This is a genomic window from Streptomyces sp. NPDC005492, assembly GCF_040605995.1.
Lineage (GTDB): Bacteria > Actinomycetota > Actinomycetes > Streptomycetales > Streptomycetaceae > Streptomyces.
Window position 1 is genome coordinate 1 of record NZ_JBEXDX010000001.1, and the last position, 223,506, is coordinate 223,506.

Annotated in this window: 211 protein-coding genes, 1 tRNA gene, 8 pseudogenes and 1 riboswitch (1 of these 221 only partly in view); of the genes and pseudogenes, 124 read left to right on the top strand and 96 right to left on the bottom strand. The window is 69.9% G+C overall.

Features of this window, described 5'->3' with window-relative positions:
* Positions 1-100: 100 nt before the first annotated feature.
* Positions 101-721: a DUF461 domain-containing protein gene (locus ABZT04_RS00005; RefSeq protein WP_356051049.1), complete on the bottom strand. Its 621-nt coding sequence runs from the start codon at positions 719-721 to the stop codon at positions 101-103.
* 609 nt (positions 722-1,330) lie between these two features.
* Between ABZT04_RS00005 and ABZT04_RS00010 the strand changes: the two genes are divergently transcribed.
* The 6 genes from ABZT04_RS00010 to ABZT04_RS00035 all read left to right on the top strand — a co-directional run bounded on the left by ABZT04_RS00010 (position 1,331) and on the right by ABZT04_RS00035 (position 7,812).
* The gene (locus ABZT04_RS00010) at positions 1,331-1,813 is read left to right on the top strand and encodes a CarD family transcriptional regulator (RefSeq protein WP_003953493.1); all 483 of its coding nucleotides are present in this window, start codon (positions 1,331-1,333) and stop codon (positions 1,811-1,813) included.
* Positions 1,814-2,097: 284 nt separating this feature from the next.
* A complete protein-coding gene (gene ispD / locus ABZT04_RS00015; RefSeq protein WP_356051051.1) occupies positions 2,098-2,850 on the top strand; it encodes a 2-C-methyl-D-erythritol 4-phosphate cytidylyltransferase in 753 nt (250 codons plus the stop codon).
* Positions 2,840-3,337: a 2-C-methyl-D-erythritol 2,4-cyclodiphosphate synthase gene (gene ispF / locus ABZT04_RS00020; RefSeq protein ID WP_356051053.1), complete on the top strand. Its 498-nt coding sequence runs from the start codon at positions 2,840-2,842 to the stop codon at positions 3,335-3,337. Before ispD ends, ispF begins: the two co-directional genes overlap by 11 nt.
* 88 nt (positions 3,338-3,425) lie before the next feature.
* Positions 3,426-4,826, top strand: coding sequence for a cysteine--tRNA ligase (gene cysS, locus ABZT04_RS00025; RefSeq protein WP_356051055.1), 1,401 nt, complete (start codon positions 3,426-3,428; stop codon positions 4,824-4,826).
* A 121-nt stretch (positions 4,827-4,947) separates the two neighbouring features.
* Positions 4,948-5,892, top strand: a complete 945-nt coding sequence (gene rlmB, locus ABZT04_RS00030) for a 23S rRNA (guanosine(2251)-2'-O)-methyltransferase RlmB (protein WP_356051057.1) — start codon at positions 4,948-4,950, stop codon at positions 5,890-5,892.
* Between the two features lie 273 nt (positions 5,893-6,165).
* A complete protein-coding gene (locus ABZT04_RS00035) occupies positions 6,166-7,812 on the top strand; it encodes a DoxX family membrane protein (RefSeq protein ID WP_356051059.1) in 1,647 nt (548 codons plus the stop codon).
* 139 nt (positions 7,813-7,951) lie between these two features.
* Here ABZT04_RS00035 and ABZT04_RS00040 read toward each other — a convergent pair whose 3' ends face one another.
* From ABZT04_RS00040 to ugpC, 3 genes are all read right to left on the bottom strand, one after another.
* A complete protein-coding gene (locus ABZT04_RS00040) occupies positions 7,952-8,683 on the bottom strand; it encodes a nucleotidyltransferase family protein (protein WP_356051061.1) in 732 nt (243 codons plus the stop codon).
* Positions 8,684-8,779: 96 nt separating this feature from the next.
* Positions 8,780-9,235: a hypothetical protein gene (locus ABZT04_RS00045; protein WP_356051063.1), complete on the bottom strand. Its 456-nt coding sequence runs from the start codon at positions 9,233-9,235 to the stop codon at positions 8,780-8,782.
* Between the two features lie 207 nt (positions 9,236-9,442).
* Positions 9,443-10,579, bottom strand: a complete 1,137-nt coding sequence (gene ugpC / locus ABZT04_RS00050; RefSeq protein ID WP_356051065.1) for a sn-glycerol-3-phosphate ABC transporter ATP-binding protein UgpC — start codon at positions 10,577-10,579, stop codon at positions 9,443-9,445.
* A gap of 236 nt (positions 10,580-10,815) precedes the next feature.
* Between ugpC and ABZT04_RS00055 the strand changes: the two genes are divergently transcribed.
* Positions 10,816-10,889, top strand: a tRNA-Thr gene (locus tag ABZT04_RS00055).
* Positions 10,890-11,017: 128 nt separating this feature from the next.
* Here the strand turns inward: ABZT04_RS00055 and ABZT04_RS00060 are convergent.
* Positions 11,018-12,631: a site-specific integrase gene (locus ABZT04_RS00060; RefSeq protein ID WP_356051066.1), complete on the bottom strand. Its 1,614-nt coding sequence runs from the start codon at positions 12,629-12,631 to the stop codon at positions 11,018-11,020.
* The gene (locus tag ABZT04_RS00065; protein ID WP_356051067.1) at positions 12,628-13,308 is read right to left on the bottom strand and encodes a helix-turn-helix transcriptional regulator; all 681 of its coding nucleotides are present in this window, start codon (positions 13,306-13,308) and stop codon (positions 12,628-12,630) included. The genes ABZT04_RS00060 and ABZT04_RS00065 overlap by 4 nt, the downstream gene beginning before the upstream one ends.
* Before the next feature lie 97 nt (positions 13,309-13,405).
* Here ABZT04_RS00065 and ABZT04_RS00070 point away from each other — a divergent pair, with 97 nt between their 5' ends.
* The 7 genes and pseudogenes from ABZT04_RS00070 to ABZT04_RS00100 all read left to right on the top strand — a co-directional run bounded on the left by ABZT04_RS00070 (position 13,406) and on the right by ABZT04_RS00100 (position 21,116).
* Positions 13,406-13,645 carry a hypothetical protein gene (locus ABZT04_RS00070; RefSeq protein WP_201054394.1) on the top strand — a complete coding sequence of 80 codons (240 nt, stop codon included), beginning with the start codon at positions 13,406-13,408 and terminating at the stop codon, positions 13,643-13,645.
* 233 nt (positions 13,646-13,878) lie between these two features.
* Positions 13,879-15,170: pseudogene (locus ABZT04_RS00075) on the top strand (DUF3631 domain-containing protein).
* A gap of 367 nt (positions 15,171-15,537) precedes the next feature.
* Positions 15,538-16,440 (top strand): DUF2637 domain-containing protein, encoded by a 903-nt coding sequence (locus ABZT04_RS00080; protein WP_356051068.1) that lies wholly within the window; start codon positions 15,538-15,540, stop codon positions 16,438-16,440.
* Positions 16,441-16,485: 45 nt separating this feature from the next.
* Positions 16,486-17,124: pseudogene (mobC, locus tag ABZT04_RS00085) on the top strand (plasmid mobilization relaxosome protein MobC); the annotation flags it as partial.
* 1 nt (position 17,125) lies between these two features.
* Positions 17,126-18,829 carry a mobilization protein gene (locus tag ABZT04_RS00090; protein ID WP_356051069.1) on the top strand — a complete coding sequence of 568 codons (1,704 nt, stop codon included), beginning with the start codon at positions 17,126-17,128 and terminating at the stop codon, positions 18,827-18,829.
* A gap of 292 nt (positions 18,830-19,121) precedes the next feature.
* On the top strand, positions 19,122-20,696 hold the full coding sequence (locus ABZT04_RS00095; protein ID WP_356051070.1) for a hypothetical protein: 1,575 nt from the start codon (positions 19,122-19,124) through the stop codon (positions 20,694-20,696).
* 24 nt (positions 20,697-20,720) lie between these two features.
* Positions 20,721-21,116, top strand: a complete 396-nt coding sequence (locus ABZT04_RS00100; RefSeq protein WP_356051072.1) for a hypothetical protein — start codon at positions 20,721-20,723, stop codon at positions 21,114-21,116.
* Positions 21,117-21,132: 16 nt separating this feature from the next.
* Here ABZT04_RS00100 and ABZT04_RS00105 read toward each other — a convergent pair whose 3' ends face one another.
* Entirely contained in the window at positions 21,133-21,672 is a 540-nt protein-coding gene (locus ABZT04_RS00105) for a flavoprotein (RefSeq protein ID WP_356051074.1), read from the bottom strand.
* A complete protein-coding gene (locus ABZT04_RS00110; protein WP_356051076.1) occupies positions 21,669-22,940 on the bottom strand; it encodes a helix-turn-helix transcriptional regulator in 1,272 nt (423 codons plus the stop codon). The genes ABZT04_RS00105 and ABZT04_RS00110 overlap by 4 nt, the downstream gene beginning before the upstream one ends.
* Before the next feature lie 176 nt (positions 22,941-23,116).
* Here ABZT04_RS00110 and ABZT04_RS00115 point away from each other — a divergent pair, with 176 nt between their 5' ends.
* From ABZT04_RS00115 to ABZT04_RS00150, 8 genes are all read left to right on the top strand, one after another.
* Positions 23,117-23,548 carry an ATP-binding protein gene (locus ABZT04_RS00115; RefSeq protein WP_356051078.1) on the top strand — a complete coding sequence of 144 codons (432 nt, stop codon included), beginning with the start codon at positions 23,117-23,119 and terminating at the stop codon, positions 23,546-23,548.
* Positions 23,549-23,587: 39 nt separating this feature from the next.
* Positions 23,588-24,871 carry a UDP-N-acetylglucosamine 1-carboxyvinyltransferase gene (locus ABZT04_RS00120; RefSeq protein ID WP_356052096.1) on the top strand — a complete coding sequence of 428 codons (1,284 nt, stop codon included), beginning with the start codon at positions 23,588-23,590 and terminating at the stop codon, positions 24,869-24,871.
* Positions 24,868-26,097, top strand: a complete 1,230-nt coding sequence (locus ABZT04_RS00125; protein WP_356051080.1) for a metallophosphoesterase — start codon at positions 24,868-24,870, stop codon at positions 26,095-26,097. The genes ABZT04_RS00120 and ABZT04_RS00125 overlap by 4 nt, the downstream gene beginning before the upstream one ends.
* Positions 26,094-26,633 (top strand): dCTP deaminase, encoded by a 540-nt coding sequence (gene dcd / locus ABZT04_RS00130; RefSeq protein ID WP_356051082.1) that lies wholly within the window; start codon positions 26,094-26,096, stop codon positions 26,631-26,633. The genes ABZT04_RS00125 and dcd overlap by 4 nt, the downstream gene beginning before the upstream one ends.
* Complete coding sequence (locus ABZT04_RS00135) at positions 26,630-27,166, top strand: deoxycytidine triphosphate deaminase (RefSeq protein WP_356051084.1); 537 nt, start codon at positions 26,630-26,632, stop codon at positions 27,164-27,166. The genes dcd and ABZT04_RS00135 overlap by 4 nt, the downstream gene beginning before the upstream one ends.
* Positions 27,163-28,278, top strand: coding sequence for a glycosyltransferase family 4 protein (locus ABZT04_RS00140; protein WP_356051086.1), 1,116 nt, complete (start codon positions 27,163-27,165; stop codon positions 28,276-28,278). The genes ABZT04_RS00135 and ABZT04_RS00140 overlap by 4 nt, the downstream gene beginning before the upstream one ends.
* Before the next feature lie 120 nt (positions 28,279-28,398).
* Positions 28,399-29,442, top strand: a complete 1,044-nt coding sequence (locus tag ABZT04_RS00145; RefSeq protein ID WP_356052098.1) for a serine hydrolase domain-containing protein — start codon at positions 28,399-28,401, stop codon at positions 29,440-29,442.
* A gap of 154 nt (positions 29,443-29,596) precedes the next feature.
* Positions 29,597-30,097: an NUDIX domain-containing protein gene (locus tag ABZT04_RS00150; protein ID WP_356051088.1), complete on the top strand. Its 501-nt coding sequence runs from the start codon at positions 29,597-29,599 to the stop codon at positions 30,095-30,097.
* Between the two features lie 65 nt (positions 30,098-30,162).
* Here ABZT04_RS00150 and ABZT04_RS00155 read toward each other — a convergent pair whose 3' ends face one another.
* On the bottom strand, positions 30,163-31,227 hold the full coding sequence (locus tag ABZT04_RS00155; RefSeq protein ID WP_356051090.1) for a serine/threonine-protein kinase: 1,065 nt from the start codon (positions 31,225-31,227) through the stop codon (positions 30,163-30,165).
* A 24-nt stretch (positions 31,228-31,251) separates the two neighbouring features.
* Between ABZT04_RS00155 and ABZT04_RS00160 the strand changes: the two genes are divergently transcribed.
* The 10 genes from ABZT04_RS00160 to ABZT04_RS00205 all read left to right on the top strand — a co-directional run bounded on the left by ABZT04_RS00160 (position 31,252) and on the right by ABZT04_RS00205 (position 40,143).
* On the top strand, positions 31,252-31,734 hold the full coding sequence (locus ABZT04_RS00160) for a hypothetical protein (protein WP_356051092.1): 483 nt from the start codon (positions 31,252-31,254) through the stop codon (positions 31,732-31,734).
* 1,290 nt (positions 31,735-33,024) lie between these two features.
* Positions 33,025-33,693, top strand: a complete 669-nt coding sequence (locus ABZT04_RS00165; protein WP_356051094.1) for a hypothetical protein — start codon at positions 33,025-33,027, stop codon at positions 33,691-33,693.
* Complete coding sequence (locus ABZT04_RS00170; RefSeq protein ID WP_356051096.1) at positions 33,686-34,417, top strand: DUF5753 domain-containing protein; 732 nt, start codon at positions 33,686-33,688, stop codon at positions 34,415-34,417. The genes ABZT04_RS00165 and ABZT04_RS00170 overlap by 8 nt, the downstream gene beginning before the upstream one ends.
* A gap of 421 nt (positions 34,418-34,838) precedes the next feature.
* Positions 34,839-35,735 (top strand): RNA polymerase sigma factor, encoded by an 897-nt coding sequence (locus ABZT04_RS00175; RefSeq protein WP_356051098.1) that lies wholly within the window; start codon positions 34,839-34,841, stop codon positions 35,733-35,735.
* A gap of 555 nt (positions 35,736-36,290) precedes the next feature.
* Positions 36,291-36,791 (top strand): NUDIX domain-containing protein, encoded by a 501-nt coding sequence (locus ABZT04_RS00180; protein WP_356052099.1) that lies wholly within the window; start codon positions 36,291-36,293, stop codon positions 36,789-36,791.
* A gap of 146 nt (positions 36,792-36,937) precedes the next feature.
* Positions 36,938-37,432 (top strand): MarR family transcriptional regulator, encoded by a 495-nt coding sequence (locus ABZT04_RS00185; RefSeq protein WP_328825881.1) that lies wholly within the window; start codon positions 36,938-36,940, stop codon positions 37,430-37,432.
* A 155-nt stretch (positions 37,433-37,587) separates the two neighbouring features.
* Positions 37,588-38,196 carry a DsbA family protein gene (locus ABZT04_RS00190; RefSeq protein WP_356051101.1) on the top strand — a complete coding sequence of 203 codons (609 nt, stop codon included), beginning with the start codon at positions 37,588-37,590 and terminating at the stop codon, positions 38,194-38,196.
* Positions 38,197-38,240: 44 nt separating this feature from the next.
* Positions 38,241-39,050: an MBL fold metallo-hydrolase gene (locus ABZT04_RS00195; RefSeq protein WP_356051103.1), complete on the top strand. Its 810-nt coding sequence runs from the start codon at positions 38,241-38,243 to the stop codon at positions 39,048-39,050.
* A 2-nt stretch (positions 39,051-39,052) separates the two neighbouring features.
* Positions 39,053-39,463 carry a nuclear transport factor 2 family protein gene (locus tag ABZT04_RS00200; protein WP_356051105.1) on the top strand — a complete coding sequence of 137 codons (411 nt, stop codon included), beginning with the start codon at positions 39,053-39,055 and terminating at the stop codon, positions 39,461-39,463.
* A 260-nt stretch (positions 39,464-39,723) separates the two neighbouring features.
* A complete protein-coding gene (locus tag ABZT04_RS00205; protein ID WP_356051107.1) occupies positions 39,724-40,143 on the top strand; it encodes a hypothetical protein in 420 nt (139 codons plus the stop codon).
* 10 nt (positions 40,144-40,153) lie between these two features.
* On the opposite strand, the pseudogene ABZT04_RS00210 reads toward ABZT04_RS00205, so the two are convergent.
* Positions 40,154-40,288 (bottom strand): annotated as a pseudogene (locus ABZT04_RS00210) (IS5/IS1182 family transposase); the annotation flags it as partial.
* Between the two features lie 232 nt (positions 40,289-40,520).
* On the opposite strand from ABZT04_RS00210, the gene ABZT04_RS00215 reads away from it, so the two are divergent.
* The 4 genes from ABZT04_RS00215 (at position 40,521) to ABZT04_RS00230 (ending at position 43,059) form a co-directional block, all read left to right on the top strand.
* The gene (locus ABZT04_RS00215; RefSeq protein WP_356051109.1) at positions 40,521-41,000 is read left to right on the top strand and encodes a MarR family winged helix-turn-helix transcriptional regulator; all 480 of its coding nucleotides are present in this window, start codon (positions 40,521-40,523) and stop codon (positions 40,998-41,000) included.
* A gap of 268 nt (positions 41,001-41,268) precedes the next feature.
* Positions 41,269-42,189, top strand: coding sequence for an SDR family oxidoreductase (locus ABZT04_RS00220; RefSeq protein ID WP_356051112.1), 921 nt, complete (start codon positions 41,269-41,271; stop codon positions 42,187-42,189).
* Between the two features lie 85 nt (positions 42,190-42,274).
* Entirely contained in the window at positions 42,275-42,670 is a 396-nt protein-coding gene (locus tag ABZT04_RS00225) for an MmcQ/YjbR family DNA-binding protein (RefSeq protein WP_356051114.1), read from the top strand.
* Entirely contained in the window at positions 42,667-43,059 is a 393-nt protein-coding gene (locus tag ABZT04_RS00230) for an MmcQ/YjbR family DNA-binding protein (protein WP_356051116.1), read from the top strand. The genes ABZT04_RS00225 and ABZT04_RS00230 overlap by 4 nt, the downstream gene beginning before the upstream one ends.
* Positions 43,060-43,978: 919 nt before the next feature.
* On the opposite strand, the gene ABZT04_RS00235 is transcribed toward ABZT04_RS00230, so the two are convergent.
* A complete protein-coding gene (locus ABZT04_RS00235) occupies positions 43,979-44,167 on the bottom strand; it encodes a hypothetical protein (protein WP_356052144.1) in 189 nt (62 codons plus the stop codon).
* Between ABZT04_RS00235 and ABZT04_RS00240 the strand changes: the two are divergent.
* Positions 44,096-44,950: pseudogene (locus ABZT04_RS00240) on the top strand (substrate-binding domain-containing protein); the annotation flags it as partial. The gene ABZT04_RS00235 and the pseudogene ABZT04_RS00240 sit on opposite strands and share 72 nt — an antisense overlap.
* A 12-nt stretch (positions 44,951-44,962) precedes the next feature.
* Here ABZT04_RS00240 and ABZT04_RS00245 read toward each other — a convergent pair.
* The 3 genes from ABZT04_RS00245 to ABZT04_RS00255 all read right to left on the bottom strand — a co-directional run bounded on the left by ABZT04_RS00245 (position 44,963) and on the right by ABZT04_RS00255 (position 47,814).
* Entirely contained in the window at positions 44,963-45,988 is a 1,026-nt protein-coding gene (locus ABZT04_RS00245) for a DUF4037 domain-containing protein (protein WP_356052101.1), read from the bottom strand.
* An 84-nt stretch (positions 45,989-46,072) separates the two neighbouring features.
* Entirely contained in the window at positions 46,073-46,561 is a 489-nt protein-coding gene (locus ABZT04_RS00250; RefSeq protein ID WP_356051119.1) for a GNAT family N-acetyltransferase, read from the bottom strand.
* Entirely contained in the window at positions 46,558-47,814 is a 1,257-nt protein-coding gene (locus ABZT04_RS00255) for an MFS transporter (protein ID WP_356051121.1), read from the bottom strand. The genes ABZT04_RS00250 and ABZT04_RS00255 overlap by 4 nt, the downstream gene beginning before the upstream one ends.
* Positions 47,815-47,982: 168 nt before the next feature.
* On the opposite strand from ABZT04_RS00255, the gene ABZT04_RS00260 reads away from it, so the two are divergent.
* Positions 47,983-48,912 (top strand): LysR family transcriptional regulator, encoded by a 930-nt coding sequence (locus ABZT04_RS00260; RefSeq protein WP_356051123.1) that lies wholly within the window; start codon positions 47,983-47,985, stop codon positions 48,910-48,912.
* A gap of 456 nt (positions 48,913-49,368) precedes the next feature.
* Here ABZT04_RS00260 and ABZT04_RS00265 read toward each other — a convergent pair whose 3' ends face one another.
* Entirely contained in the window at positions 49,369-50,250 is an 882-nt protein-coding gene (locus tag ABZT04_RS00265; protein WP_356051125.1) for an aminoglycoside phosphotransferase family protein, read from the bottom strand.
* A gap of 34 nt (positions 50,251-50,284) precedes the next feature.
* Between ABZT04_RS00265 and ABZT04_RS00270 the strand changes: the two genes are divergently transcribed.
* The 3 genes from ABZT04_RS00270 to ABZT04_RS00280 all read left to right on the top strand — a co-directional run bounded on the left by ABZT04_RS00270 (position 50,285) and on the right by ABZT04_RS00280 (position 55,678).
* Complete coding sequence (locus ABZT04_RS00270; protein ID WP_356051128.1) at positions 50,285-50,938, top strand: rhomboid-like protein; 654 nt, start codon at positions 50,285-50,287, stop codon at positions 50,936-50,938.
* Positions 50,939-50,947: 9 nt separating this feature from the next.
* Positions 50,948-52,354: an FAD-binding oxidoreductase gene (locus tag ABZT04_RS00275; RefSeq protein WP_356051130.1), complete on the top strand. Its 1,407-nt coding sequence runs from the start codon at positions 50,948-50,950 to the stop codon at positions 52,352-52,354.
* Positions 52,355-52,453: 99 nt separating this feature from the next.
* The gene (locus ABZT04_RS00280; protein ID WP_356051132.1) at positions 52,454-55,678 is read left to right on the top strand and encodes a Tat pathway signal protein; all 3,225 of its coding nucleotides are present in this window, start codon (positions 52,454-52,456) and stop codon (positions 55,676-55,678) included.
* A 60-nt stretch (positions 55,679-55,738) separates the two neighbouring features.
* On the opposite strand, the gene ABZT04_RS00285 is transcribed toward ABZT04_RS00280, so the two are convergent.
* Together ABZT04_RS00285 and ABZT04_RS00290 are read right to left on the bottom strand one after the other, a co-directional pair.
* Positions 55,739-57,247: an MFS transporter gene (locus tag ABZT04_RS00285; protein WP_356051134.1), complete on the bottom strand. Its 1,509-nt coding sequence runs from the start codon at positions 57,245-57,247 to the stop codon at positions 55,739-55,741.
* Positions 57,248-57,303: 56 nt separating this feature from the next.
* Complete coding sequence (locus ABZT04_RS00290) at positions 57,304-58,056, bottom strand: zinc-binding dehydrogenase (protein WP_356051136.1); 753 nt, start codon at positions 58,054-58,056, stop codon at positions 57,304-57,306.
* A gap of 84 nt (positions 58,057-58,140) precedes the next feature.
* Here ABZT04_RS00290 and ABZT04_RS00295 point away from each other — a divergent pair, with 84 nt between their 5' ends.
* Positions 58,141-58,821, top strand: coding sequence for a pentapeptide repeat-containing protein (locus tag ABZT04_RS00295; RefSeq protein ID WP_356051138.1), 681 nt, complete (start codon positions 58,141-58,143; stop codon positions 58,819-58,821).
* 9 nt (positions 58,822-58,830) lie between these two features.
* Here ABZT04_RS00295 and ABZT04_RS00300 read toward each other — a convergent pair whose 3' ends face one another.
* The gene (locus ABZT04_RS00300; protein ID WP_356051140.1) at positions 58,831-59,331 is read right to left on the bottom strand and encodes a hypothetical protein; all 501 of its coding nucleotides are present in this window, start codon (positions 59,329-59,331) and stop codon (positions 58,831-58,833) included.
* 55 nt (positions 59,332-59,386) lie between these two features.
* A complete protein-coding gene (locus ABZT04_RS00305; RefSeq protein ID WP_356051142.1) occupies positions 59,387-59,809 on the bottom strand; it encodes a hypothetical protein in 423 nt (140 codons plus the stop codon).
* Between the two features lie 80 nt (positions 59,810-59,889).
* Here ABZT04_RS00305 and ABZT04_RS00310 point away from each other — a divergent pair, with 80 nt between their 5' ends.
* On the top strand, positions 59,890-61,281 hold the full coding sequence (locus ABZT04_RS00310) for a M1 family metallopeptidase (protein ID WP_356051144.1): 1,392 nt from the start codon (positions 59,890-59,892) through the stop codon (positions 61,279-61,281).
* Positions 61,282-61,305: 24 nt separating this feature from the next.
* Here ABZT04_RS00310 and ABZT04_RS00315 read toward each other — a convergent pair whose 3' ends face one another.
* The 4 genes from ABZT04_RS00315 to ABZT04_RS00330 are packed head-to-tail and all read right to left on the bottom strand — an operon-like array spanning position 61,306 to position 64,683.
* Positions 61,306-62,025 carry a hypothetical protein gene (locus tag ABZT04_RS00315; RefSeq protein WP_356051146.1) on the bottom strand — a complete coding sequence of 240 codons (720 nt, stop codon included), beginning with the start codon at positions 62,023-62,025 and terminating at the stop codon, positions 61,306-61,308.
* Positions 62,026-62,040: 15 nt separating this feature from the next.
* Positions 62,041-63,399, bottom strand: coding sequence for a hypothetical protein (locus tag ABZT04_RS00320; RefSeq protein WP_356051148.1), 1,359 nt, complete (start codon positions 63,397-63,399; stop codon positions 62,041-62,043).
* Complete coding sequence (locus ABZT04_RS00325; RefSeq protein WP_356051150.1) at positions 63,396-63,743, bottom strand: hypothetical protein; 348 nt, start codon at positions 63,741-63,743, stop codon at positions 63,396-63,398. Before ABZT04_RS00325 ends, ABZT04_RS00320 begins: the two co-directional genes overlap by 4 nt.
* Positions 63,712-64,683: a bifunctional GNAT family N-acetyltransferase/NUDIX hydrolase gene (locus tag ABZT04_RS00330; protein ID WP_356051152.1), complete on the bottom strand. Its 972-nt coding sequence runs from the start codon at positions 64,681-64,683 to the stop codon at positions 63,712-63,714. Before ABZT04_RS00330 ends, ABZT04_RS00325 begins: the two co-directional genes overlap by 32 nt.
* Before the next feature lie 178 nt (positions 64,684-64,861).
* On the opposite strand from ABZT04_RS00330, the gene ABZT04_RS00335 reads away from it, so the two are divergent.
* Positions 64,862-66,514 carry a glycosyltransferase family A protein gene (locus ABZT04_RS00335; RefSeq protein WP_356051154.1) on the top strand — a complete coding sequence of 551 codons (1,653 nt, stop codon included), beginning with the start codon at positions 64,862-64,864 and terminating at the stop codon, positions 66,512-66,514.
* Between the two features lie 9 nt (positions 66,515-66,523).
* On the opposite strand, the gene ABZT04_RS00340 is transcribed toward ABZT04_RS00335, so the two are convergent.
* Positions 66,524-67,777 carry a DUF1266 domain-containing protein gene (locus ABZT04_RS00340; protein ID WP_356051157.1) on the bottom strand — a complete coding sequence of 418 codons (1,254 nt, stop codon included), beginning with the start codon at positions 67,775-67,777 and terminating at the stop codon, positions 66,524-66,526.
* A 164-nt stretch (positions 67,778-67,941) separates the two neighbouring features.
* Entirely contained in the window at positions 67,942-68,517 is a 576-nt protein-coding gene (locus ABZT04_RS00345) for a TerD family protein (RefSeq protein ID WP_355924960.1), read from the bottom strand.
* Between the two features lie 175 nt (positions 68,518-68,692).
* Here ABZT04_RS00345 and arfB point away from each other — a divergent pair, with 175 nt between their 5' ends.
* On the top strand, positions 68,693-69,121 hold the full coding sequence (gene arfB / locus ABZT04_RS00350) for an alternative ribosome rescue aminoacyl-tRNA hydrolase ArfB (RefSeq protein ID WP_356051159.1): 429 nt from the start codon (positions 68,693-68,695) through the stop codon (positions 69,119-69,121).
* Positions 69,122-69,452: 331 nt separating this feature from the next.
* On the opposite strand, the pseudogene ABZT04_RS00355 reads toward arfB, so the two are convergent.
* Together ABZT04_RS00355 and ABZT04_RS00360 are read right to left on the bottom strand one after the other, a co-directional pair.
* Positions 69,453-69,554: pseudogene (locus tag ABZT04_RS00355) on the bottom strand (GNAT family N-acetyltransferase); the annotation flags it as partial.
* 39 nt (positions 69,555-69,593) lie between these two features.
* Positions 69,594-70,166, bottom strand: coding sequence for a flavin reductase family protein (locus tag ABZT04_RS00360; protein WP_356051161.1), 573 nt, complete (start codon positions 70,164-70,166; stop codon positions 69,594-69,596).
* 305 nt (positions 70,167-70,471) lie between these two features.
* On the opposite strand from ABZT04_RS00360, the gene cdgB reads away from it, so the two are divergent.
* Positions 70,472-72,130: a diguanylate cyclase CdgB gene (gene cdgB / locus ABZT04_RS00365; RefSeq protein WP_356051164.1), complete on the top strand. Its 1,659-nt coding sequence runs from the start codon at positions 70,472-70,474 to the stop codon at positions 72,128-72,130.
* A 152-nt stretch (positions 72,131-72,282) separates the two neighbouring features.
* Entirely contained in the window at positions 72,283-73,236 is a 954-nt protein-coding gene (locus ABZT04_RS00370) for a carbohydrate-binding protein (RefSeq protein WP_356051166.1), read from the top strand.
* On the opposite strand, the gene ABZT04_RS00375 is transcribed toward ABZT04_RS00370, so the two are convergent.
* From ABZT04_RS00375 to ABZT04_RS00385, 3 genes are all read right to left on the bottom strand, one after another.
* Positions 73,202-74,134, bottom strand: coding sequence for a 1-phosphofructokinase family hexose kinase (locus tag ABZT04_RS00375; protein ID WP_356051168.1), 933 nt, complete (start codon positions 74,132-74,134; stop codon positions 73,202-73,204). The genes ABZT04_RS00370 and ABZT04_RS00375 overlap by 35 nt on opposite strands.
* A gap of 112 nt (positions 74,135-74,246) precedes the next feature.
* The gene (nagA, locus tag ABZT04_RS00380; protein WP_356051170.1) at positions 74,247-75,401 is read right to left on the bottom strand and encodes an N-acetylglucosamine-6-phosphate deacetylase; all 1,155 of its coding nucleotides are present in this window, start codon (positions 75,399-75,401) and stop codon (positions 74,247-74,249) included.
* A complete protein-coding gene (locus ABZT04_RS00385; protein WP_356051172.1) occupies positions 75,401-76,345 on the bottom strand; it encodes an ROK family protein in 945 nt (314 codons plus the stop codon). The genes nagA and ABZT04_RS00385 overlap by 1 nt, the downstream gene beginning before the upstream one ends.
* 131 nt (positions 76,346-76,476) lie before the next feature.
* On the opposite strand from ABZT04_RS00385, the gene ABZT04_RS00390 reads away from it, so the two are divergent.
* From ABZT04_RS00390 to otsB, 3 genes are read left to right on the top strand one after another with little or no spacing between them, the layout of a single operon-like run.
* Positions 76,477-77,721 (top strand): extracellular solute-binding protein, encoded by a 1,245-nt coding sequence (locus ABZT04_RS00390; RefSeq protein ID WP_356051174.1) that lies wholly within the window; start codon positions 76,477-76,479, stop codon positions 77,719-77,721.
* Between the two features lie 43 nt (positions 77,722-77,764).
* A complete protein-coding gene (locus tag ABZT04_RS00395; RefSeq protein ID WP_355906038.1) occupies positions 77,765-78,010 on the top strand; it encodes a DUF3263 domain-containing protein in 246 nt (81 codons plus the stop codon).
* A 41-nt stretch (positions 78,011-78,051) separates the two neighbouring features.
* Positions 78,052-78,897, top strand: a complete 846-nt coding sequence (gene otsB, locus ABZT04_RS00400; protein ID WP_356051176.1) for a trehalose-phosphatase — start codon at positions 78,052-78,054, stop codon at positions 78,895-78,897.
* Positions 78,898-79,285: 388 nt separating this feature from the next.
* Here the strand turns inward: otsB and ABZT04_RS00405 are convergent, their stop codons facing one another.
* Entirely contained in the window at positions 79,286-80,686 is a 1,401-nt protein-coding gene (locus ABZT04_RS00405) for a trehalose-6-phosphate synthase (protein WP_356051178.1), read from the bottom strand.
* 115 nt (positions 80,687-80,801) lie between these two features.
* Positions 80,802-81,746 (bottom strand): glucosyl-3-phosphoglycerate synthase, encoded by a 945-nt coding sequence (locus ABZT04_RS00410; protein WP_356051180.1) that lies wholly within the window; start codon positions 81,744-81,746, stop codon positions 80,802-80,804.
* Positions 81,747-81,928: 182 nt separating this feature from the next.
* Positions 81,929-82,075: riboswitch (SAM riboswitch) on the top strand.
* A 17-nt stretch (positions 82,076-82,092) separates the two neighbouring features.
* Here ABZT04_RS00410 and thrC point away from each other — a divergent pair.
* The 4 genes from thrC (at position 82,093) to groL (ending at position 86,251) form a co-directional block, all read left to right on the top strand.
* Positions 82,093-83,397 carry a threonine synthase gene (gene thrC, locus ABZT04_RS00415; protein WP_356051182.1) on the top strand — a complete coding sequence of 435 codons (1,305 nt, stop codon included), beginning with the start codon at positions 82,093-82,095 and terminating at the stop codon, positions 83,395-83,397.
* Positions 83,394-83,669: a MoaD/ThiS family protein gene (locus tag ABZT04_RS00420; protein WP_355906023.1), complete on the top strand. Its 276-nt coding sequence runs from the start codon at positions 83,394-83,396 to the stop codon at positions 83,667-83,669. Before thrC ends, ABZT04_RS00420 begins: the two co-directional genes overlap by 4 nt.
* 431 nt (positions 83,670-84,100) lie before the next feature.
* The gene (locus tag ABZT04_RS00425) at positions 84,101-84,307 is read left to right on the top strand and encodes a cold-shock protein (RefSeq protein WP_030285851.1); all 207 of its coding nucleotides are present in this window, start codon (positions 84,101-84,103) and stop codon (positions 84,305-84,307) included.
* 321 nt (positions 84,308-84,628) lie between these two features.
* Complete coding sequence (gene groL / locus ABZT04_RS00430) at positions 84,629-86,251, top strand: chaperonin GroEL (protein WP_355906019.1); 1,623 nt, start codon at positions 84,629-84,631, stop codon at positions 86,249-86,251.
* A 97-nt stretch (positions 86,252-86,348) separates the two neighbouring features.
* Here the strand turns inward: groL and ABZT04_RS00435 are convergent, their stop codons facing one another.
* Positions 86,349-88,703 carry an ATP/GTP-binding protein gene (locus tag ABZT04_RS00435; protein ID WP_356051185.1) on the bottom strand — a complete coding sequence of 785 codons (2,355 nt, stop codon included), beginning with the start codon at positions 88,701-88,703 and terminating at the stop codon, positions 86,349-86,351.
* 177 nt (positions 88,704-88,880) lie between these two features.
* Here ABZT04_RS00435 and ABZT04_RS00440 point away from each other — a divergent pair, with 177 nt between their 5' ends.
* Both ABZT04_RS00440 and ABZT04_RS00445 read left to right on the top strand, forming a co-directional pair.
* Positions 88,881-89,027: a hypothetical protein gene (locus ABZT04_RS00440; protein WP_356051187.1), complete on the top strand. Its 147-nt coding sequence runs from the start codon at positions 88,881-88,883 to the stop codon at positions 89,025-89,027.
* A gap of 179 nt (positions 89,028-89,206) precedes the next feature.
* The gene (locus tag ABZT04_RS00445; RefSeq protein ID WP_356051189.1) at positions 89,207-90,337 is read left to right on the top strand and encodes an NADH:flavin oxidoreductase; all 1,131 of its coding nucleotides are present in this window, start codon (positions 89,207-89,209) and stop codon (positions 90,335-90,337) included.
* Positions 90,338-90,412: 75 nt separating this feature from the next.
* Here ABZT04_RS00445 and ABZT04_RS00450 read toward each other — a convergent pair whose 3' ends face one another.
* Positions 90,413-90,658, bottom strand: a complete 246-nt coding sequence (locus ABZT04_RS00450) for a hypothetical protein (protein ID WP_356051191.1) — start codon at positions 90,656-90,658, stop codon at positions 90,413-90,415.
* Between the two features lie 48 nt (positions 90,659-90,706).
* Between ABZT04_RS00450 and ABZT04_RS00455 the strand changes: the two genes are divergently transcribed.
* Together ABZT04_RS00455 and ABZT04_RS00460 are read left to right on the top strand one after the other, a co-directional pair.
* A complete protein-coding gene (locus ABZT04_RS00455; protein ID WP_356052102.1) occupies positions 90,707-91,324 on the top strand; it encodes a GNAT family N-acetyltransferase in 618 nt (205 codons plus the stop codon).
* Positions 91,325-91,372: 48 nt separating this feature from the next.
* Positions 91,373-92,269: a metallophosphoesterase gene (locus ABZT04_RS00460; RefSeq protein ID WP_356051194.1), complete on the top strand. Its 897-nt coding sequence runs from the start codon at positions 91,373-91,375 to the stop codon at positions 92,267-92,269.
* 18 nt (positions 92,270-92,287) lie between these two features.
* On the opposite strand, the gene ABZT04_RS00465 is transcribed toward ABZT04_RS00460, so the two are convergent.
* The 5 genes from ABZT04_RS00465 to ABZT04_RS00485 all read right to left on the bottom strand — a co-directional run bounded on the left by ABZT04_RS00465 (position 92,288) and on the right by ABZT04_RS00485 (position 96,426).
* On the bottom strand, positions 92,288-92,857 hold the full coding sequence (locus tag ABZT04_RS00465) for a hypothetical protein (protein ID WP_355906008.1): 570 nt from the start codon (positions 92,855-92,857) through the stop codon (positions 92,288-92,290).
* Between the two features lie 23 nt (positions 92,858-92,880).
* A complete protein-coding gene (locus tag ABZT04_RS00470; RefSeq protein WP_356051196.1) occupies positions 92,881-93,132 on the bottom strand; it encodes a type II toxin-antitoxin system RelE/ParE family toxin in 252 nt (83 codons plus the stop codon).
* Positions 93,129-93,404 (bottom strand): type II toxin-antitoxin system Phd/YefM family antitoxin, encoded by a 276-nt coding sequence (locus ABZT04_RS00475; protein WP_356051198.1) that lies wholly within the window; start codon positions 93,402-93,404, stop codon positions 93,129-93,131. Before ABZT04_RS00475 ends, ABZT04_RS00470 begins: the two co-directional genes overlap by 4 nt.
* Positions 93,405-93,442: 38 nt before the next feature.
* On the bottom strand, positions 93,443-94,264 hold the full coding sequence (locus tag ABZT04_RS00480; protein ID WP_356051200.1) for a hypothetical protein: 822 nt from the start codon (positions 94,262-94,264) through the stop codon (positions 93,443-93,445).
* Positions 94,265-94,542: 278 nt separating this feature from the next.
* Entirely contained in the window at positions 94,543-96,426 is a 1,884-nt protein-coding gene (locus ABZT04_RS00485) for a hypothetical protein (protein WP_356051202.1), read from the bottom strand.
* A gap of 86 nt (positions 96,427-96,512) precedes the next feature.
* Here ABZT04_RS00485 and ABZT04_RS00490 point away from each other — a divergent pair, with 86 nt between their 5' ends.
* Positions 96,513-96,980 carry a MarR family transcriptional regulator gene (locus ABZT04_RS00490; RefSeq protein ID WP_356051204.1) on the top strand — a complete coding sequence of 156 codons (468 nt, stop codon included), beginning with the start codon at positions 96,513-96,515 and terminating at the stop codon, positions 96,978-96,980.
* A gap of 17 nt (positions 96,981-96,997) precedes the next feature.
* Here the strand turns inward: ABZT04_RS00490 and ABZT04_RS00495 are convergent, their stop codons facing one another.
* Entirely contained in the window at positions 96,998-97,924 is a 927-nt protein-coding gene (locus ABZT04_RS00495) for a LysR family transcriptional regulator (RefSeq protein ID WP_356051206.1), read from the bottom strand.
* A 70-nt stretch (positions 97,925-97,994) separates the two neighbouring features.
* On the opposite strand from ABZT04_RS00495, the gene ABZT04_RS00500 reads away from it, so the two are divergent.
* Positions 97,995-98,996 (top strand): NAD-dependent epimerase/dehydratase family protein, encoded by a 1,002-nt coding sequence (locus tag ABZT04_RS00500; protein ID WP_356051208.1) that lies wholly within the window; start codon positions 97,995-97,997, stop codon positions 98,994-98,996.
* Positions 98,997-99,014: 18 nt separating this feature from the next.
* Here the strand turns inward: ABZT04_RS00500 and ABZT04_RS00505 are convergent, their stop codons facing one another.
* A complete protein-coding gene (locus ABZT04_RS00505) occupies positions 99,015-99,221 on the bottom strand; it encodes a DUF397 domain-containing protein (protein WP_356051210.1) in 207 nt (68 codons plus the stop codon).
* Positions 99,205-100,044, bottom strand: a complete 840-nt coding sequence (locus ABZT04_RS00510; RefSeq protein ID WP_356051212.1) for a helix-turn-helix transcriptional regulator — start codon at positions 100,042-100,044, stop codon at positions 99,205-99,207. The genes ABZT04_RS00505 and ABZT04_RS00510 overlap by 17 nt, the downstream gene beginning before the upstream one ends.
* Positions 100,045-100,155: 111 nt before the next feature.
* Here ABZT04_RS00510 and ABZT04_RS00515 point away from each other — a divergent pair, with 111 nt between their 5' ends.
* The 6 genes from ABZT04_RS00515 to ABZT04_RS00540 all read left to right on the top strand — a co-directional run bounded on the left by ABZT04_RS00515 (position 100,156) and on the right by ABZT04_RS00540 (position 103,617).
* Positions 100,156-100,605, top strand: a complete 450-nt coding sequence (locus ABZT04_RS00515; protein WP_356051214.1) for a hypothetical protein — start codon at positions 100,156-100,158, stop codon at positions 100,603-100,605.
* Entirely contained in the window at positions 100,586-100,792 is a 207-nt protein-coding gene (locus ABZT04_RS00520) for a type II toxin-antitoxin system VapB family antitoxin (RefSeq protein ID WP_356051216.1), read from the top strand. The genes ABZT04_RS00515 and ABZT04_RS00520 overlap by 20 nt, the downstream gene beginning before the upstream one ends.
* Complete coding sequence (locus ABZT04_RS00525; protein WP_356051218.1) at positions 100,783-101,205, top strand: PIN domain nuclease; 423 nt, start codon at positions 100,783-100,785, stop codon at positions 101,203-101,205. The genes ABZT04_RS00520 and ABZT04_RS00525 overlap by 10 nt, the downstream gene beginning before the upstream one ends.
* A gap of 13 nt (positions 101,206-101,218) precedes the next feature.
* Positions 101,219-101,770 (top strand): SAM-dependent methyltransferase, encoded by a 552-nt coding sequence (locus ABZT04_RS00530; protein ID WP_356051220.1) that lies wholly within the window; start codon positions 101,219-101,221, stop codon positions 101,768-101,770.
* Positions 101,771-101,867: 97 nt separating this feature from the next.
* Positions 101,868-102,608, top strand: a complete 741-nt coding sequence (locus ABZT04_RS00535) for an SDR family oxidoreductase (RefSeq protein ID WP_356051223.1) — start codon at positions 101,868-101,870, stop codon at positions 102,606-102,608.
* A gap of 46 nt (positions 102,609-102,654) precedes the next feature.
* Positions 102,655-103,617, top strand: a complete 963-nt coding sequence (locus ABZT04_RS00540) for an RNA polymerase subunit sigma-70 (RefSeq protein ID WP_356051225.1) — start codon at positions 102,655-102,657, stop codon at positions 103,615-103,617.
* Here ABZT04_RS00540 and ABZT04_RS00545 read toward each other — a convergent pair.
* The 3 genes from ABZT04_RS00545 to ABZT04_RS00555 form a co-directional block, all read right to left on the bottom strand.
* Positions 103,595-104,989 carry a PTS transporter subunit EIIC gene (locus ABZT04_RS00545; protein ID WP_356051227.1) on the bottom strand — a complete coding sequence of 465 codons (1,395 nt, stop codon included), beginning with the start codon at positions 104,987-104,989 and terminating at the stop codon, positions 103,595-103,597. The genes ABZT04_RS00540 and ABZT04_RS00545 overlap by 23 nt on opposite strands.
* Before the next feature lie 16 nt (positions 104,990-105,005).
* Positions 105,006-105,941, bottom strand: a complete 936-nt coding sequence (murQ, locus tag ABZT04_RS00550; protein ID WP_356051229.1) for an N-acetylmuramic acid 6-phosphate etherase — start codon at positions 105,939-105,941, stop codon at positions 105,006-105,008.
* A gap of 101 nt (positions 105,942-106,042) precedes the next feature.
* Positions 106,043-106,954: a MurR/RpiR family transcriptional regulator gene (locus ABZT04_RS00555; protein ID WP_356051231.1), complete on the bottom strand. Its 912-nt coding sequence runs from the start codon at positions 106,952-106,954 to the stop codon at positions 106,043-106,045.
* Between the two features lie 55 nt (positions 106,955-107,009).
* Between ABZT04_RS00555 and ABZT04_RS00560 the strand changes: the two genes are divergently transcribed.
* Both ABZT04_RS00560 and ABZT04_RS00565 read left to right on the top strand, forming a co-directional pair.
* Positions 107,010-107,375 carry a hypothetical protein gene (locus ABZT04_RS00560; RefSeq protein WP_356051233.1) on the top strand — a complete coding sequence of 122 codons (366 nt, stop codon included), beginning with the start codon at positions 107,010-107,012 and terminating at the stop codon, positions 107,373-107,375.
* Positions 107,372-107,656: a DUF4031 domain-containing protein gene (locus ABZT04_RS00565; protein ID WP_356051235.1), complete on the top strand. Its 285-nt coding sequence runs from the start codon at positions 107,372-107,374 to the stop codon at positions 107,654-107,656. Before ABZT04_RS00560 ends, ABZT04_RS00565 begins: the two co-directional genes overlap by 4 nt.
* Here the strand turns inward: ABZT04_RS00565 and ABZT04_RS00570 are convergent.
* From ABZT04_RS00570 to ABZT04_RS00585, 4 genes are all read right to left on the bottom strand, one after another.
* Positions 107,568-112,397, bottom strand: a complete 4,830-nt coding sequence (locus ABZT04_RS00570) for a caspase family protein (protein WP_356051237.1) — start codon at positions 112,395-112,397, stop codon at positions 107,568-107,570. The genes ABZT04_RS00565 and ABZT04_RS00570 overlap by 89 nt on opposite strands.
* 13 nt (positions 112,398-112,410) lie before the next feature.
* Positions 112,411-112,788 carry a hypothetical protein gene (locus ABZT04_RS00575; protein WP_356051239.1) on the bottom strand — a complete coding sequence of 126 codons (378 nt, stop codon included), beginning with the start codon at positions 112,786-112,788 and terminating at the stop codon, positions 112,411-112,413.
* 135 nt (positions 112,789-112,923) lie between these two features.
* Positions 112,924-113,997, bottom strand: coding sequence for a GNAT family N-acetyltransferase (locus ABZT04_RS00580; RefSeq protein WP_356051241.1), 1,074 nt, complete (start codon positions 113,995-113,997; stop codon positions 112,924-112,926).
* Positions 113,998-114,024: 27 nt separating this feature from the next.
* Positions 114,025-114,669 carry a hypothetical protein gene (locus tag ABZT04_RS00585; protein ID WP_356051243.1) on the bottom strand — a complete coding sequence of 215 codons (645 nt, stop codon included), beginning with the start codon at positions 114,667-114,669 and terminating at the stop codon, positions 114,025-114,027.
* Positions 114,670-114,712: 43 nt separating this feature from the next.
* Here ABZT04_RS00585 and ABZT04_RS00590 point away from each other — a divergent pair, with 43 nt between their 5' ends.
* Both ABZT04_RS00590 and ABZT04_RS00595 read left to right on the top strand, forming a co-directional pair.
* Entirely contained in the window at positions 114,713-115,405 is a 693-nt protein-coding gene (locus ABZT04_RS00590) for a maleylpyruvate isomerase family mycothiol-dependent enzyme (protein WP_356051245.1), read from the top strand.
* 92 nt (positions 115,406-115,497) lie between these two features.
* The gene (locus ABZT04_RS00595) at positions 115,498-116,187 is read left to right on the top strand and encodes a copper homeostasis protein CutC (RefSeq protein ID WP_356051247.1); all 690 of its coding nucleotides are present in this window, start codon (positions 115,498-115,500) and stop codon (positions 116,185-116,187) included.
* 482 nt (positions 116,188-116,669) lie between these two features.
* Here the strand turns inward: ABZT04_RS00595 and ABZT04_RS00600 are convergent, their stop codons facing one another.
* Positions 116,670-117,851 (bottom strand): MFS transporter, encoded by a 1,182-nt coding sequence (locus ABZT04_RS00600; protein WP_356051249.1) that lies wholly within the window; start codon positions 117,849-117,851, stop codon positions 116,670-116,672.
* 129 nt (positions 117,852-117,980) lie between these two features.
* Here ABZT04_RS00600 and ABZT04_RS00605 point away from each other — a divergent pair, with 129 nt between their 5' ends.
* Entirely contained in the window at positions 117,981-118,319 is a 339-nt protein-coding gene (locus ABZT04_RS00605) for a metalloregulator ArsR/SmtB family transcription factor (RefSeq protein WP_356051251.1), read from the top strand.
* On the opposite strand, the gene ABZT04_RS00610 is transcribed toward ABZT04_RS00605, so the two are convergent.
* Positions 118,307-120,271, bottom strand: coding sequence for a UvrD-helicase domain-containing protein (locus tag ABZT04_RS00610; RefSeq protein ID WP_356052104.1), 1,965 nt, complete (start codon positions 120,269-120,271; stop codon positions 118,307-118,309). The two genes, ABZT04_RS00605 and ABZT04_RS00610, sit on opposite strands and share 13 nt — an antisense overlap.
* A gap of 361 nt (positions 120,272-120,632) precedes the next feature.
* On the opposite strand from ABZT04_RS00610, the gene ABZT04_RS00615 reads away from it, so the two are divergent.
* The 3 genes from ABZT04_RS00615 to ABZT04_RS00625 all read left to right on the top strand — a co-directional run bounded on the left by ABZT04_RS00615 (position 120,633) and on the right by ABZT04_RS00625 (position 122,677).
* Positions 120,633-121,670, top strand: a complete 1,038-nt coding sequence (locus ABZT04_RS00615) for a helix-turn-helix domain-containing protein (RefSeq protein ID WP_356051253.1) — start codon at positions 120,633-120,635, stop codon at positions 121,668-121,670.
* A 153-nt stretch (positions 121,671-121,823) separates the two neighbouring features.
* Positions 121,824-122,264, top strand: a complete 441-nt coding sequence (locus tag ABZT04_RS00620) for a hypothetical protein (RefSeq protein WP_356051255.1) — start codon at positions 121,824-121,826, stop codon at positions 122,262-122,264.
* Positions 122,265-122,494: 230 nt separating this feature from the next.
* A complete protein-coding gene (locus ABZT04_RS00625) occupies positions 122,495-122,677 on the top strand; it encodes a hypothetical protein (protein ID WP_355905930.1) in 183 nt (60 codons plus the stop codon).
* Between the two features lie 15 nt (positions 122,678-122,692).
* Here ABZT04_RS00625 and ABZT04_RS00630 read toward each other — a convergent pair whose 3' ends face one another.
* Positions 122,693-124,336 carry a DNA repair helicase XPB gene (locus ABZT04_RS00630; protein WP_356052106.1) on the bottom strand — a complete coding sequence of 548 codons (1,644 nt, stop codon included), beginning with the start codon at positions 124,334-124,336 and terminating at the stop codon, positions 122,693-122,695.
* A 173-nt stretch (positions 124,337-124,509) separates the two neighbouring features.
* Between ABZT04_RS00630 and ABZT04_RS00635 the strand changes: the two genes are divergently transcribed.
* On the top strand, positions 124,510-125,040 hold the full coding sequence (locus ABZT04_RS00635) for a hypothetical protein (RefSeq protein WP_356051257.1): 531 nt from the start codon (positions 124,510-124,512) through the stop codon (positions 125,038-125,040).
* 27 nt (positions 125,041-125,067) lie between these two features.
* Here the strand turns inward: ABZT04_RS00635 and ABZT04_RS00640 are convergent, their stop codons facing one another.
* A complete protein-coding gene (locus ABZT04_RS00640) occupies positions 125,068-127,641 on the bottom strand; it encodes a helicase C-terminal domain-containing protein (RefSeq protein ID WP_356051259.1) in 2,574 nt (857 codons plus the stop codon).
* A 131-nt stretch (positions 127,642-127,772) separates the two neighbouring features.
* Here ABZT04_RS00640 and ABZT04_RS00645 point away from each other — a divergent pair, with 131 nt between their 5' ends.
* Complete coding sequence (locus tag ABZT04_RS00645; protein WP_356051261.1) at positions 127,773-128,744, top strand: hypothetical protein; 972 nt, start codon at positions 127,773-127,775, stop codon at positions 128,742-128,744.
* Between the two features lie 63 nt (positions 128,745-128,807).
* Positions 128,808-129,458 (top strand): haloacid dehalogenase-like hydrolase, encoded by a 651-nt coding sequence (locus ABZT04_RS00650; RefSeq protein WP_356051263.1) that lies wholly within the window; start codon positions 128,808-128,810, stop codon positions 129,456-129,458.
* Here ABZT04_RS00650 and ABZT04_RS00655 read toward each other — a convergent pair.
* Entirely contained in the window at positions 129,437-129,685 is a 249-nt protein-coding gene (locus ABZT04_RS00655) for a hypothetical protein (protein WP_355905916.1), read from the bottom strand. The genes ABZT04_RS00650 and ABZT04_RS00655 overlap by 22 nt on opposite strands.
* A 138-nt stretch (positions 129,686-129,823) precedes the next feature.
* Here ABZT04_RS00655 and ABZT04_RS00660 point away from each other — a divergent pair, with 138 nt between their 5' ends.
* A complete protein-coding gene (locus ABZT04_RS00660) occupies positions 129,824-130,207 on the top strand; it encodes a cold-shock protein (RefSeq protein WP_355905913.1) in 384 nt (127 codons plus the stop codon).
* 340 nt (positions 130,208-130,547) lie between these two features.
* Here the strand turns inward: ABZT04_RS00660 and ABZT04_RS00665 are convergent, their stop codons facing one another.
* The 4 genes from ABZT04_RS00665 to ABZT04_RS00680 form a co-directional block, all read right to left on the bottom strand.
* Positions 130,548-131,408, bottom strand: coding sequence for a 1,4-dihydroxy-6-naphthoate synthase (locus tag ABZT04_RS00665; protein WP_356051265.1), 861 nt, complete (start codon positions 131,406-131,408; stop codon positions 130,548-130,550).
* Positions 131,405-132,085, bottom strand: a complete 681-nt coding sequence (locus ABZT04_RS00670; RefSeq protein WP_356051267.1) for a futalosine hydrolase — start codon at positions 132,083-132,085, stop codon at positions 131,405-131,407. Before ABZT04_RS00670 ends, ABZT04_RS00665 begins: the two co-directional genes overlap by 4 nt.
* Complete coding sequence (locus tag ABZT04_RS00675) at positions 132,055-132,519, bottom strand: DUF2771 domain-containing protein (RefSeq protein ID WP_356051269.1); 465 nt, start codon at positions 132,517-132,519, stop codon at positions 132,055-132,057. Before ABZT04_RS00675 ends, ABZT04_RS00670 begins: the two co-directional genes overlap by 31 nt.
* Positions 132,520-132,784: 265 nt before the next feature.
* On the bottom strand, positions 132,785-134,209 hold the full coding sequence (locus ABZT04_RS00680; protein WP_356051271.1) for an MFS transporter: 1,425 nt from the start codon (positions 134,207-134,209) through the stop codon (positions 132,785-132,787).
* 376 nt (positions 134,210-134,585) lie between these two features.
* Between ABZT04_RS00680 and ABZT04_RS00685 the strand changes: the two genes are divergently transcribed.
* Positions 134,586-135,512 carry a DUF3027 domain-containing protein gene (locus tag ABZT04_RS00685; RefSeq protein WP_356051273.1) on the top strand — a complete coding sequence of 309 codons (927 nt, stop codon included), beginning with the start codon at positions 134,586-134,588 and terminating at the stop codon, positions 135,510-135,512.
* A gap of 99 nt (positions 135,513-135,611) precedes the next feature.
* On the opposite strand, the gene ABZT04_RS00690 is transcribed toward ABZT04_RS00685, so the two are convergent.
* Both ABZT04_RS00690 and ABZT04_RS00695 read right to left on the bottom strand, forming a co-directional pair.
* Positions 135,612-136,271, bottom strand: a complete 660-nt coding sequence (locus tag ABZT04_RS00690) for a response regulator transcription factor (RefSeq protein WP_356051275.1) — start codon at positions 136,269-136,271, stop codon at positions 135,612-135,614.
* The gene (locus ABZT04_RS00695; protein WP_356051277.1) at positions 136,268-137,464 is read right to left on the bottom strand and encodes a histidine kinase; all 1,197 of its coding nucleotides are present in this window, start codon (positions 137,462-137,464) and stop codon (positions 136,268-136,270) included. Before ABZT04_RS00695 ends, ABZT04_RS00690 begins: the two co-directional genes overlap by 4 nt.
* 120 nt (positions 137,465-137,584) lie before the next feature.
* On the opposite strand from ABZT04_RS00695, the gene ABZT04_RS00700 reads away from it, so the two are divergent.
* The 4 genes from ABZT04_RS00700 (at position 137,585) to ABZT04_RS00715 (ending at position 143,394) form a co-directional block, all read left to right on the top strand.
* Complete coding sequence (locus ABZT04_RS00700; protein ID WP_356051279.1) at positions 137,585-138,178, top strand: DUF308 domain-containing protein; 594 nt, start codon at positions 137,585-137,587, stop codon at positions 138,176-138,178.
* Between the two features lie 111 nt (positions 138,179-138,289).
* Positions 138,290-141,421: a molecular chaperone Hsp90 gene (locus tag ABZT04_RS00705; protein ID WP_356051281.1), complete on the top strand. Its 3,132-nt coding sequence runs from the start codon at positions 138,290-138,292 to the stop codon at positions 141,419-141,421.
* Positions 141,422-141,559: 138 nt separating this feature from the next.
* The gene (locus tag ABZT04_RS00710) at positions 141,560-142,339 is read left to right on the top strand and encodes a calcium-binding protein (RefSeq protein ID WP_356051283.1); all 780 of its coding nucleotides are present in this window, start codon (positions 141,560-141,562) and stop codon (positions 142,337-142,339) included.
* Positions 142,340-142,542: 203 nt separating this feature from the next.
* The gene (locus ABZT04_RS00715) at positions 142,543-143,394 is read left to right on the top strand and encodes a hypothetical protein (protein WP_356051284.1); all 852 of its coding nucleotides are present in this window, start codon (positions 142,543-142,545) and stop codon (positions 143,392-143,394) included.
* 102 nt (positions 143,395-143,496) lie between these two features.
* On the opposite strand, the gene ABZT04_RS00720 is transcribed toward ABZT04_RS00715, so the two are convergent.
* Complete coding sequence (locus tag ABZT04_RS00720; protein WP_356051286.1) at positions 143,497-145,917, bottom strand: HAD-IC family P-type ATPase; 2,421 nt, start codon at positions 145,915-145,917, stop codon at positions 143,497-143,499.
* Between the two features lie 95 nt (positions 145,918-146,012).
* Positions 146,013-146,279: a DUF2530 domain-containing protein gene (locus tag ABZT04_RS00725; RefSeq protein ID WP_356051288.1), complete on the bottom strand. Its 267-nt coding sequence runs from the start codon at positions 146,277-146,279 to the stop codon at positions 146,013-146,015.
* A gap of 132 nt (positions 146,280-146,411) precedes the next feature.
* On the opposite strand from ABZT04_RS00725, the gene ABZT04_RS00730 reads away from it, so the two are divergent.
* Positions 146,412-147,806 (top strand): NCS2 family permease, encoded by a 1,395-nt coding sequence (locus ABZT04_RS00730; protein ID WP_356051290.1) that lies wholly within the window; start codon positions 146,412-146,414, stop codon positions 147,804-147,806.
* 10 nt (positions 147,807-147,816) lie between these two features.
* Here the strand turns inward: ABZT04_RS00730 and ABZT04_RS00735 are convergent, their stop codons facing one another.
* Positions 147,817-147,999 carry a ribbon-helix-helix protein, CopG family gene (locus tag ABZT04_RS00735; protein ID WP_356051292.1) on the bottom strand — a complete coding sequence of 61 codons (183 nt, stop codon included), beginning with the start codon at positions 147,997-147,999 and terminating at the stop codon, positions 147,817-147,819.
* A gap of 153 nt (positions 148,000-148,152) precedes the next feature.
* Between ABZT04_RS00735 and ABZT04_RS00740 the strand changes: the two genes are divergently transcribed.
* From ABZT04_RS00740 to ABZT04_RS00750, 3 genes and pseudogenes are all read left to right on the top strand, one after another.
* A complete protein-coding gene (locus ABZT04_RS00740; RefSeq protein WP_019072529.1) occupies positions 148,153-148,590 on the top strand; it encodes a MarR family transcriptional regulator in 438 nt (145 codons plus the stop codon).
* A gap of 26 nt (positions 148,591-148,616) precedes the next feature.
* A complete protein-coding gene (locus tag ABZT04_RS00745) occupies positions 148,617-149,978 on the top strand; it encodes an MFS transporter (RefSeq protein WP_356051294.1) in 1,362 nt (453 codons plus the stop codon).
* Between the two features lie 173 nt (positions 149,979-150,151).
* A pseudogene (locus ABZT04_RS00750) lies at positions 150,152-150,358 on the top strand (MFS transporter); the annotation flags it as partial.
* A gap of 296 nt (positions 150,359-150,654) precedes the next feature.
* Here the strand turns inward: ABZT04_RS00750 and ABZT04_RS00755 are convergent.
* Positions 150,655-151,167: a GNAT family N-acetyltransferase gene (locus ABZT04_RS00755; RefSeq protein WP_356051296.1), complete on the bottom strand. Its 513-nt coding sequence runs from the start codon at positions 151,165-151,167 to the stop codon at positions 150,655-150,657.
* Between the two features lie 26 nt (positions 151,168-151,193).
* Here ABZT04_RS00755 and thpR point away from each other — a divergent pair, with 26 nt between their 5' ends.
* Positions 151,194-151,766 (top strand): RNA 2',3'-cyclic phosphodiesterase, encoded by a 573-nt coding sequence (gene thpR / locus ABZT04_RS00760; protein WP_356051298.1) that lies wholly within the window; start codon positions 151,194-151,196, stop codon positions 151,764-151,766.
* Positions 151,767-152,042: 276 nt separating this feature from the next.
* On the opposite strand, the gene ABZT04_RS00765 is transcribed toward thpR, so the two are convergent.
* Both ABZT04_RS00765 and ABZT04_RS00770 read right to left on the bottom strand, forming a co-directional pair.
* Entirely contained in the window at positions 152,043-153,035 is a 993-nt protein-coding gene (locus ABZT04_RS00765) for an aldo/keto reductase (RefSeq protein WP_356051300.1), read from the bottom strand.
* Between the two features lie 44 nt (positions 153,036-153,079).
* A complete protein-coding gene (locus tag ABZT04_RS00770) occupies positions 153,080-153,676 on the bottom strand; it encodes a Uma2 family endonuclease (protein ID WP_356051302.1) in 597 nt (198 codons plus the stop codon).
* Between the two features lie 146 nt (positions 153,677-153,822).
* Here ABZT04_RS00770 and ABZT04_RS00775 point away from each other — a divergent pair.
* Positions 153,823-155,238, top strand: a pseudogene (locus tag ABZT04_RS00775) (Stf0 family sulfotransferase); the annotation flags it as partial.
* Here ABZT04_RS00775 and ABZT04_RS00780 read toward each other — a convergent pair.
* A complete protein-coding gene (locus tag ABZT04_RS00780) occupies positions 155,211-155,981 on the bottom strand; it encodes an SGNH/GDSL hydrolase family protein (protein WP_356051304.1) in 771 nt (256 codons plus the stop codon). The pseudogene ABZT04_RS00775 and the gene ABZT04_RS00780 overlap by 28 nt on opposite strands.
* Before the next feature lie 111 nt (positions 155,982-156,092).
* Between ABZT04_RS00780 and ABZT04_RS00785 the strand changes: the two genes are divergently transcribed.
* Positions 156,093-157,091, top strand: coding sequence for a WD40 repeat domain-containing protein (locus ABZT04_RS00785; protein ID WP_356051306.1), 999 nt, complete (start codon positions 156,093-156,095; stop codon positions 157,089-157,091).
* Between the two features lies 1 nt (position 157,092).
* On the opposite strand, the gene ABZT04_RS00790 is transcribed toward ABZT04_RS00785, so the two are convergent.
* Entirely contained in the window at positions 157,093-157,884 is a 792-nt protein-coding gene (locus tag ABZT04_RS00790; RefSeq protein WP_356051308.1) for a TetR/AcrR family transcriptional regulator, read from the bottom strand.
* A gap of 110 nt (positions 157,885-157,994) precedes the next feature.
* Here ABZT04_RS00790 and ABZT04_RS00795 point away from each other — a divergent pair, with 110 nt between their 5' ends.
* Both ABZT04_RS00795 and ABZT04_RS00800 read left to right on the top strand, forming a co-directional pair.
* A complete protein-coding gene (locus tag ABZT04_RS00795; protein ID WP_356051310.1) occupies positions 157,995-158,990 on the top strand; it encodes an ATP-binding cassette domain-containing protein in 996 nt (331 codons plus the stop codon).
* Complete coding sequence (locus tag ABZT04_RS00800) at positions 158,987-159,844, top strand: ABC transporter permease (RefSeq protein ID WP_356051313.1); 858 nt, start codon at positions 158,987-158,989, stop codon at positions 159,842-159,844. Before ABZT04_RS00795 ends, ABZT04_RS00800 begins: the two co-directional genes overlap by 4 nt.
* A 30-nt stretch (positions 159,845-159,874) precedes the next feature.
* On the opposite strand, the gene ABZT04_RS00805 is transcribed toward ABZT04_RS00800, so the two are convergent.
* The 3 genes from ABZT04_RS00805 to ABZT04_RS00815 form a co-directional block, all read right to left on the bottom strand.
* Positions 159,875-160,342, bottom strand: a complete 468-nt coding sequence (locus ABZT04_RS00805) for a hypothetical protein (protein WP_356051315.1) — start codon at positions 160,340-160,342, stop codon at positions 159,875-159,877.
* A 71-nt stretch (positions 160,343-160,413) separates the two neighbouring features.
* Positions 160,414-161,064 carry a hypothetical protein gene (locus ABZT04_RS00810; protein WP_356051317.1) on the bottom strand — a complete coding sequence of 217 codons (651 nt, stop codon included), beginning with the start codon at positions 161,062-161,064 and terminating at the stop codon, positions 160,414-160,416.
* Between the two features lie 48 nt (positions 161,065-161,112).
* Positions 161,113-163,293, bottom strand: coding sequence for a glycoside hydrolase domain-containing protein (locus tag ABZT04_RS00815; RefSeq protein WP_356051319.1), 2,181 nt, complete (start codon positions 163,291-163,293; stop codon positions 161,113-161,115).
* Between the two features lie 247 nt (positions 163,294-163,540).
* On the opposite strand from ABZT04_RS00815, the gene ABZT04_RS00820 reads away from it, so the two are divergent.
* Positions 163,541-164,128, top strand: coding sequence for a hypothetical protein (locus tag ABZT04_RS00820; protein WP_356051321.1), 588 nt, complete (start codon positions 163,541-163,543; stop codon positions 164,126-164,128).
* A 27-nt stretch (positions 164,129-164,155) separates the two neighbouring features.
* Here the strand turns inward: ABZT04_RS00820 and ABZT04_RS00825 are convergent, their stop codons facing one another.
* Complete coding sequence (locus ABZT04_RS00825) at positions 164,156-165,040, bottom strand: helix-turn-helix transcriptional regulator (protein ID WP_356051323.1); 885 nt, start codon at positions 165,038-165,040, stop codon at positions 164,156-164,158.
* 140 nt (positions 165,041-165,180) lie between these two features.
* Here ABZT04_RS00825 and ABZT04_RS00830 point away from each other — a divergent pair, with 140 nt between their 5' ends.
* Positions 165,181-165,975, top strand: coding sequence for an SDR family oxidoreductase (locus ABZT04_RS00830; protein ID WP_356051325.1), 795 nt, complete (start codon positions 165,181-165,183; stop codon positions 165,973-165,975).
* Between the two features lie 58 nt (positions 165,976-166,033).
* Here the strand turns inward: ABZT04_RS00830 and ABZT04_RS00835 are convergent.
* From ABZT04_RS00835 to ABZT04_RS00850, 4 genes and pseudogenes are all read right to left on the bottom strand, one after another.
* A pseudogene (locus ABZT04_RS00835) lies at positions 166,034-166,126 on the bottom strand (IS5/IS1182 family transposase); the annotation flags it as partial.
* Positions 166,127-166,345: 219 nt separating this feature from the next.
* The gene (locus ABZT04_RS00840) at positions 166,346-166,816 is read right to left on the bottom strand and encodes a hypothetical protein (RefSeq protein ID WP_356051327.1); all 471 of its coding nucleotides are present in this window, start codon (positions 166,814-166,816) and stop codon (positions 166,346-166,348) included.
* An 8-nt stretch (positions 166,817-166,824) separates the two neighbouring features.
* Positions 166,825-167,049 carry a DUF397 domain-containing protein gene (locus tag ABZT04_RS00845; protein WP_356051329.1) on the bottom strand — a complete coding sequence of 75 codons (225 nt, stop codon included), beginning with the start codon at positions 167,047-167,049 and terminating at the stop codon, positions 166,825-166,827.
* A gap of 36 nt (positions 167,050-167,085) precedes the next feature.
* Positions 167,086-167,304, bottom strand: coding sequence for a hypothetical protein (locus ABZT04_RS00850; RefSeq protein WP_356051331.1), 219 nt, complete (start codon positions 167,302-167,304; stop codon positions 167,086-167,088).
* A 425-nt stretch (positions 167,305-167,729) separates the two neighbouring features.
* Between ABZT04_RS00850 and ABZT04_RS00855 the strand changes: the two genes are divergently transcribed.
* Positions 167,730-168,263 carry a DUF6879 family protein gene (locus tag ABZT04_RS00855; RefSeq protein ID WP_356051333.1) on the top strand — a complete coding sequence of 178 codons (534 nt, stop codon included), beginning with the start codon at positions 167,730-167,732 and terminating at the stop codon, positions 168,261-168,263.
* 22 nt (positions 168,264-168,285) lie between these two features.
* Positions 168,286-169,137 carry a helix-turn-helix transcriptional regulator gene (locus ABZT04_RS00860; protein WP_356051335.1) on the top strand — a complete coding sequence of 284 codons (852 nt, stop codon included), beginning with the start codon at positions 168,286-168,288 and terminating at the stop codon, positions 169,135-169,137.
* A gap of 425 nt (positions 169,138-169,562) precedes the next feature.
* On the opposite strand, the gene ABZT04_RS00865 is transcribed toward ABZT04_RS00860, so the two are convergent.
* Positions 169,563-169,979, bottom strand: a complete 417-nt coding sequence (locus ABZT04_RS00865; RefSeq protein ID WP_356051337.1) for an ATP-binding protein — start codon at positions 169,977-169,979, stop codon at positions 169,563-169,565.
* A 188-nt stretch (positions 169,980-170,167) separates the two neighbouring features.
* On the opposite strand from ABZT04_RS00865, the gene ABZT04_RS00870 reads away from it, so the two are divergent.
* Together ABZT04_RS00870 and ABZT04_RS00875 are read left to right on the top strand one after the other, a co-directional pair.
* Positions 170,168-171,031 carry a helix-turn-helix transcriptional regulator gene (locus tag ABZT04_RS00870; RefSeq protein ID WP_356051339.1) on the top strand — a complete coding sequence of 288 codons (864 nt, stop codon included), beginning with the start codon at positions 170,168-170,170 and terminating at the stop codon, positions 171,029-171,031.
* 2 nt (positions 171,032-171,033) lie between these two features.
* Positions 171,034-171,213: a DUF397 domain-containing protein gene (locus tag ABZT04_RS00875; RefSeq protein ID WP_356051341.1), complete on the top strand. Its 180-nt coding sequence runs from the start codon at positions 171,034-171,036 to the stop codon at positions 171,211-171,213.
* A gap of 29 nt (positions 171,214-171,242) precedes the next feature.
* Here ABZT04_RS00875 and ABZT04_RS00880 read toward each other — a convergent pair whose 3' ends face one another.
* The 8 genes from ABZT04_RS00880 to ABZT04_RS00915 all read right to left on the bottom strand — a co-directional run bounded on the left by ABZT04_RS00880 (position 171,243) and on the right by ABZT04_RS00915 (position 179,070).
* Entirely contained in the window at positions 171,243-172,055 is an 813-nt protein-coding gene (locus ABZT04_RS00880; RefSeq protein ID WP_356051343.1) for an acyl carrier protein, read from the bottom strand.
* A 262-nt stretch (positions 172,056-172,317) separates the two neighbouring features.
* Positions 172,318-173,436 (bottom strand): phosphoserine transaminase, encoded by a 1,119-nt coding sequence (gene serC, locus ABZT04_RS00885; RefSeq protein ID WP_356051345.1) that lies wholly within the window; start codon positions 173,434-173,436, stop codon positions 172,318-172,320.
* An 87-nt stretch (positions 173,437-173,523) separates the two neighbouring features.
* Complete coding sequence (locus tag ABZT04_RS00890; RefSeq protein WP_356051347.1) at positions 173,524-174,741, bottom strand: cytochrome P450; 1,218 nt, start codon at positions 174,739-174,741, stop codon at positions 173,524-173,526.
* Complete coding sequence (locus tag ABZT04_RS00895) at positions 174,738-175,970, bottom strand: cytochrome P450 (protein ID WP_356051349.1); 1,233 nt, start codon at positions 175,968-175,970, stop codon at positions 174,738-174,740. The genes ABZT04_RS00890 and ABZT04_RS00895 overlap by 4 nt, the downstream gene beginning before the upstream one ends.
* Complete coding sequence (locus tag ABZT04_RS00900) at positions 175,967-176,608, bottom strand: ATP/GTP-binding protein (protein ID WP_356051351.1); 642 nt, start codon at positions 176,606-176,608, stop codon at positions 175,967-175,969. Before ABZT04_RS00900 ends, ABZT04_RS00895 begins: the two co-directional genes overlap by 4 nt.
* Positions 176,589-176,933 (bottom strand): DUF742 domain-containing protein, encoded by a 345-nt coding sequence (locus ABZT04_RS00905; RefSeq protein ID WP_356051353.1) that lies wholly within the window; start codon positions 176,931-176,933, stop codon positions 176,589-176,591. Before ABZT04_RS00905 ends, ABZT04_RS00900 begins: the two co-directional genes overlap by 20 nt.
* A complete protein-coding gene (locus ABZT04_RS00910) occupies positions 176,930-177,337 on the bottom strand; it encodes a roadblock/LC7 domain-containing protein (protein WP_356051355.1) in 408 nt (135 codons plus the stop codon). Before ABZT04_RS00910 ends, ABZT04_RS00905 begins: the two co-directional genes overlap by 4 nt.
* The gene (locus ABZT04_RS00915) at positions 177,334-179,070 is read right to left on the bottom strand and encodes an ATP-binding protein (RefSeq protein ID WP_356051356.1); all 1,737 of its coding nucleotides are present in this window, start codon (positions 179,068-179,070) and stop codon (positions 177,334-177,336) included. The genes ABZT04_RS00910 and ABZT04_RS00915 overlap by 4 nt, the downstream gene beginning before the upstream one ends.
* A gap of 243 nt (positions 179,071-179,313) precedes the next feature.
* On the opposite strand from ABZT04_RS00915, the gene ABZT04_RS00920 reads away from it, so the two are divergent.
* The 6 genes from ABZT04_RS00920 to ABZT04_RS00945 all read left to right on the top strand — a co-directional run bounded on the left by ABZT04_RS00920 (position 179,314) and on the right by ABZT04_RS00945 (position 187,753).
* On the top strand, positions 179,314-182,175 hold the full coding sequence (locus ABZT04_RS00920) for an FAD-binding and (Fe-S)-binding domain-containing protein (RefSeq protein WP_356051357.1): 2,862 nt from the start codon (positions 179,314-179,316) through the stop codon (positions 182,173-182,175).
* The gene (locus tag ABZT04_RS00925) at positions 182,172-182,933 is read left to right on the top strand and encodes a metallophosphoesterase family protein (RefSeq protein ID WP_356051358.1); all 762 of its coding nucleotides are present in this window, start codon (positions 182,172-182,174) and stop codon (positions 182,931-182,933) included. The genes ABZT04_RS00920 and ABZT04_RS00925 overlap by 4 nt, the downstream gene beginning before the upstream one ends.
* Positions 182,934-182,986: 53 nt before the next feature.
* Positions 182,987-184,114, top strand: a complete 1,128-nt coding sequence (locus ABZT04_RS00930; protein ID WP_356051359.1) for a peptidoglycan bridge formation glycyltransferase FemA/FemB family protein — start codon at positions 182,987-182,989, stop codon at positions 184,112-184,114.
* 257 nt (positions 184,115-184,371) lie between these two features.
* Positions 184,372-184,506 (top strand): hypothetical protein, encoded by a 135-nt coding sequence (locus ABZT04_RS00935; RefSeq protein WP_356051360.1) that lies wholly within the window; start codon positions 184,372-184,374, stop codon positions 184,504-184,506.
* Positions 184,507-184,616: 110 nt separating this feature from the next.
* On the top strand, positions 184,617-186,680 hold the full coding sequence (locus ABZT04_RS00940; RefSeq protein WP_356052108.1) for an ABC transporter ATP-binding protein: 2,064 nt from the start codon (positions 184,617-184,619) through the stop codon (positions 186,678-186,680).
* 176 nt (positions 186,681-186,856) lie between these two features.
* Complete coding sequence (locus tag ABZT04_RS00945) at positions 186,857-187,753, top strand: EamA family transporter (RefSeq protein ID WP_356052110.1); 897 nt, start codon at positions 186,857-186,859, stop codon at positions 187,751-187,753.
* Between the two features lie 7 nt (positions 187,754-187,760).
* Here the strand turns inward: ABZT04_RS00945 and ABZT04_RS00950 are convergent, their stop codons facing one another.
* Together ABZT04_RS00950 and ABZT04_RS00955 are read right to left on the bottom strand one after the other, a co-directional pair.
* Positions 187,761-187,892: a hypothetical protein gene (locus ABZT04_RS00950; RefSeq protein WP_356051361.1), complete on the bottom strand. Its 132-nt coding sequence runs from the start codon at positions 187,890-187,892 to the stop codon at positions 187,761-187,763.
* A gap of 162 nt (positions 187,893-188,054) precedes the next feature.
* Entirely contained in the window at positions 188,055-189,521 is a 1,467-nt protein-coding gene (locus tag ABZT04_RS00955; RefSeq protein ID WP_356051364.1) for an MFS transporter, read from the bottom strand.
* Positions 189,522-189,855: 334 nt separating this feature from the next.
* Here ABZT04_RS00955 and ABZT04_RS00960 point away from each other — a divergent pair, with 334 nt between their 5' ends.
* Genes ABZT04_RS00960 through ABZT04_RS00995 form a run of 8 tightly spaced genes read left to right on the top strand, consistent with a single transcriptional unit; the run spans position 189,856 to position 199,898 of the window.
* Positions 189,856-190,650 carry a TIGR03084 family metal-binding protein gene (locus ABZT04_RS00960; protein ID WP_356051366.1) on the top strand — a complete coding sequence of 265 codons (795 nt, stop codon included), beginning with the start codon at positions 189,856-189,858 and terminating at the stop codon, positions 190,648-190,650.
* Positions 190,647-192,350, top strand: a complete 1,704-nt coding sequence (locus tag ABZT04_RS00965; protein WP_356051368.1) for an acyclic terpene utilization AtuA family protein — start codon at positions 190,647-190,649, stop codon at positions 192,348-192,350. The genes ABZT04_RS00960 and ABZT04_RS00965 overlap by 4 nt, the downstream gene beginning before the upstream one ends.
* A complete protein-coding gene (locus ABZT04_RS00970; RefSeq protein ID WP_356051370.1) occupies positions 192,347-193,945 on the top strand; it encodes a carboxyl transferase domain-containing protein in 1,599 nt (532 codons plus the stop codon). The genes ABZT04_RS00965 and ABZT04_RS00970 overlap by 4 nt, the downstream gene beginning before the upstream one ends.
* Positions 193,946-193,952: 7 nt before the next feature.
* Complete coding sequence (locus tag ABZT04_RS00975) at positions 193,953-195,827, top strand: biotin carboxylase N-terminal domain-containing protein (protein WP_356051372.1); 1,875 nt, start codon at positions 193,953-193,955, stop codon at positions 195,825-195,827.
* The gene (locus tag ABZT04_RS00980; RefSeq protein ID WP_356051374.1) at positions 195,824-196,954 is read left to right on the top strand and encodes an acyl-CoA dehydrogenase family protein; all 1,131 of its coding nucleotides are present in this window, start codon (positions 195,824-195,826) and stop codon (positions 196,952-196,954) included. The genes ABZT04_RS00975 and ABZT04_RS00980 overlap by 4 nt, the downstream gene beginning before the upstream one ends.
* A 36-nt stretch (positions 196,955-196,990) precedes the next feature.
* Positions 196,991-198,559 (top strand): 4-coumarate--CoA ligase family protein, encoded by a 1,569-nt coding sequence (locus tag ABZT04_RS00985; RefSeq protein WP_356051376.1) that lies wholly within the window; start codon positions 196,991-196,993, stop codon positions 198,557-198,559.
* Complete coding sequence (locus ABZT04_RS00990; RefSeq protein ID WP_356051378.1) at positions 198,556-199,293, top strand: enoyl-CoA hydratase family protein; 738 nt, start codon at positions 198,556-198,558, stop codon at positions 199,291-199,293. The genes ABZT04_RS00985 and ABZT04_RS00990 overlap by 4 nt, the downstream gene beginning before the upstream one ends.
* Positions 199,281-199,898 carry a TetR/AcrR family transcriptional regulator gene (locus tag ABZT04_RS00995; RefSeq protein ID WP_356051380.1) on the top strand — a complete coding sequence of 206 codons (618 nt, stop codon included), beginning with the start codon at positions 199,281-199,283 and terminating at the stop codon, positions 199,896-199,898. The genes ABZT04_RS00990 and ABZT04_RS00995 overlap by 13 nt, the downstream gene beginning before the upstream one ends.
* A 23-nt stretch (positions 199,899-199,921) precedes the next feature.
* On the opposite strand, the gene ABZT04_RS01000 is transcribed toward ABZT04_RS00995, so the two are convergent.
* A complete protein-coding gene (locus ABZT04_RS01000; RefSeq protein ID WP_356051382.1) occupies positions 199,922-201,034 on the bottom strand; it encodes a citrate synthase 2 in 1,113 nt (370 codons plus the stop codon).
* A gap of 155 nt (positions 201,035-201,189) precedes the next feature.
* On the opposite strand from ABZT04_RS01000, the gene pdxH reads away from it, so the two are divergent.
* Positions 201,190-201,879 (top strand): pyridoxamine 5'-phosphate oxidase, encoded by a 690-nt coding sequence (pdxH, locus tag ABZT04_RS01005; protein WP_356051384.1) that lies wholly within the window; start codon positions 201,190-201,192, stop codon positions 201,877-201,879.
* 495 nt (positions 201,880-202,374) lie between these two features.
* Entirely contained in the window at positions 202,375-203,790 is a 1,416-nt protein-coding gene (locus tag ABZT04_RS01010; protein ID WP_356051386.1) for a PAS domain-containing protein, read from the top strand.
* 4 nt (positions 203,791-203,794) lie between these two features.
* Here the strand turns inward: ABZT04_RS01010 and ABZT04_RS01015 are convergent, their stop codons facing one another.
* The gene (locus tag ABZT04_RS01015; RefSeq protein ID WP_355905743.1) at positions 203,795-204,550 is read right to left on the bottom strand and encodes an SIS domain-containing protein; all 756 of its coding nucleotides are present in this window, start codon (positions 204,548-204,550) and stop codon (positions 203,795-203,797) included.
* Positions 204,551-204,799: 249 nt separating this feature from the next.
* Here ABZT04_RS01015 and ABZT04_RS01020 point away from each other — a divergent pair, with 249 nt between their 5' ends.
* Positions 204,800-205,492 (top strand): metal-dependent transcriptional regulator, encoded by a 693-nt coding sequence (locus ABZT04_RS01020; protein ID WP_019057324.1) that lies wholly within the window; start codon positions 204,800-204,802, stop codon positions 205,490-205,492.
* A gap of 426 nt (positions 205,493-205,918) precedes the next feature.
* Entirely contained in the window at positions 205,919-206,776 is an 858-nt protein-coding gene (locus ABZT04_RS01025) for an alpha/beta hydrolase (RefSeq protein ID WP_356051388.1), read from the top strand.
* A gap of 117 nt (positions 206,777-206,893) precedes the next feature.
* Here ABZT04_RS01025 and ABZT04_RS01030 read toward each other — a convergent pair whose 3' ends face one another.
* The 3 genes from ABZT04_RS01030 to ABZT04_RS01040 are packed head-to-tail and all read right to left on the bottom strand — an operon-like array spanning position 206,894 to position 209,972.
* The gene (locus ABZT04_RS01030) at positions 206,894-208,501 is read right to left on the bottom strand and encodes a transporter (protein ID WP_356051390.1); all 1,608 of its coding nucleotides are present in this window, start codon (positions 208,499-208,501) and stop codon (positions 206,894-206,896) included.
* Entirely contained in the window at positions 208,498-209,271 is a 774-nt protein-coding gene (locus ABZT04_RS01035; RefSeq protein ID WP_356051392.1) for an ABC transporter ATP-binding protein, read from the bottom strand. The genes ABZT04_RS01030 and ABZT04_RS01035 overlap by 4 nt, the downstream gene beginning before the upstream one ends.
* A 38-nt stretch (positions 209,272-209,309) precedes the next feature.
* Positions 209,310-209,972 (bottom strand): bifunctional DNA primase/polymerase, encoded by a 663-nt coding sequence (locus tag ABZT04_RS01040; RefSeq protein ID WP_356051394.1) that lies wholly within the window; start codon positions 209,970-209,972, stop codon positions 209,310-209,312.
* A gap of 256 nt (positions 209,973-210,228) precedes the next feature.
* Here ABZT04_RS01040 and ABZT04_RS01045 point away from each other — a divergent pair, with 256 nt between their 5' ends.
* Positions 210,229-211,614, top strand: coding sequence for a transcriptional regulator (locus tag ABZT04_RS01045; protein ID WP_356051397.1), 1,386 nt, complete (start codon positions 210,229-210,231; stop codon positions 211,612-211,614).
* A 178-nt stretch (positions 211,615-211,792) separates the two neighbouring features.
* Positions 211,793-213,451: a hypothetical protein gene (locus ABZT04_RS01050; RefSeq protein ID WP_356051400.1), complete on the top strand. Its 1,659-nt coding sequence runs from the start codon at positions 211,793-211,795 to the stop codon at positions 213,449-213,451.
* Between the two features lie 25 nt (positions 213,452-213,476).
* Here ABZT04_RS01050 and ABZT04_RS01055 read toward each other — a convergent pair whose 3' ends face one another.
* Positions 213,477-214,787 carry an ABC transporter substrate-binding protein gene (locus ABZT04_RS01055; protein WP_356051402.1) on the bottom strand — a complete coding sequence of 437 codons (1,311 nt, stop codon included), beginning with the start codon at positions 214,785-214,787 and terminating at the stop codon, positions 213,477-213,479.
* A gap of 117 nt (positions 214,788-214,904) precedes the next feature.
* Between ABZT04_RS01055 and ABZT04_RS01060 the strand changes: the two genes are divergently transcribed.
* Positions 214,905-215,405, top strand: a complete 501-nt coding sequence (locus ABZT04_RS01060; protein ID WP_356051404.1) for a hypothetical protein — start codon at positions 214,905-214,907, stop codon at positions 215,403-215,405.
* Positions 215,406-215,451: 46 nt separating this feature from the next.
* On the top strand, positions 215,452-216,333 hold the full coding sequence (gene purU, locus ABZT04_RS01065) for a formyltetrahydrofolate deformylase (protein ID WP_356051406.1): 882 nt from the start codon (positions 215,452-215,454) through the stop codon (positions 216,331-216,333).
* 182 nt (positions 216,334-216,515) lie between these two features.
* On the opposite strand, the gene ABZT04_RS01070 is transcribed toward purU, so the two are convergent.
* Both ABZT04_RS01070 and ABZT04_RS01075 read right to left on the bottom strand, forming a co-directional pair.
* Complete coding sequence (locus tag ABZT04_RS01070) at positions 216,516-217,706, bottom strand: MDMPI N domain containing protein (RefSeq protein WP_356052112.1); 1,191 nt, start codon at positions 217,704-217,706, stop codon at positions 216,516-216,518.
* A 74-nt stretch (positions 217,707-217,780) separates the two neighbouring features.
* A complete protein-coding gene (locus ABZT04_RS01075) occupies positions 217,781-218,353 on the bottom strand; it encodes a sigma-70 family RNA polymerase sigma factor (protein WP_356051408.1) in 573 nt (190 codons plus the stop codon).
* A gap of 321 nt (positions 218,354-218,674) precedes the next feature.
* Here ABZT04_RS01075 and ABZT04_RS01080 point away from each other — a divergent pair, with 321 nt between their 5' ends.
* A complete protein-coding gene (locus ABZT04_RS01080) occupies positions 218,675-219,064 on the top strand; it encodes an STAS domain-containing protein (protein WP_356051410.1) in 390 nt (129 codons plus the stop codon).
* Positions 219,065-219,186: 122 nt separating this feature from the next.
* Positions 219,187-219,699 (top strand): EF-hand domain-containing protein, encoded by a 513-nt coding sequence (locus ABZT04_RS01085; protein ID WP_356051412.1) that lies wholly within the window; start codon positions 219,187-219,189, stop codon positions 219,697-219,699.
* Positions 219,700-220,034: 335 nt separating this feature from the next.
* Here the strand turns inward: ABZT04_RS01085 and ABZT04_RS01090 are convergent, their stop codons facing one another.
* A complete protein-coding gene (locus tag ABZT04_RS01090) occupies positions 220,035-221,561 on the bottom strand; it encodes an AMP-binding protein (protein WP_356051414.1) in 1,527 nt (508 codons plus the stop codon).
* 87 nt (positions 221,562-221,648) lie between these two features.
* On the opposite strand from ABZT04_RS01090, the gene ABZT04_RS01095 reads away from it, so the two are divergent.
* Positions 221,649-222,845, top strand: a complete 1,197-nt coding sequence (locus tag ABZT04_RS01095) for an amidohydrolase family protein (RefSeq protein ID WP_356051416.1) — start codon at positions 221,649-221,651, stop codon at positions 222,843-222,845.
* On the top strand, positions 222,845-223,506 hold the 5' portion of the coding sequence (locus ABZT04_RS01100) for an acyl-CoA dehydrogenase family protein (RefSeq protein WP_356051418.1). 472 nt of this gene lie beyond the right edge of the window; only the first 662 of its 1,134 coding nucleotides appear in the window; its start codon is at positions 222,845-222,847; its stop codon lies off the right edge, out of view. The genes ABZT04_RS01095 and ABZT04_RS01100 overlap by 1 nt, the downstream gene beginning before the upstream one ends.

The window sequence follows — 223,506 nt, forward strand, 5'->3', positions numbered from 1 at the left end:
TATGGAGGCCCTCGACGCGTCAGCGCCGTGCGACCTCATCGACATGATCAAGGGCGGGACCTCCGTGTGAGGTCCCGCCCGTCGTCGTACGGCGGCTCGCTCAGCCCGCGGACGGCGACTGGGTGGCCGTCGCGCTCGCCGAGGCCGAGTCGGTCGGGGTGGCCGAGGTGCTCTTGCCCGGCTTCGGGGAGGTGCTCGCGGTGGCCGAGGGGATCGAGGTCGGGCCCCACTTGGTGAAGTAGCTGTCGGCCGGGACGACGAAGGCGCTCAGGCTCACGCCGCCGGTCTTGCTGAAGGTGAAGGTGATCTTCTGGACGTTGCCGTCCTTGATGCTGCCGGAGTCGGTCAGGGCCGCCGAGGCGTTGCCCTTGCCGCCCAGGACGAGCGAGCCGCCGGCCGGGACGACCAGCTTGCCCTTGCCCTTGGCGGGGGTGAGCTTGGCGGTGCCGGCGCCGTCGATGCTGACGGAGTCCAGGGTCTGGGCGTGGGTATCGGTGTTGAACAGGGTCGCGGAGATGACCGCGGGGCCGCTGGACGCGGTGTCGGGCTGGGTGATGACGAGCGCGTTCTGCACCTTGATGTCGCCGACGGAGACGGCCGCGTTGTCCGGCTTGACCTCCAGCGTCTGGGCGTCGTTGCCGGCGCCGCACGCGGCGAGCGAGGCGATCGAGAACGCGATGGCGGCGGCGGCGAGGGTGCCGCGTCGAAGGCTGCTGCTCACGGCGGCGGCTACTCCTTGAACGTGGGCGGAGCAGGGCGACTCCCGAATAAAGCCGCCCTAAGTGTCTGTCAGCGGCCTTAGGTTACCGAGCCGTTCCCGCGCCATCGCACCCGACCCTCCCCAACCACACCGGCTTCGCTCGTGCAGGGGGGTGTCCGGGTGCCACAAGTGACTCACGGGTCACTTTCGCGCGGCACTCGTCCTGCATTCACATAAGAGGCCCGGGCTTCCGTCAGGGGTTTTCCGTGAAGAATGCACGGCACCCCGGGAAATTGATCACGAGCCGCTCGTCCGGTGTCGGTGATCAATTCCGGATTGGTCTCGTACCGGGCTCCGCCCACCGAACGGAGTAGCGGAAGTCGAGTACTTGGAACCAGACATTTGGGGACGTTCGTCCACTTGGGGGCGCCTCCGGATGTGTGTAACGTACGCGTTTCACCTCGCCCGGAGAGCCGCTCCGACCTGCGAATACCCTCTTCCGCTCGGCGCCCGCAGCACGTTCCTGTTGCTGTTGTCAAGCCCCGAGATATGCCCTGACCTGCGAAAACGCCATTCAGAACGCGCGGTTTCCGTGTTACCCTGGATAGCCACGGAAGGGGTACCTGTCACATGACGTTCAAGGTTGGCGACACCGTGGTCTATCCCCATCACGGGGCCGCGCTGATCGAGGCTATCGAAACTCGCCAGATCAAAGGCGTGGACAAGACCTACTTGGTGCTGAAGGTCGCCCAGGGTGATCTGACGGTGCGTGTGCCAGCGGACAATGCGGAGTTCGTCGGCGTGCGTGATGTGGTCGGTCAGGACGGGCTGGACCGGGTCTTCGAGGTGCTGCGCGCTCCGTATGCCGAGGAGCCCACGAACTGGTCGCGTCGTTACAAGGCAAATCTGGAGAAGCTCGCCTCCGGCGATGTCATCAAGGTCGCGGAAGTCGTCCGTGACCTGTGGCGTCGTGAGCGCGAGCGCGGACTCTCCGCAGGTGAGAAGCGCATGCTCGCCAAGGCTCGCCAGATTCTGGTGAGCGAGCTCGCGCTCGCGGAGAACACGAACGAGGACAAGGCCGAGGCCCTGCTCGACGAGGTTCTCGCGTCCTGACGCAGGCGACTGGTACGCCCTGCTCAGCACTGTGAAATGCCGTGGTGCCCGATGACAGCCCGTCTGTCGCCGGGCGCTTCGGCATGTTCGGGGGATTTCACGACCCCGTCGACGACTTCGTCGAAGACCTCCGTCGAACGCCGGAGAAACGCCCCCCGATAATGGTGTGCCGGGCCCGGGCGCAGGCTTGACCGGTGTCACGGAAGGGTCCGGTCAAGGCGTCGCGCCCGGCACTCCTGAGGCCATACCCACGTAGGTCGAGCACACAAACCTGACAGGAACCGATGTCTGACGATTCGCGCCCTTCGCAGGCGCAGTCTTCCGCCGCAGCCGTCATTCCGGCCGCCGGCCGGGGCGTACGCCTCGGTCCGGGCGCCCCCAAAGCGCTACGCGCGCTGAACGGCACCCCCATGCTCATCCACGCGGTCCGCGCACTGGCCGCGTCCCGTGCCGTCTCCCTGGTCGTGGTCGTGGCCCCGCCCGACGGTGCCGCCGAGGTCAAGGCGCTCCTCGGCGCGCACGCGCTGCCCGAGCGCACCGACTTCCTGGTCGTCCCCGGCGGCGACTCCCGCCAGGAGTCCGTGAAGCTCGGCCTGGCCGCGCTGCCCCCCGGCTACGACATCGTCCTGGTCCACGACGCCGCCCGCCCGCTCGTCCCGGTCGACACGGTCGACGCGGTCATCGAGGCCGTACGGGACGGAGCGCCCGCCGTCGTACCGGCGCTGCCCCTCGCCGACACCGTCAAGCAGGTCGAGCCCGCCGAGACCCCGGGCGCGCCGGAGCCGGTCGTCGCCACACCGGAGCGGGCCCGCCTCCGTGCCGTGCAGACACCGCAGGGCTTCGACCGGGCGACGCTGGTCCGCGCGCACGAGACGGTCACGGACAACGTGACCGACGACGCGAGCATGGTCGAGCAGCTCGGTCTGCGGGTCGTGGTCGTCCCCGGCCATGAGGAGGCCTTCAAGGTGACCCGCCCCCTGGACCTGGTCCTGGCGGAGGCGGTCCTCGCCCGCCGGAGGCTGAACGATGGCTTCTGAGCCCGGCATGGTCCTGCCCCAGGTCGGCATCGGCACCGACATCCACGCCTTCGAGGAGGGCCGCGAGCTGTGGTGCGCCGGCCTGAAGTGGGAGGGCGAGGGCCCGGGGCTGGCCGGCCACTCCGACGCGGACGTCGTCGCGCACGCCGCGTGCAACGCGCTGTTCTCGGCCGCCGGACTCGGCGACCTGGGCCAACACTTCGGCACCGGCCGCCCCGAGTGGTCGGGCGCGTCCGGCGTGACCCTGCTGACGGAGGCGGCCCGGATCGTCCGCGAGGCGGGTTTCACGATCGGCAACGTCGCCGTACAGGTCGTAGGACCGCGACCGAAGATCGGCAAGCGGCGGGACGAGGCGCAGAAACTGCTGTCGGCGGCGGTCGGTGCGCCGGTGTCGGTGTCCGGCGCCACGACGGACGGGCTCGGCTTCCCGGGGCGCCACGAGGGGTTGATGGCGGTGGCGACGGCGTTGGTGGTCAGGACCGGCTGAACCACCCCCGCATGCGAATGTCACGAATACGTGCCCCTTGGGCGGGAAGGGTCGCGGGGCACTACCCACGGCCCACTACCCTGGTGGGGTGACCATTCGTCTGTACGACACCAGCGCCCGGCAGATTCGCGACTTCAACCCGCTCACCGCGGGCTGTGTCTCGATCTACCTGTGTGGTGCCACCGTGCAGGCCGCTCCGCACATCGGTCACATCCGCTCGGGTCTCAACTTCGACATCCTGCGCCGCTGGTTCGAGTACCGCGGCTACGACGTCACGTTCATCCGCAACGTCACGGACATCGACGACAAGATCATCGCCAAGTCCCGTGACCAGGGCCGCCCTTGGTGGTCCATCGGGTACGAGAACGAGCGCGCGTTCAACGACGGCTACCAGGCGCTCGGTTGCCTCCCGCCGACGTACGAACCGCGGGCGACCGGGCACGTGCCAGAGATGATCGAGATGATGCGCGGGCTCATCGAGCGCGGTCACGCCTACGAGGCCGACGGCAGCGTCTACTTCGACGTGCGCTCGTACCCGGACTACCTCCAGTTGTCCAACCAGGACATCGACGACCTGCGCCAGCCCACCGAGGAAGGCATCACCGGCAAACGCGACCCGCGCGACTTCGCGATGTGGAAGGCGACCAAGCCGGGCGAGCCCGACTGGGAGACGCCCTGGGGGCGCGGCCGTCCGGGCTGGCATCTGGAGTGCTCGGCGATGGCGCACAAGTACCTGGGCCCCGCCTTCGACATCCACGGCGGCGGCCTCGACCTGATCTTCCCGCACCACGAGAACGAGATCGCCCAGGCCAAGGCCTACGGCGACGACTTCGCGCAGTACTGGGTGCACAACGCCTGGGTCACCATGAGCGGCGAGAAGATGTCGAAGTCGCTCGGCAACAGCGTGCTGGTGAGCGAGATGGTCAAGGCGTGGCGGCCGATCGTGCTGCGCTACTACCTCGGCACCCCGCACTACCGCTCGATGATCGAGTACAGCGAGGAGGCCCTGCGCGAGGCCGAGTCCGCGTTCGCGCGGATCGAGGGCTTCGTGCAGCGGGTGGTGGAGAAGGCCGGGGGAGCCGTCGAGCCCGCGGCCGAGGTGCCGCCCGCCTTCGCCGAGGCGATGGACGACGACCTGGGCGTGCCGCAGGCGCTGGCCATCGTGCACACCACGGTCAGGCAGGGCAACAGCGCGTTGGCGGCCGACGACAAGGAAGCCGCCGTGGCCCGCCTCGCCGAGGTGCGCGCCATGCTCGGCGTCCTCGGCCTCGACCCGCTGGACCCGCAGTGGGCCGGCGAGACCGACCGCGGCGACGACCTGCACGGCGTGGTCGACACCCTGGTCCGCATGGTCCTCGACCAGCGCGAGGCCGCCCGCGGTCGTAAGGACTGGGCCACCGCGGACGCCATCCGCGACCAGCTCAACCAGTCGGGCCTGTCCATCGAGGACGGCCCGCAGGGCCCCCGCTGGACCCTCGGCCCCCGCTGAACCCACCCCGGTCACATCCCGGTCAACGAAGATCGACTGTGCCGCCCGGCCCTCCGGGCGGCACACTGCATAGACGTACGTACTTCATCGCACTTCATCGCATCGCACAGACAGGTAGGTCATGGCAGCCAACAACCGCCGCATGTCCGGCAAGAAGGGCGCGCAGGTCGGCAGTGGCGGCCAGCGGCGCAAGGGCCTGGAGGGCAAGGGGCCGACCCCGCCCGCCGAGGCGCGCAAGGGCCACAAGAAGAACCGCGTCGCCAACGCCAAGGCCAAGCAGCTCCAGCGCCGGGCACCGGTCGCGCGCGGGCGTGGCGGCAAGGGCACGTCCGAGATGGTCGTGGGGCGCAACCCGGTCGTGGAGGCGCTGCGCGAGGGCGTTCCGGCGGTCACGCTCTACGTCCAGCAGTTCATCGACAACGACGAGCGGGTGCGCGAGGCGCTCCAGCTCGTCGCCGAGCGCGGCGGCGTCCACCTCATGGAGGCCCCGCGCCCCGAGCTGGACCGCATGACCAACGGCCTCAACCACCAGGGCCTGGTCCTCCAGGTCCCGCCGTACGAGTACGCGCACGCCGAGGACCTCGCCAACGCGGCCTACGACAAGGGCGAGGACCCGCTGATCGTCGCCCTCGACGGGGTGACCGACCCGCGCAACCTCGGCGCGATCGTCCGCTCCGTCTCCGCGTTCGGCGGCCACGGCGTCCTGGTGCCCGAGCGGCGCGCGGCCGGCATGACCGCCGGCGCCTGGAAGACCTCCGCGGGCACCGCCGCCCGCACCCCGGTCGCCCGCGCCACCAACCTGACGCGTGCCCTGGAGGCGTACAAGAAGGCCGGCATCGCGATCGTCGGCCTGGCCGCCGACGGCGAGTCCGACATCACCGAACTGACCGCCCTGGAAGGCCCGGTGGTCATCGTCGTAGGCAGCGAGGGCAAGGGCCTGTCCCGACTCGTCGGCGAGACCTGCGACTTCCGGGTACGGATCCCGATGCCGGGCGGCGCGGAGTCGCTGAACGCCGGTGTCGCGGCCGGGGTTGTCCTCTACGAGGCGGCGCGTAAGCGTTCCTGAGGGGGCGTGCGGCGCGGCCGGGATCGTGCTCTCCGGGGCGGCGTGTCGTGTCGGCGAGGCTGACGGGGGTCGGCGCGGCTAGGCGGGCGGAGTCGCTCAACTCGGTGTCGCGGCTGGGACTGTGCCTACGAGGCGGCGCTGACGGGCGTTCCTGAACGGGTGTTCGGCGGGGTCACCCGCTCGGGGCAATCTGGGTATCGAGGGCGAGCTTGACGCTGTCCGGACACATCCGGCAAGTCAAAGCAGTGTCCTAAACACACGTCACTCGGTTAGATGAGTGTGGACACCAGAACACCCCGCACACCCACGGGGGACCGCTCGTCCGGATTCCAGGCCGGGTTGGACGACGCTCCCGCGCTGAGCATGGTGAAGGTGCCGAGCGATCCGGCCCAGGTCATCGTCAATCATGCGAGCTTCCGCGTGCAGCTGGGCGCCTCGACGCGCACCCGAAACCCGCGCCTCGCACGGCACGTGAGCGCCGCTGAGGACACCGCCCGGATGCCCGCGGCCGGCGCCGCGCGCCGACGGCCCGTCGTCTGGAGCGGCAGGTCCGCCCCGGACGACACCGGCGCCCACCGGCTCCTCCAGGCCGTGCGGGGCAGCGGCGTCCGCCACGGCGCGCAGCCGGCCGGCGACGCCGGGGCCACGCAGGTCATCCCCCGTGTCGAAGACGGCGGTTACGGCGGCGGCTACGACGGCGACCTGACCGCGCAGACCCTCGAAACCCCCATCGTCGGCGCCCAGCGCGGCCATGACCACGACACCGGCGAAAACCGACTCCTGCCCCAGATGCGGACCGTGGGCAGCGCCTACGACGAACCCGCGTACGGAGGCGGGGAGTTCGAGGGCCCCGACGCGGACGAGACGGACGCGGAGCGCGACCGGCGCGCCAAGCGGTACGGCAACGACCCTGTCCGGCACGCCTATTACCCCGGCCGCCGGATGAACCTCGGCGTCGTCCTGCTCCCCCTCCGCATCTTCCTCGGCTTCATCTCGATCTACGCCGGCATGGGCAAGCTGTGCGACCCCGTCTACTTCGACGGCGGCAAACGCGGCTCCATGGTCAAGTGGCTCAACACCCTGCACCCCTGGGAAGTCGCCGAGCCACTACGGCAGTTCGCGCTCCAGCACCCCGTCGGCTCCGGCCTCGTCATCGCCTTCGCCCAGGTCATCGTGGGCGTCCTCACGATCCTCGGCCTGTGGCAGCGGGTCGCGGCGGTCGGCGGCGCGCTGCTCTCGGCCGCGCTCATCGTCACCGTGAGCTGGAAGACCGTTCCCGCCTACGACGCCCCCGACATCATCTACCTCGCCGCCTGGTCCCCGCTGATCATCGCCGGCGCCCCCGTCTACTCCGTCGACGGCCGACTCGCGGGCAGCGCCTGGCGCCGCCTCGGACCCCGCGCCGACATCTGGGAGTTGCGCCGCTATGTGCTGCGCCGCGGCGCCCTCGTCACGGCCGTCTCCATCGGCCTCACCCTGCTCATCGGCTCGCTGCTCGGCGGCGCGGTGCGCGACTCCAGCCGCGTGGTCGTCCCCGGCCCCGGCGAGGCCCCGCGCAACGAACTGCCCGGCGCCCCGCTCCCCGGCGAACCGACCAAGGATCACCGGAGCAGCACCCCCTCGGCGGTCAACTCCCCGTCCCACCACACCAGTTCGCCCACCCCGTCGCACGCCGCGACGACCCCGGGCGCGACCCACTCCTCCGGTACGGCCAGCAGCGGCACGCCCAGCCAGACACAGGGCACCGCGGGCCGTACACAGCCCCAGCAGTCCTCTCCGGCCGGCCAGGCCCCGAGTACGACCTCCGGTCCCACATCGAGCGGCGGTAGCACGGGCGGCACCGGATCGAGCGGTGGCTCCAGCACCGGGGGTTCGTCCTCCTCCGGCCAGCCGGGCCTGGTGGGCGGCCTGTTGGGGTAGCTGGGCCGGTGGGCGGCTTGTTGAAGCAGTCGCCCACCGGCTGACACCGACGACACGGGAGAGGGTCCCGCACACATTCGTGCGGGACCCTCTCGTCGTACTGGAACCGTCGTACTGGACGGGCGTACCGGACCGGTCTCTAACGCCCCAGCGCGGCAAGCTCCTTGGCGGCTTCCCTGAGGTCCTTCGCGGTGTCGATGGCCCGCCAGTACGCGCCCTGCGGGATCGGGAACCCGGCCAGCCTCAACTCCCGTGCGAGGTGCGGGAACGTGGTCCGCTCGTGGTCCCCCCGCTCCGGCAGCAAACCGGCGAACTCCGGCGAGAAGACGTAGACACCGGCATTGATCTCGTACGTCGTCGGCGGGGCCTCGATGAAGTCGGTGATGTGTCCGAAGCCGTCCGTCTGCACCGCGCCCCAGGGGATGCGCGGCCGGGCCAGCGCGAGCGTGGCGACGGCGTCGCGCTCGGTGTGGAAGTCCGCCATGTCGCGGAGCGAGAAGCGGGTCCAGATGTCGCCGTTGGTGGCGTACCAGGCGCTGTCCGGGCGGGGCAGACGCGCGGCGGCGTACTTGAGGCCGCCGCCGCGGCCCAGCGGCTCCGTCTCGACGACCGTGGTCACGTCGACGGGCAGGTCGGCTGTTTTCAGCCAGTCCTGCAGTACCTCGGCGAGATGGCCGCAACTGACGACCACATCGGTGACGCCCTCCTCGGCGAGCCAGCCGAGCTGATGGCCGATGATCGGCGTCCCCGTGCCGGGGATCTCGACCATCGGCTTGGGCCGGTCGTCGGTGTACGGGCGCAGCCGGGACCCCTGGCCACCGGCCAGGATCACGGCTTGGGTGGGGCGCGACGCGGCGTTCGGATCGGTCATGACCCGAACTGTACGTGGCGGCCCCACCGTGACTTTCGGCTGCAACCGTTCCTTAATCAGCCGTTACCGACCTCCTACTCCGGGCACCGGCTCCGGTCAGCTGTGCGCGGCCATGACCCCGGAGGCGAACGCGGTGTCGCACACGGGGCGGGCGTAGGACTGGGCGCGCGTCGCGCCGTAGATACGGACGGCGGCGCGGCCCAGTGCGCGGGCGATGGAGGTGCAGTGGGTGGCGAGCGACGGGTGGCCGTTGACCGCCTCCTGGAGGTGGGTCAGGACGACGCCCGGGTTCTTGTCCTGGAGTTCGGTCAGGAGCTGCTCGCGCAGGAGGTCCTGCGGGGCGCGTGCGGCGGCCCGTGAGGAGGCTCCGGCGGCCGTGACGTCCGTCGCGGTGAGCGTCGAACTGGAGGGGCTTCCCGTCCAGTTGACCCGGGTGACCGCGAGGGTTCCGGAGAGCACCATCATGACGGGCAGGACGAGGGCGAGGGTGCGGCCGATCCGGCGGGCCGGGCCCGGGCCGCGTCGCGTCTGTTGGTTAGTGGAGTGCTTCACGCGTGTGAGGGTAGCGTCCGGTAATGTTTTGGCGACATTTAGTCACCAATTTGGGGGATGGATTGGTGCCCCGGATTGGGTAGTGCGTTGACGAACAGCGCTCGAAATGACGGGTCTGCCGGGGTATTTGTCGACATGTTTCGAGCGTCCGCGCCCAACAGGAAGGGCCCCGCGGATGACCGCGGGGCCCTTGCTGGGAACGTTTGATCAGTCGGTGAGGCGCTCGCCCGTGGAGGTCGAGAAGACGTGCAGCTCGCCCGGACGCGGCACCACGTGCAGCGTCGAGCCCTTCTCCGGCACCGAGCGGCCGCTGACGCGGACGACCAGGTCCTTGAGGTCGTCGCCGACCTTGGCGCTGCCGTAGACGTAGCCGTCGGCGCCCAGCTCCTCGACGACGTTCACGGAGACCGCGAGTCCGGCCGGGGCGTCCTCGGTGTCCTTGGTGAGGGACTTCGCGGCGTCGCCGTTGTGCTCCTCGATGTCGAAGTGCTCGGGGCGCACGCCGACGGTCACCGTGCGGTCACCCTTGTCGGAGGCGGCCTTGAGGGCCTCGCGGTTGACCGGGACGACCGAGTTGCCGAACTTCACACCGCCGTCGGTGATCGGGACCTCGACCAGGTTCATGGCCGGGGAGCCGATGAAGCCGGCGACGAAGAGGTTCGCTGGGCGGTCGTACATGTTGCGGGGGCTGTCGACCTGCTGGAGCAGACCGTCCTTGAGCACGGCCACCCGGTCGCCCATCGTCATGGCCTCGACCTGGTCGTGGGTGACGTAGACGGTGGTGATGCCGAGGCGGCGCTGGAGCGAGGCGATCTGCGTACGGGTCGAGACGCGGAGCTTGGCGTCGAGGTTCGACAGCGGCTCGTCCATGAGGAAGACCTGGGGCTCACGCACGATGGCGCGACCCATCGCCACACGCTGGCGCTGACCACCGGAGAGGGCCTTGGGCTTGCGGGCCAGGTAGTCCGTGAGGTCGAGGATCTTCGCCGCGTCCTCCACCTTCTGGCGGATCTCGGCCTTGTTGACGCCGGCGATCTTGAGCGCGAAGCCCATGTTGTCGGCGACCGTCATGTGCGGGTACAGCGCGTAGTTCTGGAACACCATGGCGATGTCCCGGTCCTTCGGCGGCAGGTGCGTGACGTCGCGGTCACCGATGCGGATGGCGCCCGCGTTGACGTCCTCGAGCCCCGCGAGCATCCGGAGCGAGGTCGACTTGCCACAGCCGGACGGACCGACGAGGACGAGGAACTCGCCGTCCCCGACCTCGATCTCCAGACCGTCTACGGCGGGCTTCTCGGTGCCCGGGTAGATCCGGGTCGCCTTGTCGAACGAAACAGTGGCCATGGAAAGGGCCCCCTTCTACCGGCAGGAACGTGCCGGACGATCCGTTGTAGGAAGGTGGTGGTGTAGTCCACACGAGTGAACTGGATACGGACGGTACCTGGCGTTCGCCCGGTCTGTCAGTACCCGAAGGCATGTGAACTTCGCGGAAATTTTCGACAGGGCACGGCGGGGACCTGGGTACACTGCACGGGCACGTGATCGCGCGCGTGGTCGCTGACCTCGCATCGCTCGTGCAGGCCTCCTTAGCTCAGATGGCCAGAGCAACGCACTTGTAATGCGTAGGTCGTCGGTTCGAATCCGACAGGGGGCTCCTTCTAAGGCCAGGTCACATAGCCCGTGACCTGGCCTTTTGTGTTGCTCGGGGCATGACGGGTCACACGGCTGAGGTGCCGTGGGACGGCTTGCGTGAGCGATGCGTGAGCGGAGCGGCTCGGTGCCCTACTTCTTGGGCTTCTTCCGCGCCCTGTTCTTCTTCGCCTTGGCCTGGGCTTTCGCCTTCTCCTTGGCCTTCTGGGCGGCCTTCGCGGCCTTGCGGGCCGCCTTCTCCGCCTCGGCCTTGCGCTGGAGAGGGACCAGCTTGGCGGTGGCCTCGGCTGAGCTCTTGCCGACGTGGGGGAGGACGCTCTGGTAGATGTCCCGCGTGATGCGGGTGTCGCTGTGCCCGAGAGTGTCCGACACGATCTTCACGTCGATGCCGGCGGCGAGCATGAGGGTGGCCGCGCCGTGGCGGAGGTCGTGCAGCCGGATCGGCGGGAGACCGGAAGCGGCGACGAGCCGCTCGAACAGATCGGTGACCTTGCCGGGGTGCAGCCAGGAGCCGTCTTCCTGGGTGAAGACGAGACCGGTGTCGACCCAGGCCGATCCCCATTCCTCACGGTCGGCCGCCTGCTGCTTGCGGTGCCGCTCCAGGACGGTGACGGTGTCGTCGTCCAGGGCGACGACGCGGAAGCCGCTGTCGGTCTTCGGTTCGGACGCTTCGACATCCCATCCGTCCTGGACGAGTTGGCCGGTGACGGTGAGGGAATGCCGGTCGAGGTTGGTCTCCGACCAGGGCTGGCCGCACGCCTCGCCGCGACGCAGGCCGCGGAAGGCGATCAGGTGCCACATGGCGTACAGCCGGTCCGCGGCGACGAAGTCGAGGAAGGCGCCGGTCTGTTCCGGCGTCCAGACCATCACGGGGGAGGGCTTCTCGCCGGTCTGCTGCCATCGGGCGACCCGCTCGTCCGTCCAGACGAGGGCCTTCGGCTTGCGGACGGGGTCGATCTCGACGTGGGCTGCCGGGTTGAACGTGATGATCTGCTGGCCGATCGCCTCGTTCAGGGCGGCGCGGAGCGTGGCCTTGACGTGCTGGCGGGTGGACGGCCCGGTGACGCGGCGGAAGGGCGGCATCGCATCGATCGCCGTCTTCATGGCCTTGCGGCGGGCCCGGTTCTCCACGCCCTTCCACGGCACGGCCGCCAACTCCTCTACTGCCGCACGCCGTTGGGCGTTCTGCTCCAGGATCTCGGAGTTGGCGTCGGTGATGGCGGTGAACATCTCGCTCAGGTGACTCACGCGCAGCCGGTCGAGGCGCCGGTCGCCGATGTGGGGCTTGAGGTGCACGCGGACGTCGGTCTCGTAGCGGCTGACGCCCGACTTCCGGATGCGTTTGCCCGCGAGCCACCGGTCCAGCCACTCGCTCACGGTGAGGCTGCCTACGAGGTCCTGGCCGGCGTTGAGGCGACGCCGGGTCTCCTCCACGTCGGGGAGCGGCAGCTTGTCGCGGCTGACTTCGGACAGCATCTCAGCGATCAACTGGACGCCTTCGGGGTCGTCCGACTCGGCGAGCGCCATGAGGGCGCGTACGTGGTCTAGGTCGGCCTGGGCCGCCTTGAGGCTGGCGTACCCGCCACGGGCGAAGGAACGTCGGCTTCCATCTTCGCGGGGCGGCAACTCCTGGCGTATGGAGTAGGTGCAGTGGTTCCTGCTGTTGCGCTTCGGACAGGAGGAGCCGAGTTCCTTGCCGGTCTTGGGGTCGCGGCAGGAGCAGCGGCGGTAGGTGGAGCCCTTCAAAGGCGTTCCTCCGGGGTGGTGTTGGGGTCGGGTTCGGGCAGGTCGACGTCGCCCAGGGCGGGTGGGAGATAGGGCGGGGTGGCGCCTTCGTCGCGGATGTCGCGGCGCAGGTAGCGGAGTTTGTACTTGGCGGAGATGGCCTCGTCGGCGTACTTGGTCCGTCTGCGCTCGGCTTCGTCCTGTTGGGCGCGATTGCTTGCCGTCTTGGCTGCGAAGCGTGCCTGTTCCGCTTCTTCGAGTGCGGCGAGTGCAGTGCGTACGAGGTTGTCGTGCGCTTCGAAGTCGGGGATGAGGCCCGCGTCGTACAGGAACGTCTCCTCGTCGCCGGTGAAGCGCCGCAGGGCGTCCCAGGTGGGCACGAGGTCCTGGAAGGGGAGTTCCTGGGTTCGGTCGACGTAGCCGACCGGGAAGATCAGGCAGACCGGGTACGTCTCCAGGGCGGCGGCCAGGACGATGACGTCCACCAGGGGAAGGCTGGCGCGGCGTCCGGATTCCATGTTGGCGATCACGTTCCGCGGGATGGGATGCCCGAGCTGCTCGCACCGGTCGGCCAAGTCCTGTGCGCTCCATCCCATTTCCTTCCTTCTGCGCCGGACTTCGCCGGCGACGTTGGCCTTGACCCGGTCCGCCCACTCGGGGACGTCGTCCTCATCAGCATCCACACCGCGTTGTGTCATGCAGACACATTAGCTTCCCGATGATGGTTGGTAGACGCCTGGAGCCGGACGTGAGGGCCACGTTCGCCGAGGGCTGTACCGAAAAGGGGCGCACTGCATGCGCGAAGACGCGACGGCCGGACGGATGAAGGACTCGAAGGGGATGAGCCGGGAGGAGCTTCTCGCCCTCCCCGTATCCGTTGACCTGGACACAGGTAACCGTGCTCTCGGGCTCGGGCGGAGCAAGGGCTATGAGCTGGCGAAGCGGGGCGAGTACCCGTGCAAGGTGCTGCGGCTGGGCAACGCCTACCGGGTCGTGACGGCGGATCTGCTCGATCTGCTGGGTCTGGCGGCGTGATGGCGTGGCACCGTAGCAAACGGTTCTGCGCTGAGCTGACACAGAAACGCTGGACTGTTGCCGGGTGTGGACGTACGGTCCGTGTTCCCTCGCGATGGCCTGGTGCCCGCGAGATGGGGATGGGCCCCCGGCGGTGCAACGCCGGAGGCCCGAGCAACTCCAACCGGCCCGTGAAGAACCAACCCGGCGGCCAGGGCGCACACGCCCGCCACCGCCAGAAAAGGAGCTGCCCCGTGGAACATGCGGGAGCCGAGCCCTATTCCGACTCCGGCAAGCCCTCGTGGCCGCCCGTCACCGTCCCCGGCCAGCTCGGCCGCCACTCCGGCGAAGCCCCGACGCTCGCCAACGGCGGTGCGCCTGACGCCACTTCGGTGGAACAGCCTGCCGAGGAGACGGTGCCGGATCCTGAGCCGACGCCGGGCTCGGCGCTGCTGGACGAACTGCGTGCGCAGATAGCGAAGTTCGTGATCCTGCCTTCGCCGGAGGCGCTGGACGCGGTCACGCTGTGGGTGGCGGCGACGCATCTGCAGCCAGCGTGGCAGCACGCGCCGCGTCTGGCGGTGGTGGGGCCGGCGAAGCGGTGCGGCAAGTCGCGGCTGTTGGACGTGCTGACCGAGACGGTCCATGAGCCGATGCTCACCTCAACACCACGCCGGCGGCCATCTTCCGGTCGATCACCGAGGAGAACCCGCCCACGCTCCTGGTGGACGAGGCGGACACCATCTTCGGCACTCCGAAGGTGGCGGAGAAGAACGAGGAGATGCGCGGCCTGCTCAACGCCGGCCACCAGCGCAACCGGTACGTCACCCGGGTCGTGGGCAACGACCACACCCCGCACCGCTTCGCGACCTTCGCCATGGCGGCCATCGCGGGGATCGGCGACCTGCCCGACACGATCATGGACCGGGCCATAGTGATCCGGATGCGGCGCCGGGCCGAGGGCGAGAAGGTCAAGCCCTTCCGCTCCCGCCGCGACATCCCGCCCCTGCATGAACTGCGGGACCGCATCGTTGCCTGGGCCAGGCCGTTGCTGGATGAGGCGGCGGAGCTGGAGCCGGTCATGCCGGTGGAAGACCGGGCGGCTGACACCTGGGAGCCCTTGGTCATCGTCGCCGATCTGGCCGCCGGGTCCTGGCCCCGTCGCGCCCGCGAGGCGTGTGCGCGGATGGTGGCCACTGAGGTCGAGGCGGAGGAGGAGCGACCCGGCGGCGCGCGGATCCTCGCCGACATCCGCCGGGTCTTCGTCGCCCAGCGCGAGGCAGACAGCCTCTCCACGGACGAGCTGCTGTACCACCTGCGCAAGGACGCCGAGGCACCGTGGGCGGAGTTGGGGCGCAGCGGGCTGGACTCCCGCGACCTGGCACGGATGCTCAGTCCATACGCCATCAAGCCCGGCAACGTCCGCCTCGCCGACGGAACCCAGCGCAAGGGCTACATGCGCAACAAGTTCCTCGACGCCTGGCGGCGCTACTGCCCCACCGTCCACCCGGTGGACGCCGGGCCTAGCATCTCCGCCTCGGGCTGAGCCCCGCATCCCCCCGGTGGCCGTCCCTGCCGTCCCTGCCGTGATCCCGCAGGTCAAACGGCATGCAGCTAAGACGGAAACCGGGGGCAAGACGGCAACGCGATCATGAAGGCCGCGTTGCGGGACCGGGACCACGTCCCGATCCGTCTTGTGCCGTCCCGCCCGTCCCCGCCGTATCGCCGCAGGTCAGGGCGCCAGCCGCTGGGACGGCACACCACCATTAAGCCGTCCCGGCTGATGCCGGAGAAAGTCTCCGGAATCGGCCGGGACGGCAGACCGAACCCCGTGCCGTACCTGCCCTGACCTGCGCTTGCAACGGCCAAGACGGCAAAGACGGACCACACCACGACGCCCAGGAGCACCCCGCTTGACGAACCTCTCCACCGCCAGCAACCCAGACGAACGCCCCAACGAAGGACGGCCGATCACGACCAAGCAGGCTGCCGAGCGGTTCACGCTCATCGCAGCGGGCGTGGTCATCGTGACCCTCACGGCCAGCGGGTTCTGGCTGTCGTACGCGCATCTCGCCGAGGTCGCCGGACAGCACGGGCTCAGGAACTCCCCGGTCCGCCAGTGGGCCTGGCCCGCGACCCTGGACGCGTTCATCATCGCGGGCGAACTGCTCATGCTCCGCGCTGGTTTGCGCCAAGCGACCGACGGGTGGGCCATCGCCCTCACCGCCACCGGATCGGTCGGCTCCATCGCACTCAACGTGGCGGGCGTCAACGGCACGGGTGGCACGGGTGCTGTGCCCCTGCTCGACTACGTGGTCGCCGCGGTCCCCCCGACCGCCGCGCTGCTGGCCTTCGGTGTCCTGATGCGGCAGATCCACCAGCTCGTTGCCGAGCCCGCCGACGCCACTCAACGCCACAACACCGCCGACAGCAGCCACAACAGCACCCAGATCGCCCGTCTTACGAAAGACGGTTCCGGTCAGCCGCAGCCAGCCGCCCTCGAAGCGGCGGACCGGCACACCGACGTGGCGCAGGACGCCACCAATCTGCCGGAGCTCCCGCATCCTTCGGACGAGCCGGAAGGCAAAGAGTTCAGCACGGTCTCCGAGGAGTTCCTCACCATCGCTCGCAACGCGCCACTGGGACGGGGAGGCCGCGCTTCGCGCCGCCACATCGAAGCGGCGATACGAGACAAGGGCCTGTCCATCGGCAGGGCCGACGCGGAAAAGGTCAAAGACGCCTTGCAGACCGAACTCGACGAGGCCGCCTCCCAGCGGCAGGCCGAAGGCGACAGGGCATCTGCCCGCGCCTTCTGAGATGACCGCTTCCCGCCCCACGAACGCGCCACGGAGAACCCCCTCATGTACGACCCGGGCTACGAACTCCCCACTACCCAACGGGAGATGACCACCACCGCAACCCAGCCAGCAAGGTATCCCGTTGGACCGTCCAAGGGCCGGTCCAACGGGGGTGCCTCCGCCCCAGGGGTGGCGGAGGGGCTCGGGCACCAGGGGGTGCCCGAGGAGGACAAGCTCGTCGAGACCGCCGCCGTATCGCTGACGCGAGCCGCTGATGCCGCCGCGCTGCACCGCGTCGCCCGCCGCCGTCAGCGCGAACCCGTCCAGCGCAAAGAGCGCGTCGACGTGCGCTACAGCACCGACGAAAAGGCCGCGATCCTCGCCAAGGCCCGGTCCCTGAACATCGCCGGCGCCCACTACGTCGGCGCCGTCGTCATGGCCCACCTCCACGGCGACCTCGCCCTGCCCGGCCAGCGCACCCCACTGGACGACTACATCGACGAACTGACCGCCCTGCGCAGCGAGGTCGCCAGGATCGGCTACAACATCAACCAGATCACCAAGAAGCTCAACTCCGGCGGCCATCCACACCCTGGGGACAGCGCCATGCTGGCCCAGGTTGAACCCACCTTGGACGCAGTAGGCGCCACCGTCCGCCACATCGCGTCCGCCGCGAACCAAGCGGTCGCCAAAAAGTCCGCCGATGATCGCGAAGATCAGCGGCGGCACCGACACTGCGGGCCTGATCCGGTACCTGTTCGACACGACGAAGGCCAAGGACCACACCGCCCCCCACCTGGTCGCCTCCTGGGACGGCTTCGCCCCCGACCCCGGCCGCGCCGACGACTTCGACGCCACTCGAAAGCTCCTCGTGGCCGACCTCGACCTGCACGTCAAACAGGCCCGGCGACTAGGCCACGCCCCCGAGAAGCACACGTGGCACTGCTCGATCCGGGCCGCCGAGAGCGACCGTCACCTCAGCGATGAGGAATGGGCCGACATCGCCCGCCGGGTCGTCGCGGCCACTGGCATCGCACCCGAGGGCGATCCGGACGGCTGCCGATGGGGCGCCGTCCGCCACGCCCCCGACCACATCCACATCGCCGCCACCAAAGTCCGCGCCGACCTGCGCACCGCACGCCACTGGAACGACTACCTCACCGCCGACCGTGAACTCGCCGCCATCGAGAAGGAATACGGCCTCTTCCAAGTCGTCCGCGGTGACCGCACCGCCGCCAAGCGCCCCACCCGCGCCGAACAGGAGAAGGCCCGCCGCGCCGGCCACGACACGACCGCCCGCGAACGCCTGCGCACCACCGTCCGCACCGCCGTGGCCGCCGCCTCCACCATCGACGAGTTCGTCGACCTGCTCAGCCACCTCGACGGCGTACGCGTCGAACACGTGCACTTCCCCTCCGGGGACGTACGCGGATACAAGGTCGCCGTCGCGGACGACCCCCAGGGCCCCATCTGGTACTCCGGCTCCAAACTCGCCCCGGACCTGTCCCTCCCCAAGATCCAAGAACGCCTGGCGAACATGGGGCCGCAGCCCATCGGTCAGTCGGGAAGGCGCAGGCCCAACCCCTGGCACCAGGCCACCGCCGCAGCCGAACGCATACCCCACCACTTCGACCAACCCGACGACGAAGCCTCCCAAGGTCACCTCGCCGCCTTCGGTGAAGCCCTCGACGCCCTTCCCCTCATTACGCCCCAAGCCATACGACCTCAACTCCGAGAAGCAGCAACCTCGTTCGAACGCGCCACCCGCTCCCGCATCCGCGCCGATCACCACCACGCCCGCGCCCTGCGCGGCGCCGTACGCGCGATGCTCCGAGAGCCCGCCCCAAAGGACGGCGCCGTCCTGGCGATGTTCCTCGACGCCGCGATCCTCGTCGTCATCGCCGCCGCCCGCTGGCACCAACTCCACCACCACGACCAGCAGGTCGCCGCCGTCCACCAGACCCTGGTCCACCTCCAGGCCGCCTACGACCAAGCAGCCGCCGTACCGCTGGCTGCCCTCGCCCAACGCCGACCACCGCAGCAGACTGTGGACCGGCACATCTACCACCTGCGCCAAGCTGTCCCCGACCATGCCGAGCAGGTCGTCGAAGACCCCGCCTTCGGCGCGCTCGCCGCCACCCTCGCCAATGCCGAGGCAGCAGGCCACGATCCGCAGCAGCTCCTCCAACAGGCCGCCGACCAACGCGCCCTGGACGACGCCGACTCCCTTGCACGGGTCCTGACGTGGCGCATCCAACGCCTCAGCGCACGGTCGGCACCCAGCCCACGAGCCCGAGCAGCACAGGCCCGCAGCACTGCCGCACAGCACACCGGCGCTTCGGCTCCGATGACAGCAGCCGCTCCAGCCCCGCAACAGCCGACCCAAGCACGGCCGCGCTCCCTGTGACGCCCAACGCCGGAGTTTCGGCGGAATGCCACCTACGCCGTCGGTAACCCCACAACACGGAGGCGCCTTTCGGTCATTGTTCGATCCGAATGGCCCAGTGCGCCGCTTGTGCGGGTTTGCGGTATGGCAGCGCTTGCCATGCGCGAGGACGATGCCCCTCTGCGTCCGCCGTATTCAGGTGTCGCGGTGGGGCATCGGAGACACGGGGGTGGGGGACTTGTCCTACGGGGAGCATCAGTCTGTCTTTTCGGCACCGGCGGTGCCGTTGGGGACGGCGACTGATGCGCGGGGAGTGATCAAGCACGGGGTCTATACCGAGGGGATCACGCGCCGGTTGAGCGCTGCGGCCTTCGCCCGTACGGACTGGCTGGCCGTGTTACGCGCCGAACTGGCTCGGCTGTGGAAGGAGTTGAAAGCAGCCGTAAAGAAGCGGCTGCGGTGGCTCTTTCCTCCCAAGGAGGCGGAGAAGGCCCCCAGTCCCTCCGAGCCGGCACCGCCGTCGGTCGTGGTGGGTGAGGATTACGCGGTCTGGGTTCGGCGGAGGATCAAGAAGTCGAAGCGGCCGGTGCCGGTGTACGGCTTCCACCAGGAGCCCGTGGTGGAAGCCTCGGACCGCGCCATACGCCATATGCGGAAACGGCGATGGTCCGTCGCTGCGGTGGTCGCTGTTGTTGTCTGGCAGGCCATCGCCGGCAGTCTGACGGTGGGGTGGGCCGCCCTCACCCTGGTCGTCGGGGTGTGGGGCGTGTACCTGGTCGAGCGCTACCTGGCACAGACCCGCCTCAATGCCCTGTTGGCCGGTGAGTTGCACGCGGCTCCGACAGCCGTCCAGGCCCACGCTCTGCCATACCTCCGCGAGCGCCGCGACAGCGGCGACCGGGACCGCTTTCTCGGAGCGGGTCTTCAGGCATGGCTGCCCGCGGTTATCGGCATCGACGTCGAACCGGCCCCCGAGAACCAGGATGCGGGAGACGACGATACCGGGCTGCCTTCGGGACTTGCTTCGCCAGCACAACGCCCAGGTCAACCTGACATGGCCGAGGTGGCAAAGGCCGTTCTGGATGCCCTGTCTCAGCACAACAAGCCGGTGGCCCGCAAGCCGCTGAAGCACTTCACCGTTGCCCAGCTGCACACCCATGTCGCGCGCCGTCTGGACGACCCGGCACCCGCCCATCACCGCGATCACCCCATCCCGCGCATGGAGGTCATCGGCATCGCCGGCATCCACTACAAACGCTGGGATCAGATTGACGACAATGCCTGGCGCACCCTGCATGCCCTCGCCGAAGACAACATCGGCGACAAGCCCGCCGAGGAGATCGCCCGCCGCTACATCTGGGCCCGGGTCACCGCCTGGAACGGCGAACTCATCGCCGCCGTCCTGGTTCACCTCGCCTACCAGGGCGGCTTTCTGCGCGTCACCGTCCGGCCGCACATCATGGGCCCGCTCAACCCGAAGGTCGCCGGTCTCAAGCCTGCCGACCCACGCAGCCTGAGATGGCTCGCCCGCACCGCGTTCAACGCCCTCGGCGACGTCTACATCGGCCTCGACCGGCTCATCCGTCGCAAGGCCCGCAAGCGCCCCGAACTCGACACGGGCAGCGGACCGGTCAGCCTCCGTGAGGTCTACAGCGTCCGCTGGATCGAGGATATGCACACCAATGACGACGCCCGCTACTACGTGCAAATGATGCAGCGCCGCGTCTTCGACTCCACCGAGATCTTCCTGCGCGACCACAACGTCGACATCGCCGCCTACCAGCAACAGGCCACCGCGATCTACAACTTCGGCGTTATGAACGGCGGCACCATGGCCGGCCCCGTCCAGGCCACGCCGTTCTCCAACAACCCCTCCATGACCAACTGACCCGCACCCCACCAGGAGCCTCACATGGCCATTCGCCGCCAGCCCGACCCAGCCCCCAACGGACCCAACTTCGGCATCATCAACACCGGCAATATGACCGGACCCGCACAAGCAGCAGCGTTCTCCCAGAACGTCAGTCAGACCAACAACATCACCAACGATACTGTCGACAAAGCCCGCGACAGCATCGATGATCTTCGACGGCGCCTTGAAGAACTACGCGGCCAGTACCCCGAGGTGGATGCCGCCCTGCGCGACCTAGCCATGATCACCCCGCGCCTGGACGAACCCGACCGCGACCCCGGCACCCTGCGCTACATGCTCCAGAACCTCGTCGAGCGCTGCGGCGGATTCCCGAACCTCTTGGCCGCAGCCCAACTCGTCCAATCCACCGTCATGGCACTACTGCCTGGATCCTGACCGCCCCTGGCTTCGGCTACCGAGCGAGCCGGGACTCCAGCAGGTCCAAGACTTCCTCCCAGCGGAAGCGGTCTGCGCCGCCGCCGGCCTTCGGCCGATGAGGTTCATACGAGCCGATGAGGATGCCCATCTCGCGCAGCCGTTCCAGGCTCTGCCGGTAGGCGGGGTGGGCGGCCTGGGCCGAGTTGAGGTACGGCAGCACGGCGACCGGTACGTTCATGGCGGGTGCTTCGCAGAGGATGCCCAGGGCAAGGTTGTCGGAGATCCCAGCGGCCCATTTGTTGACGGTGTTGAAGCTGGCCGGGGCTACCGCGATCGCGTCCGCGGGCCGGGTCGGTCGCGGTTGGTCCGGTGTTCGCCAGGCCGAGCGGATGGGGAGACCGGTCTGTGCCTCGACCGCCTCGACGTCGAGGAAGCCGAGTCCTTGCGGGGTGGCGACGACGCCGATGTCCCAGTTCCGCTCGTGCGCTGCGGTGATCAGCTTGCCGACATCGGCGGCGACCCCGGCCGCGCAGACGACGATCTGGAGGAACGGCTTGTCGGGCTGGTCACTCACGCGGGCACTCCCAGTTGACGACTGAAGTGGTGCAGCTCGGGCAGTGCCCGGCGGCGGTCGCGGGCTGCCATGTCGGCGACCAGTTCGCGTACGGCCGGGCGGCGGATGTCCTGTGCCGCACAACTCTCGGCGATGCGCAGGGCCTGGTAGCCGTCGGCGAGTCTGCCCTGCTGACTGTAGGCGCGGGCGGTCTCCACCCAGAGCGCGGCCCGGCGCTCGGGGACGGGGATGTGGCGCCGCATGAGTGGCCGCGCGGTTTCCAGGGCGATGCCGGCGTCGCCGAAGGAGACGGCCGCGCTGATCTCGTGCAGGGCCACGTTGGTGGGGCTGAAGTTCGCCCAGGCGTCGGGCCGGTCGAAGGAGACGTAGCGCGCCACCTCTTTGGCCTCGGTGAGGAAGTCCTGGGTGGTGGCGCGATCGCCGTTCCTACTGGCGGCGGTCACCCCGCGCAGCAACAACAGGCCGACCGCTGCCAGATACCGGGGCGAGCGCTGGTCGTAGGAACCGGTGAGCTGGTCGGCGGTGTGGCGGACCATGTTCACGGCCTGGGCGGTGTGTTTCTCGCGCACGAGGACGTGGGCGTGAACGCGGACACTGGCGGCGAGGACGATGGGATCCCCCGACCGTTCCGCCTCGGCCATGGCCCGACCAGCCGCGAGCCAGGCGTTGCCCTGGTCGGCTCGCTTCAGCAGCAGACTCACGGAGGTCTGGTACGCGGTGGCGAGCAACCCGGACGCCTCCGCCGAGCCGGATGAGCCTCCGGCGGCATGGCGCAGGTCGGTGATCAGGCCCGGCAGCGTCCGTTCCAGATCCGTGTAGTCGCACGTGCAGAACATCCGGCGTACGTCCCGTGTCCGGTCCCGTAGCTCGTCGATGTCCAGGGCTTGCCCGGTGGCAGCAGGGCTCGTACTTGGCAGCAGAACCTGTACCAGGTCGAAGTGCGCTGGGGTGGACGACGGCGGAGCCGCGAGAGCTGCGACGCTCGCGGCCAGGAAGGTACGGCGGTGCATGTCCTCTGTTCCGGGGTCGGCGGGGCTGGTGTCGGAGGAGGCGGCGAGACCGAGACGGTGCGGTGGAATGTCCAGCACTTGCGCGATCTCGCGCAGCGTGCGCACGTCCTCGGTGCCCCTGCCGCTCTCCAGGCGGCTCACCTTCGACTGGTGGTACCCCAGGGCGGCGGCAACCTCCGTCTGCGAACGCCGCTGTAACACGCGGGCCTGACGGATCACTTCGCCGATCCGTCTCGCTTCACTCTGTGCCTCGGCCATCTGTGCCACGGCCCCTTCTGCCGTCGCCGATCCTGCCTGCTCAACCGAGCGTAACCGAGCGGCAATTGGCCGCGATGCAGCTCCTGCATAAGTCATGCGGCGCCGGCACACGGCGTGGCCCCACCTGCCTCCGAAGCGGTTGCGTGGAGCTGCCACACCGATCCAGGAGGCGGCTCATGGAAGCGCATCAGATCCATTTCCCCGTTCACGGCACACCTGCTGCCGCCAGCTCCGCGCGCCAGCAACTCGCCATCGGGATAAGGGCCTGGGACGCCTCCCTCGATCAGGAACTCCTGGAAACAGCGGAGTTGGTTGCCGCCGAGTTGCTCGCCAACGCGGTACGGCACGCGGGCCACGGCCCTATCTCGGCCGGCGCTCGCCTGAACGACGAACGCCTGCTGATCGAGGTGACGGATGCCAGCTTCAAGGCCCCACAGGTCGGACTGCCGGACGCGGAAGAGGAAGGCGGGCGCGGCCTGTTCATCGTCGCCGCCCTCGCGGACCGCCACGGGATCGACCCGCTGCCGTCCGGCAAGCGGTGCTGGGCCGAGTTCAAGGTCAGCGGCCCGGACCAGCCCTCACGATGCCTCCCCCTGCAAAGGAGTTGAAGGTTGACAGCCGTACGGATCCCTCCAATCGCCGCCGAAGTGGTCGCCATCCGGCCCGGCACTCCCCTTGCCGGTTCCGTAACTGTCGACGGGTCCAAGAACGCGGCCCTGCCACTTCTGGCCGCCGCCGCGGCCATGCACCGCCCAGTGCACCTGGGCAACGTCCCGGCGAACACCGACGTCGAAACGATGCTCACCCTGCTCCAGCAGTCAGGCTGGCACACGGCCCGCCCCGTCTCCGATCCGCACACCGCGGTCATCCTGCCCAGCGACAGGCCGCAAGCGGGGCCCGCCCCCGAGACCGCCGCACGTATCCGAGCCTCGTACTACCTCGTACCAGCGCTGCTCGGTGCATACGGACGGGCCCGACTTCCCTGGCCAGGCGGATGCCGGATCGGGGAACGCGGCATGGAACAACACTTCACGGTCTACGAGCGCTTCGGCGACCGTACGACCGTCGACGACCGGGGCTACCTCGTGGAAGCAGCCGCCGCACGGACCGGAACGGTTTCAATCATGCTGCCCTTCCGCTCCCGAGGCGCGACCATCGCCGCCGTCCTGCGCGCCGTCGTGGCCGGACGGCCACTGCGGCTGGGAGGGCCCAACCTCTCGCCGGAAGTCCTCAGCGTCGTAGAGGCGCTACGGCTGGCCGGATGGCAGTGCCGAGTCAGCGAGTCCCTCCTCTCGCTCGCACCACCAGCGTCTGCCCCTGCGGAGACCATCGCCTGGAAGGTACCCGGCGACAAGATCGAAGCCGGGACGCTGGCCTGTGCGATCGCAGCAACGGGCGGCGACGCACATATCTGCGGCGTTCGCGGCGACGACGTCGTTCCGCTGATCAGGGCGCTGCGGCAGCTCGGTGTGCCAGCCAGCACCGACGACGACGTACTGACCATCCATGCCCAAGACAACCGGCTTACCAGCCGGCCGCTACGAGCCGTCGCCTCCCTCGCCCCTGGCGGCCTGGACGCCGACTTCGAACCGTCCTTGATGGCGTTGGCCCTCGCCCGCCCTGGCACCCATCTCTTCTCCGACACCATCAACCCCGGCCGCCACGGCAACCTGCTGCCTCAATTCGCCCGTCTCGGCGCCGAGATCCACGACCTGTCGCCCACCAAGTGCCGTCTCACTGGCCCGCAGCAATTGACCGGGACCGGAGTGGAGGCCACCGACATCCGCACGGGCTCCGCCCTGCTCATCGCCGGCCTCACCGCGCGCGGTGTCACCACGCTGGGCGGTCTCGACCAACTCCGTCGAGGACACGCCGATCTACCCACCAAACTGCACGCCCTCGGCGCCGACATCTGCGAGGTCACCCCATGAGCCGACGGTTACGGAAGATCATCGCTACGACGGACGTCCACTCAGCCTTCGACGCGGCCACGCCAATGCTCACCCACCTCCACGCCGCCAGGGCCGAGAGCCTGATCGTGGATTGTGGCGACTTCTTCGAAGGAAGTGGCTACTACCGCTTCGGCAAGGGTCGGATCGAGCGCGAGATTCTCACCAGCCTGTACGACCTGCTCGCGCCGGGAAATCACGGCTGGCCGCACTACTTCGAACCAGGGCTGCACGAGATGACCGTGTGCGCCAACGCCTCCGACGCCAACGGCAAACCCCTCTTCGACCGAGTACGCATCAAGCGGATCGGCGGCCAACGGGTCGCCATCACCGCGGTGGTCGGTCCCCAGGCGTTCAACACGATCCCCACCCGCGACCGCAACGGCCATCACGTCACCAACCCGGCTCACGCCCTGCGCGAGGTGATGCTGGAGAACCACCACCGAGCCGACGCCTGGATCGTGTTGTCCCACTCCGGCTTCGAGGAGGACCTGAAGCTGGCCGCCGCCTGCCCGTTTGCGGACGTCATCTTCGCTGGCCACTGCCACAGCGACATCTACGGCCCCGTGCGTAACGGCGACACCCTGGTCGTCAAGGGACGTGAGCTTGGCATCGGCTACGCCACTGCAGAACCCGTCGGCAGCGGCTGGGCCGCTCGCACATGCACCTTTCCCAACGCCGCCGTAGCTCCCGAAGACCTCCCCACGGTGCAGGAGAAGATCTCCTTCATCGGCCGGAAGCTGGCGAGTCCGCTCGGAACTGTGAACGAGCTTTATCGCAATGGGGAGTTGGACCGCAGCCGTCTGCTGCGAGAGATCGCCGGCCGACTCCACTCCGGCCTCGGCGCAGACGCGGTGATCCTCAACGAGACCGCGCTCCGTTCCGTACCGCTCGGCGAAGTACTCACCCTCGGCGACCTGTTGGCCATCGAGCCCTTCGACAACCATCTCGTCCACGCAGCCCTTCCCGACGAGCAGGCCCAGGACCACGGCAAGCTGCTCAGACAACTCGCTGAATGCGTCGGCCCGTTGGTCATCGCTCCGACGCCTCTTCCGTCGGCGATGAGCAGCGTGCTAACGACGGGCTACCTCGCCGACAGCCACCTGGGCGGCCGAACGCATCAAGCCGGACTCCGGCTCAGCCAAGCCGTACGCCGTGTCCTGGCCACCGCCTTGCCCGGCGGCGTCACCGAGGGAGGCGTGCAGTGATCCTCACCGGACCCGAGATCACCGCCGCTGCCCGCGACGGTCGCCTGACCATCGACCCCTTCGAGTTGGAACAGGTCAACCCCAACAGCTACAACGTTCGCCTCGGTCCCACCCTGCTGACCTACGTGGACACCGTGATCGACTCCCACCACCCCAACTCCACCTGTGAGATGGAGATCGGGAAGGACGGGTACGTGCTCCAGCCCGGCGAGTTGTACCTCGGGCACACCCTCGAACAGGTCGGCTCCAACTCCTTCGTACCGCTGCTGTTCGGTCGCTCCTCGGTCGGCAGGCTCGGCCTCTTCGTCGAAATCACCGCCCCCATCGGCGACATCGGCTTCCACGGCCAGTGGACGCTGATGCTCTCGCCGGTCCGCCCGCTACGGGTGTACGCGGGCATGAAGATCGCGCAGATTATGTTCTTCGTCTCCACCGGTGAAGTTGACCCGTACCAAGGCAAGTACCAGGCCGCTACAGGCCCGCAGCCGTCGAAGTACTGGCGGGACGTCGCCCGGTTCAAGGCGGTCGCCTCGTGATCCTCACCGGCCCCGCGATCAGCGCCGCCCTCCAGACCGGCGAGATCACGATCGACCCGTACGATCCCGCCCGTCTCTCCCCGAACGCCTACGACTGGCGGCTCGGCGACACGCTCCGCGTCTGCGCCGGTGACCTGGACGCCGCCGCCCCCACCGCGTTTATCGAACAGGCCATCCCCGCAACGGGCTTGGTGCTGAAGCCGGGGGTTCTCTACCTCGGCGTAACGCTGGAGAAGACCGGTTCAGAGACGTACGCGCAGATGATCAACGGCGACCGCACCATCGGCGCACTCGGCCTCTGGGTCCACGTCTCCGCCCCGCTCGGACACCAAGGTCACGCCATCCGCTGGACGTTGGAGATCCGCGCCGCCAAGCCCGTTCGGGTCTATCCAGGGATGACCTTCGGCAAGCTCGTCTTCCTCACCGCCTTCGGCAAGCCAGCCAGCTACCAGCAGCAGCTTTCCAAGTACGCGGCGACCGACGGCATCGACATCTCCCGCCTCTACGAGGAGATCCCCGGAGGAGTCCTGTGAGTCCCCGCCCAGCCGCCGGGCCGCTGGCCGCCACCCTGCTGGACCTGCCCGCAGGAAGCCCGGGCGGCAGCGTCGAACTCTTCCTCGACCTCTACACCGGCGACCGCCCTCTGATCCCCGCACGCGCGTTCATGCTCGGCCCGTCCAACGCGAGGCGCCTTGTCCCCGCTGGGCTCGACCTGCTGCCCGTGGCTGGCAAATGCCTGGAAGGCCCGGCCTTCGGCAGCTACGTCACAGCCCTACGCAGGGCCCTCACAGCCGCGATCAACCCAACCCAGATCGGCGTCCTGCACCTCCAGCACCTGACCTTCGGCGCTACCCCAGCCCTCATCCGAGCCCTGCCCTTGCATCCCCGCATCGCCCTGGTCCACGGCACCGACCTGATCTTCGCCGAGGCCCACCGCGATCAACTCCGCGTCCTGCGCGAGACCGCGAGAGCCGCAGACGCGATCGTCGTGCCGACGGTGGCAATGGCCGACCGCCTGCTCAAGCTCGCCCCGCAGATCGACCGCAGGAAGATCACCCACATCCCCTGGGGCATCCCCAACCACCTACTCACCGACCCACCACTCCGGTCAACTCGCGCCTCTGCCAGCCACCTACGGCTGCTGTACGCGGGACGGCTGACCGCAGAGAAGGGAGGCGACGCCCTGATCAAGAGCCTGGCGCCCGTGCCAGGTATCGAGCTGAGCATCGCTGCGCCTAGGTTCCAATTCCACGCCCTGGCACCGCTGTTGCAACGGGCCGGCCTACGGCCCCGCTACCTCGGTTGGCTCCGCCGTCCACAACTGTGGAAGACGTTCGCCGAGCACGACGTACTGGTCATGCCGTCCACCACCCTGGAGGCCATGGGCTTGGTCGCGCTGGAGGCCCAAGCCTGTGGACTGCCCGTCCTCTACCAACCCGTACCCGGCCTCAACGAGGCCCTCGCCGCCTCCGGAATGGCCACAGATTTCACCAACTCGGCCGCTCTCGCCCGCGATCTGGATCGGCTGCGAACTTCTCCGGGCCTACTCTCCGCGCTGCGGCAGTCGGGCTACGCGAACGCTGCTCGCTACCCACTGTCAGTTGCCGCACAAGCTCTGATTGACCTCGGCCACCAACTCTCCTGAGCAGGTGCAGAAACCGGGCCATCCGGCGGGGCGGGGACAGCCCCCGCACGCCGTTCCTCCGCTCACCCCACCCGCGTCACTACGCTGACCGACGGGATGCCCACTGCGAACAGGGAGACCATGACGTACCGCACCGACCGCATCGAAGAGCTCCTGAGCGAAGGCGTCCGCGACAAGGTCTACCCCGGCGCCGTATGGGCCGTCGGAGACGTCACCGGAACCCGCATCCTCGGCACCACAGGGGTTCTCGACCCCGAGCAACCGGACATGCTGATGCGGCCCGACACCGTCTTCGACGCCGCCAGCCTCACCAAGATCCTCGCGGTGTGGTCCTGCATCGGCTCCCTCTGGGAAGAAGGCAAGCTCGACCTCGACTCTCCCCTCGGTACCGTCTGGCCCGAGGTCGAAGGCCACGCGCTCGGAACGGCAACCGCCCGCCAGTTGCTGACCCACACGGCCGGCGTCCCCCTGCGGGCCCAACTCAGAAACCTCTACGGCACCGACCCGCAGGACATCCGCGACGGCGTACTGAGAGAAGCACTGCACCGCCAGCCCGGAGAAGCCGTCGAGTACACCGACCGGGCCGCCCTCATCCTTGGCTACCTCGCCGAACACCTCTCGGGTCGACGCCTCGATCAACTTGCCACGGAGCGGATTTGGCAGCCGCTCGGTATGAACACCACCCGGTTCGGGCCGCTGCCCTCCGAGATCACCGCACGGTGTGCACCGACCGAGCTCGACGAGGACACCGGCACTCACCTCAAAGGTGTCGCCCATGACTTCTCCGCACGACTCCTGGGCGGCGTGTGCGGCATCGCCGGCGCCTTCACCATCCTCGACGACCTCGCAGCTTTCCTGCGTCACACGCTGGACGACGCCTCCGCATCTGCGCAGGCCGGCTTCGGGTCGGCCTGGGTGACTGAGTCGCTGACGATTCAAACCGGTGAACTGGAGCCCGTACGCGGCCTGTTCTGGCACCCGGCTCCCGGTACCGGGCCGACCCAAGATGTCTGGGTGCACTACGGCTTCACCGGAACCGGCATGTGGATCTCACCCGACCAGGGGCGCTGGGCCGTACTGCTGACCAACAAGCTCTACTACACCCGCGACCGCCAGCCCCTCACCGAGATCCGCAACACCTTCCGCGAACTCGCCTTCGGCTGAGACGACGGCCCGACCTGCGCCATCGGCGCGAAGGCGACCCCAACTGCAGGTAGTCACACGAAGGTTGAGGTCGCGAGGATGAAGGGATCAGGCAGCAGCTCTGAGGCGGACCGCGCCTCGTAACCAGGCTGCGAGCGACGAAGGGAGCCAAGCTGTGGCTCAGCGGACAACCGACGACCAGCCCAAAGCCCTACCGCCCGCCCTCGAATCCATGACCCTGCTGGTCGCCGCCGTCATCGTCCACGACAAGGCCACCAACCGCGTCGTCCTTCTCCAGCGCAGTGAGAACGCCAAGTTCGCCCAGGGAATGTGGGACCTCCCCGTCGGCAAGAGCGAACCCGGCGAGCCCGTCACCGAGACCGCGGTGCGCGAGCTGTATGAGGAGACCGGCCTGGCGGTAAAAAAGGAGTCTTTGAAGGTTGCCCACATCATCCACAGCGCCTGGGGCGTTGAAGCCCCCAATGGCTTCCTCACTGTCGTATTCGTCGCTCACGAATGGACCGGTGAACCCGAAAATCGCGAATCGCGGAAGCACTCTCAAGTGTGCTGGGTCGAGATCGATGCCATTCCCGGAGCGTTCGTGGACACCACCGCGAGTGCTCTCCACCGATATCTTGCTGGGGGTCCCGACGTTTCACTGGACGGCTGGAATTAGTGACACGTTTCCAGGACGTCGCTGTCGCACTCCTATATTGAGGCGACTCTCCTAAACGTGTGGTGCTAGAGGCGGCGAAACAGGGAACGTAAAGCAGCGGATACCTGGTTTGGCGGGATACTGTTCTTCTCGTGCTGGCGCAGATGTCGTCCCGTGGCCGATCGAACCTCGATCCCGCTTCGCCCATGCGCATCAAGCAGCACGCATACGGTCACTTCCTTCGCTGACTTAACGGCGTCACCTTTGAAGCATAGATCGTGACCGTTATGGGGTGCGATGCGTCGCCAAGCGCGACGGTGGAGCGAGCATCGTGCGAGCTGATTAGCGAATTCTTGCGCGCTCCGCGGGCGTCCTTCTGGGCTCTGGGATAGTCCGCGTTCGATGACCGCACCCAGACTCTGTGAAATCTGCGGGGCGATATCGCGCAGCTTGTCGAACTGGCCGTTGATGATTCGGTCCCGACGGGCAGTCATGCCGAGACTGACAGGACCGTTTGGATACTGGCCAGATAGCAGATAAAAAGCCGTTGCCGCGAGAGAGTAGACATCAGAGGCTACAGAACACATTCCTGTAGCCAGTACTTCAGGCGCAACGGTGGCGAAGGTGCCGGCCATCGGTGCGTAGCCATCCGAGTTCATCTGTACGGCTAGGCCGAGATCGCCGAGCAATACATCACCGGCCGTATCGGCGAAAGCATTTCCAGGCTTAACGTCGCGGTGCAACAGGCCGGCAGCATGAATACGTTCGAGTCCGTACCCGATTTGTTGGCCCCAATGGACTGCCTTTGTGGCATCTGTTCCGAAAGGTGCTGCAACTGCTTCAAGATCGCTATCCATAACGGGCATCGTGAGATAGCGAATATCCGTCCCGGATGCGATATCGGCGTTGTAGACGGTAAGTAGGTACTCGCTCTGTAGTTCTTTTAGAGCCTGCGCTTCGTCCCATGTCGCGGGCTGGCCAGGCATAGGTTCGAAAAGCTTTAGCGCCACTTCCACACGTAGGTGCTCATCCTCGACACGGTAGACCTCGCCCGTTGACCCACGCCCAAGGCGTTCCAGCACCTGGTAGCGGTTGCTGATGCGGTTCCCGATCTGGCGTTGGCCGACTTGGGCTATCACCGTTCCCGACATGCCCGACACCCTATAGTGCTGAGCATGGTGGTACTTGGGATCAGTGTGGGTTTCCCAACGGCCGGACGGGGGCCTGCTGTTGTCTGTGCAGTTCTGGAAGGTCAGCAAGATCAGCCGCAGTTGGTTGAAGCGTGCGAGCTCAGGACAGCGAGGTCAGAGATCATCGATCAAGTTGAAGACCTAGGGCGCAAGCTCAGCAGCAAGCTGTCAGCCTTGAAACCCGACGCTGTGGTTATCTGCATCGCCGACGTTGGACCGACTGGAAACCGCAAGGCCGCACCTCGTCACCGCCTCATGATCGAAGGTGCTCTCGGGTATGTCTGCCGAGACCACAAGATTCAAAAGGTCTGCTATCGCAACGGCAAGGAGGTAGGCGAAGCACTTGGCCTGGCCAAGGCCGATGCCCTGGCTCGGGGTAAGACGCTGGACCCCAAGCGCGCTGCGGCAGTTGCGGCCGCGCTTACTTCTCTCCCGACCGCACCTACCACAGGCCCGAATCCGTCGTAGAAGAAGGCCGGGCCGCAGGCCGTCGGCCAAGTACCGTCAGTGTGTCCACCCCACAATCTGCAGCCTGAACGGTGGCCGCCGTCACCTGGTGCAGTACGACGGCTTGGACATGTCGCGCGCCCAGACCGCGCGCTCGCTGGGCGGCTTGTGCCACGGTAGTGCCGCTGGCGAGGTTAATATCGATGATCAATACGCTGCAGGACGCTTCCGTCGTCCGAGGAGGCAGGTTGACCAGGTTGGCGCACGAGGCAAGGAGCGCTCCGACCAAGCGTTCTGCGGCTGCGCTAGCTGCGAGAACTGACCGAGCGCCACACTGACGCACGACTTCCGCCACTTGATCGGTGGCGATGCGAAAAGAACTCGGATCGGCCAAGCGCTCGATGTTGCCGTGAGCCGTGTCCACTGCGTCCAAAAGATCGCTCATTGATGCACCCCCATCGGTTCACTGGCTTAGGCCACATACACAGTCTTTATCGGAATGAAGACCGTGCCAACACGGATACCGATTCCGTTACCGATGACACTGCCCTCTGCCGACTGCATGAACGCTGTTGGGTGGGGTCATCTTCGTTCCGATACCGAAGACCGAAGGAGGTCTCTGACGGTCCATCGGAGCCTCAGTTCTGCCGACCTGGGAAGTGCGTGGCCCTCACGGCGGTGATCTACCTCCGGAACTGGGTCGACGTTGGCTGGAACCGAGGTAACCGATCTTTAACGGATGAGGGAACGCAGTGCTGGCACGCTGACGCCCGTGGCCCCCAGTCCTGCCAGGACTGCCCCAGGGGAAGAGAAGTCAGAGAGAAAGGTCAGCCCGCCCACGATCAGCCCGATCAGAACGGCGGCCAGCAGAACGATAGCGGTATGCACGCTGATGAAGGGCGGCTCCGGCGGCGGTGGGACGGGCGAACTCACGTGTGCTCCAGCGGTTGTTGGTGCTGATGATGTCTGCTCATACGTCGCGGTAGGCCCGGCACCCCACGGTCGAGTTTCGTTCCGGAGCCTGTCCGAAAAGATCTTGAAAAATGCCGTGGGGTGCCCTTCAGCTGGAGACTTACAAGGACTCGCCTCCACATTGTTCGGGGGCGACGGCAACCGAAAGGGGAGGGAATGAGGGGCGACGACGAGGTTGCGGACCAAGGGTCCGTAGCCGCGTGCGCCCAGCACTTACAACCTGCTGTAGGCGAGCAGGGCAGGCTTCTCGGCGCCCCCGTGCCTCTCGAAGCTCAGCGTGAGATGGGCTCTGTCGATGCACGGCGGGCCAGGAAGCTGCAGGAGAACCTGGATCGGAGGATGGCCGACCAGCAGATGGTTCGCCTGCTGTCCGAGAGTGGCTTCGCCGGGGCTCACTACGCGCGCTTCGAAGAGGCACTCGCCCGGTACGGGATCTCGGTGCTGCGGGGCTGGCTGTACTCCGGATATGCGTTCAAGCTCGTCGCCTCTCGCGGCTTCGACCTCAAGCCACACGAGCTGGAGCTTGAAGAACTAGTCCGTGACAGTGATCTGCGGGAAGAACTGGCGATGATGACCGTCGCCCGGGCCCTCCCCGTCTTCCGGCAGCGCGCCCTGGTCGCGGCTGGTTGGCGGACCGACGGTGGCGCCAGCATCGCCACCTACTTCATGGGGGCGTGCGCCTACGAGTTCCCTAATGAATACCGGCGCCACCGCGTGCAGCAGAAGCGGTGGCACCGAGGCCAGGCCACCGAGGAGATCACCACCGAGGACAGGCTCATGGTGCGGAGCGTTGCCGAGGAAGTGCTGGGCAACCTGCGGGTGCTCCAGGACCTCCGGGACATCGGCGACCCGCGGACTCAGGCTGCGGTCGCCCTGACGATCGACGGCTACACCCAAGAGGAGATCCAACAGATGGTGGACGCCAAGTCGATTCGTGCGATCGAGGGGCTGGTGTACCGATGGCGGACGAAGGCAAAGCAGCGTGAAGAGAGAAGCTTCGATGGCTGACCAGAACGACGACTTCGACGCGCTGCTGGAAGGAACGTCTCTGGGAAGTCGTGGGGCCCGCCAACTCCGTGCCCGCACGTCGGCCGTCCGGGCTCGCGCCGTGCGCGCGATGGCCAGCTCTGGCTGGTGGCACAGCTACTACTCAGACACCCTGCCCAGTTGGTTCCCGACATACGTTGCGTTGGAGGGAGCAGCCTCGCTGATCCGCTCCTACGAGGAGCAGTACGTGCACGGCCTGCTGCAGACGGAGGCGTACGCTCGCGCGGTGATCGGGGGTGGGACAGGCCACCAGCGTGCGGTCGATGTCGAAAGGCACGTTGCACTGCGCCTTGAGCGACAGGAGCGTCTATTTTCTGAGAGCATCGCCCAGCTCCACATCGTCTTGGACGAAGCCGCCCTACGCCGCCCGTACGGCAGCCGCGAGGTGATGCGCGGACAACTTCAGCACCTGATCGACATGTCCGAGCGGGAGAACGTGCGGCTGCAGATCATGCCGTTCAGCTTCGGCGGACACTCCGGGGCATGCGGTGCCTTCACCATTTTGAACTTTCCTGATCCTGGCTTGTCGGACGTGGTCTACGTGGAGCAGCTCACCAGCGCCCTCTACGTGGATAAGCCGGAGGACGTGGCCCAATACGAGATGGCGATGAAAGAGCTTCAGCGGGACAGCCCCGCCCCGTCTGAGTGCCGTGACCTGCTGCGTGGTCTGCGGCAGTTGATGTGAGGCCAGTCGGATGGGGGCGGCAAGTTGGCTGACGCGGCCTGCGAGGCCGAACCTGCAGTGCCTTCGGTCCGTACGCGCTGAAGACGGCAGGCAACAAATCGCCCAGGCATGTCATGAGGATGAGCCTGCCGCGCCTCTTCAGAGATGTACGGCCCACGTCCTGGAAGTGCAGGGCACGGGGAAGGGCCGCTGATCGAAGGAGGTTGTCCGGTGGAGGTTGCTGGCACGTTGTTGTCGATTGCCGTCGTTGTCATCCCGTGTGTGAAGGACTGGGTGGACAGTGTGGCTTACCGCAATCGGGCTCAGGCCAGGGCTGCCTTGATCCGGGCTCGGCGTGGCGGCAAGAGCGAAGAGCCGGGCAAGAAGCGGGGGAGGAGCCGTGGTTGAGCCGTCAGTGGGATCCGCAGCGACATTGGACGCTGTGTACCGAGACCATCGGGCAGAGATGACCGGGCTTGCGCGTCGACTACTTGCTCTGGAAGGAGTGCCCGAGTCCGTCTTGGACGCCGAGGACGTTGTGCAGTCGGCGTTCGCCAAGGCGCTTCGCGCACCTCAGAACATCCGTGAGCCTCGTGCCTATCTGTTTGCAGTGATCCGCAACGACGTGCGGGCTGCCAGCCGGTGGAATCGGTCGCAAGTGGAGTCTGCCGCAGCATGGATGGAGCAATCACAGGCGGCCGAGGAGATCCACTTTGCGGACTTCAGCGAGTTGATTGCCAATCGCATGACTGTGTACAAGGCGTTGTACGACCTTCCTTCACAGCAGCGCACGGCAGTTTGGGCGACCAAGGCTATGGACTACACACAGGCCGAGACGGCAGTGCTCATGCAGAAGAGACCCGGCACGATCGCCACTCACGTGGTCCGTGCGATGGTGGCACTCCGGATTCACCTCGGGGTACTGCTCGTAGCGGTCGCTACTGCGCTGTGCGTGGTTGGCAGCGATCACATCCTCCGTGCGGTGCCAGCGTCAGGCAGGCAGCACGATGGGGCGCACCACGCACCCATTGCAGAGGGGTGGATCTACGGCGTATGCCAAACGGGAGTGTGGTTGCTGGTAGTCGGTTTCGGCAGCCAGCCGGTCAGAAACTGGCTGCGGCGTCGGCGCGATCCGGATGAGACCGGCACCTTCGCCCGGCAACCTCCGAGACCCCGCTACCGTAGGTCGCTTTCCGATGTGCGGTACGACGTGACCCGGTGGTTGTCCTCCCTGGTTACTCGCCGACCGTCGCCGGTCCAGGACTATCCGTCGAGCGGTGCCTGGCAGACGCGGACGTATCTGCCGCAGGCTGGGACGAGCAGACGGCGGAGACGTTGACAGGACGTTGAGCCGGCCATTGTCTGCGTGAGCGATGCGTGAGCGGACGATGTGGCAGCGGTCATGAGGGATCGGACCGAAGATCACGCCGAACCTGTCCTGACCTGGTGGTTCCGGACACTGAAGAACCGTCCGGAACCACCCAGCAAGATCCCACCAGGACTTGTAATGCGTAGGTCGTCGGTTCGAATCCGACAGGGGGCTCAACGAAACCCCAGTTTGGACAGCGTCTGAACTGGGGTTTTTCTGTGTCCGGGCGCTGCGAGGGCGGAACTCGATGATCTTCGCACCTTCGTGTGTGGCCGTGGTGTGGCCATCCTGCTCGGTGGCCGTCTCGTCGGTCCGTCCGGCGAGGCTGTCGCCGCCTCGTCGCAGGCGCTGACCTTCATGGAGGGCATGACCTCCGACCGCACCCGCAAGGCCGTCACCTCGTTCCGCTCCACCCGCTCCATCTGTCGGCGCCGCAAAGTGCCCGGAGCAGCCGAACTCGCCCGCCGCGCATGCGAAGCACTGGCCCAAGCTGCGCACCGACCGGCCGACGAAGGGACACCAGCCGTGGCTCAGCGGACAACCGACGACCAGCCCCAAGGCCTACCGCCCGCCCTCGAATCCATGACCCTGCTCGTCGCCGCCGTCATCGTCCACGACAAGGCCACCAACCGTGTCGTCCTCCTCCAGCGGAGCCAGAACGCCAAGTTCGCCCAAGGGATGTGGGACCTCCCCGTCGGCAAGAGCGAACCCGGCGAGCCCGTCACCGAGACCGCCGTACGCGAGCTGTACGAGGAGACCGGTCTGACCGTGAAGACGGAGTCCCTGAAGGTCGCCCACATCATCCACGGCGCCTGGGGCGTCGAAGCCCCCAACGGCTTCCTCACCGTCGTCTTCGCCGCCAACGAATGGACCGGCGAACCGGAGAACCGCGAGCCACGCAAGCACGCCCAGGTCTGCTGGGTCGACGCGGACGCCATCCCCGAGGAGTTCGTGGACACCACCGCCAGCGCCCTGCACCGCTACCTCGCCGGAGGTCCGGAAGTCTCCCTCGACGGCTGGCAATAGAAACACCGAAGCTTCGCCCAGGAGCGGATGGCGCCGCGGGAATGGGGGGCCGCGGTCGTGAGACCGGCCCAGCGGACTCGGCTGGCCTGCCTGTCCCTACGTGATCGGTACGGTGGCACCGGGACGACGAGAGGGGCGGCGCTGCCGTGGGTGAGGAAGCTGAGATCAGGACGGCCAAGGAGGCCGCCGACCACGAGCTCATCCTGGCGTTCGGGCGGCTGCAGGGGGCGGCGAACCGGCTGGAGTACATCCTCGGCCGGGCGCTGGAGGTGGAGTGCGGCATCAGTCATCTGGTCTTCGAGGTGCTGCTGATCCTCGGGCGTGCGGGCGAGCCGGGGCTTTCGATGCGCGCCATCGCCCAGGAGCAGGTGCTGACCACGGGCGGTGCCACCCGGCTGGTGGATCGCATGCAGGCGGCGGGTTTCGTGACGCGCGCGGACTCTCCCGACGACCGGCGCGGAAAGCTGGTGCGGCTGACGCCGCTGGGCGAGGAGACGGTCGTACGCGCGTCCCGGGTCCACCTGGAGAACATCAAGCGGTACCTCGTGGACCCGCTGCCCGCAGCGGACCGGAAGCGGTTCGCGGAGGATCTCCGCATCCTCAGCCACACCGCTCGGGACCTGCTGCCCCGACTGCCCTGACCTGCGGACCAGCGGCCGCGTTGGTGTACTGACGTGGTAAGCCACACCCATGTGCCCCACCTCACACGAACCTTGAAATATCTGACGCGTCAGTTACTGTTCTGTCAGGTGAATCGCTCGCAACCCGCGGGCGCACATCCCTGCCGAGGTCTTCGATGAAGCTCGTCTACGTCTTCGACGCCTACTGCGGCTGGTCGCACGGGTTCTCCGGAACACTGAGCGAGGTCGCCGCCCGTCACCCCGAACTACCGGTCGAAGTCGTCTCCGGCGGCCTGTTCACCGGATCGCGGCAGGTGCCCATCCGCGAGTTCGGCTACGTCCAGGGCGCGAACGCCAAGATCGCCGAGCTGACCGGCGCCGAGTTCGGCGCAGCCTACGAGCATCTGATCGCCGACGGCTCGTTCGTGATGGACTCCGATGCCGCCGCCCGCGGAGTCGCCGCCCTGCGCCAGATCGCCCCCGACCGCGCGGCGGAGCTGGCCGCGGCCCTGCAGGCCGCCTTCTACGTCGACGGACTCAGCCTGTCCGAGGCGGCCACCTACCGGAAGGTCGCCCAGGCCGCCGGGCTCGACGCGGATGCCGTCGTCGCCGCCTTCGAAGCACCCGACGCACAGACCGCGGCCCACGCCGACTTCCGCCGCGCGGTGCAGCTCGGCGTTACCAGTTTCCCCACTCTGCTGGCCGTCGACGGCGACTCCGTCACCCCGCTGGCCTACGGCCAAGCCACCGCCGACGAGGTCGACGCACGCTTCGCCGCCCACTGATCTTCCCCTGCCCCCACCCCATCCCTGCGCAAAGGAGCCCCCGCATGAGCACTCTCTCCTTCAAGGTCCTCGACCTCGACTTTCCGGCCGGCAGCAAGAACAAGACCGGCACCCTCGTCACCGGCGAGAACGACGCCCTGCTGGTCGACGCCGGCTTCACCCGCGCCGACGGCCACCGCCTCGCCGCCGAGATCCTCGACTCCGGCAAGAAGCTGACGACCGTCTTCGTCAGCCACGCCGACCCCGACTTCTACTTCGGCGCCGAAGTCCTCGCCGACGCCTTCCCCGAGGCGACCTTCGTCGCCACCCCGCTCGTCATCGAGCACATCCAGCACTCCTACGAGGGCAAGCTCAAGGCGTGGGCCGCGCTCGGCCCGAACCTGCCCACCCGGCTGGTCGACCTCACCCCGCTGACCGGCGACGCCCTGACCCTGGAGGGCCACCGCTTCGAGCTCAAGGGCGGCCCGGCCGCGCTGCCCGACCGCCACTACCTGTGGCAGGCCGAGCACCGCGCCCTCCTCGGCGGCGTCCTGCTCTTCCGGCAGGAGCACGTCTGGGTCGCCGACACCCCCACCCCGGGCGGCCGCGCCGCGTGGATCGACCTGCTGGACGAGATGGCCGCCCTCCGGCCGGAGTTGGTCGTCCCTGGTCATCGTCTGCCTGGTACGGCGGCGGACGCGTCCGCGATCACCACCACCCGCGAGTACCTCCTCGCCTTCGAGGAGGAGCTCGCTACGGCGGCCGACGGTGCGGCCCTGACTGAGGCGCTGGTCAAGCGCTACCCCGACAACGGCATGCTGATCGCCGCCCAGATCGGCGCGAAGGTCGCCAAGGGCGAGATGAAGTGGGGCTGACCATGGCCGAGTTCGCCACCTCCACCGCCCCCGCCGACGTCGTACGCCGCCAGTACCTCGCCTCCGCGGCAGGTGACCTGGAGGCGCTTCGGGCCACCCTCGCCCCCGACGTCGAGTGGACGGAGATGGCCGGCTTCCCCCTCGCCGGCACCTACCGCACCCCCGACGGCGTCACCTCCAACGTCATGGAGAAGCTCGGCCAGGACTGGGACGGCTGGACCGCCCACGACGACACCTACGTCGTCGACGGTGAGAATGTCGTCGTCCTTGCCCGCTACACCGCGGCCAACAAGGCGTCCGGGAAGCCGATCGCCGTCCGCGTCGCCCACCACTTCGTCGTACGCGCAGGACACATCGTCCGCTTCGAGCAGTTCGTCGACACGGCTCTCGTCCGCGACGCCATGACCCTCTGACGCGCGACCCGGCACCCAGGCAGCAGGAGGACTCGCGTCCGCTGCGGACAACAAGGCGCTCGTCATCGCGTTCTACGAGCAGGCGTTCAACGACTACCAGCCGGAGCAGGCTGCCGCCGCGCATCTCGGCGACCGAGGGATGGCCGTCAGTCCACCCTTGCGTCCGCGAATACTTGGCTAGCCACATGATTGCTGCTACGTTATTCATGTGGCTAGCCACATTTTCTCTGGAATCTCCCCCACCGAACTGAGGAGACCCCATGTCCCACGAGAACTCTCAAGTGAAGCCCCCGATCAATCAACGCGTGCTGACCCTCGGCATCACCCCCGATGCGCTTTCGCCGGACGATTTCCCGCCGGGGGTTACGACGCTCGAAGAGCTGGTCGCCATGAGGAAGCGAAACTGGGCTGCGCTCCGGGCCACAGGCATCGACGGCGAGGAGGGCTATGTCAGCCTGGACCCCGACGAGGCCGAGGCCGAGCTGCGCCGACTGTTCGACGGGCGCTCATTCGGGGTGGTGCTCATCGGCGGCGGCATCAAGAATGTCCCGGAGTACACCGTCCTGTTCGAACGGATCGTCAACGTGCTCATCGACCTCCAGCCCGACATCCGGTTGAGCTTCAGCTCGCATCCGACGAACGTGCCCGAGGCGCTGCAACGCTGGCTCAAGAAGACCTGACAAGGACATCTCACAGAGCTGGGCGTTGGACGTGCCGGTGGGTGATGAGGCAGGCGGCGAAGCCGCGGAAGGCTTCGTGGATGTCGTCGCGTCGTTCCCAGCGGATCCGCAGCCGGCGCAGGCTGTGCCGCCAGGCGATCGTCCGACTCCCCGCACAGTGAGCGGCCCCAGTCGCAAGCTCCCAGAGCCGGCAAGCTCGTCACCACCGTCAGCACTACCCGCTCGACCGAGCGGCCACGGGCCGGCCGGCGACGCCGGGCGCGTGCGGGCAAGCTCGTCCTGACCGTCGACTGAGCACGCCCGCCCACCGCCTCCCCAGGCGGCGGAGTGGCCGGCTACATCGACTACCCCACCCACACCGGCTGAGGAAGCGAAACATGCCCACCCCCGAACCCCGCATCCCCACGACGGCCGACGCAGGACCGATGAGCTACGCGATCTTCCAACTTGCCCGGTCCCACCGCGCCTACGCCGCCGCCCTGCTGCGCGAGATGGACCTGCATCTCGGACAGGAACTTGTGCTGATGCACCTCTTTGACCGGGACGGCCAGTCCCAGTCCGAGCTGATCGAATGCCTCGGCGTGGACCACTCCACCCTCTCCAAGGCGCTACGCCGCATGCAGGACGCCGGCCTGCTCATCCGCGAGCCGGCCGCACATGACCGGCGCGTCATGGTGGTCCACCTCACCGACAAAGGCCGGGCAATGCGCGAGCCCATCACGGCCCTGTGGCAGGCCCTGGAGGAGACCACCGCCCGGAATCTGTCGGAGCAGCAGGCGGAGTCCTTCGTCGAGACCGCCTACGCCATCACCGAGGCGATCAGCAACCGCGCGCTGCCCGAGGAAGAGTCCACCTGACTCCCCGGTGTGGACCCCATACCCGGCTACGCCACACCACACAAGAAAAAGGGGCACGCGGACTGGGGGCACACCGTCCCGCATGCGGCGCGACCACCTCCAGCCAGGCCATGTCACCCACCCCGTACCGGCTGTTGCGGACGCGGCACGTGGCGGCGAGGCGCGCTACGGATGCGCCACCACGGCCCGCCTCCCCCAGCCTCGCCCGGCACGCGGGCGCCTATGCCTGCAGCCACGGCCCACCAGCCTGATGGAAAGTGAGACTCCCATGCCTGCCACCGACTCAACCGCCCTCCCTGTCCTCATCGTCGGGGCAACCGGCTCCCTGGGCAGCAAAGTCGTCGACGAACTGCTCAAACGCGGCAAGACCGTCCGCGCCCTGGTGAGGCCGGCCAGCGACGCCAGCAGGCTCAAAAGCCGGGGCGTCCAGATCGCCCGCGGCGACATGCTCGACATCGACTCGCTCGTGGCCGCCATGAACGGCGCCGACGCCGTCATCACCACTGCCGCCGGCTACACCCGCGGCGGCAAGAACGCCCACGACATCGACACCCTCGGCAACGCCAACCTCGCCGAGGCCGCCCACCGCACCGGCATCCGGCGGTTCGTCCTGACCAGCATCCTCACCAGCGACCAGACCCCGGATGTCCCGCACTTCTGGCACAAGAAGCTCGCCGAGGACAAACTCGAACAGCTCCGCGTCCCGTTCGTCGCCCTGCGCCCGGGGGCCTTCCTCGACCAGGTCGCGACCATGGCGGGCAACCCGCTCGACAAGGGCCGCCTGATCTGGATGTCCAAGGCCACCGTTCCGCTGACCTTCGTCCGCACCTCCGACCTCGCGGCCTACCTGGCAGCCGCGGTCGACGCCCAGGCCGAGGCCGGTGAGCGGATCGACATCGGCTGGGACCGTCCGGTCAGCATGCGCGAGGTGGCCGACGCGATGGGCCACCGAGCCGGAAAGAAGATCAAGGTGTGGGCCGTCCCCTCCGTCATCGTCCGCGCCGCAGGAGCCGTCGTCGGCCGCTTCAATCCGGTGGTCAAGGACATGGCCGCGATGTTCGGCTGGTTCGACACCGGACGCTACGTCGCCGACTCCCGCCGCCAGGAGCAGCTGTTCGGCCCCGTCCCCACGGCCGAGGACGCCCTCGCCCAATTCACCGACGAACTGCGCACCGCACAGCACCGGTGACAGGCCTGCGTCCCATCCCTCGCCGCCCGGCGGCCTGACCAGGACGCCCCGGGCCAATCCGCTAGCCCCGGGGAAGGAAACACTCATGAACGGATCGACCCTGCAGACGTTCGCCGCCGAGTGCGCGCAGGACCGGCCCGCAGCCCAGCTGGAGCATCCCTTCGGCCCGGACTGGGAGGTCTTCAAGGTGCGCGGCAAGGTGTTCATGCTGATGACGGACGTCCCCGGGCGCCCCGTCGTGATCCTCAAGGCGGACCCCGACGAGGCCCAAGCTCTCCGTGAACACAACAGCCACATCACCCCCGGCTACCACATGAACAAGAGGCACTGGATCACGCTGGAGGGCGGGACAGGCGTCGACAACGAGCTCGTCAGGGAACTCATCACCGATTCCTACCTGCTCGTCGTCTCCCATCTGCCCAAGGCCGAGCAGCCCGTCGACCCGCACACCTACGGCACCAGCACTCGGGCGGGCCGGTGAGCGCGGCCGGTGACCGCCTCCAGGACACCGCCCGCAAGGCGGCCCTCGCCCTCCCCGACGTCAGCCACGGCCGCCCCTTCACCCCCGGACTCGACGTGTACAAGGTCGCGGACAAGGTGTTCCTGATCGTCACCGACGACCCGGACGAACAGATCATCACGGTCAAGTGCGAGCCCGAGCACGCGCGGGCACTGGAACGCGGCTACGCCTCGATCACCCCGGGCCGCTACCTCGACAAGAGGCACTGGATCTCGTTGGGGCCCGGGCGGAGCATCACGAAGCAACTGATCAACGATGCGGTCGAGCACTCCTACGACCTGGTCGTCGACGGGTTGCCACAGAGCCAGCGCCCGCCGCGAGCCCCTGGCCCGGACACGGCCGCCGGGTGAACGCTGGCCGCGCCCCCTTGGATACCGGCTGGCCTCAGTTCGTAGAGACTGAAGACGAGTTCGCGCTCGATACCTAACGTCGCTTCGTCGCCCTGCTGATCCAGTCCTTCCAGGCCCCTGCCCGCGGCCCCCTGCCTGACCCACCCCAAGATGACGCCCTCTACCAAGCCATGCGCCGAGCCGGCCCGGCGGGCCTTCCCACGCAAGAGCGGCCCGGAGGCGACTGACAGGCAGGTGACGGTCCCCGGTGCACCCGGCGGGCGGAGGTGGTCCCTCGGGCACCCACCGAATCGTCAAAAAGAGACTTTCGTGTCCTGAAGATCGCTCCGCGGGCCCGCTCGGCATCGAGTTCGCCCGCATGCGTATGAACCCCTCTAACGCCCGGACCGTCGTGCAGCGCTTCCTGGCCAAGCAGCGGTAGGCGCGCGAATGCCCTGTTCGGAGTCCTGTCCGTGCGTGAGCGATGCGTGAGCGGATGGCGCGGCAGAGACCGTCATGGTGTGGACCGAGCACTGGGCGACATGTGTCCTGACCAGGTGGTTCCGGACACCGAAGCAGCGCCCGGAACCAACCAGCAAGATCCTGCCCGGACTTGTAATGCGTAGGTCATCGGTTCGAATCCGACAGGGGGCTCCATGGCAAACCCCGGGCCAGATCTCTGACCTGGGGTTTCTACGCATCGCAGTGTGTAGGTCCGGGTTTGGCTGTCGGTGGTCTTTTCCCACCGCCGCCGGTGTCCACGTACAGACCGCGTTCATCGACGGCGGACACGAGTGGCACGTATGGCGGCTGCTGCATAAGGACTTCCTGACCCGCGTGGCTTTCCTGCCGACCTCCATCGCGCCCGCCGACTGGGGCACCTGAGCGGTCATGGCGGTGGGGCGGCCTCCGCCCGGGCCGCCCCACCGCCGTGACCGGGTCATTTCGTCTGTTCGAAGAGCCACTCCCTGATTCCCTCGATGGTGTAGGCGGCCCGCCAGGTGCAGACGTGGTTGTCGACGCTGCTCTCCTCCAGGCCGGGCCACACCACGGTGCCCTTCTTCAGCGCCACGAGCGGTTCTCCACCGCCGTCCGCGAGGCGCTCGAGGCCGAGCTGCCCTCCCTGCATCCCGCCGTCGTGCGCTCACGCTTCCACTTCCGCGAGACCTGCCCGTCGGCGGAACTGATCGGCACCCTCGAAAAGATCGCCAGGCGCGGCTCGCAGGGCGTGATCCTGAAGGCCCCCGACCTGCCCGAGATCTCCGCCGCCGTCGGGCGACTGGTCGGGGCCGGCATCCCCGTGGTCACTCTGGTGACCGACCTGCCGCACAGTCCCCGCCTGGCGTACATCGGCATCGACAACCGCGCCGCGGGCGCCACCGCCGCCTACCTCCTCCAGCAGTGGCTCGGCGACCGGCCGGGCAATGTGCTCGCCACCATCAGCCGCGGCTCCTTCCGGGGCGAGGAGGAGCGCGAGATGGGTTTCCGCAGCGCCATGCGGCTCGCCGACGCCAAGCGCTCCCTGGTCGAGGTCACCGACAGCGACGGCCTGGACGCCACCCAGCGCGCCCTCGTACTCAAGGCGCTCAAGGAGGACGAGGACATCGTCGCGGTCTACTCCATGGGCGGGGGCAACCTCGCCACGCTGGACGCGTTCGACGACCTCGGCAGGCCGTGTGCCGTCTTCATCGCCCACGACCTCGACCACGACAACACGCGGCTGCTGCGCGAACGCCGCCTCTCCGCCGTCCTCCACCACGATCTGCGCCAGGACGTACGCCGTGCCTGTCAGGCCGTCATGCGGGCCCACAAGGCTCTGCCGGACGACGGCCCGACCCTCCCCTCGGCGATCCAGGTGGTCACACCGTTCAACCTGCCGCCCGACGCGTCTCCCGTGCCGTTCCTGGGCTGACGCCCGGGGGTCTCAGGGAAGCGCGTCCCGATCGGGCCCGGCGAGGTCCAGATCCCGGAGGGCCGGGTCGGTGATGCGGGCCGTGAGGGCGTTGGTGAAGCGTCCGGCGTCGAGGACTCTGAAGGGTCTGGAGTGGTACGGGCGGGTGGTCGGATCGACCCGGTCGGTCAGGTTCAGCTGGTTGTGGATGCCGGCCACGGCCTCGTAGGCGTAGGCGAGGTGTTTCTCGCGGGTGTGCCAGTCCGTGGCAGCGAGGGCGGCCGTGAGGACCGGGGTGAGGCGGTGGCCCGCGGTGGTGCGGGCGAAGGCGCTGCCCAGCCATTTGTCGTACGGCGGGTAGCGGCGGTCCATGAGGAGGCACAGGCGCATCAGGTGGCGGATCTGGTGGGCCGCGATCACGGCGGAGCCCAGCTCGTCGCCGACCTCCCCGCAGCGTCCGACGAACGCCTCCCGTTCGGAGATGTGCTGCCACTGACGGGCCAGCACATGGAGCCAGATGTCGCGGGGGTACCAGCGCAAGGTGTGGCGCAGCGGCCCGAGTTGGTGCAGGCCGTCGTGGAAGACCGCGCCCGCGGTGACCTCCGCGAGGAGCTGGGTGGGGGTGCGCAGCCAGTCGGCGGAGGTCACCTCGTGGGTCGGGTCGAAGCCGAGGGTGTCGGTGAACCAGGCCCCGGTGTGGGTGACTTCGACGCGGTGGTGGACCGGGCCGTCGGTGCCGCGCATGACGCGGATGTCTCCGTCGCCGGTGGGGGCGAAGTGGGTCGGATAGCCGTGGAACGTCTTCGGGAGGTGTTCGGCCAGGTGGTGTCTGATGCGGCCCGCGTGCCGGGGGACGTCCCGGGGGCGCAGGAAGAGCTGGAGACGCGGGCCCCATTCGTGGTCGGTCGAGCGCGGGGTGTCGTAGCCGAGGACCTCCGAGCCGCTGCCGATACGGGCGGCGGAGTGCGGAAGGTCGGGGGCGGTCTCTTCGAGGAGCGGGCGGACGGCTTCCGTGTAGAAACGGCGGGAGAGTTCGAGGCCCGGTAAAAAAGTTGGCATATTCGTGAAGCTCATGCGGGGACCCTGCCCAGTCCGGACATGATCGTGCGCGCCAATTTCCGCCGGTGATCGCCGAGTTGACCCTCAGGCCGGCCCGCCGGTGTCGCCCAGCTTGCGCAGTGCCTCGTCCGTCAGGCGGTATACCGTCCACTCGTCCTGGGGGCGGGCGCCCAGTGCCTCGTAGAAGTCGATCGAGGGGCGGTTCCAGTCGAGGACGGACCACTCCAGGCGTTCGTAGCCGCGGGTGACGCAGATGCGGGCCAGTTCGGTGAGGAGGGCCTTGCCCTGGCCGGTGCCGCGGGCGGTGGGGCGGACGTACAGGTCCTCCAGGTAGATGCCGTGGACACCGCGCCAGGTCGAGAAGTTGAGGAACCACAGGGCGAAGCCGACCGGTTCGCCGGTGGTGTCGTCGAGTGCCAAGTGGGCGTAGGCGGCCGGGTGTTCGCCGAAGAGGGCCTCGTGGAGCTGCTCCGGGGTGGCCCTCGCCTCCTGGGGTTCCTTCTCGTAGGCAGCGAGTTCGCGGATCAGGGCGTGGATGACGGGGATGTCGGTGGGGATCGCGGTGCGGATCATGCCGAGAGCGTAGACGGGCGCGGATCCTTGCCGGGCTCGGTGGGCGGGGTGCGGTCGTGGCGGGGGAGCAGGAGGGGGCTGGCCAGGAGAAGGGCACCGGCCAGGGCGATCGCCGTGCGCGGGGTGGTGGCCGCCGCCAGCAGCCCCCACGCCGCCGTCATCGCCGCGATCGCCGTGCTGGTGCTGATCGACCAGGCGGTGAGGGTGCGGGCCACGCGGTCGGGGGCGGTCCGGGTGAGCCGGGTGGTGGCCAGCAGGGGATTGAAGACGCCGATGCAGGTCACCAGGCCGAGTTGGACGCCGGTGACGAGAAGCATTCCGGGGACTCCGGGCCGGACGAACGCCAGCCCGACCGGCCAGCACGCGCGCAGCGCCCCGGCGGTGAGCAGCACCTTGTGCTCGCCGAACCGGGCCGCGAGCGGGCGCGCGAGGCGTGAGCCGAGAAAGCCGCCGGCGCCGGAGGAGGCCGCGAGCGCGAGCGCGAACTGCCAGGGCGCGAATCCGAGACGGCCCAGCATGAGTACGGCGAGCAGGGGCTCGGAGGCCATGATCAGACCGTTGACCGTCATCGCGTTGAAGAGCAGCGGACGCAGGGTGGGGTGGGCGAGGATGTAGCGCCATCCGTCGAGCAGGTCGCCCGCTCGCAGCCGCGGCCCACCGCTGCGCTCGGGGCGCGACTCCGTCCCGCCGATGGCGCGGATGCCGAGGGCCGAGAGCAGATAGCTGACCGCGTCCGCGACCACGGTCGTCACCGGGCCGAACAGCCCGATCGCGGCCCCGCCGAGCGGCGGTCCGAGCATGGTCGACGTCCACGTCGTGGACTCGAAGCGGGCGCTGGCGACGAGCAGGTCCTCCTGCGGTACGAGCGACTTCAGATACGAGCCACTGGCCGCGTTGAAGGCGATGTTCGCGGCGGCGACCGTGATCGAGACGAGGAGGAGCTGCGCGAAGGTGAGCCGGCCGAGCGCGTACGCGGCGGGGACGCTCAGCAGTGCCGCGAACCGGGTCAGGTCCATCGCGATCATCACCGGCCGTTTGCGGCGGAACTCCACCCACGGGCCGAGCGGCACCGCGACCAGGGCTCCCACGGCCCGCCCGGCGGCGGCCAGCACCGCGACCCGGGTCGGCCCGGAGTGCAGCACCAGGATCGCGAGCACGGAGAACGCGCCGAACCCGAGGCCCGTGCCGTACGAGCTGACGGCGAACGCCGCCCACAGCCATCCGAACCGCCGCCCGAGCGCCCGCCTGCCCACCCGTACTCCCTTGCTCGCACCACCCCCCCCGCCGACCTCAGGGACCTCGGGGATCCAACCGAGGAGCACCCCGACCGGTCAAACAACCGACCCGCCGCGAGGCCACAACCTCTGGTTGTACGAGCTGCTCCCCGCCCATTGTCAGTGGCCGCCAGTATCGTCACCGGCGTGGATCTCGACGCTGTGCGCACCTTCGTGGCCATCGCGGACGCGGGCCGGTTCCAGGACGCCGCCACGGAGTTGTCGATCACCCAGCAGGCCGTCTCCAAGCGCATCGCCGCGCTGGAGCGGGCCGTAGGAGTGCGGCTGTTCGTGCGGACCCCGCGCGGGGCGGAGCCGACCGTCGACGGGCGGGCGTTCCTGCCCCACGCCCGCGAGCTGCTGCGGGCCGAGGCGCGGGCGTTCGCCTCCGTCCGGCCCGGGCATCGCGCGCTGCGCGTCGACGTGATCGGACGCGGGCTCGCCCCGGCCGCGCTGCTGCGCGACTTCCACCGTGCGCGGCCCGAGATCGAGCTGGACGTCGTGACCCTCTTCGACGCCGAGGCGGCCGTGGACGCCATCCGGTCCGGCACGGTCGACGCGTCCTTCCGCGCCGTCACCATGGCCGGCCGACGGCTCCCCGACGACATCGAGGTCACCCGCGCCTTCGACGAGCCCGTCCAGCTCCTCACCGGCCCGGCCCACGCACTCGCCACCGCCCGCACCCTCACCCCGGCCGACCTCGCCGGCCACCGCATCTGGATGCCCGGCCTCGTCCCCGGCACCGAGTGGGCCGCCTACTACGACGCCCTCGCCGCCGCGTTCGGCCTCACCGTCGAGAGCACGGGCCCCGACTTCGGCGTCGAGCCCCTGCTGGACACCATCGCCGGCTCCCACTCGCTGGCGACCCTCGTGGGCGAACAGACCCGCCTGGTCTGGTCGGCGGACCATGACCTGAGGCGGATCCCGGTACGGAATCCGACGCCGGTGTACCCGCATTCCCTGGTCCGGCACCGCGACAATCGCCATCCTGCTCTCGCCGCGCTGGAGGAGCATCTCCGGTCCGCTGGGAGGCCCGGCCAGGTGGGGGCGGGGACTTGGACGCCGGCGTGGGCGTAGGCGGGTCGGGTAGGGGTGCGGTCGCGGTGCTTCGGAGCGGCTCCGAGTGCTGTGAGGTCCGGCGAGGCCGTTGTGGGGACTTTGATGCCTGCGTGGGATGGGCGTAGTAGATGGCTTGAGTCATGGGCTTAGGCGCGGTCCGATGCAACTCCGCTGCCGCGAGGTCCGGCCACGCCGATCCGGGGACTTGGAGGCGTGGGCGCCCGGGTCGATCTCCGTTGGTGCAGACCCGCTTGATCTGGCCCGCCGATCACCACCTGCGGCGCATTCCCGTGCGGAGTCCGACACCGGTGTACCCGCCGTGGGCATAGGCAGCCCGGGCCGCGGTCGCGGTGCGATCTCCAGGGTTCGGCGGAGCGTCAACCGGCGGCGTGTTCCGGCCACCTCCGTGCCGCTACGAGGTCCGACCGTGCCGACGCGGGGCCTGGACATCGGCGTAGGCACAGCCAGTTCCCGTCAGCCCCGAAGCCGTCGTCCGATCTCCAAGTGGTCCGGTGCCGGTGGATGGCCGGACTCGATCGACCACAGGGCGTTCTGCAGTACCCGCGCCAGCGTCCACGCCCGGGCCCGCTCCCGGTCGAGGCCCATCACCTCCGTCATCGCGTCGAAGCGCCAATGGATTTCGTCGGGGTCGAAGCGGTTGGCCAGGGCCGGGAAGAGTTCGAAGCCGGGGTCGCCCGCCAGGGGTTTGGGGTCGATGGCGAGCCAGGGTTCGCGGGTGGCGGCGAGGACGTTGTCGTAGTGCAGGTCCCAGTGCAGGAGGCGGTCGCCGGGGTCGGGGGCGACCTCGCGGACGGCCGCCGCGCAGTCCTCGATCAGGTGCCGGTCGGCGGGGGACGCGAGATGGGGGAGGGCCGCGGGGAGGCGGGCCAGCATGGTCGCGGAGAGGGGGCCCAGTCGGCGGTGCAGGTCCGGTGGTGCGGAAACCGTCGTCAGGCGCGCGAGGAGACGGGCGATGACGACGGTGGCGGCGCGGGTGTCCGGTTCGTGGGTGAGGGCGCGGGAGGCGTCGAGGCGTTCCAGCAGCAGGGTGCCGGTCTTGTCGTCGTACTCCAGAAGTCCTACGGCGCCGTCGCCGGCCCACGCGCGCAGCGCGACCGGTTCGCCCGCCGTCTCCTCGTCGAGGTACTGGAGTTTCAGCGCGGCCCGGCCGCCGTCGGCGCGCAGTACGGGCAGGACCAGTGCGCACATGCCGTACATGGAGGGGCCGTCGAGCCGTAGCGACCAGCGGCCCAGGAAGTCGGCCGCGCGGGCGGGGAGCGCGGTGACGAAGGCGCGTCCGGCCGCTCCGTGGAACCGTTTCTGCGAGGTGACCAGTTCGGGCGGAATGTCGATCACGGATCCGACCATACTTGCGTGGGTGAATCGGCTCATGCGAATTACCCGGGGCCTCCACAGGGTGTGGGCATACGTCCGCAGCGCCCCCGGCACCTACATCTGGCTGGGGATCCTCTTCGTCACCACGGTCGCCATGCACCACATGTCGCCGGAGTTCGAGCAGCAGTTCCTGCGGCAGCGGTCCACCAACATCCACGAGTTGTCGAACAACCCGGTGCGGGTGCTGTTCGCGAGCGCGATGTGGATAGAGGGCGGGCGCTGGCTGCCGTACGTGGCGCTGTACACGGTGTTCCACGCGCAGGCCGAGCGGTGGCTGGGGACGGCGCGCTGGCTGATGGTGTGCGTGGCCGCGCATGTGCTGGCGACACTGATCAGCGAGGGGGTGCTGCTGTGGGCGATCAAGAACGACATGGCACCGCGGTCGGCCGTCGACACCCTTGATATCGGGGTGAGTTACGCGCTGGCGGGGGTCGTCGGGGTGCTGACGTACCGGATCGCGGTGCCGTGGCGGTACCCGTATCTGCTCGTCGTGCTCGCCGTCTACGGTGTGCCGCTGGCCACCGGCCGTACCCTCACCGATCTCGGGCATTTCACCTCCGTGCTCATCGGCCTGGCGTGTTATCCGCTGGTCAGAGGCTGCGGAAAAGCATGGAATCCGAAGGAGACAGTGGCCGCCCTCAGGGGTTAGCGTCCCGGTATGAGCAGTTCGGCAAGCGGTGTCGTGAACGGCGGAATCTCCTTCTGGTACGCGGACGACGGCCTCCCCGTGCGACGGGAGCCCCTCGCCGGTGACGCCACCGCCGACGTCGTGATCGTCGGCGGTGGATACACGGGACTGTGGACCGCGTACTACCTGAAGAAGGCGGACCCCTCCCTCCAAGTCACCGTCCTGGAGCAGAAGTTCTGCGGCTACGGCGCCTCGGGCCGCAACGGCGGCTGGCTCTACAACGGCATCGCCGGCCGCGACCGGTACGCCCGGCTCCACGGCCATGAAGCCGCCGTACGGCTGCAGAAGGCCATGAACGACACGGTCGGCGAGGTCATCAGGGTTGCGGAGAGCGAGGGCATCCAGGCCGACATCCATCGTGGGGGTGTGCTCGAAGTCGCTTGCACACCGGCCCAGTTGACGCGGCTGAGGGCCTTTCACGAGCACGAGCTGTCCTACGGCGAGAAGGACCGCGAGCTGTACGGCGCCCGGGAGACCGCCGAGCGGATCCGGGTCGCGGACGCGGTCGGGTCGACGTGGACGCCGCATGGTGCGCGGCTGCATCCGGTGAAGCTGGTGAAGGGGCTCGCGGCGGCGGCCGAGGCGGTGGGGGTCACCATCCACGAGTCGACGTCGGTGACCGAGATTCGGCCTGGGTGCGCGGTGACGCCGTATGGGACCGTCCGTGCTCCTTATGTCCTGCGCTGTACGGAAGGCTTCACCGCGTCGCTCAAAGGGCAGCGGCGGACCTGGCTGCCGATGAACTCGTCGATGATCGCCACCGAGCCGCTCACCGAGGAGCAGTGGGAGTCGGTGGGGTGGGCGGGGCTGGAGACCCTCGGCGACATGGCGCACGCCTATATGTACGCGCAGCGGACCGGTGACGGGCGGATCGCGCTGGGTGGGCGTGGGGTGCCGTATCGGTTCGGGTCGAGGACCGACAACGACGGGCGGACGCAGGCGGCGACGATCGAGGCGCTGCGGGAGATCCTGGTGCGGTTCTTCCCCTCGCTGGCCGGGCTGCGGGTCGACCATGCCTGGTCGGGGGTGCTCGGGGTGCCGCGCGACTGGTGTGCGACGGTCACCCTGGACCGGGCGACGGGGCTGGGGTGGGCCGGTGGCTATGTCGGGTCGGGTGTCGCCACCACGAACCTCGCCGCGCGGACGTTGCGGGATCTGGTCCGGCTGGACTCCGGGCAGGCCGGGCGGACGGATCTGGTGGAGTTGCCCTGGGTCGACCACAAGGTCCGCAAGTGGGAGCCGGAGCCGTTGCGTTGGCTGGGGGTGCAGGGGATGTACGCGACGTATCGCGCGGCGGATCGGCGTGAACTGGCCGGGCGGAGTGCGGAGTCGTCGCGGTTGGCGCAGTTCGCCGATCGGGTCGCGGGACGCCACTGAGGTTTCGGCGGACGCCGACCACCCCCTGAATACTCACGAGTGCTGTGTCACACCTGTGTGCGAACATCGCCTCAACAGCCCATGATTCAGGGGGAATTCATGCCCGATGTCGATTCCTGTCCGAGAGCACGGCACAGACGGCCGACCGCGCTTGCCGTTCTGGTTGCCCTGCTCGCCGCACTTCTCTCACTGACCACGGCGGGCGCCGCCCAGGCCGACGACCCGACCTGCGCGCCGCTCGCGCTCGCGTCCTTCGGCGACCCGGGGGACGCCGTCGGCAAGGCGACCCTCGCGCCCGGCGCCGGCACCTGCTACACCGTCACCGCCGACGCGGCGGGCCTCTACCTGCCCGCGCTGAGCGACAGCGGCAACTCGGCGTACACCCAGCTCCTGGCCGAGGACGGCAGTCAGGTCGACTGCCAGGGCGACGGCTACACGACGTACGGCATGTGCCCCCTGGCCGCCGACAGCACCTACACCCTGAAGGTCGTCAACAACGGCTTCAACGACGCCGACACGGCCGTCACCCTGGTCCCGCTCGGCTCGACGGGCGGCTGCACGGACCCCGTCGGCACCAACTGGGACCAGCCCGACGTCGTCCGCACCTCCGCGAGCCCGGTCGAGGTGTCCTGCCAGCCGTTCACGGCCGCCCCGGGCGACCGCGTCCGCCTCACCTACGGCTCGAAGGTCTACGGCACCTCGCTCGCCTGGATCACCGACGCGACCGGCGCCCGGATCTGCCCGCACTTCCCGGAGGACGGCGAGGACAGCTGTGTCCTGCCCGCCGATGGCGCGGGCCCCTACCGGGTGGTGTCCCGGGTGTCGTACACCGAGAACGGCTTCCCCGCCGACTACGCGGTGAAGGTGCGCCGGCTGAACGATCCGCAGGGCTGCACCACCGCTCCCGTCCGGCCCTACGGCCCGCTGGAGAGCCAGGACCTGACGACGAACCCCTGCTACACGTTCACGGTCGGCGCGGCGGGCCCGTACACCGTTCACTACGTGAGTGAGACCGGCGACAGCGGCCCCGCGCGCGTGTACGACGCTTCGGGGAAGACCGTGTGCCAGTCCTCCACCGACCCGTGCAAGGTCCCCGGCGCGGGCACCTACACCGCGGTCCTCGACGGCACCTACCCCTTCAACGACACCAAGGACGGCCTGATCGTCCTCGACCGCGCCTCCTCCACCGGCTGCGCACCGGTCCACATGGGCCTGTACAAGGGCGAGTTCAGCACGGCCGGGCAGTACGACTGCCTCACGCTGGACGCCCCGCAGGGCGCCTCGGTCGCCGCGCTCACCCCGCTCATCGCGTCCGGCGTCGACGCCGACGTCGAGGTCCTCGACCGCGACGGCACCGCGCAGTGCGGCGCGTCCGCCCTCTCCGCGGGCACCTGCGCCCTGACCGGTACGGCGCCCTACCGCGCGCTGGTCCACGCCTCCGACGGCGCGACCGGCCCGTACGGGGTCGCCTTCTACCGCACGGACGCGGCGAACGACTGCCCGGTGCTGCCCGCCGGCAGCTTCTCCGCCGACGGCGCGCAGGCCACGCTCACCACCGGCGACGGCGTCTTCGCACAGTGCCTGAGCATCCCGGCGAACGCGCACACCAACGCCGAGGTCCTCCAACTGGTCGCCACCTCCGGCACGACCCCCGCGAAGTTCACCGTGCTGGACTCCACCGGCAAGCAGGTCTGCGACCACCTCCCCACCACCAACGGCTGGACGGCCTGCTCCCTGACCCCCGGCAAGGCCCACACCGTCCTGTTCACCGGCCGCGACCTGACCGCCGGCTACACCCTGACCCGGCGCGACATCACCGCGACCGCCGCCTCGGCGGGCTGCACGCCGACACCGGCACAGAAGGTCGGCGGCCCGTCCGTCGAGGGCGGCTACGACGCCCCCGGCACCCTGCGCTGCCACCAGATCACCACCGACGCGGCCACGGACGTCGTCCACGTGGACGTACGGGACGCGCTGGGCACCGCGAACATCGCCGTGATGCGCGGTGACGGCACCATGGAGTGTTCCTTCCGCAACCGCTCCTGCGCGGTCACCGGATCCACCACGCACCAGGTCCTCGTGCAGACCCCGGCCACGCTCCAGGCCGCCCCCGAGTACCACTTGGACGCCCTGCGCATCGCGACCGCCGCCGGTCCCGCGCCGGAGTGCACCAGGATCCCCTCGGTGGCCTACGGCTTCGGCCCGCTCACCGGCACGCTCGACGAGTCGCACAGCGCCCTGTGCGCGGTCCTGCCCACCGCCGGGCTGGACCGCTTCGACACGGCCATCACGGACACCACGGGCGCGACCGACACGGCGGTGCCCGCCCTCTACAACAGTGCCTGGAACAACGGCTGTCTGCTCGCCATCCCGGGCGGCTACCAGTGCTCGGCCGGCGGTACGTCCTCGGCGGCCGCCCCGAGCCTGCTGGTGCTCGGCCTGCCGGAGAAGACGTCCAGCACCTCCTACAGCGCCAGGTTCATCTGCCGGTCGGTGCTGTGCGGCCCGGACAAGGTGAGCGTCACCGGCATCAGCCCCACCACCGGGGTCGCGGGCGGCAAGGTCGAACTGACCGTCACGGGCACCGCGCTCGGCGCCGACGCCACGGTCCGGCTCACCCTCGCCGGCCAGACGCTGACGGCCATGACGGACTCGGTCTCGGCGGACAACCGGACCCTGAAGGCCACCGTCGACCTGACCGGCGCGACCGTCGGCACCTGGACCGTGAGCGTCATCGAGCGCGCCCAGTACCAGGTCGGCACCTTCACCGTCACCCAGCCCGCCCTGACCAACACCGCCGCCCCCAAGGTGACCGGCACGGCCAGGGTCGGCGCCAAGGTGACCGCCGGGAACGGGAGTTGGTCGGCGGCCCCGTCCTCGTACACCTACCAGTGGAAGGCCGACGGCAAGGCCATCGCCGGGGCGACCGCGTCGACGTACACGATCGCCGCGGCACAGCTCGGCAAGAAGCTGACCGTGACCGTCACCGCCGCCAAGAGCGGCTGGACCGGCGGGACGGGGACCTCGCCGGCGGTCACGGTCGCCAAGGGCGCCGCGCCGAAGTCGACCAAGGCGCCCGTGGTCAGCGGGACGGTGAAGGTCGGCAAGACCCTGAAGACGTCCGCCGGTACCTGGAGCCCGGCGGCCACGTCGTACGGCTACCAGTGGTACGCCAACGGGAAGGCGATCAGCGGGGCCACCAAGTCCTCGCTGGTGCTGAAGTCGGCCCAGAAGGGCAAGAAGATCACCGTCAAGGTCGTCGCGCACCGCACCGGCCACACCGACGGATCGGCGGTGAGCAAGGCGACCAGGACGGTCACCTGACCCGGTTCGCCGTCCCACCGTTTCCGCGACGCCCCGGCCGCCCCGGCACCGGGGCGTCGCTCATGCCACCGACTCCGGCACCGGCGCCTCCGCCGTAGCCCCGTGCTTCGGTGCCCGGGCCGTCACCATCAGGCCCGCTACCAGGCCTGCCAGGAGCATGACGGCTACGGCCCACCAGATGGCGACCGTGTAGCCGTGGACGATGCCCTTGCTGGTGATGAGGGCCTTCTGGGCGGGGTCGTGGAGGTGGGCGGTGATGTAGGCCGCGCTGCTGGTGGTGGCGATCGTGTTGAGCAAGGCCGTACCGATCGAACCGCCCACCTGCTGCGAGGTGTTGACGGTCGCCGAGGTGACGCCCGAGTCCTGCGGGGCGACCCCGGCCGTGGCGGTGGCGAAGACCGGCATGAAGATCAGGCCCATGCCGAGGCCCATCAGGAGGAGGCCGGGGAGGAGTTCGGTCGTGTAGTCCGAGTTCACTGTCAGGCGGGTGAAGAAGGACATGCCCGACGCTGCCAGGATCGCGCCCGGCACCATCAGGGCGCGTGGCGGTACGTGGTGCATCAGGCGGGCCGAGATCTGGGTCGAGCCGATGATGATCGCGACCGTGAGGGGGAGGAAGGCCATGCCGGTCTTCACGGGCGAGTAGCCGAGGATGACCTGGAGGTAGTAGGTCATGAACAGGAACATGCCGAACATGCCGATCACCGCGAGGCCCATGGTGAGGAAGCAGCCGGCCCGGTTGCGGTCCTTGACGATGTGGAGGGGGAGGAGGGGGCTGGGTGCCCTCGTCTGCCACCACACGAAGGACACGAGCAGGACGGCGCCGGCCGCGAAGAGGCCGAGTACGAAGGGGTCCGTCCAGCCTCGTGGTTGCGCCTCGCTGAAGCCGTAGACGATCGCCACCAGTCCGCCGCAGCCCAGGAGTGCACCGGGTACGTCGAGGCGGGCGCCGGTGTGGCCCGGGCGGTCGTGCAGGAGGGCGAAGGCGCCGAAGACCGCGATGACCGCGATGGGGATGTTGACGTACAGGCACCAGCGCCAGTTCAGGTACTCGGTGAGCAGTCCGCCCGCGATGAAGCCGATCGCCGAACCGCTGCCCGCCAGCGCGCCGTAGATCCCGAAGGCCTTTCCGCGTTCCTTCGGGTCGGTGAAAGTGGTGGTGAGGAGCGAGAGTGCGGAGGGGGCCAGTACGGCGGCGAAGACGCCCTGAAGGGCGCGGGCGCCGAAGAGCATGCCGGAGGTGGTGGCCGCGCCGCCCAGCGCGGAGGCGCCGGCGAAGCCGATCAGACCGATGATGAACGTCCGTTTGCGGCCCACGAGGTCCGCGATCCGACCGCCCAGCAGGAGCAGGCCGCCGAACGCGAGTGTGTACGCGGTGATCACCCACTGGCGGTTGCCGTCGGACATGCCCAGGTCACGCTGTGCGGACGGGAGCGCGATGTTCACGATCGTCGCGTCCAGGACCACCATCAACTGGGCGAGAGCGATGATCACCAGGCCCCACCAGCGCCGGGGGTCGGGCCCGTCTGCGGCCGTCGTTCCGGGTTCACCTGTTCGGGTGACACTCATCTGGTCAGCAGACCATGAATCGGGGTGCATCGCATCTGCGGGAGTGTTGTGGCTGGTCACGGTTCCAATACCACCTTTCCGGTCGTCCCGCGTGTTTCCAGTGCCCGGTGCGCTTCCGCCGCCGCGGCCAGTGGAAATCGGTGGACGGTTGGTACGAGTCGGCCGTCGGCGGCCTCGGTGAGGGCCCGCGACTCCAGCGTGCGGACCGGGTTCGGGGTGCCTGTCTTCCGCATCATCACGGGGCCGAGTACCTGCTCCGACAGGCCGTCCACGGTGTACACGACGGTCGCGGGGCGGTCGCCCAGCCAGGCCCGGACCTTTCCCGGCCACTCCGGGTCGGTGTAGTCGACGGCGAGATCGGCGCCGTTTGTTCGTGTTGTGGCGACCTTCTCGGGGCCGTCCGCGAGGGCGATCACGGTGGCGCCGGCGTGTGCGGCGTACTGCACGAGCAGGGTTCCGAGGCCACCGGCCGCGGCCAGTACGACGACCACGGAGTCCGCCGTCAACTCGCTGAACTGCACGATCCCCATCGCCGTCCGGCCCGTCCCGATCATCGCGACCGCCTGTGCGAAGTCCAGGTTCTCCGGGATCTCATGCACCCCGTCGATATCGACGGCGGCCAGTTCCGCGTAACCGCCCGGGGCGAAGCCGAGGTGTGCGACCACCCGCTTGCCGAGCCACAGCCCGGCGACTCCCTCGCCCAGCGACTCGACGACTCCGGCGACCTCACGGCCGGGGGGAGGGTCGTCCACGGATTCGTAGATCAGGTTCTCGGCGGGGCCGAAGGTGTGGAGTCGTATGGCATGCATGCGGGCCACTCTTCAACCTCAAGCATGCTTGAGGTCAAGGGTCCCTCGGCCTCGATGTCAGTGGTGGGGTGCAGGATGGGGGGCATGGCGAGGAGAGTGGTGGGCGGGACGGGTGGAGTGAAGGGGGCGCGGCGGCCGGAGGTGCGGTTGCCGGCTCTGGAGGCTTACGCCAGCGGTGAGTTGGAGCCGGACGGGGACTACGACGGGTTGGAGATCCGGGACGAGGACTTCGTGGGGCAGGACGGCGGGGGCGCCCGTTTCATGGACTGCGCGCTGACGGGCTGCGCGCTGGACGAGACACGGCTGCACCACGCCCGCGTGCTGGACTCGGTCCTCACCGGCATACGGGGTGTCGGCACCGATCTCGCGGAGTCGACCCTGCGTGATGTCGAGGTGATCGACGCCAGGATGGGCGGTGTGCAGATGCACGGTGCCGTGCTGGAGCGGGTGGTGATCCGCGGCGGGAAGATCGACTATCTGAACCTGCGCAAGGCCAAGCTCCGGGACGTCGTCTTCGAGAGCTGCGTCCTCGTCGAACCGGACTTCCTCGACGCCCGCCTGGAGCGCGTCGAGTTCGTGGACTGCGCGTTGAAGGGGGCGGACTTCACGGGGGTGACGCTCACGGACGTGGATCTGCGCGGGGCGGCGGAGCTGGAGATCGCGCGGGGGGTGGAGCGGCTGTCCGGGGCGGTGATCAGTATGGGGCAACTGCTGGATCTGGCGCCGGTGTTGGCGGTGCAGATGGGGATTCGGGTGGAGGGGTGAGGCACCGGTTCAGGGCAGTCGGGGAAACCGGGCCTGCAGAGTCCAGATCGCCGGGTTCTCGCCCAGGGCCTCATGCATGTCGACCAGGTCGGCGATCAGGTCGTGCAGGAAGTCCCGTGCCTCGCGCCGGAGTTCGGCGTGCGAGAAGGTCAGCGGCTCCTCGTCCCGCCGCATCCAGTCCGCCTCGACGTCCACCCAGCCGAAGCGGCGCTCGAACAGCATGCGGTCGGTGGACTCGGTGAAGTCCAGCTCCGCCCGCTGCGGCCGGGACGCCCGCGACCCCGCCGGGTCCTGGTCGATCCGCTCCACGATGTCGCACAGCGCCCACGCGAAGTCGAGCACCGGCACCCAGCCCCAGGCCGTGGCCACTTCCCGGTCCGCCTTGGTGTCGGCGAGATACACGTCCCCGCAGAACAGGTCGTGCCGCAGCGCGTGGACGTCCGCGCGCCGGTAGTCGGTCTGCGGGGGGTCGGGGAAGCGGTTGGAGAGGGCGTAGCCGATGTCGAGCACGTAGGTGATGGTGTCACGCTTCGCCGGGGTCGGTGGTGGGCGGCTGCGCCCCTGCTCAGGACGTCCCCGGGGGACACTCGCCACGCCCGTCCCGCGCGGCCGCGGCGACCTCCAGCAGGGCCCAGCCGTCGACCTCCACGGCCCGCGTCTCTCCGGCGCGCGGCACCCACCCACGGGCCGCCGCCGCGTCGAGCAGGGCACGTACGGCACCGGGTTCGTGCAGGTTCAGCGAGGCGCCCCGGGCGAACCCCACGTCCCCGGAACCGAAGGGGGCGCCGCCCGGGACGAACCGCCCGGGCCCGGCCACGAAGACGATCCGCAGGGGAGCACTGGTGCCGGCCGGCCGGGACGACAGCGTGAGGGTGTGGACACAGCCCGGGGAACGGTCGAGGGTCTGGCGGTGCTTGTGGCGCAGTGACCATGTATAAGCGCGGCCGTCGGCGACGAGCACGCGGGGCTTCTTGTGAGAGCGGGGCACGGAGTCGAGCATACGGCGGTCGCCGGACTCGGGGGAGATGAGCCGGGGCGGCGCCATCCGGGACTCATAGGATCGCGAACGTGTCCCGACCCCTGCCCCTTCTCCCCACCGTCACCGCCTGTGCGCTGGCCCTCGTCCTGACGGCGTGCGGTGGGACGGGGGACGCGCGGGGCAGCGCGGGTGTGGGTGACCCGTACTTTCCGAAGGCGGGTAACGGTGGCTACGACGTGAGCCACTACGCCCTGAGCCTGGACTACGCCCCCGATACCCCGACCCCCTTGACCGGTACGGCGACGATCACGGCCCGGGCCGGCCAGGACCTCTCCGCCTTCGACCTCGATCTCAAGGGCATGGAGGTCAAGTCGCTGACGGTGCAGGGCAGGAAGGCTCGTTGGACGCGGACGGGTCAGGAACTGACCGTCCGGCCGTCGGCCGCCCTCGCCGAGGGCGAGACGTTCAGGACGACCGTGCGCTACTCCGGCACTCCCGCGACGATCACCGATCCCGACGGTTCGGAGGAGGGCTGGCTGTCCACGGCGGACGGGGCGCTGGCGCTGGGGGAGCCGACCGGTTCGATGGCCTGGTTCCCCGGCAACGACCATCCCTCCGACAAGGCGACGTACGACATCACGGTCACCGTCCCGAAGGGGCTGCGGGCGGTCTCCAACGGGGAGTTGAGGACGGAGACGACGACGGACGGCCGTACGACCGCCACCTGGCGCACCACCCAGCCGATGGCGACCTACCTCGCGACGGTCGCGATCGGGCACTACGACATCACCCGCACCACCCTGAGGAACGGCCTCCCCGTGTACGTCGCGGTCGACCCGCACGAGGCGGCGGCCAGTCGCAAGGTGCTGGCCCGGCTCCCGGAGATCATGGAGTGGGAGGAGTACAACTTCGGCCCGTACCCCTTCTCCTCCACCGGCGCGATCGTCGACCGCCAGGGCGACGCGGGCTACGCGCTGGAGACGCAGAACCGCCCGTTCTTCCCCGGCGCCCCCGACACCGCCACCCTCGTCCACGAACTCGCCCACCAGTGGTACGGCGACTCCGTCACCCCGAAGACCTGGCGCGACATGTGGCTCAACGAGGGCTTCGCGACCTACGCGGAGTGGCTCTGGTCCGAGGACCACGACGGCCACACCGCCCAGCAGACCTTCGACGCCCTCTACAAGAGGGACGGCGACGCGGGCGTCTGGGCCTTCCCGCCCGCGAAGCCCACCTCCGCCGCCCACATCTCCGACAGCCCCGTGTACGAACGCGGCGCGATGGTCCTCCACAAGATCCGCCGGACGGTCGGCGACGCGAGGTTCTACGACATCATCCAGGGCTGGGCAGCCGCACACCGCCACGGCAACGCGGACACGGCGGACTTCACGGCGTACGTGGAGAGGATGGCGCCGGGGAAGGACTTCGGCGGGATCTGGAAGGACTGGCTGTACGGGGACGGGAAGCCGGCCCATCCCTGATCGGTCCCGCCGAACCGGTCACTCCTACATCAGCCAGAGGGAGCTTCCGGTCGCGTCCGCCAGTTCCCGCAGGGCGCGCTCACCGGGCCGGGCCGCGGCGAGGCGGACCATCGCGTCGTTCGCGCCCTGCTCGTCGTACTTCTTCATCGCCACGGTCAGCAGGGCGAGTTGGAGACCCAGGTCGTAGGGGATGTGTTCGCCGGAGGCCAGGCGGCCGATGCCCCGCTCGACGACGGCGCCGATCTCGTCCCGCGCCTCCCCGACGATCTCGCGGGTCAGCAGCGAGGAGATGTGCCGGTCGAACTGGACACGGTCGGCGAGGGAAAGCAGAGCGCGCGCCGCCTCGATCCGCAGCTCGGCGGTGCCGCGCTCGTCGACCATGTCCCGACTGGCTCCGACCGCGTCGGCGAGCTGGCCGAAGGTGTCGTCCTGGCTGAAGAACCGGTCGGCGGACTGCCCACGCCACACCACGTCGTCGGGTGCCGCGGCGGCTCGGACGACCGTGTCGTAGCCGAGTGGGTCGGCCCAACTGGTGAGTGCGCAGCAGGCGAGGAGGCGATCCGCGGGGTCGGCGGTGTCGTCCTGGAGGATCGTGACCAGGCCGGGGGTGCGCTCGAGATAGCCGTCGTCGTCGAGAGCGTCCGCGATCACGTCGTCGGGGTCGGCCGGGTTGCCGTCGAAGTCGGTGTAGAGCAGGGCCCGGAGCTGCGGGCTGGGCTGCCGGCGGTCCTTGGTGTCGGCCATGAGGTCTGCTCTTTCCTACGATCCGGAGGTGGGGAACGGTCCGGTGACGTACTCCTTGGGAACGGTCCCGCTGATCAGCCACTCGCCGTCGCGGCGCGTGTTGAGCAAGGCCATGACCCGGTCCAAGACCTTACGTGACTTGCCCTTGCTCAGCCCGAGTCCGTCGACGAAGTCCGAGGCCTGGTCGGTCTCACCGGCGCGCAGGGTGCTGGGCACGTCGATCTCCCGTCCGGCGACCTTGTCGATCTCGTCGTTGATGGACCGCTGGACCTGTTCCGGGCTCAGGATCCGGACCCCTTGGACCTGGCCCGCGTCGATGTCCTTCTGAAGCCGTTGATAGTCGACGCGGATCTCCTCGTTGCCGTAGACCTTCCCGGTGCCGTCCTGCGGGGCGAAGGAGGTGTACTGGCTGGACTCCTTGGCAGCCTTGTTCTTGCCGCCGGGGACATGCTGGAGCGGGCTGATCTCGCCGTCCGGATCGGCGGGGATGATGCCGACGTCCGGATCGAACCTGGACTTCTTCAGGCCGAACGGATTGTGGGTCGCACCGAAGTCGTCGTCCTGGCGGATCAGCTTGGGCGATTCGTCGACGAGCGAGTCGAGGTCGAGCGCGCCGGGCAGTGCGGCCCGGGTGCCCGGCAGCGCCAGTCCGTCGAAGAGGTTCCCGAAGCCTCCGGCCTCGGTCGCCACCTTGACCGTCCCGGCCCCCGCACCGAACAGACCGCCGAACGCCATGCCGTAGAGGGCGGAGTCGCTCGCCTCGTCGAGGCTGAGGCCCTTGCTCTCGCCGGTGGCGATCGCGACCGGCTGGGCGACGGCGAGGTCCACTGTGACGGACTCGATGCCGCCGAGAGCGGCGGTGGCCAGGGTGGTCCCGGCGATGGTGGCGACCTCGGTGGAGACGGTCACGCCGAGCGTTCCGGCCATTTCCACGATGCTCGCGGTGGCCGCCGCGGCGGCGCCCTCGGAGATACCAGCGGTGAAGATGGCCAGGGCGGTCCCGGCGATGATCGTCGCCCCGACGATCTCCAGTTCGTGTTCGAGGTGCTTCGTCGCGGCGTGGACGGCGTCGGCGTACTTGTCGAGGGCCTTGGCCATGTCCCGGGCACCGTCGATCATGTCCTGGAGCCAGCCGTGCTTGGCGTAGTAGTAGCGGCGCCAGTACGGGTCGTCGAAGGCGGAGATCGCCTCGCCCTTGTTGTGTTCGATGATGGAGCGGGCCGACTTGTTCGCCGCGGCGGCGACGTCCTCGACGTCGTCGGCGAAGTCCCTCCATGCCTTGGCCGCGTTACGCAGTCCGTCCTCGTCGGCGGCCGGCCACCACATCCCGGTCACGTCCTGGACGATCTTCTTGGCCTTGTCGGCGACGCTCACTTGCTGTCGTCACCGCTCTCGCCGCCCTTGACGGAGACCTTGCTGAACATGGCCCGGACCAACTCTTCGTTGTCGATGTGGCCGTCCGCCATGTCCGTCATCGCCTGGTGAATGCTGGCCAGGCCGTCGGTGAGGATCTGTGCCGCGTTCTCCATCTGTGTGACGTGAGGACCGTACGCGTTGTGGAAGGCGGTGCCCTGATCGTCGTCACCCCATGGGGAACCCGCCGCTCCGAGCGCCGTTTTCAGCTTGGTGAGCGCCTTGGCGAGGTCGGTGCTGTGGGTCTGGAAGTGCGGAGCTGTCGCTTTGAGGTCAGCGATCTTGATATCGCCCCTCCGGCTCATCCAACTCGTCGAGCAGCTCGGCGAGTTCGGTCGGCCACACGGTCTCCGTCGTCGCCCGTAGTTCCTCCCGGGGCCACCAGCGCCAGCTCAGGATGCCGTCTTCCGCGTGGGCGGCGGCGAGGTGGGGGCCAGTGGGTTCGCGGTGGGGGCCGTGGGTGACGTAGATGCGCTCGTGCTGGTGGACCGGGGTGCCGGAGAGGGTGAAGTCGACCTCCCTGGTGCACAGGAGGGGGCCGGTCTGCAGGTCGGTCCAGCCGGTCTCCTCGTGCAGTTCGCGCAGGGCGCCCTCGCGTGGGGTCTCGTCCCCTTCGAGGCCGCCGCCGGGCAGGGCCCAGAAGGCCTCGCCGGTCTCGGCGTCGTCGTAGCGGAAGAGGAAGACGGAACCGGCGGGGTCGAGCACCGCGAGGCGGGCGCAGTGGCGGATCCCGCGGAGTTGCTTGCGCAACACGGTGCAGGGGCGGCCGAGTTGGCGGTCCTCGCGGTGGTCGATGACCTCGTAGCCGAGGGCGGTCCAGAAGGCGAGACCCTGGGGGTTGCTGTCGAGTACGGCCAGGCGTACGGCGGTTCGGCCGGCCGCGCGGAAGCGGTCCTCGACGAGGGTCGCCAACTGCCGCCCGTATCCGCGCTGTTGCTGAGCCGCGTCCACCATCAGCAGGCCGATCCAGGGGTCCTCGTCCGCCGGGTCGGGATGTGTGTGGAGGGTGATCGCGATGCCGACGAGCCGACCGGCACTCCGGGCGAGCAGCACCTCCACCTCCGGGTCGGCCAGTTCGTCGGCCAGCGCGGTCGCCACCTGTTCGGGCCGGATGTCCTCCGGGTCCGGGAAGTCGCCGCTGAGCGCGTGGAAGGCGTGGTGGGAGGCGTAGAGGGCGGTCAGCTCGGTGAGCAGCTCGCCGGGGAGCGCGCCGGCCTCGGCGGGTGTGAGCGGTTCGAGGAACATGGGGGCACGTTAGGGCCTGTCGCCGGGCGCGTGCCGGATCCGTGGGCGTGTGGGGCGGCCGTCCGTGTTTCCTAACGCTCGTGCCAAGCGCCGTACAACTTCTCCCCAACAGCAAGTGTCTTGTCTTCCAACAGCACTTGTCCCGGGGGGGGATGTTTTGATCAAGGTCAGCGTTGTCGTGCCGGTGTACAACGCCGGTTCCTACATTGAGCGTTGCGCGCCGTCGCTCGTCCATCAGAGCCTGGGGGCCGACGCGTACGAGGTGGTGTACGTCGACGACGGGTCGACGGACGACTCGGCCGAGCGGCTCGGGCGGCTGGCCCAGGCGCATCAGCATGTGCGGGTCTACCGGCAGGAGAACTCCGGCTGGCCGGGCAAGCCGCGGAACGTGGGCATCGACCGGGCCAAGGGGGAGTACGTCCAGTTCGTCGACCAGGACGACGAGTTGTCGTACGAGGCGCTGGAGAGGCTCTACGCCCTGGCGGCGCGCAACGGGTCGGACATCGTGCTGGGCAAGGTCCACGGGACGATGCAGGGGCCCAGCAATGTGTTCAGGCGGACTGTCGAGCGCTGCACCGCCGCCGACGCGCCGCTCTTCGAGAGCCTGACGCCGCACAAGATGTTCCGCCGGGACTTCCTGCGGGAGCACGGGATCCGCTTCCCGGAGGGGCGGGTCAGGCTGGAGGACCAGCTCTTCATGGCGCGCACCTATGTGCGGGCCAGGACGGTGTCGATCCTCGGCGACTACCCCTGCTACCGCTGGAACCGGCGTGAGGACGGCGGCAACAACAGCAGTCGCCGGATCACCGCCGACGACTACTACGGCCACCTGGGCCGTGTGGTGGAGGCGATCAAGGAGGGCACACCGCCGGGGGATCTGCAGGACCGGTTGCTGCGCCGTTCGTACCGGGTGGAGCTGCTGCGGCCGGTGAGCGAGCCGCGGGTGCTGCGGCGCACGGGGAAGGATCTGGAGGAGTACTTCACCACCGTCCGGCGGATGGCGATGACGAGTTATCCGCCGGGGGTGAGCGAGGGGCTCCCGGCGATCAGCAGGCTGCGGGCGGAGTTGCTCGTGCGGGACCGGCTGGACTCCCTGGTCGAACTCGCCCGCCGCACCGAGCGGATCAGGGCGCACGTCGACGTGGACGACATGCGGTGGCGGAACGGCAGGCTGGTGATCCGGACCCGGGTCGGCATGGTCCGGGGCGACGGCCAGCCGCTGACCGTCGTGGAGCGCGACGGACGGATGCTGCTCGACCCCGAACTCCTCGACGGCATCGGGGGAGCGGAGGACTGGGAGGTCCCCGACCCCTTCTCCTACGCGCACGGGGAACTCATCGTCCACGACACCACCCGCGACCACTGGTGGTACCCGGAAGGGGAGTTGACGCCGACGCTCGAACCGCTCGGCGGCGGCCGTCACCGGGTCGTGGTCGCCGGCGAGACGGTCATCGACCCGCTGACCCTCACCGGCGACGGGCCCATGGACCCCGGCGCCTACCAGGTCTGGGCCAGCGCCCAGGTGCTCGGCGTCGGCCGCCGCCCCCGGCTGGCCCCCGCCCGGGGCGGCACCCGGATCTCCCTCGGCACCGTCGCCGTCGGCACACCCCCGCGCCTCGTCTCACCCACCTGGGCCGGCCCCGGCGGCCAGCTCCGACTCACGGTCGGCACCCCCGGCAGGATCGCCCCCACCCGCCGCCTCCTGCTCCGCACCACCGCCGACCACCGCCTCCGCCACGGCGCCCGCGAACTGCTGCGCCGCCTTCCGCAGGACACGAGCCGGAACATTCGCACCACTGTGCGGCGGGTGGAGAGCTGGATGCTGCGGTAGTGAACCGGGTTAACGGAAGGGGATGTTCAGCCAGGGGCTCCCCGCGTCCGTCATCAGGATGTGGTGGGCGGCGACCATGTCCTGGTACCAGTCGCCGAACTCCTCCTCGTCGAAGTGGAGGCAGCGGCCGAGGATGTAGCCGGCGGAGAAGTCCGGCCAGGAGCGGTAGGCGAGGGCGGCGGCGCGGCCCGCCCGGACGAGGGCGGACAGGGTCTCCGCCAGGGTGGCGAAGCGGGCGCCGAGGCCCCAGCGGGCCATCTTCGAGGCGCGGCCCAGGTCCCAGGCCTCGACGGAGGTGACATGGCGGTTCTCGTCGAGGATGCCGTCGGCCCGCATCCGGGCCTCGTAGCGGGTGATACGGCCGATGAGCCGCTGCACGCCTTCTATCCGCGCCTCGGTCTCGGCGGCGGGGCGCGGGTCGGTCCGGGTGACGCCGTCCTCGGTGATGACCGTGGCGCCCTCGGAGTTGGCGCGGATGACGGTGGCCACGGCCTGCCGCCAGTAGCCGGTGTCGACATGGCCGCCGAAGTCGCGGGAGATGGTGCGGCGCAGGCTCAGCGCGAACTCCCATACGGAGCTGGACGCTTCGCAGGCGAGCAGGTTGCCCAGATGGTGCTGCCACTCGGCGCGGGTGGTGATGCCCCACCACTCGCGCAGCCGCCGGCGCTCACCGTCGTAGCCGTGTCCGTGCCAGGCCGGTGCGTTCCACAGGGAGCCGTTGCTGACGCAGAGGAGGGCTCCGCAGGCCAGGCCGTGGGCGACGGGGCCGTGCAGCGCGCCGCCGACATGGAGTGCGCGCAGCCGCATGGAGGTGTCGGGGACACCGGCCCGCTCCGCCACGCGCGACCAGTCGGTGGTGCCCGGCGGGCCGTAGGGCAGGGTGAGTTCGCAGGGGGAACCGGGGTTGACGACGATCGCGGGCGGGCACCGCGGGTCCCAGGCGTCCGCGATCCAGCGCAGCGAGGCCCGCGAGTACACCGGGTCGGGTGTCGGTGCGGGCAGCATGCCGTCGGTGAAGAGTTCCCAGTGCCTGGTGCCGGTGCGCAGGTCGCGGACGAACATGCGGTGGACGCGGTCCGGGTGGGCGTCGTAGGCCTCGCGTGACATCTCGTAGTAGAGGCGGACGCCGGCGAGTACGTCGTAGCAGGTGGCCCAGTCACCGCGCGTCTTCGCCTCCAGCAGCGCCCGCTCGGTCGCGGTCGGCGGCGTCCAGACAGGGGGTGGGGGAGGCCCGAAACCGGCGGGGGACGGTCCGAACGACATAGGGCTCGCTGTCCTTCCAGGGGGCCGAGCGCTGTTGATCCCGGCACACTGCCATACGGGACTGAGCGGCCCCTGTGGGACCCCGGACGTTCCGTCGGCTCCCCGTCCCCGCACAGGCCGAAGCCCCCGGCCGGGGCCAGGGGCTTCGACGAAGTCGGCGAACGTCAGACGTTCACACCGAAGTCCTGGGCGATGCCGACCAGGCCCGAGGCGTAACCCTGGCCGACGGCACGGAACTTCCACTCCGCGCCATTGCGGTACAGCTCGCCGAAGACCATGGCCGTCTCCGTGGCCGCGTCCTCGGAGAGGTCGTAGCGGGCGATCTCCGCGCCGCCCGCCTGGTTCACGATGCGGATGTACGCGTTGCGGACCTGGCCGAAGTTCTGTGAGCGGGTCTCCGCGTCGTAGATCGAGACCGGGAAGACGATCTTGTCGATGTCGGCCGGGAGACCGGCCAGGTTGACGTTGATCGCCTCGTCGTCGCCCGCGCCCTCGCCCGTGCGGTTGTCACCGGTGTGGACGATGGTCTGGTCCGGGGTCGACTTGTTGTTGAAGAAGATGAAGTGTCCGTCCGAGTACACCTTGCCCTCGGGGTTGACCGCGATCGCCGAGGCGTCGAGGTCGAAGTCCGTGCCGGTGGTGGTGCGGACGTCCCAGCCGAGGCCTACGGTGACGGCGGTCAGGCCCGGGGCCTCCTTGGTGAGCGAGACGTTGCCACCCTTGGACAGGCTTACAGCCATGGTTGGGAGTCCTTCCCTCGTTGCGGTGCGGGCTTCGTACTGAGGACGAAGCTACCGGTACCCCTATGAACGCCAAGAGGGGTGCCGAAGGTTCCACGTGGCTTTACTTTCTTTACCCGGCACCTCCCGGGTAATTGGCGTGACGTGGACGGGACAGGCGCGCGACCATGGGGGCATGTCCGGTCCTTATCTCATCCGTGGCTCCGTCTCCCTGCCCGAGGCCGAGCTGGTGTGGCGTTTCTCGCGGTCGTCGGGGCCGGGCGGGCAGCACGTCAACACCAGCGACACCCAGGTGGAACTGCGCTTCGACCTCGCGAAGACCGAGGCGCTGCCCGAGGTGTGGAAGGCGCGGGCACTGGAGCGGCTCGCCCCGCGGCTGGTCGACGGCGTCGTCACCGTACGGTCCTCCGAGCACCGCTCCCAGTGGCGCAACCGCGAGACCGCCGCCGTACGCCTGGCGGCCCTCCTCGCCGAGGCCACCGCACCCCCACCGAAACCGCGCCGGGCCACCCGTATTCCGCGCGGCATCAATGAACGCCGGTTGCGAGAGAAGAAGGCACGCTCCGACACGAAGCGGGGGCGGACGGGGCGGGACTGGGGGTAATCCCGGCAACTGCGCTTGGCTGTGGGCGACTTCGAATTCCCCTTCAAGTGAAGAGAACGGGAACGGGGATGGGGACGAGAACGGCGGTGAATTCTCGCCGTACGTTTCGCATCGGATCGCACCCGCGACGGGTGGTCGCCGACGCGTTTCTCGCCGCCATGCGAGAGGACGGCGCGGACGCACTGGCGAACGGGCTCGGCCGGGACGTCGTGGCCCGCGCTGGACAGCCGGTGACCGCCGTCGTGTCCGGCGCGGTCGGCGTCGCCCACTTCGCCGGCCTCGCACCGCCCGCCCTGGTGGACGGCGCCATCGCCCCGATCGCCGACGGCACCCCGCAGCGGCGGATCTCGCTGGCCACGGACCCCGCCCCGAACCGCCCGTAACCGCGGCCCGCTTCATCGGCCGCGACGTCCAGGCGCCACAGGCCGGCCCTCGTCGACGATCACGCCCGGTCAGGCGACCGACTCGGCCGTCAGCCCAACTGCCGGTACCTGCCCCGGAAATACGTCAGCGGACCGTCCTCCGCGCTGCCCACCTCCGCCGTCAGCACCCGCCCGATGACGAGCGTGTGGTCCCCGGCCGGAATGCGTTGTTCCGTGCGGCATTCGAGGGTGGCGAGGGCGCCGCGGATCAAGGGAGCGCCGGACGCCGGACCGTGGACGTAGGGGAGGTCGTCGAAGAGGAGGCGGTCGCTGATGCGGCCCTTCATGGCGAAGCGGCCGGCGATGTGGCGCTGGCTCTCGGAGAGGACGGAGACCGCCCACAGGGGCTGTTCGTCGAGGAGGTCGTCCATGCGGGAGCCGTTACGGAGGCTGACCAGGACCAGGGGCGGGTCCAGGGAGACCGACATGAAGGCGGTCGCGGTCATGCCCACGTCCTCGCCGACCGGAGCCTGCGGGTCGTCCGGGTCGTACGGCTCCTCGTGCGCGGTCACCAGGACCACGCCCGCGGCCAGCCGTGCGAGGGCGGCGCGGAACTCGTCGTTGCTCACCCCCACAGCATGCCTGGAGGGATCGGCGTTGGCGGTTGTCACGGTCTTCAGCACGGGCGAAACGCTAATCTCCGTCCTCCGCGCACCGCATCGGACCTGCGGCCCAATCAGGTCCTAGGACCAAGGGACCACGCGATGGAACATCGTCGTGCATCATGTCCACACACCTACAAAGTTTGCGTTCAGTAAACGCACAGGGAAAATGCAGAAACTCCTCTCAATTGTTCATCTTCTGCTGTGACTTGAGTCACAAGAGGTATGAATTGTTGACCCTGTGTACCGAGTGGGCAGCGCGCTGTGATTCAGTGGCGGGGAAGATGACCCTTGATTCGCTGCGAGGTCTCGGGGGGAGGGCGAGTATGGAGACCGAGTCGGAACCCTACGTCCGTCTTGCGACCCTGCGACAACTGCACACGGTCATGGCGGACATGAACACCGCCCGCAGCCTGGCGGACACCCTGCAGACCGTCGCCGACGGCGTGGTCAACGGGCTCGGGTACGAGCTGGCGTGCGTCAACCTCGTCCGCCCCGACGGCGACCTCGTGGTCGCCGCCTTCGCGGGCAACTCCGCCGCCGAGGCGCTCATCACCGGCCGCGTCGGCTCGCGCAGCTCCTGGGAGCGCCGGCTGAACATGGGCGAGGCCTGGGGCGACCTGAGGTTCATACCGCACACCGAGGGCTGGGTCCTCGACGAGGACGACGTACCGCAGTGGTACACCGACGGCCCCGCACCCCGCTTCGACGACGAGTGGCACCCCTCCGACCGGCTCTTCGCGCCCATGTACACGCCCGGCGTCTCCGGCGGTTCCTGCGGCGAGCTGATCGGCGTCCTGTCCGTGGACCGGCCGCGCAACGGCCGCCGGCCCGGCGCATGGGGGCGCGAAGCGCTCCAGATGTACGCCTTCCAGGCCGCCATCGCGATCAGCAACGCGCGTCTACGTGCGAATATGCAGCGCGCACTTGTCAGGCTCGAGCGTGAGCAACAGGCCCTGCGCGCCAGCGAGGAGAGCTTCCGGCAGGCCTTCGAGTACGCCCCCTCCGGCATGGCCATCGCCGAGATGGGCGGCGACCAGCACGGCCGAATACTCCGCAGCAACGACGCTCTGTGCCGGCTCCTTGGCCGCCCCGCCTCCGCGATGCGCCGGTACTCGTTCTCCGACCTCGTGCACCCCGAGGACATAGGGACGCTGCTGAGAACGTCTGCGGAGGGCGGCCGCGCGGAGCTCCGCCTGGGCCGCCGGGACGGCACCTACGTCTGGGTCTCGCTCCGCAACTCCGTCGTCGCCGACGCCACCGACGGACCGCGCTTCCTCCTCACCCACGTCGAGGACATCGAGGACCGCAAGCGCCGCGAGCTCCAGCTCGCCCACCGCGCCGCGCACGACGCGCTCACCGGCCTGCCGAACTCGGCGGAGCTGCGCACCCGCCTCTCCGCCCGCCTCTGCCAGCGCCCGCAGTCCGCGTTCCCCGGCGAGATCGAGTCCATCGACGCCGCGTACGGACACCCGGCCTACGACGCGAACGGCCACGGCTTCGACTTCCGCCCCGGCGCCGACCTCCTCGACGCCTACGACCACCACGTCCACACCGTCGCCCCCGAGGGTGAACGTGACGACGGCACCAAGGGGCTCGCGGTCCTCTTCTGCGACCTCGACGGCTTCAAGTCGATCAACGACCGGTTCGGGCACAACGCGGGTGACGCGGTTCTCATCGAGGTCGCGCGCCGGCTCGGCCGGGCCGTGCGGGACGGCGACACGGTGGCCCGGCTCGGCGGCGACGAGTTCGTGGTGCTGGCCGACGGACTCGGCAAGGCGGACGCCGCCGACCTGGCCGTACGCCTGCGGAACGAGATCATCCAGCCCATCCGGGTCGACGGACGGGCCATGCGGGTCGGGGCCAGTTTCGGCATCGGATGGGCCCACTGCGGCATGACGGCGGACGAGGTCCTGAAGTCCGCTGACGAACGGATGTACATCGAGAAACGATCTCGTCCCAAACAGCACAGACGCGCGGGATGATCTCCAGGTCAGTGGTCTGATGCGGTCTGAGTCACCCGTTTGGACGACGCGGAACGGGTAGGCTCGCAGTTCTCCAGACGTATCGAAGACACATCGAAGACGCATCTGAAGCTGACGTATCTGCACCCGCACCTGCTGAGGAGTACCAAGGGATGACGTCCGGCAACAACGGCGCGAGCACGCCCGAGGACGACGACCCGTTCGGCTACCTCTACGCCGACGGCCAGGCCAACGGAGCCCAGCCGCCCTCAGGCGGCGGTTACGGCTACCCGGGCTCCGTCAACCGCGTGCGCCCGGTGGGCGAGCGCCAGTACGGCGGCCAGCAGGCCGCCGCCTCCACCGCGCAGTACCAGCAGCCCTACGGCCAGACGGTCCCCCAGCAGCAGTCCTACGGCGCCCAGCCGAACGCGCACTACCAGGCCCCGGAGACCTTCCCCGGCGGCCCGCCCGCCGGCGGCCAGCCCCCGTCCTACAACGACGGCGGCGGCCGGGGCCGCGGCCCCAACACCAAGGGCCTGCTGATCGGCGCGATCGCGGTCGTCGCCGCGGTGGTCATCGGCATCAGCGTCGCGATGATGAACGGCAGCGACGACAACAAGTCCGGCGACCAGGCGGGGTCCACGCCGTCGGCTTCGCAGAGCGCCTCGTCGAGCCCGTCGGCCAGCAGCAGCGCCGCGGCCGACGCGGAACTGCCGAAGATCGACGCCAAGGCCGTGCTGCTGGGCGGCGGCGCCACCACGGCGTCCGACGTCGCCGGCGCCAAGGCCGCCGGCGGTGTCTATGTGGCGGGGTTCAACGCGGTCGGCGCGTCCTTGACGTGGAACGCGAGCGGTATCGCGGACAGCGGCAGCTACCGCCTGTACGTCAACTACGGAGTACCCGGCAAGGACGCCACCGCCACGCTCACGGTCAACGGCAAGGCCCAGTCCCGCGCGCTCAACCTGAGCAACTTCGCGAAGGCCGCCGCGGGCGACTACGAGAAGGGCTGGACGGAGACCTGGGCGTCCGTCCAGCTCAACAAGGGCACCAACACCATCAAGATCTCCTGCGAGCAGGGCAACCAGTGCGACGTCAACTTCGACCAGTTGTACCTGGTGAAGGACTGACCCGCCCCAGCAACTCCTCGTAGACCGCGCGGTCGAACTCGCCCGCCGCCGGGGCCAGTACGGTCGCCGCCGACAGGGCCACCGCGCGGGACAGCCGGTCCGGCCAGGGGAGTTGTTCGACCAGGCCCGACAGCAGTCCCGCCACCGCCGAGTCGCCCGCGCCGGTCGGGTTGCCGCGCAGATGGGTCGGCGGTGTCACGTGCCAGTGGGCCTCGGCGGTCACCGCCATCAGGCCCTTCGCGCCGAGTGAGACGACCACCGTGTGCGCGCCCCGGCGCCGCGCGTCCTGGGCGCCGCGCAACGGCTCGTGGGAGCCGGTGAGTTCGGCCAGTTCCTCGATGTTGGGCTTGATGATGTCGGGCCGGGCGGCGACCGCGCGGCGCAGGGGCTCGCCGCTGGTGTCGAGGAGGACGGGCACCCCGGCCGACCGGGCGGTGCGGACCAGTCCGGCGTACGCGCCCACCGGCACCCCCGGCGGCAGACTTCCGCACAGGGCCACCGCGGACACTCCGCTCAACAGCCCCTCGTACGCCGCCAGGAACGCGGCCCACTCCGCCGAAGTCACCGTCGGGCCGGGCTCGTTGAGTTGAGTCGTGTCACCGGTCAGCTCGTCGACGACCGCTATCGTGCGCCGGGTCGCGCCGGAGACCGGGACGAGCGCGTCCAACACGCCTGGCGTAGAGGCGAGTTGGTCCTGTACGACGCGTCCGGTCGCGCCGCCGGTGAAACCCGTGACCGTCACCTCGTGGCCGAGCGCGGCCAGCACCCGGGCCACGTTCAGGCCCTTGCCACCGGGCCGTTCGGTCACCTCGGAGACGCGGTGCGTGCCGTGCGGCCGCAACTCCCGTATCCGGTAGGTGATGTCGAGAGCGGGGTTCAGTGTGACCGTGAGAATCACCGGGCCCGACCTCCCCCTCTGAACCGGTAGTTCCGGAGGATCGATCATGCCAAAGAGACGGCGGTCGGCCCAGACCGCGACCGCCCACCGTCTCCTGTGAATCCGTCACGGATCAGCCCAGTTGAGGCTCGACCACCCAAGTACCCCGCCGCATCACGCCCTTGAGGTCGAACGCGGAGTCCAGCAGCACCAGGTCGGCGTACTTGCCCGGTTCCAGCGAGCCGATCTCGTCGTAACTCCCCAGCAGTCTGGCCGGGTTGGCCGAGATCGCGGCGACCACGTCCTCGACCGGCAGCCGGTCGACCGTCACGGCGCGCTTGAAGGCCCGGTCGAGGGTGAGGGTCGAGCCCGCGATGGAGCCGCCCTCCACCAGCCGCGCCACGCCCTCGCTCACCTCGACCTCCAACGGGCCGAGCATGTACCGGCCGTCGCCGAAGCCCGCCGCGTCCATCGCGTCCGTGATGAACGCCACGCGGTCCGCGCCCGCATGGTGGAACGCCAACTCCAGGGAGGCCGGGTGGAGATGCGTACCGTCGTTGATCAACTCGACGGTGATGCGCTCGTCCTCGAGCAGCGCCGCGATCGGACCCGGCTCGCGGTGGCCGAGCTGCGGCATCGCGTTGAACAGGTGCGTGGCGACCGTCGCACCCGCGTCGATCGCCTCCACCGTCTGCTCGTACGACGCGTCCGTGTGCCCGATCGCCGCGATCACGCCGAGTTCGGCGAGCAGCCGTACGGAGTCGAGTCCGCCCGGCAGTTCGGTCGCGAGGGTGACCATGGCGGCCCTGCCGTGCGCCGCGTCGACCAGCTTGCGTACGTCCGCCGGGTCGGGGTCGCGCAGCAGCGCCTCGGAGTGCGCGCCCTTGCGGCACGGCGAGATGAACGGGCCCTCGAAGTGGATACCGGCCAGATCGCCCTGCTCGGCCAGCTCGGACAGCAGGCCCGCCCGCTGGACGAGGAAGTCCATGTCGCCGGTGACGGTCGAGGCGACCAGGGTGGTGGTGCCGTGCAGGCGGTGGGTGTGGATGCCCTTGAGGACGTCGTCGACCGTGCCGGAGGTGAAGGAGGCTCCGCCGCCGCCGTGGTTGTGGATGTCCACGAATCCCGGGACCAGGTAGTGCCCGGTGACGTCGAGCACGTCGGCGTTGTCGGGGGCGGCACCGGTGATGCGGGTGCCGTCGACGATGACCCGGCCGTCCCTGACGGTTCCGGTCGGGAGGACGACCGTTGCGCCGGACAGGATGAGGGGCCTTGGACCGGTTGCCATCAGGGCGTTACCTCCGTGCGGTCGGTGTGGTTGAGGAGATCCCAGGCCAGGAGCCCGGCACCGAGACATCCGGCGGTGTCCCCGAGGGCCGCGGGCACGATCGACGGCAGCTTCTGGAAAGTGACCCTTCGCCGGACCGCCTCCCGCAGTGGTGTGAACAAGGTTTCCCCCGCCTCGGCCAGCCCGCCACCGATGATGATCGTGCGGGGGTCCAGCAGGGTGAGGGCGGTGACCAGGCCGTCGGCGAGGGCGTTCACGGCCTCCTGCCACACGGAGTGGGCCCGGGGGTCGCCGGAGTCGACGGCCTTGGCGCAGTCCGCCGCGTCCGCCGTCGGCTCCCCGGTGACCGCGGCCCAGGCCTCGCTGACGGCGGCGGCGGACGCGTACCGCTCCAGGCAGCCGGTCTGGCCGCAGGGGCAGGGGGTCCCGCCGGGCCGTACGACGACATGGCCGATCTCGCCGGCGAAGCCGTGCGCGCCCGCCTCGACCCGGCCGTCGATGCCGATCGCGCCCGCTATGCCGGTGCCCAGCGGTACGAACAGGAAGCGGTCCGCGCCCTTGCCCGCGCCGATGCGGCCTTCGGCGAGGCCGCCGGTGCGGACGTCGTGGCCGAGGGCGACCGGGACACCGCCGAGCCGGGCGGCGAGCAGATCGCGCAGGGGCAGATCGCGCCAGCCGAGGTTGGCGGAGTAGGAGGCGATGCCCCGCTCGGCGTCGACGATGCCGGGAACGGCCACGCCGGCGGCGGCCGCGGGCTCGCCGTGGTGCTCCTCGCCGTAGGCGCGCAGCTCGGCGGCGAAGTCGAGGATGTGCTCGACGACGGCGTCCGGGCCGCGCTCGCGGCCGGTCGCCCGGCGGGCCCGGTGGAGCAGCTCGCCGTCGGCCCCCACGAGGGCGGCCTTCATCCCGGTGCCGCCCACATCCAGGGCGATGACATGTCTCACGGGGGACAGTGTGGCCCGCCGACCCGCGAGAGGTCTAGTCCACTCACGTGGTGTAGACCTTATGGGTTCGCAGAGCGAACGTCACGACAGCAAAGGTTGGGGATTCAGCAGTGCAGCGGCGCAGGACAGGAATGATCGCGGTGACCTCCGTACTGGGGATGACGGCGGTCCTCGGCGGCTGCGGCCTCACCGGGGACTCCGGCGAGGTCACCCTCAGGCTGGTCGCCGCCGACTACGGCGATTCCGCGTCCAACAGCTCGCGGAAATACTGGGACGAACTCGTCAAGGCCTACGAGGCGAAGCACTCCGGCGTGAAGATCGACGTCAGTGTGTACTCCTGGAACGACGTCGACGCCAAGGTCAAGGCCATGGTCGCGGCCGGCAAGGCGCCCGACATGGCACAGATCGGCGCGTACGCGGACTACGCGGACGCGGGCAAGCTGTACTCCACCGCCGACGTGCTCTCCATCCCCGTGGAGGCCGACTTCCTGGAGGCGCTCGCGGACGCGGGGCAGGTGAACCACATCCAGTACGGCATGCCGTTCGCCGCGTCCACCCGCGTCCTCTTCTACAACAAGACCCTCTTCGCCGAGGCCGGCCTGACCCCGCCGAAGGACTGGAGCGAGCTGGCCGCCGACGCGGAGGCTCTGAAGGCGCGGGGCGTGAAGTACCCGTTCGCGCTGCCGCTCGGTTCCGAGGAGGCGCAGGCCGAGACGATGCAGTGGCTGCTCGGCGGGGGCGGCGGCTACACCGACGACATCGGGACCTACACCCTCGACTCCTCGGAGAACATCGCCACCTTCACCTGGCTGCGCGACAACCTCGTCGCCAAGGGCCTGACCGGTCCCGTCGCACCCGCCAAGCTGAACCGCGCGGACGCGTTCGCCGCCTTCGCCAACGGTGACGTAGGCATGCTCAACGGGCACCCGACGCTCATCCAGCAGGCGACCAGGAAGGGCGTCAAGTTCGGCACCGTCGCGATGCCGGGGCGGACCGGCAAGGCCAAGTCGACGATGGGCGTCGCCGACTGGATGACCGCCTTCAAGCAGAACGGCCACCGCGACCAGATCGGCGACTTCCTCGACTTCGTCTACGAGGAGAAGAACGTCCTCGCCTTCTCCCGCGAGTACGACCTGCTGCCGGTGACCAACTCCGCGTCCGAGGCGATGGCCGCGGCCAAGCAGGACAAGGCGCTGCGGCCGTTCCTGGAGGAACTCCCGCTGTCGACGCTCTACCCGGTCGGCAACACGTCCTGGGCCACGGTCAGCGCGGACATCAAGAAGCGCATAGGGCAGGCGGTGGCGGCGAACGGCAGCCCCGGCGCGGTGCTGGGGCAGTTGCAGTCGGCGGCGACGCTGGCGGAGAGCGGCAAGTAGCGGGGCGGGGCGGTTGTCAGTGGCGGGGTCTACCGTTCGACACATGGACAAGGACGGCGACCGGCCCTCGCTGAACCGGAGGGAACAGGACATCCTCGCGCTGGAGCGCCGCGGCTTCCCGGGCCCCGGCGCGAAAGAGCGCGCGATCCGCGAGGAGCTGGGCCTGGCCCCCGTGCGCTACTACCAACTGCTCAACGCCCTGCTGGACGACGTCCGGGCGCTGGCCCACGACCCGGTCACGGTGAACAGGCTGAGACGGGTCCGTGAAAGCCGCCGCTCGGAGCGGTGAGGGGCAGGTGTGGTCCCGGCCCGCCCGGATAGGCTCGTCGTATGGCCAGCCCTGATGACGTAGTGCCGACCCCCGTCACCGCCGCCGGACGCGAGGGCCTCGCCGCGATCCTCGCGAACCCCTCCGCCGCGGTGATCGGGCTCGACTTCGACGGCACGCTCGCCCCGATCGTCGCGGACCCCGAGCAGGCCCGGGCCCACCCGGACGCGGTACCTGCACTGGCCGCACTCGCCCCGAGAGTCGCCTCCGTCGCCGTGATCACCGGCCGCCCGGCCGAAGTGGCGGTCCGCAACGGCGGCTTCGCGGGCGTCCGCGGCCTGGAACACCTGGTCGTCCTCGGCCACTACGGCGCGGAGCGCTGGGACGCGGCGAGCGGCACCGTCACCGCCCCCGCCCCGCACCCCGGGGTCGCCGCCGTCCGCGCCGAACTCCCCGGCTTCCTCGACCGCATCGGCGCCGGGCAGGGCACCTGGATCGAGGAAAAGGGCCGCGCCCTCGCCGTCCACACCCGTCGAGCCACCGACCCCCAGGCCGCCTTCGACGCCCTCCGCGCCCCCCTGACCGACCTCGCCTCCCACCACGGCCTGATCGTCGAACCGGGCCGCATGGTCCTGGAGTTGCGCCCCCCCGGCATGGACAAGGGCGTAGCCCTCCTCGACCACGTCCGCGAAACCGCCGCCGAATCCATCCTCTACGCGGGCGACGACCTCGGCGACCTCCCCGCCTTCGCAGCAGTAGAGAAACTCCGCTCCGACGGCGTCCCGGGCCTCCTGGTGTGCAGCGGAAGCGACGAGGTCACGGAACTTCGGGAACGGGCGGATCTGATGGTGGACGGGGCGGCCGGGGTGGCGGGGCTGTTGTCGGCGTTGGCGGCTCAACTGGGTTGACCATGCGGGGGAGTTGGGTGACGGCTTGGCCAGGGCGCGCCGTGCCCGGGCCAGAGCGGCGCAGTGGCCCAGGTACCCCGGTCGGTCGACCGGGCGGGCGTGCGTGCGGGCGTGGGCCGGGTGCCTGGCCCAATGGCTCGCGTCGGCGACGGCTGCGAGCCGGGCCGCCGCCGCGATGCGTTGGACGTCGGCCGACGGTCGTGGACCTGCTGTCGGCGCCTGCGCTCAACTTGGCTGATCGGGTGGGGCGTTGGTGGGGCCGGGTGTCGCGGCAGCCCAGTCATCCCCGGGCTGCCCGGCCCCGTGCCCCGCGTCGGCGCGATGCGGCGGACGTCCGTCCGTGGAGCCGTAGGCCAACTGCCGTCCGCCCGGGGCTCAGCCCTCCCGCTCAACCCTCCTGATCGCGCAAGGCGTTCAACTGCTCCAGGAACCACTGAGCCGGCGGAAGCGCCGTGGCCGCCGCGGCGAGGCGCTTCGTCCGCTCGGCTCGCTCCTCGTTCGGCATCGTCAGAGCCTCGTAGAGAGCGCTGGCCGTGGCCGTCACGTCGTAGGGGTTGACCGGGATCGCGTCCTCGCCCAGCTCCTCGTATGCGCCCGCCTCCCGGGAGAGGACCAGGACGCAGGCCTCGTCGGAGACGAGCGGGATCTCCTTGGCGACGAGGTTCATGCCGTCGCGGATGGGGTTGACCAGGGCCACGTCGGCGAGGCGGTACGCGGCCAGGGAGCGGGCGAAGTCGTCCTTGACGTGCAGGACGATCGGGGTCCAACCGGGCGTCCCGTACTGGGAGTTGATCTCCTCCGCGAGGCGCTGCACCTCGGCGGTGTAGTCGCGGTAGACGGCGAGGTCCTGCCGGGAGGGGTAGGCGAACGCCACGTGTACCACCCGCTCCCGCAACTCCGGGTGGTCGTCGAGGAGTTGGCGGTACGCCAGCAGGCCGCGCACGATGTTCTTGGAGAGTTCGGTGCGGTCGACCCGGACGATCGTCCGGCGTCCCGTGCCGCCGATCTCCTCGCGGAGGGCGACGATGCGTTCCTCGACATCCGCCTCGTGCGAGCGGGTCCGCAGGAAGTCCGCGTCCGCGCCGAGGCCGTGGACGCCGATCCGGGTGCCTCCGAGGCCGCCCGCGAACTCCGTACAGCAGGCACTGAACGCGTCCGCCCAGCGGTGCGTCAGGAACCCCAGCCGGTCCGCGCCGAGCATGCCCCGCAGCAGCCGCTCCCGGATGTCGTCCGGCAGCATCCGGAAGTAGTCCACCGGCGCCCACGGCGTATGCGAGAAGTGGCCGATGCGCAGGTCGGGGCGGAGTTCGCGCAGCATCCCGGGGACCAGGCACAGGTGGTAGTCCTGCACGATCGCGACCGCGCCCTCCGCCGCCTCCTCCGCCAGCGCCTCGGCGAACGCCCGGTTGTAGGCCTCGTACGACGCCCACTGGCGCCGGAACTCCGCGTCGAAGACCGGCTCCAGCGGGGTCTGGTACAGCATGTGGTGGACGAACCAGAGGACGGAGTTCGCGATGCCGTTGTAGGCGTCGGTGTGCACGTCGGCCGGGATCGCCAGCATGCGTACACCGTCCTCGCCGGCCCCCTGCCGTACCGCCTCCCGGTCGCCGTCGGACAGCGCCGAGCACACCCACAGCGCCCCCGCGTCCGGCCCGATCGCCGACAGCCCGGACACCAGCCCGCCGCCACCGCGCCTCGCGTGCAGCGAACCGTCGTCGCCCACCTCGTACGAGACGGGGCCGCGGTTGGACGCGACGAGTACCTGAGCAGCACCGTACGTGGAAGTCATGTGCCACAACCTAGCCCGGCCCACAAACGCTCAAACGTACGGACGGCCCCGGACGGGCCACAGCGGACCGAATGGATCCGTATACGGCCCCACCCGTGGCATCGCCCCCGGCCGGCTACGCCACCTTGCGGGACTGGTACTCGGTGATCTCCACCATCGGCGGCCGTTCCTCCGTGTCCACGGAGTATGTGCGCGGCTCGAAACCGTCAGGGCCCCGCTCGAACTGGGTCAGCGACGGCCGGACGAGATGTCCGCGGGCCAGCCGGAGCTGGGCCGTGCGGTAGATCTGCGCGGCCATCCGCCCCAGCGCCTGCCCGTCCTGGTGGCGGTGCTTGCGCACCCCGACGTCGACCTGCGCGAGGGCGTCCAGGCCCACCAGGTGCAGCGCGTCCACCAGCATGCCCAGCTCGACGCCGTATCCGACGGGGAAGGGCAGTTGCTCCAGCAGCGAGCGGCGGCCCGCGTACTCGCCGCCGAGCGGCTGCACGAAACCGGCCAACTGCGGCCAGTGCATGTTCAGCAGCGGGCGGGCCATGAGCTCCGTGACGCGCCCGCCCTGTCCGGCGGCGCCGCCGAGCGGGCGGTCGTACATCGCCTTGACGAGGTCGACACCGGGTTCGGTGAGCAGCGGGCCCACGATCCCGGTGACGAAGTCGGAGGAGAACTCCTTCAGGTCCGCGTCGATGAAGCAGACGATGTCGCCGCTGGTCACCAGCAGCGAACGCCACAGCACCTCGCCCTTGCCGGGCACGGCGGGTATGCGGGGCAGGATGTCGTCCCGGTGCACGACCCGGGCGCCCGCCGCGGCGGCCACCTCGGAGGTGCGGTCGGTGGACCCGGAGTCCACGACGACGATCTCGTCGACGAGCGGGACCTGCTGCATGAGGTCATGACGGATGATGGCGACGATGTCGCCGACCGTCGCCTCCTCGTTGAGCGCGGGCAGCACGACACTGACCGACTGGCCCGTGCGCTGCTTCGCGGCGAGAATCCTGTGGAGCGGCCGATCGGTCAGTGACCAGGAGCGGGTGCTCAGCCAGTGCTCGACTTCCTTCAGCACGTTGCGCGGCTCCTCTGCGTTCTCTCGGCGAGAGGTGATCACCGACTGTGGGTGATCCATCCATCTCGCGGTTCGGACGGCTCACTCAACTGTCCTGGCCTTCGGTTACAGTCTTGAACAACGCTGATGACCATCGCATGTCGGGGGACGTCGGCGGGACAATCGCATACACAACTGAACACCGCTCATCCAGAGGGGCAGAGGGATACGGCCCGTTGAAGCCCCGGCAACCCTCCAGCCGGTCTTGTCACGTTGACGTGGCGAGGCTCCCGGCTCGGGAAGGTGCCAAATCCGTCTCACGGCGAGATGCGCCGTGAGGAAGATGAGGAGAAAGGGCCTCGCCTCCATGGCTGCGCAGACTGTCGCAAGCACCACGAACTCCGCGGACACCGCCGCGAACCCCGTCGATCTGGGCCCCGCCGCCGCGCTTTCCTGCCGCGAGTGCGGCCACCGCGTCCCGCTCGGCCCGGTCTTCGCCTGCGAGGAGTGTTTCGGCCCGCTGGAGATCGCCTACGACTTCTCGGCCTACGACACCGAAGAGCTCCGCAAGCGCATCGAGGCGGGCCCCGCGAACATCTGGCGTTACGCGCCCCTCCTGCCCGTCCCCGCGGACGTGGCGGACAAGCCGAACATCAACCCCGGCTGGACCAAGCTCGTCAAGGCCGACAACCTCGCCCGCGAGCTGGGCGTCGACGCCGGCAAGCTCTTCGTGAAGGACGACTCGGGCAACCCGACGCACTCCTTCAAGGACCGCGTCGTGGCCCAGGCCATCGAGGCCGCGCGCGCCTTCGACTTCACCACCCTCTCCTGCTCCTCCACCGGCAACCTCGCGGGCGCGGTCGGCGCCGCCGCCGCGCGGGCCGGCTTCCGCTCCTGCGTGTTCATCCCGCACGACCTGGAGCAGGGCAAGGTCGTCATGGCCGCGATCTACGGCGGCGAGCTGGTCGGCATCGAGGGCAACTACGACGACGTGAACCGCTTCTGCTCCGAGCTGATCGGCGACCCGGCCGGCGAGGGCTGGGGCTTCGTCAACGTCAACCTGCGGCCGTACTACGCGGAGGGCTCCAAGACCCTGGCGTACGAGATCTGCGAGCAGCTCGGCTGGAAGCTCCCGGACCAGCTGGTCGTGCCGATCGCCTCCGGCTCGCAGCTCACGAAGATCGACAAGGGGCTCCAGGAGCTGATCAAGCTCGGGCTGGTCGAGGACAAGCCGTACAAGATCTTCGGCGCCCAGGCCGAGGGCTGCTCGCCGGTGTCCGTCGCCTACAAGGCCGGACACGACGTCGTACGCCCGCAGAAGCCGAACACGATCGCCAAGTCGCTGGCCATCGGGAACCCGGCGGACGGGCCGTACGTGCTCGACATCGCGCGCCGGACGGGCGGGGCGGTGGAGGATGTCAACGACGAGCAGGTCGTCGACGCGATCAAGCTGCTGGCGCGGACCGAGGGCATCTTCGCGGAGACCGCGGGCGGGGTGACGGTGGGCGTGACGAAGAAGCTGATCGAGAACGGGCTGCTCGACCCGACTCTCACCACGGTCGTCCTCAACACGGGCGACGGCCTCAAGACCCTGGACGCGGTCGCCGGCACCGGTCTGACCGCGACCATCCGCCCGAACCTCGACTCCTTCCGAGAGGCTGGCCTCGCATGAGCGTGACCGTCCGCATCCCCACCATCCTGCGCACCTACACCGGTGGCCAGGCCGAAGTGGCCGCCGAGGGCGCCACCCTCGCCGAGGTCATCACCGACCTGGAGAAGAACCACAACGGCATCTCCGCCCGCGTCCTGGACGACCAGGGCAAGCTGCGGCGGTTCGTCAACGTGTACGTCAACGACGACGACGTGCGGTTCGAGCAGGGGCTGGAGACGGCCACTCCGGACGGGGCCGGCGTCTCGATCATTCCGGCGGTCGCCGGGGGCTGATCATTACCCTGGGTAATGACGGTTACCAAGAGTTCATTGAATTGCCCCCTCCGCGAGAGAAGCGGAGGGGGCAATTCTCTATGATTGAGCACGGTACAGTTGGGGAACGCGCTCCACTCCGCATGCCGGACGCATATGAGTACCCGCTCCGCATGCGATGAGAAGTAGCCAAAGTGTGCAGGTCTTTTGCGCCTTATGTTCTCTTTATGGGGCCCGACTTGCCCTGAAGTCGGGCGAATTCTCCGTAAATTCCCGACCGGTCCTGCCCGGAATTCTCGTCGGATTGACCTGTTGCAGACGGCAGTTGGACGGATACATTCGGCCGCGGTCGACGCGTTCCGGCGCACGCCCCCAATCCTGTGGGGGGTGAGGTCTGACCCGGATCCGCGAAGTGCGGGTCCGTGCAAGGGCCAGTAATAGGGGAGTTAGGCATGGCTCAGGGCACCGTCAAATGGTTCAACGCGGAGAAGGGGTACGGCTTCATCGCGGTCGACGGTGGTGCGGATGTTTTCGTCCACTACAGCGCGATTCAGATGGACGGCTACCGCACCCTGGAAGAGGGTCAGCGGGTCGATTTCGAGATCTCGCAGGGTCAGAAGGGGCCGCAGGCTGACATGGTCAAGCTCGCGGCCGGCTGAAGCACGCGCCGACTAACAGCAGCGACGTTCTTCGTTCCCACCGAAGGGCTCGTACCTCCGGGGTCACTCCCCGGGGTGCGGGCCCTTCGGCATGCCGGAGGCCGGTACGAGGGGGTCAGTACCCGGGAGCCGCTTGCACTCGACCATGCCGAGTGCTAATCATTGGCGTTAGCACTCTGAAGGTGAGAGTGATAACGAAGGACCGGGTGGGTGAGGCCCGCAGGCCAGGTGGTGCAAGGAACCACGGGGCAGGCAGGCCGTCCGTCGCGGGCGCCAGCGCGGTCCGGAGCAATCCACCCCAGTCCGGGAGGACCACTTCACATGGCCAAGATCATCGCGTTCGACGAGGAGGCACGGCGCGGTCTCGAGCGCGGGATGAACCAGCTCGCCGACGCCGTCAAGGTCACCCTTGGCCCCAAGGGCCGCAACGTCGTCCTCGAGAAGAAGTGGGGCGCCCCCACGATCACCAACGATGGTGTTTCCATCGCCAAGGAGATCGAGCTCGAGGACCCGTACGAGAAGATCGGCGCAGAGCTGGTCAAGGAAGTCGCCAAGAAGACGGACGACGTCGCCGGTGACGGTACGACCACCGCGACCGTCCTCGCCCAGGCCCTCGTCAAGGAGGGTCTGCGCAACGTAGCCGCGGGCGCCAACCCGATGGCCCTCAAGCGCGGTATCGAGAAGGCCGTCGAGGCCGTCTCCGGTGCCCTGCTCGAGCAGGCCAAGGACGTGGAGACCAAGGAGCAGATCGCTTCCACGGCCTCCATCTCCGCCGCCGACACCCAGATCGGCGAGCTCATCGCCGAGGCGATGGACAAGGTCGGCAAGGAAGGCGTCATCACCGTCGAGGAGTCGCAGACCTTCGGTCTCGAGCTTGAGCTCACCGAGGGCATGCGCTTCGACAAGGGCTACATCTCGGCGTACTTCGCCACCGACATGGAGCGTATGGAGGCGTCGCTCGACGACCCGTACATCCTGATCGCCAACTCGAAGATCGCCAACGTCAAGGACCTGCTCCCGCTCCTGGAGAAGGTCATGCAGTCGGGCAAGCCGCTGCTGATCATCGCCGAGGACGTCGAGGGCGAGGCCCTGTCCACGCTGGTCGTCAACAAGATCCGCGGCACCTTCAAGTCCGTCGCCGTCAAGGCTCCGGGCTTCGGTGACCGTCGCAAGGCCATGCTCGGCGACATCGCCATCCTCACGGGCGGCGAGGTCATCTCCGAGGAGGTCGGCCTCAAGCTGGAGAACGCGACCGTGGATCTCCTCGGCCGCGCCCGCAAGGTCGTCATCACCAAGGACGAGACCACGATCGTCGACGGCGCCGGCTCCGCCGACCAGGTCGCCGGCCGGGTCAACCAGATCCGCGCCGAGATCGAGAACAGCGACTCGGACTACGACCGCGAGAAGCTCCAGGAGCGCCTCGCCAAGCTCGCCGGCGGCGTCGCCGTCATCAAGGCGGGCGCGGCCACCGAGGTCGAGCTCAAGGAGCGCAAGCACCGCATCGAGGACGCCGTTCGCAACGCGAAGGCGGCCGTCGAGGAGGGCATCGTCGCCGGTGGTGGCGTCGCGCTCATCCAGGCCGGCAGCGTCTTCGAGAAGCTCGAGCTCGAAGGTGACGAGGCCACCGGTGCCGCGATCGTGAAGCTGGCCCTGGAGGCCCCGCTGAAGCAGATCGCCGTCAACGCCGGCCTCGAGGGCGGCGTCGTGGTGGAGAAGGTCCGCAACCTCACCCCGGGTCACGGCCTCAACGCCGCGACCGGCGAGTACGTGGACCTCATCGCCGAGGGCATCATCGACCCGGCGAAGGTCACGCGCTCTGCCCTGCAGAACGCCGCGTCCATCGCCGCGCTCTTCCTCACCACCGAGGCCGTCATCGCCGACAAGCCGGAGAAGTCCGCGGCCCCGGCCGGCGGCGGCATGCCGGGCGGTGACATGGACTTCTGATCCACCTCGGGGCCCTGGCCTCCGGTTGATCAACGTCCTTACGGAGGGCGGCACTTCCTGCTCCGGCAGGGGGTGCCGCCCTTCGGCGTGTCCGAAGCTAGTGCGCGGACTGGGCCGGGGTCGGGTCCACCGGCACGCCGAGCGGGAACACCGGGGGCAACGGGACGCCTTTGCGTTCGTAGCGCGTGCGTTCCTTCTTCAGCTCGTCCCGGAACCTTCTGCCGTGCACGGACTCGGCCCTGGAGTTCAGGTACTCGGCAGGCCGGAATCTGTCCGTCACTTCGAACGCGCAGGCCATGGCAGCCAGATCGGTCGTGGACCGTGCACCCACCAGGTGGTGCAGGAGATGTCGCGTCACGGACCAGGACAGTGGTTTCAACGGGTTGTCGAGGCTCTCCAGGTCGACGATCAGCCGAGTGACGTCCTGTACCGACCACTCCTCGCCCAAGGTCTCCGCCACGGCGACGAGTTGTCCGCTCAAGGACGCCGAATCCAGAGCCAGCAGCAGGCGTGCCGCGACGGACGTGGAAGCCGCCCGGGCCCGTTCGCAGAGAGAGACCCGTTCCACGTAGGGCGACCGGGCAGCGGCGAGTGCGCTCAGGAACTCTCCCAGGTGCCGGACGTTCTGATCGCTCAAGGTGTACAGGAAGACCGCCTCGGCGTGTACGGGCAGCTCTCGCCGTGCAAGGCAGGTCAGGAGTGTGGCGCTGCCCCTGGGCGGGCTGTTTCTGGCCGCGGTGCGGATGAGCGTCTGCGCACCAGGGGCCCGTTCGTCGAGCACACCGATCAGCGTGCGAACCTCTGCGGCGGCTCTGGACCGTACGGTGAGAATCAGCAGTTCCGCGGCGTACTGGTGGCGTCCGGCGCTGTAGAGGTTGGTGATCAGCGCGGCGATCTCGTGCCCGGAGCGGGTCTGTGCGGCGCGGAGGAGGAGCGACCAGGTGTCGTGATGGCGGCGTTCCTGCAGCAGCACGTAGACGAGCGCGAGCAGATGCCGCACCCCGCGCCGTTGCATGTTGTCGTAGACCTTCTCGGCGTCTCTGTCCAGCCCGACGCCTTTCAAGGAGTCGACGAAGCGCACGACGTCCGATGCCGATCGCTGGGCCACAGCCGCCAGTTGTAAGGCCTTGGCGAGCCGGGGCAGGCCGTTCTCGCGCAACGCGAGACTCAGCGCGGCCAGGTCGGGAACCTCGCGCCGGGCCGCCGCGGTGCTCAGCGCGGCCATGAGCGCGCTGTCGAGCGCTCCGCCGACCAGGGATCGCGTCAGGGACACCAGGTCGTCCACCGGCCGTACCGCGGCAACCGCCCCCAGCAGGCTCGTGGCGTGTTCGGTCAGTCCGTCGCGATGCAGTGCGAGCGCGAAGGCGGACACGTCGTCGGCTCGGTGAAATTCAACCGATGCCTGCAGCAGGGTCAGGACGTAGTCCTCGAAACCCTCATGGAACAGGCTCCGGGTCAGCGCGCTGGTGTCCGCGACCGAGCGCACCATCACCATGGCCGGTAACGCGGCCTGCGCATGCGCGTCGAATCCCGCTTGCCGAAGTGCGGCCAGCAGGCCGGCCACCTCTTCGATGGTGCGCGACTGACTCGCCGACCGCACCAGTTCACCGGCCGTGGCCTGCCGGGTGCGTAGCTCCAGGTCGCCCACGACCCGCACCAGTTCGGGTACCGAGGCAGAGCGGTCCGCTTCCTCCAACATGACCATGAGTGAAGGGGGTTCGATTCGATCCGCCCCCTCGCGATCCAGCGCGTGGGCGGCCTCCAACTCGGCCTCCAGCAGGTGGCAGCGCTCCTCGGCTTCGATCAACTCCGTCCGCGCGCGAGCCAGTTCCTGCTGAAGTCCGGCCACCTCGTCCTGCAGATCGCTGCATACGTTCCCGAGCCGCCGGTACTCGCCCCGCCATACTTCGAGTTCGGCCCGGTGGGCGGGCCGCTGTTCCTCCAGCCGTACCTCGAAGTTCTGACAGCGCGCCTGTGCTCGCGCCAGCCACCCTTCCCGGTCCTGGAGGGTCTCCTCCAGCGCGCGCTGCCGGGTCTTTATCCGCCGGGACTCGGCATCGGCCTCCTCCAGCCTGTCCTGGAGGACCTGTACCTCGCTGCGGCGCCGATTGGTCTGCTGGGCGGCCCGATGCAGTTCTCGCAGTGCCTGTTCGACCTCTGCGGTCAGCGGGGCCCGGGCCTCCTCCCGGACGTCCGCGATGACGCCCGCGACGAAATCCCACGGCGGTACCCGCTCACCGCTCAGATACCGGGTCACCGAGCTGGCATCCAGGTGTCGGCGTGCGGCATAGCGCCGGACACCGACACCCAACAGCAGGAAGACGCGGCGCAGATCCTCTGCGAAGGCCCGCTTCTCCTGGGACAACCCGTCCTTGAGACGGGCCAGTCGCACACACTGCGCTGGGTTGTCTCCCGTCGGCTCGCCGTCGGCGGGAACCTGTGCGTTGAGCATCCCGTCAGTATCGCGCCGTCCCAACTGACGTCGGGCGAAACAGCGTTGCCGTTTCGGATGGCAACACGGCCGGTTGCTGCCACCTTGAAACGGCAACGCCGAAACGGCCTTCGACGGTCCCACCTCCGACACGATGACGCCGGGGCGCACGCCCGGACCCTGATCAGGAGGACGCTCATGACCATTTCCGACGAGGCCAAGACTTCGCGGCCCGCACCTCGGGCCTTCTGGCGCCGACTCGTCCGCCAGGCCGCTTACGGTGCCGCCGGGTCGGTCGGGTCGGGACTCGCCGGCTGGTTGTTGCGGTGGCTGCTCGGTGGCTGACCTCCGTGGATGGCCGGTGATCCCGGCAGGGGCGCCGTGTCCGGGATCACAGGGTCTGGGGCCGGCCGGCAGGAATGAGGGGCTTGGCCGGAGGGTTGTCGTTGACGGATAGTCGATGCATACGCACATACCACCCGGTACCCAGTACCTGGTACCCGGCATTTCGAGGAGCCCCACACGTGTCTACGACCGCCCCCGCCTCCCGAGCGGCCGAAGTCCTTGCCCGCCCGATCACCCTCAACGGCCTGACCGTCCCGAACCGGATCGTGATGGCGCCGATGACCCGGGAGTTCTCCCCGGGCGGCATCCCCGGTGACGACGTGGTGTCGTACTACTCCCGTCGTGCCGCCGCGGGCGTGGGCCTGATCGTCACCGAGGGGACCTACGTCGGTCACGAGTCGGCCGGGCAGAGCGACCGCGTGCCGCGCTTCCACGGTACGGAGCAGCTCGCGGGCTGGGCGAGGGTCGCCGAGGCCGTACACGCGGCGGGCGGCACGATCGTGCCGCAGCTCTGGCACATCGGCATGGTCCGCAAGCAGGGCCAGCCGCCCTTCGCCGAGGCACCCGCGGTCGGCCCGTCCGGGCTGCGCATCGGCAGCGACGAGGTCACCGGTACGGCCATGACCCAGCGGGACCTGGACGACGTCATCGGCGCCTTCGCCGAGGCCGCGGCCGCCGCCGAGCGCATCGGCTTCGACGGGGTCGAGCTGCACGGCGCGCACGGCTACCTCCTCGACCAGTTCCTGTACGAGGGCACCAACCGCCGTACGGACGCCTACGGCGGTGACCCGGTCGCCCGTACCAGGTTCGCGGCGGAGATCGTGGCGGCGGTCCGCGAGACGGTCTCGCCGGAGTTCCCGGTCATCTTCCGCTTCTCGCAGTGGAAGCAGGATGTCTACGGCGCCCGTCTCGCCGAGACCCCGGAGGAGCTGGAGGCGATCCTCACTCCGCTCGCCGCGGCCGGCGTCGACGTCTTCCACGCCTCCACCCGCCGTTACTGGCTCCCCGAGTTCGCCGACACCGGCTCGGACCTCAACCTCGCCGGCTGGACCAAGAAGCTCACCGGCAAGCCGACCATCACCGTCGGCTCGGTCGGCCTCGACGGCGACTTCCTCAAGGGCTTCCGCGGCGAGGGCGCCCCGCTCAAGGGCATCGACGACCTCCTCGACAGCCTGGAGCGCGACGAGTTCGACCTGGTCGCCGTGGGCCGGGCCCTCCTCCAGGACCCGGAGTGGGCGGCGAAGGTCCTCGCGGGGCGGGTGGGGGAGCTGGCGCCGTACGACGCGGCGGCGCTGCGCTCGCTGAGCTGAGGTGTTGGTGCGGGTCGGTGGGGCGCGGCCCTGGGGGCTCCGTCCCCAGGCCCCCACCGGCCTCCGGCCTCGTCCTCAACCGCCGGACGGGCCGGAAGCGGTGCTCTCTCGTGCTCGAAGCGCCTCGCGGTGTCGGAGCATGAGCAGGAGTGCTACGGCCGCCAGGAGCGCGGCCGCGCGCAGGCAGCCGATCGAGAGGTCGTGCTGTTGAGCACTGTCCGTCAGCTTCCCCCAGACCGCGCCCACGAGCAGAAGCGCGGTCGCGAGGACCGCCAGTACGGACGCGGCCTTTCCGGCGCCCGTGGAGAACAGCCGTCTCATCGGTGATTCCCTTCGTCTCGTCCGACCGGCATACCGTGGGGCCTCGTGATGACGACTCCCGCCGGTCCCGCCCGCATCGCCACCCCCGCCGATCTCGACGCCATTGTCTCCACCTTCACCAGCGCCTTCCTCCACGACCCCGTCTGGGGCTCCGTGTTCCCGGACGAGCGGCGGCGCGCCGAGCAGGCGGCCGTGATGTGGCGGGTCTACGCGGCCTCCGCGCTGCGCTACCCCTGGACGCTGGTGACGCCTGGCGTGGAGGCCGCGGCGATCTTCATTCCGGCGGGCGGGGTCGAGCTGACCGAGGAGGAGGCGGCCGGGCTGGAGGGGCGGCTGGCCGCGGTCACGGATGCCGGGACGGCTCGGGCGATCATGGGGGTGGGGGAGCAGTTCGAGGCGGTGCACCCCGCCGAACCCTTCTTCTACCTGACCATCCTGGGCACGCACGCCGACCACCGGGGCAAGGGGCTGGGCATGGCGCTGGTGCGGGAGGGGCTTGCCCGGATCGACGCGATCGGGGCATCCGGGTGTCCCGTCTATCTGGAGTGCACCAACCCGGCCAACAACAAGCGCTACGAGAGCGTCGGTTTCGTCGCCCGGGACGAGATCGTCACCGCCGGTGGCCAGGTCGTGACGACGATGTGGCGGCCGGCCGCCGCCCGTTGAGCCTCGCCCACTGTCGGTCGTACCCAACTCGGGCTAGCGTGCCGGTGCATGAGGATCCTCCACCTGTCCGACACCCACCTGGAGCGCTTCGACGCCCCCAACCGGAACGGCGTCAACGCGACCGACTCCCTGCGGCTGATGCTCGCCGAGCTGCGGCACCAGCGCGGTGTGGACGCGATCGTCGTCACCGGGGACCTCGCCAACGACGGGGCGGTGGAGGCGTACCAGGCGCTGCGGGAGCTGATGGGCGGGTTCGCGCGGTCGATGGGTACGGGGAGTGGGGTACCGGTCTTCTACACCACCGGGAACCACGACGAACGCGAGGCGTTCGGGAAGGTGTTGGGGAGCGGGCACCTCGCGGCTGACGGTACGGACGGTGTCGTATCCGCCCTGTTTCCGGCGGAGTTCGGGTGCGCTGCCGTGAGCGTGGTCGACGGGTACCGGTTCATCACGCTCGACTCGCTCGTGCCGGGGAAGGTGCACGGGCTGCTGAGCGGGGCCCAACTGGACTGGCTGAAGGAGGAGTTGCGGACACCGTCCGAGCACGGGACCGTTCTCGCCTTCCACCACCCGCCGGTCACGCTCGACGTGCCGTCCCAGCGGGCCTTCGGGCTGCGGAACCCCGGGGAGCTGGCCGACGCGATCCGGGGCAGTGACGTACGGGTCATCCTCACCGGCCACTTCCACCTCCAGCTCTTCGGCTTCCTGGAGGCCACGCCGGTGTGGGTCACACCCGGTGTCGTCAACCGCATCGACCTGACCACCGCGTACGGCACGGAGCGGGCGGTGCGCGGGGCCTCGGCGTCGCTGGTGGAGCTGGGTGGGGAGACCGGGCCGATGTTCCACACCTTCCACGCGCGGGATCCGCGGGCGCACGAGACGGTGTACCAGTTGGACGCGGAGGAGACGCGGTCGATGATCCAACGGCACGCGCCGAAAGAGTAGTTGGCCGTACTGAACCGACTACAGGTTCCCCAGGGGCTCGATGTCGACGTGCACGGGCGTGCCCCAGACCCGTAGCACCTCGTAGTCCGTGAACTCGTGGACGAGGCGGTACGCCATCGCGGGGCGGGAGCCGCGGCGCTGGGCGTTGAGGTACAGCTCGGCCTCGTGGCGGTCGCGGCGCGGGGTGCCGCAGAGCTGCCACGCCTGGCCGTTCCAGGCCTCCGGCAGCCAGCGCTGCTGCGGCTGCGGGCGGTCCTCGCGCACGCCGTAGCGGGACGGCGTGGTCTCGGCGCCCCGGGTGTACGGGTCCGGCCCGTTGAACTCGGAGCGGCGGGCCGCGCGGCGCCGGGTCTCGCAGAGCAGGCAGAGGTCGGGGGCGTCGGTGTCGACCGGCCCGTTCGGATGCTCCAGGCAGCGGGTGGTCGGCGCGGCACCGCTGACGCTGTCGTCCAGCAGGTCGAGGGCGCGCTTGAGGTCGGCCTTGACCTCGTGGAGTTTCCCGTCGGGGGTGTCGGACGTCAGCGCGTCACCGTGCTCCCCGAGGAGACGGAGGGCGCGGCCTAGGGCGGTCTGCTGGGCGTGGTTCATGGTCCTGCGGAGCTCCTTTCCTGTCAGTTGCTGCGGCCGACTTTGACCACGAATACGGTCAAGGTGTCGCCGTCGGGTCGGTACAGCACGCGCCAACTTCCCACGTGCAGCCGGTAGTAGCCGGACCCGCCCAGAGGGCGGGCCGTCTCTGGGCCGGGGTCTTCGGCGAGCGCGCGGACCGCGGATGCAGCCGCCTTGGCACCAACGGGATCGATGGCACGGAGCCGCCTGAACTCGTTCATGGCGTGGTGCTCCCAGACCACTGTGTATGTCACGAAGCGGCAGCCCGGCGGTCTTCGGCCTCAAGCTGGGCCATGAACTCGTCGTGGGACATCGACGGACCGGACGGCGCGGCCTCACGTGCCCGTGCTTCAGCGATGTCCGCCTCGTCGCGGAGACGCTGCAACTCTTCGAGTTCGCTTATCGGGATGAGCGCGGCCGCAGGCTTGCCGTACTCGGTGATCAGGATGTGTTCCTGGCCGTGCCGAACCCTGCCGACCAGTTGGCCGAGCTGATTGCGGGCTTCCACGAGCGGATACGTCTCCATGCAAAAACTGTACACACCTGCGAGTACGTACGGTCGGCTCATGCGCGGCTCCCCTCCCGCCGGGCTGCCATCGCGGCGCGGATCTCGGCGGCACGGCTGTGGACGCCCGAGGAGGACGGGGGCGAGGCGCCCTTGTGGGGACCGGTCTCACCCCGGCACGCGCCGCAGACACCCCCAGGCAGTGCCTCCGGCCGTCCCGGTACGCCGCACTTCGCGCACTCCAGGATGCGGAGGGGTGGGCGGGCCGGAGGCGCGGGTGTCGGTTCCGGGGGGAGTTTGGTGGTGAGGCGTCTGCGGATCAGGGCCGCCGGGTGGTGGACCGGGCTGGGCAGGCCGGCGGTCAGGGTCCGTACGACGGTCTCGTCCGTGACTCCCCGCGCGAACCACTCCGCCAGCAGCGGGGAGAGTTCCGCGCATTCGGCGGCGGAGAGTGACAGCACGGGGGCGGTACGGCCGAGGGCGGCGAGCAGGATGTGGGCCCGGGAACGGGTCGGCGGCCGTGCCTCCTGTTGTACGTCCGGCACGTCGCCGCGCGTGAACGCGGCCCACCAGTCGTCGCCCCGCGCCGTCCGCGAGAACCACGTTCGGGTGATCCACCGGGATCCCTTGGCGTCGGCCAGATGTTCGCGGCCCCGGCGCAAGTGCCCTGCCTTTTGCAGGTGGTTGAGGGCGGTGCGGAGGGCGCACTGTCCGTATGGCAGCGTCTTGGCCAGCGTTTTTACGGACATGTCGGCGCCGTCCGGGAGCCGGTCGACGTACGCGGCGATGGCGGCTTCGCGGGGCGGGAGGTGGGCGAAGTCGTGGGTGGTGCGGGGGCGTTGGTCCGGCGCGGAGCGTTTGCCGTACCCCGGGTTGGCCATGGGAGGCGGGGACGACGGATGCGCGGACACGGGGACAGCACTAAGATTGGCGTCAGCCACGGGATCGACTCGCATTCGATCGTGTTGGTTAAGCCCCCGCAGGTGTTGCTAGCACCTGACGGGGGCTGTTTGTTGTCCGCACGCTAGACGATGGTGACTGTGCGTCGCAACCTGAACGCTTCAGGTCAACTCGCGGGGAGGGTGGGCGGGTTGAGACCCTCCACCCATTCCTTGAAAAGGAGGCTCGCGGCTCGGAGCTTGAGCCTCCGTCAGGATGTTCAGGGAGTCGTCACGTTCCAGCGCTGGGCCGGGTAGTCCTCGCAGGGGGCGACGGCGACGTTGCCGTTGTCGGCGTCGGGAGACTGCAGGCACAGGTGGTTCGCCTCGTTGCGGAACCGAAGGCTCCCGTCCTTGTACATCTCGACCAGCCAGCGCTGACCGGCACCGCCGGCAGGGGAGGGCGGGCGAGGGTACGGGGGGTCGCAGAGCTGGAACATGGCGTCCGTACTCGTGCCGGCGTTGACGTCCCGGACGCCCAGGCAGACGTCGCTTGTGCGCCAGGGCCGGAGCCGGACCACGTTGTCCGCCGGGTCGACCTGCTGGATGTTCCAGCCGAAGTCCCGCGCCTCGTAGCGCAGCCAGTAGATCCAGTTCCACCTGGACGGCCGGGGATAGGACCTCAGCGTGACGTTGGCGGGAGTGTTGGTGAACAGCCGCGCTCCGGCGAAGAGGGACTGGAGGCGCACGTTCTGGTTGGTGGTCAGCCAGCTTGAGGCGGCGGGCATGGGTTCGTCCCACCACCGCTGGGCGGCGTCGTCGGTGCACGGTGCCGCGGTCACCGATGTGTCGCCCGGGGTCAGGCAGAGTTCGGGGAAGGCCACGTTGCGCCAGACCTGCGCTCCGCCGCTGTCCACGTAGGGCCCCAGGAACTCCTTGGGATGGCTGACCGACCACTGCGCGCTCGGGTCGTCACAACTGCCGGCGACGACCGGAGAGGACGCGTCCCGGCGGACGGCCGAGCCGATCCCCACGCAGAGTCTCGTGCGGGGGTTGCGCAGACGGTGGTCGAGTGAGGCGGTGGTGTAGTTCTCGAAGTTCTGGGTGGAGTTGTAGGTGGGCTCCGCGGTCACGAGTGAACCGTTGGCGTTCTCCTGGAGCAGTTGGCCGGTCGTTGTGGCCAGCACCATGGTGCTGTTCCGCGCCCGGGTCGGCGGCTGGGCCGGCGGCGGTGTCCGGGCGAAGACCACGGGGATGTGGTCGGCTCCGAGGCCCCCCGGACGGGTCGCGGTGAACCCCGCGGGCAGGCCGTGCGTGACCGCGTAGTCCAGCTCGGTGTTGACGCTCCCCATGTGCGTCGGCTGATTGGTGCGGAGCAGCGTTTCGTCGGCGCGCAGATGCAGTGACCGGTCGCGTGCCTCCTGGTCGGTGCTGTTGAGGATGTTCAGGTTGAAGTCGCCGACCAGGACCCAGTTCTGGCCGTCGGAGTTGTTGCGTACCTGGTCGAGCAGTGCGGGTACGTCCTCGCCGCGGCCGTGCACGTTCCAGTACCAGGTGGTGCCGAACCGCAGACCGAGCAGGGGGCGCTCCCGGTAACGGTTGTTCGGGGCGTTCGGGTTCGGGTCATAGAGCGGGTTCTCCAGCACGCGGATGTTGTTGCGCTGCACCCGGGAGTCGGTGACCATCGCCAGGTTGATCTGGCCCCCGTCCCACGAGTCGTCGCCGGTGTCGTCGGCTCGTTGCGGATCGGTCTGGAGGTAGTACACGTAGCGGGTGCCGCCGGCCCAGCTCGCCGGCATGATCGTCTCCGTGACGGACCCGGGAAGGCCGTTCGGTCGGGGCGGGTTGAGCCGGATCGGCCGCGACGTGCGGAGCCCCGCCCCGGCGGGCGGCCCGCTACCGACCTCCTGGAGTGCCAACAGCGGGTTGTTCTGAGCCAGATCGCCGATCTCCGACGTCCAGCGCAGGCCGTTGTCGGAGCCTTGCATGTTGTACGTGGCGAATCTTGAAGTGCCGTCGTCGTTCACGGCGTGTGCGGTGGCGGCGGTCAGCGCCAGGTTCGTGACCAGTCCCGCGAGTACGGCCAGGACGGCGGCCACGGAGGCGATCCGCTGCCGTAACAGGCCCCATGTCGTCCGTATCGGCGGCTTGTTGAGTGTCGTCAACGTACTGTCCTCACCGTTGGTTAACACGTGAACCGGAACGTAGGGGGAGCTGGTTCACATGTCAACCACAGGATAGGATTCCGGCCATGACGGACGCGCGATGGCTTGACGACAGAGAGCAGCGGGCCTGGCGCAGCCTGCGGTCGATGCACGACGACGTGATGGTGTTCATCGAACGGCGACTCCGCGCTCGGAGCGGGCTTTCTTACGCCGACTACCGGGTCCTGGCCCTCCTCTCGCAAGAGCCCGACTCCCGGCTGAGGTCGTTCGAACTCGGCAGACGGCTGCGCTGGGAGAAGAGCCGCCTGTCCCAGCACCTCGGCCGGATGGAGACCCGCGGCCTGGTGCGACGCGAGCGGTGTGCGGACGACCTGCGAGGTGCGGTCGTCGTCCTCACTCCCCAGGGCCTCGACGTGATCAAAGCCGCGGCTCCCTCACATGTGGCCGACGTACGCGAGGCGTTCATCGACCACCTCACCGAAGCGGAGCTGGAGACGCTCATCTCCATCGGCGACAAAGTGCGTGAACGCCTGGCGGCGTCGGAGTCAGGCTGAGTCTTCGTCGGCCGGTGTCATCTCGCCTTGGCGGCCTCGGCCGGCTGCGCCACCTCAAGTGCGGCGCGGACGAAGGCGGCCACCGCCTGGGATCGGCAGGTCTGGGGCCAGGCCGCCACGACGGTGCTGGGGCTGATGTCGGAGACAGGCACGTAGGCCAGGCCCAGATGGGCTGCGGAGTCGGCGTAGGAGGCGGGGAGGAAGGCCACGCCCTGGCCGTACACGACCGCGTCGAGCATCTGGTCCATGTTCTCCACCCGTGGGCCGGGTGGCGCGTGCACGGCGTGCGCGGTCCAGGTGTCGGTGGCCGCGTTGTAGGCGGTCTGTTCCGCCGTCGCGCCGGGCCAGTGCGGGACCGGTTCGCCGTCCAGGTCGATACGGCGCAGTCGCTCGCGCCGGGCCAGGGGGTGGTCGGCCGGTAGTACGGCCATGCGGGGTTCGGTGAGCAGGACTTCGCTGTCCAACTGGGCGTCGAGGAGCGGGTCGAGCAGGGGGCCGCGCAGCAGGGCGACGTCGGCGCGCCCGTCGAGCAGCATCGCGGTGGGCTCGCCCCAGCCGCCGATGGAGATCTCGGCGGGCGGCCAGGTGCCCTGGCTGTCGTAGCGGGCGGCGATGTCGCGCACCAGCGCCGGGGCACTGCCGGTCTTGACCGCGACCGCCAGCCGCGGACGCTCTGTGCCGGCCCGTGCGGCCCGGCGGCCGGCGGCGGCCACCGCGGCGATGGCCGGGCGCGCCTGTTCGAGCAGCACCCGGCCGGCGTCGGTGAGGGTCAGGGGGCGTGCGTCCCGGTCGAGCAGCCGTACGCCGAGTTTGGTCTCCATGCCCTGAACCGCGCGGGACAGGGGCGGCTGGGCGATGCCGAGCCGGTCGGCGGCGCGGGTGAAGTTCAGCTCCTCCGCGACCGCGACGAAATAGCGCAGTTCCCGCAGGTCCAGGTCTTCCATACCCTCAGGGTATTCCTTCGGACCGGGTGGGTCTTTCCCTTCCCGGGTGGTGCCGGGGTCCACTGGCCGTATGAGCGAGAACAAGATCAGCCTGGTGACCGGGGCGACCGGTCACGTGGGTTTCACCCTGGTGCAGCACCTGCTCGCGCAGGGCGAGACGGTCCGGGCCGGGGCCCGGGACACCGGCGCCCGCGCCGACCGGCTGCGCGCGCTGGACGTCGAACTGGTGCGGGCCGAACTGATGGACCGCGCCTCGCTGGTGGCGGCCATGCAGGGCGTCGACATCGTCTACTCGGTCGCCGCCGCTTTCCGCGTCTGGGCCAAAGACCCCGAGAACGAGATCGTGCGCGTCAACCTCGACGGAACGCGCCACCTCGTCGAGGCGGCCATCGAAGCAGGCGTCCGCAAGATCGTCTACGTCAGTTCGATGACCACGGTCGACGCCAGTGTGCGACCGTTCAGTGCCGACACCTGGAACCCGCTGAACATCAACCCCTACGAATACTCCAAGACCCAGGCCGAGAAACTGGCCCGGCAACTGGTCGCCGGCACTGACATCGAGTTCTTCTCGGTACTGCCGTCGGCGATCACCGGTCCCGGGTTCTCCACCCCCACCGGGAGCGTGGAGCTGTTCACCACGATCCTGGCCGGGAAGTTCACCGTCGACCCCGGCCTCCACCTGCTGCTGATCGACGCCCGCGACGTGGCGAAAGCCTGCTATCTGGCGGCCACCCGTGGCCGCGACAAGGGCCGCTACCTGCTCAGCAACACCACGCCCGTCTCCACCACCGAGATGGTCAAGACCGCCCAGCAGATGTACCCCGAGCTGGGCCTGAAGACCCCGCGGGTCCTCTCCCCGGCCGTCCTCAAACCGATGGCCCGGATCGCCACCTGGGTCTCCAAGCTGACCCGCCGCCCGCCCATGATGCGCCCGGAGATCATCCAGATCTACGCGGGAGCCTCACACCTGCGCGCCGACACCGCCTCCACCACCCGCGACCTCGGCCTGCGGCCCATCAGCAACGAACAGACCGTCCGCGACAGCTTCCGCTGGGCCAAGGACCACTTCTGACCCTCCGGTCCAGGCGCCTCAGTCCGCCTTCAACTGCCCGACGAACGCGGACCATGACTCGGCCCGGAACACGAGCTTCGGGCCGAGGGGGTTCTTGGAGTCGCGGACGGGGATGAGGGCGGGGTTGCCTTCGGCTACTTCGAGGCAGTTGTCGCCGCCCCCGCCGCTGTAGCTGGACTTGTGCCAGGTGGCCGTGCTCAGGTCGTAGTCAGGAAAGTTCCTCATGAGCGTAATCCTGCGCCAACGTCTCGATCAGGGCCAGGGACTTCTCTGGAGAGAGTGCGGAGGCTGCGAGGAGTTCGAAGGCCAGTCGCAGTTGGGTGACCGTGGCCGGGTCGTCCTCCAGCCGTCCGGTGTGAACCCCCTCCAAATAGACGAGGGGAGGCGCGTCGTCGAACTCCATCAGTTTCATTGAGCCCTTCATCGCAGCGTGTGCTCCCTCGCTGAAGGGCAGCACCTGCGTGATGACCCGCCCCCGGCAGCCCAGTTCCACGATGTGGTGCAGGACTTCAGCCATCGCCGCCCGACCGCCGGTCTCCCGGCGTAGCGCCGCCTCGTCAAGTACGGTCCACAACAGCGGCTTTGTTGGGTGATCGAGCAGACGGGTCCTGGCGATCCGGCCGTCCACCCACTCGTCGATCGTTTCCTCGGGCGCCGTCGGGTCGTAAGCGCGGTTCACCGCTCGTGCGTACTCCGGTGTCTGGAGCAGGCCGGGGATCAGCATCGGTGCGTACTCGCGGATCGCCGTAGCCCTCGCCTCGGCCTCTGCCGCCTCGGCGAAGTGCTCCGGATACCGGGACTTCGCCGCCGCCACACAGTTCCGCTCGAAGAAGTCCCCCGTCCCCAACTCCCTGTCCAACATCCGCGCATACTCCGGCGCCATCCGCCGAGTCCCCGCCTCCAACTGCCCGATGAACGACCCGCTCACGAACAACCTCAGCCCCAACTCGTCCTGGCTGAGGCCGGCCTTCTCGCGGGCATGACGCAACTCGGCGCCCAGCAGGGCACGCGGAGACGACGACGGGTCGAGGTCCTTCTGTCCTGCCACGGCAACTCCCTGTCCGACACCTGATGTTGTTGGGACGCCCGGTCTGGCCAGGTTAAAGGCGTAACCACCACGCTGTGTCGCGAATCACGAACTCTGTGTGGAGGTGAAGGAATGCTGCGGTCGACGGAAGAGGTCGTCGCCTCGCTCCGGGAGGCGCTCACGGGGGTGGGCATCGTCCTGCCGTCCCTGTGTGTGGACCCGGTGACAGGTGCGAGCGAGGAACGATTCGCCCTCGTCGTCCTCGGGCGGTGCAACGTCCGTACCGCCGAGAAGCTCGCGTCCGTGCTGCGCGGGGAACGGCCGCCGGTCGGGGCGCATGTCGTGGACGTACGGGACGGGCGGGTCGGGGAGGTGATGGGGCATGTGGGCGGGCTGGTGCAGTTGCGGCCCGTCGCCGGCGGCCGGGAGTGGGACTGCCCACCGGAGTCGACCGGGCCGGCCGCGCAGGAGGAGGTGCTGCGGGCGAGGGTGCGGGAGAGGAATCGCGAAGGGGAGAGTTGGGGCATACTGATTCGTAAGGATCGTATGCCTGGAGGTAGCGATGTCACGCACCATGATTGACCTTGATGATGCACTCCTTGCCGAGGCGGCCGAGATACTGGGCACGACGACGAAGCGAGCCACCATCAACGGCGCTCTGGCCGAGTTTGTGGCCGCGGCGAAGCGGCGCCGGTTCATGGAGATGTTGGACGAGGGCCTCTTCGACGACCTCGCCGATCCGGAAGTGATGGCGGGAGCATGGCGCTAGCGAAGTACCTGGTCGACAAAAGCGTCTGGGCCCGGGCCAGACACCCTGCCGTCCGGGCTGTCCTCGGGCCGCTGGTCGAAGGAGGGCTCGTGGCCACCTGTGCGGTCGTCGACCTGGAGATCCTTTACAGCGCGCGGAACGCCGAGAGCCATGCGGCGGGACGCTCGGTCCGTCGAGGGTTCGAGTGGCTTCCGCTCACGGACGAGATCGGCACGCGCGCCGTCGAGATCCAGGCCCTGTTGGCGGAGCGAGGGCATCACAGGGCTGCCTCGGTACCGGATCTGCTGATCGCTGCCACGGCCGAGCGCCACAAGGTCACGGTGCTTCACTACGACGCCGACTTCGACACCATTGCCGCCGTGACGGGCCAGCCCACGGAGTGGGTGGTTCAACGGGGGGAGGCCGACGGCTGACGGTGGCGGTCTGGTGCAGTGGCGGGCATGCCCGCGCTCACCCCCCCGACTCCTCCGCGCCCTCCAGGACTTCAACTCCGCCCACCCCTGGAGCCACAACGCCTGCTACCACCCTGGCTGCTACGGCAGTTGCCGCCCGGGTTCGGTGCCCGGTGTCCCAGCCGCCTTCGCCGTCGCCGGTGCCCCGACCGGACTCCCCACCGGCCCCTACGACGTCATCACCTGCGTCGCCGCCCTCCATCACCTGCCGTTCGCGGAGGCGCTCACCCGCTTCCGCGACCAACTCGCCCCCGGTGGAACCCTCGTGGTCGTCGGCTGCGCCCGCGAGGTGGACACCGTCGACCGTCTGCTCGGCGTCCTCTCCATCCCCCTGAACCTGGCCATCGGCTGGCTGAAGAACAGGGGCCGTAGGGCCGCCGCGCGTCCGGTGTCGATGACCGCCGTCACCCGGTCCCCGGAGATGACCTTCGCCGAGATCCGCCGCGAGGCCGACCGCCTGCTGCCGGGGGCCCGGCTGCGGAGGCGGCTGTTCTGGCGGTACACACTGGTGTGGCGGCGGGTGTGACCCACATCACTCTTCTCGATTCGGTCGCGACGACGGGTTTTCGTCCTGCGGCTGGTCTTGATGCGGACCGAACCCGACCACCCCTGGGGAGTGTCCGATGTCCGAACCCTTTCAGACCGCCGTTGTCACCGGTGCCGGCCGTGGCTTCGGGCGCGCTGTCGCGGCCGCGCTCGTGGCCGCGGGCACCGATGTCGTCGGTATCGCCCGCGACGAACCGGAGCTGCGCGCCGTAGGAGATGAACTCGGCGCCCGCTTCACGCCCCTCGCCGCCGATGCCACCGACGAGGCGCTTGCGCAGGACGTGATCCGAACTCGCCGTCCCAGCCTGCTCGTTCTCAACGCCGGGGTCGCCGCGCACATGGCGCCCGTGCACGAGCAGACCTGGGAGACCTTCAGCCGTAACTGGGAGGTCGACACCCGGCATGTCTTCACGTGGGTGCGGGCCGCGCTGCGGGAGCCCCTGGCGCCGGGCAGCGTGGTCCTCGCGATGTCCAGCGGAGCCGTCCTGGTCGGCTCTCCGCTCAGCGGCGGATACGCCAGCGCCAAGGCCGCCATCCGCTATCTGCGCGGGTACGCGGCCGAGGAGTCGGAGCGGGCCGGCCTCGGCATCCGGTTCCACGCCTTGCTTCCGACGCTGACCCCGTTCGGCGGCGTGGGCGCGGTCGGGGTCGCGGGCTACGCCGCCCGCCAGGGCGTCGACCGGGACACCTTCGTCAAGGCCCTTGAGCCGGTCCTCACCCCGGAACAGGTCGCCAAGGCCGTCATGGACATCGCCCAGGACCCCGGTGCCGGTCCGGAGTACCAGGTCGACGGCGCGGGATCGCGTCCGGTCGACTGAGCCGCCGCCTACCGTGGACCGCACCGCCTCCCGGGGAGAAGCCACGATGCCGCAGGACGCCGAATTCGCCGCCCTGGCCGAGCAGTTCCGGCCGGAGCTGATCGCGCACTGCTACCGGATGCTCGGCTCGATCCATGACGCCGAGGACCTGGTGCAGGAGACCTATCTGCGGGCATGGCGCGCGTTCGACCGGTTCGAGGGCCGCTCCTCGCTGCGGCGGTGGCTCTACAAGATCGCCACCAGGGCCTGCCTGACGGCGCTGGAAACCCGCTCCCGGCGGCCGCTTCCGTCGGGACTGGGCGCGCCTTCGGACGATCACCGGGTGGCGATGGCTCCCCGCGAGCCGTCGGTGGCGTGGCTCCAGCCGGTGCCCGACGCGCTGGTCGGCGCCGACGACCCGGCGGCGATCGCGGTCAGGAGGACGGGAGTGCGGCTCGCCTTCATCGCCGCACTCCAGTTCCTGTCCGCCCGGCAGCGGGCCGTGCTGACCTTGCGCGACGTGCTGGCGTTCCGGACCGCCGAGGTGGCCGAGATGCTGGACACGACGACCGCGGCCGTCGACAGCGCGCTGCGACGGGCCCGGGCCCGCCTGGCGGAGGCCGGACCGGTCGAGGACGACCAGGCCGAGCCGCACGAGGAGACCGTGCGCACCCTCCTCGACGACTACGTCGACGCGTTCACCCGGGCCGACCTCGAAGCGCTGGTCGGCCTGTTGCGGGCCGACGTCGAGATGGAGATGCCACCGATCCCGACCTGGTTCACCGGCCGGCCGGCGGTCGCCGGATTCCTGGCCGCCCGGGTACTCCGCCGCGACCTGTGGCGGCTGGCGCCCACCCACGCCAACGGCCAGCCCGCCTTCGTCGTCTACCAGCACACCGGCAAGGGCCGCTACGAGGCGTACGGCGTCCAGGTCCTGACCCTGATCGGCACCCGCATCGCCCGCATCACGGCGTTCAACGACCCGAACCTGGTACCGACGTTCGGCTTCACGCCCGCGCTCGCGACCTGAACCGTCCGCCCGCGCCTCCCGTGAGCCCGAAGGCGTACGTCGCCACGAACCCCACCACGTACCCCGTCAACAGCCCGCCCCCATAGATCGCCGCCGCCATCCCCAACCCCCTGTTCCCCGCCAGCAACGGAAACAGCGCCCACCCGGACGGCCCGATCGCCGTCGCCCCCACCTTGTCGCCCAGCATCGCGAAGAAGCCGACGAAGGCCCCGCCCGCCGCCCCGCCCGCGCAGGCGGTGAGGAAGGGGCGGCCGAGGGGGAGCGAGACGCCGTAGATGAGAGGTTCGCCGACGCCCAACAACCCTGCCGGGAGCGCCGACTTGATCGTCGTACGGATCGACGTGTCGTGGCGCAGGCGGACGTAGACCGCTGCCGCCGCGCCGACCTGGCCCGCGCCCGCCATCGCGAGGAGGGGGAGGAGGACGGTGTAGCCCTGTTGCTCGATGAGGGTGGTGTGGATGGGGATCAGGGCCTGGTGGAGGCCCAGCATCACCAGGGGGAGGAACAGGCCGCCGAGGATCAGGCCCGCGAAGGCGCTGGTGGTGGAGAGGAGCCAGTTTGCCGCCGTGCCGATCGCCGTGGAGATCTCGCCGGCCGCGTACATGAGGCCGTAGAGCGTCGCCAGGCCGGAGATGAGGACCGTGAGGGTGGGGGTGAGGAGGACGTCGAGGGTTGCCGGGACCCAAGTGCGGCACCATCTCTCGACGCAGGTGCCGAGCAACGCGGCGGCCAGCGCGCCCAGTACTCCGCCCTGGCCGGGGGAGAGTGCTACCCCGAACGCCGTCACCTTCGCCACTCCCGGGTAGACCACGACCGCCGCCACCGCTCCGCCGAGCACCGGCGTTCCGCCGAACTCCTTCGCCGTGTTGAAACCGACGAAGACCGCGATGAGGGCGAGGAACGCGGAGGCGATCGCGGACAGGGCGGGGGTCACTCCGGGCAGCCAACTCATGTTGATCAGCAGCCCGTTGAGGCCCGCCAGGACTCCGCAGCCGATCAGGGCGGGGATGAGGGGGACGAAGATGTTCGCCACCCGGCGCAGGAGGAGTTTGGCGGGAGTTGCGTTGCGGGTGCGCTGCTGGTGCCGCAACTCTTCTCCGCGCGCGGCCAGTTCGGCCGCGCCGCCGGTCAACTTCTCGAATTCCCGGGTTACTCGGACGACCACCCCCGGCCCCAGCACCACCTGATACGACGTGTCGTCGGCCACCACCCCGAGCACGCCCGGCACCGCCCGCAACGCCGTCTCGTCCACCAGGGAACGGTCGGTGAGGCCGAGACGGAGGCGGGTCATGCAGTGGGCGACGGAGGTGACGTTCGCGGGGCCGCCGACCAGGGGGAGGAGCGCGGCGGCGGTTTCGTACGAAGTGTTCACCCACCGATCGTGCTGGTCAGTCGGCCGCCGCCGTCAGTGCCGCGCGCAGTCGGCCGCCGGACTCCTCCAGAAGGCGGGCGGCCGTCGGGCCGTCGACCCCGGCGAGCACCACCAGGATCGCGTTCTTCACCTCGCCGTCGGTCGCCGCGAGCGCCCGCTCGATCTCCGCGTCGTCCGCGCCGGTGGCGAGCGCGACGATACGGCGGGAGCGGGCGCGCAGCTTCTCGTTCGAGGCGCGTACGTCGACCATCAGGTTCCCGTACGTCTTGCCCAGCCGGATCATCGTGATCGTGGAGAGCATGTTGAGGACGAGCTTCTGGGCCGTGCCCGCCTTCAACCTCGTTGATCCGGTGAGGAGTTCGGGGCCCACGACGACCTCGATGCCGTGCTCGGCGGCCGCCGCGAGCGCGCTGTGCTCGTTGCAGGACAGGCCGATGGTGAGGGCGCCGAGTGCGCGCGCGTGCTCGACGGCGGCGATCGCGTACGGGGTGCGTCCGGAGGCGGAGACGCCGACCACCGTGTCGTCGGCGGTCACGGCGAGGGTGTCGAGATCCGTCCGCGCCAGCTCCCGGGAGTCCTCGGCGCCCTCGACCGACGTCACCATGGCCGCGGGGCCGCCCGCGATCAGGCCGACCACCTGCGAGGGGTCCGTGTTGAAGGTCGGCGGGCACTCGGAGGCGTCCAGCACACCGAGCCGTCCGGCCGTACCGGCGCCCGTGTAGATCAGCCGGCCACCCCGTCCCATCCGCTCGGCCACCGCGTCGATCGCGGCGGAGATCTCGGGGAGCCGCCGGGCGACGGCGGCGGCGACGGTGGCGTCCTCGGCGTTCATGAGGCGGGCGATGGAGAGGGTGGGGAGTTGGTCGATCTCGGCGAGTTCGGGGCGGAAGGCCTCGGTGGTGAGTGTCTCCAACTCGGTGCGGAGATCACGGGGGTTGGACGTGGAGGTCATGGTTCGGCGGCTCTTTCACGTGTGCGGTGTGAGGTCGTGCTCGTCTTGGCCGATGACGGGATCTGGCGACAGGGACTGGTGAAAGGGGCTGGCGACAGGGCCTAGCGGCGGTGCCGGTGCGCCAGCGCCTCGTACGACGCCGACAGCGCGGGCGCCGCCTGCTCGTACGTCCGCTGCGCCACGCCTATGAACAGGCAGTCCACGACCAGCAGTTGACTCGTCCGGGACGACATCGCCGCCGGCCGCAGCTCGCTCTCCCGGGCGGTGGACGTGGTGAGGATGTGATCGGCGTACTGCGTCACCGCGCCGTCCGGCCGCCCGGTGATCGCCACGGTCGTAGCCCCGTGTTCGAAGGCGACCCGCAGCGGCTCTATGACATCGCCGGTGGACCCGGAGTGGGTGATCGCGATCGCCACGTCCCCGGCCCTGAGCTGCACGGCGTTGGTGACGGCGAGGTGCGGATCGCTGTGGGCATGGGCCATGAGACCTATCCGGAGCAGCTTCTGGACCAGGTCCTGGGCGACGAGCCCGGACGCCCCCACCCCGTACACGTCGATGCGGCGGGCCGCGGCGAGCGCGGTGACGGCCGCGCCGAGCTGCACGGTGTCGAGTCCGGCGGCCGTGTCGGCGAGGGTCTGCTGCTCGTCGTAGGCGAGTTTCGCGACGACGTCGGCGATCGGGTCGTCGACCGCGATGTCGGTGGTGAGGGCGGGCGCCCGCCCGGACTGCTGCTGCGCGGCGAGCCCGGCGAGGGCGAGGCGCAGGTCGCGGTAGCCGGGGTAGCCGAGGATGCGGGCGGTGCGCACGACCGTGGCCTCGCTGGTGCCGGTGAGCTCGGCGAGGCCGGTGACGGTGAGCGCCGCGCAGCCGGCCGGGTCGGCGGCGACGGTCTCGGCGACGCGCTGCATGGAGCGGGTCATGGAGGGGCCGAGGGTGCGCACCTTGGCGGCGAGCGCGGCGGGTGGCGTACTCGCGGAGGCGCTTCCGAAGATTTCCTTCACCTGCTGGGTCACCCTTGAAAGATATTTTCAGCTCGGTGGTCGGGTCAAGAGTGCGCACAATGGGTGCATGGAACCCACCGGCGACCCCGTCACCCCCCTGGAGCAGGCCCTGCACGCGGCACGTGCTCTCGTGCTCGCCGATCTGGTCGCGGGCGAGGTCGCGCAGGCGGATGTCGTCTCCCTGGTCGAGGAGTCCGTTGTGCACCGGCGCTGGTGGGTGCAGCAGTGGCCGGAGGGCGTGGACTACGTCGCCGGTCTGGTCGCCCAGGACGTACAGGACGCCCTGTTGGAGCGGTACGGCCGGTGGCCCCTGTGCCCCGTGTGCGACTCCGGCGACCCGCACGCCCTGGAGGTCGAGCCGGAACTGGGACCAGACCCGCACTGGGTGTGCCACAAGGCGGGCGTGAAGGTCGCCTCGCTGGGGTCCCTGTGACCGTCTACATCGACCCGCCCACCTGGCCGGGGCACGGCCGCCTGTGGTCGCACCTCGTCAGCGATGTCTCGTATGACGAACTCCACCTGTTCGCCCGGGAGTTGGGTGTACCCCGGCGCGCCTTCGAGCGCGATCACTACGACATCCCGTCGCATCGTTATGCGGACGCGGTGGCCGCCGGGGCGGTGGAGGTCAGGAGCCGGGAGGTGGTGCGGCTGCTGACGGTGTCGGGGTTGCGGCGGCCGAAGGGGCGGGCTGCTCCGTCTGCGGGGCGGGAGTGAACCAGGTTTCGGCTTCGTGATGGATGCCAAGCCCAGTGGCCTTGAGCGCCACCTCGCGAAGAGACATCCCGGTTTCCAGCGCCACGGTCGTCAAAGTGACCAGGGAGACCCTTGACGTGGCGAAGACGACGGGTGGTGGGAGGTCGGCCGGTGAGTGGAGAGCGGTGAGCAGTACCTGTTCCAGACGGCGTTCCTCGGTCCACTCCTCCGTAACCGGTTCGACGGTGAAACCCAGGTCTGTGAGAGACGCCGTGAGGTCGTCGGTGTGTGGCCACTGGCCGGTGTGGAGGGCGATGGCTTGCAGGGCCACCAGGGATACGGGGCCGAAGTCCTCAGGTCGTGGGTGGTCCCCAAACACCAGGGCCTCGGTGTCCTGCTTCCGGAACCGGGAGAGGACGCCGACGACGAAGTCGAAGTGGTGTCCAAGGGAGGTGAGCCGTGCGGCTGCCTCTGCCAGAGAGACTTTGGCGCCGTGCGCCATGTGTACGACTCGTTGCAGGGAAACAGGCTGACGCAGACCCGTCGGCTCGGGGTCTGCGGCAAGGAAAGCGATGTCCTCTCGCGAGGGCAAGTGTTCGGCGTCAGGCACGTCGGGCACCGTGTATCCGAGCTCGTGCAGTCGTGCCGCAATGGTGTGGGCAGGAAGGCTGAGGCGTCGGGAGGTGGCGATCACATAATGGAGAGGTATCTCCTGATCCACTCGGATCTGCAGGTCGCGAGTGAGGAGGGACCGGTCGTCGTCAGTGAGTTTGGGCAGCTCTGAGGTGTCCGAAGGCATGAGGAAACCGAGCTGTCCCAGGAAGTCTGCGACGTAGCGCACTGTGCGACTCGTCGCATGGGCCACAGCTGTCAACTGGGCCGTGCAGATTCGTACTGCCGCGTCAGACGAGGGCTGCGTGTCGTAAGACGCCCACAGGTTTTTGATGACGTTCAGCTCCTCCTCGCTCCAGTGTGTTCGCACCGGATACTCGGCTGGGGCCTTGAACCCCAGGTCCGTCAGCCGCTCGGCGGCCTGTGCCGTGGAGCAGCTGGCCTGCATCGCGCTGACGCAGATCTGGGCGGCCGACAGTGTTGCGCCGGGTGCCAACCACTTCGACAGGTCGCCCAACGGTCGGAGCAAGGGCAGATCGGAGCACTGGGCGGTTGCGCAGCCCGAAAGGGGATCGGTGCGGTACCCCAGGCTGTTCAGACGCTCTGCGACCTCAGCGGGCGGCCGCTGCGCCCTGGAACTCAGCTCGAACACGTCCGCCGTGCCGACGGGTTGGGCCGGATCGCGCCAGGAGAACAGCATGCCGAGACTCTTCAGACCGCTGTTGACGAGTGCTTCCGAAGCTGGAGACATACCGATGAACCCGGATGCCTGAGGGCCCTTCAGCCAACGGCTAAGTGCGTAGCTCCAGTTCGGAAACCTTGGAAAACCGGTGGTCAGCAGTGTGAGGTCGGACGGGCGGGCGCAGAGAGCGTCCGCGGCGTCGGAGTCGGGGAAGGAGACCTGGCCACCGAGCCCGGCCCGGTACAGCGTGCGCAACCGCCAACGGAGCACGGGCAGGGGCAGCATGGAGATGAACGGAGCCGACCACTTCTGCTCGATCTCCGTGTAGTTGCCGGTGACCAGGGGCAGCAGATCGGCATCAGGCGGGAAGAATCCCACCTCACTGAAGGGCGCCGAGAAGCCGTCGTGGAGCTGCCAGGGAAGGTCGGCCAGGCGTGCGTGCTCGGCCACGCAGTCACTGAAGGCTACGGACCAACGGCTGGCGCCCTCCAGCCAGTCGGCGTTGAGCAGCTTGAGCCCGGGGAGCGTGAGGCTGGCGGCGGCAGCGGTCATACGCTCCGTCACGTGGTCGGTGTCGTAGCCGCGCAGGCTCTTGCGATCCACAGTCAGTTCGGGTGCCTGCTCACCGTGCAGGTTGAAGACGACCCCGTACAGGGGACGGTCATGTGCAAGTCGACCACTCTCCGCGAACAGGCCGTCCGCCAGAGTGACTCCATTGCCGTTGATCCACCACAGGTCGGGGTCTCCTGACGGGACGCAGTCCGTGCCGAAATTCTCGGCGAACCTTCTGTACGTTCTTGACCTCTCCAGAGAGCTGGGCGACAGCTCTCCCGGCGCCCAATGGTGTTCGCGAGCCCCGTGCTTGGCCACCGTCCGGTACGGCGCCATCCACAGAACCTTCTGCAGGGCGTCCACGCACGACACCGACCTCCGCTCCTGGCTGAGCAGCAGTTCGACGGTGGTTCCCACGTCGGCCTCCCGGCCGGGTCCCAGTTCGTCCACCCGAAAGAAGTTGCCCGGACCGGCGATGGCCACCTGCAGCAACGGGCCGGGCCGTCCCTCCCGGTCGAGCCGACAGGTGCGTACGACGATCTCGTCGGCGAGCATGAAGTAGCTCAACACACCGATCCCGAAGCGGGAGTTGGGGTGCAGCTCCAATTTCGGGCCCGGTAGTTCCGCCCAGGCCGCCTGTTCCTCGATGTACTCGGGCAGGTCGACGAAGCGCGCGCCGCCCTGGGAGAAGACGGTGCTGAGCTCCGTGATGCCCATGCCGATGCCGTTGTCCCTGCACCGGAGATAGGGGCGGCCGTCGGGGTGGACTCCCTGGACGAACTCGATGAAGCCGTCCAAAGGGTCGGCTTGGCGGCCCGTACGCCGCAAGTACTCGGTACGGCAGTTGCGGTAGCGGACGGCATCCAGCGCGTTCTGGTACAGCTCACGCACGGCCAGTTCGCTGTCGCCGTACAACTCCTCGCCCATCAGCAGCTCTTGGACGCGGTCCTCGGCCAGTTGGAAGCGAATGCCGTCGGAGAGCTGGTCGGGGGTGCTGCCGTCGAGCCGTACGCGGCTACCGTCCGCGTACGGCGGGAGCATGCTGAGAGGCGCGAGTACGGAGCTGTCACCGCAGTTGATGTCGCGCAGCAGCAGGTCGACACGTGCCGCGTGCTCGCGCAGTGCGACCTGGACCGCCGGGTGGGTGCACACGGCGTTGAGGGAGCGGCCGAGGCCGGAGACGCGCCAGTCGGAGCGTTGCACGGTGGTCCGCAACGCCTCCAGATCCACGCTGTCCCGGACACCTATGTGTTCGACGACGATCTCGGGCAGATCCACTGGGTCCACGGCCATGGCGTACGACGCCTTGAGCAGGGCGGCGACCAGGGGCGGACGTACCTCCTGCTCGTAGCCGCCGCTGGCGGCGATGATCTCGCGGTCTTCCTGTTGCGACCGGGATCCGTGCAGTAGCGGATCCATGGTGGATCGCCGCATGGTGAACGGGGCAGTACGGTGCTCGCGCAGCAAACGCATGAGGCGCTCGCCGGAGAGTGCATCGCTGACCCACCGCGGATGTTCCCCGTTCGAGGTCACATCTCCGAGGAGTGCCTTGAGCCGCTCGGCCGTGTACAACTCCGGCTGCTGGATCAGCCAGCGGTGGAAGAGCCACCACTGGATGTGCCGCGTCGAATCGTCGGCGACCTTCACATGGGTTGCGGTCTTCGACCCGTCGGCCGTCCTCTTGTGCTCAAGGGCAAGCATCCGGCGCTTGATCCGGGGGAATCCCTGGGCGAATTTGTGGAAGCGGGTCCGGTCGGGCCCCGCAGCGGTCGGATCTGGGGTGAGGGTAAGGACGCCGAGGCGCTGAGCGGCCTCCTGCGCCCAGAAGGCCTGGGTGATGAGGGGGAACAGGAGTGTGAGAGCGGCCTCTGTCGGGGACAACTGCACTCCGTCCGCCCGGCCAACCAGGAACCCCAGCCGCTCGTGCGCCCGTGCAGCCAACTCGCGGTCGTGCCAAGGGTCGTCGCCCAGAGTCGACGCGGCCTTCTCGTACGCCGTGGCCAATCGGCCCGCCAGCGCACCGCAGATCTGCTGGAGGATCTCCCGCGCAGGGCCTTCGGGGGTGTGATGCCACACGGGGTGTTTGCCTACACCGCGAACCCACGCGTGGATCTCGGCCCGTCTGTCGATGCCCGGGAGCCACGGGAAGTCCCCACCGCCGGCATCCGTCTCGCAGGTGACCTTGACCTGCTGCGGGGCGTTGGCCTTGCCGTAGGCGCGGTGGAACGCGTTGACCCGCTCCTGCACCTGTTGGGCGAAATCACGCAGACCCAGGGCGTGCGGGTCGTCGGTGATCACGTCGGACACGGCGCGCGAGAAGATGCTGAACGACTCGCCTTCCTGGGTCCCGACGTCCGAGCCAGGGCGCAGTACGTCCGACTCCCGTACGAACAGGGCGACTTGGGGCTTCGCGCAGGCGTGCACGTAGGCGACCTTGCGTCGCAGTGTGCCGATGATCTCCGGGGGACGCCATGGCCGGGTCCCCGGTACGGCCTTGCTGTCCAGCACCATGCCTTCACGGCAGGCATCGATCAGGAAGACGACGTGTTCCGCAGGGGATGCCTCGATTTCCTTGTGCCAGCCGATCTCGATGCAACTGTCGATGAACGGCCTGGCGTCGGACGTGGCGTCCTCCGGGACCAGGTAGTCCTTGCCCTCGAAGTGGATTCCGTGCCCGCTGAGCAGGATGAGCAGGGTGTCACCCCGACCGGCGTCGTGCAGGAACCGTTGCACAGGCCCCCGCACCGTGTTCTGTGTGATGCCGCGTCTGCTCTCCAAGATGTCGGCCTGCTGGAAACCGCGGCTGATCAGAACCTCGCGCAGTTTCTGCAAGTCGTCCCGGACGAAGGGCAGATGTCCGATGCTCGGGTCGTCGTACTCGCTGGCGCCGATGAGCAGTGCCTTGTGCTGTGGCATGGACGGTGCCGGATCAGACGGGACGCTTGAACGTCAGTGTCAGCCCGCGAGTGCCCTGGATCTGCCCTGTGCCGATGAGTTGGACGCCTCCGCTCGCGGTGACCTGGAAGGAGAGTTGGGCCTCGGCGAGCGGCAGCGCGCCTCCCCGGTCGGAGACCTCCTGGAAGACACGCTGCAGGGCGTCGACGGTGTCGGCGAGGTTCTTGCGGAGAGGACCAAGGGGTACCGAACGCAGTACGGCCTCTCCGTCAGCGCTGAACAGGCCCATCGTGTCGCCGCCTTGCTCGGCCGCCGCGACGTCGTCCTGGGTGACGCTGACCCAGAAGGGCAGAGAAAGCCCGTCCACCGCCCCCTCGGCTCCCCCGAACCGGTCCATGGCCTGCTCGCTCATGCGTCCCCTGTCCCCCTCAGCCCCATGCCCTGATGTGCATGGCGGCGCGCCACCGAATTGGTTGGAGCGCCAACTTTAGTTCCGAAAGGGGACTTTGGGGTCGGCGATGCGCAGGTTCGGTCGGCCGATCCGGGCTCAGCCGCCCAGTTCGTAGACGAACTCCTCGCCGTCGCCGCGGCCCTCGCTCACCTTCCGGAAGCCCACGCGGGTGACGACCGCCTGGGAGGCGAGGTTGTTCCGGTCGATCGTGGCGAAGACGGTGTGGACGTCGTCCCGGGCCAGTGCCCAGTCCGAGAGGGCGCGCAGGGCCTCCGTGGCGTAGCCCCGGCCTCGGACGCCCTCGACGAGGTCGTAGCCGACCTCCACCCGGCCCTCGTCGTCCGGGGTGCCGTGGAAACCCATGCCGCCGACCGCGAGGCCGTCCTGCCGGACCAGGGCGAAGACGCCGAACTCCGGTCGGTGCACGCCCGCTTGGTATGCCTTGAGGGTCATCGTGGCCGCGTCCCGGGTGCCCTGGTAGGGGCCGCCCACCACCCAGTCGAAGCCGCCGTCGCCACCGGCGGCGAGGTCGGTGGCGGAGGCGGGGGTGATGCCTTCGAGGGTGAGCCGGTCGGTGCGGTGCACCAGGTTGTTGTGCCAGCGCCAGTCGGTGACGGGGGCGCGGCCGGGGAGGTCGCCGCGACCGGTCGCCCACAGCAGGGTGCGCCAGTGGTCGGGGCCGGGGCGGACGTGCGGGAAGATCCGGGTGAGGACGAACTCGCTGAGTTCCGGGGCCGGTTCGTACGCGAGCCCCAGGCCCTCGGCGATGTCGTGTGTGTGCAGGAGCACCTCGGCGGCGCCCATCGCGGCGAAGCCCTCGCGGTTCGCGCCGCGGAACGGGTACGGGTGGAAGGCGCGCACCTCGCGGGGTGTGGTGCGGATCGCGGCGACGAGCAGGGCGCCGGTCGTCTCGACCACGTCCAGGACACCGGAGTTGTCCGTGCCCTCGTCGAAGGTGATGCCGAAGGGGACGTAGGCGTGCTGCGGGCGACCGGCCAACTGGCCCGCGTACGACATGAGATCATCGGCGATGTGCTCGGCGGTGTGGCGGCAGCTCCACTCCAGCCGGCCCGCCGTGGCCTTCTCCCAGTCCAGGCCGGTCGCCGTCCGCAGCAGTGCCACGGCCTCCGCGACGGCTGCCTCCACCTGTTCCGCGCCGATGTCTCGCATGCGGGCAGGCTAAGCGGTCGCTACGGCTCAGGGCGACAGCATTTCCAGCTCGCCGCGCAGGTTGTACCGGGCCGTCGCCTCCCACTCCGCCGCCCCGTACGGCGTCCTGAACAGCCGTGGCAGATCGAGGAGTTGACGCAGGATCGCCGAACGCCCTTCTCTGAACGCTTCGTTGGGGACGAACGCGTACTCCTCGCGTACCGCGGCCGTGTACGCGGCATACGCCGACGGCGGCGCGGCCAGGATCGCGAGGTCGGCGTCGCACAGGACCTGGCCGTCGCGGTCGTCGTCGGCGGGGGCGTGGGTGACGGTGAGCCGGACGAGACGCGCGACCTCGGCGGTCTTCGCGTCCGGCACGCCCGCCTCGGCGAGGGCGCGCTCGGCAAGGCGGGCCGACCGCTCCTCGTTCTCCGAGCGGTCGGGGAGGTAGACCGCGTCGTGGAACCAGGCCGCGAGCCGTACGACGTCCGGGTCGGCCGCGTGCTTCTCCAGCACGTCGACGTGGTCGAGGACCGCGGTGAGGTGGGTGAGCGTGTGGTAGTGCCGCTGCGGTTCCTGCCAGCGGACCAGGAGATTCTCGGCGTACGGCGCCGGGTCGGGTCCGCCGCCGGGCGCGCGGGCCCCTTCGAGGGCGCGGGTCCAGCGGGCGCGAAGAGCGTCAAGATCGGCCATGCCCTTATTTTCCTCCAGCGTCCCCGCACCTAGCGTGGAACCCATGACTTACGCCGACACCGCACACGACGTACGCGACCCCGAGCTGCCCGGCCGCCTCCTCACCCTCGAACGCGACGCGTTCATCCCGCTCCTCCGCTCCCGCTCCGACGACGACTTCGCGCTGGCCACCGCCGGGTGTCCGGGCTGGACCGTGCGGGATGTGCTCGCGCACTGTTCGGCCGTGCTGACGCGGGTGGTGGAGCGACGGTTCGAGAAGGGGGTGTTCTCGCCGGAGTCCAACGACCGGGACATCGCCGAGCGGGCCGACTGGACGAACGCGCAGGTCGTCGACGAGCTGGAGCGCGGGATGACCGAGGCCGGCCCGGCGATCGCCCGCGCGGGCGGGGTGCTGGACGCGGTCGCGCTGGGCGAGTGGGTGCACGCCGGGGACGTACGGGACGTGCTCGGCGAGCCCGGGGCGTACGGCGGCGAAGGCCTGCCGGACGCCCTGACCCTGCTCGCCCGCATCACCCGCGAGAAGGGCCACCTCCCGCTCCACGCCGACGTCGACGACCTGGACGACCCGCTGCGGCTGGGCGACGTGTCGGGGGATCGGCCGCCCGCGCGGTACATCGGCGACGCGGCCACCCTCGTACGGCTGTACTCGGGGCGGCCGGTGCGGGAAGGGGCGGGGTACGAGCTGGCGGGGGCGGAGGTGGGGGAGCTGAACATCTTCGGCGGTCTGGTGGCGTGACGGGGCCGATCTCGCGACCCGCACCCCTCCCGCGTACCCTGAGATTGGACTAGACCTGTAGCCGCTCCAGGGAACACCACGGAAGGGGTCCTATGAGTACGCGTGCAGTCCTGGAGGTGATCGCTCTCGGTGCCGAGGACGCGGTCGCCGCCCAGGCCGGAGGGGCGGACCGCCTTGAAGTGGTCACCGACATCGCGGCGGACGGACTCACACCGTCGGTCGAGGGGTTCGCCGCGATCCGGGCCGCCGTGGACATCGATCTACGCGTGATGGTGCGGCTCGCGGACGGGTTCGCGGCGGGGGACGTGGACCGGCTGGTGCGGGTCGCGGGGGAGCTGCGGACCGCCGGCGCCGATCAGTTCGTGCTCGGGTTCCTCGACCCCGACGGCGGGGTCGACCTGGACGCCGTGGAGCGGGTCGTCGCCGAACTGGACGGCTGTGCCTGGACCTTCCACCGCGCGATCGACCGCGCCGCCGACCGCGACGCCCTCCGCAAACACCTCGCGGACCTGCCGGGCCTGGACACCTACCTCACCGCCGGCTCGGCCACCGGCGTGGACGACGGCCTGCCCACCCTCCTCCGCGAGACGGCACGGCACGGCGAACCGGGCTACGAGCAACAAGTCCTGGTCGGCGGCGGCCTCCGCCTCGACCACGTACCGACCCTCCGCGCCGCCGGAGTGGACGCCTTCCACATCGGCGGCGCGGCCCGGCCTGGCGGGTGGTCCGAGCCGGTGTCGGTGTCTGCTGTGGAGCGGTGGCGGGCGGCTGTTGACGGGTGAGGGGCGGGCGGCCGGTGTGCGGGGGGTCGTAGGGCAGTTGCGGGATGTACGTGCGCCGGAGCGCCGGGGTCAGGGTGTCGGCAAGTGGCCTTGCGGCCGGTCGTCCGGGGTGAAGGCCAGGGCGTGGACGGTGTCTGTGTGGCCGGTCAGGGGCCTGCCGTGGGGTGGGTGTGCGGGTCTCACAGACGGATGCGGCCGTCCCGGCCCGCGCTCGCCAAGCGGTCCTGCTCGTCGGCGCGGTGTCGGTCGAGCGTGCTCATGACTCGGCGACCCTCTGGTCGCGGCCGGACTGGTATACCCGTTCGTGCCGGAGGCCTCGGCCCTGAACTCCTGTGTCGCGGTGCGGGTGTTCGCCCGCTCGACCGGCCGTAGCCGCCAGTCCGCCACCATGAGCGCCTCCCCGCGCTCGACCCGCGCGCCGTGAACACCTGATCGCGGGAGTCCGTGAACGTCGGGGCCACCCCCTCCGCCGTGCACGCTCCTCACGCGCGCACCGGCTCCGGGGTCTCGGTGACGGGCCGTGGCTGTCGTACCGCCCGGGTCGTCACAGCGGCAACCCCCGTCGCCAGCAGCGCGAGACCCGCCCCCGCCAGCGGGAACCAGCGGTCGCCGAGCAGGGTGATCGCCAGGCTGCCGGTGCCGCCGGCCGCGGCCATGCCGAGGTAGAGGGCGCTGCTGTTGAGGGAGATCAGTACGGGTGCGTTGGCGGGGTCGAGGGAGGTGACGCGGGTGATCTGGGCGACCATGAGGGACCAGCCGAACACCGGGGTGAGGGCGGAGGCGACGAGCGCGGTCGGCATGGTGCGCAGCAGCCACGGAGAGGCGACCGCCAGCGCCACGTAGGCCGTGCTCGCGGAGAGGATCACCGCCCGGGGTCCCCACCTGTCGATCAGCCGCCCGCCCAGTGACGAGCCCACGACCGCCGCGCAGCCGGACGCCAGGAGCAGCAGGGTCAGCCGGTCCTGGGAGCCGTGGGTCGCGTGACGGGTGGCCACCGTGTAGTAGATGAACGTCGTCTGGAAGGCCAGGAAGACCAGGAAGGTGGTGCTCGCCGCGCCCAGCACCCGCCGGTCTGCCAGCGGGGCGAACCGCGCGCGCAGGCTCAACGAGGCCGCCGGCTGCGGCAGTTCGGGCAGCAGCAGAGCCAGCCCGGTCCACGCGGCGACCCCGAGCCCGGTCACCAGCCACATGGTGAGCCGCCAGTCCGTACGGCCGATCCAGGTGCCCAGCGGCACCCCGAGCGCGGTCGCCACGGTCAGCCCGCCCATCACCACCGCGATCGCCCGCCCGCGCCGCTCCGCCGGCACCAGGGTCGTCGCCACGGCGTTCGCGGTGGGGGTGTAGAGAGCGGCTCCTACGGCGGCCAGCACACGGGTGGCGAGCAGGGCGTCGTACGACGGGGCCAGCGCGGTGAGGGCGTTGGCGGCGCTGAACACCGCGAGCGCCGTGAGCAGGGCGCGGCGGCGCGGCCAGCGGGCGGTGACCGTGGCCAGGATGGGTGCGAGGACGCCGTAGGACAAGGCGAAGACGGTGACCATCTGTCCGGCGACCGAGATGGAGACGTCCAGATCGCGGGCGACGAGCGGCAGGATGCCGGCCGTCACCATGCCGTCGGTTCCGACGGCGAAGGTGCCGAGGGCGAGCAGGAGCAGGCGTAGGCGCACGAGTCCCCCAGGTGCGTCCGGCGCGGGGCCGCGCGGATGCGCCCGACACGGAGCCGCGGAATGGTTTGACGTTGGTCAAACAATAGGGACTGTTGGATGATTGTCAAACGGTCTGGAGGAGGTGTGCCCGTGGACGAGACAGAGGGCGAGTGGCTGGCGCAGCCCGACGTCGACGACATCGAGCTGGTCAGGGTGTTGCAGGCGCTCGGTGACCCGGTGCGGCTCTGGCTGCTGAAGATGTACGCCTCGGGGGAGCGGTTCACTTGTTCGCCCGACGCGCTGGGCATTGCCCATCTGCACAAGTCGACCGTCTCGCACCACATGAAGATCCTGCGCGAGGCCGGGCTCACCGCGACCCGGGTCGTCGGCCGCAACCGCTATGTGCAGCTACGGCGGGACGACCTGGACGCGAGGTTCCCCGGCCTGCTGGACGCGCTCCTGAAGTCGGTGCCGGATCAGGTGAGTTGAGCGGGGAGGGGTGCCGTGTGGGTGACGATCAGGCCTGACACCGCGCGGGTCAGGGACACGTACAGGCGGCGCAGCCCCGTGCGCTCGTCCGGTTCGCCGTCGACCACGGCCCGGGGTTCGTCGAGGACCACGTAGTCGTACTCCAGGCCCTTCGCGAGGGAGGCCGGGACCAGGGTCAGACGGGTGTCCGCGGTCGTCTCCTCGCCGGGGGCGAGGTAGCCGATGCCCGCTGCTGTGAGGGCCTCCGCGAGGGCCGGGATGCGGGCGTCCGCGGCGATCAGGCCCGTCGAGCCCTCGTTGCGCAGCAACTCCTCGCAGGCGGCGACCACTTCGGCGGTGCCGGTGACCGGGCGGAGGTCGAAGAAGCCGGGGTTCTCACGGACCGAGGCGACGGGGGTGAGGCCGGGGGCGATGTGGGGGAGCAGCCGGGAGGCGTACGTGATGACGTCCGTCGGTACGCGGAAACCGGCCGTCAGCTCCTCGATCACGCCCTCCGACTTGCCGAGATGGGCCAGCGCCTCGTCCCAACTCCGCGTCGCCCAGGGCGTGGTGCCCTGCGCCAGGTCGCCGAGGACGGTCGCCGAACCGGTGGTGCAGCGGCGGCCGACCGCGCGGTACTGCATGGGGGACAAGTCCTGCGCCTCGTCGAGCACCACATGGCCCAGCGAGTGCGTCCGCTGGACGAGATCCGTCGCCTCGTCGATCAACACTGCGTCCGCGGCGGACCACTTGGCGGCCTTCACGCTCCGCACCGGCTTCGACCAGAGGATCGTCTTCTGCTCGTCCTCGTCGAGGATCCCGTCCGCGTGGGCGGCGAGGAAGTCCGCGTCCGTGAGCAGCCGCAGCACGAGCTTCGCCGGTTCGACCGGCGGCCAGACCGCCTTGACGGCCGCCTTCACCGCCGCGTTGCGCGCGACGGCGTCCTGCACCCGGTCGTCCGGCGCCTCCCCGGACCGCTCCATCTGCACCAGCACGGCATGCGCGACGCGCTGCGGGAGCGCCTCGCGGGCGGCACCGTAGCGGATGTAGCGGTCGAGCAACTCCCGCACGATGGCTTCCAGTTCGTACGCCGGGACCCGCCAGCGGCGCGACCCGCGCACCACCATCACCGGCTCGGTCGGCATGCTCACGTGCGAGTAGAGGGCCCGCCGAAGGACCTTGGCCATCCGTGCGTCGCCCTTGATGACGGCGGCCGGTGCCTCGTCCGCGCCCCGCACCTCGACATGCGCGACCAGGTCGTCCACCGTGCCCTGGCGGACCGTCAACTCGCCGAGCGCGGGCAGGACTTGCTCGATGTAGTGGAGGAAGGACCTGTTCGGACCGATGACGAGGGTGCCGGTGCGCGCGAGCCGCTCGCGGTGCGCGTAGAGCAGATACGCCACCCGGTGCAGGCCGACGGCCGTCTTCCCGGTCCCCGGCCCGCCCTGCACGCACACCGTCCCGCCCAGCCCGCTGCGGACGATCTCGTCCTGCTCGGGCTGGATGGTGGCGACGATGTCGCGCATCGGGCCGACGCGGGGCCGCTCGATCTCCTGTTGCAGCAGCTTGCTGGTGGCGGCCGCCTCGGCCGGGTCCATCAGGTGCTCGTCCTCGTACGCCGTGAGGTCGCCGCCCGTGTACCCGAAGCGGCGGCGCAGCGAGATGTCCAACGGGTCCTTCTTGGACGCCCGGTAGAACGGCTGCGAGACCGGCGCACGCCAGTCGATGACCATCGGGTCGCCGTCGCCGTCGTGCACATGCCGGCGCCCGATGTAGAACTGCTCCCCCTCCGCGCCCTCCGCCTGCTCGGCGCCCGGTGCGTGCAGGTAGTCGAGGCGGCCGAAGAAGAGCGGGGTGTCGCTGAGGTCGGCCAACGCCTTGATGCGGTCGTCGATCTGGCGGGCGAGGACCTCTGCGTTGACCCAGTTCGCGGTGACGTCCTTGATGTCGAGGGACTCGACGTCCTCACGCATGGCGCGGAGCGCGGAACGGGAGGAGGCGAGATGGGAGCGCTCGCGGGCGAGGGGGTCGGTGGCGGGCGTGGACAAGGGGGTGCCTCCGGGGGGCCTGCTGGTGCGGCTGCTGGGTGGGTGCCGTCCGGTTTCCGTCCGGGCGGCGGCACTCCCTGCGGGGAGGCGGGCAAGAGCGGAGATTCTAGGTCAGGGGGAGGAGAGGGGGCGAATGGTTTTACGGCCTGGCTCAGGGCTTGGTTCTACGGCCTGGCTCACGGCCTCCTCCCGCGACACGCGGCCGAATGCCGCCTTGCCCGCGCAGTCCACGCTGGTCATTGTCGGTGGCATACCCACACGGTGACTACCTCGTCCGGAGGCCGCTATGTTGCGGGTGCACTTCACTGCTGAGGACATCGCGCGATTACGTGTCGCGGCCACCCCCGATCCTCTGTGGGAGATCGCCAACAGTTTCCAGATCCTGATCAGCGGCGACAGACCCCTGGTGTTCGGCCCGTGGCGCAGCCGGGTCCGGCCGCGCCTGATCCGGGACAGCGCTGCGCTGCTCACCGCGCTTCTGCCGCCCCGCGGCTACTCCCCCGACTTCCTCACGCCGGACCTGGGCGGCTACCCGGACCTGGAAAGCGCCGTCGACACCGTGCTCCGCACCCCGAAGACCACCCTGCGAGGCGACTTGACCAGGCTCGTCGCGTCGCCCGCCAGGCCGAAGCCGCCGCCGTCGGCGGCCGGTCTGCGGGCCCTGGCGGGCGGGGAGCCCGAAGCGCTGCACGACCTGGACACCGCCCTGCACGGTTACTACCAGCGGGCGCTCGATGAGTTCTGGCCGCACATCTGCGCACAGGTGACCGCCGACGGCGCGCTGCGTGCCAGGGCGGTGCTCACCGGTGGCGCCGAGGGACTGCTGGCGAGTTTTGAGCCGGTCATGCGATGGCGACCGCCCGTGCTGGAGGTCGACTACCCGGTCGATCGCGAACTGCGGCTCGACGAGCGGGGGCTGTTGCTGCAGCCGTCCTTCTACTGCGTGCGAAGACCGGTCATGCTCGCCGCGCCCTCGACCGGCCGGACACCGGTCCTCGTCTACCCGATCCAGCACGTCCTCGGCTGGGCCCAGGGGCCCGACGCCGCCTGCGCCGGTGCGAGCCTGGGCGACCTGATGGGCCGTACCCGCGCCGCCATCCTGGAGGACGTCGTGACCGGCCGCACCACCGGTGAACTCGCGGAACGGTTCGGCATCTCGGGATCTGCCGTGAGCCAGCACACCGCCGTCCTGCGCCGGGTCGGACTGCTGCTGAGCATGCGCCGCGGCAAGTACATGCTGCACACGACCACCCCTGCGGGGCTCGCTCTCCTGAACGGCGCGTTCCGCGCACCGGTCCACAACCACTGGACGGATTCCGTTTAAGGCAGGGCTTCACCGTGTGGCGTCGGCGCGGTCGGCTGTCCCAACCTGGAGCGGCGAAGGGCTGGGACGGTCACGGGGGGCATCACCCGCCCCGCGACCCCCAAGCCCGGACCAGGTCCGTGACCACCGACCGCACATGAATCGGGGAGACTCATGCTGATCCGCAAGATGGCAGCCGCAGCCGCGGCCTGTACCGCCGTCGCCGCACTCGCCCTGTCCGGTGCCGGCACCGCGTCCGCCGCGCCGTCCTCCGTGGAGGGCGGCCGGGCCGTCGCCCCCACCGGTACTCCTCCCACGACCAGTGGGCCCACCACCGCCTCCGCCGACGCCCTCGCGGCCGGCTGCTGGTACAGCGCCTCCCACTGGTGGTGCAACAACGTGTCCGGCGCCCCCGTCTACGCCAGCGGCTCCACCACCGTCGTCGGGTACATGTACTCCAACCCGTCCTGGTTCGTCTGCCGCTCGGACACCGGCGGTTACGTCGGCGGCCCGCACCCTTACCGGTGGGAGTGGACCGAGGCCGACAACGGGAACTGGGGCTGGATGAAGGACACCGCCATCTACAGCGAGACGGATCCGCTGCCCGTCTGCTGACAACGCACGACCATCGGCGCCCTGCCCGCGAACGCCCCGCCCCGCGCGGGGCGTTCGTCTACGAGGGCGGCCACCGCCACGTCGTCCTCAGCCGAGAAGAAGGCAACCCCTAGGGGAAGCTCCCTCTACCTCTGGGTGGACCGGGTCAGCCCGGAGGCGTACGCGGACGGGCCGCAGGTTGGGCCTCTGGACCGATGCCGCCCTTATGTCCCAAGACGCACCATGGAGTCATGAGCGCAGCAACCATCCACCCCGCCCCCGTCCGCCCCGCCGGCGCCACACCGGCCACCGGCGGCAGCCACCCCCACCGCCTCGGCAACGCCCTGCGCGCCATAAAAGTGTTCGCGGGCGCCGCGTTCAGCGTGGTCGTCCTCGGTGAGTACGGAGAGGAAGCGGGCGTCCTCCGTAAGTGACCCTCCGCGTCCTGCTCAGCTCTCCGCGAGGAGTTCGTCCGCGTCCATGATCCGGTACGCGTACCCCTGTTCGGCGAGGAACCGCTGGCGGTGGGCCGCGAAGTCCTGGTCGATGGTGTCCCGGGCGACCACCGAGTAGAAGTGGGCCTGGTGGCCGTCGGCCTTCGGGCGGAGCACCCGCCCAAGACGCTGGGCCTCCTCCTGACGCGAACCGAACGTACCCGACACCTGAATGGCGACCGTGGCCTCCGGCAGGTCGATGGAGAAGTTGGCGACCTTGGACACCACGAGGACGCTGATCTCGCCCTCGCGGAAGGCGCCGAAGAGTTTCTCCCGCTGAGCGTTGGACGTCTCGCCCTTGATCACGGGCGCGTTCAAGTGCTCGCCCAGTTCGTCGAGTTGGTCGATGTACTGCCCGATGACGAGGATCTGCTGACCGGCGAAGCGCCGGACGATCGCCTCGGTGACCTTGCGCTTCGTGGCGGTGGTCGCACAGAAGCGGTACTTCTCCTCGGTCTCGGCGGTGGCGTACGCGAGCCGCTCGGAGTCCGTGAGATTGACGCGCACCTCGACGCAGTCGGCGGGCGCGATGTAGCCCTGCGCCTCGATCTCCTTCCAGGGCGCGTCGAACCGCTTCGGCCCGATGAGCGAGAACACGTCCGACTCCCGCCCGTCCTCGCGCACGAGGGTGGCCGTGAGCCCCAGCCGCCGCCGTGCCTGGAGGTCGGCGGTGAACTTGAAGACGGGCGCGGGCAGCAGGTGCACCTCGTCATAGAGGATGAGCCCCCAGTCGCGGGAGTCGAAGAGTTCCAGGTGCGGGTAGACGCCCTTCCGCCTCGTGGTCAGCACCTGGTACGTGGCGATGGTGACGGGCCGGATCTCCTTCCGGGTCCCGCTGTACTCGCCGATCTCCTCCTCGGTCAGGGAGGTCCGCTTGATCAGCTCGTGCTTCCACTGGCGGGCGGAGACGGTGTTGGTGACGAGGATGAGCGTGGTCGACTTGGCCTGCGCCATGGCCCCGGCGCCGACCAGGGTCTTGCCCGCCCCACAGGGCAGTACGACGACACCGCTCCCGCCGTGCCAGAAGTTCTCCACGGCCTGCTTCTGGTACGGCCGCAGCGCCCAGCCGTTCTCGTCCAGCTCGATCGGGTGCGCCTCGCCGTCGACGTACCCGGCGAGGTCCTCGGCCGGCCAGCCCAGCTTCAGCAGCACCTGCTTGATCTGCCCGCGCTCGGAGGGGTGCACGGCCACGGTGTCGGGGTCGAGCCGGCTGCCGACGAGCGGGGCGATCCGCTTCGACCGCAGGATCTCCTCCAGGACGGGCCGGTCGGTGGTGGTGAGGACGAGTCCGTGTGCGGGGTGCTTGCTGAGCGTCAGCCGGCCGTACCGGTCCATGGTCTCGGCGATGTCCACCAGCAGCGCGTGCGGCACGGGATACCGGCTGTACTCCACCAGCGCGTCCACGACCTGCTCGGCGTCATGCCCGGCGGCTCGCGCGTTCCACAGCCCCAGCGGTGTCACCCGGTACGTGTGGATGTGCTCGGGCGCCCGCTCCAACTCGGCGAACGGCGCGATGGCGCGACGGCAGTCGTCGGCGCGCTCGTGATCGACCTCAAGGAGCAGGGTCTTGTCGGACTGGACGATCAGCGGACCGTTCACGTACGTACGTCCCTTCGGCACGGGCCAAACGTCCAGTGTGCCTTACCGCCCCCTGTTCACGGTGGGGCGCGGCTCACACCCGACGCGCTCCCTGTGCAACCCCGGGCCCTCGACGACTGTCTTCACCGGCGGGAGCCGCGCGCACGCGTGGTTCGGGGAGGAGCGTGGGGTTGATGTCGGTACGCAGGTGGGCGACCGGCCTGGGAGCCACGGGGGTGCTGGTGGCGACGGGGTCGTGGGTGGCGTGGCCGGCGACGGACGTGGACGCGCGGCTGTGGGGCGAGGTGCGGCCGGTGATCGAGGCCCGGTTGGTGGCGGACTCGGCGGGCACGGGGTACCCGTACCGGGGCGCGCGCTGGTTCTGCCGGGCCGAGGCCCTTGACCTCGACGAGCACGACGGCCTCGTCCGCGCGGGCGTGAACACCCTGTGCGTGCAGTACGGCACCCGCGCGGGCGCCCTGGTGGAGTGCTCCGGCGCCGCGATCCCGCAGGTCGTCCGCCTGAAACGGGACACCGACGGCACGTACCACGTCACCTCCCGCGAGGAACCCCCGGACGGCGAGGGCTACGGGGGCTGGCTGAACGCCCACTTCAGCCGCGCCGCGGAACCGTCCACCGCCGACTCCCTGGACGCCGCCCCCTTGCGGTCCGCGGCCCGCGCCCACTTCGACCTCCCGGCGAACGCCCCGGTGCGGGACTGCTGAGAGCCGACGCGAACCGGGGAACGCCGCTCAGCCCTCCCCGCCCTCCGCCAACTCCGCCACCCCCGTAACCCGATGCAGCGGATACGTCCGCACCTCGTCCGCCGTGTGGTCGTACGCCGTCACGAAGCCGCCCTCCACGCGGATGGGGGCGATGACGCGCTGGCTGGCGGAGCCCTCCGCGTTGACGTAGCCGATCCAGAGGGTTTCGCCGGTGAGGACGGCGGCCTGCATGGTGGCGAGGGTCTCCGCGGGGGTGGTGCGGGGGAGTTCACCGGGCGGGGTGGACGAGGACTTCAGGGGGGTGGTGGAGGCGCGGTCGCCCGCCCGGATCGCGCGGATCGCCGCCGAGAGGAGGGTTGTGTCGGGGGTTGGCGGCCCGTCCGGTACCGGTTCGGGGGCCGTGCGGGGCTGGGTGCGGTGGGAGTGGGCCCGGGTGATGACGACATCGCCGTCCGCGGACTCGGCGGCCGGGGCGAAGCCCATCGCGCGCAGGCCGTCGAGGAGCGCCGCCGGGTCGGCCTGGGCCGCCAGCACGGTCGGTGCGAGGCGGCGCAGCCGCAGGCCCGCCGACCGCTTGTCCGCGAGGATCTCGCTGAGCACCGCGTCGTCGTCGCAGCGCACGTAGGCCGAGGCCGCGCCGATCCGCAGATGGCCGTGCCGACGGGCCACGTCGTCGATCAGGTAGGCGAGGGGCTGCGGGACCGGTGTACGGGAGTGCGCGGTGAGGAAGTCGTGCAGGTCGGAGGCCGAGCGGCCCGCGTCCAACGCGCGGCGTACCGAGCCCGGTGTGAAGCGGTAGACCGTCGCACCGCCCTTCGACTCCACGTCCGCCAGTACGTCCAGCATCTCCGCCAACGGCCGGTTCAGCGGGCCGGGCGCCACCGCAGTCAGGTCCGCCTGGAGCAGGACGTGGTCCAGTGGCTCGGGCAGCAGAGGCGCCAGCAACCGGGCGGCGGCGGCGCTCGCCACGGCTTGTTCGGCGGGGGAGAGGGGCTCCGGGGGAGCGGTCGGGCGGTGGTGGTGGACGGGGAGTTTGTCGCCGGGGCCGGAGGAGGGAGTCGCGGGATCGGCGGCGGGGGCGGTGGGCGCACCCCGGGTGCCGAGCAACGCCCGACCCTGCCCCGACAGGGCCCCGCGGCCCGTCACGCCCAGCATCTCCGCCTCGTTCAGCGTCCACCGGGCCAGGCGACTGCGCAGGTCGTCGTCCCCCTGCGTGCCCTCCGGTGTGCTTCGCTGCGCGCCTCCCGGTCCGCGCAACGGCCGCTCCCACCGCAGCCGCGCCAGCACCGACTCGGCCGACGGCGAGGTGCCCTCGGGCAGCGCGGCGAGCAGGCCCAGCACCCGGTGCCGTACCTCGGGCGCGGCCGAGCGGTCCAGGCCGGGGCCCAGCGCCGACAACGTTCTCTCCTTCGCGTCCCGCCCGCCCACCAGCCCCGACGTCCGGGTCGCCGTGAGCCAGGTCTCCGCGAGCCGCGCCCAGCGCTGCGCGGGGGGCTGCTCCAGCCACTCGTCGTAGGCCGGGGTCGCCGCGTACCGCTCGTCGGCCTCGCCGTCGGAGGCCAACAGGCCCGCCGCGTAAGCGAGTTCGACCCAGAACGCGGCGACCGGCTCCGCCACGTCCAACGCGACGGCGGTGCGCTTCAGGTCGCGGACGCTGAGCCCGCCGGCGCGCAGCACCGCGGGCCCGCCCTCGTCCCAGTCCTTCAGCAGCTCCTCGACCGTCGCGAGCGCCGTATACGCCTGCCCGGCCGCCGCCTCGTCCACAACCTGTGGACGGTGCGTCGCCCTCGCCTCGACCGGCGGCGCCACCGGCTCCGTCTCGCGGTGCGCCCGCCCGGCCCGCAGATGCAGGGCCACCTCACGCGGGAGTACGACCGTGCCGGGCGCCGTCGGCAGCAGCAGCCCCCGGTCGATGAGCCAGCGCAGATGGGCCGCGGGGTCGGCGGTCACCTGGCCGTACGGCGGCCCCCAGACCAGCCGGGTCAGCACGTCCAGGGACTCCGCCGGGGCGCCGGCGAGCAGCGCCTTCATCCGCCGCCGGGTCGTGAACAGCTTGGTCAGCGAGGCCACCGCGGAGACCGGGTCGTGGGTGGAGGACAGGCCCGCGGTCGTCACGATCTCCTGGATCCGGCCCGGCGACATGCCCGCCGTGGCCTCCGCGACCGTAGGACCGAGGCCGGTCGGCGACGGATGCTGCGGCGACGGCGCCAGCAGCTCACGCGCCGTGCGCACCAGGCGCAGCCGGTCGTCCGCACCCCACACCAGCGCCTGCTCGCGCAGCGCCGCGACGGCGCGCGGCAGCGCGTTCACCACGGCCGGGTCGCGCGCGTCACCGGCCATCAGCCCGAGCAGCTCGTCGTACGGCGCCGGGTCCGCCGCCACCGCCAGGGCCTCCGCCGTCTGCAGCGTGAAACGGTCCAGCCGCTCCAGCGCCCGGACGACCGACGCGCGGGTACCGGCCCGGGTCGCGAGCTGGGTGAGGTCGGTGGGCACGGGCGTGATCAGGTCGGGGCGGCCGCGCAGCAGCGCGGCCAGGGACGCGTCGTCCCTGGTTCGGAGTGCCTCCGCGAGCGAACGGGGCGGCGTGGCCGGGGTGCTCATCCGACCCACGGTAGCGGGTGGGTGTGACGGCGGGGGGAGCGCGCACGTCGGGAGGTTCCCGGCACCCAGCCCACTGGCGGTAACGTCTCTCACCGAGGGGTATCCAACGCACCCGCCCCTGAGGGGACTTCGTGGGTATCGAGAGCGACCAGGTCGTCTACGAGTATCTGAGCCGCGTCGGTGACGTCGCGCAGCAGCGGCAGTTGCCTTCGGTCACGCGGATGCGGCTCGTGTCCGAGCTGCGCAACGAGATCGACAGACGGCGTGCCGGAGCCACCGCCGACACTCCCGCCGCCGTCCAGCGCATCCTCAAGGGCCTCGGCAGCCCGGACGAGGTCGTCGCCGCGGCCGGCACCGGCGCCGGCGTCCCCCGGACACCGACGGCCTCCGTCCCCGTACAACGGGACCACGAGGACGATCTACGGCCGAAGGGCCTGCGCCGGGTCGTCCCGCGCCCGCGCCCGACCCAGCCGGAACCCGCACCCGACGCCTCGCCCTCCCCGCCGCACCTCGCGAGCGCGTCCGAGCTCGGCGCCAGTGTCATGCAGCCCGACTGGCGGCGGGGGGAGGGCAACGGCTTCGCGCTGGGCGACAGCGTGCCCGGCTTCACCGGCGGGATCGAGATCCCGGAACTGCTCAAGCCCCCGCCGCCGAAGGAGCCCCCGAAGGCACCGGAGCCGGTGGTCGAGCAGGCGCCGGTGGTCGTACCCGAAGCACCGGAGGCCCCCGCCCGCCGGCGCCGGGTCGTCCCCCGGCTCCCGGCGGGGCGCTGGTCCAACCCGCTCCTGCTGATCGCCGCCGCGCTGCTCGTCGTCGGGGCCGTCCTCGGGAACTGGTTCGCGCTGCTGCTCGGCTGGCTCATCGCGTACGCCTCGCGGCGGCTGACCGACGCGGAGACGAAGGCGGCGGTGATCGGCCTCCCGGCGGCGGCCGTCGCGGCCGGGATCGTCTGGCTGTGGGGCCGCAACACCGGCCGCTGGGGCACCCCCATCGCCCAGGGCCACATGAACGACGCGATCTCCGAGACCTGGCCGTGGGTGGTGCGGGGTGCGGCGGTGGCGTCGGCGCTGTACCTGGTGTGGCGGTCGCAGCGGCGGCGGTAGGGAGTGGGGGCGCCCGGTGGGATTGTCGTAGGCACTGTTGCGCCACTGGGCACAATGGCCCATATGACCTCGCACCCCGCCCCCGCGCCCGGCCCGACCGTCGGCTTCGACCTCGACATGACCCTCGTCGACTCCCGCCCCGGGATCCACGCCTCCATGCGGGCGCTGGCCGAGCGGACCGGGACGTACATCGACGCCGATCTGGTCGTCACCCGGCTCGGGCCGCCGCTGGCCGAGGAGTTGATCCACTGGTTCCCGGCGGAGGAGGTGCCCGCGGTGGCCGACCTGTACCGCGAGATGTACCCGTCGATCGCCGTCGCCGCGAGCCTCGCGATGCCCGGCGCCGCCGAGGCGGTCGCGGCGGTGCGGGCGGCCGGTGGGCGGGCGGTCGTGGTCACCGCCAAGTACGAGCCCAACGCCAAGCTGCATCTCGCGCATCTCGGCATCGACGCCGACGCGGTGATCGGCGACCTGTGGGCCGAACAGAAGGCGGAGGCGCTGCGCGAGGAGGGCGCGGGCGTCTACGTCGGCGACCACATCGGGGATGTGCGGGGCGCCCGGGCCGCCGGTGCCCTGTCGGTCGCGGTGGCGACCGGGCCGTGCGACGCGGAGGAGTTGCGGACGGCCGGTGCGGATGTCGTGCTCGGCGGTCTCACCGAGTTTCCGCGATGGCTTTCGGACTACCTTCGCGACTACCTTCCGGCGCGCGCCTGACGGCGGCCGGCGGCGACCGACTGGAGCACACCGGCGGCGGCGAGCAGGAATCCGACGCCCATGAGCATGCTCAAGAGGTACATGTACGTCGGAAAAGGCGTCGTGTGGAGCAGCAGCGGTACCACGGTGACGAGTGTGGCCACCGCGCCGACGAAGAAGACGATGGCACCGGCACGGATCAGTCGGTCACCGGCCGCGGCGGAATTCGTTTGGGTTTTGTCACGCACCGGACCAGGGTAGTTCCCTGCGCGAAGGAACAGCCCGGCGACGTCTTGTCACCGGCCTGAAGACCATTAGCCTTGGTACCGGCAGTTCCCCAGCGTTTTCCGAGCATTTTTCCGACGAGTACGAGGACGAGGACAGACGTGCCTACCGGCAAGGTCAAGTGGTTCAACAGCGAGAAGGGCTTCGGCTTTCTCTCCCGCGACGACGGCGGCGACGTCTTCGTCCATTCCTCGGTACTGCCGGCCGGAGTTGACGTCCTGAAGCCCGGACAGCGCGTGGAGTTCGGCGTCGTCGCGGGTCAGCGCGGCGACCAGGCCCTTTCGGTGACCCTGCTCGACCCGACCCCGTCGGTCGCGGCGGCCCAGCGCAAGAAGCCGGACGAACTGGCCTCGATCGTCCAGGATTTGACGACTCTCCTGGAAAACATCACCCCGATGCTGGAGAAGGGCCGCTACCCGGACAAGGCCTCCGGCGGGAAGATCGCGGGGCTGTTGCGGGCGGTGGCGGACCAGTTGGACGTGTAGATATCCAACGGATCCTGGCGATCTGGGAGATCCAGGGATCTGGGGTATCCGGGGGAATTCGTGCTAGTCCGGCCGAGGGGCGACACCAGCCTCTCGGCCGTTCTTGTGCCGATGTGTGGGCTGCCGGGTCTGTTCAGGGGGCGGACAGGGGCCTCGGGCCGAGGGCGGGTACCAGGCCTTCGGTTGCTGCGCGGGCCGGTAAGTCCCGGATCGTGGCGGCGCCTTTTTCTGCCGCGCGGGACGCGGTTGGTCGCTGCTGTCCTCGTGCCGCTGCGCGCGCTGTGTGTGGGGGCTGTGCCGGATTCTGCCTGGCGGGCGGTGATTTGGTGGGTCGGCGGCTTCAGGGGAAGGACAGCGCCTCCGGGCCCAGGGCGGGTACCAGGCCCTCGGCCGCTGCTCGGGTCAGTAGGCCTCGGATTGCCGCGTAGCCGGCTTCGCCGAGGTCCGCGGTGAACTCGTTGACGTACAGGCCGATGTGTTGGTCGGCGACGGACGGGTCCATTTCCTGGGCGTGTTCCATGACGTACGGGCGGGAGGTCTCGGGGTTCTCCCAGGCGGCGCGGACCGAGGCGCGGACGGAGTCGGCGAGCAGGGTCAGCGTGGCCGGGCCCAGTGAACGCTTGGCGATGATGGCGCCCAGGGGGATCGGCAGGCCGGTGGTGGCCTCCCAGTGCTCGCCCATGTCCGCGAGCTTGTGCAGGCCGTAGTTCTGGTACGTGAAGCGCGCCTCGTGGATGACGAGCCCCGCGTCGACCTTCCCGTCCCGCACGGCCGGCATGATCTCGTGGAACGGCATGACCACGATCTCGCCGACCCCTCCCGGGACCGTGTCCGCCGCCCAGAGCCGGAAGAGGAGATACGCGGTCGACCGCTCGCTCGGCACCGCGACCGTACGGCCGGTCAGGTCGTTGCCCGCGTCCCGGGTGAGGACGAGCGGGCCGCAGCCCCGGCCCAGCGCGCCCCCGCAGGGCAGCAGCGCGTACTCGTCGAGGACGTACGGCAGCACGGCGTACGACACCTTCAGTACGTCCAACTCACCGCGCTCGGCCATGCCGTTGGTGATGTCGATGTCCGCGAAGGTCACGTCGAGCGCGGGCGCGCCGGGGACGCGGCCGTGGGCGAGGGCGTCGAAGACGAAGGTGTCGTTCGGGCAGGGGGAGAACGCGATCCGCAGGGCCTGAGGCGATGTCGATGTGGTCATGCCTGTTTCCAACTCTCCAGTACGGGCGCGCACTTCCCGAATCCCTCGGTCAGGGCCGCGAGCGCGTCGCCGATGCGCCAGGCGGCGCGGTCGCGCGGGCCGACGGGGTTGGAGACCGCGCGCAGTTCCAGGACGGGGATGCCGTGTGCGACGGCCGCCTCGGCGACTCCGAAGCCTTCCATCGCCTCGGCGAGGGCCCGGGGGTGACGGGCGCGGAGTTCCGCGGCGCGGGCGGCCGTTCCGGTCACCGTGGAGACGGTGAGTACGGTTCCGGCGCGGGCGCCGGTCGCGGTCGCGAGGTCTCGTACGAGTGTCGTCGGCGGACGGTGGGTGACGGTTCCGAAGCCGAGGTCGGTGACCGGCAGGAAGCCGTCCGGTGTCTCGGCGCCCAGGTCGGCCGCGGTGATCTCGTCGGCGATCACGAGGGAGCCGACGGGTGCCCCGGGCTGGAAGCCGCCGCCGATACCGGCGGAGACGACGAGGTCGTACGGGGTGGTGGCGAGGGCCGTCGCGGTGGCGGCGGCGGCAGCGGCCGGGCCGACCCCGGCGGCGATCACATCGACGGTGAGGTGGGTCGACGCCCGTGCCACCGCGTCCCGTTCGGCCGGGACGGCGGTGGCGACGAGAATCCGTATCGAGGACGTGGTCAGGAGTCCTTCTTGAACTTGAAGGACCACAGGCCCTTGACCGTCTTGTCGCCCTCCTTGATGGAGACGACGGTCGAGTTGCCGGTCGCGCCGTACTGGGTGTTGAAGAACACGCTGCCGGGGATCGTGCGGTAGGTCTTCTTGCTGGCGTCGGTCAGCGGCTGACCGTTCATCAGGATCGTCCAGCCGTTGTCGGCGATCTTCGGGTCGACACCGAAGCGCACGGTGTCGTCCGGGTCGACCGAGATCGACGTGGAGGCCTTGAGGCACTTCGCCAGGTCGGCGGTCTTCACCGCGTCACCGTCGTTGTAGCAGGTGGCCTCCGTGTGGACCGAGTTCCTCCCGACGGTGATCGTCGCGATCGGCGTCGGCTTGTCGCACGCCGACAGGACGAGCAGTCCGGCGGAAACGGCGCCGGCGGCGGCGACGGCGCGGCGGCGTCGCACAGCGGATTGCATGGTCATGGGGCGAAGGCTATCGGGCCCGTCCAGTACTCCCCCCACGTGGGGTACGGCGTGCCGGGGTGGGGGCGGCGGGTTAGGCCAGTCGCGGGGTTCGCGGGGTTCGCGGGGTCCGGGGTGGGGTGGGCCGCCGGTCGGGCCACGAGCGGGGGTCGGTGGGTTCTGTGGTGGGGCGGCGTCTGCTGGTTCTGGGGCGGTTGGCCAGCGGGGCGACGGGCTTCGGCTGGGGAGAGCGGGGTCGCCGTAGCCGGGTGTGCGGGACCGCCGGTCAGGCAACCCGCGGGCGCCCCGCCGCCCCGTGCCGTGCCGAGGCCAGCAGGCCGCGCAGGGTGGTCAGCCAGCCCAGGGCGATGACCAGGGCGGCGAGGGTGAAGCCGAGGGCGCCGTTCAGGGGCATCACGATGCCGATCGCGCCGCCCAGGACCCAGGCCATCTGGAGCATCGTCTCGGAGCGGGCGAACGCCGAGGTGCGGACCAGTTCGGGCACGTCCCGCTGGATCAGCGCGTCCAGGGACAGCTTGGCCAGCGCCTGGCAGAAGCCCGCCGTCGCCGCGAGACACGTCACCAGGGCGGCGCCGAAGAAGATCGCGGCGGTGATCGCCGCGCCCAGCACCAGCGCCATCACGGTCACGATGATGACCTCCGGCGCCCGCTGCCGCAGCCAGGAACCGACCGCCGTACCGAGCGCGTTGCCCACCCCGGCCGAGACGGCGACTATGCCCAGCGACACGGCCGCGCTCTGTCCGGTCATCGGATGCTCGCGCAGCAGGAACGCGAGGAAGAAGGTCAGAAAGCCGGACAGCCAGCGCAGCGCCGCGTTGGCGCCGAGCGCGTGGGTGACGGCGATGCCGACCGTGCGCAGCCCGGGCCGCTTGATCTCCTTGGGGTGCGGGCCGTGCAGATGGTTCTCGTCCGCCGCGAGCAGCGCGACGTCCTCGCCCTTGGCCGAGTCGACCTTGGGGTCCAGGGAGAACGACAGGAACGTACCCCCGACGAAGATCACGAAGGCGCCGTAGAGCGGCCAGGGATCGCCGACGGCGTGCAGGCCGCCCGCGATCGGGGCGGCCACGCCGGTGGCGAGGAGCCCGGCGAGGGTGACTCTGGAGTTCGCCTTCACCAGGGAGATGCGGGGCGGCAGCAGCCGGGGCACCACGGCGCTTCTGACGACGCCGTACGCCTTCGAGGCGACCAGGGCGCCCAGCGCGGCCGGATACAGCTCCAGGCTGCCGCTGGCGACCGCGCCGGAGATGATCAGCGCGAGCAGGGCGCGGGCGAGGAACGCGGCGGCCATCGCGGCGCGGCGGCCGTGCGGGAGTTTGTCGAGGAGGGGGCCGATCACCGGCGCCAGGACCGTGAAGGGCGCCATCGTGATCGCGAGATACAGGGCCACCCGGCCGCGCGCCTCGTCGGTCGGCACGGAGAAGAAGACCGTGGAGGCGAGGGCGACGGTGATCATGACATCGCCGGCGCCGTTCACCGCGTGCAGCTCGATCAGCCGGCCGAGGCCCGACTCGCCCGCGCCGTGCGCGTGGGTCGCCTTGCGGATGCCGCGGGCGGTACCGGTGACGGGGAAGTGCAGGGCACGACCCATCGCGCGGACGGAACCGCTCATCCGGCCCGAACCGCCACCTCGGATGCTCCCCTTCGTTCCACCGACCCCGGTGGCACCTTGGGGCGACCTCGCGGCTGCCACTCCGTCATAGTGCCCCGAGAACGGCGAGAGTAGTGCCGTTACCGCACGTATGGAGGCCGACAGGGCCCGATTGCGTGCCCTGCGGCACGCCTTTGTCGGCCGCCGCGCGGTGTCCAAGAGACCGTCGGTGTGGGCGCATGCGCCGGGAGAAGGTAGCGTGCGTAGCGCGCCGTGGCGATTGTTCTCGGCCGCGCGCCTCTCGGCCATCCCGCAGAATGGATGGCGTAGGTGCGCCCGAGCGCGATCGGGCGCGGACGTCGACGCGGCCTTCCACCAGTGCCCCCAAGGGCCTGGTACATGTCTTTCAGCCGCTCCGTCCGCTCCCTTCGCCACAACAGGCGCACCCGTGAGACGGCGTAGGAGAGAAGCGATACCTGTGAGCGCAGCGACCACGCGAAGCCGCACCCCCGACCGCCTGTGCGCCGAGGCCGTCGACCTCGCCCGTGCCGCAGCCGAGGAGGCTGCCGCGCCCGGCGTGGTCGGCGAGCACGCGGGCTTCGAATCCGAGGGCGACCGGGTGGTCACGCACTTCTTCGAGTGCAAGGAGTTCGGCTACCGGGGCTGGCGCTGGGCGGTGACGGTCGCCCGCGCGTCCCGCGCCAAGCTCGTCACCCTGGACGAGGTCGTCCTCCTCCCCGGCCCCGACTCCCTCCTCGCCCCCGAGTGGGTCCCGTGGAGCGAACGCCTGCGCCCCGGCGACATGGGCCCCGGCGACCTCCTCCCCACGGACGCCGAGGACCTCCGTCTGGAGCCCGGCTACACCGGCGAGGACGAGCCGCCGCCGAACTCCGCCGTCTCCGAGGAGATGGCGGAACTGGTCGAGGCGGAGGACGCCGACCTCACGGCCGGTACCCCGGCGACCCTCCCGATGGCCCCCACCCGGGGTTCGATCGCGGCCGTGGCCGAAGAACTCGGCATCCGCCGCGCCCGCGTCCTCTCCCGCTACGGCCTCCATGTCGCCGCCGACCGCTGGGAGGAGGGCTTCGGCCCCAAGACCCCGATGGCCCAGGCGGCCCCGGCGCCCTGCGTCAGTTGCGGCTTCCTGGTCGCGATCGGCGGCTCCCTCGGCCAGGCCTTCGGGGTCTGCGCCAACGAGTTCTCCCCGGCCGACGGCCACGTCGTCTCCCTCTCCTACGGCTGCGGCGGCCACTCGGAAGCAGCCGTCATGCCCAAACCGCCCCAGCCCCCGGCCCCGGTGATCGACGAGACGAAGGTCGACCCGTTCCCGCTGCGGCCTGCGGCGGATTCGGGGTCTGTGCAGGTGGGGTTGGACGGGGAGTCGGCGGAGTTGGGGCACTCGTAGGACATAAGGGGAGGAACTGCCCGTGAGTGTCGACGAGATCATGGGCACCGGGTTCCCCGTCGACGAGAACTCCGCCCCCGACCTCGACGAACTTCCGTGTCAGGGATAAAGCCCGGCCCGGAAAGCGAACGAGACCAGTTGGGCCCGGTCGCGGGCTCCGACCTTTGTCATCGCTCGGACCGCGTGGGTCTTCACGGTGAAGGGTGATACGGACATCCGGGCCGCGATCTCGTCGTTGCTGAGGCCGCTCGCGACGAGGACGGTCACGTCGCGCTCCCTGGGGGTCAGGGCGGTGAAGCGGTGGAGCAGGTCCCGGTCGATCGCCGGGGGTGGGTTGTCCGTCATGTGGCCGATGAGCGCGGCCGTCGCGGCGGTGGACAACGCGCCGCCGCCGCCCATGACTTCGGCGATTCCGGCGACGAGTTCGGCGGGGCTCACGGTCTTGCTCAGGAAACCGTTGGCGCCCGCGCGGAGGGCGGCGAGGACGATGTCGTCCTGGTCGAACGTGGTCAGGACGATCACCCGTGTCTGCTCCGGCGGGTGCTCCTTCCGGATGCGGCGGGTGGCCTCGACGCCGTCGATACCGGGCATCCGGATGTCCATCAGGACCAGGTCGACGGGGTGCTCCCGGAGGAAGGGGATCACCTGGAGGCCGTCGGAGAGGTCGCCCGCGACGACGAGACCCGGGTCGAGCCGGAGCATCGCCCGGATACCGGCCCGGATGTCGTGCTGATCGTCGACGATCAGGATCCGGGTCATCGGACCGCCGCTCCCCACGGGCTGAACTCCGCGCGGACCCGGAATCGGCCGCCGTCACGGTCGATGGTCAGCCGTCCGCTGGACGACTCGACGCGTTCGCGCATTCCGACGAGTCCGAGGCCGAGTCCGCCGCCCGAGGCGGCGTCGGGGGCTACGCGGTTCTCGACCGTCACGCAGATCATGCCGTCCCGCTCGCGCACCTCCACCGTCGCCGGCCCCTCGCCATGCCGGTAGGCGTTCGTGAGCGCCTCCTGGACGACCCGGTAGACCGTCACCCCGACACTCGGCTCCACGAAACCGGTGGGGAGGTCGATCGAGGGCCGGACATCGAGGCCGAGGCCCTCGAAGGAGGCGATCAGTCCATCCAGGCCGCTGAGCGCCGGGGTCGGCCGGAGCGCCTCCTCCTCGGAGCCGTCGTCCCCGAGGCGTAGCAGCGCGAGGATCCGCTGCGTCTCGACGACGACCGTACGGGCGCTGGACCTGGCGGAGCCGAGGGCCTCCCGGGACGATTCCGCGCCCTCGGGCAGCCCGATCTCCGCGGCGCCGAGATGCATGCTCAGCAGCGCGACCTGGTGGCCGATGACGTCGTGGAGATCCCGGGCGATACGGAGCCGTTCCTCGGTCACGCGCCGGGTGGCCTCGATCTCGCGGGTGGCGATGGCTCGTTCGGCCCGCTCCGCCAGGATCCACCAGTGATCGCGGTGGATGCGGAGCGCGCCGCCCGTCGCCCCGCCCGCGATCGCCGAGAAGAGCGCGGCGACGCCCACGATCGCGCCGCCACGGAACCCCCCCACCGTCATGAACGCCCCCAGGAAGAACCCCGCCACGACGGCCGTCCCGACCAGCGGCCGCATCCCCCTGAAGGTGACCGAGAACAGGACCAGCACCGCCATCATCCACACCGACAGGGGATCGTGGCCCACGGCGGTCACGGCGAAGGAGGCCGCGCTCGTCACGACCAGCCCCGCCCACGGCTTCCACCACGAGAGGGCGACACCACCACCGGCGAGCAGCACGGACAGGGCCGTAGCCCCGTCCGATCCCCGCACCGCCACCGCCACGAGCTGCCCGGCGAACACCAGCGCGGCCACGGCATAGGCGACGAGGTGCAGCACCTCGGGGCGGCGGACCCACAGGGGTGCGGCGGGCCCGTCCTGACTGGTCCGCGCCTGACTTTTCTGCGCCTCGGCCATGACCTGATTCTCGTTCACGGGCAATGCGGCCGTGTACTTCGTTCGTAGTACGTGCCCCTGACCGAGGACGCCGAGACTCGTCGTCGGGCAACCGCCCCCACCATCAACCAGGGGACACCCATGACTACGACCACGACAGCCCCGACCACCCCGGCCCCGACGACCACACTCTCCGGGCTCCGCTCGCTCTACCTCATCCGGATCGCCTTCTCCCTGATCTGGGTGGCGCTCCTCCTCGCGACCTCCGGCTCGCTCGGGTCGAAGGACAGCCCGTCGGCGATCGTGGCGCTGCTGCTCGTCGTCTACCCCCTGTGGGACGTCATCGCCACGCTCCTCGAACGCCGCCTGACGGGCCCAGGCTCCACGAACCTGGTCAGCACCCTCAACATGGCTCTCGGCCTGGCAGCCACCCTCGGGATGACCGTCGCCGTCTTCTCCACCGTGGGCAGGGCCCTCCTGGTCTTCGGCATCTGGGCCCTTCTCTCCGGAGCGCTCCAACTCGTCACCGCGCTACGACGTCGGCGCACCCTCGGCGCCCAGTGGCCGATGATCATCAGCGGCGGCCAGTCCGTCCTCGCCGGCGCCTCTCTCGCGGCCATGTCCGCCTCGGCGAAGAGCGGCCTGTCCACCGTCGCCGGCTACTCGGCCTTCGGCGCCGTCTGGTTCCTCGTCTCGGTCCTCGCCATCGGCCGCCGTAGCGGCCGTAGCGCGTGACCTTGCCCCGGACCGTCTTGCGCGGACGCGGCCCCACCGCCCCTCCCCGACAACCCCACCCCCCTCCGCGCGGTACCTTCATCGCGACGTCGATGAGGAGAGTGAACGTACGTGAGTAAGTTCGTGCGGCCGGCGGCCGAGGGTGCGGACCCGTTCGGGACCGCTCGCCTCAGGCGAGGCGTGCTCGACGCCTGGGCGACCAGCCCCGCGCGGTTCCGGGAGGATGCCAACGCCGAGGAGGATCTGGTCCTCGGGGGGTACCGGGACCGGCTCGTCGTCGAGCTCGCTCAGAACGCCGCCGATGCCGCCGCGCGCGGCAACGTGGCCGGACGGTTGCGGCTCACCCTTCGCGACGGCGTCCTGTGTGCCGCCAACACCGGCGCCCCGCTCGACGCGGCCGGTGTCGAGTCCCTCTCCACCCTCCGCGCGTCCGCGAAACGGGACGCCGGTGACAGCGCGGTCGGCCGCTTCGGTGTCGGCTTCGCCGCTGTCGTCGCCGTGACCGACGAGCCCGCGGTCGTGGGACGGCACGGCGGCGTCCGCTGGTCCCTCGCCGAGGCCCGCGCCCTGGCCGACGAGACCGCCCGGCACAGCCCCGGACTGGGCACGGAGATCCGTCGCCGCGACGGTCATGTCCCGCTGCTACGGCTCCCGTTCGCCGCCGAGGGCAGCGCCCCCGACTCCTACGACACGGTCGTCATCCTCCCGCTGCGCGACACCGCCGCCGAGGACCTCGCCGAGCGACTGCTGGGCGCCGTCGACGACGCGCTGCTGCTCGCCCTGCCGGGGCTGGCCGAGGTCGTCATCGAGATCGGCGACAGCGCGCCCCGCACTCTCACCCGGCGCGGCGACCGCGCCGACACCGTCGTGGACGACACCCGGGACGGCACCACCCGCTGGCGCACCGCCTCCGCGCACGGGACGCTCGCCCCGGAGCTGCTCACCGACCGGCCCGTCGAGGAACGGCTGCGCCCGTACTGGTCCGTCACCTGGGCCGTGCCCGTCGACACCGACGGCACCCCGGCCCGGCCCCGCACCAGCCCCGTCGTGCACGCGCCCACGCCCAGCGACGAACCCCTCGGCGTACCCGCCCTGTTGATCGCCTCCCTCCCGCTCGACACCACCCGCCGGCATGCCGCGCCCGGCCCGCTGACCGACTTCGTGGTGGAGCGGGCGGCGGACGCCTACGTCGAACTCCTCGCCGCCTGGCGGCCGGTGACCCCCGGCATCATCGACCTCGTGCCCGGCCCGCTGGGCAAGGGGGAGTTGGACGGAACGCTGCGGGCGGCGATCCTGGAGCGGCTGCCCCGCACCTCCTTCCTGCCGCCCGCCGTCGAGCCCACGGGCGGCGACGAGGACTCCGAACTCCCCGAGTCGCTACGGCCCCGCGACGCCGAGGTCGTCGAGGGAGCCGGCGCCGACACCGTGCGCGTGCTCGCCGAGGTGCTCCCCACCCTGCTGCCCGCCGGGCTCGAACGACGCGTGGAACTACGGACGTTGGGCGTCGCCCGGGTCCCGCTCACCGACGCCGTCGACCGGCTGGCCGGTCTTGAGAAGGACCCCGGCTGGTGGCGGCGGCTCTACGACAGCCTCGCGGGCGTCGACCCGGACCGGCTGTCCGGGCTGCCCGTCCCGCTCGCCGACGGGCGGACCACCATCGGTCCCCGGCAGGTGCTCCTGCCCACCCCCGACGCCGTCCAGGTGGAGCCCGAGGTCCTCGCCCGGCTCGGGCTGAAGGTCGCCCACCCGGACGCCACCCACCCCCTCCTGGAGAAGCTCGGCGCGCTGCCCGCCGCGCCGCGCGCGGTCCTCACCACACCCCAGGTACGGGCCGCCGTGGCCGCCTCCCTCGACGACGAGGGCGGCGCCGTATGGGATGAAGACACGCCCGGTGCCGAGGAGTTGGCGGACACCGTCCTCGCTCTCGTCCGGGACGCGGGACTCGAACCCGGTGACGAGCCCTGGCTCGGCGCCCTCGCCCTGCCCGACGAGGACGGCGAACTCGCGCCCGCCGGTGAACTGGTCCTGCCCGGCAGCCCGTTCGCCCAGGTGATGCGCGAGGACGAACTCGCCTTCGTCGACTCCGAGTTGGCCGAGCGCTGGGGCGAACAACCCCTCGCCGCCTGCGGAGTTCTCGCCAACTTCGCCCTCGTCCGCGCCACCGACGTCGTCCTCGACCCGGACGAACTGGAGCCCCGCGACAGCGACTTCGCGGAGCCGGACGACCCCGGTCTGCTGGACTCCGTGGACGTCTGGTCGGAGGACGTCCTCGACCGCTTCCCCGACACCCCGGTGCCCCCCGTCGCCACCGAACTCGTCGCCGTACGCGATCTCGACCTCGTCGACGACGACCGCTGGCCCCAGGCTCTCGCCCTCCTCGCCCAGCCCCCGCTGCGCGACGCGATCACCCAACAGGTCCGCGTCCTGCTGCCCGACGGCACGCACGAGGTCGTACGGCCGTACACGGCTTGGTGGTTGCGCGGGCACCCGGTGCTCGACGGCCGCCGCCCGGCCGGTCTGCTGGCAGCCGGCGGGGACCCCTTGTTGCGCGGGCTCTACGACGAGGCCGACGCGACCGGGTTCGACGACGAGCAGGTGCTGCGGGCGCTGGGCGTCCGCACATCGGTGGCCGCGCTGCTCGACGAGCCGGGCGGCGCCGCGGAGTTGCTGGACCGCCTCGCCGACCCGGACCGCGAGGTCACCGGCGCCCAACTGCACGCCCTGTACAGCGCGTTGGCCGGCCTGGACCCGGAACAGGTGACCCTGCCGGACGACCTGCGGGCGGTGGTCGACGGCGAGGTGACGGTCGTGGACGCGGCGGACGCCATGGTCGTCGACTCCCCGGACCTGCTGCCCTTCACCGCCGGCGTCCCGCTCCTGCCCGTACGGCCGTCCAGGGCCGCCGAGTTGGCCGAACTGTTCCAGGTGCGGCGGCTGAGCGAGTCGATCACCGGCTCTGTCGACTCCGAGGGCACCGAGCACGACGTACCGGAGTCCGTACGGGTGCTGCTCGGTCCGCTCACCCCCGCCACCTACGTCGAACACGAGGAACTCGTCGTGGACGGCGTGGAGATCGACTGGCGCCGGACCCGGGACGGAGTACTCCACGCGTCGACCCTGGAAGGGGTCGCCGCCGGTCTCGCCTGGTCGGCCGGGCAGTGGCCCCGACGCTTCGAGGTGGCGGCCCTGCTGGAGGATCCGTCGCGGACGGAGGAACTGGCGCGGGACCGGTGGTTCGACTGAGGGGTGCCGATGCGCGGGCCGGGGATCTTCACGGGTGTTCCGGAAAACTTCCACGATTCGTACAACCATTCCCTTCCGTCGTGGATCTGATCACCTGAGCCACCCGGCTCCACGATCACTTCTCTATCTGGGGAATCCATGCGCATGCGTGCCACCCTCGGCGTCGTCACCGGCGCCCTGGCCCTCTCCGCCCTCGCCGTGCCTGCCGCGCAGGCCGACGACGGCCGGGGAGACACCACGATCTCGGGCGTCGTGGTGAACGGCGGCAAGCCGGTCGTCGTCGGCGCGACCGCGAAGAAGACCATCACGGTCAGCTTCACCGTGAAGGACGCCTCGGGCGTCGGCTGGGCACAGGCGATCCTGTACCACGGCGCGAACATCGACTCGTCCGACAGCGGTGCCGTCGCCAACAGCAGCGACGGCCGCGCCACCTGCACCAAGGTCGACACCACGACGTCGACCTGCAAGTCGACGTTCGACATGAAGCCGGGCTACAACCTGATCAACTCCGTGGCCGGCGGCTGGAAGGTCTGGGCCATCGCCACGGGCAAGGACAACGACTACGTCAAGAAGGACAACGCGAAGACCTTCCAGGTCCAGCGCCTGTCCAAGCTGACGGTCAACGCCACCCCGGAGCCCGTCAAGAAGGGCAAGACCATCACGGTCACCGGCAAGCTGACCCGCGCGAACTGGGACGCCGGTACGTACTCCGGTTACTCCACCCAGCCGGTCAAGCTCCAGTTCCGCAAGAAGAGCGCCACCACCTACACCACGGTCAAGACCATCAAGACCACCTCGACGGGCAGCCTGAAGACCACCGTCAAGGCGACCGTCGACGGCTACTTCCGATACAGCTTCGCGGGCACCACGACCACCCCGGCGGTCAACGCCACGGGTGACTTCGTCGACGTGAGGTAGCCCGGGGATCGGCGAACTGTCAGCACTTCACCATCAGTTCGCAATCCCCGTACAAAACCTGCTCCCGGCGTACAACCCTCCCCACCCGGCGAAGATCAGATCACGTGAGCCAACAGGCTCCGCCATCACTTGGGCCCCGGCGCCGACGACGAGCCGTTCGGAACGACCACCGCGCCGGGGCCCCCTTCCCACCTGGGGAACGCATGCGCATAAGCGCCACAGTGGCCGCCGTCTCCGGCGCCCTGGTCCTCTCCGCCTTCGCCGTACCGGCCGCGCAGGCCGCCGACGCTCCGTCCGGCAAGGCCGCGTTCAGCGCCGCCACCGCGGACGGCACCGCGACCGCCGCGGCCACGCTGAACGTCACCTTCTCGAACGTCAAGGTCAACAGCGGCAAGGCCGTCGTGGTCGGTGCCGCCGCGAAGGTCGCCGTGCCGGTCACGTACACCCTGACGCACGACGCGAGCCTCGACGTCAGCGCCGACAACTTCGCCAGCGGCCCGCTCATCTACCGCGGCAGCTCGATCACCACGCCGAGCAACGAGATCATCAGCGACGACCCGGGCACCTGCACCGCCGCCTCGACGACCGTCCTGAACTGCAAGGCCACCATCTACATCCGCCCGGCCGACGGCGACCTCGCGAACACCGACGCCGGCACCTGGAAGGCGGGCGGCCTCGCCATCGCCTCCAGCGGTGCCACGAAGACCCAGGGCGGCCTGGGCAACGTCCCCGTGACCCGCCTGTCCAAGTTGACGGTCAACGCCACTCCGGAGCCCGTCAAGAAGGGCAAGACCATCACGGTCACCGGCAAGCTGACCCGCGCGAACTGGGACGCCAACAACTACACCGGCTACTCGACCCAGCCGGTGAAGCTCCAGTTCCGCAAGAAGGGCGCCACCACCTACACCACGGTCAAGACCATCAAGACCAGCTCGACCGGCGCCCTGAAGACCACCGTCACGGCGACCGTCGACGGCTACTTCCGCTACAGCTTCGCGGGCACCACGACCACCGCCCCGATCAACGCCACGGGCGACTTCGTCGACGTGAAGTAGTAGTTCAGACGCGGCCCGCGACCCTTTTCAGGGGCGCGGGCCGCCGCCGATTCGCGGCTCCGCCGCGTGGGCGCGACCAGCCCCCACGCACCCGCGGACGAACTACGACGCTTCCCCGCCGAAGCCGAGCGCAGCGGTACCGCGGTCGACCAGTCTCCACGCGAGCTCCAGGGCGACCGCCGCCACCGCCGAGATCCCCACCGCGATCCACGGCATCGTCACCCCGACGAGTTTCAGCGCGAAGAAGTGCTGTAGCCACGGGACGATCAGGACGACCACGAAGGCCGCGCCCATCGAGACGACGAGGGTGACGCGCCACCAGGTGTAGGGGCGGGCGATGATCGCCAGGACCCACATCGAGATCAGGAACAGGGTCAGGGTCGCCGCGCTGGTCTCGGCGTCCAACGAGCCCTTCCCCGTGTACTGGTGACGGGCGATCAGATACGTCACGAAGGTCGCCACCGCGGCTATCACGCCACCCGGGATCGAGTACCGCATCACCCGCCGTACGAAGTGCGGTTGCGCGCGTTCCTTGTTGGGCGCGAGGGCGAGGAAGAACGCCGGGACGCCGATCGTCAGGGTGGAGAGCAGGGTCAAGTGGCGGGGCAGGAAGGGGTATTCGACCCGCCAGCACACCACCAGCACCGCCAGCAGCACCGAGTAGACCGTCTTCACCAGGAACAGCGTCGCCACCCGTGTGATGTTCCCGATGACCCGTCGCCCCTCCGCGACCACCGAAGGCAGCGTCGCGAAACTGTTGTTGAGCAGCACGATCTGCGCGACCGCCCGGGTGGCCTCGGACCCCGAGCCCATGGAGACTCCGATGTCGGCGTCCTTGAGGGCGAGTACGTCGTTGACGCCGTCCCCGGTCATCGCGACCGTGTGCCCGCGCGACTGCAACGCGCCCACCATGTCCCGCTTCTGCTGCGGGGTGACCCGCCCGAACACCGTGCCCGCGTCGAGGGACTTCGCCATCTCCTCCTGGCCCTCGGGGAGTTGGCGGGCGTCGACGACCTGACCGGTGAGCCCGAGCTTCCCGGCCACCGCGCCGACCGACACCGCGTTGTCGCCGGAGATGACCTTGGCGTGCACGTCCTGCTCGGCGAAGTAGCTCAGGGTGTCGGCCGCGTCGGGGCGCAGCCGCTGTTCGAGGACGACCAGCGCGGTCGGCCTGGCTCCCCGCGCGACCCCGGGGTCGTCCAGCTCGCCCGCGACCCGGGCCAGCAGCAGCACCCGTAGCCCCTGCTCGTTGAGCCGTCCGGTCTCGGCGAGCGCGGGATCACCGGCGTCCAGCAGGACGTCGGGCGCCCCGAGCAGCCACGTGCTCGACTCGCCGTTGCCCTCGCTGAAGGACGCCCCGCTGTACTTGCGCGCCGACGAGAACGGCAGCGACTCGACGCAGCGCCACTCCTCGCTGTCCGGGTAGGCGGCGATGATCGCCTGGAGGGAGGCGTTCGGGCGCGGGTCGGACTCGCCGAGCGCGCCCAGGACTTTGCGTACGTACGTCTCGTCGGCCCCGCCGAGCATCCGCAGCTCGGTGACGTCCATGCCGCCCTCGGTGAGCGTGCCCGTCTTGTCGAGGCACACGGTGTCGACACGGGCGAGCCCCTCGATGGCCGGCAACTCCTGGACCAGGCACTGTTTCCGGCCAAGGCGGATGACCCCGATCGCGAAGGCGACCGAGGTGAGGAGGACCAGTCCCTCGGGGACCATCGGGACGATCCCGCCGACCGTGCGCGCGACGGAGTCCTTGAACCCGTGCTGCTTGACGACGAGTTGGCTGATGACCAGGCCGATCGCGGTCGGGATCATCATCCACGTCACGTATTTGAGGATCGTGGAGATACCGGTGCGCAGTTCGGAGTGGACCAGCGTGAACCGCGAGGCTTCCTCGGCGAGTTGGGCCGCGTACGCCTCGCGCCCCACCTTCGTCGCCTCGAACGCGCCACCGCCGGCGACCACGAAACTCCCGGACATGACCGCGTCCCCCGGCCGCTTCACCACCGGATCGGCCTCACCGGTGAGCAGCGACTCGTCGATCTCCAGACCGTCGGCCTCGACGCACTCCCCGTCGACCACGACCTTGTCACCGGGCCCGATCTCGATGAGGTCGCCGAGCACGATCTCGGAGGTGCTCACTTCTACGGCGGCCCCGTCCCGGCGCACGGTCGGCTTCGCCTCGCCGATCACCGCGAGGGAGTCGAGGGTCTTCTTCGCCCGCCACTCCTGGAAGACGCCGATCCCGGTGTTGGCGAGGATCACGTAGCCGAACAGGCTGTCCTGCATCGGCGCCACGAACAGCATGATCAGCCAGAGCACGCCGATGATCGCGTTGAACCGGGTGAAGACGTTGGCGCGGACGATCTCGCCGAGGGAACGGCTGCTGCGCACCGGGACGTCGTTGACCTCCCCGCGCGCCACCCGTTCGGCGACGTCGGCGGCGGTGAGCCCGCGCGCCCGCGTGGCCGGAAAGGGCACGGGGTGCACAGGGTCGAGTTCGGCGCCCGCGTCGGTGTGCGTCATGCATTCGACGGTACGTGCCGATTTACGGCTTCACCCGCCGAGTGCCCGGAAGATCCGACCTGGGGATGAGCGACGTAGTGCGCAGGCAGTACGGCCTACTCGGCCGGCTCCTTCTCCGGTGCCGTCGCCCGCTTGATCGCCGCGTCCCGACCGCGGACGTACCAGATGCCGATCAGCCCGAGCCCGGCCCCGGCCAGGCAGGTCCACAGCCACCACAGATGGCCGTGGTCGTCGAACCAGCCGTAGAACGGGAGCTGGACCAGGAAGAGGACGAACCAGAGGATCGTGCCGCCGATGATGGTCGGGACGATCGGGCCCTCCAGGGGCTCCGGTGCCTCGTGTGTCGGTGTCCACTTCGCCATGGGCACAGCTTACGAGGCACCGCAAGAGCCGTTGATCCTTGCACGGTCTACGCGCGGAGATAGCGCTGACGTCTTCATATGTTCATACTGAAACGGTTTCCGTCTGTCCACTTCTGCTCGTAGGAACATCCAATGCAGACCGCCCTCGACCGCTACTTCAAGATCTCCGAACGGGGCAGCACGCTCGCGCGCGAGGTCCGGGGCGGCTTCGCCACCTTCTTTGCGATGGCGTACATCATCGTGCTGAACCCGATCATCCTGGGCAGCGCGAAGGACATGTACGGGCACCACCTCGACAACGGCCAACTGGTCACCGCCACCGCCGTCACGGCCGCTTTCACCACCCTCCTCATGGGTGTCATCGGCAACGTCCCGATCGCGCTGGCCGCCGGACTGGGTGTGAACTCCGTCGTCGCCCTCCAGCTCGCGCCCCGCATGTCATGGCCGGACGCGATGGGCATGGTCGTCCTGGCCGGCCTGGTCGTGATGCTGCTGGTCGCCACCGGGCTGCGCGAGCGCGTCATGAACGCGGTGCCCTACGGCCTGCGCAAGGCCATCTCGATCGGTATCGGCCTGTTCATCATGCTGATCGGGCTCGTGGACTCCGGGTTCATCAGCCGCATCCCGGACGCCGCCCAGACCACCGTCCCGCTCCAGCTCGGCGCCGACGGTCACCTCAACGGCTGGCCGGTCCTGATCTTCATCCTCGGTGTGCTGCTCACGCTCGGCCTGATCGTCCGCAAGGTGTCCGGCGCGATCCTCATCTCGATCGTCACGATGACCGTCCTCGCGGTGATCGTGAACGCGGTCGCGACGATCCCCTCCTGGGGTCTGACCACCCCGAAGTGGCCCGGAAACCCGGTCGCCACCCCCGACTTCGGGCTGATCGGCAAGTTCAGCCTCTTCGGCGGCTTCTCCAAGGTCGGCGTGCTGACCGGCGTCCTGTTCGTCTTCACGGTCCTGCTGTCGTGCTTCTTCGACGCGATGGGCACGATCATGGGCATCAGCGACGAGGCGAAGCTGACCGACGGCGAGGGCAACATGCCCGGCATCAACAAGGTCCTCTTCGTCGACGGCATCGCGGTCGCCGCGGGCGGCGCCAGCTCCTCCTCCGCCACCACCTGCTTCGTGGAGTCCACGGCCGGTGTCGGTGAGGGAGCCCGCACCGGCTTCGCGAACGTCGTCACCGGCGCCCTCTTCGCCGTGGCGCTGTTCCTGACGCCCATCGCCACGATGGTCCCCTCCCAGGCGGCCACCCCCGCGCTGCTCGCGGTGGGCTTCCTGATCCTGGCGGGCTCCGTCAAGGAGATCGACTGGGCCGACTACACGATCGCGATCCCGGCCTTCATCACGATGGTGATGATGCCGTTCACCTACTCGATCACCAACGGCATCGGCATGGGCTTCATCACCTTCGTGGTGCTGCGCCTGGTGGCGGGCCGGGGCCGGGAGGTCCCGGTGCCGATGTACGTCGTGGCGGCGGTGTTCGGCTTCTACTACCTGATGCCGGCCCTGGGTCTGACCTGACCGGTGCGGGTCACGTGACCCCGTAGAACTTCTCTGTCTCCTCGACGGCGCTCTGGAACCGCTCGTCGAAGTCGTCCCGAATGAGCGTCCGGACCACATAGTCCTGGACGCTCATTCCCCTTTTCGCCGCATGGGGCCGGAGCCGTTCGAGCAGCTCCCCGTCTATCCGCAGGCTGAGCACGCTGGTCCCCATGAAGACGAGGGTCGGGGGCGGTCCCGGGCGCCGTGTCACGTTCCGCTCGCGGATCACTCATATGGGTGATGGAAGGGTTCAGTGGTCAGGGTCACGGGCACTCTGGCGTGTTCGAGTGGTCTTTAGCGAGAGTAATGAGTTAAGCTAAAGAACATGCCGGACCTAACCCATGGCGACGACGCTGCCGCTGTGAACTCCCTGCGATCAGCCGTGATGCGGTTGTCCCGTCGACTCAAGCACCAGCGGGTCGACGAGTCACTGAGCCCCACCGAGATGTCGGTGCTGGGCACCTTGTCCAACTGCGGCAGTGCGACCCCTGGCGAGCTCGCTCGCAAGGAGCATGTGCAGCCGCCCTCGATGACCCGCATCGTCGCGCTGCTCGAAGCCAAGGGCCTGGTCCAGCTCGAACCGCACCCCGAGGACCGGCGCCAGAAGGTGGTCACCAAGACCCCCCAGGCCGAGGCGATGCTCGAAGAGAGCCGCCGCAAGCGCAACGCGTTCCTGGCCGGTCTGGTCGACGGCCTCGACGAGGACGAGTGGGCGAAGATCGTCGCCGCCGCCCCCGTGCTGGAGAAACTCGCACATCTGTAACCACGCTCTATGTAGGAGGCGACCTTTTGAGTTCGGGACCCGGAGCAGACTCCGCCCCCGCGCCAGCCACTCCCGATTCCCTGCCCGCCCCTGACACCACTGGTAAGTCCTCGATGTTCAGCTCGCTGAAGATCCGGAACTACCGCCTGTTCTTCATCGGCCAGGTCGTCTCCAACACCGGCACCTGGATGCAGCGCATAGCTCAGGACTGGTTGGTCCTGAGCCTCACCGGCTCCTCGGCCGCCGTCGGTATCACGACAGCCCTCCAGTTCCTGCCGATGCTGCTCTTCGGGCTCTACGGCGGTGTCCTCGTCGACCGGCTGCCCAAGCGCCCCACGCTGCTCGTCACCCAGTCCGCGATGGCCCTCACCGGCCTGGCGCTCGCCTTCCTCACCCTCTCCGGCCACGTCCAGGTCTGGCACGTCTACGTCGCCGCCTTCGCCGTCGGCCTCGCCACGGTCGTCGACAACCCGGCCCGCCAGTCCTTCGTCTCCGAGATGGTCGGCCCCGGCCAACTGCAGAACGCGGTCAGCCTCAACTCGGCCAACTTCCAGTCCGCCCGCCTGATCGGCCCCGCCGTCGCGGGCGTCATGATCACCGGCGTCGGCACCGGCTGGGCGTTCGTCGCCAACGGCCTGTCCTTCGTCGCGCCGATCGCCGGCCTGCTGATGATGCGGGCGCGCGAACTGCGCACGGTCGAGCGCGCCCCACGCGGCAAGGGCCAACTGCGGGAAGGGCTCCAGTACGTCGCCGGGCGCCCCGACCTCGTCTGGACGATCGTCCTGGCCGGGTTCATCAGCACCTTCGGCTTCAACTTCCCGGTCTTTCTCTCGGCCTTCGCGAACGACGTCTTCCACGCGGGCGCAGGCTCCTACAGCCTCTTCAACACCCTCATGGCGGTCGGCTCCCTGGCCGGCGCCCTCCTCGCGGCCCGGCGCGGCACGGCCCGGATGCGGGTGATGATCGGCGCGGCGGTGGCCTTCGGCACGCTGGAGCTGGTCGCGGCGACGGCCCCCTCCCTCTGGCTGTTCGCCCTGCTCATGGTCCCCGTCGGCATGTTCGGCATGACGGTCAACGTCACCGCCAACACCACCGTCCAGATGGGCACCGACCCCGCCATGCGGGGCCGCGTGATGGCCCTCTACATGATGGTGTTCATGGGCGGCTCACCCATCGGCGCCCCCATCGCCGGCTGGGTCACCGACACATACGGAGTCCGAGCGGGCCTCGCGTCCGGCGGCGCGATCGCCGCGGGCGCGGCGATCGTCATCGGCCTGGTCCTGGCCCGCGTCGGCGACCTACGCCTGACGGTGGGCTGGCAGGGCGGGCATCCGCAGGTGCGGTTCGTCCCTAGGCGGGACCGGGAGGAATTGGCGACGGCTGTGTGACGTCGGTCCTGGCAGGTTCGGCCGAACGACCGGCAGTCCGGTCGTCCGGCCTGTCTGCCCCGTCCGTTCGGCTGGGCCCGACCTGGGCGGCCTGACCTGCCCGGCCGTCCCGTCCGGTCGGCCCGACCTGTCCCGCCATCCGTCTCGGTCCGGTCCGGCTCGTTCATAGGCGCCCTATCGCCGGCTGGATCACCGACGTGTACGGCGTTCGGGCGGGCCTCGTGGTCGGCGGCGCCATCGCCGCAGGTTCGGCCGTCACCATCGGCCTCGTCCTTACCCGCGTCGGTGACCTGCGCCTCACGGGCGGCCGGCATGACGGCCACCCGCAGGTGCGGTTCGTCCCGGGACAACGCCGGGAGGAACTGGCTACGGCCGTGTGACTTCCGGCCCGTCCGACTGGCCTGACCTGTCCAACCCGCTTGGCCCCAGGCCGACTGTCTGGCCGTCCGGCCAGTCTGTTTGCCCCGTCCGGCTGGCCGGATCAGGTCGGCCCGATCTGTCCGACCGTCCGCCCGGCTTGTCCCGCCCGGCCGTCTGGCCCGACTTGTCCTGCCCGTCCGTCCTGGCCGTCCGTCCTTTCGGCTCGCCCCGTCTGACCAGACGACCGTCCGCCCGACCGTCTGTCCGTCCGACAACCGGCTCGTCCGGCCAACCCGGTTTGGTCCGGAGGGCGGAGCTACACCCTCCGCGCCAGCACCTGCCCCGGCCAGGCATCCTCGCCGACCGTGAAGGCCTCCGTCGCGGTGAACCCGTTGTTCTCGTAGTAGGCGACGAGCTTGCGGTCGTCGCCCGCGTAGCAGTCCACTCGGAGCAGGGAGATTCCGGCTCGCCGAGTGGTCTCCGCCGCGTGTGTCAGTAGCGCGCTGCCGACGCCGTGGCCCTTGAAGCGGCGGTCGGAGGCGAGGAGGTGGATGTAGCGCTCGGGTTCGTCGGCGGCTTTGAGATACGGGCCCGGTGAGTCGGTGAGGGTGAGCGTGCCGGCCGGGGTGCCGTCGATCTCGGCGATGTAGGGGGAGCCCTGAGTGATGTAGCGCTCCACCATCGCCACGGCCTTCGGGTCCGCCGACCACGGCGTGCTGCCCCACTGCCCCGTGCGGCCCTGTGTGACCAGCCAGGCCACGGCGCTGTCGAGCATGCCGAGTATCGCGGGGATGTCGTCGGGGCCGCCGTCTCTGATGCTGATAGCCATGTCCTCATGGTGGCAGGCTGAGCCGCATGAGACTCTTCGCCGCGGTACTTCCCCCGGAGGACGTCACCGCCGAACTCGCTTCCACAGTGGCCGAGTTGAAGACCCTCCCGGGCGCGGACGGCCTGCGCTGGACCGGCCGCCCCGGCTGGCACTTCACCCTCGCCTTCTACGGCGAGGTCGACGACGGCGTCGTAGTGGAACTGTCGGCCCGCCTGGAGCGCGCCGCGCGGCGGACCGAGCCGTTCGGGCTGGCGGTGCGCGGGGGCGGGCAGTTCGGGCACGGGCGGGCGTTGTGGGCGGGGGCGGAGGGGGATCTCGCGAACCTGCGGCTGCTGGCGGCCCGGTGTGAGGCGGCGGGGCGGAAGGCCGGGGTGGAGATGGGGGACCACCGGCGTTACCGCGCCCACCTCACCCTGGCCCGGAGCCGGGAAGCGGTGGACGTACGGCCGTATCTCGACCGGCTCGGTGATTTCGCGGGCCGGGCGTGGACGGTGGACGAGCTGGTCCTCGTGCGGAGTGACCTGCCTAGGTCCGGGGTCCAGGGGGAGCAACCGCGGTACGAGGCGGTCGCCCGCTGGGGGTTCGGGGTGGGCGGTTAGGCTCGGGTACGTGGACCCGAAAACCCGGAACCGGATCATGGCCGGTGCGCTTGTGCTGTTGTTCGTCGTGGTTGCGGTGGCGGCTGCGGTCGGTCGGTGAGGACGGGGGGGACTGACGCGACGAGAGACGCGGGAGGCGCGGGGGGCGCAGAAGGCGCGGGGACTGCGCCACTCGATGTCACAGCCCCGCGCCTCTGAACCCGCGCCTCTGAACCCGCCTCCCTGAACCCGCGTCCCTGAACCCGCGTCCCCGAAGGGACGCCTGCCCTCACGGCATTACCAGGCGAAGGCCTCGGGAGACGGGCCCGGTCCCGGGAAGATCTCGTCCAGCGAGGCGAGGAGTTCCTCGCTCAGGTCCAGTTCCACGGCGCGCAGCGCGGAGTCGAGTTGCTCGGCGGTGCGGGGGCCGACGATCGGGCCGGTGACACCGGGACGGGTCAGCAGCCAGGCCAGCGCTGCCTCGCCGGGCTCGATGCCGTGCTTGTCGAGGAGATCCTCGTAGGCCTGGATCTGGGCACGTGAGGCCGGGTTGGCGAGGGTGTCGGCGGCCCGGCCGGAGGCACGGCGTCCGCCCTGGATCTCCTTCCTGATGACCCCGCCCAGCAGACCGCCCTGGAGCGGCGACCAGGGGATGACCCCGAGGCCGTACTCCTGCGCGGCCGGGATGACCTCCATCTCGGCGCGGCGCTCGGCGAGGTTGTAGAGGCACTGCTCACTGACGAGGCCGATGGTGCCGCCGCGGCGGGCGGCGATCTCGTTGGCCTGGGCGATCTTGTAGCCGGGGAAGTTGGAGGACCCGACGTAGAGGATCTTGCCCTGCTGGATGAGGGTGTCGATCGCCTGCCAGATCTCCTCGAAAGGCGTGGCCCGGTCGACGTGGTGGAACTGGTAGATGTCGATGTAGTCGGTCCCGAGCCGCTTGAGGCTGGCGTCGACGGCCCGCCGGATGTTCACGGCGGAGAGCTTGTCGTGGTTGGGCCAGGCGTCGCCCTCGGCGGCCATATTGCCGTAGACCTTGGTGGCGAGGACCACCTTGTCGCGGTGGACGGGGCTCTTGGCGAACCAGCTCCCGATGATCTCCTCGGTCCGCCCCTTGTTCTCACCCCAGCCATACACGTTCGCGGTGTCGAAGTAGTTGATACCGGCGTCCAGTGCCGCGTCCATGATCGCGTGACTGTCCGCCTCGTCGGTCTGCGGACCGAAGTTCATCGTCCCGAGGACGAGCCGGCTGACCTTGAGGCCTGTGCGTCCGAGCTGCGTGTACTTCATGAGTGACTAGCCAACGACTTCGAGTGCGCTCTACGCAAGGGGGGTCAGTCGCGGGGGAAGTCGTCGGTCTTGAGAGTGAAGCCCAGGGGGGTGGTGGTCAGGTCGACGTCGGTTCCGTATTCGACCCGCAACTCGCACTGGTAGTCGCCGTTCTTGGGCTCGGTGTAGAGGGTGCACCTGCCCTGGTAAGGATCGGCGACGAGGTAAACGGGGATCCCGGCGACCGCGTAGGCCGTTTTCTTGGGCCCGTAGTCATTGGGCGCCGTCCCCTTCGAGATGACCTCTCCGACGAACTCGATGTCCGCGTACTGCCAGCGGCCCGCCTTGTCCTTCGCCGCGCCGTCGCGAAACTTGGCCACGTCGGGGCAGAAGCCGTTCTGGTGACCGGGGAAGTCGACCCGGACATCGGAGAAAATCCGTGCGTGCCGCCTGCCGAAACGGTCCTCGAGAGCCCAGAGGATCTCGCGAATGGTTTCCCAGTGGATGTCCCGCTGCGGAGTCATGTAGACGTAGCCCCCGACGACCTCGACCTTGTATCCCTCGGGGACCGGCAGTCGCTCAAGCCGCTCGAACCATTCGTCCAAGCGCTCGGTGTTCTCGTCGGCCATGTCGATCTCGACCCTGTCTTCCAGGACGGTCATCTGGCGCTCCTCCCCGGCTGCCCCCATGAACGAGTGCAGCCGCGCGGTACAACGATACGCACGGTGACCCCGTAACGCAGCGATCACGCCATCGACCGTCGATATCCGGTTTGCCGCCCCCGCCTCCATCCCCGACCCTGTCCCCCGTGACCCACCCGACGGACAAACAGACCTACCTCATCTGCGCCACCCCCCGAACCGGCAGCTCCCTCCTCCTCGGTCTGCTCGACTCCACCGGCGTCGCCGGACACCCGCAGGCCTACTTCCGGGTGCCGGACGAGGTGGCGTGGGCCGAGCGGTGGGGGATCGGGCACACGTCCCAAGGGGCCCTGGACTACGGCGACTTCGTGAGGGCCGCACTGGCGGCGGGCCGGACCGGCAACGGGGTCTTCGGGGCCAAGCTCATGTGGGGGACGCAGGCCGAGCTGACCCACAGACTCGAGGACCTGCACCCCGACCTCGCCGGGGACGAACTGCGGCTGCTGGAGCGGGAGTTCGGGCCGGTCAGGTTCGTTCATCTGCGCCGGGACGACATCCTCGCCCAAGCGGTGTCCTGGCTGCGGGCCGAGCAGACCGGTGTCTGGTTCATCGGAGGGAAGGGCGAGATCGGAGGGGGAGGGGACCCCACGAGGGGGCGGCCGCGCTTCGACCGCGACGCCCTCACCCGCACCATGCGGACCATCGAGGAGCACAACGCCGGGTGGGAACGGTGGTTCGAGACCTACGGCATTGAGCCGTACCGGCTCCGGTACGAGGACCTCGCCGCCGATCCGTCCGCCGCCACCCACGGCGTCCTCGACTTCCTCGGACTCGGAACCTGTCTCCCGCCCGGAGGGCAGCAGCTCACCCCCAGTCACCACCGCCAGGCCGACCGCCTCAACGAGGAGTGGATCGCCCGGTACCGGCTACTGCCCCTCGTCCGGGGGGTGTTCGGGGACGATCTGCTCGGGGTCTGTCTGCACGGGTCGGCCGTAGTCGGTGGTGGTGGCCTGCGGCCGGACAGTGATCTCGATGTGCTCGTCGTCGTGCGGCGGCGGATGAGTCAGGATCAACGCCGGTCGTTGGTGGGTGAGTTGATGGCGGTCTCCGGTGGGGGCAGCCGACCCGTCGAGCTGATCGTCGTCGTACAGGACGAGGTACGGCCCTGGCGGTATCCACCCAACTGCGAGTTCCTGTACGGGGAATGGCTGCGGGCCGGGTTCGAGTGCGGGGTCGTACCGGAGCGTGAAGTGAGCCCCGATCTCGCGCCGTTGCTCACCATGGCGCTGCTCGGGGACGCCCCGCTGCACGGTCCGCCGCCCGCCGAACTTCTCGACCCCGTCCCGCACGCCGACCTGCTGCGCGGGATCCTCGCCGGGGTGCCGGGGCTCATGGACGACCTGGACACCGACACCCGCAACGTCCTGCTGACCCTCGCCCGGGTCTGGACCACCCTCGCCACCGGCACCATCCGGTCCAAGGACGGTGCTGCCGACTGGGCGCTCGAACGGCTCCCGGTGGCGCACCGGCCCGTGCTGGAGCTGGCGCGGGACGGCTACCTCGGGCGCCGCGAGGACCGGTGGGAGGACCTTCTGCCGGAGGCGCGAGAGTGCGCCGGGTTGCTCGTGTCGGGGATCGAGTCCGAGCCGTCGTACTCCCCGTACTCCCCGCCCAGCCCCCACGCCTGATGCATCGCCCCCGCGAACGCCCCGGCGATGCGGTGTTCGCCGGAGGCGTTGGGGTGGGTGCCGTCGTAGGTGTCGTGGGTGACGTCGTACGCGTCGGGGAGGGAGGCCAGGAGGAGGGGGGAGCGTGGGTCGTCCAGGTCGGCGACCGCCTTTGCCTGGAGTTCGTTGAAGAGGGCGACCTCGGTGGCGAAGGGGGTGTCCGTCCGGGCGCGGACGTTCGGGATCACCGGCAGGAACACCATCCGTATGGACGGCTTGGCGGCGCGGGCCTCCGCCACGAAGGAGCGCAGGTTGTCGGCCGTCTGGGGCGCGTTCGTGTAGAAGCCCAGGTCGATCAGGCCGAGCGAGACCAGCAGGACGTTCGCCCGCTGTGTGCGCACCGCCTCGCCGATCAGCGGGGCCATGTGCAGCCAGCCCTCGCCCCAGCCGGCGAGGTGGAAATGCGGGAAGTCGGGGTCGGCGTACTCGTACGACGTGGGCGTGTCCGTCGCCTTGTCGTACAGCGTCTCGCGCGGGCCGACCACGGCGAACGGGCCGCCGTAGGTCGCGCGCAGGTGCTGCCAGATCCGGTAGCGCCATGTGTGTTCGCCCGCGCTCCCGATCGTCATGGAGTCGCCTACGGGCATGAACCTGAGCATCCGCTCATGATGGACGATCGATCGCCGATCGACAGAACGGGTGCGGTGTGAGGCCCACCACGCCACCGGCCCACCACGTCACCTGGCCGCACCGCCTGGCAGGCTTGGGGCATGCGTCGCTTCCTCGCGTTCCTCGGCGCCGGCCTCCTCGTCGGCGCGCTCGCCCTCCCCGCAGCAGCAGCCCCCGCCGACGACGGTGGCGGCAAGGGCGACAAGGGGTTCACGATCGAGGACTCCCGGATCACCGAGTCCAGCGGGCTCGCCGCCTCGCACCTGCACCCCGGCATCTACTGGACGCACAACGACAGCAACGACGGCCCGTACATCTACGCCGTCGACAGCAGTACCGGAAAGACGGTCGCCACGGTCACGTTCAGCGGGGTCGGCAAGCCGCGTGACGTCGAGGCCATCTCCATCGGCCCGGACAACGAGATCTACGTCGGCGACATCGGCGACAACCTCGACGGGACCTGGCCCTACGTCTGGATCTACAAGCTGCCCGAGCCGAAGGTGCTCAAGGACCAGACGATCCGGGCCACGCAGTACGTCGTGAAGTACTCGGACGGGGCGCGCAACGCCGAGTCGCTGATCGTGCACCCCAAGACCGGGCGGGTCTACATCATCGACAAGAAGGAGGACGGCGGCCACCTCTTCGAGGGCCCGGCCACGCTCTCCTCCTCGGGCACCAACTACTTCAAGCCCATCGCCGCCGTCGACCTCTGGGCCACCGACGCCGCCTTCTCACCCGACGGCCAACAGCTCGCCGTACGCGGCTACTTCGGCGGTGTCTACTACGACTGGAACGGCGGGAAGATCAAGCGCGAGGGCCGTCTCGACGTGCCGTTGCAGGGGCAGGGGGAGTCCGTCAGCTACTCCGCCGACGGGACCAAGCTGATGTACGGGAGTGAGGGCACTGATAGTCCCGTGCAGGCCGAGGATGTCCCGGGCGGTAGCTCGGGTTCCTCCAAGTCGCCTTCCGAGGGCGGGAGTTCGGCGAGTGGCGATGGTAGTGGCGGTGGCACGGGGAATAACGTGAAGGTGGGTGCCGTGGCCGTCGTGGTCATCTGCGGGGTGGTGTTCGGGCTGCGGCGCCGGAGCCGTCGTAGCTGAACTACCCTGCCTCGCCGCGCTGTTGGACCAGGACCTCCAGCCCGTCCAGGATGCGCCCCAGCCCGAACTCGAAGTGGTCGAAGCCCGCCGTGAAGGCGAAGGTGTCGGGGGAGAGGGACGCGAGGGTGGGGTAGGCGCCGGTCGCCATGGCCTTCTCCAGCGCCGGGACCTGGGCGCCGTAGAACTCCGCGTCGCTCAGGCCGGTGCTGCGGGCCGCCTCCTCCTGGTGGACCTGGGTGCGGGCGGCGCCGACGACATACCCGTCGATCATGACGACCGTCGAGACGAGTTCCGGGTCGGTCAGGCCCATCGGGCGGATACGGCCGAGCAGGTGTTCCAGGGTGGCGAGGGCGCGGGGGCCCAGCAGCGGACGTGACTGGTTGACGCGCAGCAGCCAGGGGTGGCGGCGGTGGACGGCGAGCGCGTCGCGGGCCGCGCTCTCCAGGGCGGCACGCCAACTGCCCGTGTCCGTATCGCCGTTGGGGCGCTCGGGGAAGCGGACGCGGTCCAGCATCAGGTCGAGGAGTTCGGCCTTCCCGGGGACGTACCGGTACAGGGACATCGCGCCGGTGCCCAACTCGGTGGCGACGCGGCGCATGGAGACCGCGTCGAGTCCCTCGGCATCCGCGATGTGGATGGCCGTGTCCACGATCCGGTCGACGCTCAGGCCGGGTTTCGGGCCTCGGCTGGGGCGGGGGCCGGTGTCCCACAGCAGTTCGAGGGTGCGGTCGATGTCACCACTGCCGCTGGAATCCGTCCCGTTCGCGGTCCCGTTCGCCGGCCTGCTCGTCATGGGGGGAGTGTAGATCCCGGGCATCGAAACCGAGTACACCGTACGCGTTATCGGATACGGTGCACTCAGTTCGGAGTCAGCGGGGAACAGGGAGTGGGGAGGAGGGACCGATGAGCGGCGAATACGTCGTGTGGGCCGAAGGGCTGGAGAAGCGCTACGGCGACAAACGCGCCCTCGACGGCTTCGACCTGGCCGTCCGCGAGGGCACCGTGCACGGTCTGCTCGGCCCGAACGGCGCCGGCAAGACCACCGCCGTGCGCATCCTCTCCACGCTCGTCCGGCTCGACGGCGGCCGGGCGTCCGTCGCCGGTCTCGATGTGGCCCGGCAGCCGCGCCAGGTGCGGTCCCGGATCGGGCTGACCGGGCAGTACGCGGCGATCGACGAGATCCTCACCGGCCGGCAGAACCTGGAGATGTTCGGCCGGCTCTTCCATCTGGGGCGCAGGCGGGCCAAGTTGAGGGCGGCCCAACTCCTGCGCCAGTTTGACCTGGAGGCCGCAGCCGACAAGGGCGCCGGTGGCTACAGCGGTGGTATGCGGCGGCGCCTGGACCTCGCCGCGTCGATGATCCTCGCCCCGGCCGTCCTCTTCCTGGACGAACCGACCACCGGCCTCGACCCGCGCAGCCGGGGTGAAGTCTGGGAAGCGGTACGGCAGTTGGTGGCCGACGGTACGACGGTCCTCCTCACCACCCAGTACCTGGAGGAGGCCGACCGGCTCGCCTCCCGCATCACCGTCATCGACCAGGGCCGCGCCATCGCCGACGACACCCTCGACGGTCTCAAGAACCGCGTCGGCGGTGACCGCGTCGAGGTCGTGGTGCGCGAACCCGCCCACATCCCCTACGCGTTGCAGGCGGTCGCCCGGGTCGCCCACGGCGGCCAGCCGGAGGCCGACATGGGGGAGTTGCGGGTCCACGCACCCGTGGCCGACCGGGTTGGCTCCCTGACCGAAGTGGCCCGGTTCCTCCAGCAGTTCGGCGTCCCGGTGGAGGACATCGGTCTGCGCCGACCGAGCCTGGACGATGTGTTCCTACGGCTGACGGGCCGTCGTACGGAGGAAGAGCCGGAGCCGGTCGAGGAGATCGAGGGGGCGGTGGTGGCATGAGCGGCGGTGTGTCGACGGCGGACGGGGTGACCGGGCGCACGTACCGCAGACGTCCCCAGCACGGCCGGCTGTTCTGGACGGTCGCCGACTGCTGGAACGTGGTCCGCCGCGGGCTGACCCACTACCGGCGTCAACCGGTCAGCATCCTCTGGCAGTTGGGCTTCCCGATCCTGTCCGTGCTGCTGTACGGGTACGTGTTCGGCAAGGCCATCCAGGTACCGGGCGGCGGGGACTACAAGGCGTTCCTGATGCCGGGGATGTTCGTGATGACGGTCGCCATGGGGTTCGTCTCCACGGCGACGATCTTCGTGAACGACTCCAAGAAGGGGGTCATCGACCGGTTCCGCTCCATGCCGATGGCGCCGTCCGCGGTGGTGGCCGGGCGCGGTGCGACCGATCTCGTCGTCTCCTGCGCGGAGTTGGGCATCATGATGGCCACGGCGTACGGCATGGGCTGGCGCCCGGAACCGGGGTCGGGGCTCGGCTTCGCGAAGGCCGTCGTCCTGCTGCTTTCCCTGCGCTTCGCTCTCATCTGGGTCGGCGTCTGGCTGGGGTTTCTGCTGCCCGGCCCCGAGCAGGTGGGCGGCCTCTTCGCGATCGTCTTCCCGCTGACGATGATCTCCAGCATCTACGTCTCCCCGCAGCAGATGCCCCACTGGCTCGGCCAGGCCGCCCTCTGGAACCCCCTCTCCTCGACGGCCGGCGCCACCCGAGCCCTCTTCGGCGCGCCGACCGGCCAGGGCACGTCCTGGCCGGAACAGCACGCGCTACTGCTCGCGGGGGCATGGCCGGCCGCGCTGACCCTGCTGTTCCTGCCGCTGGCGGTACGGAGGTTCCGGCGGCTCAGCCGGTAGCCGAGAAGCGGGAGTTCCTACGTTGTGGCCCTAGAACGGGGCGCAGAGATTCGCGTTGCTGCTGCAGGCGCGGAGGTTCGGGTCCCATGAGGTGTTGGAGCTGGAGAAGTACACCTCCGGGACCCAGCCCCAGTTGCCGTTGTCCGCCTCGGTGAAGGCCCAGGCGTCGTTGCAGTAGCTGCCTGAGCAGAACTGGGAGCTCAGGGTGTCGCCGCGGAACCAGTTGCTGTTGGCGCTGTTGACGGTGCCCACGAGGGTGCTGGACCCCGGTGCCGAGCGCACTCCGATGCTGCCGCCCCACAGACGGCAGTAGTTCACCACACCGGCGCCGTGGTGGGTTCCGGCCTCGATGTAGGAGTAGGTGACGTTGCAGGCCGTGTCGTACTGCGCCCCGGACGGGGCGGCGGAGGCCGGGGCGGCGGTGACGCCCAGGGCCGTGGCGACGGACGCGGCCAAGACGGCGAACGTGGCGGTCAACGACTTCGCTGTTTTCCTCACGGGTTTCTCCTCATGGTCGTAGAAACACGGTCGTGGTGATGGTCGTGGTGACGGTCGTGGTCGGGGATGTCTCAGCCGCGCAGGGCGTACGTTCCCGAGCCCTGGCCGAGCGTCAGGTTGCGGCGTCCGATGCGGTCGGCGAGGCGCGTGAGGCGGGCGTCGGACGGCGGGACGTCGATCTGGAAGTGGGCCTCGTAGGGGGTGTTGAAGGTGCCGCCCCACCGCACCACGCCCGCGCAGTCGGCCACGATGTCGGCGATGGCGGCGCGTTGCGCGGGGAAGAGGGTGCCGGTCGCGCCCGGCGGATGGGCGCCCGGGAGGATGGCGATCGCGGTGCCGGAGGCGTAGTTGGTCCGGAAGCCGGTCAGGCCCCGGGGTGCCTGGAAGCCCTGGACGTCGTCCGGCCCGAGCGCCGCGATCTCGTAGTGGTAGCGGCTGATCACATGGACGAGCACGGCGGAGACGGCGCCGACCCGCATCGCGACGCGGGCGCCGGTGCCGGGTATGGCTCTGGTCCATACGGCGCCGCCGATGTCGGCGCCCTTCTCCATGGGCCAGCCGTTCGCGCTGGTGGCGCCGGTGCGTGGATGGGCCAGGGGGGAGGGCCCGTCCGCTGCCGTCGCGGAGGTGGCGAGTCCGGGCAACGCCACGACGGCGCAGGCGAGTCCGGTGGCCGTGCGCAGCAGCACGCGCCGGGTCGGGGCAGGGCTGGGTAGGGACATGGCGAGGCTCCGGGGTCGACGGAAAAGAGAGGCGAGGCGAGGGGCGCGTCAGTCGCGGAAGAGGCTGTTGTACTTCTCGAAGACGGCGTAGAGGCCGATCATCGCGTTCCCGTAGCGGATGGCGCCCTCGCCGGTCCCGTTGTACCGGCCCATGATCTGCCGGCTGTCGTCGTCGCTGCTGGTGACGGAGGGACGCGCGACGCCGACGAGGGCCGCGCCCTGGACGAGTACGGCCGGGATCGTGCTGACGTTGTACACGTCGTCGTCGTGGAGGCTGTGCCACATGGTGCTGAGGTCGTCGGGGTTGTCGGCGTTCATGATGCGGCCGGTGATGATGCCCGCGTCCACGCAGTAGTTGCGGGCGCCGATGCCGGTGTGCGCGCGGATCTGGCCGAGGCCGGTGCTGCTCTCGTCGGAGAGACCGGCTTCCACGGCGTCGTCCGCGGCCTTGTCCGCGATGTTGTACGCCCTGATCTCCCACAACAGCGGGCACTGGATCAGGGCCTTGCGCATGCCGTAGGTGCGCGAGAGGGAGGTGATCAGCCAGTCGAGGTCCAGCACCACCTGGAGGGACTGGGTGGTGCTGCGGGTGCTGTAGGCCATGCTGCCCTCGCCGCCCTGCTCGGGCACTCCCATGGAGTTGACGAAGTAGTTCTGTACGTCGGTGAGCAGCACGTCCCGGAAGAACGTGTCGAACCGGCCGTCGAGATGGCTGTCGTCGTCCTCCTCCAGGAAACTGCTCTGCCCCTCGTCCCGGCCGGAGACGATGTCGTTGTCGATGGAGATCGCGCCGTCGCCACTGCCCACGGAGATCGTGGCGATCTGGTCGAACGACCAGTCCGCGGGGTGCGGGTAACCGAGGTTCCCCGAGAAGCCCGTCGACATGTCGCACAGGAAGCTGGCCGACGTCAGCCCCTCCGCGCCGACCCTGCTGCACACGTTGCGCGGGGCGTAGATGCCGATGCGGTACTCGGGGCCGTACTCGTCCATGGTGGCCTTGATGCCGCGGAAGTGCGGCAGGACGCTGTCGGTCACCTCGTAGTCGAGGGCGTCGAAGTCGACGGCGAAGTAGATGCGGGTGCCGGACTTGAAGCCGTAGTGGCGGGCGCGCTCGATCGCGGCGTGGGCGTCGGCGATGCCTTGCTCCCGGCGGAAGTACGCCGCCTCGCCGCCGTAGGTCTGGTAGATCGGGAAGACGCTCAGCCCGTGCGCGGCGATGACCTTCAACTCGCCCGGCTGGAGCTGCTTGTTGAGGGTGGAGCCCGGGACGTTGGAGAGGTAGCGGCCGACGTAGCGGTAGCCGGCCGTGTACAGGGCCGCGGCGCGGGCGGCGGTGAGTTCGGTGATGGTGTCGCAGGCGGTGCCCGGGCGGGTGTTGTCGCCGGTGGACACCAACAGGGAGGCCCACGTGGGGAAGTCTCCCTGGCCGTTGACGGTGAGCCGTACGAAACTCTGGAAGTCCCGCACCCTGGAGGCGAGTTGGGCGTCGAAGGCGGTGGCGAAGGAGACACCGGGCCGCCGGTTGAAGAGCATCGCCGCGCTGAACAGGGCGACCCAGGTGCCGGTGGAGCCCTCGGCCACGGTGTGCTGGCGCAACCCCTGTTTGGTGGCCGGGCCGAGCGCGCCCGTGGCGACGTCGTCGCTCATCCCGATCTCGTACTGGATGGCGTAGATGAGCGCCTTCTGTACGTCCCGCGAGAAGTTGCCGTCGCAGGGGATCACGAAGAAGTCCCGGCGTCCGATGTAGCGGCTGTTGAGCCACTGCTGAACGCTGCGTATCGGGTCCGTGCCGCCCTCGACGATCACATACGCGTCCATGGTCAGCAGGGCCTTGAAGACCTTCGGGGTCAGGCTGTCGCCCGGGTAGGCGGCGTCGACGCCCATGTTCCGCTTGAGGCTGGCGACCGACGCCGAGACGCGCTCCGTGTAGTCGCCGTTGATCTGGTCGCCGTCGTATCCCTTGCAGTACAGGCCCGACTGCACGATCCGGTAGATGTTGCCGTTGCGGGTGTTGGCGTCGATGACCGGAAAGCGGGACTGAAGCGCCGCCAGCGTGGCCGGTCCGAAACTGTCGGCCAGGGTGGTCATGCCCAACTCGTGCTGGAGGGCCCGGGTGAGCGCGAACATCACCGTCCAGCTCGTCTTCCCGTCGACCTCCACCTTCGGTATGCCGTCGACGTCATAACTGTTGATGAATCTCTGCGCCTGCTCCACCATCGCGTCGGCCACGACCGGCTCTCCCCCCTGCACCGGGCTGGGACGCCTGATCGGTGCGGGGACAGCTTTGGCGACGGGGGACGGCCTCGCAATCAATTCGAACAGGCTCTAATTCCAAGGCACTTGGTTGGCGAACCGGTCAATGCAACCGCTCACACTGTTGCGCCGAAGGTGCCGAAGCGGCCCTCGTACCACCACCTTGCCAACTACTCTACGAACACGAAGAGTTACTCAAAGCGGCCGACTGAGGTGGAATCCCGTGTCTTCGTCCTGCGACCCCCAGTACGCTCCCGTCGGCGACGTGGGAGCGGCGCTCATGATGATCGACTCCCGGCTCAAGACCGTCCATGACGGCAAGTCCGCGACCGACCCCGAACAGCAGGCGCTGATGGACCAGTTCATCGCCTCGATGGGGCCCGGCGGGCTCGACGACCTGATCAACGGCGCGTGCACGCTCATCTATATGTTCATGACGTGGCTGCGGAAGGCCCACGAGAGCGAGGGCAAGGACGTCATCGAGTACGTGGTGCCGACCCTCGTGGCCACGATGCGGATGATGCCCAAGAGCTGCCCGCCCGAGGCCATCCCCATGATGGCCGGCCTGACCATCGCCGCGGGAAACGGCCTCAGCCCCAACCTGTGGCGCAAGCAGTACGGGGACTGGACCAAGGAGGAGATGACTCCGCTGGAGGCCACGACGTTCCTGCTCGCGGAGCACATCAACCGCATCGCGGACGATCCCGAGTTCGCTACGCGCATGATCACGGACGCGTTGAGTCGGTTGGAGGGGATCGATGAAGGGGATGAGGACGAGGGCGACGAGGGCGACGAGGGCGACGAGGGCTGAGAGCCGCTGCCGGCGGGGCGACGATGGTCAGCGCTCGAGTTTGGTCGAGCCGGCCCAGCTCGCCAGAAGATCGAGTGCCTGGCGTCCGGGTGAGTCGGGCTCGGGCGCGTAGATGGTGATACGGAGCCCGGGGTCAGCGGGCAGATCGAGGGCTTCGTAGGGCAGGGCCAGGTCCCCGACGAGCGGGTGGTGGAGTCGCTTCATGCCGGAGTGGTGGAACTTCACGTCGTGCCTGGCCCAACGCCGGGCGAACTCGTCGCTCTTCGTGGAGAGTTCGCCGATCAGGTCCGTCAGCGCCTTGTCCTGCGGCGAGCGGCCCGTCTCGGTGCGCAGTAGGGCGACCGAGTCGTTGGCGGCCTTCTCCCACGCGGGCCAGAAATCGGCCGAACCAGGATCGAGGAACAGGAACCGCGCGGTGTTGACCGGACCACGCTGCGCGAACAACGGGGAATCGTAGACCGGGGCATACAGAGCCTGACCGAGAGAGTTGGCGGCGACGATGTCGAACCGCCCGTTGCGGATGTAGGCCGGCAGGTCGGTCATCGCGTCGAGCATCCGCAGAACCACCGGTCGGACCCGCCCCGTCGCGGCGGGTGGCCGACGCTCGGACGCGGTGGCCGCGCGGGCCAGGTCGTAGAGGTGGGCCCGCTCGGCCTCGTCGAGCTGAAGCGCGTGGGACAGGGAGTCCAGCACCGAGTCCGAGGCGCCGCTCAAGTTCCCGCGCTCGAGGCGGATGTAGTAGTCGATGCTCATTCCGGCCAGCAGCGCCACCTCCTCCCGGCGCAACCCGGTCACACGTCGATTGCGACCGAAGACGGGCAGCCCTGCCTGCTGGGGCGTAATGCGGGCGCGGCGGGTGCTGAGGAACTCCCGCACCTCGTCGGCCTGCTCATGCCTCTTGCTGTCGGTCACATCACCACCGTAGGTCGTGCGGCGGTGTGCTGGGAGGTACTGCCGTTACCTGGAAAAGCAGTAACTCCCACCCGCCTGTGAAGACGAGTTCCATGCAGGGACACGGCAAGGCAGTGCACGACCAACTGGAAAGACGTCAAGTGACAGACAACCAATTCGCGACGCACGCGGAACTTTTCGATCTGAGGGGAAAGCGCGCGCTCGTCACCGGTGGCACCAGAGGTATCGGGATGATGATCGCGCGTGGCCTTCTCCAGGCGGGTGTCCGCGTGGTCATCAGCTCACGCAACGCGGAAGCGTGCGCTCAGGCGCAGGAACATCTGTCCACATTCGGTGAGGTGCGGGCCATCCCCGCCGACCTGTCCCGCCACGACGAGTGCCGGCGACTGTCCGACCTCGTCGCCGCCGACTCGGAGCGTCTCGACATCCTCGTCAACAACGCGGGCGCCATGTGGGACGAGCCGCTGGCGACGTTCCCCGACGCGGCCTGGGACACGGTCGTCGACCTCAACCTGAAGTCGCCGTTCTGGCTGGTCCAGGCGCTGCTGCCGGCACTTCGCAGGGCGGGCACCGCCGACGATCCCGCGCGGATCATCAACATCGGCAGCATCGCCGCCATCCACATCCCCCAGCGGCCCAACTACTCGTACTCCAGCAGCAAGGCCGCACTGCATCAACTCACCAGAGTGCTCGCCAAGGAACTGGGACCGCAGCACGTCACGGTGAACGCCGTGGCGCCGGGACCGTTCCCGTCGGCGATGATGGCCGCAACCCTCGACGAACTCGGCGAGGCGATCGCGGCATCGGCCCCCCTGCGCCGGATCGGCCGCGACGACGACATGGCGGGTGTCGCCGTGTTCCTCGCCAGCCGGGCAGGCGCATACCTGACGGGTGCCGTGATCCCCGTCGACGGCGGGATCGCCACAACCGCGTAGGCCGGTGGAGCCACGGGTTGATGGCCGTGATGTGGACGGTGGCCGGGTAGCGGACCCCGCGCTCCACCGTGTGGCGGCCCCGGTGGTCGGCAGCGTCGAAGGCGGGAGACCGGCCCCCTCGACCACCGCGGCGGAGCCTGTGTCCGGCCTGGCCGACCGGAACAGCGCCGCGCCGTGCGCCGAAGCTCCGGGGCCCGGCTGTGGGCCGCCGAAATGGGCCGCGCGCGGGGTGGGCTCGCGTGTCCCGGTCGGCTGTCCCCGGACCCGGCCGGACGCAGTCGCCGGAGACAAGACGTACTCGTTCCGCGCCAACTCCGGCGGAGGCCCGGTCAGCCACGACGCCACGCTCTACCTCAACTCAGAACAGGCCCTAGGGGGCTAGCGGGCAGCGCAGTTCGCGGTTCTGGTGATTCGGGGAACAGGTCACCAGCGCGAGCGAGAGGTACGAGGGACGTTCGAGGTAGAAGCCGAGCGATACGTCATCGCCCGACAGCAGCCGCTCGGCGGCGGAGTGGACGAGGGCGGCGAGCCGGCCGCCCTCGCGTTGGGCCTCGGATGCGAACCGGCGTGCGTACGCGGTCAGTTGGTCACTCAGCCAGGCTGCCGCGGGCTCCGGGTCCGGCCACGTGCCGCGCACGAGGGAGTGTGGCTTGAGGAGCCAGTACGCCGTTTCCAGCGGGGGCAGGTCGGAGGTCGGGAACTCGGCGGCGACTTCGCGGTAGCGCTGGGTCAGTTCGGGTCTGCTACCAGCGGGTGGCGGGTCGGGGTGAGGCGGGCGTCGTAGCGCCTCCTGGTCGAAGTGGGCTTTCGGGCCGGTCCACAAGTAGGCGTGGTGGTGCACCGGGTGGCTCAGAGAGACAGACCGAACCGCGCCGGGTCGATGCCGGCCACGCTCAGTTCCTCGGTGGTGAAGCGAAGGGGCTGAGCGTCGGGTCGCTTGCTGTCTCCGAGGGCCCAGGCGTCGTCGCCGATGCGGGCGAGGGTGACGCAGCCTTCGGTGCAGGGGCCACCGCAGGCTTGCGTGAACGAGGCCGCGGTGATGTCGAGGGTGTAGAGGTCGTTGCCGTTCAACATGGGTCCTCTTTCGGGTCTGTCGCTCTTGGTGGGGCGTCACTTGCCTTGCGGGCCTGCGTGCACACCGGAGGCGTGATCCCGGATCTCCGTGGCGTGGCGCGTGGCCCGGGTGATGTCGCCGGACTGCTTGCAGGCGGTGAGCTGGTGCCAATTCGCCGTGCATACGTCGCAGTTGCGGACCGGGGCGCAATCCAGGAGCCAGGCGTCGAAGTTGCTGGGCAACTGGGCCGGGAGGTGGGGTGCGGCCTGGGTCATGGCGGTGCTCCTCGGCGGGGTTTGTCGTACGTGCCCACGTTAGGAGTGAGTAGGGCAGCGGATCCAGTGATGTGCATCAATGTGCGCACAGCGATTTGAGCGGCTGATGACTGCTTTTCGCTCTTCGACGAGATGCTCTTGGTTAACCGAAGTTGGTGCACATCAGTGCACTGCTGCGACATCGGAGGTCGTCATGCGCTTACGGTTCATCGGGATCGATCCGGACACGAAGAAGAACGGATCCCCAACCGCATGGGTTGACGCGGACAACGCTGACATCGTGCTCCAGAGCTACACAGCCGACGACGAGACGCGAGCGCAGTGCGTGCAGAACACGGCGCCCGGGCATGCAGAGGGCATCCCTGCCCACGAGACTGTGATCCGCGTCCCCGCCCGCCTGGTGCCGATGCTGAGGGAGGCCTGCGATGCCGCAGAACGTGCCCGACTTTGACGAACTCATGGGGGCCGCGCAGCGCTCCGCCGTGCACCTCGAAATGCGCGATCAGTACGCCGTCGGCGACGAGGCGGACGACTTCAACGAGTGGCTGAGCACAGGGCGGCGGGACACCGATCCCACCTCGGAGTACTGGGCTCCCTGGGTCGACTTGATCTCCGGCGCGGTCGCTCGCGGCGTCGTTGTACGGCGGGCCCGTATCGTCTCGGAACCCGTCACCGACTACATCCGCTACGAGCATGGGAGTACGGATGTCAACGTGGCGGCCGGCGAGCAGGTGCGGTGGCTGCCGCGCCCGCGGGCGGTGGATCTGATGCTGCCGGGTGCGGATCTGTGGATCTTCGACGGGGCGCAGGTCCTCTTCAACCACTTCACCGGCGCCGGCGAGTGGGCCGACCCGGCGATGGAACTGCGCACCGAGCCGAGTATCGTCAAGCAGTGCTCGGATGCCTTTGAGGCAGTCTGGGAACGCGCAATCTCGCACGACATGTACGAGATCCACTGACAGAAGTAGCGTTGGCCAGCTCATGTCCATATCTCCGTCTTCCTCTGCGCAAGCTGCGCGCGAGAACGTGGCGCGGCGCCTGCGCGACTTGAGGAAGAACGCGGGTCTGACGGTCACCGAGCTGGCCGACCAATGTGGTTGGCACCACGCCAAGACCTCACGCATCGAGAACGCCCGCACCCCTCCGTCACCCACGGACATTCGTTTGTGGTGCCGCGCGACCGGTGACACCGATGAGGCCCCGGACCTGATCGCTGCCTCGCAACACGCGGACTCCCTGTACCGCGAGTGGCGGCAGCAAGTGCGCGCGGGCCTGGCGAAACTGCAGGACAGCGCCGTCGAGTTGTACCGGTCGACCGAGCTGCTGCGTGTGTACTCGCCGGTGTTGATCCCTGGATTGCTGCAGACCGAGGGATACGCACGGGCGTTGCTCGGCATGAGCGCACGCTTCCACGGGGCTCCCGACGACGCGGCGGAGGCTGCCACGGCACGTGTGCGGCGGTCGCAGGTGATCCATGAGCCGGGCCATCGCTTCGTGTTCCTCATCGAGGAGGCGGTGCTCTACTACCAACTCGGCGATGCCGAGGCGATGGCCGCACAACTGGGCTACCTCCTCACCGCCGGGGCACTCCCGCAGGTGTCGTTCGGCATCATCCCCACGGCTACTCGCGAGCGTGTGCTGTGGCCGCAGGAAACGTTCGACGTGTACGACAACACACTCGCGTCCGTTGAGCTGGTGTCCGCCGAGGTGAATATCACCCAGCCATCCGAAATCGCGCTCTACGTCAAGGCGTTCGAGCAACTCCGGAGCATGGCCGTCTACGGAGCGGACGCCCGGACCCTGATCGTGAAGGCCATCGACGCACTGAGCTGAACCGGGTTCCATTCCGCTCATCGAAGGCGACGAGAGGCAGAAAAGTCCCGATGAACGAGTAAGCGCCGCGCGAATACAACGGCAGGAGTGGTTGCATTCCGTGGTGTGGGAAGGGGCGCTGCACGCCCGGCCCGGTTCACCGGTGAGGGACAAACATGCCACTTGCGCCCTGTACGTAGGGGCGGGCGGGGTCGGTTTCGCTCTGCCAGGGCGGGAGTTGGGGGAGCGGCGGAGTCTGCCAGCACGCTTCTTCGGGCAGGAACGGCAGGCAGTAGGCGGCCGCCCGGGAGCGTTTCGACCAGCGGCGCCAGCGGGCGTCGTAGGGGGTCGGAAGCCGCCACACGTATGGGTCCGGTGCGCGGGGTGCTTGTGTGAAGTCCAAGTCCCTCAAGGGAGTTCGGGGCGCGATCACCCGGGTCAGTGCCTCATAAAGTCGCCGGAACATGTGCGCCCTCCCGCGACTTGAATAAGGCCCACACGCATTTCGCGTACGGCTCCTGCCGGCACCCCCAGTCGTCGGCCAGCGCCGCGACGAGTGCGAGGCCGCGGCCGCCTTCCTCGTCCGGGGTCGAGTCGTGCGGCTGGGGGAGTCTGTCCCGGTCCGGGTCGGATACCTGTAGGACCAACTCCGGTTCGTCGAGGGTGAGGGCGACCTCGATCTCGGCGTAGGGGATCCGGCAGTGGGTCACGGCGTTGGTGACGAGTTCGTTCGCCAACAGGGTTACCGAGTCGGCGAGTTCGGCGGGGATGCCCCAGTCGGCGAGGGTCTTGCGCAGCCGTTGGCGTGCGGCGGGGACGTGGCTTCTTTTCTTGGGGATGCGGAAGGTCTCGGTTACGGGCATGGGGGTGCCGTACCTCCTGACGTGCCGTCAAGATGCGCGCCGTTGTGGCGGCTTCATGAAGCTACGGTCGCGTCCTCCGCTTATGCAAGCAGTTCAAGTGAATGCATTCAGTCGTTAACTCGATCGAGTGAAGTGCTCTCGCAGTCCCGGTCTGTGTGGCATCTTTGCCGCAGGAGAGGGGAGGTCCCATGCCCGCAGGTGGACGGCCGACGGTACGAAGCAGGCGTTTGGGTACGGCGCTCAGGCAGTACCGGCATGCCGCCAAGCTTGATCAGCCGCAGGCTGCCGAGGTCATCGCGGCAAGTCAGGCGAGGGTCAGCCGTCTTGAGAGCGGCCACGTCACCGCGCGCGTCATCGAAGTGCGGCTGCTGCTGGATGCGTATGGCGTCACAGACCCCGAAGTGCGAGCGAAACTGGAGGACTTGGCCAAGCACTCCAAGAACCGCGGCTGGTGGCTCGAACATGCTGAGCACCTCCGGCCGGACTACGTCGATCACATCGCGTTGGAGGACGACGCGACGTACATCCGCACGTGGCAGCCAACGCTGGTGCCGGGGTTGTTGCAGACCCCGGCTTACGCGGAGGCGATCATCGCCGCGGGGACCGACACTGTCGCCCCGGAAGTGCTTGAGCAGTTGGTGAAGGTGCGGGAAGCTCGCCAGGCGAAGATCGAGGAAGGCGGGGCATCGTATGCCGCCATCTTCTGGGAGGCGGCGGTCGTACACCCGTTTGTGAGCGTTGAGACCCACCGGGAGCAACTGTCCGCGATCCTTGAGATCGCGAAGAGGAAGAACGTCACCGTGCAGGTGCTGCCGCTCAGCGCAGGAGTGCTGGTGGCTGCGATTCCGGCCTTCTCCTCCTTCAGCTTTGACGCCGAACCAACCGTTGAAGCCGTGACCATGGAAAACCTGCGGGGTACCTCGGTCCTTGAGGCCCCCGAGGATCTTGCGGCTTACGGCAACGCGTTCGACCTACTACGATCGGCAGCACTGTCGCCGGAGGCAAGTGCGCGGCTTATCCGGGGCGCACTGCGGAGCATGAAGGAAGACTGATCGTGACTGAGGTTGTGGGCTCCTTTCGGAAGTCGTCGTACTCCGGACAGCAGGGTGACTGCGTCGAGGTCGCCGAAACAACCGACCACGGCCGAGCCGTCCGCGACAGCAAGCACCCCGCGAACGGCCCCCTCCTCACCGCCTCCCGTGAAACCTGGCGCGCCTTCCTCCAGCAGTTCTGAGCTGAGCCCCTGCTGAGCCCCCTGCCGGGCTACTTGCTGGACAGCGACGTGTTCGTGATCGGGAGTTTCTTCTCCACCCCCGCCACATACATGTCCCTCGGCGCCGTGCGCAGCGTGAACGTGTCGTCGTAGCTGGAGACGCGTACCGACAGGACGAAGAAGCCGTCGTCCTCGGTGGTCACCTTCACGTGGGACTCCTGCTCCCAGTAGGTCTGGAGGAAGACCTCGGTGCCCTGCTGCTCCTCGCCCTTGGGCAGGGTGACCTTGCCCTGGACGGTGAGGATGTCGCCGGCCTTCACCTTCTTCTTGTTGACCGAGTAAGTGAGCGTGCTGGCCTTGGTGCTGGCGTTCACGGTGGTGTCCGCGAAGTAGCCGTCCTGCGGGGTGTTCGGGTCGCCGTCCACGTCGTAGGTGGCCGTGATGTGTACCCCGTGCTGGACGTTGAGGAGGCTGCTGCCGGTCGTGTGGTCGATGTCGACGTCGGGGATGGTGAACTTCCCGTTGGCGTCGCTGACCGGCTTGCCCAGGTCGCGCGGCTCGTAGTAGTTGGGGTCGATCGGGTCGCCCCACGGGTTCCAGGTGGTGAACTGGACGACTTCCTGGACGGTGACGGGGATGTTCGGCGCCGGGGTGCCGTCGGCCTTGGTGACGGTGCCGGTGACGTCGACGTGGCGGTTGTCGTAGGCGGTGCTGGACGGGTTGGTGGTCACGGTCAGCACATAGGCGTCGCTGGGGGCGGCGTCCGAGGGGGCCGCTGAAGCGAGGGGCGCGGACAGGGCGCCGGCGGCGAGCAGCAGCGCGGCGGTGGCGGCAAGCCGCGTCGACAGGGTTTTGCTGGGCACGGTCAACTCCAACTGTGGTCGGGAGTAAAGGAGTTGCGCCGCGTGGCACCGGTTCCACCGCGACGCACCAGTTCGACCGGTGGGGTGAGGAGGGAGTTGTCCTCTGTGCGTCCGCTGTTACGCGGCTGTGGCGGGGGGTGGATTTGTCCGGGTTATGGGTTCACCTGGGCGTCGGCCGCAGTCCTCCCACCCGTTCTCTACGGCGACGAAAAGCGCCCCGCGGAGAGATCCGCGGGGCGCCCTTCGTGCCGTAGCCGAAAAGTCAGAGCTTCTCGATGACGTAGTCGATGCAGCGCGTCAGCGCCTCGACGTCCGCCGGGTCGATCGCCGGGAACATCGCCACGCGGAGCTGGTTGCGGCCGAGCTTGCGGTAGGGCTCGGTGTCGACGATGCCGTTGGCGCGGAGGACCTTGGCGATCGCCGCCGCGTCGATCTCGTCGGCGAAGTCGATCGTGCCGATGACCTGGGAGCGCTTGGCGGCGTCCGTGACGAACGGGGTCGCGTGCTTCGACTCCTCCGCCCAGGAGTAGAGGCGGGTCGACGAGTCCTTCGTGCGGGCCGTCGACCAGGACAGGCCGCCCTGGCCGTTGATCCAGTCGAGCTGCTCGGCCAGCAGGAAGAGCGTGGCCAGGGCCGGGGTGTTGTACGTCTGGTTCTTGCGGGAGTTGTCGATCGCCGTGGGGAGCGAGAAGAACTCCGGGATGTGGCGGCCCGACGCGTGGACGCGCTCCGCGCGCTCGATCGCGGCCGGGGAGAAGACGCCGATCCACAGGCCGCCGTCGGAGGCGAAGGACTTCTGCGGGGCGAAGTAGTAGACGTCCGTCTCGGTGATGTCGACCGGGAGGCCGCCCGCGCCCGACGTCGCGTCGACGAGGACCAGGGAACCCTCGTCCGCGCCAGCCACTCGCTTGATGGGGGCCGCTACGCCCGTCGACGTCTCGTTGTGGGTGAAGGCGTAGACGTCGACGCCCGCCTCCGCCGCCGGCTCCGGGTGCGTGCCGGGGTCGGAGGAGATGACCGTCGGCTCGGCCAGCCACGGGGCGAGCTTGGACGCCTTGGCGAACTTGGAGCTGAACTCGCCGAAGGTGAGGTGCTGCGACTTGTTCTCGATCAGGCCGTGGGTCGCGATGTCCCAGAAGGCCGTCGAGCCGCCGTTGCCGAGGATCACCTCGTAGCCCTCGGGGAGGGAGAACAGGTCGGAGATGCCCTCGCGGACCTTGCCGACCAGGTTCTTGACCGGTGCCTGGCGGTGGGACGTGCCGAGGAGGGAGGTTCCGGTGGCGGCCAGCGCGTCCAGCGCCTCCGTCCGCACCTTGGAGGGGCCAGCGCCGAAACGTCCGTCGGCGGGCTTGATGTCAGCGGGAATCTGGATATCAGCCACGAGCCGGAGGGTATCGCCTCGGCGAAACCGGACGGAAACGCGTCCGTTCGATGAGACGGACCCTCCGGCCCGTGGACACGGAGTGATCTACGACGCCGTGAGCTTCACCGGCAGCTCGTAGATGTCGTTCTGTGTCACCACCGGCTTGTTGCGCAGCTCGCTCGCCGGGACCGCCAGATCCAGGTGCGGGAAGCGCTCGTAGAGGGCCGGGAGGGCCACGCCCGCCTCCAGGCGGGAGAGGGCCGCGCCGGGGCAGACGTGCGGGCCGTGGCCGAAGGAGATGTGGCGGTTGTCGCTGGTGCGGGTGATGTCGAACTCGCCGGCCGTCGGGCCGTGGGCCTGCTCGTCGCGACCGATCGCGGCGTACGACACGATCAGCGCGTCGCCCGCCGGGAGGACCTTGTCGCCGACCTGGACGTCCTGTGTGGCGAAGCGGATCAGGACGTGCGAGGTGGGCGTGGAGTGGCGCAGGGTCTCCTCGATCACCGAGGACCAGTCGGCCTCGCCGGCCAGGACCAGGGCACGCTGGACGGGGTGCGTCGAGAGGTTGACGACCGCGTTGACGATCAGCGAGATCGTCGTCTCGTGGCCCGCCGCGACCATCAACTGGAGCGTGGAGACGATCTCCTCGTCGGTGAGGTGGTCGCCGTTCTCGGAGGCCGCGATCAGCGCGGAGGTCAGGTCGTCGCCGGGCTCGGCGCGTTTGGCCGCGACCGTCTCGGCCATGATGCCCGCGAGTTCCGTGAGGGTGGCGATGACCTCGGCCGGCGGGGTCTGCGTCGAGAAGAACTTCTCGAACAGCTCCTTCAGACGCGGGAGTTTGGCCTCCGCTATGCCCATCAGGTCGGCGATCACGTACATGGGCAGCGGGTAGGCGAACGCCGCCTTCAGGTCGACCTCGTCGGCCTCGTCGCCCTGGATGCCGTCGAGCAGGCCCTCCGTCAGCTTCGCGATCCGCTCCCGCATCTGCTCCACCCGGCGCGGGGTGAGCGCCTGCGCGACCAGCGTGCGCATCCTGCGGTGGTCGGCGCCGTCCACGGTCAGCATGGAACGGCCGGGGTTGGCGAGTCCGATCAGCGGCCAGTCCGCGGGGATCTCGCCGCGCTGCCAGGCGCCCCAGACGTTGATGTCCTTCACCAGCCGCGGGTCCGTGAGGAGTTGCTTCGCCTCGGCATGGTGCGTCACCGCCCATACGGGGACCCCGCCGGGCAGTTCCACGGCGGCCAGCGGACCGGCCTCCCGCAGCCTGGCGCTCTCGCCGTCCAGGTCGCCGACGAACGGGTCGAGGACTATGCGCGTGCTCATACGGGGGTGCCTCCAAGGGCAGGGGTCGGAGAGAACCGCACTGGCAACTCGGTCAGGCCTCGCAACCACGGCGACGGCCGACGGGTCAGGGACTCCGCGGGGACCGCCAGGTCGATGTCGGGGAGCCGGTCCAGTACGACCTCGATGCCCGTCCGCGCGATGACCTCGGCGACCTCCTGCGCGGGGAACGGGCACCGGTGCTCGCCGTGCCCGAAGGAGAAGTGCGCGTTGTTGCCGCCGGTGAGCGCGGAGTGGTCGGTGCGAACCTGGGGGTCGGAGTTGGCGCCCTGGAGGCCGAGGAGCAGCAGGTCGCCGGTGCGGATGCGACGGCCGCCGAGCTGGGTGTCGCGGGAGGCCCAGCGCCCGGCCACGTTCTGGGTCGGGGTGTCCTCCCACAGCACCTCGTTCATCGCCTCGGCGACACTGTTGCGGCCGCCGAACAGCGAGGCCGCGAACCGGTCGTCGGTCAGCATCAGGCGCAGCGAGTTGCCGATCCAGTCGGCGGTCGGCTGGTGGCCCGCCGCCATCATCACCATCAGGTCCTGGGCGATCTCCACGTCGGAGAAGCCGGTGGCGTGCGTGAGCATGCGCGAGACGACGTCGTCGGCGGGCGCGGCCTTCCGGTCGGCCAGCAACTGCCCCATGGAGGAGGCCAGATGGGTCTGGCCGGCTATCGCCCGTTCACGGCCGTCGATCATGTCGTTCAACGCGGTCACCAGGTCCGGACCCTGCTCGTCCGCGAAGCCGTAGAGCCGGGCCAGGACGCGTACCGGCAGCAGCATCGCGTAGTCGCCGACGATGTCCGCCTCGCCCTTGGCGCAGATCCCGTCGATCAGCTCGTCCGCGAACTTCTCGGCGTACGAACGCAGTTCGGACGGGTCTACGGCCTCCAGCGCGTCGCTGATCATGCCGACGCGGTCGCGGTGGCGCTCGCCGACCGTGTAGAGGATCGACGGCTGCTTGCGGCCGATCATCGGGAGCAGCGGCCAGTCGTCGGGGATGCGCTCCCACTGGTTCCACAGGTCCGAGTCACGGCTGAACAGGACCGGATCGCCGGTGACTTGGTGCAGCTCGCGGTAGCCGAGCACCAGCCAGGCCGGGACGTCGCCGTCGAGCACCACCGGGGTCACGGCGCCGTGCTCGCGCCGCATCTCCCGGTACAGCCGCGCCGGTTCGGTCTGGAACCTGGGGCCACTCAGCGGTACGGGCGCGGGGGTGGGCGCGGTCACAGGGCCAACTCCTGGTGAGGGGCGGGGGCTTTGGGGGCTTGGGCGTCGTAGCGACCGCTGTACTGGTTCCTGACATGCTCGACGAGCGTGATCAGGACCTGCTTCGCGGACGCGCGGGAGCGGGCGTCGCAGTCCAGGAGCGGGACGTGCGGGTCGAGGTCGAGGGCCTCGCGGATCTGCTGTGGGGCGTAGGCGGGGCCGCCGAAGTCGTTGCAGGCCACGATGAACGGCGTGCCATGGTGTTCGAGGCGGTCGATGGCGTACCAGGAGTCGTCGATCCGGCGGGTGTCGACGAGGACGACCGCGCCGAGCGTCCCGGAGAACAGCCGGTCCCACAGGAACCAGAACCGCTGCTGGCCGGGGGCACCGAACAGGTACAGCACATTGCGGGCGTCGAGCGTGATGCGGCCGAAGTCGAAGGCGACGGTGGTCGCGGACTTGCCGCGCACCTCGCTGATGTCGTCGACGGCCTCGCCGGCCTTCGTCATCGTCTCCTCGGTGTTGAGGGGACGTATCTCGCTGACCGAGCGGACCAGCGTGGTCTTGCCGACGCCGAAGCCGCCCACGACCACGATCTTCAGGCCGTTGTCGGCGGAGGCACCCAGCGGGGTGCGCGCGTCAGAGGTTGCGGAGTCCAACGAGCACCTGTTCCAGGACGTCGGGATCGAGAACCGTCTCGCGCGGGTGCCGGGCGCTGACCCGGCCGGCCGCGAGAAGGTCGGAGAGGAGAATCTTGGTGATGCTCACCGGGAGCTTCAGTTCGGCCGCCAACTCCACCACTGACGTGGGGTGTTCGGTGATCCGCAGGATCGCCGCATGCTCCGACTGCATACCGGTCACCGGATCGCACTCGGCGACCACGAGGGTCACCAGGTCGAACGGGCTGTCCGGTGCGGAACGGGCGCGGCCTCCGGTGAGCGTGTAGAGGCGGTCGGGTGAGTCGTCCCTGCCGGGGCGGCTCATGACGTGCGGGGTTCCGCGCGCAGGTGTTCGCCGAGCTGTTCGACCAGCTCGCTCATGTTGTGCCCGATCAGACCCGCGTCCGCGTCCTCCGTGGTGACGAGGGCCAGGTGGGCGCCCTCGCCCGCCTCGACGATGAACAGCACTCCGCCGTAGAACTCGGTCATCGCGGAGCGCACACCCCCGCTGCCGTCCCCGAACTCCACGGACGCGCCGTGCGACAGCGACTGGATTCCGGCGGCGATCGCGGCGAGCTGGTCGGCCTGGTCGACGGAGAGTTCCGGCGTCCGGCACAGCTTCAGGCCGTCCCGGGACAGCACGAGCGCGTGCCGCGCGCCCGGGGTGCGCTCCAGGAGGCCCTCGATGAGCCAGGTGAGCTTCTCGTCGGCGGTGGTCGAGCCGGTCATGAGGTGGGGTTGCCTTCCGCGTGCGGGTGGGAGGGGGAGGAGACGGCCGATTCGGGCTCTGCCGACTCGGGTTCGGGCGTGAGCTGTTCGGACATCGCGCCGCGTACGGCCTGCCGGAAGCTGTTGAAGCGGGCGGCGCGGGCGAGGGTGTCGTCGGCCGAGGGCGCGGGGCGCGGCTCGGGGGCCGTGGCCTCCACGCGCGCGCGTGACCGCTCGGCCTGCGCGAGCGCCTGACCCCGGCGCCGCCTGGGCAGCCCGTCGGGCAGCCCGTCGGGCAGGCCGGCCGCCGTGTCCGGCACCGGCTCGGGCCGGGCGCCCCGGTCCGCCGACTCGTGCGTGGGGACCGGATCCGGGTCCAGATCGTCGAGGGTGCGCCCGGCGGCGTACGACATCCACGGCTTCTCTGACTTCTCTGGCTTCCCTGGCTCCTCTACGGCGACGGGCTCGGAAACCGCCTCCTGCACCGGCACCGGCACCGACGCGGCCGGGGGCTCGGGGAGCGCGAGGGACACCTGCGGTGCCACCGGGGTGTCCTGGGGCACCAGGATGTCCTGCGGTACGAGCATCAGGACGCCCGTGCCGCCCCGCGCGGAGGGCCGGTACGACACCTTCAGGCCGTACTTGCGGGCCAGCCGGCCGACGACCGCGAGGCCCAGCCGGGTGCCGGTGAGGCCGCCCAGTTCGGCGGAGTCGCCGCTCACCGCCCGTTCGGCGCGGCGCAGTTGGATGTCGCCCATGACCAGACCGCTGTCCTCGACGGAGACGATGACCCCGGCCGGCACCTCCTCGACGTACACATGCACTTCGGCGCTCGGCGGCGAGAAGTTCGCGGCGTTGTCGAGGAGTTCGGCGAGCGCGTGCATCACGCCCTCGGCTGCGTGCCCGGCGACGGCGGCATCGCTCGCGGAGTGCACGCGCACCCGCTGGTAGCCGCTGATCCGGCCCATCGCACCGCGCAGGATCGACTCCATGGCGATCGGACGGGCCCAACGGCGGCCGGAGCGGGCGCCCGTGAGCACGGCGACGGAGTCGGCCAGCCGGCCCGCCTGTGCGGTGCGGTGGTCGAGATGGAGCAGGTCGGCGAGGACGTCCTCGTCGGAGTGCCGTTCCTCCATGCCCCGCAGGTCGGCGAGCATGCCGGTGGCCAACGCCTGCATCCGGCCCGCCGCGTTGGCGGTCGCGGAGAGCGCGGCGGCACGGTCCTGGGCGTCCCGGCGGGCCCGCTCGGACAACTGCTTGTTCTCGGCGGTGAGTCGGGCGCGTTCCTCGGCGTTCTCCTCGGTGAGGCGGGTGCGCTCCTGAGCGAAGGAGGTGGTGAGCCGCGTGCGCTCCTGGGCGAACTCGGAGATCAACCTGGCGCGTTCCTGCGAGAGTTCGGCCGTCAGCCGGGCCCGCTCGTGGGTCAGCTCCTCGGTCAGTTGCACGCGCTCCCGGTCCAACTCCGTGCTCAGCCGGGCCCGTTCTTGCAACAGTCGCCCGGCGTCCAGGGTGACGGCCTCCAGCCGGCGGCGGGTGATCCGGGCCGTCTGATAGGCGTGCGCGGCGATCGCGACGGCCGCGCACAGCAGCAGCGCGGCGGCGCCCGCACCGCAGGCGAGCGGGAGACGCTTCGCGGCCGGTGTCACATAGACCGCGCCGGCGACCGCGAGTCCGGCCAGTACGGCGGTGAACAGCGGGGCGGGGGCGACGGTGCGGAAGGTGGGTCGTTCGCCGGGAAGTATGGGGGCGGTCATGAAGGGGGTCCTCGGTCGGGTCCTCGGGCGTCTTGGGGCGTGTCCTCGGGGGGTGCTCGTCGGGTTCCTGGGCGAGAAGCGACACCGGTGCTCAACTGACGGTCACTATATGAGAGTTAGTGATCGAACTGGGTAGGTTCTGGATGCGTTTACGGAATCCGTGCGTCGGCGGTACGAAGTTTTCCGGAACGATTCCCCGAACGCCGGGCCGTCACTGTCAGTGGTCGGGTGCATGCTGGGGGCATGGCGGACCTTCAGGCGGAGCTGCGGAGGACGGTCCGGGGCGAGGTCGGTTTCGACATCACGTCCCGGGCGCTGATGACCATGGACGCGTCCAACTACCGGCGCGTCCCGCTGGGCGTCGTCGCGCCCCGTGACGCCGACGACGTGGCGGCGACGCTCGCGGCCTGCCGGGCGCACGGGGTGCCGGTCGTGGCCCGCGGCGGCGGCACCTCGATCGCCGGCCAGGCGACCGGCACGGGCGTGGTCCTCGACTTCACCCGCCATATGAACGGCCTGGTGGCCCTCGACCCCGCCTCCCGTACGGCGGTCGTCCAGCCCGGCCTGGTCCTCGACCGCCTCCAACAGGCCGCCGCCGCCCATGGGTTGCGCTTCGGCCCCGACCCCTCCACCCACAGCCGCTGCACCCTCGGCGGCATGATCGGCAACAACTCCTGCGGCTCACATTCGGTCGCCTGGGGCACGACGGCGGACAGCGTGCGCGAGCTGTCGGTACTCACGGCGCGCGGCGACCGCTTGAGGCTCGGCCGCGACTGGTCCGGCGCCCCGGAGGGCCTACAGGCCCTGGTGCAGGGCGAGTTGGCCCGCCTGCGCACCGGCTTCCCCGACCTCCCCCGCCGTATCTCGGGCTACGCACTCGACGCCCTCCTCCCCGAGAAGGGCGCGGACGTCGCCCGCTCCTTCTGCGGCAGCGAGGGCACCCTGGGCATCCTCACGGAGGCGGTCGTACGACTCGTCGAGGCACCCCGCGCGCGTGCCCTCGCCGTGCTGGCGTACGCCGACGAGAGCGCGGCGGCGGAGGCGGCGGCCGGCCTGCTGCCCTTCGCGCCGCTCACCGTCGAGGGCATGGCGGCCGACCTGGTGCGCGCCACCGCGGACCTGCCCCGGGGCGGCGCCTGGCTGTTCGTGGAGACGGGCGGCGACACGGCGGCGGAGGCACAGGCGCGTGCGGAGACGATCGTCCGCGCGGCCGACGTCCTCGACTCCTTGGTGGTGACAGACCCCGCGGGCCAGCAGGCCTTGTGGCGGATCCGCGAGGACGCGAGCGGTACGGCGACCCGGATGCCGGACGGAGCGGAGGCCTGGCCCGGCTGGGAGGACTGCGCGGTACCGCCGGCCCGACTCGGCGCGTATCTACGGGACTTCAGAAGGTTGCTGGTCGACCACGGCCTGCGCGGCACCCCGTACGGCCACTTCGGCGACGGCTGCATCCACGTCCGCATCGACTTCGACCTGATCACTCAGGAGGGAGTGGCCCGCTTCCGTCGCTTCTCGGAGGAGCTGGCCGAGCTGGTGGTGGCACACGGCGGCTCGCTCTCCGGCGAACACGGGGACGGCCAGGCACGCGCGGAGTTGCTGCCGAAGATGTACGGCGACGAGATGGTGGCCCTCTTCGAGCGCACCAAGGCCCTCTGGGACCCGGACGACCTCCTCAACCCCGGGATGCTGGTCCGCCCGGCGCCCCTCGACACGAACCTCCGCTTCTCCTCCCTGCCCCGCGAGCCGGTGGACGTGATGTTCGGCTACCTGTCCGACGGCGGGGACTTCGCGGCGGCGGTACGGCGGTGCGTGGGCGTGGCCAAGTGCCGTACCCACGAATCCTCCGGGTCCTCGGTGATGTGCCCGTCGTTCCGGGCGACCGGCGAGGAGGCGCACTCCACGCGCGGGCGGGCCCGGCTGCTGCACGAGATGCTCGCGGGCGAACTGGTCACCGACGGCTGGCGGTCGACGGAGGTCCGGGACGCGCTGGACCTGTGCTTGTCCTGCAAGGGCTGCCGCACGGACTGCCCGGTCGGCGTCGACATGGCCACGTACAAGGCGGAGTTCCTGCACCACCACTACGAGGGCCGCCGCCGACCGGCCGCCCACTACACGATGGGGTGGCTGCCGCGCTGGCTGCGACTGGTGGCCCGCACGCGCACGGCGTGGCTGGTCAACTTCCTTGCTTCTGTACGGCCGTTGGCGGCGGTCGGAAAATGGCTGGGCGGGATCGCGGGGGAGCGGGGGATCCCGCGGGTGGCGGGGGTGCCGTTCGTCCGGGCATGGCGGCGGAAGGTCATGGCGAAGTCACGGCGGAACACGCACGACGGAGTGGAGTACGAGGAGACGCCCGCCCGGGGCCGTGTCTACCTGTGGCCGGATACCTTCACGGAGCACCTCTCACCGGCTGTCGGCCACGCGGCCGTACGGGTTCTGGAGGCGGCCGGATTGGGTGTGCTCCCGGTCCAGCCGGCGATGATGGGCAAGCCCGTCTGCTGTGGACTGACCTATGTGTCGACAGGCCAACTGGAGCGCGCCCGCGAGGTGATGCGCCGCACGCTGGACGGTTTGGGCCTGTTGGTGAGCCCCATGGGGGAGGGCGCCCGGCCCGTCGTGGTCCTGGAACCGAGCTGCGCGGCAGCCCTCCGCACCGACCTCCCCGAACTCCTCCCCGACGACCCCCGAGCCGCCCGCCTCGCGGCCTCCGTCCTCACCTTCGCCGAAGCCCTGGACCGCCTCGCCGCCCCCGACTGGACCCCACCCCGCATCAACCGCCCGGTCACCGGCCAGACCCACTGCCACCAGCACGCGGTACTCGGCGACGCCCCCGACCGCCGCCTCCGCGCCGCAGCCGGCCTGACCGGCGAACTGGCCGGCGGCTGCTGCGGGTTGGCGGGCAACTTCGGTTTCGAGAAGGGGCACTACGAGGTGTCGGCGGCCTGCGCGGAGGAACAACTGCTGCCGGCGGTGCGGGAAGCGCCGGAGGGGGCGGTCGTGTTGGCGGACGGCTTCTCGTGCCGGACGCAGTTGGAGCAGATGGCGGGGGTGCGGGGGCGGCATCTTGCGGAGGTCCTCGCGGACGCGTTGGACGGGGAAGGGAAGTGACGTACGAACTGGGCCGGGTGGCCGTCCTCTCCGACATCCACGGAGTGCTCCCCGCCCTGGAAGCGGTCCTCGCCGAACCCGAAGTGACCGCCGCCGACCGCGTCGTCCTCACCGGCGACATCACGGCAGGCCCCCAACCGGTTGAAGTCGTCGACCTGTTGCGCGAACAGGGCGAGCGGGTTTTGTGGATCTCGGGGAACGCTGACCGCGAACTGGTCGAGTACCGCAGAGGCGAACGCGACACCATCCCCGACCCGATCGCCCCCTACGCGGCGACCGCCCTCCGCCCCGACCAGATCGACTTCCTGGCCCGCCTCCCCACCACCCTGACCCTCCCCGTCCACGGCCTTGGCAGAGTCCTCTTCTGCCACGCCACACCCCGGGACGACGAGGAGGTGGTCCTCGTCGACTCCCGCCCCGCCCGCTGGACGGAGGTCCTCACCGGCCTCGACGACTCGATCCGCACAGTGGTCTGCGGCCACACCCACATGCCGTACGTCCGCCTCGCCCACGGCCGCCTGATCGTCAACCCGGGAAGCGTCGGCATGCCGTACGGCCGCCCCGGCGCCCACTGGTGCCTGCTGGGCCCCGGCACGGACCTCCGCGTCACGCCGTACGACATCCCGACGGCAATCGCCCGCCTCACCCGCGAGTCCGGCTACCCGGAGATCGCCGAGTGGGCCGACTACTTCCTCAACGCCCGGGCGTCGGACACGGAGGCATTGGGGGTGTTCGGGGCGCGGGACGGGCGGGGCTGACTGCCTAGGCTGGCCGTTCGACCACGGTTTCGACCCGCCAGGGAGTCCCGCGTATGACGAACCTCAGCGTCCGCCCCATCACCCCCGCCGAGCACCTCGCGTTCATCGCGACCCGCCCCTCCGCCAGCCACATGCAGGTGCCCTCCTGGGGTGAGGTGAAGCCCGACTGGCGGGCGGAGAGTCTGGGGTGGTTCGAGGGGGAGGGCGGGCCGCTGGTCGGGGTGGGGCTGGTGCTGTATCGGCCCGTGCCCAAGTTGAAGAAGTACCTCGCCTATCTGCCCGAGGGGCCGGTCATCGACTGGGACGCCGCCGACCTCGACCGCTGGCTCGACCCGATGCTCGCCCATCTCAAGTCGCAGGGTGCGTTCACGGTGAAGATGGGGCCGCCCGTCGTCGTACGCCGGTGGAGCGCGGACGCGGTGAAGGCGGCGATCGCCGACCCGGACGCGCGCCGTCTGCGGGACGCGGAGGCGACGTCGTACGAACCGCGCGCCTATGAGATCGCCGACCGCCTGCGCCGCGCGGGCTGGCAGCAGACGGAGCCGGGAGGGGAGGACGGGTTCGCGGCGGGGCAGCCGCGCTATGTGTTCCAAGTGCCGTTCGCCGGACGGTCGTTGGAGGACATCCACGCCGGTCTCAACCAGCAGTGGCGCCGTAACATCAAGAAGGCCGAGAAGGCCGGGGTGAAGGTGGTCCAGGGCGGCTACGACGAACTGCCCGCCTTCTACGAGCTCTACGCCGAGACGGCCGAGCGCGACCGCTTCATCCCGCGCCCCCTCCCCTACTTCCAGCGCATGTGGACCGCCCTCACCACCGAACACCCCGACCGCATGCGCCTCTACCTCGCCCACCACGACGGCGACATCCTCGCCGCGGCCACCATGCTGACCGTCGGACAGCACGTCTGGTACTCGTACGGCGCCTCCACCAGCCGCCGCCGCGAGGTGCAGCCCAACAACGCCATGCAGTGGCGCATGATGACCGACGCCCACCAACTGGGCGCCGCCGTATACGACTTCAGAGGCATCACCGACACCCTGGAGGAGTCCAACCACCTGCTGGGGCTGCTGCGTTTCAAGGCCGGCACGGGTGGAGAGGCCGTCGAGTACCTGGGGGAGTGGGACTTCCCCCTCAACCGGCTGCTGCACAAGGCGCTGGACCTCTACATGGCGCGCCGTTGAGGCCCGGGCGGGGCGAAGTCTGAGAGCGGACCCACAGGTTCCTTAAGGCTGCTCTCAGGTTTATCAGAGAACTCTCAGGTTCGCGGACGTAACTCAGGATTCACAAAGGTATTCACAGCACCTGCTTGCCGTTCGCTTGCCGACTTTGCTGCTTCTTGGCTTCGGTGGCGTGTAAGTTCATCCGTGTCGGGAATTCCCCGGGCGGTAAAACGCTCGACTTTGACGCACAATTCACTGCTCAACCCAAGGAGTTCGGCATGAGCCTCAAGAAGCTCGCCCCGCTGCCCCCCAAGCCCAAGTCGAAGCAGCTCCCCCCGCCGCCGCCCCCGAAGCCCCGCAAGAAGCACCAGCCGAAGCCGCTGCCGAAGCCGCTGCCCGGCCAGGACAGCTGAACCGGCAGTAGAAGAGGGCCGACCCACGCAGTCGGCCCTCTTTTCTTTCCCGAATTCGAAAATCCAAAAGAATTCTGATGACGGAAAGCGGAGGGGTTGTGGGCGAGGAAATGTACGTCGACGCGGACGGGGAAGACCTCGAATACGAGGACGACGAAACCCCCACCATTCCCGCCCGAGTCGCCTTCCGTCGGTTCTGGCCGCTCACCCGGGGTCTCAGACGCTGGCTGATCCTCGTCTGGGTGTGCACCGTCGTCGGCGCGCTCGCCGAGACCGAGGCCATCCTTCTCTTCAGCGACCTCACCGACCGCGCCCTGGCCAAAGGTTCCCTGAGCGCCTTCTGGAGCCCCGCCGTCAAGTGGCTCGCCGTCGCGATCACCGGCGCGTTCGTCTCGTACGCCGGCAACTCCCTTGCCGCATGGGCCACCGAACGCTTCGTGATGAGACTGCGTGAGCATGTCTTCGACCACGTACAGCAGTTGCCCCCGCACTTCTTCCAACGGCACCGCCAGGGCGACCTGTTGTCCCGCCTGACCGGCGACGTCGAGGCGATCGAGACCCTCGTCGTGTCCGGCGTCGTGGGCACCGCCTCCGCGATCTTCTCCGCCCTCTTCTACGCCGCCGCCGCGTTCTGGCTCCGCTGGGACCTGGCCGCCGCCACCTTCGTCCTCGCCCCCCTCTTCTGGCTGGCGGCCCGCCGTTTCTCCGGCTCCATCAAGGACGTCTCCCGCGAGGGCCGGGTCGCCGACGGCGCGATCACCTCCGTCGTCGAGGAGTCCCTCGGCAACATCGTCCTCACCCAGGCCTACGGTCGCCGCGACGCGGAACGCCGGCGCCTGAACGAGGAGGCCGGCGCCTGGTTCCGCGCCTCCGTCCGCTCCTCGCGGCTCAACGAGGCCTACGAACAACTCGTGGCGGTCATCGAGACCGTGTGCGTGCTCGCCGTCATCGGCATCGGCGCCTGGGAGATCTCCACCGGCCGCATGACCCTCGGCCAACTCCTCGCCTTCTCCGCCTTCTTGGGCTACCTCTACCCGCCCGTCCGGGGTCTGGCCCAACTCGGCCTGACCATCACCGCCGCGACCGCGGGCGCCGAGCGACTCATCGAGATCCTGGACGTACGCCCGTCCGTCGCCGACCCCGCCCGCGGCTCGGAGACCGGCCGCCCCGACGGCACGGTCGAACTCCGCGACGTCTCCTTCAGCTACCCGGGCGCCGACCGCGTCGCCCTGGAGGGCCTCTCCTTCACCGTCAACCCCGGCGAGCTGGTCATCGTCACCGGCCCCAGCGGCGCCGGCAAGTCCACAGTCTCCAAGATGCTGCTCCGCTTCTACGACCCCGACGCGGGCGAGGTGCTCCTCGACGGCGTCCCGCTGCGCGACCTCCCCCTCGCCCGCCTGCGCGAGTACGTCACCCTGCTCCCGCAGGAGACCCTCGTCCTGCACGACACCGTCCGCGCGAACATCGCCTGCGGCCGCCCCGGCGCCAGCGAACAGGCGATCGTGGACGCGGCGACGGCGGCCGACGCCCACGAGTTCATCCTGCGCCTGCCCGACGGCTACGACACGAAGGTCGACCCCAACTCGGCCCGCCTGTCCGGCGGTCAGCTCCAACGCCTCGCGATAGCGCGGGCGATCCTGCGCGACGCCCCGGTCCTGGTCCTCGACGAACCGACCACCGGGCTCGACTCGATGGCCGCCCGCCGGGTCGTGAAGCCGTTGCGGCGGCTGATGGCAGGCCGTACGACCATCATGATCACCCACGACCTCAACCTCGCCCCCGACGCCGACCGCATCCTGGTGGTGGACCGGGGCCGGATCGTGGAGACGGGCCGGCACGACGAGCTGATGGCGCGAGGCGGGGCGTACTCCCGTCTCCACCGCTCGCAGAACAACGCGATGATGGACACCGGGGAGTTGCGGTTGCCGTCGTTCGCGGAGGCGGGGGTGGGTGGAGTACCGGTGGTCGAGACCGCTGGTGTCTACGGCTACCAGGCGCAGCCCGGGTACTCCGCGCCGGCGCCCTTCGTCGAGAGCTGGGCCCCGCAGCAGCCCTACCAGGAGCCGACCTACCCCGAGGCGGAGTACTCCGATCCGCTCTTCGGGCCGATGCCCGACAGCCTCTCCGACGGCCGTCCGCTGTTCCGCGACGAGGTTCCTTGGGGCGGCATCTGAGCCACTGATCACCTCCGATCGCTTCAGGGACAGTTGCATAAAGGGTTCACACACCTGTCGAAGTCCATTACCATGGACTTCGCAGTCCACCGTGATGGACGACCCCGAGCAGAGCCCCTGGAAGCGCCGTGAGCATCCCCAGTACGTCGACCGCCAGCGCGTCGACCGCCGCCCCCGTGGCCACCACCCCGGGTGCCGCCACCCCGAGCCGATTCGGCCCGGTCGGTCTCGTGCTGGCCGGGGGTGTCTCCGTGCAGTTCGGCGGCGCGCTCGCGGTGACGTTGATGCCGAGGGTGGGCGCGCTGGGGGTGGTCTCCCTCCGCCTGCTGGTGGCGGCGATCGTCCTGGTGGTGTTCTGCCGTCCGGGCCTGCGCGGTCACTCACGCGCGGACTGGGGCACGGTCGTGGTCTTCGGCATCACGATGGCCGCGATGAACGGCCTCTTCTACCAGTCGCTGGCCCGCATCCCCCTGGGCCCGGCGGTGACTTTGGAGGTACTGGGCCCGCTCGCCCTCTCGGTCCTGACCTCCCGGCGCGCGCTGAACGCGGTGTGGGCGGGGCTCGCCCTGGCCGGCGTCTTCCTCCTCGGTGGCGGAGGCTTCAGCAGCCTGGACCCCATAGGTGTGGCCTTCGCCCTGGGCGCCGGCTCCATGTGGGCGACATACATAATCTTCAGCGCCCGTACAGGCCGCCGCTTCCCCCAGGCCGACGGCCTGGCGCTGGCGATGGTGGTCGCGGCGGTGGCGTTCTTGCCGCTGGGCATCGCGGAGTCGGGCACCAAACTCCTGAACCCGGTGACGATCGCCCTCGGCTCGTCGGTGGCCGTCCTCTCCTCCGTCCTCCCCTACACCCTCGAACTCCTGGCCCTCCGCCGACTCCCCGCCTCCACCTTCGCCATCCTGATGAGCCTGGAGCCGGCCATCGCGGCGACGGCAGGCTTCCTGATCCTCCACCAGGCACTCTCCGTCACCGAAGCGATGGCCATCGCCCTGGTGATCGGGGCGAGCATGGGCGCGGTGCGGACTCAGGTGGGGCGGGGGCGGGCGAAGGTAGGAGGACAGGAGGCGCCGTAGCCGACGGTCACCCGGCGTCGGCGGTGCCGCCGCCCGAGGTGGAGACCGGCGGGCGGTAACCGGTCTTCTCGCCGATGGAGTTGATCTCGGCGTTGGACCGTGAGTCTCCGGCGTGGTTGATCTGGTCGGTGCAGCTCACCCCGGACACCCGCCACGACAAACGACATCGGAACGCACGGCCTGGAGAGAACGCCCTGCCGTGAATCCGTGTCGGCCCACGGGCGCCCCACGCGATCCGGGCCGGCCGCACACAACGCGACCGACCCGGCGGCAACAGCACCAAGGAGAGACCCGAGCCGGGTCAGGTGACCGCCTGCCCCACAACCGTGTCGTCGAGCCGCCTGACCCGCGGCGCCAGCAGCACCAGCACCGCCCCCACCGCGCACAACCCGGAGATGAGCCACAGCCCGTTGGTGAACCCGGAGTCGAGATAGAACTGCGTGCCCTGCACCACCGCGCCGTGCCTGGCGATGACCACGAACACGAGCTGGATGAAGACGCCTTGGGCGACGCCCTGGATCAGGAACTGCGTGCCGTTGGCGAGCGCCTGCTCCTCCGGCGCCACCGTTCCGATGATCATGATCGGGGTGATGGCCATGACCAGCCCGACGCCGGGTCCGACGATCAGGCCCCATATCGCGAACTGCGGGACGGTCTCGTGGAGTTGGGAGCCCAGCCCGAATCCCACGGCGGTGAGGACGCCACCCGCGCCCAGCAGGATCCGGGTGTCGATGCGCCGCGCGAGCGCCCCGGCCAGCACGGCCATCAGGATGGTGGTCACGCTCATCGGCGCGAGCACCAGGGCGTTCTTCGTCGCCGACCAGCCCAGGCCGCCGGAGACGTGCGGGATCTTCGGCATCAGCGCCAGTAGTTGGATGAGCAGGCCCGAGGCCAGGATGGCTCCCGAGGACACCGCTGTGGCCAGCAGGACCGTCCACACCGGACGACGCGTCAGGATCGAGAGGGGGAGCAGCGGGTTGGCGACCCGGCTCTCGACGACCAGGAAGACGATCAGCGCCAGCAGCCCAACTCCTATGTAGGAGAGGAACTTTCCGCTGGCCCAGCCCCAGGTGGAGCCCTCGCCGATGCCGTAGACGATGGCCGTGAGGCCGCCGCCCAGCAGGAGGCCGCCGAGCCAGTCCATGCGGGTGCGCTCCTGGCGTACGGGGCTCTCCGGTACGAACGCGAGCAGCAGCGCCAGGCATACGACCGTGGAGATCACCATGAACCACAGCGCGCCCCGGAAGCCGTGGTCGTCGATGACCCACCCGGAGAGGAACGGACCGCCCAGGCCGACGAGTCCGACGCTGCCCCCGAGGAACCCGCTGGCGGGTCCGACCAGTCGGCGGGGGAACACGTCCCGGGCCATCGAGTAGGCGAGCGGCGCGGCCGGGCCGTAGATCCCGGCGATGCTACGGCCGACGAGGAGCGTCTCGTAGTTCGTGGAGAGGGCGGCGACCAGGTCACCGGCCAGGCCGCACACCGCGATGACGACCATGATCCGCTTCTTGCCGTACATCGCGGCGGCCTTCATGACGAAGGGCGTGGCGAAGGTGCCGACCAGCGCGGTGCTCAGCGTGAACCAGGCGATCTGGGTGGTGCGGTAGTGGATCGCGACCAGGGACTGGGCGTTGCCGGACAGCATGCTGACGATCGGCATCAGCGCGACGGCCCAGAGTAGGGAGAGGACGACGAGCGCATGGCGCACGCCGAGGCCGGACTCCTCCTCGGCCGCCGGTGGTGAGGTGCTGGTCTTCGTCTGGGACATGTGGGGGGTCTCGTCTCTTCCGTCCGAAATGGCGTGAGCATGACAAGATCAGGTGGGGGTGAAAAGGCGCGCTAGTAGAAAACACCCGGCATCGCGAAGGCCGCAAGGTGTGCGTTGTTACGACTGGGCAAACGGGGAGTAGGGTGCGCTGGCCTCTCGAACATCATGCCTCTGACCTGGCGCATCGCTGTCTCTAGTCATCTTTTGTTTTGTATTCCGGAATGGTTTTGTGTTCTAGGTCACTCGCAATAAACGGCATGTGTACCAATCGGTCCAATGGAGAAAAAATACAAGCACGCTTGCTTGTTTCCCCCTCCGCTGTCATGCTCGCCCCATGGCCGACCCCACGCCCGTCTTCGACGACCTGTGTGCCGAGAGCGACGAACTCGACCGCCTCGTGGCCGAGTTGAGCCCCGACCAGTGGGCCCTCGCCACCCCCGCGCCCCGCTGGACCGTCGCCCACCAGATCGCCCACCTCGCCTGGACCGACCACTCGGCCCTGCTCGCCGTGACGGACGGGGACGCGTTCGGTGCGCTGGTCGAGAAGGCGCTCGCCGCTCCGGAGTCGTATGTGGATCAGGGCGCGGAGGCCGGGGCCGAGAAGCCGCCCGCACAACTCCTCGCCGACTGGCGGACCGGGCGGGCGGCCCTGCTGGACGCCCTGTGTGCCGCCCCCGCGAAAACCCGCTTCCCCTGGTACGGCCCACCCATGTCGGCCGCCTCCATGGCCACCGGCCGACTCATGGAGACCTGGGCCCACGGCCAGGACGTCGCCGACGCGCTCGGTGTGGCACGGCCACCTACCGACCGCCTCCGACATGTGGTGCGCATCGGCGTGCGCGCACGTGACTTCGCCTTCGCCGTGCACGGGCTCACCCCGCCGAGCGAGGAGTTCCGGGTCGAACTCCTCGCCCCCTCCGGTGAGTTGTGGGTCTACGGCCCTGAAGGCGCCCCGCAGCGCGTCACCGGGCCCGCCCAGGACTTCTGCCTCCTCGTCACCCAGCGAGCCCATCGCGCCGACCTCGCGGTGGCGGCGGTGGGCCCCGACGCCGACCGGTGGCTCGACATCGCGCAGGCCTTCGCGGGGCCACCCGGCACCGGACGCCCGCCGAAAGGGGACGGCCAGTGACCTCCCCCGTCGCCCCCCTCCGGATAGGCAACGCCTCCGGGTTCTACGGCGACCGGTTCGACGCCCTGCGCGAGATGCTCACCGGTGGCCCGCTGGACATCCTCACCGGTGACTACCTCGCCGAGCTGACCATGCTCATCCTGGGCCGGGACCGGCTGAAGGACCCTGGCGCCGGGTACGCCCGCACCTTCCTGAAGCAGTTGGAGGAGTGTCTCGGTCTCGCCCATGAGCGCGGGGTGCGGATCGTCACCAACGCCGGGGGGCTCAATCCGGCCGGACTCGCCGAAGCTGTAAGGAAGTTGGCCGATCGGCTGGGGATACCCGTACGGGTCGCGCATGTCGAGGGGGACGATCTCCTCGCCCGGTATCCGGGGTCCCTTGCCGCCCATGCCTATCTCGGTGGCTTCGGTATCGCCGCCTGCCTCGACGCGGGGGCCGATGTGGTGGTCACCGGGCGGGTCACCGACGCCGCGCTGGTCACCGGACCCGCCGCCGCCCACTTCGGGTGGGGGGTGGACGACTATGACCGGCTAGCTGGGGCTGTGGTCGCCGGACATGTGCTGGAGTGCGGGACCCAGGTCACCGGCGGCAACTACGCCTTCTTCACCGAGCATCCGGCGGAGAAGCTGCACCGCCCCGGGTTTCCGCTCGCCGAGATCCATGAGGACGGCTCCTGCGTCATCACCAAACACCCTGGTACGGGTGGGGTCGTGGACGTCGGTACCGTCACCGCGCAGCTTCTCTATGAGACGCACGGTGCCCGGTACGCCGGGCCCGACGTCACCGCCCGGCTCGACACCGTCCGGCTCGGTGCGGACGGTCCCGATCGGGTACGGATCGACGGGGTGCGCGGGGAGGCTCCGCCGCCGACTCTCAAGGTCGGTCTCAATCGGCTGGGCGGCTTCCGCAACGAGGTCACCTTCGTGCTCACCGGGCTCGACATCGAGCGCAAGGCCGGTCTTGTCCGGGAGCAGATGGAGGCCGCGTTCCGGGCGGCCAAGGCCCGGCCCCGTGAGCTTCGTTGGGATCTCGCCCGGACCGATCACGCGGACGCCCCGACCGAGGAGACCGCCAGTGCGCTGCTGCGGCTCGTCGTGCGGGACGCCGATCAGGATGTTGTCGGGCGGGCGCTGGGCGCGGTGGCCGTTGAACTCGCGTTGGCCAGTTACCCCGGCTTCCATGTGCTGACCCCACCTGGAAAGGGAGCGCCCTATGGCGTCTTCGATGATGTGTATGTCCCCCATGGCGCCGTCGACCATGTGGCCGTCCTCTACGACGGGCGGCGGGTTGCTATGGCCCCGGCCCACGACACCCTCGTACTGGACGACCTTCCGCAGCCGGCCCTCCCCGAGCCTCTGCCGGACGGGCCCACGGCGCGGGCGCCCCTTGGTCTGGTCGCCGGGGCCCGTAGCGGTGACAAGGGAGGCAACGCCAACGTGGGAGTGTGGGCGCGTACGGATGAGGCGTGGCGCTGGCTCGCCCATGCGCTGACCGTCGAGCGGTTCCGTGAACTCCTGCCGGAGACCGCCGGGTTGGGCGTCGCCCGGCATGTGCTGCCCAACCTTCGGGCCTTGAACTTCGTCGTCGAGGGCATTCTCGGCGAGGGCGTCGCCGCCCAGCACCGTTTTGATCCGCAGGCCAAGGCCCTGGGCGAATGGCTGCGTTCCCGTCGTCTGGACATCCCGGAGGTCCTCCTGTGACCGTCCTTCCGTCCGCCCTGGACACCAACGGCCCCGACTACGCGGCCAACCGCGCGGCCATGCTCGACAAGCTCGGCGAACTCGACGTCGAGCACGCGAAGGCGCTCGCGGGCGGGGGGCCGAAGTACGTCGAACGGCACCGCAAACGCGGGAAGTTGCTCGCCCGCGAGCGCATCGAGCTGCTCCTCGACCCCGACACGCCCTTCCTCGAACTGTCGCCGCTCGCCGCCTGGGGCAGCGACTACGCCGTCGGCGCCTCGCTCGTCACCGGCATCGGGGTGGTGGAGGGCGTGGAGTGCCTGATCACCGCCAACGACCCGACCGTGCGCGGCGGGGCGAGCAATCCATGGAGCCTGAAGAAGGCACTGCGGGCCAACGACATCGCGCTCGCCAACCGGCTGCCCTGCATCAGCCTCGTCGAGTCCGGCGGTGCCGATCTGCCGTCCCAGAAGGAGATCTTCATCCCGGGCGGAGCCATCTTCCGTGATCTGACCCGGCTTTCGGCCGCCGGCATCCCGACGATCGCGGTCGTCTTCGGCAACTCGACCGCCGGTGGCGCGTACATCCCCGGCATGTCCGACCACGTGATCATGGTCAAGGAACGCGCGAAGGTGTTCCTCGGCGGGCCGCCGCTGGTGAAGATGGCGACCGGCGAGGAGAGCGACGACGAGTCGCTCGGCGGCGCCGAGATGCACGCGCGCGTCTCGGGCCTCGCCGACCACTTCGCCGTCGACGAGCCGGACGCGCTGCGCCAGGCGCGCCGTGTGGTCGCCCGCCTCAACCACCGCAAGGCGTACGGCGATCCGGGCCCGGCCGCGCCCCCCAAGTACGACGAGGACGAGTTGCTCGGCATCGTCCCGGGGGATCTCAAGACCCCCTTCGATCCGCGCGAGGTCGTCGCCCGGCTCGTCGATGGCTCCGACTTCGACGAGTTCAAGCCGCTCTACGGCACGAGCCTGGTGACGGGGTGGGCCACCCTGCACGGCTATCCGGTGGGCATTCTGGCGAACGCCCAAGGGGTTCTCTTCAGCCAGGAGTCCCAAAAGGCCGCCCAGTTCATCCAGTTGGCCAACCAGCGCGACATCCCGCTGCTCTTCCTGCACAACACCACCGGCTACATGGTCGGCAGGGAGTACGAGCAGGGCGGCATCATCAAGCACGGCGCGATGATGATCAACGCGGTCAGCAACAGCCGCGTACCGCATCTGTCCGTGCTCATGGGCGCCTCGTACGGCGCCGGGCACTACGGCATGTGCGGGCGGGCCTACGACCCCCGTTTCCTCTTCGCCTGGCCCAGCGCCAAGTCCGCCGTCATGGGCCCCCAGCAGCTCGCCGGAGTCCTGTCGATCGTCGCCCGGCAGTCGGCCGTAGCGAAGGGCCGGCCGTACGACGACGACGCGGACGCGGCGCTGCGCGCCATGGTGGAGCAGCAGATCGAGTCCGAGTCCCTGCCGATGTTCCTGTCGGGGCGGCTGTACGACGACGGTGTCATCGACCCGCGCGACACCCGCACCGTCCTCGGCCTGTGCCTGTCCGCCATCCACACGGCGCCCTTCGAGGGCGCGCGTGGTGGGTTCGGCGTCTTCCGGATGTGAGGTCCCAGTGAGTGGTTCCATAGTTTCTGTCCTGGTGGCCAACAGGGGCGAGATCGCCTGCCGGATCTTCCGTACCTGCCGTGAGTCGGGGATCCGGACGGTCGCCGTGCACTCGGACGCCGACGAGAACGCGCTCCACGCGCGCGTGGCCGACGCGACGGTACGACTGCCGGGGGCGACGCCCACGGAGACGTATCTGCGCGGTGAGCTGATCGTGAAGGCGGCCGTCGCGGCGGGCGCGGACGCGGTGCACCCCGGGTACGGATTCCTGTCCGAGAACGCCGACTTCGCCCGCGCCGTCCTGGACGCCGGGCTGGTGTGGATCGGGCCGCCACCCGAGGCGATCGAGGCGATGGCCTCCAAGACCCGCGCCAAGCACCTCATGGGGATCGCGCCCCTGGAGCACGTCACCGAGGCCGATCTCCCCGTCCTGGTGAAGGCGGCGGCGGGCGGCGGCGGACGCGGGATGCGGGTCGTGCGACAACTCGCCGACCTGGAAGGCGAGTTGACGGCCGCCCGGGCCGAGGCACTCAGCGCCTTCGGGGACGGCGAGGTCTTCGTCGAGCCCTATGTGGAGGGCGGCCGGCACGTCGAGGTACAGATCCTCGCCGACACACACGGCACCGTCTGGGCCCTCGGCACCCGGGACTGCTCCCTCCAACGCCGCCACCAGAAGGTGATCGAGGAGTCCCCGGCACCGGGCCTGGCCGACGAACTCACCGACGAGATAAGTGAGTTGGCCGTACAGGCTGCTCGTGCGGTCGACTACGTCGGCGCCGGAACGGTCGAGTTCCTCATCTCTCCCGACGGCAGGGCCCACTTCCTCGAAATGAACACCCGCCTCCAGGTCGAACACCCCGTCACCGAGGCCGTGTTCGGCATCGACCTGGTCGCCCTGCAACTACGGATCGCGGAGGGCGCACCCCTCGAGAACGACCCCCCACGCGCGCGTGGCCACGCCATCGAGGCCCGCCTCTACGCCGAGGACCCGTCCCACGACTGGACCCCCCAGACCGGCACCCTGCACCGCCTCGCCGTACCCGAGGGCGTCCGCCTGGACACCGGCTACACCGACGGCGACGACATCGGCGTCCACTACGACCCCATGCTCGCCAAGGTCGTCGCCCACGCCCCCACCCGCGCGGAGGCGCTCCGCAGACTCTCCGGCGCCCTGGAGCGGGCGACCATCCACGGCCCGCTCACCAACCGAGACCTCCTCGTACGCTCCCTGCGCCACAAGGAGTTCGCCACCGCCCACATGGACACCGGCTTCTACGGCCGCCACCTCACCGACCTCACCCAGCCGGTCCCGGACCCGCACGCCCCCCTGGCCGCCGCCCTCGCCGACGCCCACGGCCGCTCCCGCTTCGGCGGCGGCTGGCGCAACGTGCCGTCGCAGCCGCAGGTGAAGCGGTACGTCATGGGCGACACCGAGTGCGAGGTCCAGTACCGCCACACCAGGCAGGGCCTGAGCGCCGACGGGGTGCACGTCGTCCACGCGGACGCCGGTCTCGTCGTACTCGAAGTGGACGGCGTACGAAGGAAGTTCGAGGTCGCGCGATACGGCGACCAGGTCCACGTCAACGCGACAGCCCTCACCGCCCTGCCCCGCTTCCCCGACCCGACCGCCCAACTGGCCCCGGGTTCGCTGCTGGCACCGATGCCGGGGACGGTGGTGAGGGTCGCGGAGGGCCTGGCCGTAGGAGCAGCCGTGACGGCCGGGGAGCCGCTGCTGTGGCTGGAGGCGATGAAGATGGAACACAAGATCACGGCACCGGTCACGGGTACGTTGACGGCTTTGCGAGCCGTGACGGGGCAACAGGTGGAGCCAGGCATGTTGCTGGCGGTAGTGCAGCCGAGCCATGACGAGGGAGCCGCATGAGCACGATCGAGACCGACGAGCACAAGGCCCTGCGCGCAGCCGTATCCGCCCTGGGCAAACGCCACGGCCGCACCTACGACCGCGAACAACTCTGGTCCGAAGCAGCAAAGTTGGGCTACCTCGGCGTCAACCTCCCCGAGGAATACGGAGGCGGAGGCGGCGGCATCTCCGAACTCTCCATTATCCTGGAGGAGTTGGGAGCCGCAGGCTGCCCCCTGCTGATGATGGTCGTCTCACCCGCCATCTGCGGCACGGTCATCGCCCGCTTCGGCACCGAGGAGCAGAAGCGGACCTGGCTCCCCGGACTCGCCGACGGCACCCGCACCATGGCCTTCGGCATCACCGAACCCGACGCCGGTTCCAACAGCCACCGCATCACCACCACCGCCCGCAAGGACGGCGCCGACTGGCTGCTCACCGGCCGCAAGGTCTTCATCTCCGGCGTGGACCTGGCCGACGCGACCCTGGTAGTCGGCCGTACGGAAGACGCCCGCACGGGCCGTCTCAAGCCCTGCCTGTTCATCGTCCCGCGCGACGCGGACGGCTTCACGCGGCGGCAGATCGACATGGAACTCCAGGCGGCGGAGAAGCAGTTCGAGCTGACCCTGGACGACGTACGGCTGCCCGCCGAGGCGCTCGTCGGTGACGAGGACGCGGGCCTGCTGCAGCTCTTCGCCGGGCTCAACCCGGAGCGCGTCATGACGGCCGCCTTCGCGATCGGCATGGGCCGCTACGCGCTCGCCCGCGCCGTCGAGTACGCGCGCGACCGCACCGTATGGGATGCCCCCATCGGTGCCCACCAGGCGATCGCGCACCCGCTCGCGCAGGCGCACATCGATCTCGAACTGGCGCGTCTGATGATGCAGAAGGCGGCGTATCTGTACGACGCCGGTGACGACGTCGGCGCGGGCGAGGCCGCGAACATGGCGAAGTACGCGGCGGGGGAGGCGTGTGTGCGGGCCGTCGACCAGTCCGTGCACACCCTCGGCGGGAACGGGCTCACCCGGGAATTCGGGCTCGCTTCGTTGATAACCGCCGCGCGTGTGGCTCGTATTGCTCCGGTGAGCCGGGAGATGATTCTCAACTACGTCTCCCACCAGACCCTGGGCCTGCCCAAGTCGTACTAGCCGACAGCCCAGCGCCAGTCCGTGCCAGGAGGAACCATGTTCCGCAGCGAGTACGCAGACATTCCGGCCGTAGAACTCCCCATCCATGACGCGGTGTTGGCCCGGGCCGCCGAGTTCGGGGACGAACCGGCCCTGGTCGACGGCACGGACGGCACCACCCTCACCTACGCCCAGGTGGACCGGTTCCACCGCAGTGTCGCGGCCGGGCTCGCGGATGCGGGCGTGCGCAAGGGGGACGTCCTCGCCCTGCACAGCCCGAACACGGTCGCCTTCCCGCTGGCCTTCTACGCCGCCACGCGCGCGGGTGCCGCCGTCACGACGGTGCACCCGCTCGCCACCCCGGAGGAGTTCGCCAAGCAGTTGCGGGACTCGGCGGCCCGCTGGATCGTCACCGTGTCACCGCTCCTGGAGGCGGCCCGCCGGGCGGCCGAACTCGCGGGCGGTGTCGAGGAGATATTCGTCTGCGACAGCGCGCCCGGCCATCGCTCGCTGGCCGACATGCTCGGCTCGACGGCCCCCGAGCCGGTGATCGACATCGACCCGGTGGCGGACGTGGCGGCCCTCCCGTACTCCTCGGGCACGACCGGCACTCCCAAGGGCGTCATGCTGACCCACAGTCAAATAGCCACGAATCTCGCCCAGTTGGAGCCAGCGGTCCCCGCCGGACCCGGCGACCGCATCCTCGCCGTGCTTCCGTTCTTCCACATCTACGGTCTTACGGCCCTGATGAACGCCCCGTTGCGGGTGGGCGCCACGGTCGTCGTGCTCCCGCGCTTCGAGCTGGAGACCTTCCTCGCGGCCATCGAGAACCACCGCATCACCGGCCTCTATGTGGCCCCGCCGATCGTCCTGGCCCTCGCCAAGCACCCCGCGGTCGCGCAGTACGACCTCTCGTCCCTGAAGTACATCATCAGCGCCGCCGCACCCCTGGACGCGAACCTCGCCGCCGCCTGCTCCCAGCGCCTGGGTCTGCCGCCCGTGGGCCAGGCGTACGGCATGACGGAACTCTCCCCGGGCACCCATGTGGTCCCCATACATGAGATGGCCACCGCGCCCCCTGGAACCGTAGGCAAGCTCATCGCCGGCACCGAGATGCGGATCGTCTCCCTCGACGACCCCGACAAGGACCTGGGCATCGGCGAGGCCGGCGAGATCCTCATCCGGGGCCACCAGGTGATGAAGGGCTACCTGGGGCACCCCGACGCCACCGCCGCGATGATCGACCGGGACGGCTGGCTGCACACCGGGGACGTCGGCCATGTGGACGGCCGGGGCTGGCTGTTCGTCGTCGACCGGGTCAAGGAACTCATCAAGTACAAGGGCTTCCAGGTGGCCCCCGCCGAACTGGAGGCCCTCCTGCTCACCCACCCCGGCATCGCCGACGCGGCTGTGGTGGGCGACTACAACGACGACAACAACGAGGTGCCGCACGCCTATGTGGTCCGCCAACCGGGCTCCGGCGACCTGCCCGAGGGCGAGGTCATGATGTACGTCGCCGAACGCGTCGCCCCCTACAAGCGGGTCCGCCGGGTCACCTTCATCGACGCCGTCCCGCGAGCCGCCTCCGGGAAGATCCTGCGCCGGGAACTGCGGGGCCGGGCATGACGTCGATCGGGCGGGCACGCGCGCGTGGCATCGAGACCCTGAGCCTGGACTCACCGGACACGCGGAACGCGCTGTCGGCGTCCCTGGTGGCCGAGTTGGCGGACGCGCTCACCGAGTGCGGCAAGGACGCCGACGTACGGGCGGTGGTCCTCACCCACACCGGGAACACGTTCTGCGCGGGCGCGGACCTGCGGGACCCTCCGCCACCGGACGCCCTGGTGGCCCTCCTCCGCCAGATCGTCGAACTGCCCAAACCGGTCGTCGCCCGGGTGACCGGTCACGTACGCGCGGGCGGCCTGGGCCTGCTCGCGGCCTGCGACATGGCGGCCGCCACCACACCGTCCGCCACCTTCGCGTTCACGGAGGTACGCATCGGGGTCGCCCCTGCGGTCATCTCCCTCCCCCTCCTGCCCCGCACTGACCCCCGCGCCCTCGCCCGCTACTACCTCACCGGCGAACGCTTCGACGCGACGGAGGCGGCCCGTATCGGCCTGCTGACGGCGGCGGGCGAGGACGTAGACGAGGTCCTCGCGCCGATCCTTGACGGGCTGCGCCGCTCCGCTCCCCAGGCCCTGGCCGAGACGAAACGGCTGCTCACGGCTAGGGTGCTGGAAACCTTCGACCGGGACGCGGCCGACCTGACCGCGCTCTCGGCACGGCTGTTCGGCTCCGCGCAGGCCCGCGAGGGGATGACGGCCTTCCTCGAACGACGGGACCCGGTGTGGGTGGTGTGAACGCGGCGGCGGCGACGGGCACGGTCGACCGCAGACCCAAGCAGGACCGCAGCCGGGCCACCCGGCAGCGCCTCCTGGAAGCCGCTGTATCCTGCCTCGCCGAACACGGCTGGGCGGGCTCCACGGTCTCCGTCGTCGCCGAACGCGCCGGTGTCTCCCGAGGCGCCGCCCAGCATCACTTCCCGACCCGCGAGGACCTCTTCACGGCGGCCGTCGAGTACGTGGCGGAGGAACGCTCCACCGCTCTGCGCTCCCTGTTCCCGGAGGGCGCCACCGACCGCCACGCGGTGACCGAGGCCCTGGTCGACCTCTACACCGGCCCCCTGTTCCGCGCGGCCCTGCACCTGTGGGTGGCCGCCTCGAACGAGGACCAACTACGGCCGCAGGTAACGGAGTTGGAGGCAAGGGTGGGCCGGGAGACGCACCGGATCGCCGTGGACCTGCTGGGCGCGGACGAGTCCCGGCCGGGCGTACGGGAGACGGTCCAGGGCTTCCTGGACATGGCGCGAGGCCTGGGCCTGGCGAACCTGCTCACGGACGACCGGGCGCGGCGGGAGCGAGTGGTGGCGCAGTGGGCGGCCCTGCTGGAGGACGCCCTGGGCTGAGGCGCCCCCCTGCACACACATCCTCAGCGGGCGATGTCCCCGTACCCCTCGACGGCCTGCGGTCCCCGCGACCCGGGCCCGATGTACCGCGCGGACGGCCGCACCAGCCGCCCAGTCCGCTTCTGCTCCAGGATGTGCGCCGACCACCCCGCAGTGCGCGCGCACGTGAACATCGACGTGAACATGTGCGCCGGCACCTCGGCGAAGTCGAGCACGATCGCCGCCCAGAACTCGACGTTGGTGGCGAGCACCCGGTCCGGCCGACGCGCGTGCAACTCGGCGAGCGCGGCCTTCTCCAACGCCTCCGCGATCTCGAAACGCGGTGCGCCCAACTCCCGTGCCGTGCGCCGCAGTACACGCGCGCGTGGGTCCTCGGCGCGGTACACCCGGTGCCCGAAGCCCATCAGCCGCTCACCCTTGTCGAGCGCCTGCCTGACGTACGCCTCCGCGTCCCCGGTGCGCTCGATCTCCTCGATCATCCCGAGCACCCGGGACGGGGCGCCTCCGTGCAGCGGCCCGGACATGGCGCCGACGGCCCCGGAGAGCGCGGCGGCGACGTCGGCGCCGGTCGAGGCGATGACGCGGGCGGTGAACGTCGACGCGTTCATGCCGTGCTCGGCGGCGGAGGTCCAGTACGCGTCGACGGCGGCGACATGCTTGGGGTCCGGCTCGCCGCGCCAGCGGATCATGAACCGTTCGACGACCGACTGCGCCTTGTCGATCTCGCTCTGCGGCACCATCGCGCGGCCCTGCCCGCGCGCGGACTGGGCGACGTAGGAGAGGGCCATCACGGCGGCGCGGGCGAGGTCGTCGCGGGCCTGCTCCTCGTCGATGTCGAGGAGGGGCTTGAGGCCCCACACGGGCGCGAGCATGGCCAGCGCGGACTGTACGTCGACGCGGATGTCGCCGGAGTGCACCGGGATCGGGAACGGCTCGGCGGGCGGCAGTCCGGGGTTGAAGGCGCCGTCGACCAGCAGCCCCCAGACGTTGCCGAACGAGACGTGACCGACCAGTTCCTCGATGTCGACCCCCCGGTATCGCAGGGCGCCGCCTTCCTTGTCCGGTTCGGCGATCTCCGTCTCGAACGCGACGACTCCTTCGAGACCGGGTACGAAACCGGGGTCGAGGTCGGACATCAGGCGGCTCCTCAAGCTGTGGCTCCACGGTCGCTGTGGGGACTCGCGGGCCGAAGACAGAGACATCAGCACCATAGCGTCGAGTGCCACCCAAGGGGAGGTCTGCGGCACTGAGTGCCATCTGAACTCGTGGTCGGATGCGACCGTACGGCAAGATGACCGCCGTGACCGACCGCGATCCCATCGACCGTGATCCCCGCCTCGACCCCGCCGCGATGCGCAGGCAGTACCGCGCGGAGGGCCTCGACGAGAACGACCTGGCAGCCGACCCGATGACACAGTTCGGGCGCTGGTTCGAGGAGGCGGTGTTCCAGGACCTGGTCTACGAGCCCAACGCCATGGTCGTCTCCACCGCCGACGCCGGGGGCCGTCCCAGCTCCCGCACGGTCCTCCTCAAGGACTACGACGGCCAGGGCTTCGTCTTCTACACGAACTACGACTCCCGCAAGGCCCGCGAACTCGCCGCCAACCCCTACGTCTCCCTGCTCTTCCCCTGGCACCCGATGGCCCGCCAGGTCCTGGTCACCGGCACCGCCCGCCGCACCGGCCGCGACGAGACCGCCGCGTACTTCCGCACCCGCCCGCACGGCTCGCAGCTCGGCGCCTGGGCCAGCACCCAGTCCTCGGTGATTCCCTCCCGCACCGAACTGGAGTCGTCGTACGAGGAGTTGACCGCCCGCTACCCCGAGGGCGAACAGGTCCCGGTCCCACCCCACTGGGGCGGCTTCCGCATCGCCCCCGAGACGATCGAGTTCTGGCAGGGCCGCGAGAACCGCCTCCACGACCGGCTGCGGTACGTCGCGCAGCGGGACGGGAGCTGGCGGGTGGAGCGGCTCAGTCCCTGACCCCGTGAACGCAGGCGACCCGCGAGCTCAGGTCCCTCGCCTCGCGGCGGGGGAGCCGGCCGGACGTACCGGCGAGCTCGCGGGTCGGGTGACTGCGTTGGGTTAGGCCGGTTGCGTGTGTCGTGCGCACGCTGGTCCGGCGCCGAACCGAGTACGACGGCGGGCCACTAGCCCGCAGTCACCTCTTCCGTCCGGTATCCATACATCTGCCGAACCACCTCCTTTCCGAAGTACTCGCCACCCTAAGAACCCCCTGCCGACGGATCAACCGTTTTTTACGAGACATGAACCTGCTGGACGCGAAGGTGCTGGTCACTTAGGTTCCGGCGCATGACCGATCGTCGTAGCGAGCGCGCCGTCAACGAGGACGGGGTGTACAACGATTCCTTCAATCTTGCCGGAACTCGGTGTGTGCTGCGTCACGTTCGAGTTGAATGAGGGGGAGTGAGTGAACCGGAGCGTCGTGTCCGCGGACGCAGCCTGCAGGGGGTCCAGGTGAGTGCTTCCCGGCGTAGTGGGACCACCGATGAGTTGGGTCCCGACGAGCCCGAGCGGGACGGTGAGCCCGAAGGGGTCGGCGGGTCCGATCTGCTCGCCGCGTTGCTGGACGGGATGGACGCGGCCCTGTGCGCCTTCGACGCGGACGGGGTGCTGACCCACTGGAACCGCGAGGCGGAGCGCATCCTGGGCTGGACCGCGGCCGAGGCCGTGGGGCGGCCCGGGCTGGCCGGGTGGGCCGTACGGAGTGCGGACGCCGAGGAGGTCGAGGGGCGGCTGATGTCCGCCATGCAGGCTCCGGGGCGGCAGGTCAACGAGTTCGCGCTGCTGACCAAGGACGGTGGGCGGGTGCTCGTCAGGACGCAGTCCGCCGCCGTGCGCGGGCCCGACGGGAAGCCCGCCGGGGTCTACTGCGCCTTCAGCGAGGTGCATGCGCAGATCGACCTGGAGCGGTCCATCGCACTGAGCGAGGCGCTGTTCGAGGACGCCTCCTGGGGGGTCGTCCTCGTCGACGCCGATCTGCGCCCCGCCGTCGTCAACAGCCATGCCGCGCGGGCGCTCGGCACCGGCCGGACCTCCGTCCTCGGGCGGCCCCTCGGCGAGCTGCTGGCGCAGGGCGTCGAGGAGCTGGAGGCCGCGCTCACGCATGTGCTCGCCGAGGGCGCGCCGCCGGCCCCCGCGGAGATCTGGGTGAGCGTACGGACGCCGGAGGGGAATCTGCGGCGCTGCTGGCGGAGCGGCTTCCTGCGACTGGCCTCACCGCTCACCGAGGAACCCGTGCCGCTCGGCGTCGGCTGGCTCTTCCAGGACGTCACCGAGGCCAAGCAGATCGAGCAGGAGGCCTCGCTGCTGCGCTTCCGGGCCCAGCAACTGCACCGCGCCGCCCGCGCCGCCGCCGAGTGCGAGGACCCGCGCGACGCGGCGACCGTCCACCTCGACTTCGCCCTCGCCGGCTTCGCCGACCACGCGCTCGTCGACCGGGTCGTGGGCGGTTCGCTGGCGGACGCGGACGGGATGCGGACCGAGGCCGTACGACTGGTCCGGGTCGCCGCCACTCCCACCGGCGCGCCGGGGCCGAGCCTGCTCGCCGGGGCGGCCGGACTGCCCCTGCGCTACGGCGAGGGGCACCCCGCCCTGCAGAGCGTCGAACGCATCGGCTCCGTGCGGGCCAGCATCGGCACCGCCCCGCCCGAACAGGCCCGCGAGTGGGCCCGCGCCCGCCAGTGGCCCACAGACGCCGTCCACGCGCTGTGCGCGGTGCTGCGCAGCCGGGGCCGGACGCTGGGCGTGGTGACGTTCCTGCGCGGAGCGGGGCGCAGCCAGTTCGAACGGCCCGACTCGATCTACGCCGAGGACGTGGCCGTACGGATCGCGGCGGCGCTGGACCTCGCCGGCGAGGTCGGGGAGCAGTAGTGGCTCAGCGCTGGTAGAAGATCCGGTCCCGGTACTCCTCGAACACCCGGCGGTTCCACTCGTGGCCGCCGTCCACGTTCCCGGAGCGCAGCAGCGGCGGCTCGATCCCACGCTCGGCCAGGGTCGCCGCCGCCGTCGCCATCACCGCCTGGAGGAGCGCCGAGGTGACGACCGTGGAGGCGGGCGCGAAGGGGGCCGGGATGGTGTCGAGGGTGAGTTCCGCGTCGCCGATCGCGATCTTCGAGTCGAGGACGACGTCGCAGTGGTCCTTCAGATACGTCCCGGAGGAGTGCCGTGACGTCGTCTCCGAGGCGTACGCCACCGAGGTCACACCAATGACCCGGACACCGAGTTCGCGGGCCTTCATGGCCATCTCCACGGGCAGCGCGTTGCGGCCCGACAGGGAGATGATCACCAGGGCGTCGCCGGAGCGCAGCGGTGACGTCTCCAGGACCACACCGGCGAGGCCGTCGACGCGCTCCAGGGCCGAGCCCAGGGTGGCAGGCATGACGTCGACGCCGACGACTCCGGGGACGGTGAGCAGGTTCATCAGGGCGAGCCCGCCCGCGCGGTAGACGATGTCCTGCGCCGCGAGGGAGGAGTGCCCGGCGCCGAAGGCGAACAGCCGCCCGCCGCCGGTCACCGTGTCCGCGAGGAGCGTGCCGGCCGCCCGGACGGTGTCGGCCTCTTCGTCGCGGACCCGCTGGAGCAGGGTGATCGCGGCGTCGAAGAACTGGCCGGCAGGCGTACGGTCACTCATGCGGGAGCCCCCTCGGTGAGTTTGTGTCGCGGATCACCGTGCGGTCTGGACCAAGGGGATGTCAATACGGCGACCGGGGTGATCCGGCCCGCCGTGGAGCACGTTCACAGGGGCCCCGCGGAAGGCCGTAACCGGCTGGTTTCAACGGCGCGGCACGGTTGTCAGTGCTATGCGTCAGAATTGAGTCCAGGGCCAGCGCACGCGCCGCGGAGCCGCCGAGCTTCGGGCAGAGGTAATCGAGGGGCACGTATGTCCGGACTGATCGACACCACGGAGATGTATCTCCGCACCATCCTTGAGCTCGAGGAGGAAGGTGTGGTCCCCATGCGCGCCCGCATCGCCGAGCGGCTCGACCAGAGCGGGCCGACGGTGAGCCAGACCGTGGCGCGCATGGAGCGCGACGGCCTGGTGGCCGTGGCCAGCGACCGCCACCTGGAGCTGACGGACGAGGGCCGCCGCCTCGCCACCCGGGTGATGCGCAAGCACCGGCTCGCCGAGTGCCTGCTCGTCGATGTGATCGGCCTGGAGTGGGAGCAGGTGCACGCCGAGGCCTGCCGCTGGGAGCACGTGATGAGCGAGGCCGTGGAGCGCCGCGTGCTGGAACTGCTGCGCCACCCCACCGAGTCGCCGTACGGCAATCCGATCCCCGGGCTCGAGGAGCTGGGCGAGAAGGACGGGGCCGACCCGTTCCTCGACGAGGGCATGGTGTCGCTGGCCGACCTCGACCCCGGCGTCGACGGCAAGACGGTCGTGGTGCGCCGCATCGGCGAGCCCATCCAGACGGACGCGCAGCTCATGTACACGCTGCGCCGGGCGGGCGTGCAGCCCGGCTCGGTGGTGAGCGTGACGGAGTCCGCGGGCGGTGTGCTGGTGGGCAGCGGTGGTGAGGCGGCCGAGCTGGAGTCGGAGATCGCCTCGCATGTTTTCGTCGCCAAGCGCTGATCACCGGACCGCTCAAGATTCAGTGTGCTGAATCGCAGCGCTCGGACGGGTTCGCGTGCCAGGCTGTCGCGTGAGGCATATGACCGTGAGGGGGCGGGAGGATGTGCCGCAGACGTGGAGAGGGCCCCGGCGCCGTGCGGCGCCGGGGCCTGTCCTCCCCTGTTCTGACCCGGAGCCCCGAGCTCTCAAGGTCAGTCCCCGCGGACCCCGTTCCCCGAGCGGTCCGCCTCCCGCTGAAGATCTCCCCTCGGCGGCGGCGATCATTCCCCGGGCCGGGTCACTCGAACGAGGGGTGTTGTGGCCGGAACCCGTATCTTCGAATCTGTATTCGATATCCTGTGGGTGATGAAACGCGCGGGGCGTGAGCTGTAGGAAGAGACGAAGCAAGCGAAAGGTCCGTGCGGAATTAGGGGGGTGCCAGGACCAATGGCGCGGCGCATCGACGTGACCGGAGCAGGCGGCGTACGCCTGGCCGCATGGGAGTTCGCGGACCCGCCGAAGTCGGGGGAGATCGAGCGGGCACCCGGCGTGCTCTTACTGCACGGCCTGATGGGCCGTGCCTCGCACTGGGCGTCCACCGCCCGCTGGCTCTCCGAGCGGCACCGGGCCGTCGCGCTCGACCAGCGCGGCCACGGCCAGAGCGACAAGCCACCCCGGGCGGCGTACACCCGGGAGGCCTACGTCGAGGACGCGGAGGCCGCGCTGGAGCAGTTGGGTCTCGCCCCGGTCGTCCTCGTCGGACACGCGATGGGCGCGCTGACCGCGTGGCAGCTCGCCGCGAAGCGGCCCGATCTGGTGCGGGGGCTGATCATCTGCGACATGCGGGCGTCCGCGCTGGGGGCGGCCTCGCAGCGGGAGTGGACCGACTGGTTCAAGTCCTGGCCCGTCCCCTTCGCCACGCTGGCCGACGTACGGAAGTGGTTCGGCGAGGACGATCCCTGGGTGGAGCGACCCAACCCGTCCCGCGGGGAGTTCTACGCCGAGGTCATGCACGAGTCTCCCGACGGTTGGCGGCCGGTGTTCGAGCCCGAGCAGATGCTGAAGTCGCGGGAGACGTGGGTGTACGACGCGCACTGGGAGGAGTTGGCCCAGGTGCAGTGCCCGGCGCTGGTGGTGCGGGGGCTGGACGGGGAGTTGGGGCGGGCCGAGGCGCAGGAGATGGTTCGGGTGTTGCCTCGGGGGGAGTACGCGGAGGTGGCTGATGCGGGTCATCTTGTTTTCTATGACCAGCCTGAGGCTTGGCGGGCGGCTGTTGAGCCGTTTCTTGACGGGGTGCTGGTGTAGGAGCTGCTAGGGGGCTGGGGTTCGTTGGCAGGCGCGGGTCCGCTGTCGCTGGGTGCGCCCACGCGGCGAAGCCGCACATGGACACAGCCCCGCGCCCCTAAAAGCAAAAAGCACAACTCAGCCCTTGCTTACCGCCGCCAAAATCTCCGGCAGGCGTTTCGCCGTCCCCGGCGCTGCCAAACGAAGGCCCGCGTACGTGATCGCCGCGCCGTAACCCGCCCCCACCGGCAGCAGCACCCAGCTCCACCGGTCGCCGTCCGCGCTCACGTTTGCCCAGATCGTCAGGGTGATCACGGGGGCGCAGAGGAGGGCGGCCGAGATCATGCCGCCGAAGATGGCGATCCAGGCGAGGCCGGCCTGGCCGGGGGCGACGTTCTTGTGGGTGCCCTGAGGGATGGAGTAGGGGAAGCGGGCCGAGGTCCAGGCGCCGGTCGCGAGCATCGCGCCGAGGAGGGCGAAGGAGAGGCCCAGGACCTCCGGGAGCCGGGGCCAGTCACCGAGCATCGCGGTCGTCAGGACGGTCACGAGCGCCGCGTACGGCAGGGTGATCACCAGCAACGCGAGGGCACGGGCGCGGAGTTCGACGTAGGCGTCCCGCGAGGTGGAGATCGTCATCGCGACCATCCAGAACGCGGAGGTGTCCTGGCCGAACTGGTTGTACATCTGGATGCCGAGCATTCCGGCGGCGAAGCAAGCGAAGTAGACCGAGCCGGTGCCCTGGAGTGCGTTCAGCACCGGCACGATCAGGCCGATCGCCAGTGAAGTCACCCACGCTGCCTTGGTCTTGGGGTCGCGCCAGACGTAGCGCAGGCTGCGCTCCATGACCGTGCCGGTGCGGCCGGCCGGCAGGAGTCGGGTCAGGGCGCCTGCCGACGCCTTGTCCTTCGCGGCCGGTTCGGCGGACTGGAGCGTGGAGCCGTCGGGCGCTGTCATCAGCCGGGTCAGGCTGCGCGACCAGAGGGTCAGGAGGGCCGCCAAAGCACAGGCGGACAGGGCGAGTTGGGCGACCGCCACGCCGTAGGAGCCCCTGCTCACCGAGTCCACCGCGCCGACCGCCGACGCGGGCGGCAGCCAGCGCAACACCTCGGCCGCCGGGTCGAGTTGGGCCAGTCCGGACGAACCCAGGCGCTGGGCACCGAAGTTGACCAACTGCACCCCGACCGCGATCACCAGCCCGCTCAGCACCGCCAGGTCCCGCCCCTTCCTGCTGGTCAGCAGACGGATGTTGGCGGCGGCGACGGCCCGTGCGAGGGCCACGCAGATCAGCAGCGCGAGGGCGAGGGCGAGGACGGCCGTGACGTAACCGCCGGCGCCGTGCGCGAGCGCGATCACCGAACCGAGCAGCAGCACCACGGTGAACAGCGGCCCGATGCCGACCAGCGAAGCTGCCAGCAGCGCCCGTACGAGAGGCTGGGGCCGTAGCGGCAGCATCACCAGGCGGGTGGGGTCGAGGGTCTCGTCGCCGGACGGGAAGAACAGCGGCATCACCGCCCAGCCCAGGCCCAGCACCGCCACCAGGATCACGACCACGGAGTCCGCGTGGGCGTCCCCGCGCAGTGAGATCAGCCCGAGCAGTTGGAGCGCCGCGAAGAGCAGCGCCACGACCGCCGACGCGACATACGCGGCCCGTCGGCCACCGGACTGTCGTAGACCATTGCGCAGCAGTGACAGCTTCAGGCGGACGACGACGGGGGTGATCGAGGCGGTCGTCGTGGGGGCGCTCATCGGGCGCCGCCGCCCAGCCAGTCGAGGTCGGAGCCGTGGTCGCGGGCGCCCGCGCCGACGAGTTCGAGGAACGCCTGCTGGAGGGTGGGCGCCTGGCCGCGCACCTCGGCGAGGGTGCCCTGGGCGCGGATGCGGCCGGCGGCCATCACGGCCACCCAGTCGCACAGGGACTCGACGAGTTCCATGACGTGGGAGGAGAAGACGACGGTGGCGCCGGAGGCGGTGTAGCGCTCCAGGACGCCCCGGATGGTCTGCGCGGAGACCGGGTCGACGCCCTCGAACGGCTCGTCCAGGAAGAGCACTTCGGGATTGTGGAGGAGAGCGGCGGCGAGCCCGATCTTCTTGCGCATACCGGTCGAGTAGTCGACGACGAGCTTGTGCTGGGCACCGGCCAGGTCGAGTACGTCCAGGAGTTGGGTGGCCCGTTTGTCGACCTCGGCACCGGGCAGTCCGCGCAATCGCCCGGAGTAGCCGAGGAGTTCACGCCCGGAGAGCCGTTCGAACAGTCGCAGCCCCTCCGGGAGCACTCCGATCCGCGCCTTCACGGCCACCGGATCGCTCCAGACGTCATGCCCGACGACCTCGACGGTCCCCTGATCGGGCCGCAGCAGCCCGGTCACCATGGAGAGGGTGGTGGTCTTCCCGGCTCCGTTCGGCCCGACCAGCCCGATGAACTTCCCCGCGGGCAGCTCCAGATCGATCCCGGCGACAGCGACCTGCTGCCCGAACCGCTTCCAGAGCCCGTGTACGCGAACGGCGGCTGACGTCATACCCGCACCCTACGGTCAGGTGACTCACCCCCGCCGGACTACCGGTCCCGCCCGCACGCGTAGGCGAGCGGCGAGATCAACTCCTCCGCGTCCGGCAGCCACCGGTTCGCCGGGGTCGGCCGGCAGGCCCACTGCACCGCGCCCCGGGACCCGAACCGGGTGGGCGGCGCGGCCACATACGCACCCTCGCCCAGCACGACGAGATCGAGGGAGGTGGGCGCCCAGCCGATCCTGCGCACCAGGTCCGGCACCTTCACCGAGGCCCCGGGAAGAACGAAGAACTCCATCCGGCGGTCCGGCGTCAACGTGACGGGACCGAGCGTCAACTCCATGCGCTCCATCCGGGCCAGCGCCAGGAACCCCGCGGTCTCCGCGACGGAGATCGCGTCGAAGGTGCGCCCCGTGGGCAGCAGGATCGACGCGGCCGGGTGCTTCTGCCACATCCGCCGGGCGACCGTCGCACTGCCCGTCGCCTGGGTCGCCCAGTCCTCACGCGCCGGATGTGCGCCGGGTGCGGCGCACGCGCGGTCCTCGCACGAGCAGTGCTGCACCCCGTCGACGGCTTCCAGCCAGGTGCCGGGGAAGACGTCCCAGTGGCGCTCCTCGGCGTAGCGTACGGCTGTCTCCAGCAGCGATTCCCCGCGCTGCTTCGGAATCTGAGCGGCTTCGGTGCCCGCGATCGTCTCTTCCACGCCCAACACAACTCCCGCACCCACCTCGGGTTACGGCTGTCGCGCGCGCGGGGGAGGAGCATCGATTCCGCAACTGGGGCGCATGGAGGCATGTGCGGGGGCGCGCGGGAGGATCGACGGCGGGAGCTGGGTAACCACGTGAGGGACGGGCACCAGCTTTTACCCCGGCATTCTTCGCATGCTTCGCATTTTCGCCATGTTCGCTGGGCATTGATCTTCACGGCCGGATCTTTTCGCTTCAGGGGTTGTTCCCAGGGGGTACGCCATGGCCGCAAGGCCACTTGTCGCGCGGCAGCCGAACGAACGGCTGCAGGCGCTCATCCAGGAGGCGGGGTGCTCGAACGCCGGGCTGGCCCGCCGGGTCAACATGTGCGGTGCCGAGCACGGTCTCGATCTCCGCTACGACAAGACGTCCGTGGCCCGCTGGCTGCGGGGACAGCAGCCGCGCGGGCGCGCTCCGGCGATCATCGCCGAGGCGCTGGGCCGCAAACTGGGCCGTACGGTCACGATCGACGAGATCGGCATGGCCAACGGCAAGAACCTCGCGTCGGGCGTGGGCCTGCAGTTCTCGCCGACCGTCCTCGGGGCCATCGAGCAGGTCTGTGAGCTGTGGCGCAGTGACGTGGGGCGCCGGGACTTCCTGTCCGGTTCGTCGGTCGCCGCGTCCGCGCTGGTCGAGCCCAGCCGTGACTGGCTGATCTCCTCCCCGGACTCGCAGGTCGCGCGTGCGGCCGGCCCACGGGTGGGCCAGTCCGACGTGGCGGCGGTCCGCGCGATGACCCAGGCGCTGAGCGACCTGGACCACCAGTACGGCAGCGGGCATGTGCGCCCGGTCGTCGTGCACTACCTCAACAGTGTCGTCTCCGGTCTGCTCGCGGGCTCGTACCGGGAAGCGGTGGGGCGTGAACTCTTCGCCGCCGTCGCACGGTTGACGGAACTCGCCGGTTACATGGCCGTCGACACCGGTCAACCGGGCCTGGCCCAGCGCTACTACATCCAGGCGCTACGGCTGGCCCAGGCGGCCGGCGACAGGGGGTACGGCGGGTACGTCCTGGCGGCCTCCATGAGTCACCTGGCGGCGCAGCTCGGAAACCCGCGTGAGATCGCGCAGTTGGCGCGGGCGGCGCAGGAGGGGGCGCGCGGGCGCGTCACCCCGCGGGCCGAGGCGATGTTCCACGCGGCGGAGGCGCGCGGGCACGCCCTGATGGGCGACGCGCGGTCGGCACAGCTCGCGTCGGGCCGCGCGGTGAGCGCGCTGGACGCGGCCGATCCCGCGTCCGGGGAGGACCCGGCGTGGATCGGGCACTTCGACGAGGCCTATCTCGCCGACGAGTTGGCGCACTGCCACCGCGACCTGGGGCAGGCCGAGGCGGCGGCCAGGTGCGCGCAGGAGTCCCTGGACGGGCACCCGGAGTCGCGGGCGCGCCGCAGGGCCATCGGATACGTCCTGCTGGCGAGCGCGCAGGTGCAGCAGCGCGAGGTCGAGCAGGCCTGCAACACGGGCCTGAAAGCAGTGGAGTTGCTCGGTTCGCTGCGGTCCAACCGGGGCGCCGAGTATCTGGAGGACTTCCAGCAGCGCCTGGAGCCGTACCAGGACGAGCCGGTGGTAAGGGAGTTCGGGGCGCGGATGGAGTTGCAGGCCGCCGCGTGAACGGAGGGGAAACAGAGACTCCAGAGCCGAAGGGAGGCGTACGGAGCGGATGTGGGGCCTGATCTGTTAGCGCGGTCACAGATGGGGTGGTCCAGTCCAGTGCTGCGTGGCACCGGGCTCGGGGTACCCGGTAGCGTGAGCCGACGATCCCGAAGGTCCCCCATTCGTAGGAGTCCCGGTGACGCAGAGTGGACAGGGCGAGGAGCCCTCGGCGCGGCCCGCGCGCGAAGGCATCGTGCTGCCCTCCGACGGAGGTGAACCCCTCCTGCCGGGTATGACGGGCGGACGCGGTGACCAGCAGTCGGGCCGGCAGCCGTCGATCGCGCCGCCGGCCGGCGGCCAGGGCTGGGGCGGGTCGTGGGGCCCGGACCAGCAGCAGGAACCACAGCACCACCACGAGCACCGGACCCCGGCCCCACCGCCGGGCCAGGGCTGGGGAGAGCCGCAGCAGCAGTGGGGCACCACCCCCGAGCAGCCCGCCGCGTCCCCGTGGGGCGCCCAGGACGGCATCCCGAGCCAGCCGCAGCCCGGAGGCGCCCAGCACGCGGCGTACGGCGGACAGCAGTCGTACACGCCGGAGTACGCCTCGGGCTACGCGCCCCACCAGCCGCACACGGCACCGCAGGCCGGGACCGAATCCCACAACTACGGGTACGGCTACGGCGCTTCCGGTTCGGGCGCGCCCCTGCCGCCCGCCGCGCCCGCGTTCCCGAGTGTCCCGCTGCCGCCCGCCGACGAGGGCGCGACGCAGTACATCCCGCCGGTGGCCAACGTGCCTGGCGACGAGGGCGCCACCCAGTTCCTGCCGCCGGTCACCGCCGCGCCGATGGACGAGGGGGCGACCCAGTACATCCCGCCCGTGGGCCCCGGCGCGCTGCCGCCCGAGATGCCCGGCCCGATGCCGCAGGCCGCGCACCCCGACGCCCAGCCCACCCAGTTCCTGCCCCCGGTGCCCGCGCAGGGCGCCGCTCCCGGGTACGGGGCACGGCCGGGCGGGGCCGACGACCGACAGCCGCCCGCCGAGTTCGACAACCTCTTCCGCGGCGGCTCCGGGGGCGAGCAACCGGCCGCCTCCACGCAGCAGATGCCCCGCTTCCAGCAGCCGCCGCCGACCGGGCACCAGGGCTACGCGCAGCCGCCCTACGCCGAGCCCTCGTACGCGCCGCCCGGGCAGGGCGGGGGCCGGCGAGGGGCACAGGACGACGACGGCGGCAGCCGCCGTTCGCGGGTGCCGCTGATCGCCGGTGTCGGGGTCGGTCTCGCCATCCTCGGGGTGGGCGCCGGTGCGCTGCTCAGCGGGGGCGGCGGCAAGACCGACGCCAACAAGACCGTGGCCGCCACCTCGGCCGCGACCGGCGGTGCCTCGTCCTCGGGCACCGACGCCGCGAAGGAACAGGCCGTCGCGCTGGACAAGTTGCTGGCCGACAGCGGCAGCAGCCGCGCCTCGGTGATCAAGGCCGTGGCCAATGTGAAGGCCTGCAACAACCTCGACGGCGCCGCCTCGGACCTGCGGGACGCGGCCACGCAGCGCACCCAGTTGGTGACCAAGCTGTCCCAGCTCACCCTGGACAAGCTGCCGTCCAACGCCGCGCTGACCACCGCCCTCACCAACGCGTGGAAGGCGTCCGCGTCGGCCGACACGCACTACGCGGCGTGGGCCGACCAGGCAGCCGGCAAGAAGGGCTGCAAGAAGGGCAGCGCTCGCACCACCGGCCAGACCGCGGCCGGCAACGCGGCGAGCGGCACCGCCAGCAACCAGAAGATCAAGGCCGCCGCCCTCTGGAACACGATCGCGAAGACCTACGGCCTGACCGAGCGCCAGCCGACCCAGCTCTGAGAAGTGGCCGGACGGAGCGCGGACCTCAGTCGAGGTCCGCGCTCTCCAGCGTCTTGGTCATGTCGAAGAAGCCCTTCTTCGCCGACACCAGCACACCCTTGCGTACGACCTGAAGGGTCACCGCCGCGTTGACCAGGCGGGACAGGCCGACGGACGCGAGGTGGTCGTCGGTGGAGCTCCACTGGAGGGCCGGCGTGAGCCCGCCCGTGTTGACCTTGACGCCGTCGTCGAGGGCACGCCGTACGTTGTCGGCGGTCACGTCGGTGCTGCCGAGCGACCGGACGACGGCCCGGAACGCGGTGTACGCGATCCAGGTGGTCTGCACTCCCGTGTCCGCCGGGTCGATGCGGTTGTCGCCGAAGGCCACCTCGTCGACGGCCTTCTTCATCGGGTCCCAGCGCGCGTCGCTCGCGACCGGGTACCAGCCGGTGATGTACGAGCCCTCGTAGGGCCCGGACTGTCCGCCCGTCGAGTTGATCTCGGTCTGGTCGACGCTGCCGAGCACGGTCGCAGTGCGTACCGCGGGATAGTCCTGGCGGTCGCGCCGGAAGGAGTCCATGAAGGTGTCGGTGCGGTCCCCGAGGGAGGGCACCACGCACCCCTTCTTCGAGGAGTCGGAGGTCGCGCTCTCCAGCGCGTGCGTCGACTGGGTCGAGTACTCGGTGGCGTCGTCGGCCGCGAGCTGGTCGGTGGCCGGCGCGTGGCCGCCCGCCGCGAGCCCGGCGTCCAGCAGCGGGGGCAGGTCGTCGCCGGCGATGGAGTCGGGCCGCACGAGCGCGACCGGGCCGCAGGCAGGGGCGAGTTCCTTGCCGAGCCCCGTCAGGAGCGCGGGCTGGCCGCCGTTGACGGGATAGGACAGGGCGCGGGTGAACTCCTCGTTCGTCACGCCGTAGCCGCCTATGTACGGGATGCCCGCACCCTCCAGCGGAGCGAAGTACGAGTCGCTGAACTCGCTGTAGGAGCCGACGACCGCGACGACGTTCTTGTCCACGGCCTCCCGGGCGCACTTCGCCGCGGACACGCTGCTGTTGTGGTCGTTGCAGGTCAGGACCTTGAGCTTGCGGCCGTTGAGACCGCCGTGCTTGTTGATCCACTTCGCGTACGCCGTCGCCATGGCGGGCATGCCGGGCTTGTTGGTCGCGTTGGTGTCCCACGGCGCCCAGGTCATGACCGTGATGGGGTCGTCCCCGGAACCCCCCGTGGTACCGGGGATGACCCCACAGCCGGCCGCGAGCGACGCGCACGCCACCAGAGCCACCGCCGACACGACGGTCGCTCTGACGGGCCGGGTGATCGTGGGGAGGAAGGTGCTGCCGTTGCGTCGCCTGCCGGTCATGTACGCACACGCTTCCGCCACACCGCTAAGCCGGGGGTGACTCGTGGTCAACAAACAGTGACGTGGAGGTGAATTACGGGGGCCGTTCCTGTGTGTGTGACGAGGAACGTACGATCGATGACCGTGCAAGCTCCGGAGAACCCTTCCCGTCGCCCCCGTCGCTCCTCCACCATGGGCGGCATGCCACTGAACGACATGCCCTGGTGGCGCTGGCGCAGCAACGTGCGTTCCGCGCTGCACATGCTCTCCGACCCGGCGTTCCAGCAGGACGTCTGGCTGGCCGGTGTCGACGGGTACGGGGACGTCACCGACGCCGTCTACCGCCTCGTCGAGGACACCTGGCTCGACAACTGGTCCGCCGAGAAATACGTCGGCACGATCTTCCGCGACTCCCAGGAGGCGGCCCTCGTGGACACCGCCGTCCTGCGGGTCCTGCGGATCATGCACCAGGTCGGCCCGGACGCCCAGGTCTCCGCCTACGTCGACCACCAGGCGTGGCCGGAGGCGGTGCGGGCGGCGCGGGACGCCCATGTGCGGATGGCGGTGAGCGACGGGGAGGACCCGGACGCACCGCCGCGCACGCTCGAGGTGCTGCAGATCATCACGCGGTCCGCGTGACGGACGGCGGTGCCCCTGCTCAGGGGGATATGGGACCCTGTCCCGCATGAACGCGCAGTCCACCCGAGCCGCGGCACCCGCCGACCAGTACGTCCTCACCCTGTCCTGCCCCGACAAGCAGGGCATCGTGCACGCCGTGTCGAGCTACCTCTTCATGACCGGTTGCAACATCGAGGACAGCCAGCAGTTCGGCGACCACGACACGGGTCTGTTCTTCATGCGCGTCCACTTCTCGGCGGAGCCGCCGGTCACCGTGGACAAGCTGCGCGCGAGCTTCGCGGCGATCGGTGACTCCTTCCACATGGACTGGCAGATCCACCGGGCCGACGAGAAGATGCGCGTCGTCCTCATGGTCAGCAAGTTCGGCCACTGCCTGAACGACCTGCTGTTCCGGGCGCGGATCGGCGCGCTGCCGGTGGAGATCGCGGCCGTGGTGTCCAACCACACCGACTTCGCCGAGCTGGTGGAGTCGTACCACATCCCCTTCCACCACATCCCCGTGACGAAGGACAACAAGGCCGAGGCCGAGGCACGCGTCCTCGACCTGGTCCGCGAGGAGAACGTCGAACTCGTCGTCCTCGCCCGCTACATGCAGGTCCTCTCCGACGACCTCTGCAAGGCGCTCAGCGGCCGGATCATCAACATCCACCATTCCTTCCTGCCGAGCTTCAAGGGCGCGAAGCCGTACCACCAGGCGCACACCCGGGGCGTGAAGCTGATCGGCGCGACGGCCCACTATGTGACCGCCGACCTCGACGAGGGACCGATCATCGAGCAGGAGGTCGAGCGGGTGGGCCACGACGTGACCCCGGACCAGTTGGTGGCGATCGGCCGGGACGTGGAGTGCCAGGCGCTGGCGCGAGCCGTGAAGTGGCACGCCGAGCGCCGGATCCTTCTCAACGGGCGCCGGACGGTCGTGTTCGGCTAGGAGTTCGGGGGCGGAGTGGCGGGCGGCTGCGGACAGTTCGTGGCTGCTCGCGCCCACGCGGCGGAGCCACACATCGACACGGCCCCGCGCCCCTGAGCAGGCGCAGCGGGCCCGCCCAGGGGCGCGGGCAACTGCGCAACCGCCCACTCACCCGCGGCCGCCGACGAAACAGAAGCCGCCCCTTACATCCGGCTCAAGCTCGCGACAGCGAACAGCACATCCCTGATCGCCCCCCGGTCCCCGACCTGCCCCGCCGCGGCCTCCTCCGGTGACACATGACCCGCGGCCAGGTGGCAGAACTCCACGCCGTCCAGGGCGACATGGGCCACCTCGCGCTCACCGGCCCCCACCACCGCGAGGGAGTCGAGAGGGATCTGCCACTCGCCGCCGCCGTGCCCCTCGATCTCCAGCCGCAGGCTGCGACCGGGGCCCGGTGACACCAGCCCCCTGCGCCGCCGCTCGGCCAGCACCGCGGGCAGCATGCGCGCCGCGAGGTCGATCATCCGGTTCAGATGGCGGGGGGACGGCGGCTGGTACGGATAGTCCACCGCGTCCGCGATGTCCTCCGCGTGGACCCAGCACTCGAAGGCCCGGTCGAGCATCGCGTCGTGCAGCGGGAGCTCGAAGTCGCCGTAGGAGACGGCCAGTTTGCCGGTGGTGCCGCCGGTGAACGACACCGTGCGGACGATGTTGTGGGACTGCTCGCGCCAGGGCACGCGGATGGAGCGGGTGGGCGGGAAGTACGACGCCTTCCAGTACGCCTCGGTCCGGGTCGCCGGAGTCGCCGCCGTGCTGTCGGTCAGCGGGTCGTCGAGGCCCAGCGCCGCCGCGACCAGGCCGTCGACGGTCAGCAGGTGCGCGATGACCCCGGCGACGGTCGTACGGCGGGTCGTCGGGCCGTCGTCCTCGAACCAGCGCAGCCGCACGGGCGCGTGCCACTCGGCGTCGCCTATGTCCTGGAGCAGGGCGTCCAGGCGGGCGCTCTCGGCGTCGTACGGCGTCGCCCACTCCGGTACCGGTATGCGCGGCGGCCGACGGTCGAAGGAGCCGGTGAGGACGCGGGTGCGCAGGCCCGGGTCGAGATCGAGGGGCTCGACGGGGTGCAGCAGGCCGACCGCGCCGCGCAGCCGCAGGGCCTCGTCGGCGCAGGGACCGCAGTCGCCGAGGTGCTCCTCCACGGCCGCCGTCTCCTCCACCGAGCAGGCGGCCAGCGCCCACGCGCCGAGCAGCGCCTTCAGCACCCGGTGCTCCAGCACCAGCGGCACCAGCGGCACCGGGGACATGGGCTCGGCCGGCTCCGGCAAGGGCCGCCCGCCGTCCTCCACGGAGGCGCGCGGCATGGGGATGTGCGGCGGCTCGTCACCGCCGTCCATGGAGCCGCCGGTCGCGGAACCGCCGTCCATGGAACCGCCGTTCATGAAGTCGTCGTTCGCGTTGCTCGCGTCGGTCATGTCCCGCCTCCCGCTCCTGGCGGCGCGCCGGCGTCATGGGCGGTGGACAGGAGCTGGAGGCCGAGGCGGAGGCGGCGGCGGGCCTCGTCCTCGGTGACGCCGAGGTCGACGGCGGTCTGGCGGTAGTCACGGCGCTGGAAGTAGGCCAGCTCCAGGGCGGCCCGCAGCGGGGCGGGCATGGACGTGGCGATGTAGTCGGCGCGGGCGGCGACGGAGGCGTGGCGGACCTTGCGCTCCAACTCCTCGGTGGAGCCCTCGCCACCCCGGGCGAGGGCGGCCGTCTCGGTGGCGCGCAGCCGCTGCACGGCGAGGCGGTGGGTCAGCGCGGCCACCCAGGAGCGCAGCGGGCCCTGCTTGGGGTCGTAGGTGTCGGGGTGTTCCCAGACGTGGGCGAAGACCTCGCGGGTGATGCCGTCGGCGGCGCGCTCGTCGCCCAGCACGCGGTGGGCGAGGGCGTGCACGAGGGACGCGAAGCGGTCGTACAGCTCACCGAGGGCCGCCGCCTCGCCGCGTGCGAGCCGCTGCTGCATCTTGCGGTCCCAGCGGGGCGGTGCGTCCTTCGTCGCCATGCGGCCCCCTCACCTTGCCTGTGCCCGAGTCAAGCGTGCGCCCACCGTCTCTTCGAATGTAGTCGGCACCTCGGACAGCGCACGCCCCTTCCTGCAATTGCACGCCCCTGGAAGGGCGCAGGTGGTAGCGGACCTGTGCCTACCCGGTCCAGAACTGATCGAACAGGATCGAAGGCGACTAAAACAAGCCTCTTCTGACCGTTTCCCGTTTCTGGCTCCGTGTTTCAGGGAACGGCCGCTGGGCAGCCGCGCTGCAAGGAAGCGAAGGTACGGCTTCCGTTTCCGGACGGTCTCCGGGAGTTCCGGCTAGCGAAAGGCGCGATGGTGGCCTTCAAAGTGAACGACGGTGAGCGCGGCGGCTGGTCCGTGCTCCTCGTGTCCGGTGAGCTGGACCTGGTGACCTCGCCGGTGCTGCGCCAGCGGGTGCACGACGTGGTGGCGGACGGTCACCACAGCCTGGTCATGGACCTCTCCGAGGTGTTTTTCTGCGACTCCAGCGGCGTCGGCGTCCTGATCGCGTCCCGCCGCCTCATCCGCTCCTGCCACGGTCATCTGCGCGTGGTGCTGCCGGCGCAGGGCGCGGTCGACGGCTCGCACGTCAACCGGGTGCTCGGCGCCCTCGGTGTGCGCCGCCTCTTCGACGTCTATCCCGATGTGATGGCCGCCACAGAGGATGACCCGGAGGACGAGGCGGACCCCCTCTCGGCGTGACGCCGTTGTACCGGAATTTCCCCGGTCTTGGCACAAGCGACGTTTTCCCGCTCCCGGACCCGCCCCGGCGTCGTACGCTCCCTGCCAAGCGCACCCCACATGAGTAAGGCGGCCCGAAAGACATGGTCAGCACCGAGTACGAGCGACGGATCGCCGCCCGGTTCGCCACCTTCGACCAGGACGGCAACGGGTTCATCGACCGCGAGGACTTCAACGCGGCGGCCAAGGCGCTGCTCGCGGAGTTCGGCACGGCGGCCCGCTCCGACAAGGGACAGGCCCTGTACATCGGCGCGGAGGCGTTCTGGCAGGGCATGGCGGGCATAGCGGACCGGGACGGCGACCAGCGCGTCAGCCGCGAGGAGTTCGTGGGCGGCGCGGTCAAGCGCCTGCGCGACAACCCCGAGCGTTTCGCCGAGATCGGCCGCCCCTTCCTCCACGCGGCCCTCGACGTAGCGGACCCGGACGGCGACGGCTCGGCCACCATCGAGGACACGATCCGCGTCCTGAAGGCCCTCGGAGTCCCCGCCGACATCGCGGAGACGGCCGCGACCGCCCTCGACACGGACAGCGACGGCAAGATCGGCGAGGCAGAGATCGTGTCGTCGTTCGCCCGCTACTTCACGGTGCCGGAATAGCGCCGGCGCGGCGCGCACTTGAGCACGGGCAGCCTTTGCGCGCGTAGACGGTCCGTCATGGAGCCGGGGTTCAACTCTCCGGCTCCGGGCGGTTTTTCGGTTGGCGGGGTGGAGACGTGTCCTCCGTCGCCCGCTGCCTCGCCGCTCAGGAATAGCGCTCGCGTAACGCGTACTTGAGCACGGACAACCTTCCGCGCGCAGTCGGTCCGCCACGGAACCGAGGGCCAACTCCCCTTGCTCCGGGCGGTTGTTCGGGAGGCGGTGCGGAGGCGTATCGGCTCCAGGCGACTCTTCGGCCGGCGAGATGGAGATCGTGTCCTCCGCCGCCCGCTGCCTCACCGCTCCGGAACAGCGCTCCCCGAATACCGCTCCCGCAGCTTGTACTTGAGCACCTTCCGCAGGGTCTCGTTGCGTGGAAGGGCGTCCACGATCTCCAACTGCTCCGGCAACTTGTGCACGGACAGCCCTTCCGTGCGGAGGTAGGCAGTCACCGCAGACAGCGTCAACTCATCTGCCCCCGGAGGTTGTTCGACGACCGCGCAGACCCGCTCCCCGCGTTCCGCGTCCGGCAGGCCTATGACGGCCACGTCACCCACGTCCGGATGCGCGGCCAGGAGGTCCTCGATCTCCTTCGCCGAGATGTTCTCGCCCTTGCGGATGATCACGTCCTTGAGGCGGCCGGTGAGGACCAGATGCCCGCTGTCCTTCACCACCCCCAGGTCACCGGTGCGCAGAAACCCGTCCGCGTCGAAGGCCTCGGCGGTCTGGGCCGGGTCCAGATAGCCCTGGCACACGGCCTCCCCGCGCAGACGGACCTCCCCGCCCTCCGCGATCCGTATCTCCATGCCCTCCGGCGGCCGCCCCTCGGTGGTCGCCAGGTTCTCCGTCGTGTCGTCCGGGTCGCCCATGGTGATCATCGGCACCTCGGTCATGCCATAGCCGTGGGTGAGCTGGACCCCCATCTCCCGTACCACGGAGTGGTAGACCTCCGGCGGCTTGGGGGCGCCGCCGCCCGCGAGCAGCCGGAGGGAGGGGATCACGGGCGTGCCCGGCTGCTTGCGCTGCTCGGCGAGGAACATGGAATAGAAGGCGGTTGAGCCGCCCGCCACCGTCACCCCGTGCTTGCGGTAGCCCTCCAGCGCGTCCGGCAGCGCGAACTGCTCGAACATCACCGCCGGGAAGCCGTACAGCAGCAGCATCACCGTGTAGTCGGGCCCCGCTATGTGCGCGTACGGGAAGGCCATCGAGCCCACGTCGTCCGCCGTCAGCCGTAGCGCGTGCGCGAGGCACGAGCCGCCCGCGATCAGTGAACGGTCCGTGTGCAGCACGCCCTTGGGGTCGGAGGTGGTGCCGGAGGTCCAGTAGATCCAGCGGACGGAGGTGCCGTCGGCGGGCGGGGCGGGGAGGGCGGCGGGGTCGCCGTCCGGGAGGCCGGCGGTGTCGTACGCCTCGAAGATGCCCTTCGCGCCCAGCCGCCGCGCCATCTCCGTGTGGTCGAAGCCCCGCCAGGTGCCCGGCACCGCGAAGTACTCCGCCTTCGACTCCCGCAGCGCGAAGCCGACTTCGCGGTCCCGGTAGAAGGGGATCACCGGCGTCTGCACGGCCCCCAGACGGGCCAGCGCGAAGGAGAGCAGGGCGGTTTCGATACGGGTGGGCAACTGCCAGGCGACGACCGTGCCGGGGCGTACACCCATGCCGTACAGGCCGGCCGCGACCCGCTCGGAGCGGTCCCGCAACTCGCCGAAGCTCAGGGCGCGGTCGTCCTGGAGGAAAACCGGCCGGTCGGGGGTGAGGGCGGCGCGGCGGACGACCAGCTCCCAGAGGGTGCGGGCGGAACTCAGGGTGTACGGAGTCTCGTTCACGTGCGCCCCCTGCTTGGCTGACGACTCGTCAGGTGACATGCTATCTGACGGGTCATCAGATAAGTACCGTCCGGCGGAGGGGAACCCATGGCCACCGAACTGCCCCGCATCATCAGCGTCGACGACCACGTGATCGAGCCCGCGCACCTCTTCGAGACCTGGCTGCCGAAGAAACACCGTGAGCGCGGTCCACAACCCCTCACCGCCGGGATCGGCGAACTCGCCTATGTGGCGGGCAAATACCAGATCACGATGGACCCCGACGGCCCGCCCACCGACTGGTGGATCTACGAGGACCTCAAGTTCCCGTACAAGCGCAACATCGCCGCCGTCGGCTTCGACCGCGACGAGATGACCCTGGAGGGCATCACCCGCGAGCAGATGCGCCGCGGCTGCTGGGACCCCAAGGCGCGGCTCGCGGACATGGACCTCAACCATGTCGAGGGCTCCCTCTGCTTCCCGACCTTCCCGCGCTTCTGCGGTCAGACCTTCGCCGAGGCGCACGACAAGGAGGTCGCGCTCGCCTGTGTGCGCGCCTACAACGACTGGATGGTCGAGGAGTGGTGCGGCGACAGCGGCGGCCGGCTCATCCCGCTGTGCCTGATCCCCTTGTGGGACGTGGAGTTGGCGGTCGAGGAGATCAAGCGCAACGCCGCGCGCGGAGTGCGCGCGGTGACCTTCTCCGAGATCCCCACCTACCTCGGACTGCCGTCCATCCACTCCGGCTACTGGGACCCGTTCTTCGCGGTCTGCCAGGAGACGGGGACGGTCGTGAACATGCACATCGGCAGCAGCTCCCAGATGCCCGCCGCCTCCCCGGACGCACCCCCCGCCGTACAGGCCTCGCTCTCCTTCAACAACGCGATGGCCTCGATGATGGACTTCCTCTTCAGCGGGGTCCTGGTGAAGTTCCCGACCCTCAAACTCGCCTACTCCGAAGGGCAGATGGGCTGGATCCCGTACGCCCTGGAACGCGCCGACGACGTCTGGGAGGAACACCGCGCCTGGGGCGGGGTGCGTGATCTGATCCCCGAGCCGCCCTCCACGTACTACTACCGGCAGATGTTCTGCTGCTTCTTCCGCGACAAGCACGGGGTCGCCTCGCTGGACGTCGTCGGACGGGACAACGCGACCTTCGAGACCGACTACCCGCACGTCGACTCGACCTTCCCGCACACCAAGGAGGTCGCCCTCGACCATGTGAAGGGCCTCGACGACGAGACGGTCCACAAGCTGATGCGGGGCAACGCGATCCGCATGCTGGGCCTGGACCTCGACGACTGATGGACCTCTCGTACACGCCCGAAGAGGAGGAGTACCGGGCGCGGCTGCGGGAGTGGCTGGCGAAGGTGCTCCCCTCGCTCCCGCCGAAACCCTCCCCGTCCGACTGGCCGGCCCGCCGCGCCTACGACCTCGGCTGGCAGCGCACGCTCTACGACGCCGGGTACGCCGCCGTCCACTGGGACGCCTCCCCGACCACCCGGCTGATCTTCCTGGAGGAGACCGAGAAGGCGGGCGCGCCCTATGTGGGCGCCAACTTCGTGGGCCTGCTGCACGCGGGGCCGACGATAGCCGCCGAGGGGACGGCCGAGCAGCGGGAGCGGTGGCTGCCGCCCGTGCTGCGCGGCGACGAGGCGTGGTGCCAGGGCTTCAGCGAACCAGACGCCGGCAGCGACCTCGCGGCACTGCGCACGCGCGCGTGGCGGGACGGCGACGACTACGTGGTGAGCGGCTCCAAGATCTGGACCTCGCACGCCGAAGTCGCCGACTGGTGCGAGCTGTTGGTCCGCACCGACCCCTCGGCACCGAAGCACAGGGGCATCACCTGGCTCGCCATGCCCATGGACACGCCGGGCATCACCGTACGGCCGCTGCGCACCCTTGCCGGGTCCGCCGAGTTCGCCGAGGTGTTCCTCGACGAGGTGCGGGTGCCGGTCGCCAACCG

Excerpts from the sequence above, each read along its gene's own strand:
- cdgB (WP_356051164.1), top strand. The coding sequence starts at position 70,472 with ATGGAGACCGAGTCGGAACCCTACGTCCGTCTTGCGACCCTGCGACAA.
- ABZT04_RS00275 (WP_356051130.1), top strand. The coding sequence starts at position 50,948 with ATGAGCAGTTCGGCAAGCGGTGTCGTGAACGGCGGAATCTCCTTCTGG.
- ABZT04_RS00650 (WP_356051263.1), top strand. The coding sequence starts at position 128,808 with ATGACCTCGCACCCCGCCCCCGCGCCCGGCCCGACCGTCGGCTTCGAC.
- ABZT04_RS00625 (WP_355905930.1), top strand. The coding sequence starts at position 122,495 with ATGAGCGCAGCAACCATCCACCCCGCCCCCGTCCGCCCCGCCGGCGCC.
- ABZT04_RS00500 (WP_356051208.1), top strand. The coding sequence starts at position 97,995 with ATGAGCGAGAACAAGATCAGCCTGGTGACCGGGGCGACCGGTCACGTG.
- ABZT04_RS00640 (WP_356051259.1), bottom strand. The coding sequence starts at position 127,641 with ATGAGCACCCCGGCCACGCCGCCCCGTTCGCTCGCGGAGGCACTCCGA.
- ABZT04_RS00220 (WP_356051112.1), top strand. The coding sequence starts at position 41,269 with ATGCCTGCCACCGACTCAACCGCCCTCCCTGTCCTCATCGTCGGGGCA.
- ABZT04_RS00110 (WP_356051076.1), bottom strand. The coding sequence starts at position 22,940 with ATGGCCGAGGCACAGAGTGAAGCGAGACGGATCGGCGAAGTGATCCGT.
- ABZT04_RS00675 (WP_356051269.1), bottom strand. The coding sequence starts at position 132,519 with ATGACCATGCAATCCGCTGTGCGACGCCGCCGCGCCGTCGCCGCCGCC.
- ABZT04_RS00610 (WP_356052104.1), bottom strand. The coding sequence starts at position 120,271 with ATGCGTGAGGACGTCGAGTCCCTCGACATCAAGGACGTCACCGCGAAC.
- ABZT04_RS00245 (WP_356052101.1), bottom strand. The coding sequence starts at position 45,988 with ATGCCAACTTTTTTACCGGGCCTCGAACTCTCCCGCCGTTTCTACACG.
- rlmB (WP_356051057.1), top strand. The coding sequence starts at position 4,948 with ATGGCAGCCAACAACCGCCGCATGTCCGGCAAGAAGGGCGCGCAGGTC.
- ABZT04_RS00315 (WP_356051146.1), bottom strand. The coding sequence starts at position 62,025 with ATGGCCGACACCAAGGACCGCCGGCAGCCCAGCCCGCAGCTCCGGGCC.
- ABZT04_RS00700 (WP_356051279.1), top strand. The coding sequence starts at position 137,585 with ATGACTACGACCACGACAGCCCCGACCACCCCGGCCCCGACGACCACA.
- ABZT04_RS00170 (WP_356051096.1), top strand. The coding sequence starts at position 33,686 with ATGGCTGACCAGAACGACGACTTCGACGCGCTGCTGGAAGGAACGTCT.
- ABZT04_RS00935 (WP_356051360.1), top strand. The coding sequence starts at position 184,372 with ATGAGCCTCAAGAAGCTCGCCCCGCTGCCCCCCAAGCCCAAGTCGAAG.
- ABZT04_RS00990 (WP_356051378.1), top strand. The coding sequence starts at position 198,556 with ATGACGTCGATCGGGCGGGCACGCGCGCGTGGCATCGAGACCCTGAGC.
- ABZT04_RS00905 (WP_356051353.1), bottom strand. The coding sequence starts at position 176,933 with ATGAGCCGCCCCGGCAGGGACGACTCACCCGACCGCCTCTACACGCTC.
- ABZT04_RS00710 (WP_356051283.1), top strand. The coding sequence starts at position 141,560 with ATGCGCATGCGTGCCACCCTCGGCGTCGTCACCGGCGCCCTGGCCCTC.
- ABZT04_RS00490 (WP_356051204.1), top strand. The coding sequence starts at position 96,513 with ATGACGGACGCGCGATGGCTTGACGACAGAGAGCAGCGGGCCTGGCGC.
- ABZT04_RS00770 (WP_356051302.1), bottom strand. The coding sequence starts at position 153,676 with ATGACCGTCCTGGAAGACAGGGTCGAGATCGACATGGCCGACGAGAAC.
- ABZT04_RS00165 (WP_356051094.1), top strand. The coding sequence starts at position 33,025 with ATGGCCGACCAGCAGATGGTTCGCCTGCTGTCCGAGAGTGGCTTCGCC.
- ABZT04_RS00370 (WP_356051166.1), top strand. The coding sequence starts at position 72,283 with ATGACGTCCGGCAACAACGGCGCGAGCACGCCCGAGGACGACGACCCG.
- murQ (WP_356051229.1), bottom strand. The coding sequence starts at position 105,941 with ATGACCTCCACGTCCAACCCCCGTGATCTCCGCACCGAGTTGGAGACA.
- ABZT04_RS01095 (WP_356051416.1), top strand. The coding sequence starts at position 221,649 with ATGGCCACCGAACTGCCCCGCATCATCAGCGTCGACGACCACGTGATC.
- ABZT04_RS00890 (WP_356051347.1), bottom strand. The coding sequence starts at position 174,741 with ATGAGCACGCGCATAGTCCTCGACCCGTTCGTCGGCGACCTGGACGGC.
- ABZT04_RS00955 (WP_356051364.1), bottom strand. The coding sequence starts at position 189,521 with ATGTCCCAGACGAAGACCAGCACCTCACCACCGGCGGCCGAGGAGGAG.
- otsB (WP_356051176.1), top strand. The coding sequence starts at position 78,052 with ATGGCCAGCCCTGATGACGTAGTGCCGACCCCCGTCACCGCCGCCGGA.
- ABZT04_RS00390 (WP_356051174.1), top strand. The coding sequence starts at position 76,477 with ATGATCGCGGTGACCTCCGTACTGGGGATGACGGCGGTCCTCGGCGGC.
- ABZT04_RS00520 (WP_356051216.1), top strand. The coding sequence starts at position 100,586 with ATGTCACGCACCATGATTGACCTTGATGATGCACTCCTTGCCGAGGCG.
- ABZT04_RS00595 (WP_356051247.1), top strand. The coding sequence starts at position 115,498 with ATGAGTACGCGTGCAGTCCTGGAGGTGATCGCTCTCGGTGCCGAGGAC.
- ABZT04_RS00570 (WP_356051237.1), bottom strand. The coding sequence starts at position 112,397 with ATGCCACAGCACAAGGCACTGCTCATCGGCGCCAGCGAGTACGACGAC.
- ABZT04_RS01035 (WP_356051392.1), bottom strand. The coding sequence starts at position 209,271 with ATGACGTCAGCCGCCGTTCGCGTACACGGGCTCTGGAAGCGGTTCGGG.
- ABZT04_RS00465 (WP_355906008.1), bottom strand. The coding sequence starts at position 92,857 with ATGAACCACGCCCAGCAGACCGCCCTAGGCCGCGCCCTCCGTCTCCTC.
- ABZT04_RS00585 (WP_356051243.1), bottom strand. The coding sequence starts at position 114,669 with ATGGCCGATCTTGACGCTCTTCGCGCCCGCTGGACCCGCGCCCTCGAA.
- ispF (WP_356051053.1), top strand. The coding sequence starts at position 2,840 with ATGGCTTCTGAGCCCGGCATGGTCCTGCCCCAGGTCGGCATCGGCACC.
- ABZT04_RS00690 (WP_356051275.1), bottom strand. The coding sequence starts at position 136,271 with ATGACCCGGATCCTGATCGTCGACGATCAGCACGACATCCGGGCCGGT.
- ABZT04_RS00910 (WP_356051355.1), bottom strand. The coding sequence starts at position 177,337 with ATGACCGGCTCGACCACCGCCGACGAGAAGCTCACCTGGCTCATCGAG.
- thpR (WP_356051298.1), top strand. The coding sequence starts at position 151,194 with ATGAGACTCTTCGCCGCGGTACTTCCCCCGGAGGACGTCACCGCCGAA.
- ABZT04_RS00325 (WP_356051150.1), bottom strand. The coding sequence starts at position 63,743 with ATGAGCCGGAGGGGCGATATCAAGATCGCTGACCTCAAAGCGACAGCT.
- ABZT04_RS00200 (WP_356051105.1), top strand. The coding sequence starts at position 39,053 with ATGGCCGAGTTCGCCACCTCCACCGCCCCCGCCGACGTCGTACGCCGC.
- ABZT04_RS01070 (WP_356052112.1), bottom strand. The coding sequence starts at position 217,706 with ATGGACGGCGGTGACGAGCCGCCGCACATCCCCATGCCGCGCGCCTCC.
- ABZT04_RS01015 (WP_355905743.1), bottom strand. The coding sequence starts at position 204,550 with ATGAGTGACCGTACGCCTGCCGGCCAGTTCTTCGACGCCGCGATCACC.
- ABZT04_RS00795 (WP_356051310.1), top strand. The coding sequence starts at position 157,995 with ATGAGCGGCGAATACGTCGTGTGGGCCGAAGGGCTGGAGAAGCGCTAC.
- groL (WP_355906019.1), top strand. The coding sequence starts at position 84,629 with ATGGCCAAGATCATCGCGTTCGACGAGGAGGCACGGCGCGGTCTCGAG.
- ABZT04_RS00070 (WP_201054394.1), top strand. The coding sequence starts at position 13,406 with ATGCGCGAAGACGCGACGGCCGGACGGATGAAGGACTCGAAGGGGATG.
- ABZT04_RS00515 (WP_356051214.1), top strand. The coding sequence starts at position 100,156 with ATGCTGCGGTCGACGGAAGAGGTCGTCGCCTCGCTCCGGGAGGCGCTC.
- ABZT04_RS00480 (WP_356051200.1), bottom strand. The coding sequence starts at position 94,264 with ATGGCCAACCCGGGGTACGGCAAACGCTCCGCGCCGGACCAACGCCCC.
- ABZT04_RS00010 (WP_003953493.1), top strand. The coding sequence starts at position 1,331 with ATGACGTTCAAGGTTGGCGACACCGTGGTCTATCCCCATCACGGGGCC.
- ABZT04_RS01085 (WP_356051412.1), top strand. The coding sequence starts at position 219,187 with ATGGTCAGCACCGAGTACGAGCGACGGATCGCCGCCCGGTTCGCCACC.
- nagA (WP_356051170.1), bottom strand. The coding sequence starts at position 75,401 with ATGGCAACCGGTCCAAGGCCCCTCATCCTGTCCGGCGCAACGGTCGTC.
- ABZT04_RS00145 (WP_356052098.1), top strand. The coding sequence starts at position 28,399 with ATGACGTACCGCACCGACCGCATCGAAGAGCTCCTGAGCGAAGGCGTC.
- ABZT04_RS01055 (WP_356051402.1), bottom strand. The coding sequence starts at position 214,787 with ATGACCGGCAGGCGACGCAACGGCAGCACCTTCCTCCCCACGATCACC.
- ABZT04_RS00940 (WP_356052108.1), top strand. The coding sequence starts at position 184,617 with ATGTACGTCGACGCGGACGGGGAAGACCTCGAATACGAGGACGACGAA.
- ABZT04_RS00090 (WP_356051069.1), top strand. The coding sequence starts at position 17,126 with ATGATCGCGAAGATCAGCGGCGGCACCGACACTGCGGGCCTGATCCGG.
- ABZT04_RS00125 (WP_356051080.1), top strand. The coding sequence starts at position 24,868 with ATGAGCCGACGGTTACGGAAGATCATCGCTACGACGGACGTCCACTCA.
- ABZT04_RS00505 (WP_356051210.1), bottom strand. The coding sequence starts at position 99,221 with ATGAGGAACTTTCCTGACTACGACCTGAGCACGGCCACCTGGCACAAG.
- ABZT04_RS00235 (WP_356052144.1), bottom strand. The coding sequence starts at position 44,167 with ATGCAGGGAGGGCAGCTCGGCCTCGAGCGCCTCGCGGACGGCGGTGGA.
- ABZT04_RS00540 (WP_356051225.1), top strand. The coding sequence starts at position 102,655 with ATGCCGCAGGACGCCGAATTCGCCGCCCTGGCCGAGCAGTTCCGGCCG.
- ABZT04_RS01080 (WP_356051410.1), top strand. The coding sequence starts at position 218,675 with ATGGTGGCCTTCAAAGTGAACGACGGTGAGCGCGGCGGCTGGTCCGTG.
- pdxH (WP_356051384.1), top strand. The coding sequence starts at position 201,190 with ATGACCGCCGTGACCGACCGCGATCCCATCGACCGTGATCCCCGCCTC.
- ABZT04_RS00270 (WP_356051128.1), top strand. The coding sequence starts at position 50,285 with ATGCGAATTACCCGGGGCCTCCACAGGGTGTGGGCATACGTCCGCAGC.
- ABZT04_RS00810 (WP_356051317.1), bottom strand. The coding sequence starts at position 161,064 with ATGTCCCTACCCAGCCCTGCCCCGACCCGGCGCGTGCTGCTGCGCACG.
- ABZT04_RS00580 (WP_356051241.1), bottom strand. The coding sequence starts at position 113,997 with ATGCGAGACATCGGCGCGGAACAGGTGGAGGCAGCCGTCGCGGAGGCC.
- ABZT04_RS00985 (WP_356051376.1), top strand. The coding sequence starts at position 196,991 with ATGTTCCGCAGCGAGTACGCAGACATTCCGGCCGTAGAACTCCCCATC.
- ABZT04_RS00420 (WP_355906023.1), top strand. The coding sequence starts at position 83,394 with ATGAGCGTGACCGTCCGCATCCCCACCATCCTGCGCACCTACACCGGT.
- ABZT04_RS00425 (WP_030285851.1), top strand. The coding sequence starts at position 84,101 with ATGGCTCAGGGCACCGTCAAATGGTTCAACGCGGAGAAGGGGTACGGC.
- ABZT04_RS00395 (WP_355906038.1), top strand. The coding sequence starts at position 77,765 with ATGGACAAGGACGGCGACCGGCCCTCGCTGAACCGGAGGGAACAGGAC.
- ABZT04_RS00850 (WP_356051331.1), bottom strand. The coding sequence starts at position 167,304 with ATGACCCAGGCCGCACCCCACCTCCCGGCCCAGTTGCCCAGCAACTTC.
- ABZT04_RS00035 (WP_356051059.1), top strand. The coding sequence starts at position 6,166 with ATGAGTGTGGACACCAGAACACCCCGCACACCCACGGGGGACCGCTCG.
- ABZT04_RS00455 (WP_356052102.1), top strand. The coding sequence starts at position 90,707 with ATGACGACTCCCGCCGGTCCCGCCCGCATCGCCACCCCCGCCGATCTC.
- ABZT04_RS01020 (WP_019057324.1), top strand. The coding sequence starts at position 204,800 with ATGTCCGGACTGATCGACACCACGGAGATGTATCTCCGCACCATCCTT.
- ABZT04_RS00040 (WP_356051061.1), bottom strand. The coding sequence starts at position 8,683 with ATGACCGATCCGAACGCCGCGTCGCGCCCCACCCAAGCCGTGATCCTG.
- ABZT04_RS00450 (WP_356051191.1), bottom strand. The coding sequence starts at position 90,658 with ATGAGACGGCTGTTCTCCACGGGCGCCGGAAAGGCCGCGTCCGTACTG.
- ABZT04_RS00225 (WP_356051114.1), top strand. The coding sequence starts at position 42,275 with ATGAACGGATCGACCCTGCAGACGTTCGCCGCCGAGTGCGCGCAGGAC.
- ABZT04_RS00980 (WP_356051374.1), top strand. The coding sequence starts at position 195,824 with ATGAGCACGATCGAGACCGACGAGCACAAGGCCCTGCGCGCAGCCGTA.
- ABZT04_RS00330 (WP_356051152.1), bottom strand. The coding sequence starts at position 64,683 with ATGTTCCTCGAACCGCTCACACCCGCCGAGGCCGGCGCGCTCCCCGGC.
- ABZT04_RS00715 (WP_356051284.1), top strand. The coding sequence starts at position 142,543 with ATGCGCATAAGCGCCACAGTGGCCGCCGTCTCCGGCGCCCTGGTCCTC.
- ABZT04_RS00160 (WP_356051092.1), top strand. The coding sequence starts at position 31,252 with ATGGTGGTACTTGGGATCAGTGTGGGTTTCCCAACGGCCGGACGGGGG.
- ABZT04_RS00115 (WP_356051078.1), top strand. The coding sequence starts at position 23,117 with ATGGAAGCGCATCAGATCCATTTCCCCGTTCACGGCACACCTGCTGCC.
- thrC (WP_356051182.1), top strand. The coding sequence starts at position 82,093 with ATGGCTGCGCAGACTGTCGCAAGCACCACGAACTCCGCGGACACCGCC.
- ABZT04_RS00620 (WP_356051255.1), top strand. The coding sequence starts at position 121,824 with ATGCTGATCCGCAAGATGGCAGCCGCAGCCGCGGCCTGTACCGCCGTC.
- ABZT04_RS00960 (WP_356051366.1), top strand. The coding sequence starts at position 189,856 with ATGGCCGACCCCACGCCCGTCTTCGACGACCTGTGTGCCGAGAGCGAC.
- ABZT04_RS00865 (WP_356051337.1), bottom strand. The coding sequence starts at position 169,979 with ATGCCCGTAACCGAGACCTTCCGCATCCCCAAGAAAAGAAGCCACGTC.
- ABZT04_RS00725 (WP_356051288.1), bottom strand. The coding sequence starts at position 146,279 with ATGGCGAAGTGGACACCGACACACGAGGCACCGGAGCCCCTGGAGGGC.
- ABZT04_RS00440 (WP_356051187.1), top strand. The coding sequence starts at position 88,881 with ATGACCATTTCCGACGAGGCCAAGACTTCGCGGCCCGCACCTCGGGCC.
- ABZT04_RS00065 (WP_356051067.1), bottom strand. The coding sequence starts at position 13,308 with ATGACACAACGCGGTGTGGATGCTGATGAGGACGACGTCCCCGAGTGG.
- ABZT04_RS00295 (WP_356051138.1), top strand. The coding sequence starts at position 58,141 with ATGGCGAGGAGAGTGGTGGGCGGGACGGGTGGAGTGAAGGGGGCGCGG.
- ABZT04_RS00800 (WP_356051313.1), top strand. The coding sequence starts at position 158,987 with ATGAGCGGCGGTGTGTCGACGGCGGACGGGGTGACCGGGCGCACGTAC.
- ABZT04_RS01030 (WP_356051390.1), bottom strand. The coding sequence starts at position 208,501 with ATGAGCGCCCCCACGACGACCGCCTCGATCACCCCCGTCGTCGTCCGC.
- ABZT04_RS00790 (WP_356051308.1), bottom strand. The coding sequence starts at position 157,884 with ATGACGAGCAGGCCGGCGAACGGGACCGCGAACGGGACGGATTCCAGC.
- ABZT04_RS00855 (WP_356051333.1), top strand. The coding sequence starts at position 167,730 with ATGCCGCAGAACGTGCCCGACTTTGACGAACTCATGGGGGCCGCGCAG.
- ABZT04_RS00535 (WP_356051223.1), top strand. The coding sequence starts at position 101,868 with ATGTCCGAACCCTTTCAGACCGCCGTTGTCACCGGTGCCGGCCGTGGC.
- ABZT04_RS00845 (WP_356051329.1), bottom strand. The coding sequence starts at position 167,049 with ATGTTGAACGGCAACGACCTCTACACCCTCGACATCACCGCGGCCTCG.
- ABZT04_RS00780 (WP_356051304.1), bottom strand. The coding sequence starts at position 155,981 with ATGCTCAGGTTCATGCCCGTAGGCGACTCCATGACGATCGGGAGCGCG.
- ABZT04_RS00615 (WP_356051253.1), top strand. The coding sequence starts at position 120,633 with ATGTTGCGGGTGCACTTCACTGCTGAGGACATCGCGCGATTACGTGTC.
- ABZT04_RS00695 (WP_356051277.1), bottom strand. The coding sequence starts at position 137,464 with ATGGCCGAGGCGCAGAAAAGTCAGGCGCGGACCAGTCAGGACGGGCCC.
- ABZT04_RS00920 (WP_356051357.1), top strand. The coding sequence starts at position 179,314 with ATGGCGGACCTTCAGGCGGAGCTGCGGAGGACGGTCCGGGGCGAGGTC.
- ABZT04_RS00755 (WP_356051296.1), bottom strand. The coding sequence starts at position 151,167 with ATGGCTATCAGCATCAGAGACGGCGGCCCCGACGACATCCCCGCGATA.
- ABZT04_RS00280 (WP_356051132.1), top strand. The coding sequence starts at position 52,454 with ATGCCCGATGTCGATTCCTGTCCGAGAGCACGGCACAGACGGCCGACC.
- ABZT04_RS00720 (WP_356051286.1), bottom strand. The coding sequence starts at position 145,917 with ATGACGCACACCGACGCGGGCGCCGAACTCGACCCTGTGCACCCCGTG.
- ABZT04_RS00740 (WP_019072529.1), top strand. The coding sequence starts at position 148,153 with ATGCCGGACCTAACCCATGGCGACGACGCTGCCGCTGTGAACTCCCTG.
- ABZT04_RS00575 (WP_356051239.1), bottom strand. The coding sequence starts at position 112,788 with ATGAGCGAGCAGGCCATGGACCGGTTCGGGGGAGCCGAGGGGGCGGTG.
- ABZT04_RS00735 (WP_356051292.1), bottom strand. The coding sequence starts at position 147,999 with ATGGGGACCAGCGTGCTCAGCCTGCGGATAGACGGGGAGCTGCTCGAA.
- ABZT04_RS00590 (WP_356051245.1), top strand. The coding sequence starts at position 114,713 with ATGACTTACGCCGACACCGCACACGACGTACGCGACCCCGAGCTGCCC.
- ugpC (WP_356051065.1), bottom strand. The coding sequence starts at position 10,579 with ATGGCCACTGTTTCGTTCGACAAGGCGACCCGGATCTACCCGGGCACC.
- ABZT04_RS00930 (WP_356051359.1), top strand. The coding sequence starts at position 182,987 with ATGACGAACCTCAGCGTCCGCCCCATCACCCCCGCCGAGCACCTCGCG.
- ispD (WP_356051051.1), top strand. The coding sequence starts at position 2,098 with ATGTCTGACGATTCGCGCCCTTCGCAGGCGCAGTCTTCCGCCGCAGCC.
- ABZT04_RS00785 (WP_356051306.1), top strand. The coding sequence starts at position 156,093 with ATGCGTCGCTTCCTCGCGTTCCTCGGCGCCGGCCTCCTCGTCGGCGCG.
- ABZT04_RS01060 (WP_356051404.1), top strand. The coding sequence starts at position 214,905 with ATGACCGTGCAAGCTCCGGAGAACCCTTCCCGTCGCCCCCGTCGCTCC.
- ABZT04_RS00460 (WP_356051194.1), top strand. The coding sequence starts at position 91,373 with ATGAGGATCCTCCACCTGTCCGACACCCACCTGGAGCGCTTCGACGCC.
- ABZT04_RS00195 (WP_356051103.1), top strand. The coding sequence starts at position 38,241 with ATGAGCACTCTCTCCTTCAAGGTCCTCGACCTCGACTTTCCGGCCGGC.
- ABZT04_RS00285 (WP_356051134.1), bottom strand. The coding sequence starts at position 57,247 with ATGAGTGTCACCCGAACAGGTGAACCCGGAACGACGGCCGCAGACGGG.
- ABZT04_RS00405 (WP_356051178.1), bottom strand. The coding sequence starts at position 80,686 with ATGACTTCCACGTACGGTGCTGCTCAGGTACTCGTCGCGTCCAACCGC.
- purU (WP_356051406.1), top strand. The coding sequence starts at position 215,452 with ATGAACGCGCAGTCCACCCGAGCCGCGGCACCCGCCGACCAGTACGTC.
- ABZT04_RS00435 (WP_356051185.1), bottom strand. The coding sequence starts at position 88,703 with ATGCTCAACGCACAGGTTCCCGCCGACGGCGAGCCGACGGGAGACAAC.
- ABZT04_RS00290 (WP_356051136.1), bottom strand. The coding sequence starts at position 58,056 with ATGCATGCCATACGACTCCACACCTTCGGCCCCGCCGAGAACCTGATC.
- ABZT04_RS00345 (WP_355924960.1), bottom strand. The coding sequence starts at position 68,517 with ATGGCTGTAAGCCTGTCCAAGGGTGGCAACGTCTCGCTCACCAAGGAG.
- ABZT04_RS00860 (WP_356051335.1), top strand. The coding sequence starts at position 168,286 with ATGTCCATATCTCCGTCTTCCTCTGCGCAAGCTGCGCGCGAGAACGTG.
- ABZT04_RS00870 (WP_356051339.1), top strand. The coding sequence starts at position 170,168 with ATGCCCGCAGGTGGACGGCCGACGGTACGAAGCAGGCGTTTGGGTACG.
- ABZT04_RS00100 (WP_356051072.1), top strand. The coding sequence starts at position 20,721 with ATGGCCATTCGCCGCCAGCCCGACCCAGCCCCCAACGGACCCAACTTC.
- ABZT04_RS00730 (WP_356051290.1), top strand. The coding sequence starts at position 146,412 with ATGCAGACCGCCCTCGACCGCTACTTCAAGATCTCCGAACGGGGCAGC.
- ABZT04_RS00765 (WP_356051300.1), bottom strand. The coding sequence starts at position 153,035 with ATGAAGTACACGCAGCTCGGACGCACAGGCCTCAAGGTCAGCCGGCTC.
- ABZT04_RS00475 (WP_356051198.1), bottom strand. The coding sequence starts at position 93,404 with ATGGAGACGTATCCGCTCGTGGAAGCCCGCAATCAGCTCGGCCAACTG.
- ABZT04_RS00915 (WP_356051356.1), bottom strand. The coding sequence starts at position 179,070 with ATGACCGCCCCCATACTTCCCGGCGAACGACCCACCTTCCGCACCGTC.
- ABZT04_RS00205 (WP_356051107.1), top strand. The coding sequence starts at position 39,724 with ATGTCCCACGAGAACTCTCAAGTGAAGCCCCCGATCAATCAACGCGTG.
- ABZT04_RS00155 (WP_356051090.1), bottom strand. The coding sequence starts at position 31,227 with ATGTCGGGAACGGTGATAGCCCAAGTCGGCCAACGCCAGATCGGGAAC.
- ABZT04_RS00495 (WP_356051206.1), bottom strand. The coding sequence starts at position 97,924 with ATGGAAGACCTGGACCTGCGGGAACTGCGCTATTTCGTCGCGGTCGCG.
- ABZT04_RS00665 (WP_356051265.1), bottom strand. The coding sequence starts at position 131,408 with ATGACCACATCGACATCGCCTCAGGCCCTGCGGATCGCGTTCTCCCCC.
- arfB (WP_356051159.1), top strand. The coding sequence starts at position 68,693 with ATGTCCGGTCCTTATCTCATCCGTGGCTCCGTCTCCCTGCCCGAGGCC.
- ABZT04_RS00560 (WP_356051233.1), top strand. The coding sequence starts at position 107,010 with ATGGAACCCACCGGCGACCCCGTCACCCCCCTGGAGCAGGCCCTGCAC.
- ABZT04_RS00340 (WP_356051157.1), bottom strand. The coding sequence starts at position 67,777 with ATGTCGTTCGGACCGTCCCCCGCCGGTTTCGGGCCTCCCCCACCCCCT.
- ABZT04_RS00635 (WP_356051257.1), top strand. The coding sequence starts at position 124,510 with ATGTCGGTACGCAGGTGGGCGACCGGCCTGGGAGCCACGGGGGTGCTG.
- ABZT04_RS01025 (WP_356051388.1), top strand. The coding sequence starts at position 205,919 with ATGGCGCGGCGCATCGACGTGACCGGAGCAGGCGGCGTACGCCTGGCC.
- ABZT04_RS00250 (WP_356051119.1), bottom strand. The coding sequence starts at position 46,561 with ATGATCCGCACCGCGATCCCCACCGACATCCCCGTCATCCACGCCCTG.
- ABZT04_RS00525 (WP_356051218.1), top strand. The coding sequence starts at position 100,783 with ATGGCGCTAGCGAAGTACCTGGTCGACAAAAGCGTCTGGGCCCGGGCC.
- ABZT04_RS01000 (WP_356051382.1), bottom strand. The coding sequence starts at position 201,034 with ATGTCCGACCTCGACCCCGGTTTCGTACCCGGTCTCGAAGGAGTCGTC.
- ABZT04_RS01075 (WP_356051408.1), bottom strand. The coding sequence starts at position 218,353 with ATGGCGACGAAGGACGCACCGCCCCGCTGGGACCGCAAGATGCAGCAG.
- ABZT04_RS00215 (WP_356051109.1), top strand. The coding sequence starts at position 40,521 with ATGCCCACCCCCGAACCCCGCATCCCCACGACGGCCGACGCAGGACCG.
- ABZT04_RS00190 (WP_356051101.1), top strand. The coding sequence starts at position 37,588 with ATGAAGCTCGTCTACGTCTTCGACGCCTACTGCGGCTGGTCGCACGGG.
- ABZT04_RS01045 (WP_356051397.1), top strand. The coding sequence starts at position 210,229 with ATGGCCGCAAGGCCACTTGTCGCGCGGCAGCCGAACGAACGGCTGCAG.